Below are 165031 nucleotides of genomic sequence, written 5' to 3'. Positions count from 1 at the left end.
GAGAGCCAAGATGAGTGAATCACGAAGCCGCCACACCGCATAGCCCCAACGATTCCGTCAGAACTGCCGTTGCTCTAAATAGTAGTCTCTCACAAGATCCATGACGGACATCTTGCGGTTATCAATCCACCACTTTGCCGTGCTTTGTTTGAGAACATCCTGATGCAAATCGTTCAGGACCAAGGAAAAGAGTTCATCGTGTTTAGCATTAGCCTTGGCATTCAGGATGCCGCTCAGCACTTCTGCGCGAAGCCGCTGTGCCCAAGCGACCTGCTTTTCAGTGCCGGCTAGTGGCGGGAGTGGCCAACTGAGGTCGCTGCTGATTTGGCTCTGGCGGGCTGTCTGGCATATTGGGCATAGGACGCCTGCTACTAGGCCGCGGATGTCATCTACCCTCGTCTCTGAAAGATTTTCTTCGATTGAATGCCCACAGAGATGCTGGAGGGAATAGTTTGGCATGGTGAGAGCCTGCGGCCTTTCGTTCTGTGCCATTCGCTCTCTTGGCCCTACATGCGGTCGTCATGAAAATCTACTGGATGAAAACCTCTGAAGCCTTCCCGGATGACAGTTGGCTTGAGACGCAGTTCACCTGCTTCGACGAGGACAAGCTGGATCGGACGAGCGATAGTCGGTGGGATACCTACATCGGTAACGTCCACCAGGAATCGCATGGACCACAACAAAGCATGTGGGCTTGGAGCATGACGGCTACTCTGCCGGGACTAGGGCTCCCGTTTCCGAGAAACGGCAGGGAGGCCACACGCAAAGAGGCTAGCCGTCGTGTGGTCGAATGCAATGAGCGGATGCTGAGGTTAGGAGGTGTAGCGTTTCCGCTGCCGCGCTTCCCGATTCGCTTTTTGAAAGCAGACATCAAGACCGCGAAACCGCGCCGCTTGCTTACCTATTGCTTACCCAAGCCTATTGGAGCCGCGCAGCTTTATGAACTAAGTCATTGAAAAGTAATGGCGCACCCGACACGATTCGAACGTGTGACCTTTGCCTTCGGAGGGCAACGCTCTATCCAGCTGAGCTACGGGTGCTTGAGGCCTCTGACTGATCTCTTCCCTACCCGATTAGGGTCTTCAAGACAACCTCTGACAGCAGAGGCGTTGAGTGGTCGCAGCTCAAGCCGTTTTGACGGGCGGCAGGATCAGCGCCAAATCGGCTTCGGTCAGGGGTCTGTACTGGCCGGGCTCCAGATCCTCGGGCAGTGCCAGATTTCCGATCTTGTCACGGTGCAGGGCGGTCACGTGGTTGCCGACGGCCGCGAACATGCGGCGGACCTGGTGATAGCGCCCCTCGGTGATGGTGAGATAGGCGCTTGTGTCCGAGAGCGCCTCCATCTCGGCCGGCAGGAGCGGCCTGTCCTCCCCCTCCAGCATCAGCGTGCCGGCGGCGAAGATCTCCGCCTCGTCACCGCGCAGGGGGCGATCGAGGGTCACATGGTAGCGCTTGGAGATATTGGCGCGGGGCGAGATGATCCGGTGCAGCAGATTGCCGTCATCGGTCATGAGCAGAAGGCCCGAGGTTTCCTTGTCGAGCCGGCCGACGGTGGAGATCGCCGGATCGCGGCGGCGCCAGCGCTCGGGCAGGAGACCATAGACGATGGGCCCCGCCTCCTTGTGCGAACAGGTCACGCCGAGAGGCTTGTGCAGCATCAGCGCGAGGCCGGGCGGCGGATCGAGCGGCTTGCCGCGGATGAGCATACGCTCCGAGAGGTCGCGGGTTACGACGATACGGTCATCCGCATCCTCAAGGGTCTCGCCATCGAGCGTGACGAGACCGGCATAAACGAGCTGCTGCACCTCGCGACGCGAGCCATAGCCCATATTGGCGAGCAGCCGGTCGAGACGAAGCGTGGGAGCCTTGCTCATTTCTGGGCCTCGTAGATCTTGTATCCGGCAGCCTCTATCTTGGGGGTCACACGCCTGAACAGAGGTTTCAGCACGCCCTCATAGGGCAGGTGACGGTTGGCGACGAGCCAGAGCATGCCGCCTGGACGCAAGGCCTCGGCGGCCTTGCGGATGAAGCTCTGACCCAAGCTCTGATCCTCGGCGCCGCCATCGTGGAACGGCGGGTTCATCACCACGAAATCGAGGCCGCTGAGACGCACGCCGCTGCGCACATCCCCCCAGCGGATATCGGCACGGGTGTCGTCGACATTGCGCCTCGCCATCTCGGTGGCGCGGCGGTCGATGTCGAGCATCACCAGATGCTCAACCTTCGGAGAGGCAAGAATCGTGCGGGAGAGAATGCCAATACCGCAGCCGAAATCCGCGCCCCTTCCACTGAGATAAGGCAGGTTCTCCTCAAGAAGAGCGCTGCCGGGATCCAGGCGGTTCCAGCTGAACACGCCGGGCTGCGTCCACAGCTTGAGTGCTTCATCGAAGCGCGGCGCGCCCTCGGCGATGGCCTCCTCGATACCGACGAGCTGGTTGGGCCGCGCGCAGGTGCAGATGCGGTAATGGCGGCGAGAGGTTTCGTTCACAGCACAGCCGAAGCTCCTCAGCTCCTTTGCGAGACGCGATCCGCCCTTGTCCTTGGGTGCGAGGATCGTGAGCACACCGCCAGAGGCCAGCGCCTTCAAGGCCAGAGCGACGGTGTAGCGCCGCTCCACGGTGCCTGGAGGAGCAAGCACCACGATCTCTTTCAGGGAGCCCTCCGCTTGATCCTCCAGCTTTCCGGAGCCCGGGATCAGGGGCGAAAACTGGGTGCTGCCGGCCGGCGCTTCGGCCAGTTCTGCTGGTGGCGTTCCATAAACGCCGGTTGATGTGATGTCTTGCAAAGCTGCTCGGTCCACGCTGAACGAGCCGTGTTCTTATTATGCCGGGGCTTGGAAGGTAAACCTCTACAGCCTCGGACGTGAAAAGTGGATTTGCACTTTTGGGACCGATCCGATGCTCATTCTTGAGAGGAACCATCGTTTATGCGGAAAACCGAGGCCACTTTTCACTGGCGCGGACCTCCGGTCCCGCACGAGGCGCTAAGGAGCCGACAGCTTTCGAGCCCCTGCCTCAATGTGTAGAAAAAGGCGACTGCTCAGCAGAAACAGCCCGAATCTCGGACTCTCCGACGGCACGCTCAGTTCCGTTCGTGGTGTGCCTGATCCTGTAGCCGAACTCGCCGTTGCTGCTCTCCGGCATGAGACGGACGATCTCGTAAACGCCATTCGTCCGATCGGCGAAGCGCGTGCCAGCGGGATGAACCAACTGGCCCAGGGCATATTTGTGGCTCATGAAAGCCTCCCGTGCGATGGTCAATTCAGCGACATCGATCGGGGCACCGTATGGGCCCGGATCGGGAGGGTATGCTCGACCTCCGCGTCGATCTCCTGGTCGATGATCTCGGCCAGCACCATCGTGTCGTCAGCTTCCATGGCGCTGGCCGGATAGATCTGGAACTCGCCGTTGGTTTCGACGACGATGGCGTCGCGGCCGAACCGCAGCACGCAGTTGGTCTGGCGCATGAGCCATTCCGGCACCAAATCGCCTGCCTCGAACGTCCAAGTCTTTTCAGGCATTGTGAACCTTTGTTGGGCTGACATCCTCAGCCAGGGCGCCGCTTAGAGCATCGTGCTTAAAAAGTGGATCCGGTTATTCGCTGGCGCGGCCCTTCGGGTCGCTTTCAACGATGCTCTGCTTGAAAGAGGAAGCATCGGACTCAAAAGTGGACTCCACTTTTGGGATCCATCCGATGCTTTAGCGGCGGCGGAACTGCGGACGGCGTGCACCTGCCGGACGGGGAGCGCCCGAACCGCTGTCCTTGTGACGGAAGATGAGCCGCCCCTTGTCGAGATCGTAGGGCGACATCTCGACAGTCACACGGTCGCCGGCGAGGGTCTTGATGCGGTTCTTCTTCATCTTGCCTGCCGTGTAAGCGACGATCTCGTGACCGCTCTCAAGCTTCACCCGGTAGCGAGCATCCGGCAGGATTTCGATGACTTCGCCTTCGAACGTGATCAGTTCTTCCTTGGCCATTGAGAAACTCCTTTTACAAAAACAAAAAAGCCGCTCCCGAAGGGCGGCTTTGGCAGGTGGCGTGGTCCGCCACGCCGCCTGATGAAGAGACGGAGCTTTACGCCGTCTGGATATTGTTGACGGCGACCTTGCCGGAGCGGCGGTCCTCAGCCGTGTCGAAGGACACCTTCTGGCCTTCGCGAAGGCCGCGGATGCCGGCGCGCTCGAGAGCGGTAGCGTGGACGAACACGTCCTTGTCGCCGTTGTCCGGCTGAATGAAGCCGAAGCCCTTCTGGTCGTTGTAGAATTTTACGGTGCCCGTAATCATGGGAATATCCTTGAGTTTATGCGTCAGTGCACGTGAGCTTGAAGGCGTGCGAGAGCACGACCTCAGTCTCGGGTTCGTCGATGTTTGGGAGAGTGTCTGAACGTGCGCCTGGCATGCCAAGGCGTAACGGCCCGATTGTCCGGCCAAATGTCGATGGAAGATACCTAGTGCCCCAATCAGGCAAATACAAGGCACATAGGAGAAGTAAAATTATTTTATTTTTATTCCTTAATGCCAAAAACTTGGCCCTGCATGGAACAACTTTCCCTGGATTTCGGGAGATCTAATCACATGACAGCCATACCGCCTTACACGGTTCCAGTCGGCAACTAACGACAATCGATGATGGCGTTGGGACAGATGGCCACGTAGGTGGGGGTCGGACAATAGGTCTGCCTGAAGGTTTCGGTAATGGTGCAGGTGACATGCACCCGATAGCCCTGCTGCGGCACGCCGATGGGTTCATGCAGGACCGAGTAGCCGAGGCCCTGGTCCGCCAGGCGGGCAATCGCGCGCTCGGGGACAACGGGCGTCACACGGGTCACGCGGGTGGTTCGGGTCGCGGTCCTGTACGTCATGTCCGCCGCGGAGGCCTCTTGAGCCAGAAGTCCAGCCATGAGTACGACACCCACTACCTGAAGCCTCATCTCCAACTCCCTCATCTGCCCAGCCGCCAACCGCAAAGCCTACGAAAGAATAAATGCCGGGAAGGGGCTTTCGGATCCAGGCCAACCTTGTCCGTCCTATCCACAAGGAGGTTCGCCGCAGCGCAGCTTTAAGCAAGCAGTAGGATGTTGTGGGCCATAACCCGGATGAAACGTTGTGAAGTGAACGGGATCACATGCATCACATCCACCTTGCCGAGGGGTTGCGGCTTCGTTTTCCGGCGCGCAGCGCTGATTTCGACCAGGGCGTCGAGGTCGGCATGCTGGCCGCACTCATGAGCCAGGACGTCTCGGAGTTCAGCCGCCGCATTTCGAAGGCCAATCTCGGACAGGTGCGCGCCGTTGCGGAGCAGTTCAGCTATCGCCTCATCGAGGGCGACATGGTTGAGGATTGTGTCGTGCTCACCTTCTACAGCCGCGCTGCGCGCCCGCGCCTGCGCGTCGTGCACTCGGCGGGAGCCTAAGCTCCCACTCTCCGCTGCAACATGCGCACGCGTTCGCGATAGGCGGTATAGAGGCCACTCGCCGCGATGATGCAGGCGCCCACGATGGTCGAGCCATCCGGCAGCGCGCCGAAGACCAGATAGCCGAGCGCTCCCGCCCAGATCAGCTGCACATAAGAGAAAGGTGCGATCACGGACGCGTTGCCGTGACGATAGGCCAGGACGACGAACCATTGGCCGATGGCGAAAAGCACACCCATCAGAAGAGCAAAGCCCATCTCACTTCCCGAGGGCGTCACCCAATTGAAGGGAAGCGACAGGCTCAAAATCAGGCAGCCGCCGACGGCCGAGTAGGCAAGCGTCGTCAGCGGGTGTTCGCCGCCGCTCATCTTGCGTGTCACCACCGCACCAGCGGCCCAGCTTGCCGCGCCGAGCAGCGGAAAGAGCGCCGCAACCTGAAAGGCATCCGTTCCGGGCCGAATGATGACCAGCACACCCACAAGGCCGACAAGGGCCGCGGTCCAGCGCCGCCAACCTACCGACTCTCTCAGAAAGAGAATCGACAGAGCCATGATGAGGACCGGTGAGATGAAGTGGATCGCGGTTGATTCCGCCACCGGCAGGTAGCGCAGGCCCTGCGTGAAGAGCAAGGTCGAGCCGATCATGCCGAAGCTCCGCAGGATCTGAAGACCCGGACGCTTTGAACGGAACAGCGACTTGCCTCCCGTGAGCAGGATCACGGGAATGACGATGCAGGAGAAGATGGCGTAACGAATCCAGGCGATCTCGGTCGCAGGCAGCGTCGCCGCGAGATGTTTGGTGGCAATGTCACAAACGGAAAAGACGACCGTAGAAGCTACAAGCAACAGAATGCCCCGCACCGGCGATTGAGTCGCCTGCGCGTCAGAGGGCCGTTTGGTGATCGTTGACGGCGCCTCGGTCTCGGCAGCCCGGGAAGCAATGGTCATGAGGGTCTCAAAAAAGAGGCCCGCAGGTGGGCGCTGCGAGCCTGGAGGCAATTGGTTTGTGCCACTAGAAGTTCATTTTGCCGCGATGAGAAGTGCAAACTCGGCACCCGAACCATGCTCTCGATGAATGGATCCTGTGCTTAGGGGCCGGAGCGCCGTCTGTTGAGCTTCAGTTCAACAAGCCTACCCAGGCTAGAATCTACAAACCGTTATACTGCCCAGCGTCTAAGATGAATGCATGTTCAGTAAAGACAATGTTAACTCGATGAGTTCAACAACAATGAAGGTCTTATTGTTGCCTTATTAGCCTCCATTTTGCGCGCCAGTGACAACAACATGGGAATGCATTGTGGATCAACGAAAGGCAACACTTCACGTCGCGACCTTAATTCTCTCGGCTGCAGCTTTCCTCCCTGCCTCGATGGCACAGGCCCAGCCGCAGGAAACCTCCGGAAAAGTCATTCAGAGCGGTCGCGCCTCCTGGTACGGCCCCGGCTTTCACGGACGCCGGACGGCAAGTGGTGAAACCTTCAACACCAATGACCTGACTGCAGCCCACCGCACCCTGCCCTTCGGCACGAAGGTGCGTGTCGTGAACAAGCGCACCGGCAAGTCGGTGGTCGTGCGCATCAACGACCGTGGCCCTTATGCGCATGGCCGCGTGATCGACCTCTCGCGCGCCTCGGCCCAAGCCATCGGCATTTCGGGCGTCGGCGCCGTCACCGTCGCGGAGCTCTGATCGGGACCCTTCCGACAATGTTCCGGATGGAACTCAGAACCCTCCAGCCTGCTTTTCCCCGGTCACCTTTTTCGTTGTGAGAAGGCTGTTCGGAACATCACATGCAGGCTGGTCGGTTGCTGACATCGACATTGTCCATTCTTGCGCTGCTCGGCGCAGGCGGTCCCGTCGTTCTTGCGCAAAACGCGCAACCATGGGTCGACCCACCCGCGGAGAGCGGTGCAATACCGCGACTGCCTGCCGCACCCTCACAGACTCTTAAGCTGCCGCCCATCTCGCCTACACCGGAAGCACAGCAGCCTCTGCAGCCGCCGCAGGCTGCGCCACCCTCCGCACAATCGCCACCCGCCTCGCCACCGCCGCCTGTGCAGCAGTCGCATCCTGAATCACGCACCAAAGCGGCGGAGCCTCAACATCAACCGCAGCCCGAACGACGCACCTCGCGCGCAGATGTGGCGAAGGACTTTGCCATCGATTATCTGGCGTCGTGGTCGGCGCGGAATGACACCGCGCTCGATGCGACAGCCGAGCTTTATGCCCCGCGCGTGCTTTTCCATGGGCGCACGGTCAGCCTGGAGCGATTGTACAGGGAAAAGCAGCGCTTCATTCGCCGCTGGCCAGAGCGTGAGTATCGCCCCCGCCCGGAGGCTATCGGCACCGATTGCAATCCCGCCGGCACGGTCTGCAAGGTGCATGCCGTGTTCGATTACACCGCAATCAATCCAAAGCGTCGCCGCATGTCGCAAGGCTCCGGCGCGCTTCAGCTCATTGTGGAGTTCATCGGCGAGAAACCTGTGATCGTTGCGGAGCACAGCACATTGCTCACGCAGTCGCGTAGGCGCACTCCTGCTTCGGAGAGAATGTCGAATGAGTGATATCACGTCCGTTCGAGATAATTCGCATCATCTCGGCAATACCCCCATCGGTCATGCCGTCCAAATGAGGGAGCGCATGCGTGCGCTCATCCATGCCGAGGTCGACAAGATCAATCCGACCGACGATGCGCGCCGGGCTCTGGAGCTCATCATCGAGTCCTCTCTACGTCCGTCCGAGGTCGATGGCGAGATGAAGCTCGCCGTGATCGACGCAAACGGCCAGCCGCGCATGATCGAGAGGAATGGAGAGACGGTGCCATTCACCTTGCAGGATCTTCTTGCCGAGCTGCGCACCCTCCACCCCGTTCTCTTCAAATCGCCTCCCAAGCCACAGTCGTCCCCAGATGAATTGGCGTCGACCCCGGCACATCACGAGCTTTCGCCGCCGAAACAGGAGTTGAAGCGGGACTGGCTGACCCTCGGCTCGAACGAACCGGCACCGGGGAGCAAGCAGCCCCCCTCTCCCGACACGCACGCGCTGAACCATTGGCGCAAAGGCAAGGCCCGCTTTCACGCCTGGTCCAGGAGGATGTCCGAAAATCTGAAAGCACCGCCTGCCCTCACCAGCAGCGGCAAGATGGCGAATGTTCGAAAGGGATTGGCCAATTCGATTGCCGATTCCAGGGAGCGCGCTGAAGCCTTCTTCGACAAGCTTCAGGAGAAGCCCGTATCCCGCCGCCCCGGCTTCGCCTTGGGCGCTGTGGCGGCCGTTCTGCTGCTTCTGGGCCTCGGCGCGTTCCTTGTCCTTCGTCCCGACGACATCACGCAGGCAAGCACCGATGGTCCATCGGACACAGGCTCCGTGACCGCCAGCCAGGTTGCCAATGCACCGTCTGCTGCGTCGCGTTCGTCGGACGGTCGCACCTTGCGTGGCGTACCGGATGTCATCGACACCGCCACCCTGTCACTGGAAGGCGAAGTGGTTCGCCTCTTCGGCGTGGAATGGGCACCGGGCGCCGGCAAGCCGGAGGATCTGACAGCTTATCTGCAGGGTCGCGAAGTGACGTGCGAACCTGCGGGCGGCAATGATACCTATCGCTGCCGCGTCGGCGGGCAGGATCTGTCGCGGGTTATCCTCTACAATGGCGGCGGACAGCCTACTGCCGAGGCAACGCCGGAGCTGAAGGCTGCCGCGGATAAGGCGCGCGAGGCGAAGCTCGGCGTGTGGAGCAAGCAGCCATAAAGCAAAACGGCCCCTGCATCGCAGAAGCCGCTTCACCATCTTGGAAGACCGTCGGTCAGCGAGCGCCGACCGGGACCGGAGCCGGAATCTCGACCTCGATCTCGAGGGTCGAGATATCCGCATCGCGGTTCATTTTCACCTGAACATTGTCGTGCTCGACCATCACGTGGCGGCGGACGACGGCAAGGATTTCCTCGCGCAGCTTCGCCACCAGATCGGGCTGCCCGCCGACGATGCCGCGCTCATGCGCCAGCAGGATCTGCAGGCGCTCGCGCGCAACAGGCGCCGAGGTGCGGCGGTTGAAGAAACTCATGAGGCTCATGCGGCCCTCCGTCCGAACAGTTTGCCGAACAGACCCTTCTTGTCGCTCGGGATCGTGATCTCGACGGTCTCGCCCTTCAGCCGGCGTGCGGCATCGAAATAGGCGCGGCCCGGTGCGCTCGACGGGTTGTTGAGGGTCACCGGCGAGCCTACGTTGGAGGCGCGCAGGACCTCTTCGCTCTCGGGGATGATGCCGATGAGCGGAATGGAGAGGATTTCCAGCACGTCGTCAACTTTGAGCATCTCGCCACGCTCGGCGCGGGCGGGATCGTAGCGGGTGAGCAGAAGGTGCTTCTCGATGCGGTCGCCCTTCTCCGCCTTCTCGGTCTTGGAATCGAGGAGGCCGATGATGCGATCGGAGTCGCGAACCGACGACACTTCCGGATTGGTGACGACGACGGCCACATCCGCATGGCGCATGGCCATGGTGGCGCCGCGCTCGATGCCGGCCGGGCTGTCGCAGATGATCCAGTCGAACTTCTCGCGCAGCTCGTTGAGCACTTTGGCCACGCCCTCTTCCGTCAGCGCGTCCTTGTCGCGGGTCTGCGAGGCGGGAAGCAGCGAGAGGTTTTCAAGGCGCTTGTCGCGGATGAGAGCCTGAGAGAGCTTGGCATCGCCCTGCACCACGTTGATGAGGTCGAACACCACGCGGCGCTCCGCGCCCATGACGAGATCGAGATTGCGCAGGCCGACGTCAAAGTCGATGACAACGACCTTGTCGCCGCCATGCGCGAGCGCCGCGCCCAGAGCTGCCGAGGACGTGGTCTTGCCAACGCCACCTTTGCCGGATGTTACGACCAAGACTTTGGCCATTGTCGTCTCTCTTTCTCTATCAATCCAGGGTTTGCAGGATGATCGAATCGCCATCCAGGTGAACCTGGATGGGTTGACCGTGGAACTTTGTGCCGAGATCGTCGGCGGTCTTGTAGAGACCGTCGACAGCAATGAGCTCGGCCTCGAACTTTCTGCAGAAGATGCGCGCACGGCCATTGCCCGTGCAGCCGGCAATCGCGCGGCCGCGCAACGCGCCGTAAACATGGATGGAGCCGCCGGCCACGATCTCCGCGCCCGAGGCAACGGAGCCGAGAACCGTGACGTCGCCTTCGGGATGCAGGATCGACTGGCCCGAGCGCACGGAGCCTTCGATCATCAGCGACTTCTCGGCGGAGGGCTGGTGGCTGAATGCGGAGACGGCAGAAACCGCCGTATCGGCGGTGCCAGCGGGATCCGTCACGTCGATCTCGCCCGCAGGCTTGCCGCCGGTGATTTGCGGCGGCATGTCGGGCTCGACATTCTCAGGCGCAGCACCCTCGAGGCCGATGATGCGGATATTGCGCATCCTGAAAGCGGCCAAGAGAAACTTCAGCTCTGATTTGGACGGCTTGAGGTTGGAGACGTCGGCAATGATCGGGCGACCGGAGAAAAATCCGGGCGAACGCTCCGACACGGCGTCGAGATCCTCGAGCCAGTCCCTCAGCGGCACTTCAGGCGCGAGGACCAGGGCCATGAAGGACCTGCCACGGAAGCGAAGAGAGGGGCGGGGGCGAACGGCGATGGTCACGGGAGCTCAAATTCCTTTAATACCCCCTGATTTCGAACGCTTATGGTTAACGGACCGTTAAAAGAGCCGCCTGGTGCTAACAATTTTCTTAACGCCACGGGCCAAAACGGCTTCCTCGCCCGGCAAAGCCTGGCAGTTGGCGGATGAGAAATTGCACTCCCGCAAGGAATATAAAGATAAAACATATCCCTTTGTGAGTAGTCTCTATCACTTCATGCGTAGTATTCAGAGGTCAAAGCTCAATTGACCATGCTCACAAGGGGCATAGGATCGTTCTTCCTTCGTTTTGCTTTTCTGAAATTGGAAATCGATTCCTAAAAAACGAACAGAAACAAAACGATCGACAAGCAGCCGAAAGGCATGTCCAGGGAGGACGAGAATGTCGGATCGAGCTTATGGTTTTCTCTCAGCACGCAGATTTCTGAAACTTCTGTTGCATCAAGCCCCTGTCGCCGCAGCCATACTCATCTCCGGTCTGGCCGGTGCATCGGCCCAGACCGCACCGACATTCAATTCCTCCCGCGCCAATAGCGGTACTGTAGGAGTCATCTCAGGCGGGGCTGACGGCACCTACATCCGTATTGCAGCCGATCTTGCCAATGTCCTCGATGGTGAGGACCTGCGCGTTCTGCCGATGATCGGACGCGGCTCGCTGCAGAACCTTCGGGACATCATGTTCCTGCGCGGCGTCGATATCGGGATCGTGCAGATGGATGCCCGGGAGCAGCTGAAGGCCGAGAACCTTCAGGACAATGCAACTCGGCGCCTGCGTTTCATTACCCGCCTCTACAACGAGGAGGTCCATATCATCGCAAGCCGGGAGATCACGGACATCCGGCAGCTCGACGGCAAGAAGGTCAATATCGACAAGGCCGGCAGCGGAACGAACCTGACCTCGCGTCTCATTTTCGAGAAGCTCGGAATCAAGCCTGACGTCACGACATTCGACCAAGCCTCCTCCTACGCGAAGCTCAAGTCCGGAGAAATCCAGGCCGCCGTCTACGTCGCCGGACGGCCCGTGCGCGCGATTGCGGAATTCCAGACTGACGGACGCTTCCATCTTATCTCTATTCCCTTTGAAGGAGAGATCGCGGAGAGCTACTTCCCAGCCCGCCTCACCAGTGAGGATTACCCGCAGCTCGTGGACAGGAATCAGCCAGCCGAAACCTTGGCTGTCGGCAGCCTGCTTGCCGTATTCAACTGGCCCGAAAACTCCGATCGGTATTCCCGGGTCAACCGTTTCGTGAATGCGTTCTTCTCCCGTTTCGACGAGTTTCTCCAACCGGGCCGGCATCCGAAATGGAAGGAAGTCAATTTGGCTGCGGACGTGCCCGGCTGGGAGCGCGTCAAGCCTGCTCAGGACTGGTTGGACCGCGCTGCGGCAGGCAATCCGTCGGCCGAAGTCCAAAGCTTCGAGAGCTTCATGAACAGCAGAGGGCTCAACGTCACGGCGGAGCAACGCGAAGCTCTCTTCCGAGATTTCCTGGCATGGCAAAACAATCGGCAGAAAGTGACCCGGCGGAGCACCCGGCAAGACTAATCAAGATCCAACTGGACCGAGGCCAAAGGCTGAGCATCAAGCCTTTGGCGATCAGCGAAGGAGGTCCGACATGAATGGACGGGATGTATCGACATCGAAACGTTTAGCGACCGAGTTGCTGGCCGGCGCATTGATCAGCCTTTCGCTTCTCGGCCCTGCATTCGCCCAAAGCCGCACTGCCGAGAGCCTTGGCATGGTGGCAGACACCAACGTCCCTGACCACTTGGGAGCCTCGAGCAACCTTCAGCACCTTCTGCAGGTTCTTTTGACGACCTCGGACAGAATACAATTTGCCGAAAAGCTTGAAGCCTCAGTCCGCGAGGGCGATCTGAGCGGCGCAGAGAACAGCCTCAACGCGGCCATCGAGATCGGCTCTCTCGCCATTCTCCTCAACGAGCACCTGCGTGATCCCAACTTCCTCGCGATCCTTGAGGCCGCCGGTATCAGAGGAGCTTCCGCATCTTCGCCGAATCCGACCGAGGAAACGGCGCTGCCGGCGACCTGCAGCGCACCTGCTACCTCTGCTGGATCGAACGCAGCCGATCTGCAGATGGCACTGGAGCAGGAGCAATCCAACAGCAGCATGATCTCCACGACGCTGAACGATCTCATGCAGGAGAATAATGCCCTGAAGACACGGCTGGAGATGGAAGCGGCCTCCAAGGAAGCGAAGGCATCCGAGATGCAGCAAGCCCTGCGCAAGGAGCAGGAGAGGGTCGAAGCCGTCATGCGTGAGCTCGCGAGCCTTCAGGCTGCGTATCAGACTCTGCAGGAGATGAAAGAGCAGGATAAGCCTGCACCGCCACCGAACACGGTCGAACTGGAGACCCGCCTGCGACAGGAACGGGAGCAAAGAGACAACGCCGTCCACCAGCTTGCCAGCATGGAGCAGGAGCTGCGCGCCTTGCAGCTTTTCAAGAATGAGGCGATTGCGTCCGAATCGGCCCGAGTGACCGAGCTGAGGAATGCACTCGCGCAGGAGCGGATTCGGAGAGACACCCTCACCAAAGAACTCACCCATGTCCTCGAGCAGCTACGCACTCTCCGGGAGCCCTATCAGCCGAGCGCCACGCCTCTGGTGTTCCGGATGGCGGGCAAAGGGATGGATGCCCCGCTGCCCCAGGCCCAGGAGAATATTCAGCCTCAGAAGATCTCGTCTCCGCCTCAGATCGAAGCGGCTCCGCAGGACATCACATCCGCCCTCCCACGAAGGGAGTCTGCACCCGTCGTGGTCGCATCCCTGCCGGACAATAGCCAACCGCTGCCGGTTGCCCCAAAGCCCTTGGACCAGATGAAGGCTTCTCCGCAGGCAGAAATCAAGAATACCCCGGCGGATACCGTTAAGGCAGACGACCGCTTCGTCGCCCGTGCGGAAGAGCTTCTTAGCAAAGGGGATGTGAGCGGAGCTCGCCTTCTCCTCGAGCGGTCACTGGCAAGCGGCAACCCGCGCGCCGCCTTCCTGATGGCCGAGACGTTCGATCCGAATGTGCTCTCAAGGCTGCGGGTCTTAGGCATTCGGGGCGATGTGGCCAAGGCGCAGGAATTCTATGCGCGGGCTCGCGCCCTCGGAATCGCCCAGGCGGGAGAACGGATGGAGGCGCTGAAATAGAGGGTCGGGATTCGGCCGTGAACCGGAGGCTGACGCCTCAGCCCCCACCATCGCAGGGTTTCTAGAACGGCACCCACTCGCCGTTTTCGGTCAGCGACTCGACGGCCCGCTCCAGGGTGGTTCCGGCATCCAGAAGATGCTGGGCCGTCTGCTGGATCTGGAGGGAGGGGCCGGACAGGGCGGCCACATGCTCGGTCATTTCCCTCACCCGCTCGATCAGATCGATCAGATCTGCCGCCAGCGCAGCGCGCTCCTCCGCCTCGGAGGCGGCGGATTTGGCCAGCTTCAGGCGCGGGACGAGAGGGATGACGTTCGACATGTGTTCTAAATTCCGCCTTTGCGGGCTCGAGAGCAATGGACGCTCAAGCTGTGATCCACAGGAAAGCTTAGGATTTTAAGGATCAGGACGCGCTTTTTCGCGCTTTCCGCCGCTCTAGCGCATCGTGCGGAAAAGTGGATCCACTTTTCCGCACGATGCGCTAGACGTTCGCCCAATGGGCTCTAAAAGCCTCAGCGTGCTATTTCCGGCCCTCCCTCCTGGCCTTTTCCCCTCACCAGATTGATCGGATCATGGAACTTACCACTGCAGCTCTTCTTGCGGCTTCGGGTCTTGCGGCAGGTCTCGTCAACGCCATTGCAGGCGGCGGCACCTTCTTCACCTTCTCGGCCCTTGTCGCGGCAGGCCTGCCTCCGGTGGTGGCCAATGCGACCAGCGCGGTCGCGGTGACGCCTGCGAACCTTTCGAGCGCCTGGGCCTACAGACGAGAGCTTGCCGCCAATGTCCGCCGGTTCGCCGCCCTCAGTGTGGTGAGCCTGATCGGCGGCCTGGGCGGAGCTTATATTCTCACGGTCACGAACAATGAGTCCTTCCGCCAGCTCGTGCCGTGGCTTCTGCTGTTCGCGACCCTGCTCTTTGCCGCAAGCCCACGCATCGTGGCGCTCGCCCGCCGCATCGGAAAGAGCGAGGGCAAACACCCCTCGACCCGCGCGTGGGCGGCAGGCCTCGCGTTCCAAACGCTCGTTGCGGTCTATGGCGGTTTCTTCGGCGCAGGCATGGGCATCGTGATGCTCGCTGCCCTCGCCATCACCGAGGGCGATGATTTCCACCTCATCAATTCGGCAAAGCACCTCTGCTCCACGCTCATTCAGCTCGTCGCCGTCGTGTTGTTCATCGCAGCGGGCCTCGTAAGCTGGCCCGAGACGCTCATCGTCGGCGCGGCATCCGTGATCGGCGGCTATCTCGGCGTCGTCTTCGGACGTCGTCTGCCGGCGAGCGTGATCCGCTGGCTGGTGATCGCGGTAGGTGCGGCGCTGACACTGTATTTCTTTATTCGTTGAATCCGTTAACCGCGCGCGATCTTTTCGCGCGCGGCTTTCGCTTTTCTTGAGCCGCCGCCCGATTCACGCCACAACCATCCCCCTTTCTGTCACGGTTCGACTCAGTTTTTCTCGGAAGGATGATCCCGTGGCCGAAAATCAGAAACTCTCAGAACTCAGCGGCATGCAATCCGTGAGCGCTCTCGGCCTGCGCTGGGCAGCCCTGCGCGGCATGCTGAATTCGCCGTTGATCACCGCCGAGGAGCAGCGTGCTCTGCGCGATGAGCTTCTGGTCGAGCTCGCAAGCGTCGAGCAGGATTTCAGCACGCTGCCATCCCGCAACCCGATGGAAATTTCGGCGAAGGTCGACATCGCGAAATCAGCCTTGCGGGACAAGGTCGATACGAGCGAGATGTGGATGATCGATCTTCTCGACAGCATTCAGGCGGATCTTCAGAACGTCATCGCTCCTGGAAGAGCAGCCCAGCCGGGACAGACCGCACGTCCGCCGGTCAATCTCTCGCGCTCGCATCAGTCGCGCCCGGAGGAGAGCGAGACGACGGACACGAGCACGCCGTCCGCTGCTTAACAGACCCATTTTCCAAAATCTGACGCTGCGTCCGACTGCTCAGACGCAGCGTTTGTTTTTCGTGCTCCTACACGAGACCCGGATCGATATTGCTCTCGCGCTCCAGCCACTCAGGCACAGGAAGATTTTTCTCGCGCAGGAAGGCCGGGTTGAAGAGCTTGGATTGATAGCGCGTGCCATAGTCGCACAGCACCGTCACAATCGTATGTCCCGGGCCGAGATGACGGGCGAGGCGGATCGCGCCTGCCACATTGATGCCCGACGATCCGCCCAGGCACAGGCCTTCATGCTCCAACAGATCGAAGATGATCGGAAGCGCCTCTTCGTCGGGAACCTGGAACGCCACATCGATGGGCGCATCTTCCAGATTCTTCGTGATGCGGCCCTGGCCGATGCCTTCCGTAATGGATGAGCCCGTCGCCTTCAGCTCGCCGGTCGTGTAGTAGCTGTAGAGCGCAGCACCCATTGGGTCAGCGAGGCCGATCGTGATCTTGGGATTGCGCGCCTTCAACGCCATGCCGACGCCCGCCAGCGTGCCACCGGTGCCGACGGCGCAGATGAAACCGTCGACCTTGCCTTCCGTCTGGTCCCAAATTTCGGGGCCGGTCGTCTCCACATGCCCCTGCCGGTTAGCGACATTGTCGAACTGGTTGGCCCAGATCGCCCCGTTCGGCTCGGAGGCAGCGAGGCGCTCGGCGAGACGGCCCGAGACCTTCACATAGTTGTTCGGATTGGCATAGGGCACGGCGGGCACTTCGATGAGTTCGGCGCCCGCAAGCCGCAGCATGTCTTTCTTCTCCTGGGTCTGCGTCTCGGGGATCACGATCACCGTGCGATAGCCCAACGCGTTTCCCACGAGCGCAAGACCGATGCCGGTATTGCCGGCGGTCCCCTCGACGATGACGCCACCCGGCCGGAGCGCACCGCGCCTGACCGCATCCTGGACGATGAAGAGCGCGGCCCGGTCCTTGACGGACTGGCCGGGATTCATGAACTCGGCCTTGCCCAGGATCGTGCATCCCGTCAGTTCGGACGCGCGACGGAGCTTGATCAAAGGCGTGTTGCCGATCGCATCCACGATCCCATGATGGATCATCGTATATCTCTCCTACTGCATGGTTGCATGCTCAGCATGGGCCGATGCCGTGCAAAGCGGGGTCTGATCATCGTTGATTACGGAAAACCGGGTCTACTTTTCCGCACGATGCGCTAGTCCCACCGCACTCCTGGGAGAGCGTCAAGTGGGATCTTCAGATAACGCTGGCCATTCCCTTCAGGCTCGGGCAGCCGGCCGGCAGCGATGTTCACCTGAAGCGCGTGAAGGATCAGCTTCGGCATGGGCAGCGTCGCGTCACGCGCCTGGCGGAACTCCACGAAACGCTCCTCGCTTGGTGCCTGCAGGAGGTGAACGTTGCGGGATCGCTGATCGCCGACGGTGCTCTCCCAGGCCGGCGCGCGGCCGCCCGGCATATAATCATGCCCCACGAAGAGGCGGGTATCGTCCGGCAGGGACAGGATGCGTTGGATCGTTCGCCACAATTGTCCCGCGCTGCCGCCGGGAAAGTCGCATCGGGCGGTGCCATAGTCCGGCATCAGCAGGGTGTCATGAACGAAGGCTGCACCGCCGACGACATACGTGATCGACGCAAGCGTGTGCCCCGGAGAGAACAGGACCTCCGCCTCCAATGCGCCGATCCGAAACCGATCTCCATCCGCGAACAGGCGGTCCCATTGCGAGCCATCGGTCGGGAAATGATCCGGCAGATTGTACAGGTCTTTCCAGAGCTTCTGGACATCGACGACCTTCGCTCCGATCCCGGTCCGAGCCCCTGTTTTCCGCTTCAGGTAATCTGCTGCGGACAGATGATCGGCGTGAGGATGCGTGTCCAGAATCCATGTGGGAGTCAGCTTCTGCTCGGAAATGTGCTGGAGAAGCTGGTCCGCCGAATGGGTGGCGATCGATCCGGATTTTTCGTCGTAGTCGAGAACGGGGTCGATGACGGCGCATTCTCCCGTGGCCGTATCGGCGACGATATATTGGATGCTGCAGGTGCGGCGCTCGAAGAACGCCGCAACATGCGGCTCCAATGCCTGCCTCTCGGCAGCAGAATGCGGGGGAGCCTCTATGCTCGTCATTGGCGCTCCTCTGAAAAGGTGTCCAGACGATGACCCGTCCCGGGCTCTCCATCGAGCGCCAGGATTGTCACCCCCGACAATTCACGTCCGGCGGTGAACCGGGCGCTCACCGGGTACCGGGCTGAGGCACGATGCGCATATAGGGCTTCGGAGCCTTCCAACCTTCGGGATAGAGCTTCTTGGCTTCATCATCCGATACAGAACCCGCGATGATGACATCCTCACCCTGCTTCCAGTTCACAGGGGTTGCCACCCTGTGCTTTGCCGTCAGCTGGAGCGAGTCGATGACCCGGAGGACCTCGTCGAAGTTGCGGCCCGTCGTCATGGGGTAAACAAGGATCAGCTTGATCTTTTTGTCGGGACCGATGACGAAGACGTTGCGCACCGTCTGATTGTCGACGGGCGTACGCCCTTCGGATGTACCGCTCGTGCTCGCCGGGAGCATTCCATAGAGCTTGGAGATCCGCAGGTCGGAATCGCCAATCATCGGATAATTGGGGGCATGCCCCTGAGTCTCCTTGATGTCGGACGCCCATCTGGCGTGGTTATCGACGGGATCGACACTCAACCCGATGATCTTGACGTTGCGCTGATCAAACTCTGGCTTGATCCTGGCCATGTAGCCGAGTTCGGTCGTGCAGACAGGTGTAAAATCCTTCGGGTGCGAGAAGAGCACGCACCACGAATCGCCAATCCAGTCATGGAAGCGAATACGCCCTTCCGTAGTGTCGGCTTCGAAGTCCGGTGCTACATCGCCAAGCTGGAGCGCCATGAGAACCTCCCTGGCTGAGCCTGCGCTCGTGAAGAGAATTCGAAATATAGCATAAGCACGGCAGGCTGACAGCCTCGTTCCCGCCCATGCAGAAGGCCTGCATGGTTCGGCAGCTTCTGGCTTCCTGAAGGGATCGAACTAGGTTGCGGGCTTCTTCTCGCCTGTGGCGGAGGCTATGACATCCTTCACCGTCTCATAGGGCTGAGCGCCGGAAACGAGATAGGCCTGATGGCCCGCGCTGATGACAAGGGCAGGAACGCCGGAAATGCCGATCTGGCGTGCCAAGTGCTCATCATCGAGAACTCTCTGAGTATAGCGCCCGCTGACGAGAGCCTCGCGGAGATCCTCTGGATCCAGGCCGACGGACCGGCCGATATCGAGCAGGATTTCGATATCGGCGAGATCGCGCCCCTGCTCGAAGAAAGCCTTGAAAAGAGCTTTGTTCATGGCATCGATCCGGCCTCCATCGCGCGCGAACTCGGCTGCTTCATGAGCCTTGCGGCTGCGCGGCTGAACCGGCGGCAGCTTCAATGTCAGGCCGCGATCCTGAGCCATCGGGTAAACGGACTGGTTCCAGACGCGGTGGAGATATTCCGCATTCGGATCGAGCGTCGGCTCCGGCTCCGGACGAAGCTCGAAGGAGCGCCAATCGATCTGCACATTATCGCCAAGCTCCTTCTGGATGCGCTCGAGAACAGGCCGCTCCAGGTAGCAGAAGGGGCAGACATAGTCGCTCCAGACCACGATCTGAATTGGATTCTCTCTGATCATCTCGGCTCTCCTGATCCAGAGCGGTGAAAAACCATCTCACTGCTCCAACGCGCCAGAGGCTTTCTCCGTGCCTTGGTCGTTCTGTCTGACTGTCTTGATGAGATCGCCGAGTGCGGAAAAATCCTTCTTCCGTCCCGACGTCCGTCGCCAGACGAGGCCCAGCGTGCGGATGGGAGGATTCTCTGGGAACGGGATGAGCGCAACGCGCTTGCGGTCGACCTCCGTCGCAGCACACAGCTCCGGCAGAAGCGTGATGCCATGGCCTGCCGCCACCATCTGCATGATGGTGGTGAGCGAGGCGGCACCGAGGGCTTTGCGCGCCTGCATGTTGGCGATCTGGCAATAGTGAAGCGCCTGATCGCGCAGGCAATGCCCCTCCTCCAGCAGGAGCAGGCGCTCCTGCCCGATCCATTCAAGCACGTCCTTGGACGCCCATTGATCGGCGGCCTGGGCCTGCACGGCGACGAGAAAGCGATCATCGAAGAGCGGCATCGATTCCAGCTGCGCATTCTGCACAGGCAGCGCGATCAGCACGGCATCGAGATCGCCGCGTGAGAGCTCGTCCACCAGCATGTCGGTCTGCGTCTCGCGGATCTGCAAATCGAGTTTCGGATATTGCCTCTCAACCTCTGTGAGGATCGCAGGCAGGAGATAGGGCGCCACGGAGGGAATGATGCCAAGCCGCATGGGGCCGGAGAGCACCCCCTGATGCTGGCACGCAAGCTCCGACAATTCGCGCACCTGACCCAGGATCGCCTCGGCCCGTTCGGCAATCTCCTGTCCTGCCCGCGTCAGAACAACAGAATTGCCGCGCCGCTCGACGAGTTCGAGGCCAAGCTCCCGCTCGAGCTCCTTGATCTGCATGGAGAGCGCAGGCTGCGTCACGGCGCATTGATCGGCGGCCATGCCGAAATGCCGGGTGCGCGCCAACGCGTCGAAATATCGTAACTGCCGCAATGTGACCATAACGCCGATAAGAATATCTGATCACACTTTGTAATCAATATAATTGGACCTTATCAATCGTCATCGGCATCTTACGCCCCACTCAATGGGGACGACCATGACAAAGACAACGACACTGACGACCACGGCCGGTGCGCCGATTGCCGACAACCAGAACAGCCTGTCGGCCGGCGAGCGCGGCCCCTTGCTGCTGCAGGATTACCAGCTGATCGAAAAGCTGGCCCACCAGAACCGCGAGCGCATTCCGGAGCGCGTGGTGCATGCCAAGGGCTCGGCGGCTTACGGCACGCTCACCATCACCAACGACATCACCAAGTATTCCAAGGCGAAGGTGTTCTCCGAAATCGGCAAGGCGACGGAGATCTTCCTGCGCTTCTCCACCGTCGCCGGCGAGCGCGGCGCGGCGGATGCCGAGCGCGACGTGCGTGGCTTTGCCCTGAAGGTCTACACAGAAGAGGGCAACTGGGACATCGTGGGCAACAACACGCCCGTGTTCTTCATCCGCGACCCGCTGAAGTTCCCCGACTTCATCCGCACGCAGAAGCGCCATCCCTCGACCAACCTGCGTTCGCCGAAAGCCATGTGGGATTTCTGGTCGCTCAGCCCCGAGAGCCTGCACCAGGTGACGATCCTGTTCTCGGATCGCGGCCTGCCCCAGGGCTACCGCTTCATGCACGGCTTCGGCTCGCACACCTATTCCTTCATCAACGAGGCGGGTGAGCGCTTCTGGGTGAAGTTCCACTTCAAGTCCATGCAGGGCATCAAGACCTGGACGAACCGCGAGGCCGAGGCCGTGGTCGCCAAGGATCGCGAGAGCGCCCAGCGCGATCTTTATGAGGCCATCGAAGGCGGCGATTTCCCGCGCTGGAAGTTCTGCGTGCAGATCATGCCGGAGACGGATGCGGAGAAGACCTCCTACAATCCGTTCGACGTCACGAAGGTGTGGCCGCATGCGGATTATCCGCTGATCGAGGTCGGCATTCTCGAACTCAACCGCAATGCCCAGCACTACTTCGCTGAGGTGGAACAGTCCTCGTTCTCGCCGTCGAACATCGTGCCGGGCATCGGCTTCTCGCCCGACAAGATGCTGCAGGGCCGGATCTTCGCTTATGCGGATGCGCACCGCTATCGCGTCGGCACCCATTATGAGGCGCTGCCGGTGAACCGTCCGCGCTGCCCGGTCCATCACTATCATGCGGATGGCTCGATGCTCTTCGACATCCCGAACCGGGGCGATGCCTATTACGAGCCGAACTCCTTCAACGGCCCGGTCCAGACCGCTCGCGCCGCCGAGCCGCCGCTCAAGATCTCGGGCAATGCGGATCGTTACGATCACCGCGCCGGCAATGACGACTACACGCAGCCGGGCAATCTCTTCCGCCTCATGACGCCGGAGGAGCAGAACCGGCTCATGGACAACATCGCGGAAGCGATGCAGGGCGTGCCAGAGGAGATCGTGAAGCGCCAGATCGTGCACTTCTATCTCGCCGACAAGGCCTACGGCCTCGGCGTTGCCGACCGCATGGGCCTGAAGGGCGCCGTGCTGATCCAGGCGGCGGAATAAAACAACAAGCCGTAGGGGCAAAACGGAACGGCCCGGGAGCAATCCCGGGCCGGTTTTTTCGATTCTTACATTGTCATTCCGGGGCGGCTCGTAGAGCCGAGCCCGGAACCCATATCCACGACGACACAGAAGAAAGCGGTACGCTCATCGCTTCCTTCTGCGATGTTGACGGTTATGGGTTCCGGGCTCTCGCTTCGCTCGCCCCGGAATGACAAGGGGAAACCTCAAAGAAGCCCCTCACCCTGAAGGAAGGGATTGGTCTGCCGCTCCTGGCCGAGCGTGCTCATGGGGCCGTGGCCGCAGATGAAGGCGATGTCGTCGCCGAGCGGCAGGAGCTTGTCCTTGATCGAGCGGATCAGCGCCTTGCCGTCGCCGCCGGGAAGATCCACGCGGCCGACCGAGCCTTGGAAGATCACATCGCCCACGATGGCAAAGCGCTCCGCTTTCGAAACCAGCACGACGCTGCCCGGCGAATGACCGGGGCAATGGAGGACATCGAGAGTGAGGTCGCCGACCGTCACCGTGTCGCCATCTTTGAGCCAGCGATCCGGCGTGACCGGGCGCGCAGGGATCCCATAAGCCTGCCCCTGCTCGGCCAGTCGCTGAAGCAGGAAGTCATCCGCCTCGTGTGGGCCCTCGATCATGACCCCAAGCGCCTCGCGCAGCTCTGCCGCACCCGCTGCATGATCGATATGGCCATGGGTGAGAATGATTTTCTCCACGCTCACGCCGCTCTGCGCGATGGCATCGCGAATGCGCTCCAGATCGCCGCCGGGATCGATCACCGCCGCCTTCTTGGTCTTCTCGCACCACAATAACGTGCAATTCTGCTGGAACGGGGTGACGGGAATGATGGCGGCGCGAACATTGGGCACGGGCTGATCCTCTCTTTGTCAGAGGAACACATATGATCGGCCGACTTTTCTGGAAAGCCCGGAATATGGAGCAGACTTCGATTGACCTAGCGCGAAGCCCGTTCACATAGTCCGTCATCGAATCGCATTGGGAGAACGAGCATGGAAACCAGGGCCGCCGTCGCATGGGAGGCTGGCAAGCCGCTCACCATCGAGACCATCCGCATCGAGGGCCCCAAGCCGGGCGAGGTTCTGGTGGAAGTGATGGCGACGGGCGTCTGCCACACCGACGCCTATACCCTCTCGGGGCTCGATTCCGAGGGCAAGTTCCCGGCCATTCTCGGCCATGAGGGCGCGGGCATCGTGCGCGAGGTCGGCCCCGGCGTGACGACGCTGAAGCCCGGCGATCATGTGATCCCGCTCTACACGCCCGAATGCCGCAACTGCAAATCCTGCCTGTCGCGCCGCACCAATCTCTGCACCGCCATCCGCTCCACGCAGGGCCAGGGCCTCATGCCGGATGGCACCTCGCGCTTCCGCTGCGATGGCGAAACCGTGTTCCACTACATGGGCTGCTCGACCTTCGCGAATTTCACGGTGCTGCCGGAAATCGCGCTCGCGAAAGTGCGTGAGGACGCGCCCTTCGACAAGATCTGCTACATCGGCTGCGGCGTCACCACCGGCATCGGCGCGGTGATCTACACGGCGAAGGTGTGGCCCGGCGCGAATGTGGTGGTGTTCGGCCTCGGCGGCATCGGCCTCAACGTGATCCAGGGCGCCCGCATGGTGGGCGCGGACAAGATCATCGGCGTCGACATCAATCCGGCCAAGCGCGCCATGGCCGAGAAGTTCGGCATGACCGATTTCATCAATCCGAAGGACATCGGCAACGACAAGGTGGTGCAGGCGATCGTCGATCTCACCGGTGGCGGCGCGGATTTCTCGTTCGATGCCACCGGCAACACGGATGTGATGCGCCAGGCGCTCGAATGCTGTCATCGCGGCTGGGGCGAGAGCATCATCATCGGCGTGGCGGAAGCCGGCAAGGAAATCTCGACGCGTCCATTCCAGCTCGTCACCGGCCGTGTGTGGAAGGGCACGGCCTTCGGTGGCGCGCGCGGACGCACGGATGTGCCGAAGATCGTGGACTGGTACATGGAGGGCAAGATCAATATCGACGATCTGATCACCCACACAATGCCGCTGGATGAGATCAACACCGCTTTCGATCTCATGCATGAAGGCAAGTCGATCCGCTCCGTCATCGTCTACTGATCGGTGACACGCATGAGCTTCGAGATCGTCTCGCAATCGCGCTGCTTTGGCGGCACGCAGTTCGTCTATCGCCACATCTCGGACGAGACGGGCACGCCCATGCGGCTTGCGGCCTACATTCCGCCGCAGGCCGCAAAGGGCAGAGTGCCGGTGGTGTGGTTTCTCTCGGGGCTGACCTGCACGGAAGAGAACTTCACCGTCAAAGCCGGCGCGCAGCGCGTGGCCTCGGAGCTTGGCCTCATCCTCATCGCGCCGGACACGAGCCCGCGCGGCGAGGGCGTGCCGGACGACCCAGGAGGTGCCTACGATTTCGGCCTTGGCGCAGGCTTCTATGTTGACGCCACGCAGGAACCCTGGGCGAAGAACTACCGCATGCGCTCCTATATCGAGCGCGAATTGCCGGCGCTGATCGCCGAGAACCTGCCGGCCGACATGGAGCGGCAGGGCATCACCGGCCATTCCATGGGCGGGCATGGTGCGCTCACGATTGCGCTCCGCAATCCCGGTCGCTTCAAAGCCGTATCAGCCTTCGCGCCCATCGCCTCGCCCATGAACTGCCCCTGGGGCGAAAAAGCGCTGTCGAACTATATCGGCGCCGAACGGTCCGCCTGGCGCGAATACGATGCCTGTGCGCTCATCGAGAGCGGCGCGCGCGTGCCCGATATCCTCGTCGATCAGGGCACCGCCGACAGCTTCCTGGAAAGCCAGCTGAAGCCGCAGTTCCTGGAAGAGGCGTGCGCCGGGGCCGGGCAACCGCTCACCCTGCGCCGCCAGGAAGGCTACGATCACTCCTACTTCTTCATCGCCAGCTTCATCGAGGATCACCTGCGCTGGCACGCCGAGCGCCTCGATTAAACCTCGAAGGCTTGCGGGTGCTTCATCTGAAGCGCCTGCACGAGGATCATGGTCTTCATGTCGGCGATGGTGTTGGAGGCAATGAGGCCAGCCAATTCCTCGAAGCTCACTTCCAGCACCTCGATGTCCTCGTGCTCGTGCGCAAGCCCGCCGCCCTCGCCAACCCGATCAGCCTCGGTGTAGGGCGCGAGGAAGAGGTGCAGCCGCTCCGTGGTGATCCCGGGTGCCGACCAGAAATGGCCCAAATGCTCCAGGCGATCGACCCGGATGCCCGCCTCCTCCATGGTCTCGCGCCGGGCGCAAATGTCAGGCTCGTCCCCGTCGAGCAAGCCCGCCACAGCCTCCAGGAAATCCGGGTGTCCCTCGATATGCATCACAGGCGCGCGGAACTGCCGAATGAGGATCACCTTGCGCCGTTCCAGATCGTAGGGCAGCACGGCGGCGGCATCGCCGCTGTTGAGGACCTCGCGGATCATGGTCCGCCCGTCCGGCATCTGGACGGTCATTTTGAGAATCTTGCGCCACCCCTCATAGACGGTATCGATCTGCTTGATCCGGTAGGCTGTCACGTCCGGTCCTCTCGTGTTTCACGGGCCTCATCCTGCAGACAACACACGAAACGCTTAAACTTATCCATCGCGCCTGATGAGCCCGAGAGGCGATCTGAGGCGTTATCGACAGGAGTTCGTCACGAGGAGCGTTTCACGTGCAGGAAGATCTGGTCAGGGCCATCAGGAAGCGTCAGGCCATTCTCTTTGCCGGGGCAGGCGTATCGATGACCGTGGGGCTGCCCTCCTGGAGCACCCTGATCGAGCATATCGCGGAGGAACTCGACATCGACCTGTCGAGGTTCAATGGAACCGACCTCAACTATCTGACGCTCGCCGAATTCTACCGGATCAGGCAGGGCAGCATCGGGCCCCTTCGCAGCTGGATGGACCGGCACTGGACGCTGCCGGAAGAGAAGCTGAAGAAATCCAAGGTCCACGAGCTCATCTGCAAGCTCGACTTCCCGATCATCTACACGACGAATTTCGACCGGAACCTGGAGACCGCCTTCGACCTCCAGGACAAGGATTACGTGAAGATCGTCAACGCCAAGGACATCGCCCGCATCCGCGAGGGCGTGCCGCAGATCGTGAAGTATCATGGCGATTTCGACGACGATGATTCCATCGTGATCGCCGAAACCGACTATCTCGACCGTCTCTCCTTCGAATCCCCCCTCGACATCAAGTTCCGCTCGGATTCGCTCGGCAAGACCATCCTGTTCATCGGCTACAGCATGACGGATCTCAACATCCGCTTCCTGCTGCACCGGCTCTGGAAGACCTGGGCCGGATCTGGCTACGAGCGCGACCGACCGCAATCCTACGTCTTCATGCTGCGTCCGAATCCGGTGGAGCATGCGGTTCTGGAGCAATGGGGCCTGCGCGTTCTCATGGAAAAGGACTGCCCGCCCGAAGAAGCGCTCGAGACCTTTCTGACCAAGCTTTGCAAGGCGGTCGAGCAGGAAGAGGAAGGCGTCTGATTTTGCATCCCTGGCTCCTTGTGCCAATGTGGCGCCTCTTACGCACACCTGATTTCCAAGCAGCTTCATGGCCACCACGACCAAACGCCGTCTCTCGCTGACCGATCTCCTGACCGACGGGCGCATCGCGCTCATGCTGCCCTTGGGCTTTTCCTCGGGGCTCCCCTTCCTGCTCGTGTTCAGCACGCTCTCCACATGGCTCAGGGAAGCCGGCATCTCGCTCACGATCATCGGCCTCATGAGCTGGGTGGGCCTGGCCTATTCCTTCAAGTTCCTCTGGGCACCTGTCGTCGACCGCTATGACGTCCCGGTTCTGGCGCGCTTGCTGGGCCGCCGCCGCGGCTGGATGGTGCTGGCGCAGCTCGGCGTGATCGCGAGCCTCATCGGCATGGCCGTGACGGGGCCGCAGGTCAGCATGGCGCTGACCGTCCTCTCCGCCGTGATGATCGCCTTCTTCTCGGCCACGCAGGATGTGGTGATCGACGGCTGGCGCATCGATGCCGCTCCCACCGAACGACAGGGCATGATGGCGGCAAGCCTCCAGCTCGGCTATCGTCTGGCCCTTCTCTGCGCCGGCGCGGGCGCGCTCTATATCGCCGAGCTTGTGAACTGGCCTGCTGCCTATCTCTCCATGGCTGCCCTCATGGGCGTCGGCCTTGTCGGCACCTTGCTTGCGCCGCGCATCGATGAAGTGCAGGTCCGCCAGAACATCCCCTTCGCCCAAGCCATCGTCGAACCTCTGGCCGATCTCTTCCAGCGCAAGCGGATGATGCTGATTCCAATCCTGGCGCTGATCGCCTGCTATCGCTTGCCCGATTTCATGGCTGGGATCATGGCAAACCCGCTTTACATCGATCTCGGCTTCTCGAAGGCCGACATCGCCAATATTTCCAAGCTCTATGGCGTGTGGATCGGCATCATCGGCGCCTTCGCCGGCGGTCTCGCGCTCACCCGTCTCGGCCTCTGGTGGAGCCTTTTGATCGGTGCGGCGATTGCGGCCGGATCAAACGTGATGTTCTCCTGGCTCGCGGCCGGCAATGCCACCCTCACGGGACTCACGCTCACCATCAGCATCGACAACTTCGCCCAAGGCTTCGCGGGCGCGGCGCTCGTCGCCTACATGTCGGGCCTCACCTCACCGGGATTTGCAGCCACTCAATATGCGCTTCTGAGCTCACTTTACGCGCTGCCCGGAAAGCTCATCGGCGGCGCCTCCGGCGCCGTGGTGGATTCTTACGGCTATCCGCTTCTGTTCACCGGCACGGCGGCGCTCGGCATCCCGCTCGTGATCCTCTGCCTGATCGTGCGGCGGGATACGATGGAGACGGTGCGGCAGAAGGAAGAAGCGGAAGAAGGGGCTGCCGCTCCCATGGCTGCGGGATCGCGGGCTTGACTCCCTTGTCATCACCGGCCTTGTGCCGGTGATCCCGATGGGTGAAGCGCTGCGCTTTTCTGTGTTGGGATGGCCGGGACAAGCCCGGCCATGACGTGGAGAACGTCCACTACACGATCCCGGGTTCTGCTGCGCAGCCCCGGGACGACTTGAAGGGCTTAGCTCGCGCCCGGCCCCGGCGTTGCGCCAGGCGGGCACTTGCCGAGGATGATCATGCCGAGCACTTCGTCCTGCGTGACGTCCTGCACGTTGGCGGAGCCCACGAGCTTGCCGTTCTTCATCACGCTCACGCGGTCGGCGAGGCCGAACACGTCGTGGATGTCGTGGCTGATGAGGAAGATGCCGATGCCTTCCTTCTTCAGCTGCAGCACGAGATCGGCCACCTGCTGCGTCTCGGCGGGGCCGAGAGCCGCGGTGGGTTCGTCCATGATCAGCACGCGCGCATTGAAGTAGATCGCGCGCGCGATCGCCACCGACTGGCGCTGGCCGCCGGAGAGCGCCTTCACCGGCTCCTTGAAGCGACGAAAATGCGGATTGAGGCGCGCCATCACTTTGCGGGTTTCGGCCTCCATCGTCGCATCGTCGAGAGTGCCGTAAGGCGTGAGCACTTCACGACCGAGGAAGATGTTGCCCGCCGCGTCGATGTTATCGGCGAGCGCCAGCGTCTGGTAGATCGTCTCGATGCCGTAGCGCTTGGCGTCGCGAGGCGTAGAGATGTCTGCTTGCTCGCCGTTCACGTAGATCTCGCCGGCATCCGGCTTGTAGGCGCCGGAGAGAATCTTGATGAGCGTCGACTTGCCTGCGCCATTATGGCCGAGCAGCCCCACGACCTCGCCTGGCCGCAGGTCGATGGACACGTCGTCCACGGCCTTGATGCCGCCGAAGGCGATGGAGATGTTGCGCATTGCGACGAGAGGCGTCGTTCCGTTCTGCTGCATGATACGCTCCCGTCTTACTTGATGCGGCGGCGATAGAGGCCGTCGACCCAGACGGCCAGCACGAGCACCGCGCCGACGACGATGTTCTGCAGGGGCGTATCGACGCCGAGCAGCACCATGCCCGATTGCAGCGACTGCATGACGAGCGCGCCCAGCATCGCTCCTGCGATGGTGCCGATGCCGCCCGCGAGGGACGTGCCGCCGATGACTGCGGAGGCGATCACGTAAAGCTCATCGAGCGTGCCGGCCGCATTGGTGGCCGCATTGAGGCGCGCCGTGGAAATACAGGCCGAGATGCCGCAGAGCAGCCCCATGACGCCGAACACCTTCATCAGCGTCCAGCGCGTGTTGATGCCTGACAATTCCGCCGCTTCCGGGTTGCCGCCGATGGCAAACACATAGCGGCCGAAGCGACGGCGCGTGGCGATGAAGGTCATCACGAGCCCGACCACGACAGCAATCAGCACCGGCAACGCGACGCCGTGCGGAATGAACAATCCGCCTTCAGGCCAAGCGATGCCGTTGGCCTCCGCCCAGCGGCGGGCCGTGCCTGCAGGCAACGGATAGGCATTGGCGATGGCTGCTACCGAGAGCACTGCGCCACAGGTGACGGCGGCAATCACCGCGTCCGCCCAGCCGGGGCGTACCGGGAAACCGAAGCTCAGGCGGCGGCGGCGGGAAAGCCCAAGTCCAATGACGATGAGACCGCAGGCGATGGCCGCGATAACCCAGGTGGTCGTCGCACCAAGCGCACCTTCCACGCCACCGCCGAAGGCCTTGAAGCGGGTATCCATGGGCGCAACGGTCTGTCCCGTCGTGACCCACCAGGCCGCGCCACGCCACACGAGCAACCCGCCGAGTGTCACGATGAAGGAGGGAATGCCGAGATAGGCGATGAGCCAGCCCTGAAAGAGGCCGATCGCTCCGCCGACAAGAAGCGCGAGCAGCACCACGAGGGGGGCGGTGAGCGGATGCTCCAGGCCCAGATAGGCGGGCAACCACTGCACCTGTGCAACGCCGATGATCATGCCGACCACGCCGAGGATTGCGCCGACGGAGAGGTCGATGTTGCGCGTGACGATCACGAGCACCATGCCGGTCGCCATGATGGCGACGGAGGCGGTTTGAACCGACAGGTTCCAGAGATTGCGCGGGGTGAGAAAGACACCGCCCGACAAGAGATCGAAACCGATCCAGATCACGGCAAGCGCTGCGAGCATGCCGAGCATGCGGACATCGATCTCGAGCTTCGACAGAAACGAGCCGGAAGCGGTGCTCGGCGGCGGCGCGGTTGTGGCAACAGGGGCGTTCATGGCGTCACGCAGAAATAAGTTCAATGACAAATACCCTTCCCGGCAGCGCGGCGGCTGCCGGGAAGGTCATTTCAAGACACGGCCAATCTTAGTTGCAGGCCTTCACGGAACCTGCCTTCACGCCCTGGCAGACGACTTCCTTGGAGGCCCAGCCTGCGTCGATGACCACGTTGAGGTTGTCCTTCGTGATCGCGACGGGGGTGAGGAAGAGAGCCGTCATGTTCTGCTTCTTCGGGCCCAGGTTCCAGGACTTCGCACCCTGGATCTCGTTAAGCTTCTTGCCGCCGGCGAGCTGCATCGCGATTTCAGCGGCATTGCGGCCGAGTTCGCGGGCATCCTTGAAGACGGTCACGGTCTGCGTGCCGAGCGCGACGCGGTTGAGGGCCGCCTTGTCGGCATCCTGACCGGACACCGGCACGGAGCCTGCAAGGCCCTGAGCCGCGAGCGCCGCTATGGCGCCGCCGGCGGTGCCGTCATTGGCGGCGACCACCGCATCGACCTTGTTGTTGTTCTTGGTGAGGAACTGCTCCATGTTCCGCTGCGCATTGGCGGGGAGCCAGCCATCCGTGTAGGCCTCGCCCACGTTCTTGATCTTGCCCGCGTCGATAGCAGGTTTGAGCACTTCCATGGCGCCCTGGAACAGGAAGTTGGCGTTCGGATCGGCGCCCGAGCCCTTGATGAACACGTAGTTGCCCTCGGGCTTCACCTTGAACACTTCGCGCGCCTGGAGACGACCCACCTCGACGTTGTCGAAGGTGAGATAGAAGGCCTGCGGGATTTCGATGAGACGGTCATAGCCCACCACCGCGATGCCTTCGGCCACGGCCTTCTCGACCGCCGGCCGGACTGCGTCCGCATCCTGGGCCAGCACGATCAGCGCCTTGGCGCCGCGGGCGATGAGGCTTTCGATATCGGTCAGCTGCTTGGCGGGCGAGGACTGGGCATCCGCCGAGACATAGGTGCCGCCGGCCTTCTCGATGGCGGCCTTGATGGCGGCTTCGTCGGTCTTCCAGCGCTCTTCCTGGAAGTTCGACCAGCTGACGCCGATGACCGGGCCTTTGCCTTGGGCGAAGGCTGCGGTGGCCGACAGGGCCAGAGCGGCAAAGCTGATGAGAGCGTGCTTCTTGAACGACATTGGTTTCCTCCTGGGCCAGGCTTTCCCTCCAAGGCCCTGTGCTCATGGCAGGCTGTCTCTTCCGGCCGGATCGACAGACGTGGCTCACGCTGCCATGCTTTATTTTTCGAGCGGAGAAATAATTATCTCAACCAATCCCACCTTCAAGCGGCAAAGCTCTCAGTATTTGGTCGAATCCCGTTTTATCCGCAGATCATTTATTCGTTATGTGAATTAATAGGTGTCATGACCCTCCTTCCTCTCTCCCCTCGCGAAACAGCCCGGCGGCGCCTTCTCGATGCTTTGCGCCGGGAAGGCCCCATGGCGCGGGTCGAGATCGGCCAGCATCTCGGCATGAGCCCGGCCAGCGTCTCGGAGCTCACCGCAAGCCTGCTGGACGAAGGTATCCTGGTGACGGAAGAAACCGGGGATCAGAGCTCGGGCCTCATCCGGGGCCGTCCCAAGGTGCGCCTGTTCTTCGCCGATTCGTTGGGCTCTGTGATCGGCGTCTGGACCGGTTTCAACCGCATCGAGCTCAGGCTCGTGGACAGCGCCGGCCGCAACCGGGCGAGCCGCCATATCGAGCGGCCCCTGCGGAGCCTTGGAGCCGAAGAGCTGATGGATGTTCTGGCCGAGACCATCACCACCTTCGCCAAGGATACCGGCGCGGCCGATGTAAAGGCCATTGGCCTTGCCTGCCAGGGCTATGTGGACACGCGGGACGGGGTTGTGGCCTGGAGCCCGGTCCTCGGCACCCGCGACCTGCCCCTCGCGGCAGGCCTGAGCGAGCGGCTCGGCAAACCCGTCCTCATCGAGAACGATGCCAGCGCCATGGCCTTCGCCATTGCCCAGCGCAGTCCCGATTTCCGGTCAGGGCGTACAGCCTGCCTGATGGTCGGTGATGGCGTTGGCATGGGCTTTCTCATCCAGGGCGAGCTTTATCGCGGCGCGCGCTTCGGCGGCAGCGAGTTCGGTCATGTGCGGCTTCGCCGGAGCGGGCCGCAATGCCGCTGCGGCGGGCGCGGCTGCATCGAGGCCTATCTGGCCGACTATGCCCTGCACCGGGATGCTCAGCTCATCGCCCACCGGCCCGCCCCGACCCTGCTTCTGCCGGGCGAGGAAGCCATGAGCGGCATCGTGGAGCAGGCCCGTGCGGGCGATCCCGCTCTCCTCAACCTCTTCCGTGAGGCTGGCGAGGTCCTGGGCGATGCCGTGTCCATCCTGATCCAGACGCTGGAGCCCGACCATATCGTGATCTGCGGCCCCGGCACGCGGGCCATGGATCTCCTACGCCCCTCCTTCGAGGCCGCCCTCGAATCGCAGACCATCCCGGAATTGAGAGCCCTTGCGGCCATCCATGTGGTGGAATCCTCCCTCGACCTTCTCACCGAAGGCGTGGTGATGCAGGCCCTGCGGGAGCTCGATCTCGACCTCGCTCGCCTCAAGGCTGCATAAACGGACCGTGGGATAGCCATCGGCCTTCAAAAACACTATCTCTTGCAGGCTGATTTCCTCCACGAACGAGACCCATGGCTTCTTCCCGTCCCGTCCAAGCCGGCGACCACATTTTCCTCGTCGACGGCTCCTCCTTCATCTTCCGGGCCTACTTCCAGTCCATGAACCAGGACCAGAAGTACAATTCCCGCAGCTCGGACGGCATGCCGACGGGGGCCGTGCGCCTGTTCGTGTCCAAGCTCCTGCAGTTCATGCGCGACGGCGCGGCGGGCCTGAAGCCCACGCATCTCGCCATCGTGCTCGACAAGTCCGAAGGCTCGTTCCGCAAGGAACTCTACGAGGATTACAAGGGTCACCGCCCCGATGCGCCGGAGGATCTGAAGGTTCAGATGCCCCTGATGCGCGAAGCGATCCGCGCCTTCGGCCTCGAACCTGTGGAGCTTCAGCGCTACGAGGCGGACGACCTCATCGCCACCTATACGCAGCAGGCCAAGGCGCGCGGCGCGGATGTGCTCATCATCTCCTCCGACAAGGACCTGATGCAGCTCGTCGGTCCCAAGGTGTGCTTCTACGATTTCGAATCCGGCTCCAAGGGCAAGCCTGGCTACCGGCCCGAGCGCAATCTCGACGAAGCCGCCGTGACCGAGAAGTGGGAGGGCATTCCGCCGGAAAAGATCGGCGATGTTCTCGCACTCATGGGTGACACCTCCGACAACGTGCCGGGCGTTCCCGGCATCGGCTTGAAGACGGCGGCACAGCTCATCAAGGAATACGGCGATCTCGAAACGCTGCTGGAGCGCGCGAACGAGATCAAGCAGCCCAAGCGCCGCGAGACGCTGATCGCCAATGCGGAGGCCGCGCGTCTTTCCAAGAAGCTCGTAACGCTCGATTGCGATGCACCGGTGCCTGTGCCACTCGATGATCTGCGTGTGCCGGAACCCGAACCGAAAACGCTCATCGGCTTCTTGAAGGCGATGGAGTTCAACACGATCACGCGCCGCGTGGCGGAACTCTACGATGCCGATCCCGCAGCGATCGATCCGGACCCGCGCCTGATGCCGGGAGGTGAGGCGATCAAGTGGGAGCGCAATGGCGGATTTGAAGGCCTGATGCCTGAGCCTCCGCTCTTCGAGAAGGGCGAAGCGGTCTTGAGCGATGTCGATCCTTTCGCGGGTCTCGACCTGCCGGAGGCGGGCGCAGCGCGTAAGCCCATCGAGGGCATCGGCACGCCTTCGCAACTCGCCGGAAAGCGTGCGACGGAAGCGTCGTCGATTCCGTTTGACGTGTCGTCCTACGAGACCGTCACCAGTCTCGACCGGCTGAAGGAATGGGTCGCCCAGGCGCAGGCCCAGGGCTATGTCGCGGTCGATACGGAGACGAGCGATCTCGATGCTACCCAAGCCGATCTCGTCGGCTTCTCGCTGGCTCTGGAGCCCGGCAAGGCCTGCTATGTGCCGCTTCAGCACCGCGACGAATCCGATCTCTTCGGCGGCGGTCTCGTGAAGGGCCAGATCCCGGTCACCGATGCGCTCGATGCCATCCGGCCGATGCTGGAAGATGCGTCCGTTCTTAAAGTAGGCCAGAACCTCAAGTACGATTGGATCGTGTTCAAGCGCCACAACATCGATGTGCGCCCCATCGACGACACGATGCTGATCTCCTACGTGCTCGATGCCGGAAAAGGCTCGCACGGCATGGACGAATTGTCCCGCCGCCATCTCGGTCATGCGCCGATCAGTTTCTCGGATGTGGCGGGCACGGGCCGGAACAAGGTGACCTTCGACAAGGTCGAGATTTCCAAGGCGACGGCCTATGCCGCCGAGGATGCGGATGTCACGCTGCGTCTCTGGCAGATCCTCAAGCCGCGCCTGATCGCCGAGCATCGCGCCACCGTCTATGAAACGCTGGAGCGTCCGCTCGTCGATGTGATCGCGCGCATGGAGATGCGCGGCATCCTCGTGGACCGGCAGATCCTGAGCCGCCTGTCCGGCGATTTCTCGCAGACGCTCGCGCGCCTCGAAGACGAGATCCACGAGATGGCGGGCGAGAAATTCGCGCTCGGCTCGCCGAAGCAGATCGGCGACATCCTCTTCGGCAAGATGGGTTTGCCCGGCGCGAAGAAGACGCCGTCCGGTCAATGGGCGACGCCTGCGACGCTGCTCGACGAGCTGGCGCAGGCCGGTCACGAGCTGCCCGCGAAAATCCTCGAATGGCGCCAGCTCTCGAAGCTGAAATCCACCTACACGGATACGCTGCAGGAGCACATGCATCCCGAGACGAAGCGGGTGCATACCTCGTTCTCGCTGGCGGCGACCACGACGGGGCGTCTCTCTTCGTCCGATCCGAACCTGCAGAACATTCCGATCCGCACGGAAGCCGGCCGAAAGATCCGCACGGCCTTCATCGCGCCGCCCGGGCACAAGATCATCTCGGCCGACTACAGCCAGATCGAGCTTCGCATCCTCGCGCATATCGCCGACATCCCGCAGCTGCAGGAGGCCTTCGCGAAGGGCGTCGACATTCACGCGGCGACGGCCTCCGCCATGTTCGGCGTGCCGCTCGACCAGATGACGCCGGATCTGCGCCGTCAGGCGAAGACCATCAATTTCGGCATCATCTACGGCATCTCGGCCTTCGGCCTCGCCACGCGACTGGGCATTCCGAACGCGGAAGCCTCGGCCTTCATCAAGCAGTATTTCGAGCGTTTCCCCGGCATCCGCACCTATATCGACGAGACGAAGAAGGCCTGTAAGGACAAGGGTTTCGTGACCACGATCTTCGGCCGCGTGTGCCACTACCCGCAGATCCGTTCGAGCAATCCGTCCGAGCGCGCGGGCGTGGAGCGCCAGGCCATCAACGCGCCGATCCAGGGCAGCGCCGCCGATATCATTCGACGCGCCATGATCCGCATGGAGGATGCGCTGAAAGCCGAACGCCTCTCGGCACGCATGCTGCTGCAGGTGCACGACGAGCTGGTGTTCGAAGCCCCCGACGACGAGGTGGAGGCCACGCTGCCGGTGATCTCACGCGTGATGACGGAAGCCCCCTTCCCGGCAGTATCGCTGAAGGTGCCGCTCGCCGTCGAAGCGCGGGCCGCGCAGAATTGGGACGAGGCGCATTAGGACGAAAGGGGCCTCTGCGCAGAAAGTGCGCTGCAACACCTGTCGCGCGTGATGTCCAGACAGGAAGAAGCGAAGCGGGATTGAAGCTTCGCGGCAGCGGCCTAGTTTTTCAGAAACGTTATATCTTTCTGAATAGAGGTTCCGATGCCTTACCCTGAAACATGGGGCGCCCCGATCTCCGTCAATCCCGTGACGACCTTCGCCGACGGCGATTCGTCGGTCCTTGCCCTCAAGAACGGCCTTTTCCTTGTGATCTGGAAGGATTCCGGGACGGATGGCGGCGACGGCGACGGAAGCGCCCTGCGCGGACAGGTCTTCAACGCCGACGGGAGCGCGCGGGGAAGCGAGTTCCTGATCAACACCACTCCAAACGGGGCGATCGGCTTCTTTGACGCCGCCGTACTGAGCGACGGTCGTGTCATCGTCACCTGGGACGAGGACTGGATGAAGGACGTGCGGGGCCGCGTGCTCGATACTTGGGGACAGCCGAATCCGGAGGTCCCTGATTTCATCCTTTCGGCAGACCCGAGCCGCATCCAGAACAGTGTCAGCGTGACCGCTCTCGCGAACGGCGCCTTCGCCGTCAACTATCGGAATCCGGAGTTTTCTGGTGGGTTCGAAACCACAGTGTTCAGTTCCGACCTGCAAAGGAGCCCGGCTGTCCAAACATACGATACGAACGAATCCTATGGCAACCCATCTCTCGCGACGCTGCATAACGGTAACTTCGTCAATGTCACGGCTAAAAGGGTCGAGAACGCCAACGGAACGGTGGTGCGGTATGACATCGTGACCTTGATCCATGGTCCGGATGGGGCGGTTGTGCAGTCCGAAACAGCCATCGGCAGTACACCACTTCAAAACTCATTAGCGGATCCGAAAGTCGCGACACTCGTCAATGGAAACGCGGTTGTCGTCTGGAGCGATGGGACGAGCGGCAACATGACCCTGAAGGCGCGTTTCATCAACGCGGCGGGCGTTCCGCAGGGGAGCGCAATCATTCTTCATCAGTCTCCGACCGAATGGCTGCAGGACATCGGGGTCATCGCTCTTCCGGGCGGTGGGTTCGCCGTCGTCTCCTCCGACCAGCACGCCAAGTCGGTTAGGGTCGGCATTTATTCGGCCGACGGGAGCAGCACCGCCGATTTTCTCCTCCCGAAGGGCACGGGGGTTTATCAGTTTTACCCATCCATCGAGTTGCTGAACGATGGCCGGTTCGTCGTCAGCTGGCACGAAAGCATTGGGTCAAGCAGCTTTACCGTGAAAGCGCAGATCTTCGATCCGCGGACGAGCGCGAGCCATTGGTCCGGGACGGCGGCCGACGAGCAGTTCGTCGGCACGCGCTTCAACGACCGCCTCGCGGGTGGGGGCGGAAAGGACACGCTCTACGGCGAAGAGGGAAATGATGTTCTGATCGGCGGCTCGCTCGGCGACGCCCTCGACGGCGGCGCAGGCTTAGATACGGTCTCTTATCAATATGCTGCCGTTGGAGTTTCTGTGGATCTCTCCGCACGAGCCGGAACCGTCGGCGAAGCGAACGGCGACATCCTCAGGAGCATCGAAGGGATCATCGGCTCGAACTACGCCGACAATCTCGTCGGCAATTCCGGCGCGAACACACTTCGTGGGGCGGCCGGAAACGATATCCTGAGCGGCGGGGCCGGTGCAGACCGCATGACCGGCGGGGCGGGCAACGACACGCTCCATGGCGGCGCGGGACGCGATATCTTCGTATTCAACACCGCCCTGAGCAGCCGAACCAACAAGGACTCGATCAGGGAGTGGAGCGCGAGGGACGACACGATCTATCTCGAGAACGCCGTCTTCAGGGCGTTGAAGAAGACCGGTACGCTCGGCTCGATCTTCTTCAAGATCGGAGCCAAGGCGCTCGATGCCAACGACTACATCGGCTACAACAAGGCGACCGGGGACCTGTGGTACGATTCCAACGGCAATGCCGCGGGCGGTCAGGTGACCTTCGCCAATATCGGCGCCGGCAAGCCCATCAGCAACGCCGATTTCGTCGTCGTCTGAGCAAGCTGTGTTCGCTCGCGAGATGGAAAGCGCTCCTTTCGGGGCGCTTTTTTCTTGGTGCACGGTCCATGCAGTCTCTCCGCCATGATGCGCCAGGAGGAGCAATTGGCTCCGGCCGTCATTGACGTAGCGGAATGGCAGAGCGCGACAAAGATTGATCTCACCCGAATCGTATCCCCGCGGGCCTGCTCTCTCATGCGGCTTTGATACCTGCCAAAGGCAAGAACCCTCGGCATGTGCCTCAGCGCACAATGAAGCCTGACCATAGCGTTTATAGGCCCCTTGCCATCGGGAGGGCATTCTCACTGCAAGGACAATCACTTACCCCGGATGAGGCTCATCTCGGGAAGGTTAGGAAGCACCTCCCCTTACGTCCGCACCTCTCTAAACGGAGAGTTGTTCGCCCAAGCTCCCGCTCATATAGCCTTGACCCCAAGTTAGTTCGCCAGCTTTGCGACCGCGAATGCTTCGTGTTCCGCAGGCCAGTTCAGTAGAATTCTTAACAACTACATAACGACGGCCTTTGACTTTCTTCAGAAGCGTCATCGGCCTCTCAACCCGCCGATGCTGGTCAAAGGAGAAGACCAGCCTCCTCAACGCAGGCCTTCCCTTACAGGAGAACCGAATATGGCAGTCGTCACGCCCAAGATCTGGAGTTCCATGGACACCGTAGCGCTCGGCAGCAGTGTCGAGCGGGATGCGCTCACCATGCTGCCGAACGGCGGCTATGTGGTGACATGGCGCGAGAACGAGAAGATCGCATTTCAGCGTTATGATGGAAACGGCGCCAAGGTTGGGGCGAAAAGCTTTGTCGATACGCCGATCGGCTCGCAACAATTCTCGGATGTTGTCAGCTATACCGCTGATGGGGGCTTCGTCATCACGTGGACCGAGCCGGCGGAGGTGACCGGGCGCATCCTTCGGATGCAAAAATTCAACGTCGACGGCAGTGCCAATGGCGGCGCGACGACCGTCAACGCCACCACGCGGGTTGACGGCGCTCAGATGGCTGCTGACGGCAGTGGAGGTTGGGCTACGGTTTATATCGAGATTGTCGGCAACACGAGCACGGTCCGCCTCACTCAGTTCGATTCAACGGGTACCGCTTCGACCATCGTTTCTGTTGCGAACACAAACGGTGTCGATCGCCCCGACGTCACTTGGCTCGGGGGAACGATCTACGCCGTCTCCTATCTGACCGAATCGGGCACCTCAGTCAAAATCGTGGATAGCGTTCAGGGCACCGTTGGCGCTCCTGCAGATATCGCCGGAGCAATCGAGGGCAAGGTGGTCGCTCTCAAGGCGGCTAACGGCCAGCCTTCGGGGCAGTTCGTGGTTGTCACCAACGCGGGCCAAGGCGAACCTATTCTGGTGCAGAAATACAGCGCCAACCCCACAACCGGTGAGATCACGGCAGTCGGAACGGTCGTGACGATCTCTCCGGCTCAGGATCCGGCCCTTCCGAGCGCAGGGGACAAGGTGAGCGTGACGGCTCTGCGCGATGGCGGCTATGCGATCGCCTATGTCTCGACCGCGAGCGGCAACGCCAATATCTGGGTCAAGGTGGTCGACGCGGACGGCCAGCAAGGCCCGGCGATCAACGTCAGCGCCGAGGCTGGTCTGCAAACCATGCCGTCGATCTTCGAGATGGCTGACGGCCGCCTGGCCGTTTCATGGCAGAATCAATCCCATCCCACCAACGGAGCGGGTATCGAAACGAAGATCGTGGATGCCCGAGCCACGGCCGTTACCGTTATAGGCACGTCCAAGAACGACATTTACGCTCCCTCGGGCCATGCCGGCGACAACCTCGACGGAGGCGACGGCACCGACACCCTCACCTTCAGGGGCGCGGGCGCTGGCGTCGCTGTGAATCTCGCAAACGAGAACGGCACCGCCGGCGACGCGGCGGGTGACACCTACAGGAACTTTGAGAACATCATCGGCTCCAGGTTCTCTGACACTCTCGTTGGAAATTCCGGCGGGAACATCCTCGATGGTGGGGCCGGCAACGACATCCTGAACGGCGGCGAAGGTGGGGACCGTCTGGTCGGCGGGTCTGGCAATGACACCTACCATGTCGACAGCTCGACTGATATGGTGGTGGAAACCTCGACCGGCGGCACAATGGACATCATCTACACCACCGCCCACTACACCATCGCCAATTACGTGGAACGGCTCTACGCCTCCGGCTCCCTCTCGATCAACCTGGTCGGCAACTCGCTCGCGAACGTGATCAAGGGCAATGCCGGTATCAACAAGATCTATGGCGGAGCGGGCAACGACACGCTCTATGGCGGTTCCGGCAAGGACTACTTCGTGTTCAACACCGCCCTGAGCAGCCGGACCAACAAGGACTCGATCAAGGACTGGAACAAGACCGACGACACGATCTATCTTGAGAACGCCGTCTTCAGGAAGCTGACCAAGACCGGCACGCTCAGCTCGAGCTTCTTCAAGATCAGCAGCAAGGCGCTCGATGCCAACGACTACATCGGCTACAACAAGGCGACCGGCGACCTGTGGTACGATTCCAACGGCAATGCCGCGGGCGGTCAGGTGACCTTCGCCAATATCGGCGCCGGCAAGCCCATCAGCAACGCCGATTTCGTCGTCGTCTGAGCAAGCTGTGTTCACTCGCGAGATGGAAAGCGCTCCTTTCGAGGCGCTTTTTTCTTGATGCGCGGTCCATGCAGTCTCTCCGCCAGGATACGCATGAACGGAGAGGCACTGGAGCGATCGGCCGAAGATCGCCTTTGACATCAGAGATCGGGGCTCCATCCTTCTAGCACTCATTGCTGCGGAGAAGCGGAGCCTTCCATGTCATATGAACTCTACTACTGGCCCTCGATCCAGGGACGCGGCGAGTTCGTCAGGCTGTCCCTGGAGGAGGCAGGAGCCGATTACATCGATGCGGCGCGGGAGTCCGAAGGCGTCGCCGTGATGTTGCGGATGATGGACCACGCCGAGCATCCGCCTTTCGCGCCGCCTTTCCTGAAGGACGGCGACACGATCATCGGCCAGACGGCGGCGATCCTTCTTTACCTTGGCGCGCGGCACGATCTTGCGCCGAAGGACCCGGCAGGCGGGTTATGGACGCATCAGATCCAACTCACCATCGCCGATTTCGTCGCGGAAGCGCACGACACGCATCATCCGGTCGCTGTGAGCCTCTATTATGAGGATCAGAAGGCGGAGGCTCTCAAGCGATCCGCCGAGTTTCGCAAGAACCGGATCCCGGCATTTCTGGACTGGTTCGAGACCATCCTGGCCCGCAATCCTTCGGGCGATGCGCATCTCGTCGGCAACAAGCTCACCTATGTGGACCTTTCCCTGTTCCAGATGATCGAAGGATTGTCCTACGCTTTTCCCAAGGCCATGAAGCGAGTCCTGAAGGACGCGCCGCGCGTCGCGGCCCTGCACAAGGCTGTCGCTCAACGGCCGCGCATGAAGGCTTACCTCGCAAGCCCCCGCCGCATCCCCTTCAACGAGGAGGGGATCTTCCGTCATTATCCGGAACTGGATGATTAATCGCCCCCTGGCAACGATCTGTTAAGATGCCGGCGCGATGTAGAGTCTTATGCAGGCAGGACGGCTGCCGCCGAAACTCAATCCTGATGAACTTCGCGGGCGACTTTTGCCCGTCGTGAGTTGATGCCAGAGTGCAGACACGGATGGGTCGAAGCGAGCCGGACCATGCCCGCGTCTTCGGATCATGCGAGGAGCCGACGATGATTGAGGGAACGGAAACCGTTGCGACCCGCCTCTGGCGCGATCGGGTGCAACTGCGGGAGCAGGAGCGCGACGAGGCCCAGGCCCGTCTGCGGATCGCGGAGGAGAAGGTTTCGATCCTCATGGCCGAGAATGACCGTCTCGCAGCGGAAAATGCCCGCCTGCGCGCCCTTCTCAATCCGGATGCTGACAGCGCTCGGACTCAGGCCGAGACGCAGATGCAGATGAAAGCGTTGAGGGACGCCCTGCTGCCGCTGCTGTCGGGCGGGAGCGGATCCCTGAACTGAAAAAGTCGGGATTCAGGCCGCGAGCTGCGCCATGGCTTCGTTGAGGCAGTGCACGGCCACATTTCCGCCAGCCCGCGCCACGAGGCTGCAGCCTTTCGGCACCTCGCGCCAGCCCTTGGTCTTGTCGTCGATGGGCTCGGAGACCACGAGCAGATTGCCCTTTTCCTCGCGGAAATAGAGCGTCGGCGGCTTGGCGTCGCAGGCCCAGCGATAGGCCCAGAGGTTCTCGCCATCGGTGAAGGCGGCGGTGAAGCGCAGGGCTTCCTCGATACCGGCCTCTTCCATGAGGCCGCGGATCTGCTTGAGGGTGCGGGCCATGGCTTTTACGGGCTCCTCGGCGAGTCCATTCGCCAATGCCACGAGGAAGATCGCCTCCGAATCCGTCGTGCCCTGCCGGCGATCGTAGAGCTCGTCCGGGATCATGGCCTCGATCCTGCGCTTGATGCGTGCATAACCGCCGATCTGACCGTTATGCATGAAGAGATAACGGCCGTGGGCGAAGGGATGGCAGTTCGCCCGGGTGGTGGAAGTGCCGGTGGAGGCGCGCACATGGGCGAAGAAGAGGCCGGAACGGACCTGCTCGCAGAGGCTCCTCAGATTCTCGTCCGACCAGGCGGGGCGCACCTCGCGATAGATGCCGGGCTCCTTGCGCTCCCCGTACCAGCCGATGCCGAACCCGTCGCCGTTCGTTCCCGTCTTGGCCTCGGTCGCGTGAAGCGACTGGTGGACCAGCGAATGAGCCGGAGCACAGACGAGTTCATCGAGGAAGATCGGCTCTCCCCGGTAGGCAAGAAAACGGCACATCGGCTCCACAACCCCAGGCGCGGCAAAGCTTGTGTAATGGTGTTGTAGTCTCTTTTACTGAAGGTGAACAGCCGGTTAACGCTCGCGCCGTTGCGAGGATAGGTCCCTTCCCTTAAACCGTGTCCACAAGATCACAGATTGGCCGGATCACCGGCGAGGGGGACCCACGACCATGCTTCGCAAGATAAGCTCGGCGCTCGCCGCTACCCTGATCGTGCTGCCGCAGGCAGCCTTCGCCGCCGAACTCGATGGCGCGGCCTTAAGCCCCCTCTGGGCCCTGCCCTTTGCCGGCATCCTGCTCTCCATTGCCCTCTTTCCTCTGCTGGCCCCTCATTTCTGGGAGCATCATCAGGGCAAGATCGCGGCTTTCTGGGGATTGCTGGTGCTCTTGCCCATGGCTGCGATCCTGGGTCCCTCGACAGCGCTCCAGGCCCTCGCCCATACGGCCCTTCTCGAATACATCCCTTTCATCCTGCTGCTGCTCGCGCTGTTCACGGTTGCCGGCGGCATCCTGGTGCGCGGCAACCTGCATGGCTCGCCGGGCACGAACACGATGCTGCTTGGTCTGGGCACGGTGCTTGCGAGCTTCATCGGCACCACCGGCGCATCCATGGTGATGATCCGCCCGGTGCTGCGCGCCAACGACGACCGCAGGCACAATGTCCATGTGGTCGTGTTCTTCATCTTCCTGGTGTCGAATATCGGCGGCTCGCTCACGCCGCTCGGCGACCCGCCGCTCTTCCTCGGCTTCCTGCGCGGCGTCGACTTCTTCTGGACCACCACGCATCTCCTTCCTGAGACGCTTTTCATAAGCGGAATCCTGCTCGCGCTCTTCTTCCTTGTGGACACCGTGATCTACAGGAAAGAAGGTCACATCGCTCCTGACCCGACGCCCGACAATCCGGTGCGCGTGACGGGCGGCATCAACTTCCTGCTGATCTTCATCATCATCACGGCAATTCTCATGAGCGCCACCACGGATCTCGGCCGGGTGACGGTGCTGGGCTCGGAGATCGAACTCGCCAACGCCCTGCGCGATGCGATCATGGTCGCGGTGACGATCATCTCGCTGAAGCTCACGCCGAAGGCGAACCGTGCGGAGAACGGCTTCTCCTGGGGGCCGATCCAGGAAGTGGCGAAGCTCTTCGCCGGCATCTTCATCGCCATCATCCCGGTGCTCGCGATGCTCAAGGCAGGCAGCAGCGGTGCGTTCGCGCCTCTCGTGGCCCTGGTGACGAACTCGGACGGCAGCGCCAACAACGCTGCCTATTTCTGGCTCACCGGCGGCCTGTCGTCGTTTCTCGACAATGCGCCGACCTATCTCGTGTTCTTCGAACTCGCCGGCGGCAACCCGCAGGCTCTCATGACCACGGGCGCATTGACGCTCGCCGCCGTCTCGGCAGGCTCCGTGTTCATGGGCGCGAACTCCTATATCGGCAACGCGCCCAACTTCATGGTCTATGCAATTGCCCGCCAGGGCGGCGTGAAGATGCCGAGCTTCTTCGGTTATCTTCTCTGGTCGAGCGGCATCCTCGTGCCGACCTTCCTGCTCGCGACGCTGCTGTTCTTCAGGGATTAGTTCCGACACGTCATCACCGGCCTTGTGCCGGTGATCCCGATCCGAGAGACAAAGCGCTTTTCTGTGTCGGGATGGCCGGGACGAACCCGGCCATGACAAGGGAGAGCTTGCTCACCCGCTGCGCTCGGTCTGGGATGCCACGTCTCTTCAGACGCCCAACCGCTCCGCCACATCCTCGGCAATCGACAGGCACGAGGTGAGCCCCGGGCTTTCGATGCCGAAGAGATGCACGAGACCGGCGAGCCCATGCTCGCCCGGTCCATCGATCATGAAGTCGGCCGCCTTCTCGCCAGGTCCTGTGAGCTTCGGGCGGATGCCTGAATAATCCGGCACGAGCGCACCGTCCGGCAGGCCCGGCCAGTAGCGGCGGATGGAAGCGTAGAAGCTCTCCGCGCGGCTGGGATCGACCTCGTAGACCTCGTGCTCGATCCATTCCACATCGGGCCCGAAGCGCATGCGCCCGGCAAGATCGAGCGTCACATGCGTGCCCAGGCCGCCATCGACGGGCGCGGGATAGATCAGGCGCGAGAAGGCAGGCTTGCCGAGGCAGCCGAAATAATTGCCCTTGGCGAGCACGAGACGAGGCACACGTTCCTGCGCATAGCCATCCGTTGCGCGGGCCAGCGCCTGCGCGCTCAAGCCCGCCGCGTTGATCACCGCATCGACCGTGATTTCAGCCGGCTCCGCGCCGCCCACATGCACGCTCCATCCCGTTCCGTTTTGCACGATCCGCTCGACCAGCGCGTGAAAGGCGATCATGCCGCCTGCGGATTCGAGATCGCCCTGCAACGCCAGCATCAGCGAATGGCTGTCGATGATGCCCGTTTCGCGCGAGAGCACCGCGCCGGTGCAGAAGAGATTCGGCTCGAGCGCTTTAGCCTCTTCGCCCGTGAGGAAGGACAGGCCCTCCACGCCGTTGGCGATGCCCTGCTCGTAGATCCCTTCGATCTTCGCCTGTTCGAGTTCGTTCGTCGCCACGATGAGCTTGCCGCATTTCTTGTGCGGCACACCGTGGCTCTCGCAGAAAGCATAGAGCATGCGACGTCCCTTCACGCAGTGGCGCGCGCGAAGCGAATCCGTCGGATAATACATGCCCGCATGGATCACCTCGCTGTTGCGCGAGGACACGCCGTTGCCGATGCCGCCGGTTTTCTCGGCCACGATGATACTGTGGCCGCGCTGGCTGAGTTCACGCGCGATGGCTAATCCGACAACGCCTGCACCGATGACGAGAATGTCCATGCATATATCTCCAACGCGAAACGGCGGCCTTTAAGCCGCCGTTCCTGTCTTCTCGACGATAGCAGCTTCTAGGCCGCGATCGACATCTGCGGTGCTGCCGAGCGCACGTCGGAATCGACGTGGCCCTCGAAGCGCTTGAAGTTCTCGTTGAACATCGCGATCAGGCGCTTCGCTGTCGCGGCGAACTCCGCCTTATCCTGCCAGGTCTTGACCGGGTACAGGATGTGCGGCTCGACGCCGGGCACCGAGGTCGGCACCGCGAAGCCGAAATACGGATCGCGACGGAAATCGGCGCGGGAGAGCGAGCCGTCGAGGGCAGCCGTCAGCAGGCGGCGCGTGACGCGGATCGGCATGCGACGGCCGACGCCGTACTTGCCGCCGGTCCAGCCCGTGTTGACGAGCCAGCAATCCACATGGTGCTTGGCGATGAGATCGCGCAGCAGGTTGCCGTATTCGGACGGATGGCGCGGCATGAAGGGCGAGCCGAAGCAGGTGGAGAAGGTGGCTTCCGGATCCTTCACGCCCTTTTCCGTGCCCGCCACCTTCGCGGTGTAGCCGGAGAGGAAGTGATACATGGCTTCCGCCGGCGTGAGCTTGGCGATGGGAGGCAGAACGCCGAAGGCATCGCAGGTGAGCATCACGATGTTCTTCGGAATCCCTGCGCGGCCCGTGGCGCTCGCATTCGGGATGAAGTCCAGCGGATAGGCGCAGCGCGTGTTCTCGGTCTTCGATGCATCGTCGAAGTTCGGGACGCGGGTGATGGGGTCGACCACCACGTTCTCCAGAACCGTGCCGAAGCGCTCGGTGGTGGCGAAGATCTCGGGCTCCGCCTCGCGCGAGAGGCGAATGGTCTTAGCGTAGCAGCCGCCCTCGAAATTGAACACGCCGTTCGGGCCCCAGCCGTGCTCGTCGTCGCCGAGCAGGATGCGGTTCGGATCGGCGGACAGCGTGGTCTTGCCGGTGCCGGAGAGGCCGAAGAATACGGCGACATCCCCACCATGACCCACATTGGCGGAGCAATGCATGGGCATGACCTTCTGCGTGGGCAGAACGTAGTTGAGATAGGTGAAGACCGACTTCTTCATCTCGCCGGCATAGGAGGTGCCACCGATCAGCACAATCTTGCGGGTGAAGTCGCAGGCGATCACCGTCTCCGAGCGGCAGCCGTGGCGGGCCGGATCGGCCTTGAAGGACGGAAGATCGATGATCGTGAGGCCGGGCACAAAATCGCGCAGCTCGCCCGCCTCGGGGCGGATCAGCAGGTTGCGGATGAACAGGGAGTGCCAGGCGAATTCCGTGAAGACGCGCGCCTTGATCCGGTAGGCCGGATCTGCGCCGCCATAGAGATCCTGCGCGAACAGCTCCTTGCCCTCGGCATGGGCGATGAAATCCTGCAGCAGAGTGTCGAAATGGCCGGGGGTGATGGAGCCGTTGTTGTCCCACCACACCGTGCTTTCGGTGTTCTCGTCCCGGACAACGAACTTGTCCTTGGGCGAACGGCCGGTATGCACGCCGGTCTCGGCCAGGAGAGCGCCACCCTTCACGAGCTTGGTCTCAGCCCTTGTCAGGGAATGCTCATAGAGTGCGGGGGCTTCGAGGTTCCAGTAGACTTTTTTGAGATTGCGGAAGCCGATGGCCTCCGCGCCTTGAGCGCTGTTGAAGACGCCGATGTTATCCACGGAAGACTTCTCCTGGTCGCCGATCATCGAGCAGCCGGATGTGCCGCCTTTCAGATGGCCGTCACATTGTTGTACTCAAGCGGTGCGGTACATCCCCGCAAACCTGCCTGAACTTAGGATGTTTAGGTCAGCCGGCTAAGCCGTCAACCGAGGGCATTCCATGGCATTCTATTTTTTGCGGCGCTAGACCCATCAAGGGTAGTCCGCCCGGATTTTCAGCATTTGTCGCAGAGTTCTTTGGGAGAATTGACGGGCGAGGCCACCTTCGTGCAATGCTTCGAGGCTCCGGGTGGCCCTTCCCGAGCGGCAGATTGGGCCGAAAATAGCCTTAAGTCATTCATCTCCGGTTGAACCCGCGCTTTCTAAACACCACTATCGCATGGCTTAGCCCTGGCACTTGGGCTGCGGGCAACCATATTTGTGCCATGAGTAAGGCGCAGTTGGGCACACTTTAAGGCCTTCTGCGTTGTCGAACGATACGTCACGCGGCCATCGTCCGTGTAAGATTAGGGAAGAGTTCATGCCCACGATCGCTCTTGTCGATGACGATCGCAACATCCTGACTTCCGTCTCGATCGCTCTTGAGGCGGAGGGATATCGCATCCAGACCTATACCGACGGGGCCTCCGCCCTCGACGGCCTGAAGCATGCGCCGCCGGATCTTGCCATCTTCGACATCAAGATGCCGCGCATGGACGGAATGGAGCTGTTGCGGCGCCTGCGCCAGAAATCGGACCTGCCCGTGATCTTCCTGACCTCCAAGGACGAGGAGATCGACGAGTTGTTCGGCCTGAAAATGGGCGCGGACGACTTCATCCGGAAGCCCTTCTCCCAGCGCCTCCTGGTCGAGCGCGTGAAGGCGGTGCTGCGCCGCTTCGCCCCCAAGGACCAGAGCGCCCCCAAGGAGGCTGACCCGAAGGCCCTGGAGCGTGGCCAGCTGAAGATGGACCCGGAGCGCCACGCCTGCACCTGGAAGGGCGAGCCGGTGACGCTCACCGTGACCGAATTCCTGATCCTGCAGGCGCTCGCCACACGCCCCGGCGTGGTGAAAAGCCGCAATGCCCTGATGGATGCAGCCTATGACGATCAGGTCTATGTGGACGACCGCACCATCGACAGCCACATCAAGCGCCTGCGCAAGAAGTTCAAGGTGGTTGACCCAAGTTTCGAAATGATCGAGACCCTTTACGGCGTCGGCTATCGCTTCAAGGAAGCTTAAAGCCTGAAGACGCTTGCCTTTGACGGCAGAGGACAACCAGGAAAGACGGGCATGGCCGAAAAGGTCTTTCGGGCCGTGGCCGAATGAGTGTATGAAGGCTGATCCCATCCACGCCGAGGCGTCGCCCGACGATCCGCCTGCTCCTCGTGGCATCCTGGCGCGGCTGAAGGATTTCGGCCGCATGCTCTACCAGCGCGCCTCGTCGAGCCTGACGCGCCGCATCGTCGTGCTCAATCTCGCGGGCCTCGTGGCCCTGCTCGTGGGCTTTCTCTACCTCAACCAGTTCCGCGAAGGCCTCATCGAGGCGCGGGTGCAGAGCCTGCTCACCCAAGGCGAGATCATCGCCGGCGCCATCGCGAGTTCCGCGACGGTGGAAACCAACACCATCACCCTCGACCCCGACCAGCTCCTCCAGATGCAGGCGGGCGAGACCGAGCGCCTGACCGACGAGAGCCTCTCCTCGCTCGAATTCTCCATCAATCCGGAGCGCGTCGCCCCCCTGCTGCGGCGCCTCGTGACCCCGACCCAGACCCGCGCCCGCATCTTCGACCGGGACGGCCTGCTCCTGCTCGATTCCCGCAATTTCTATTCCCGCGGCGATATCCTGCGGATGGACCTGCCGCCGGTCGCCAATGTGGAGGATACGGCAAGCTATATCGAGCGCACCTGGAACAGCGTACGCAAGATGTTCCGGCGCACCAAGCGCCCGGTGCAGGAGGAGGCCGGCCCCGTCAACGGCAAGTCGCTCTCGGAAGTCCAGCAGGCCTTCTCCGGCCAGCAATCGAGCGTGGTGCGCGTCAACACACGCGGCGAGACCATCGTCTCCGTCGCGGTGCCGATCCAGCGCTTCCGTACGGTGCAGGGCGTGTTGCTCCTCTCGACGCAGGAAGGCGACATCGACGCCATCATTGCCTCCGAACGCTTCGCGTTGCTCCAGGTCTTCCTCGTGGCGGCGGTGGTGATGATCGTGCTCTCGCTTTTCCTCGCAGGTGCGATCGCGGGCCCCGTGCGCCGCCTGGCGGAAGCCGCCGAGCGCGTACGCTGGGGCACCAAGTCCCGCCAGGAGATTCCGGATTTCACCAATCGCTCCGACGAGATCGGCCATCTCTCCGGCGCGCTGCGCGACATGACGAAGGCGCTCTACAACCGCATCGACGCCATCGAGAGCTTCGCGGCGGACGTGGCCCATGAGCTGAAGAACCCGCTCACGTCGCTCAGGAGCGCCGTGGAGACGTTGCCGCTCGCCCGCAGCGACGACTCCCGCGAGCGCCTCATGTCGATCATCCAGCATGACGTGAAGCGCCTCGACCGTCTCATCAGCGACATCTCCGATGCGTCGCGCCTCGATGCGGAGCTCGCACGCGCCGATGCGGAGCCGGTGGACATGGCCCGCCTGCTCGATGCAGTGGTATCGGTCGCCAATGAGAGGCGGCAGGAGCATGATCCTCTGGTCGAGCTCAGCGTCGAGAACCACCCCCGCGGCCGGGATGCCTTCCTGGTGCTCGGCCATGACAGCCGTCTCGGCCAGGTCTTCAACAACCTCATCGACAACGCCCGCTCCTTCTCACCTCCCGACGCGCCGGTGCGCGTGGCGCTGCGGCGGCGCAAGGCCGAGGTCGAGATCCTGGTGGAGGACAATGGCCCGGGCATCGAGCCCGATGCCCTGGACCGCATCTTCGAGCGCTTTTACACGGACCGGCCCAACCAGGGCTTCGGTCAGAACTCCGGCCTGGGACTGTCGATCTCCCGTCAGATCATCGAGGCTCATCGCGGCAAGATCCGCGCCGAGAACCGGCTCGGCCCACCGGACGAGACCGGCGAGCCGAAGCGGCTTGGCGCCCGCTTCATCATCCGCCTGCCGACGGCCGAGAATCCGAAGGGCAAGAAGGAGCCGGGGAAGAAAGAGACGAGTAAGACGAGCAAGCGGGAGCAGGCTAAAAGGGCTGAAGGAGAGAAGACGCCTTGAGCCAGCCTGAAACCATCCATGCGTCCTGCGTCGTGATCGGCGAAGCCGGCGTTCTGATCCGGGGTCGCTCGGGCTCGGGCAAATCGACTTTGGCGCGAGAGATGGTGCTTCACGCCATCCAGGCGGGCCGGTTCGGCTGCCTTGTCGGTGATGACAGAACCAGCCTCCGCGCCGAGCACGGCCGTCTCCTGGCGAGCCCCGTGGAGCCGCTCGCCGGCCACCTGGAGATCCATGGTCTGGGCATCACCCGACAGCCCTACGAGCCCGCCGCCGTCATCCGCCTCGTCATAGACTTGAGCGAAGACCCGCCGCGCTTTCCGGAGGCCGAGGACAGCAACATTGTTCTGTGCGGCGTCATGATCCCTCGCATCCGCATGCGGGCCGGGGCAAGTTTTGCGAGCATTGCCCTGGGGCGCCTGAGTGGTGTTTGCGACACGGTGTTGACACTGTGATGAACTTTTCCTCTCAATGCTCTTGCGCTTGGCTTCGCGGTGCACAAAATAGCGGCTCCGCTCTCGGAGCGTTTGGACCTGGAACAATATGATTGGAATGGTGCTCGTCACCCACGGGCAGCTCGCGACGGAATTCAAAGCCGCGCTGGAGCATGTCGTGGGCCCTCAAGAGCAGCTTGAGACGATCACGATTGGCCCCGACGATGACATGGAAACACGGCGCAAGGACATCATGGCCGCCGTGTGCCGGGTCAACTCGGGTCAAGGCGTCGTGGTTCTGACCGACATGTTCGGGGGTACGCCCTCGAACCTCGCCCTCTCCTGCATGAACGGCGGCTCCGTCGAGGTGGTCGCCGGCATCAATCTGCCCATGCTCATCAAGCTGGCTTCCGTCCGCGACGAGGAGCCCTTGGACGACGCGGTCTCCCACGCGCAGGAGGCTGGGCGGAAGTACATCAACATCGCCTCGCGCGTTCTGTCGGGAAAATAAGAACCATGGATCAGCCCCTCGACCAGGATTGTCCCCCGTCTCCTGTTCCCGACGGGGCCGAGGTCCGGGAGCTCCCGATCATCAATCGCCGGGGCTTGCACGCCCGGGCATCGGCCAAGTTCGTCCAGACCGTCGAGCGCTTCGACGCTGACGTGACCGTGACCCGCTGCGGCGAGACGGTCGGCGGCCGCTCGATCATGGGTCTCCTGACCCTGGCCGCCGCTCAGGGGACCACGATCACCGTCGCGGCGAAGGGCCAGGACGCGGGGGCCTGCCTCCAGGCCATCGACGACCTTCTCGCCAACAAGTTTGGCGAGGAGGAGTAAGGTTCTGGAGAACCGATTTCCCACGCGTCATCCCCGCGAAGGCGGGGATCCATAACCACTAGCGCCGCGGAATGAAGAAGCAAGGTCACAGCTTCATTCCGGACGTTCGGCGTTTATGGATTCCGGGCTCGCCTGCGGCGCCCCGGAAGGACAGCGAAGGCGCTCTCCGATAACATATAAAGACATCTTTATATCTTGATTGCCTCCTGAACGGGTCTCTGGTAGAGACAGCGCCTATCGAAACCCCACGGGTGCACGGAGGCCATCATGGCTCAGGACTACATCGTTAAAGACATCGGCCTCGCCGATTTCGGCCGCAAGGAAATCTCGATTGCCGAGACCGAGATGCCGGGCCTCATGGCGGTCCGCGAGGAATACGGCCCCAGGAAGCCGCTGAAGGGCGCCCGCATCGCCGGCTCGCTCCACATGACCATCCAGACCGCGGTGCTGATCGAGACCCTTAAGAGCCTCGGTGCCGACATCCGCTGGGTGTCCTGCAACATCTATTCCACCCAGGACCACGCTGCCGCTGCGATCGCCGCCGCCGGCATCCCGGTCTTCGCCTACAAGGGTGAAACCCTGAAGGAGTACTGGGACTTCACCGCCAAGCTCTTCGACTGGCATGACGGCGGCATGCCGAACATGATCCTCGACGACGGCGGCGACGCCACCATGCTGGTCCATATGGGCCTGCGCGCCGAGCAGGGCGACACCGCCTTCCTCGACAAGCCGGGCTCCGAGGAAGAGGAAGTCTTCTTCGCTCTCATCAAGCGCCTGCTCTCGGAGAAGCCGAAGGGCTGGTTCGCCGAGCTCGCAGCCTCGATCAAGGGCGTGTCGGAAGAGACCACCACCGGCGTTCACCGCCTCTACATCATGGAGAAGGAGGGCAAGCTCCTCTTCCCCGCCATCAACGTGAACGACTCGGTCACGAAGTCGAAGTTCGACAACCTCTATGGCTGCCGCGAGTCGCTGGTCGACGGCATCCGTCGCGGCACGGACGTGATGATGGCCGGCAAGGTCGCCATGGTCGCGGGCTTCGGCGACGTGGGCAAGGGCTCGGCCGCCAGCTTGCGCCAGGCCGGCTGCCGCGTGCTGGTGTCGGAGGTCGATCCGATCTGCGCGCTCCAGGCCGCCATGGAAGGCTATGAGGTCACGACGATGGAGGATGCTGCTCCCCGCGCCGACATCTTCGTCACCGCCACCGGCAACAAGGACGTGATCACCATCGACCACATGCGGGCGATGAAGGACCGCGCCATCGTGTGCAACATCGGCCACTTCGACAACGAGATCCAGGTCGCGGCGCTCAAGAACCTGAAGTGGAACAACGTGAAGCCGCAGGTGGACGAGATCGAGTTCCCGGACGGCCACCGCATCATCCTGCTCTCGGAAGGCCGCCTCGTGAACCTCGGCAACGCCATGGGCCACCCGTCCTTCGTGATGTCGGCCTCCTTCACGAACCAGACGCTCGCCCAGATCGAGCTCTTCGCCAACCAGGGCAAGTACGAGCGCAAGGTCTACACCCTGCCCAAGCACCTGGACGAGAAGGTGGCTGCTCTGCACCTCGAGAAGATCGGCGTGAAGCTCACCAAGCTGCGCCCCGACCAGGCGGCCTATATCGGCGTCAAGGAGACCGGCCCGTTCAAGCCGGACCACTACCGCTACTGATCGAGTCTTCCCTTACGGAATCGTTCAAGAAAGCCCGGCTCCATGCCGGGCTTTTTTCTTGGGCCTTGTCGTCGAATCGACAGAGTGCCGCAGCGGCATGCGTGTGTCGCAAATGCAATACGTATCCACCAATTGCACACAGCTTCTCCAAAGGAAGATTAAGTCGACGTTAACCCTCTTCCTGGCGGAGTCGAGGCTAGTCTAGAGTGAACGCGATTCGACCGGCAGTACCGCGGTTTCTTGCAAACCATGCCGGCAGTTCCGTTCATGCGTAGGCGGTATCTCCTCCGGAGCAATCGAAAAAGCTCCAGAGGCGTGAACACACTTGGCCTGTTGAAGGCCGCTTGTATTGGGGAGGACCGCACGGCATGGCCGGGCTAGGAGAGCATAAGAACGGCAGCCGAGGCGAGGCAGGCATCCTCGCAGGCTTCGTCCGCGTGCCCTTGAGCCTGACGCTTCTCTCCGGAACCTCGCAAGCGGCGCTGGCCGCCGACGAGCCCTTTCCGCTGATGGAAAAGGCCTCCGACGTCCTCGATTATCTTTACAGTTTCAATCTGCACAGCGCTGCGGCCTTCGGCCTCTTCATGGGTCTCGTGTCGCTCACCACCATCACCTCCCTGTTGCTGATGCAGGAGCGCCGCCGGTCCGCGCGGGTGGAGCGCGCCTTGCGCAAGGAGCTTGCGGCTTTGCGCGGCTCCGACGATCTCGCAACCCTGCTCATGGGCTCCGAGCGGCAATTGCTCGTGAACTGGCAAGGGCGGGATAGCGAGCCGCGTTTCCAGGGCGATCCCTCCATCATCGGCGAGGGCGCGGCCGCCCAGCGCACGCTTGCCTTCGGCACCTGGATGCAGCCGAGCGACGCGGCCGCCGCAGAAGCATCCCTCGAGCAACTGAAGCAGCGCGGCGAAGCGTTCCGCCAGGTGGCACGCACGTTGTCCAACCGCTTCATCGATGTGGAAGGCCGTACCATCGGCGGCCGCGCGATCCTGCGTCTGCGCGACGTGACCGGCGACCGCGCCGATCTTCTGAAGACACGCGCTGATCTTGCCAATGCACGCAGCGATCTGCGTTCCATGACCATGCTGCTCGACGATGTGGCTTATCCGCTCTGGATCCGCGATACGGACGACAAGCTGCTCTGGGCGAACCAAGCCTACTTACGCGCCGTTGAATCACCGAACCTCGACGATGCGATTGCTCGTTCCCTCGAGCTCTTGAGCGAACGTGCGCGTGACGACGCGCGCCGCCAGCGCAAGAGCGGAGCGACCTATGCAGCGCGCGTTACGGCCGTCGTTGCAGGCCAGCGGGCCGTGCTCGATGTGATCGAGCGCCCCACCGCCGGCGGCAGCGCCGGCATTGCGGTGGACGTGTCGGAATTGGAAGCCGTGCGCACAGATCTGCAGCGGCAGATGGATGCGCATGTGCGCACGCTCGATCAGCTCCCGACGGCGGTCGCGATCTTCGATGGATCGCAAACGCTGATCTTCAGCAACGCCGCTTATCAGCGCCTCTGGGGCTTGGATGCAGCATTCCTCTCCTCGCGTCCTACGGACAGTGAAGTGCTCGACCGTCTGCGCGCCGCGAGGAAGCTGCCGGAGCAAGCGGATTTCCGCGCGTGGAAGGCGGATTTCCTCAACGGCTATCACTCGGTCGAGCAACAGGAGACCTGGTGGCATCTGCCCGACCGCCGCACCTTGCGTGTGGTGATCAATCCCAATCCGCAGGGCGGCGTGACCTATCTGTTCGACGACGTGAGCGAGCGCTTCGAACTCGCGTCGCAGGTGAACTCGCTGACCCAGGTGCAGGGTGAAACGCTCAACACGCTCAAAGAGGGTGTGGCGGTGTTTGGCTCGGACGGACGCCTCAAGCTGCACAACCGTGCCTTCGCGGAAATGTGGAACTTGGCCCCCGAGATGCTGACGCAGAATCCGCATGTCGAAACGATCATCAGGGCTTGCCGCCTGCTGGCGCCGCAAGAGGAGCCGTGGATCGATATTCGCGGCGCAGTGGTTGGCCTCGCCGACATGCGGATGGGCCTCTCCTGCCGCATCGAGCGGCCTGACGGATCGGCGCTCGACTGCACGGCGCAACCTCTGCCCGATGGCGCGACGCTGTTGAGCTTCACCGACGTCACCGCGAGCGTGAACGTGGAACGCGCGCTCACCGAGCGCAACGAAGCGCTGGAGCGTGCCTCGCGCCTGCGCGACGAGTTCGTGCACCACGTGTCGTACGAGCTGCGCTCGCCGCTTACCAACATCATCGGCTTCACACAGTTGCTTGGCGACGAGACCGTGGGCGCGCTCAACCCCCGCCAGCGCGATTATGCGGATCACATCATGCGCTCCTCGGCTGCGCTGCTTGCGATCCTCAACGACATCCTGGATCTCGCCTCCATCGACACAGGCTCGCTGGAGCTCACGCCGGAGATCGTCGATATCCGCTCCACCATCGAGGCGGCGATGCGCGGGCTCGAGGATCGACTCGCGGAATCATCGCTCAATCTCGTCATCGATACGCCGGGTGACATCGGCACCTTCGTGGCGGATGGCAAGCGCGTGCGGCAGATCCTGTTCAATCTGCTATCGAACGCAGTGGGCTTCTCCTCGCCGGGTCAGACCATCACGGTCTCCGCCCGCAAGCGCGGCAGCGAGGTCATCTTCGAGGTGAAGGACCAGGGCCGTGGCATCCCGCCGGAGGTCAAGGCGCGCATCTTCGAGCGGTTCGAGAGCCACACATTGGGCACCCGCCACCGGGGAGTGGGCCTGGGGTTGTCCATCGTCCGCTCCTTCGTGGAGCTCCATGGCGGGCGGATCGATCTCACCTCCACGCCGGGCCAGGGCACCACGGTGACCTGCATCTTCCCCAATGACCGGCAGGAATCTCCTTCCGATGGCCGATCCGGCCCCTCCGCGCTAACTCCTATGGCTGCCGAGTAGGACCCCTGTGATGGTGAATGGATTGGCTCTTATGTCCGAGCAGGATGTCTCCCAAGTCGCATGGATCGTGACGCTTCCCGATCACGAGGCCACGGAGAATTTCGCGCGCAAGCTCGCGGAGGAATTAAAGCCCGGCGATCTCCTGACCCTCTCAGGGGGGCTCGGCGCCGGCAAGACCACCTTCGCCCGCGCGCTCGTGCGAACGCTTGCGAACGACCCGGAGCTCGAAGTCCCGAGCCCCACCTTCACCCTGATGCAGGTTTATGACGGCCCGCTCTGCCCCATCGTGCACGCGGACTTCTACCGCCTCTCCGGCGGCTATGAGCTGGTGGAGCTGGGCTGGGAGGAGCTGACGGAAAACGCCATCGCGCTCGTCGAGTGGCCAGAGCGGGCCGAGGATGCGCTGAATCCCGAGCACCTCGATATCCACCTCGATATCGGGCCCGGAGGCCGGGGCCGCATCGCCATGCTCACTGGCACCGGCGCCTTCGCCTCGCGCCTGCAGCGCATCAAGGCGTTCCGCAATCTGGTGGATCGCTGCGGCTGGTCGGATGCCGCGCGCCTGCCGATGCCGAGCGACGCCTCCGTCATCCGCTCCTACGAGCGGCTGGTGAAGCCGAACGGCGAAACCGCCCTTTTGATGATCTCGCCGCCGCGGCCCGTCGGCCCGCCCGTACGGCGCGGCAAGCCCTACACGACCATCGCAAAACTCGCCGAAACCGTTCACGCGTTTGTGGCCATGGACAAGGGTCTGCGCGCGTTGGGCTTCAGTGCGCCTTACATCTACGGTGAGGATCTCGATGCGGGTCTCCTGCTGATCGAGGATCTTGGCTCCGAACCAGTGGTCGATGAGAACGGCCCGATCCCCGAGCGTTATGCGGAGGCGACGCGCCTTCTCGTGAAGCTGCACAGCACAGAGCTGCCGCAGGTGCTGCCGGTGTCCAACGGCATCGAGCATGAGATCCCGCCCTATGATCTCGAAGCGCTGCTCATCGAGGTGGAGCTTCTTGCCGATTGGTATGTGCCGCACATCATCGGCACGCAGCTCTCCGGCTCCGCGCGCGCGGAATTCGTCAATCTCTGGACGGAAGCCTTGGGTGAAATTCTCGCAGGCCCCGTCACCTGGATCTTGCGCGATTACCACTCGCCCAACCTCATCTGGATGCCCGAGCGCGAGGGACTGCAGCGCGTGGGCCTCATCGACTTCCAGGACGCGGTGCTGGGCTCGCCGGCCTATGATGTCGCCTCTCTCCTGCAGGATGCGCGCATAACCGTGCCGGCGGATCTGGAGCTGAAGCTCATCGGCCTTTATGCCCGCGAGCGCAAAGCGGCCGATCCCGATTTCGACGTCTCGGGCTTTGCCCGCGCCTACGCGATCATGGCGACGCAGCGCGCCACGAAGATCCTCGGCATCTTTGCGCGCCTCGACCGGCGCGACGGCAAGCCGCATTATCTGAAGCATCTGCCGCGGATTGAGGCCTATCTCACCCGCAACCTCGCGCATCCGGCCTTGGGCAGGCTCAAGGTCTGGTATGAGACTTATCTGCCGCGCCTCATTCCGCTCGAGGATGAGACGCCCCCTTCTTGAGCGATTTTCAGTGCACCAGTTTTTCAGAGCACCTTGCGCCATCACCCCGAGCCTCATCCTGAGGAGGATTGCGCCAGCAATCCGTCTCGAAGGACGAGGCGTTTCCAGTACTCTCTGGATCCTCCTTCGAGACGCCGCTTCGCGGCTCCTCAGATGAGGGAGGTGCTGTAATGAGCACTCTTCCAAACAAGCCCCACACCGCCATCGTCCTTGCTGCGGGCCTCGGCAAGCGCATGCTCCCGATCACGGCGACCATGCCCAAGCCCCTCGTGAAGGTGGCGGGGCAAAGCCTGATCGATTTCGCCCTCGACAAGCTGCATGAAGCCGGCATCGGGAAGGTGATCGTGAACGTGCACCACTTCGCAGACATGCTGGAAGGCCATCTGCGCACCCGCACTTTTCCGCAGATCGTGATTTCTGACGAGCGGCCTCAGCTTCTCGAAACCGGCGGCGGCGTGAAGAAGGCGCTGCCGCTGTTGGGAAACGATCCCTTCATCACCTTCAATTCCGATTCCATGTGGATCGAGGGCGAGGAGCCGAATCTGAAGCGCCTCGTGGCGGCCTGGGATGCTGAGCGCATGGACATCCTGATGCTTGTCGCCCCGTTATCCACAAGTGTTGGCTATGAGGGGCGCGGCGACTTTCACTGCGATGCGGATGGCCGCCTGCACCGTCGTGGAGACGACCCCAGTGCGGATTTCGTCTACGCAGGTGTGGCCGTCGTGAAGCCGGAACTGGTTGTCGGAACGCCCGAGGGAGCCTTCTCGGCCAACGCTTTCTACGACCGCGCCATCGCGAAAGGACGCCTCTACGGCTTGCCTCTGACGGGGCAATGGCTGCATGTTGGAGAGCCTCACACGATCGATGAGGCAGAAAAGTGCCTTGCCGCCAGCAAGCGATGAGGTTTTGTCTTGTCGAGCATGATCCGGAAAAGTGGGAACGGGTTTTCCAACAAGATCATGCATGATCTTAAAGATGCGCCGCGCGTCTTTTCGATTCCTCCGGGTTGCGCCTTCCTGCCGACCCTGGTGGACGCGCTGCTCGAAGGCCAGCTCGTCGGCCCGCTCTCCGATGATCCCGCAGCACTCGCCGACGTCACCATCTACGTTCCGACCCGCCGTGCCACCCGCGCGCTGATCGCGCTGCTGGCTGAGCGCGGCGCAGGCCGCGCGCAACTTTTGCCGCGCATCGTGCCCTTGGGCGAAACGGACGAAGCCGAATTCGAGCTGACGGGGCTGGAAGGCACGCCCTTTGCAGAAGCCGCCAGCCTGAAGCCACCCATTCCACCGCTGGAGCGTCGCCTCATTCTCACGCGCCTCGTGCAGCGCTGGTCGGCCGAAGTGGATCGCGCGCTGCTGCAGCTCGGCCCCGAAGTGCCCTTCATGGTGCCTGCTTCGCCTGCCGATGCCGTAAACCTCGCAGGTGATCTCGAAACACTGATGGATGCCTTCACGACGGAGGGCATCGACTGGCATGCCCTCGAACTCGCGGTTGATTCCGACTACTCGAAGTATTTCGAGATTACGCGCCACTTCGTGCAGATCGCGAGCGAGAACTGGCCGAAGATCCTGGCTGAGCGCCAAGCGAGCGACCCGGCTCAAAGACGCACCGCCCTGATCGAGGCGGAAGCGCGCCGCCTCACCCGCGAACGGCCAGAGAACCCCATCATCGTCGCAGGCTCCACCGGCTCCGTGCCTGCGACCGCGCATCTGATGGCGACCATCGCGCGCCTGCCGCGCGGCGCCATCGTGCTGCCTGGCCTCGACACGGATCTCGATGACGAGAGCTGGTCCGCCATCGGCGGCGTTGGCGACGACGAGACCGATCCGGTTCACGGCCACCCGCAGGCTTCGCTCCGCCGCCTGATGGACAGGCACCTGCGCCTCCCGCGCTCCGCCGTCACCATCCTCGGTGAGCTGCCGGACCAGGCGCGTGCGCGCAACCGGCTTCTCTCGGAGACGCTTCGCCCCGCAGACACCACGGATCGCTGGGCGCTCATCACGCCCGACGAGCGTTTGGCGATGAGCCGCACCGGCTGCGAGGGGCTCACCATCATCGAGGCCATGGACGAGCGCGAGGAGGCGTTTGCCATCGCGATCGCCCTGCGCGAAACACTCGTGCATCCCGACAAGACCGCAGCACTCGTCACGCCTGACCGCGCACTGGCCGCACGCGTGACGGCGGAGCTCGCCCGCTGGGGATTGAGCGTGGAGGATTCAGCGGGCATTCCGCTCGCCGATACGCCCGCAGGACGTCTCGCACGCCTGACGGCGGAAGCCGCAGCCGATGATCTGAGCCCCGTGCGAGTGCTCTCGCTGCTCGCGCATCCGCTGGTGCGTCTGGGCTTCCCGCGCGCCATCATCGAACATGCGGCGGGCGTTCTCGAAATCGGCGTGCTGCGCGGCCCCGCGCCCGCACCGGGCATCGAAGGCATGCGCGCAGCCCTCGCAACGCGTCGCACGGAAAAGGACCGTCGCACGCCGCGTCCCCGCGCGCGCCTGACCGGTGCGGATTGGGACCTTGCCGACACGCTGCTGCAGCGTTTGGGTCTTGCCTTCCAGACCTTCACGCCTGCCGTCTATGGCGAGGAGCGCATCGACCTCATGGCCCTGGTGGAACACCACCGGCGCGCTTTCGAGCTGCTCTGCGCGGGGCCTGAGGATGAGGTGGGAGCGGGCGAACCTTCGCTCGAACCGCTTGCCGCCCTCTTCGACGATCTCGAGAACTCGGACATTCGCGAAGAGGAAGGCCATCCGCTCGAGGGTCGCTTCGTCGATTACCCCTCCTTCTTCGCCGCGCTCGCCAAGCAGCGCTCTTTGAGCCCCTCGCCGCGCTCCACGCATCGCCGTATGAAAATCCTTGGCCTCCTCGAAGCACGCCTTCTCTCGGTCGACCGGGTCGTGCTCGGCGGGCTGGATGAAGGCACGTGGCCGCCGCGCACGGTCACGGATGCGTTCCTCAACCGGCCGATGCGTGCCCGCGTCGGCCTGATGCCGCCGGAGCGGCGCATCGGCCAGACGGCGCATGACTTCGTGCAGGCGCTCGGCACCCATGACGTGGTGATCACGCGCGCGCAGAAACGCGACGGCTCGCCCATGGTGCCCTCGCGCTTCCTGCAGCGTCTCAAGGCTTTTACCGGCAAGGAGGTGTGGGAGCGCATGGTGAAGGCGGGCGAGTACTACCGCCGCCTCGCACGCACGCTCGACACGCCGGAACCCGCCCCGCCCTTAGCCCGCCCGCGCCCGAAGCCCGATCCTGCGCTCTTCCCGCGTTCGTTGAGCGTCACGGAAGTCGAGACGCTGGTGCGCGATCCCTATTCCATCTTCGCGCGCCACGTCCTGAAGCTCGATGCGTTGGAAGCGATCGCCATCGCGCCGAGTGCTGCCGATCGCGGCACGATCATTCACGATGTCGTCGGTCAATTCGCCGAGCGGTTCCCGAAGGACCTGCCCGCTCATGCGCAGGAAATTCTGCTGGGCCTCGGCGAGGACGCTTTCACCGAGATCGCGGAGGCCTATCCCGAGCTCTATGCCGAGTGGTGGCCGCGCTTCGAGCGGCTTGCCATCGCGTTCCTGGATTGGGAGCAGCAGCGTCGCCCGGATATTCTGGAAGTTTACGCCGAGCGCTCGGGCCGATTGTCGATTCCGCTCCCTGATGGCTCGATCTTCAATCTTCGCGCCCGCGCGGACCGCATCGAACATCGCCGCGACGGCGGCTTCACCATCATCGATTTCAAGACCGGGCAGCCGCCGGGCGTGCGCGAGGTCTATGCCGGCTTCTCGCCGCAGCTGACGCTCGAAGCCGTGATGCTGATGAAGGGCGCCTTCAAGGGCCTTCCGATGGCAAAGGAAACGCCGGACCTCGTCTACGTTCACACCACCGGCGGGCGCGAGCCGATCAAGCCTCGTCAGATTGAGCCAGGGCGCAACGAGGAGCGCTCCGTTGCCGAGATCGTCGAGGAACATCGCCGCCGCTTCGAGGGCATGATCGCGCGTTTCGTGAAGGGCGAGGCGGCCTATGTCTCGCGGCCCTTCCCGAAATATGCGCGGCGCTTCTCCGAATACGATCATCTGGCGCGCGTGAAGGAATGGTCGCTGGCGAGCGCCGGCGGGGCTGAGGGCGGCGAATGAGCAACGATCTCGTCATTCCCGATTACACCAAGGAAGCGCAGCGCCGCGCGGCGAACCCGCGTGCTTCGGCCTGGGTGTCCGCCAATGCGGGCGCAGGCAAGACGAAGGTGCTCACCGACCGCGTGGTGCGCCTGCTGCTCGCAGGCTCGCTTCCGGGGCGCATCTTATGCCTCACCTTCACCAAGGCCGCCGCTGCCAACATGGCCATCCGCGTGTTCGAGCGGCTGGGACGCTGGGTGACGATGGACGAGGAAAGCCTCGTTGCCGAACTCACGGAACTCGAAGGCCAGAGGCCCACACGCCAACAGGTGAAGCTCGCTCGCACGCTCTTCGCGCGCGCCGTGGAAACGCCGGGTGGCCTGAAGATCGACACGATTCACGCCTTCTGCGAGCGCCTGCTGCATCTCGTGCCCTTCGAGGCCAATGTGCCCGCGCGCTTTGCCGTGCTGGACGAGAGCCAGACCGACGAGATGCTGGCGCAGGCGGTGAAGAACGTGCTGGCGGATGCCTCCAACGGCAATTTCCCTCACCTGAAGGATGCGCTCGACATCATCAGCGTCGATGCGGTGGGCGATGCGCTGACCTCCGCCCTCAACGCGGCGCTCCGCTGCAAGAACTTCCTGCACGATCCCAAAGGCATCGCGCGTCTGCGCCAGGAGCTTGGTCTCAAGCATGATGAGACGCTGATGAGCATCGAGCAGGCGATACTGGAAGGTGGGCTCACGCCGGAAAACTGGCCAGCCATCTCACAGGACCTGATGACGGGTAAAGCCACCGATCAGGAGCGGGCCGAAGCCTTCATCGCTGCCGCCAATGCCGTCGAGCCTGCCGAGAAGCTGAAGCACTACCTCTCGATCTTCCTCAAGGAATCTGACGGCCTGCCGCGCGCGGAATCGCGCCTCGTCACCAAGTCTGTCGATCCCGTCCTGAAGGAGCGGTTGCTCGACGAGCAAAGCCGCATCTGGAATCTCATGGACAAGCGCAAGGCCGCGCGCGCCGTGGAACGCACGCAGGCGCTGTTCCTGCTCGCCGCCGAAATCCATGACCGCGTCGAGCAGACGAAGATGCGGCTCGGCGCGCTCGATTTCCAGGACCTCATCGACAGGACGCTGGCGCTGCTCTCGCGCGGCGACACGGCCTGGGTGCTCTACAAGCTCGATCGCGGCATCGACCATGTGCTGGTCGACGAGGCGCAGGACACGAACCCGGAGCAATGGGAGATCCTGCGTAAGATCACGGAGGATTTCACCGCAGGCCAAGGCGCCGCCGGCATGCGCATCCGCACGCTTTTCGCGGTCGGCGATCCCAAGCAGTCGATCTACGGCTTCCAGGGCGCCGCTCCGCAGGAATTCGAATCCACCCGCCGCGACTGGTCGAAGAAGGTGCGCGAAGCGGATCTCCTGTTCGAGGACGTGTCGCTCACCATGTCCTTCCGCTCAGCGAAAGCCGTGCTGTCGGCGGTCGACGCCACCTTTGCAGTGGAGAAGAACTTCAAGGGCCTCTCCTTCGAGGACAAGGCGGTGGGCACCGTGCACGAAAGCGCCCGTCCGCATGCGCCGGGCCTTGTGGAATTGTGGCCCACCGAAACGCCCGCCGATGAGGAAGAGCCGGAAGCCTGGGTGCTTCCCGTCGACGAGCCCGAGCAGCAATCGCCCCCCGTTGTCCTCGCTCGGCGCGTCGCGCAGGCCGTGAAGTGCTGGACCACCAAGGGCGATGAGAACGGCCGCGTGTGGACGGCGGGCGACGTGCTGGTGCTCGTGCGCAAGCGTGGTGTCGCTTTCGAGGCGGTGATCCGCGCGTTGAAGGAAGCGGGCGTGCCGGTGGCGGGCGCGGACCGGCTCAATATCGGCGAGCACATCGCCGTGCTCGATCTCGTGGCGGCTGGCCGCGCGGCGCTGCTGCCGGATGACGACCTGACGCTCGCCACCGCGTTGAAATCACCGCTCGTCGGCCTCACCGATGACGATCTCATCCGCATCGCCGCCGACCGCGCGGACGACGAGTCGTTGCATGCGGCGTTGCAGCGTCATGCCGAGACAGGTGATGCGAAAGCGAAGCGTGGTTGCGAGGCGCTGCAGGCGTGGCGCGAACTCGCCGCACAGCACGGCCCCTTCGGCTTCTTCGCCACATTGCTCGGACCTCGTGGTGGACGCTCGCAGCTTGTCGCTCGTCTCGGCAGTGAGGCGGGTGACGCCATCGACGCTTTCCTCTGCTTCGCGCATCAATCGGAAATGACGGAGACGCCTTCGCTCACCGTCTTCCTCAACCGCTTCGAATCCGCCTCGCACTCCATCAAGCGCGATCTCGACTCGGTGAACAACGAAGTGCGCGTGATGACGGTGCACGGAGCGAAAGGCTTGGAGGCATCCGTCGTCATTCTCATCGACGGCTGCGAGGTGCTGGGCCGCGATCCGCCGCTGCTGCAACTGCAGACCAGGACGGGTGAGACGATTCCAGTCTGGGCGCCGGGCAAGAGCGGCGATTGCAGCGTGATGGAAGAGGCTCGCGGTCTTCTGCATGCGAAAGGCTACGAGGAGCACAACCGTCTGCTCTACGTCGCGATGACGCGCGCGAAGGACCGGCTGGTGATCGCGCCCTATCTCACAGGCCGCAAGGACTCGCCGCAGGAAGCCTGGTGCGAGATGATCCGTCATGGGCTCGTCGAAAAGGCAGGCGGCCTGGAGCGCAGCGAAGCGCCTTACGGACCCATCGACCTCTGGCGCGAAGGTTCGCCGCTCGCGCGCACGCTCGCCGCCGAATCGGACATCGCGCCGCTCGAACCCTTCGAGGTGCCGGATTGGCTCACCCTTCCCGCAAAGCCAGAGCCTGAGCCCCTGCCCCCGATCCGTCCGTCGAGCGCGCTGGGAGCCGCCGAGCGCATGACGCGGCCGGGCGATGGCCCCTATGCCCCCGAGGCCCGGCTTCGCGGGACCCTGGTCCATGCCTTGCTGGAACGCCTGCCGGCACTCGGCGCCGAGCATCGGGAAACCATGGCGCGCGCCTATGTGCGGGCCCGAGCGCCGCGTCTTCCCGCGGAGGTCCGCGAATCGGTCATCGCCAATGCGCTCGACGTTCTGGAGCATGAGGGTCTGCAGGCCCTGTTCGGGCCGGGCTCCCGGGCCGAGGCTCCGATTGCCGGCAAGGTGCTGACTGTTCGAGGAGAGCTCATGGTCTCCGGTCAGATCGACCGCCTGGCCGTGCTGGAGAACGAGGTCCTGGTGGCGGATTTCAAGACGACCGCACGGGCGCTTAAAGCCGGTCAGCCGCCGCCTCAATCCTACGTGGCCCAGCTTGCCCTTTACCGAACACTTCTCTCCGAGATCTATCCGGACAAGCGTATTCGCACCTTCCTGGTCTGGACCGCGGGGCCGGTCATCCATGAGCTGATGGAACCGGACCTGGAATCGGCTCTTACCCTCATCAAAGCGGCGTGAGGGAAATAGCCCTTGCTTGATTCCCGAAACCGCCGTTCTTACCTTAGCGCATCGTGCGGAAAAGTGGTCCCGGTTTTCCGCCCCGGACGATGCGCTCTGTTCAGGAGAGAGCATCGGATGGGCCCCCAAAAGTGGTTTCCACTTTTGGGTCCGATGCTCTAGCCCTATCGTCGAGCGGCTCGGGTTGAGTCGCTGTATCAAAATTCAAAGGTGATGTGATGGCGACCTTCAAGGTGACCGACGCAAGCTTCGCGCAGGACGTCCTGCAATCCTCCGAGCCCGTCGTGGTCGATTTCTGGGCCGAATGGTGCGGCCCCTGCCGCATGATCGGCCCGGCTTTGGAAGAGATTTCCAACGAGATGGCCGGCAAGGTGAAGATCGCGAAGGTGAATGTGGACGAGAACCCGCAGATCGCGTCGCAGCTCGGCATCCGCTCGATCCCGGCGCTCATGATGTTCAAGGGCGGTCAGGTGGTGGCCCAGAAGATCGGCGCTGCCCCCAAGGGCGACCTCACCAAGTGGATCCAGGCTTCGGCCTGATCGGTCGAAGAGTTCGAGAGACACGGAAGGGGCCTCACGGCCCCTTTTTGCTGTCTCGCTTGATGGATCCTACTCCGCCGTCGTGGGATCGATCACAGTGCGGACCCGCGAGATGCGATCTGCCGGGAAGCCGCCGCGTTTTGCATGCTCGCGAATCATGTCCTCATTCGGCGCGCGGTAGATGCAGTAGATCTTGTCGTCCGTGACGTAGCTGTGGACCCATTGGATCTCGGGCCCGAGATCACGCAGAACCCCGCACGAGGTCTGAGACGCTCCTTTCAGATCTTCAGCGGATGCGTTGCCCACGCCGGGCATGTCTCGTTCGATAACGAACTGCGGCATGATCGTCTCGCCGGGCATGCCGGCGCCTCCCTGATCAGTCCGGATCGTCTCCGGACGCGAAGGAGGTTCTGCCTCAAGGCTCGGATTGGCAAATGCGCAAAGGGACTATCCGGGCTGCAGCGCGTACGAAGATCCGGCCTAGCGCATCGTGCGGAAAACCGGGTCCGCTTTTTAAGCACGATGCGCCGTTTAAAAAGGGAGCATCGAATGATGCCCAAAAGTGGATCCCACTTTTGGGGTTCGATGCTCTAGGCGAGTGCGTCTGGGGCCATGTAGATGATTTCCCAGATGTGCCCGTCGAGGTCACTGAAGCTGCGCCCGAACATGAAGCCGTGATCTTCCGGCTCGCGCACTTCCCTGCCGCCCTGCGCCAAGGCCCTGTCCACGAGCTGATTGACCCGCGCCCTGCTCTCCACGGAAAGAGAAGTGAGCATCTCGGCCATCCTGGAGGCATCGGCAACAGGCTTTCGGGCGAATTCCCGGAACTTCGCCTCGGTCAGCAGCATGGCGAAGATATTGTCCGCGATCACGATGCAGGCGGCGCTCTCATCAGAGAATTCGGGATTGAGGCCAAAGCCCATGGCTTTGAAAAAGCGCACCGACCGCTGAAGATCCTTCACCGGCAGGTTGACGTAGATTTTGGTGGCCATGGCCGCTTTCCTATTCAGGCAGCGTTCCATTGGCTGCCAGCACCTCTCCTGCCAGATAGAGCGAGCCGCAGATCAGGACACGGGGCGGACGATCCCAAACGTAGTTGTGGAGCGAGGCGAGCGCGGATTCGACGCTCGGCGCGACGGAGGTGGTCAGCCCCACGCTTCCCGCAATCGCCGCCACCTCCTCCGCCGGGCGCGCCGCGATCTGGCCCGAGATCGGCACCGCGATCACCTCGCGCGCAAGGCCCGAAAAGTTCTTGAAGAAGGCTCGGGCGTCCTTGGTGCCGAGCATGCCGGTGATCAGCACGAGCGGCGCATCGGAGCGCTCGCTCTGATCGGCCATGGCGGCTGCGAGCACACGGCCACCATCGGGATTGTGCCCGCCATCGAGCCACAACTCGCAGCCTTCGGGCGCGACCTCCGGCAGGCGGCCTTTCGAGAGACGCTGCAAACGTCCGGGCCATTCGGCGCGGGTGAGGCCTGCCTCGAAGGCCGAAGTCTCGAATTTCTCGAACCCTGCTGCACGCAAAGCCGCGATAGCCGTGCCGGCATTCGTGAACTGATGCCGCCCGACGAGCTTGGGGCGCGGCAGATCGAGCAGACCCTTCTCGTCCTGATAGACGAGGCGGCCGCCCTCCTCATGAACGGAGAAATCCTGCTGGCCGACGAGCACAGGCGACGCGCCGATGCGCTCCGCCTCGCTGACAAGGGTCTGATCGGCTTCCACGTAATCCTGCGGCGCGATGATCGCCGGACAGCCGCGCTTGAAGATGCCCGCCTTTTCCCTGGCAATCGCCTGCAAGGTCGTACCGAGATATTCCGCGTGATCGTGACCGATGGGCGTGACGACGGCAGCCGCGGGCTTGTCGATGACATTCGTCGCGTCGAAGCGTCCGCCCAATCCCACTTCGAGCAGCAGAACGTCGGCAGGCTCTTCCGCGAAGATGAGGAGCGCCGCAGCGGTGGTGATCTCGAACACCGTGATCGGTTCGCCCGCATTCACCGCCTCACAGCGGCGGAAGGCCTCGACGAGGCGATCCTCGCTCACATATTGTCCGCCACCACTGAGCCGCCCGAGGCGAATACGCTCATGAAAGCGCACGAGATGGGGCGAGGTATAGACGTGAACGGCAAGGCCCGCGCTTTCCAGGATCGCCCGCATGAAGGCGATGGTGGAGCCCTTGCCGTTGGTGCCCGCCACGTGGATCACAGGCGGCAGACGGCGCTCAGGGTTTCCGAGCTGCTTCAAGAGCCGCTGAATGCGCCCGAGCGACAGATCGATGGTCTTCGGGTGCAGGGCGAGAAAGCGCGCGATCAGCGCATCGGAGGAGTCCAACGCCCTGTCCTCGCTTACTCGGCCGCAGCCGCAACATCGGTCGTGGTCGTGCTTGCCGTCGGAGCAGCCGACGGAGCCTTCATGAACAGACGCGAGAGACGGGCAATCGTCGACTTCAGGTCATGGCGGTGCACCACCATGTCCACCATGCCGTGCTCCTTCAGGTACTCGGAGCGCTGGAAGCCGTCGGGCAGCTTCTCGCGGATGGTCTGCTCGATCACGCGCGGCCCGGCAAAGCCGATCAGCGCGCCGGGCTCGGCGAGATGCACATCGCCCAGCATCGCGTAGGACGCGGTGACGCCGCCGGTGGTCGGGTTCGTCAACACGACGATGTAGGGCAGGCGCGCATCGCGCAGGCGGCGGATCGCCACCGTGGTGCGCGGCATCTGCATGAGGGAGAGAATGCCCTCCTGCATGCGCGCGCCGCCGGAACCGGCGAAGAGCACGTAAGGCGTCTTCTTGTCGAGCGCGGTTTCAGCACCCTTGATGAAGGCCTCGCCCGCCGCCATGCCGAGCGAGCCGCCCATGAAGCCGAAATCCTGCACGGCGATGGTCATCGGCAGCTCCTCGACGCGGCCGAAGCCGACCTTGAAGGCATCCTGCTGGCCGGTCTTGGCGCGGGCATCCTTCAGGCGGTCGATATACTTCTTCTCGTCGCGGAACTTCAGCGGATCGACGGCCACCTCGGGCAGCGCCACATCGAGCCAGGTGCCGCCGTCGAACATGAGGGCTAAGCGCTGCGCGGCGGAAATCCGCATGTGATGGTTGGAGCCGGGGATCACCCACTGGTTCGCCTCCACGTCCTTGTGGAACACGACCTGTCCCGTATCCGGGCACTTGATCCAGAGATTGTCCGGCGTCTCGCGCTTGAAGAGCGTCTTGATCTTCGGACGGACGACTTCGGAAATCCAGTTCATCGTTTACTTCCTTTCAGAGGCGCTTCTCGAGCCCTCATCCTGAGGAGGACCGGCAGGTCCGTCTCGAAGGACGAGGGCGTCTCCAGCGCCCACTGGATCATCCTTCGAGACGCAGACTTCGTCTGCTCCTCAGGATGAGGTCCTTTGCTATTCCTTACGCGGCTGCGCGCTTCGACACCGAACGCACGCCCTCGCTCAATTCCTTCACCAGGGCGGTGACGGCTTCGACCGTGCGCGAGGTGGCACGGTCCTCGGCGTCAAGCGTTCCCCTCAGTACGTCGATGAGGGCCGAGCCCACCACCACGCCGTCGGCGCCCCTGGCCACCGCCGCCGCATGCGCACCACTCTTCACGCCGAAGCCCACCACGACCGGGAGAGGCGTGTGATGCTTGATGCGCTCCACCGCCGAGGCGACCTTGCCGAAATCCGGGGTCGCGGCGCCGGTGATGCCGGTAATGGAAACGTAATAAACGAACCCAGCCGTGTTGGCGAGCACCACCGGAAGGCGCTTGTCGTCCGTGGTCGGAGTCGCAAGGCGAATGAAGGCAAGGCCCGCCTTGAGGGCCGGGAGGCACAGCTCGTCATCCTCCTCCGGCGGAAGATCCACCACGATCAGGCCGTCGACGCCGGCGTCCTTGGCATCGGCGAGGAAGCGGTCCACGCCGTAGACGAAGATCGGGTTGAAATAGCCCATGAGGATCACGGGCGTGTCCTGGTCCTCGGCCCGGAAGCGGCGGATGAGGTCGAGGGTCTTCACCGTGTCCTGACCGACCTTCAGGGCCCTCAGGCCCGCCGCCTGGATCGCCGGGCCGTCGGCCATGGGATCGGTGAAGGGCAGGCCGAACTCCACGATATCCGCGCCGGCCTTCGGCAGGCTCTTGAGGATGGCCAGCGAGGTCTCCGGATCCGGGTCGCCCGCCATCACATAGGTGACGAGAGCGGCGCGGCCTTCCGCACGGCATTGTTCAAAACGGGCTTCGATGCGCTTGGTCATGGGCGGGGTGTTTAGCACGGGAATAAGGGGTGTGGACAGAGATGTTGGAGCCGCCTTGGACGAAAGCGGCTTCGGCAAAGCTCATGCTTTCCTGTCGAACGAAAATGGATCGCGCTTGGCCTGATCCACAGCATCGAGGAAGTCCTGCCACATTGCAGGATCTGACGAAACGGCATCACCCGCCTGGGTGCGGCCAAGCGTTGTCGCGACGTAGAGCCAAAGCGCGTCGTCGGATGTTTTCCCGCCTCGAATCCACCAGGCCTCGATGAACTTATGTAAGGCCTGAAAAGCCTCTCCAACGGTCAGCTGCTCATCGTGACGAGGTGTGAGCATCAAAGCTTGTTGCCCAGATGCTCGGCGATCTGGAACAGGTCCTTGTCGCCGCGGCCGCTGATATTGACCACCATCAGGTGATCCTTCGGCTTCTGCGGCGCCAGCTCCATCACCTTGGCGAGGGCGTGGCTCGGCTCCAGGGCGGGCAGGATGCCTTCGAGACGCGAGCAGAGCTGGAAGGCTTCCAGCGCCTCCTCGTCGGTGGCGGAGATGTATTTCACGCGGCCCATCTCATGGAGCCACGCGTGCTCCGGGCCGATGCCGGGATAGTCGAGACCGGCCGAGATGGAATGGGCATCGCTGATCTGCCCGTCCTGGTTCATGAGCAGATAGGTCCGGTTGCCGTGGAGCACCCCGGGACGGCCGCCCGTGAGCGAAGCCGCGTGCAGCTTGTCGAGGCCGTGGCCTGCCGCCTCGACGCCGTAGATTTCCACGGTCTTGTCGTCGAGGAAGGGGTGGAACAGGCCGATCGCATTCGAGCCGCCGCCGATGCAGGCGACGAGCGAATCCGGCAGGCGGCCCTCCATCTCCATCATCTGCCTGCGGGTCTCTTCGCCGATCACGCACTGGAAGTCGCGCACCATCGCCGGATAGGGATGCGGCCCCGCCACCGTGCCGATGCAGTAGAAGGTGTCGGCGACATTGGTGACCCAGTCGCGCAGGGCCTCGTTCATGGCGTCCTTCAGCGTCTTCGTGCCGGACTGCACGGGCACGACCTTCGCGCCCAGCATGTTCATGCGGAACACGTTCGGCTTCTGCCGCTCCACGTCGACAGCGCCCATGTAGACGATGCATTCGAGGCCGAAGCGCGCGCAGAGGGTCGCGGTCGCCACACCATGCTGGCCGGCGCCGGTTTCGGCGATGATGCGCTTCTTGCCCATGCGGCGGGCGAGAAGGATCTGGCCCAGCACGTTGTTCACCTTGTGCGCGCCGGTGTGGTTCAGCTCTTCGCGCTTGAAGTAGATTTTTGCCCCGCCGAGATGCTCGGTCATGCGCTCCGCGAAATAGAGCGGGCTCGGGCGGCCGATATAGTGCTTCGAGAAATACTCCATGTCGACATGGAACGCCGGGTCGGCCTTGGCCTCGTTATAGGCCTTCTCCAGCTCCAGGATGTTCGGCATCAGGGTTTCGGCGACGAAGCGCCCGCCGAACTGGCCGAAATGCCCGCGCTCGTCGGGACCGGTGCGGAAGGAGTTGGGTTGAGCTTGAGCTGACACGGGCCTGTCCTGCCTTAACGGTTGAGCATTTCCCGGAACAATGGATGCCGGTTTCCTGACAAGGAAATGCGTTCTTCCTCTAGAGCATCGGACCCAAAAGTGGAATGCACTTTCGGGATCCAATCCGATGCTCTCTTTTTTAGGCGGCGCATCGTTGGGTGCGGAACCGGAGGTCCGCACGAGGCGCTAGTGCTGGGCAGCGAATGCTGTCCGGGCTGCTTTGATGAAGGCTTCGATCCTGGCCGGGTCCTTCAGGCCCGGTCCGCTTTCCACCCCCGACGAGACATCGACGGCTTTCGGCTTCGTCAGCCTGATGGCCTCCGCCACGTTGTCGGGGGTGAGACCTCCTGACAACATGATGGGAAGAGCCGGGTCAAGCCCGTTCAAAAGCCTCCAGTCGAAGGAAACGCCGTTGCCGCCGGGCAGGGCTTTCGCCGTCCGGGGCGGCTTGGCATCGAGCAGGATGTGCTCGGCTTGCTTGGCATAGGGGGCAAGCGCCTTCAGATCACTCTTTCTCGCGATGCCGAGGGCCTTCATGACTGGGCGGCGGATCATGGAACGGATCTCGGCGACGCGTTCCGGGCTCTCGTGTCCATGCAACTGGATCAGGTCAGGGTTGATGGCCTCGACGGCCTGCGCGATGTCCTCGTCGCCGGGATCGACCAGCAGCACGACCCGCATGGCGCGGCCCTTCGCCTGCAGCGAGAGGCGATGGCCGAGATCGAGGGTGACATGGCGCGGGCTCTTCGGAAAGCGCACGAATCCCACCATGTCCGCGCCGGCATCCAGCGCAGCAGCCAGGGTTTCGGGGGTCGAGAGCCCGCAGATCTTGATCAGGTTATTCATTGTTTCATTTTACGACGGTTTGGATGCTGAGCGCCACACCAGCATTGCCGCAGCCAGATCCTCCAGTGCCGTGCCCACCGATTTGAAGACGGTGATCGCCCTGTCGCTCCGCTGCGGCGGGTTGCGGCAGAGGTCGAACAGCGTGCCACGCACATGGCGTTCCGAGATAGCGCCCTTCTGGATGGAGACGGCCACGTCCCCGCCCTCGGTCTTGGCGGCATCGGTATCGACGTAAACCTGGCCTCGACGAAGCGCCTCGTCATCCGCCTCGCGCATCTTCAGATTGAAGGCGCCCACGAGATCGAGATGCGCACCCTCCCTGAGCCACGCGCCCTTCACGATGGGTGCGGTGGAAAGCGTGGCGCAGGAGACGAGATCAGCCTCGCGCAAAGCCGCTTCGAGGTCGGTTACGGCCGTAACGGGGAGCCCCTCGGTGCGAAGCTCGGCCGCCATGCTTTCGGCCCTCCCGGGCCGGTGGTTCCATAAGCGAACCTCCCGGATGGGCCTCTGGCTCATATGGGCCCGGATGATGAAGGGTGCAAGCGCACCCGCACCCACCATCACCATGCGGCTCGCGTCAGGACGCGCGAGATGCCGCGCGGCCAGCGCCGAGGCCGCCGCCGTGCGCCAGACGGTCAGCCGGGTTCCGTCGAGCACCGCCACGGGCTGGCCCGTCTCGCCGTCCATGAGCAGATAGGAGCCCATGACGCTTGGCAGGTTCTTCTTGCCGTTCTCCGGGAACACGGAGACCACCTTCACGCCGACGAAGCCGTCTTGCGTGGCGGGGCCGGTCCAAGCCGGCATCAGCAGCAGCGTGCCATGCGCGCCCTTGCGCTCGATCTCATGGTGATGCCGGGCCGGCGTGACCATGTCGCCCCGAAAGGCATCGCTCAGAGCATCGACCAGAGCAGGAAAGGTCAAAACCCGATCGATCTCGGCGGAGGAAATGATGCGCATGGGGAAGGGGGGCGCTTAAAAAGAACCTAGAAGCTCGATGGTCGCGGGGACGGCAGCGTTGCGGGCAAGCCCGCCGCCGCATTCTGGCTGCGCAGGCGCTCGGTCTCGTGGCGCAGCTGGTCCGCCTCGCGGCGATAGCGGCGGCGGGCCTTGCGGTTTCTGCCCTGAGCGAGCCAGCTCGCCGCGCCGCCGATCACGACGCCTACCATGACGGCGGCGAAGATCACGGCGAAGAGCGGAAGCTGCGTGGAGAATTCAGGTGCTTCTTTCGAGAACGGATCCAGCGACAGGGTCACCGGAGCGCGGTTTGCGACCGCCAGCAAAATCACCAGGATCGCGATCGGCAGGAGAATCAGCGCCTTCAGGAAGCGAATCACGAGCACCTCTTCAATCGTTATTGAGCAGCCGCCGCCTTCATCACCTTGGATGCCGGAGCATTGAGCCGCTGACGCATTTCCTTGCCTGTCTTGAAGACAGGAACGACCTTTTCGGAAATCGAAACGGATTCCCCCGTGCGCGGGTTGCGGCCCGTCCGGGCATCGCGCCTCTTCACGGAGAACGCGCCGAAACCGCGCAGCTCCACCCGGTCACCCCGGGCCAGCGCATCGGCAATGGTGTCGAGGATCGCATTCACGATCTTCTCCACGTCGCGCTGATACAAATGCGGGTTCTGCTCAGCGATTTTGAGCACGAGTTCTGACTTGATCATAGAAAGGCTATATCTTTGATGGTGCTTTATTTTTCGGAAGGTTGCCAGACGACCAGCAGACCGTCAAGCTGGGCCATCCCGGCGTGAACCTCGGTCCGACGCAGGACTTCCGCCACTCTCTCGAATCCTAAGAGGTCGACAGCCGTGGCCGCCATGGCAAAGAGGGAGATATCCCGGTCCGAACGCGGCTTCCAATCCCGAACCGGCAGGTCCTTCGGGATTTTTCTTTCCTGCTCGAGCCAGGCAACGGCATCACGCTCGCCGCCGACCTTGTCCACGAGCTTCATGGGCAGGCCCTGACGGCCGTTGAACACTTGGCCGGTGGAGGCCGCGGCAAGCTCGCTCTCGTTCAGGCGGCGACGCTCGCGAACGAGATTCCTGAACCAGTCATAGGTATCGCCCACCACCTGCTGGAGGGCCGCTCGGGCTTCGGGGCTCGTGGGCTTGAAGGGGCTGGGCTCCGCCTTGAGCGGCGAGGACTTCACCTCCTCCACCTTCACGCCGACCGTCTGCATCAGCCCTGAGAGATCGGGATACTGGAACAGCACGCCGATGGAGCCGACGAGCGAGGTTTCGCGGGCGACGATGTAGTCGGAGGCCATGGCCGTGATGTAGCCGCCGGAGGCCGCCGTGCCATCGACGAAGGTCACGACCGGCTTCTTCTCGGAGAGGCGGCGGATATTCCTGTAGAGCTCCTCGGAGCCGGTCGTCGTACCGCCGGGGCTGTTGACGGAGATCACGACGCCGGAGACGAGATGGGAATCCCCGACCCGCTGCATGAGGTCCGCCATGCGCTGCTGATTGCCGGTGATCAGGCCGTCAACGGAGATGCGGGCGATCTGCTGCTGCACGCCGCCATAGCCCATGCGGTCCGCGGCGGCATAGCCGATGGCGGCGACGGCGGCGATCAGCCCGGAGAACCCCGCGATGCGCCAGAAGGACAGCTTGCGGCGCAGACGGCGGCGGTCGGCAATGGCTTCGGCATCGATGGACATCGGTTCGTCTCTAACCCGGTTCACTGATCTAGTGGAGGCAGCACCCTAGTGTGGTTTGCCCTTCCAGGGAATTGCAAACCGCCCTTTTTCTTGCAACCGCATCTTCTGGCGGCGAACCGGGATCCACTTCGCCGGAAAATGCTTGGCTGCGAAGGCAGATAGGGCCGCAAGGGATACGTCCAATAAAAGCCCCTGCCCAAATCATTTGTCCATCTGCCTCTGCTGCTCACCCCCATAAGGTATGTTTTTAGAAGACTATGGCATGAGCGCTTTTGTTGAGAGCATCTCATAAAAGTTAGGAAAGACGTTTTCTTGTATGCTTCCCGTTTCATGATCCCAGAATGCTACGGAGCGGTCGCACTCTCCGCCTCTGACCACAAATCCATAGTAATCGCCTGAAGCATTATCTGCCGCCGGCAGAAAGTTGGAAGGTAGAAGCGAAGCGTGTCGGATTACGTTCCACTGAGTTTCAGTTTTTACCCCGAGAACAAGCATGAAGGCGAAATAACCAGCTCCATAGGAGAGCAGAAAATCCTTGTATTCGCCTGGGAAGCGGACATTCAGAATTGATTCCACCTCATCGATTTCGCTGATGTCCGCTGGTGGATCTCTCTCAAGCTCAAACCAGATTGGATTTTTCCTCTCAGCTTTCAGCACCATTTCATCGAATTCTTTCTTATTCATCTCTTATTGCTTTGAGAATCTGAGGCGGAGAAACACCACCGGTCATGTCGTTTAGATGTTATAGCATCTTACTACTGGCGCGTCTGCAAAACTCTCGACAACAAAAAACCCGCGCGATCGTTCGCGCGGGTACTGAAACAAAAATCCCCGGGCCGGAGCCCGGGGATCCGATCAGGCTCTGAAAGTCAGAGCGAGATTACTTCTTGCCGGCCTTGTTGAGAGCCGCGCCCAGGATGTCGCCGAGCGACGCACCCGAGTCGGTCGAGCCGTACTGAGCCATGGCCTCCTTCTCCTCAGCGACCTCGAGGGCCTTGATGGAGAGGGTGACGCGGCGAGCCTTGCGGTCGAACTGCGTGACGCGGGCGTCGATCTTCTCACCCGGAGCGAAACGCTCGGGACGCTGATCGGCGCGGTCGCGAGCGAGCTCCGAGCGCTTGATGAAGGTGGTGAGGTCGGTATCGACGATCTTCACCTCCAGGCCGCCGTCCTTCACCTCGAGAACCTCGCAGGTGACGACCTGGTTCTTCTTGAACTCGCCAGCCTCGGCGAAGGGATCGCCGGCCAGCTGCTTGATGCCGAGCGAGATGCGCTCCTTCTCGACATCCACGTCGAGAACCTGAGCGCGAACCATGTCGCCCTTCTTGAACTCGTCGATGACCTGCTCGCCCGGACGGTTCCAGTCGAGGTCCGAGAGGTGGACCATGCCGTCGACGTCGTTCTCGAGACCGATGAAGAGACCGAACTCGGTCTTGTTCTTCACCTCGCCCTCGACGACGGAGCCGACAGGGTGCTTCTCGGCGAAGGCCTCCCACGGGTTCTGCAGCGTCTGCTTCAGACCCAGCGAGATGCGGCGCTTCACCTGGTCGACCTCGAGGATCACGACCTCGACCTCCTGAGAGGTGGAGATGATCTTGCCGGGGTGGACGTTCTTCTTCGTCCAGGACATCTCGGAGACGTGGATCAGGCCTTCGATGCCGGGCTCGAGCTCAACGAACGCACCGTAATCGGTGATGTTCGTGACGCGGCCCTTCAGCTTGGCGCCGACCGGGTAGCGGGCGGCGATGCCTTCCCACGGATCGGCCAGCAGCTGCTTGATGCCGAGCGAGATGCGGTGCGTGTCGTGGTTGATCTTGATGATCTTCACCTTCACCGTCTGGCCGATGGTTACGACCTCGGACGGATGGTTCACGCGGCGCCATGCCATGTCGGTGACGTGCAGGAGGCCGTCGATGCCGCCCAGATCAACGAACGCACCGTACTCGGTGATGTTCTTGACCACGCCGTCGATGACCTGACCCTCTTCGAGGTTGGCCACGAGCTCGGAGCGCTGCTCGGCGCGGCTCTCCTCGAGAACCGTGCGGCGCGACACGACGATGTTGCCACGGCGACGGTCCATCTTGAGGATCTGGAACGGCTGAGCCACGCCCATGAGCGGGGTGACGTCGCGGACCGGGCGGATATCGACCTGCGAGCGGGGCAGGAACGCCACGGCGCCGTCGAGGTCGACCGTGTAGCCGCCCTTCACCTGGTTGAAGATGGTGCCGTTGACGCGCTCGCCGGCCTCGAAGGCCTTCTCGAGCTTCACCCACGATTCTTCGCGGCGGGCCTTGTCACGGGAGATGACGGCCTCGCCCAGCGCATTCTCGATGCGCTCGACATAAACCTCGACCTCATCGCCGACCTTGATCTCACGGTCGCGGTTGGGGCCGGTGAATTCCTTCAGAGCGACGCGACCCTCGGTCTTCGCGCCGATATCGATGACCGCGACATCCTTCTCGATGGCGACCACCTTGCCCTTCACCACCGAGCCTTCGTTGATCTCGGACGTGCGGAAGGATTCTTCGAGCAGAGCGGCGAAATCTTCACGGCTCGGCTGCTGGAAAGCTGCAGACATAGGTTCTCCTGAATGGCCCTCGTTCAAGGGGCAACGCCGGCGGCTCGTGTGAACGGGCCGTCTCCCTCCGCCGCTGCCTGAGGACGCCCCTTTAGGGCCATGTCCGAGGCATGCCGCTGATCAAGCGGGCCGGCGTATCACCGGCGGATGGAAACGCATTTATCGTCAAGACCTTAGCGGAACGCCTCAGGGGCGCGCATGACGCACCCATCGATGGCAGCACACCGTCAATGTCTGTCTGATGGGCGTTCCTTTATCGCAAATGGCCTTGGATCACAAGGCTTTCAAGGATTTCAAGATCGTTGCCGTCATTCCGGGGCCGCGCAGCGGAGCCCGGAATCCATAAACACCAACGGTTCAGATTAAGAGACAGCGGTCTTCCTGCGCTTTAACTGCATCAGGTCGCGGTTATGGATCCCCGCCTTCGCGGGGACGACAGGGGAGCGAACTTTCACCATTGCGCCTAAAGCGGAATCTCCGACCGTCTCGCCTGCGTGACGGCCCAGTCGAGGGCCTGTTCGAGCCTGTCGTTACCCCAGAACATCTCGCCGTCCTCGGCAAAGAAGGTGGGCGCGCCGAAGATGCCGCGGGATCGCGCCTCGTCATTCAGGCGGCGCAGGCGGGTCTTGCTGGTATCCGATTGGGCCTCCGCGATGACCTCCTCCGGTCCGAGGCCAAGGCCTGCCAGGATGCCGGAGAGCACCTCCCTGTCGGAGATGTCCCGCCCCTCCCCGAATTCGGCCGTATAGACGGCCTTGGTGAAGGCCGGCGTCCAGCCCCGGTCGAGGCCGGTGAGGGCGATGCGGGCGGCAAGCAGCCCGTTCTGGGGGAAAGGATTGGGCCTGTAGAAGGGAAGGCCGAAGCGCACGGCCTCCCGCTCCATGTCCCGCCACATGTAGCGTCCCTTGGCCGGATAGAGGTTGAAGGGCGAGGTTTCCCACCCCTGCGCCTTGAAGACGGGGCCTAAGAGAAACGGCCGCCAGACGATCTCGACACCCGCCTCCTGCGCCAGCCGCTCGATGCGCATGGCGGCGAGATAGGAATAGGTGGAGGAGAATTCGTACCAGAACTCGAATTGCGGACGACGGAGCATGGGCACCTCTCCTTCCCTTGAGCAAAGAGGAGCTAAGGCATCTATCGGCTCGTGGACAGCATCCCTTTTGGTAGGCAGGAATGCTCCATAAGCATATCGCGCCTAAGCTTTTGCCGTTGCGCTCAAAAGCCTTCCCGGCTAATTCGCGAGCACCCTTATCACTGGAACATCGACCATGGCTGAGAAGCGCGTGAACAAGGTCGTGCTCGCCTATTCCGGCGGCCTCGACACCTCCATCATCCTCAAGTGGCTGCAGACCACCTATGGCTGCGAGGTGGTGACCTTTACGGCCGATCTCGGCCAGGGCGAGGAGCTGGAGCCGGCCCGCAAGAAGGCGGAACTCCTCGGCATCAAGCCGGAGAACATCTTCATCGAGGACCTGCGCGATGAATTCGTGCGCGACTACGTGTTCCCGATGTTCCGCGCCAATGCGCAGTACGAGGGCCTGTATCTGCTCGGCACCTCCATCGCCCGTCCGCTGATCGCCAAGAAGCAGATCGAGATCGCCGAGAAGGTCGGCGCCGATGCGGTGGCCCACGGCGCGACCGGCAAGGGCAACGACCAGGTGCGCTTCGAGCTCGGCTATTATGCCTTGAAGCCCGACGTGACGGTGATCGCCCCCTGGCGCGAGTGGAGCTTACGCTCCCGCGAGCAGCTCATCGCGTTCGCCGAGGCCCACCAGATCCCGATCGCCAAGGACAAGCGCGGCGAGGCTCCGTTCTCGGTCGACGCGAACCTCCTGCACGCCTCCTCCGAGGGCAAGGTGCTGGAAGACCCGGCCGCCGAAGTGCCGGATTACGTCTATTCGCGCACCAACGATCCAGAGACGGCTCCCGACAAGCCGACGATCATCGCCATCGAGTTCCTTAAAGGCGACCCGGTCGCCATCGACGGCCAGAAGATGGGCCCGGCCGATCTGCTGGCGAAGCTCAACGAGCTGGGGCGCCTCAACGGCATCGGCCGCCTCGACCTCGTCGAGAACCGCTTCGTGGGCATGAAGAGCCGCGGCATGTACGAGACGCCCGGCGGCACCATCCTTCACCTCGCCCATCGCGGCATCGAGTCGATCACGCTCGACCGCGGCGCGGCGCACCTGAAGGACGAGCTGATGCCGAAATATGCCGAGCTCATCTACAACGGCTTCTGGTTCTCGCCGGAGCGCGAGATGCTGCAGGCCATGATCGACCGATCCCAAGAATTCGTCACGGGCGAAGTGAAGCTGAAGCTCTACAAGGGCGGCGTCCACCTCATCGGCCGTCAGAGCCCCTACACGCTCTACGACCAGGACCTCGTGACCTTCGAGGAAGGCGCCGTCGCCTACGACCACCGCGACGCCGCGGGCTTCATCAAGCTCAACGCGCTACGCCTTCGCACGCTCGCCCAGCGCAAGAAGAAGCTGGGGCTGTAAGAGCCAAAACCACGCTGCATCATGGCCGGGCTCGTCCCGGCCATTTTCGTTTTCCGCTGATGCATACCGTTGTCATCCCCGCGCAGGCGGGGATCCAGAACCACGACGTGATGACGAAAGGCACAGCGGCACCCGCTCAATTCATTCTGCACCGCTGGCGGTTATGGATTCCCGCCTGCGCGGGAATGACAGTGTTGGGGTTCCTGCGCCTCACTGGTTGAGCGCTATATACAAATCCTCCCACGCGGGATTCATCTGCTCGATCAGCCGGACCTTCCAATCCCGCCGCCACTTCTTCGGCGCTTTCTCCCGCGCAATGGCCTCATCGATGCGCGCATCGCTTTCATACAGACAAGCCGCGTCACATCGTATTGGGCTGTAAAGCCGGGACTCCTCTCCGTCATGGCCGGGACAAGCCCGGCCATCCCCGCCTTTGGGAACCTCGGTGCGAACAAGACGGGGATCCCCGGCACGAGCCGGGGATGACGCGGAGCTGGATTGAGAATGTTCCTCTTTTGTTCTTGACAATTCTCCTAAGCTGGGCCATATCTCTGCGGGTCCGGTTCTTCCGAGGGACGCGCCCGAGGCGTCGGTCGTGGAGAGGGGATGCGGTTCTGATGCGTCCGGGGAGTCGCACCCCCGGACCTCAGGGTCCCGAGCAGGGAGGAAGAGGCGCTGAGCCTGATCGGGCAGGCTGCGTCAACGCTCCCTCAGCCTCGCCAGTGCTGGAGTCAACTCCAGGGCTGCGCTTGCAACAAGCGCCGTGAAGCGTCTCTGAGGGTTCGTCCCTGATGGCGCCGGAGCGTCGAGGCCGGGATCGAAAAGCCGTGCGCGGGATGCGTTGCGCTTCCCGAGCCCGGGCGGCTCTCCCGCCCCGAACATCTTTCGCGCGCTCCGCCGGAGCCTGCGAAGCCGAACGCGTCCCGCGCTTCCCTCGCCGGATGCTCTCCTTGGAGGCGCTCAAGCTCCGAGGACGATGGCGCTTGCCTCCATGCTCTTTGACAACCAAGCCATGCTGTCGCGACCGCCAACCAATCGCTCTGCAGCGGCAACGTATTTTTCCTGATTACGGAACTCACCCCATCGCCCTACCTTGAGTATGGAAACTCCTGGAGGCCTCCATGCCCTGGTCCATTCCCGTCGCGAACATCGCCGGCACCATGGTGCGCATTCATGTGACCTTCCTGCTGTTCCTGGTCTGGATCGGCGCGGGGCAGTGGCGCGCTGGCGGGCAGAAGGCGGCTGTCGAGGGCGTGCTGTTCATCGTGCTGCTCTTTGCCTGCGTGCTGGCCCATGAGTTCGGACACGTCTTCGCAGCCAAACGCTACGGCATCAACACGCCCGAGGTGACGCTCTGGCCCATCGGCGGCGTGGCGAGCCTTGAGCGCATTCCCGACAATCCCCGCGAGGAGCTGGTGGTCGCGATCGCAGGCCCCCTGGTGAACGTGGTGATCGCGGCCGTGATCATTCTCTTTCTCGGGTTCAGCCTCGACACCGCCGCGATGGCGGAGCTCGACAATCCGCGCATCGGTCTCATGATGCGGCTGGCCGCCGCCAACATCTTTCTCGTGGTGTTCAACATGATCCCTGCCTTTCCGATGGATGGCGGGCGCGTGCTGCGCGCGGCCCTTGCCATGCGCATGAACTATGCGGATGCCACGCGCGTCGCGGCGCGGATCGGCCAGGGCGCGGCCTTCCTGTTCGCGTTCCTCGGGCTGTTCTGGAACCCGATGCTGATCATCATCGCCCTCTTCATCTATCTCGCCGCGTCGGCCGAAGCGCAGGACGTGTCCTTCCGGGGCGCAACCCAGGGGCTGCCCGTGCATGCAGGCATGGTGAGCCCGGTCGAGACGCTCTCCACCTCCTCGACGCTGGACGATGCCGTGGACCTGATGCTGCGCACGTCCCAGAAGGAGTTTCCGGTGGTGGACGGCGCAGGGATGCCGCGCGGTCTCCTCACCCGCGACGGCCTGATCGTGGCGCTGCGGCAGGGCGGGCCCATGACGCCGGTGCTGGACGTGATGACCCAGGACCTGCCGACGATCCTGGATTGGCAGCCTTTCGATGCCGCCGTCGCCCTGCTCAACAGGACCAGGGCCCCTGCCCTTCTGGTGTTGAACCGGGACCAGCGGCTCATCGGGCTTCTCACGCCCGAAAACCTCGGCGAGATGATGATGGTGCGCAGCATCCGCCCGGACTGGCGCTTCCGGAGCCGCCGGCCCTACGTCCAGGGCGGGTTTTAGGGTCTGGGGAGCCGCTGCGGCATCGTTCCGCCGCCGTCCGGAACGGAGTTTCGGCTGCGAAACGATGTAGCAGGGGCTTTTTGGCCACCTGGGGCCATTCTGCCAGGCCGCCCTATTGCCGCCGCAGAGTAATCATTATATTGCAGCGCATCAGATTTTCGCCCGGTTCGAGCCAGGGGCGCGGCAACGCTTGCCGCGAGCCGGGCCGTTTTGTTTTGAAAGACCACCCATGAAGCTGCGCAACATCGCCATTATCGCACACGTCGACCATGGCAAGACCACCCTCGTCGACAAGCTGCTCCAGCAGTCTGGTGCCTTCCGCGAGAACCAGCGCGTGGAAGAGCGCGCGATGGACTCCAACGATCTCGAAAAGGAGCGCGGCATCACCATCCTCGCCAAGGCCACCTCGGTGGTCTGGAAGGACACCCGCATCAACATCGTGGATACCCCCGGCCACGCCGATTTCGGCGGCGAGGTGGAGCGTATCCTGAGCATGGTGGACGGCGCGATCGTTCTCGTGGACGCCGCCGAAGGCCCGATGCCGCAGACCAAGTTCGTGGTGTCGAAAGCCCTCAAGATCGGCCTGCGCCCCATCGTGGCCATCAACAAGATCGACCGCCCCGATGCCCGGCATCAGGAAGTCATCAACGAGGTGTTCGACCTCTTCGCGGCGCTCGATGCCACCGACGAGCAGCTCGACTTCCCGATCCTCTACGGATCCGGCCGCAACGGCTGGATGGCGAAGTCCCCGGAGGGCCCGAGCGATGAAGGCCTCGCGCCGCTCTTCGACCTCGTGCTCGAGCACGTGCCCCCGGCCAAGACCGAGGAGGGTCCGTTCCGCATGCTCGGGACGCTGCTCGAATCCAACCCCTTCCTGGGCCGCATCGTCACGGGCCGCATCGCTTCCGGCACCGTGAAGCCGAACCAGTCGATCAAGGTGATCGACCGCGAGGGCAAGCTGGTCGAGGCCGGCCGCGTATCCAAGATCCTGGCCTTCCGCGGCCTGGAGCGCCAGCCCATCGACATCGGCGAGGCCGGCGACATCGTCTCCATCGCGGGCCTGGAAAAGGGCTCCGTGGCCGACACCTTCTGTGCTCCCGAGAACGACATTCCGATCCAGGCCCAGCCCATCGACCCGCCGACCGTGACCATGTCGTTCATCGTGAACGACTCGCCGCTCGCGGGCACCGAAGGCGACAAGGTGACGAGCCGCATGATCCGCGACCGCCTGTTCAAGGAAGCGGAAGGCAACGTGACCCTCAAGATCGAGGAAGCCGCCGACAAGGACTCGTTCTACGTCTCGGGCCGCGGCGAATTGCAGCTCGCGATCCTCATCGAGACCATGCGCCGCGAAGGCTTCGAGCTCGCCGTGTCGCGTCCCCGCGTGGTGTTCGAGAAGGACCAGGCCACCGGCCAGCTTCTCGAGCCCATCGAGGAAGTGGTGATCGACGTGGACGAGGAGTTCTCCGGCGTCGTGGTGCAGAAGATGTCCGAGCGCCGCGCCGAGATGGTCGAGATGCGTCCCTCCGGCGGCAACCGCCAGCGCCTCGTGTTCTACGCTCCGACCCGCGGCCTCATCGGCTATCAGAGCGAATTGCTGACCGACACGCGCGGCACGGCGATCATGAACCGCCTGTTCCACTCGTACGAGCCCTACAAGGGCGAGATCGCCGGTCGCCGCAACGGCGTGCTGATCTCGAACGATTCAGGGGAAGCCGTGGCCTATGCGCTGTGGAACCTGGAAGATCGCGGCCCGATGATGATCGAGCCCGGCTGGAAGGTCTATCAGGGCATGATCGTCGGCGAGCACAACCGCGAGAACGACCTCGAAGTGAACGTGCTGAAGGGCAAGAAGCTCACCAACATCCGCACGACCTCCAAGGACGAAGCGGTGCGCCTCACGCCCCCGATCCGCATGACCCTCGAGCGTTCGCTCGCCTGGATTCAGGACGACGAACTCGTGGAGGTCACGCCGAAGTCGATCCGCATCCGCAAGGCGATCCTCGACCCGAACGACCGCAAGCGCGCCGAGAAGCAGAAGGAAGCGCTGAGCGCGTAAAGGCAGCGCCTTGAGCAAATGTTGAAAGGCCGCCCATTGGGCGGCCTTCTCGTATCCGTTGCTGTGATCCAGGGGCTAAGCAGAACCCGGGGTCTCAAGAGGAGAGTGGCGCTCGATCCTGAAAGCGATCCCGGATCGGCCAAAGCCGTCCGGGATGGCGCCTGTGTTTAACCCTCAGACTTGTCGCCCTGCCCCTTCTTCGCGCCCTCATCCATCGGGTTGGTTGAATCCTCGCCGGAGGCGTTGGGGTTCTCACGACCCTGCGGGGTCAGGCGCGGAGCGCTGATATCGGCTTCGGTCGCCTGGTTGGATTTCTTGTCGGATTGAGCCATCGTTTTCTACCTTGCTGAATTCAGGCCGGACCATTGGTGCCGTCGGTGACGCCGCCACCGGTATCGGAACCTGCATTGCCTTCATCGCCAAGCGAGTGGGAGCCGCTGGGATCGGTGAGGCCCGTTGCCCGCCCGCCGGCATCGGTGCCGCTCGGCGTGCTGCCCTTCGGGCCACCGGGTACGGTACTGGAGCCGGTGCCGGTCGCGTTGGTTTCATCCACCGAGCCGCCGAGATCGAAGCCGGGGCGATCCTGAGATCCTGGCTTTGGATTGCGGGCCGCATCTTCGGGATCGGGCCGCTCGGTCGGGACACGCGGTCCGGAATTCTGGTTCTGCGCCATGATCGGCTCCTGTTACGAACTCGTGGAATCGATGCCTTCGCTATCGCCCGGCTCGGGCAGCGCGCCCGTGCCAGGGGTCGAGTCCGGGTTCGTCAGCGACGGCTTGTCATGCGGACCTGCCGCGGGAGGAAGATTGCCGGGCTTGTTCTGGGGCGAGCCCACACGACCCGCCTGAGGATCCGGCCGCTCGGAATCAACGTAGTTCTTCGGGTCTTCGGTGTGGTTGCCGTAGCCTGCATTGCCCATGGCACTCTCCTGTCAGCCTTGATCCTTGCCGTTGACGGCCGTCGCGCGATCGATGGCCTCCCGCGTCGCATCCTTGTCGTCCGGCGAGAGGGTCGCATCGCTCAGGCGCTTGGTGGCCTCGGGCGTCTCGGCGGCGGTGAGTTCGTCATGGCCGTCCATGCCGGCCTTGCTGGTCTGACCCGTCTGGCCTTGACGGTAATTATGGGCCTCGCCTCCGGGCTCGCTCCACACACGGCGCAATGTGGCGTTGCCCTCGGGCCCGCCCTCCCGGTTCGGATCGATGGGGCTGTCGATGCCGCCGCGCTGCTCGTTGCGGATCTGGTCCGCATCCTGGTCTTTCAATGAGTGAGGCGCCTTGCGCTCCGCCATGATGGACTCCATCAAATTCACTTGGGAACATCGCTTGAATTCATGTGCCTCAAGAGAACCCGACCGAGTCGGGTAAGTTCTGGCCACGCTTGGCAGGTGCCAACAAAAAGGGCGGCCGTGAGAGCCGCCCCTGCAGGATCGAGATGATGAGATCTCAGAGCCCTTCGAACAGAGCCGTCGAAAGGTAGCGCTCGGCGAAGGACGGCGCGACCGTGACGATGCGCTTGCCCTTGAACTCGGGGCGCGCCGCGAGTTCGAGAGCTGCCGCCACATTGGCGCCAGTGGAGATGCCGCCAGGGATACCTTCGAGACGAGCAATTCTGCGCGCGGTTTCGAAGGCCGTCTGATTGCCGATGGTGATCACACCGTCGAGCAGCGAACGATCGAGCACATCCGGCACGAAGCCTGCGCCGATGCCCTGGATCTTGTGCGGACCGGGCTGGCCGCCGGAGAGCACCGGGGAATCCTCCGGCTCGACGGCGAACACCTTCATATTCGGCAGGCGCGGCTTGATGACCTGGGCAACGCCCGTGATGGTGCCGCCGGTGCCGACGCCCGCCACGAAAGCATCGAACTGGCCGTTGGTGTCGTTCCAGATCTCTTCCGCCGTGGTCTTGCGGTGGATCTCAGGGTTCGCCGGGTTCTTGAACTGCTGCGGAATGACCGAGTCCGGAATCTCGTTGAGCAGCTCCTCGGCCCGGGCCACCGCACCCTTCATGCCCTGCGGGCCGGGAGTGAGCACGAGCTCGGCACCCAAGAAGGCCAGCATCTTGCGGCGCTCGATGGACATGGTCTCGGGCATCACGAGGATCAAGCGATAGCCGCGCGCCGCCGCCACGAAAGCAAGCGCGATGCCGGTATTGCCGGAGGTCGGCTCGATCAGGGTCGTGCCGGGCCTGATCTTTCCAGCCGCCTCCATGGCGTCGATCATGCTGACGCCGATACGATCCTTCACGCTGGAGATCGGGTTGAAGAACTCGAGCTTGAGGAGGATTTCCGCATCGATCCCGAGCTCCTTCGGCAGCCGGTTGAGGCGAACGAGGGGGGTGTTGCCGATGGTTTCCGTGATCGAGCCGTAGATGCGGCCCCTGCCGGGCTTGGTGTCGGCGCCTGCGGCATTGAGGGTGTCAGCCATAAGATCCTCCATGAAGACGGCAGGACCTTAGTCCTTTCCGCACCAAGTGTCGATAATTGCATTAATTCACAAATTTATATCGTGAAATCGACAGGAGTGGTCTGCTCCGCAACGGCCTCGGCCTGAGCGCGGTTGCACAGATCCTCCACCGTCACCTTGTCGAGCTCACTGAGAAAGGCCTCCGTGCCCTTTGCAACGAGAGGCGCCACAACCGCTTCGGCCAAGCGCGATTCCGGCAACGGAGAACTGCCTTCATCCTCCTGCGCTGCCATGGCGATACGCACGATATCGCCCGCCGTGATCCGCCGCCGCTCGCGGGCAAGCTCATAGCCGCCGCGCGGACCGCGCACGCCCTTCAGGATGCCCTGGCGCACGAGCGCCTGCAGCACGGGCTCCAGATAGCGCGGAGGCAGATTGTGACGGGCAGCGAGCGCCTTCGCGGCAACCGGCATGGGACGCGCGTGGAGCGCAATGTCGGTGACGGCCGCGATGGCGAGAAGCGAACGACGAGAGAGAAAGTTCATCGCATGCCTTTCAGTTCAATCCCGTCGATCCGAAGCCGCCGCCGGCACGCGGCGTGTGGTTCACGGCAACAACCTCCACCAGTTCGACTGTGGTCACGGGCGCGACGATCATCTGCGCGATGCGCATGCCGCGCGTGATGGTGAAGGACTCAGTGCTCAAGTTGACGAGCAGCACCTGCACTTCGCCGCGATAATCCGCATCGACGGTGCCGGGCGCGTTGAGGACAGTCACGCCATGCTTGAACGCCAAACCGGAGCGAGGTCGCACCTGCGCTTCGAAGCCCTGCTCCAACTGGATGATGAGGCCCGTGGGCACGAGCTTGCGCTCCATGGGTGCGAGCACCACAGGCGCATCCGCCGGATTGGCCGCGATGAGATCCATCCCTGCAGCCCCCGCCGTTTCATAGCGCGGCAGCGGCAGATCCGCGCCATGGGGAAGGCGCTGGACGCGCAACACATGCGTCATGGTTTTGCGCCTCCGATCACTGCACCCACATGCGCGATCAGCCTCTCGGCCACCTCTGTCTTCGAAAGCGTCGGCCAGGTCTCGATGCCCGATTTCGTGACGAGATGCACCGTGTTGCTCTCACCGCCCATCACGCCGGTGGCAGGCGACACGTCATTGGCGACGATGAGATCGCAACCCTTCTTCGCGAGCTTCTGCTTCGCGTGCTCGATCACGTTCTCCGTCTCGGCGGCAAAGCCCACCATGAGCGTGGGACGGTTCTGTGTCAGACGCGAGATCGTGGCGAGGATGTCGGGGTTTTCGGTGAGAGACAGGTTCGGCAAAGCGCCGTCCTTCTTCTTGATCTTCTGCTCGCCCGCGTTGGCGACGCGCCAATCGGCGACGGCGGCGGCGAAAATGCCGATATCGGCAGGCAGTGCTTTCTCGACTGACGCCAGCATCTCGCGCGCGCTTTCGACATGCACGGTGGTGACGCCTTTCGGATCGGGCAGATCGACGGGGCCGGAAATCAGCGTCACGCGGGCGCCTGCTTCGGCGGCCGCTTTCGCGATCGCGTGGCCCTGCCTGCCGGACGAGCGGTTGGCGATGTAACGCACCGGATCGATAGGCTCATGCGTCGGGCCGGAGGTCACGATCACATGTTTACCGGCCAGCAGACCGGAAGGTGCAAGCAGACGCTCAACGCTTGCTACGATCTCCATCGGCTCGGCCATGCGGCCGGGGCCGAACTCGGCTTCGGCCATCGCGCCTTCATTGGGGCCGACGATGTGAACGCCATCGGTTTGCAGCATCTTCAGATTGCGCTGAGTTGCCGGGTGCAGCCACATGCGCACGTTCATCGCGGGCGCGATGAGAATGGGAAGCGTGGTGGCGAGCAATACGGTGGAAGCGAGATCGTCCGCATGGCCGCCCGCCATTTTCGCCATGAGGTTGGCAGTGGCCGGTGCAACGACCACGAGGTCCGCATCGCGCGCCAGCTTGATGTGACCGATATCGGCTTCGTCCTCGCGGTCGAAGAGATCGGTATGCGTGCGCTGCCCCGTAAGGGCGGACGCCGCGAGCGGCGTGATGAATGCTTGAGCGCCACTGGTGAGAACGCAGCGCACCGAGGCGCCGCGCTCTCGCAGGCGTCGGATCAGGTCGAGGGACTTGTAGGCCGCAATCCCGCCGCCGATGATAAGCAGAATGCGTTTGCCGGAAAGCGCTGTCATGCGAAACCTCTGAACAGCATGATCATCAGCGAGGCGGCGATGATCCACAAGGCCGCCACGCCCCAGCGGTTGCCCCGCGCCTCCGCGCGTCCGATGGCGGCGACGCTCTCCTGGTCGAGTGAGACGCCGCGGGCCGTCACCTCTTCCATCTGGTTGAGAACCCGCTCGGCGCGCAACGCCAGGTCCGGCAGATCGCCGATCACGCCGGCGAGCGTCCACAAGCCGCGCCCCGCCTGCTCAACGCGGCCCAACGGTCCAAGGTTGCGCTCGATCCACTCACGCACCACCGGCTCCGACGTGGTCCACATGTCGAGTTTCGGATCGAGGTTGCGCGCCACGCCCTCCACCACGACCATGGTCTTTTGCAGCATCACGAGTTCCGTGCGCGTCGCCATGTCGAAGAGAGCGGTGATCTCGAAGAGCAGCGTGAGGAGCTTCGCCATCGAGATCTCGTCCGCGCGCCGATCATGGATCGGCTCACCGATGGCGCGGATCGCCTGCGCGAAATCCTCCACCGAATGGTGCGGCGGCACATAGCCCGCTTCGAAATGCACCTGCGCCACGCGCAGGTAGTCGCGGCGGATGAAGCCGAGAAGAATCTCGGCGAGGAAGCGGCGCTCCTTTATGCCAAGTCTACCCATGATGCCGAAATCGACGGCGACGAGGCGGCCTTCCGCATCGACGAACAGATTGCCGGGATGCATGTCGGCATGGAAATAGCCGTCACGGATCGCATGGCGCAGGAAGGACTGGATCACCGTGCTGCCCAGAGCCACACGGTCAAAGCCTGCACGCTCGATCGCCTCCAGATCGTTCAAGCGGATGCCATCGATCCAGGTGGTGGTGAGCACGTCCCGCGCCGTCAAATCCCATTCCGGCTTCGGCACGCGAAAATCGAGATCACCCTTGGTGTTCTCGGCGAGTTCCGAGACGGCCGCTGCTTCCAAACGAAGATCCATCTCGACAGCGACGGAGCGCGCGAGTGTCTCCACCACCTCCATCGGCTTCAGGCGCCGCACGTCGGGCACCATGCGCTCGAAGAGGCGGGCTGCCGCGCGCATCGCCTGAAGATCGCGGGCGAAGCCCTCACGCACGCCAGGGCGCACTACCTTCACCGCGACGGTCTCTTCACCCTCCGGCGTGCGGATGCGCGCCTTGTGGACCTGCGCGATGGAGGCCGCAGCCAACGGCTCGCTGAACTCGAGGAAGATATCGTCGATGGGACGGCCCAGAGCCGCCTCGATGGTCGCGATGGCCTGCGCGCGCGGGAACGGAGTCATCCGGTCCTGCAGGCGTTCGAGATCACGCGCGGCTGCGACGCCCACGATGTCGGGACGCGTGGCGAGGAACTGACCGAACTTCACGTAAGAGGGGCCCAGCCGCGTCAGCGCCTTGGACAGGCGCGCCGCGCCGTCTTCCGGCTGCCGCCGTTCGATGACACGCGCCAGCCTTAAGGCTAGGCGCGCGGAAGGCGGCAGGGCGCTCGGATCGAACAGACCCAGAGCGCCTTCGCGGGCGAGGATGAAGCCGGCGCGCAGGTTTCGTGCGAGATGGACGATGCTGCCGATCACGCTCAGATCTTCCAGCCGGAGTGAATGGCAACCACGCCTGCCGTGAGCTGGCGATAGGTGACGCGCTTGAAGCCGGCTTCCTCGATCATGCGCGCGAAGGCGGCAGGCGGCGGAAACTTACGGATCGATTCCACGAGATACTGATAGGACTCGGCATCCCCCGTCACCATCTGGCCCATGCGCGGAATGACGTTGAAGGAATAGGCGTCGTAGATCTTGTCGATGAGCGGCACGTCCACCTTCGAGAATTCGAGGCAGAGGAAGCGCCCACCGGGCTTCAGAACCCGATGCGCCTCGCGCAGCGCCTTGTCGACACGCGGCACGTTCCGGATGCCGAAGGCGATGGTGTAGGCGTCATAGGTGTTGGACTCGAGCGGCAGCTCTTCCGCATTGGCCTCGACGAAATCGATGCGGCCTTCATAACGGTAGCCGGCACGTTCGGCGCCGACTTTCAGCATCTCGCCATTGATGTCGAGCACGGTCACACGGGTCTGCGGCCCGCCTGCATCGAGAATGCGGAAGGCGATATCCCCCGTGCCGCCGGCGACATCGATATGGCGGAAGGGCCGGTCCTTGGGCGGGCGAAGAGTCGAGATGAGATTGTCCTTCCAGAGCCGGTGGAGGCCTGCGGACATGAGGTCGTTCATGAGGTCGTAGCGGCTCGCCACCGAGCGGAAGACCTCATTCACGCGATCCTGCTTCTCGCCCAGGGGTACGGACTGAAACCCGAAATGGGTGGTCTCGTCGGTCATGCTCTATCACCCTCATGTCGCATCTTAACGGCGATCCATAGCGGAAGCGGGACCCGATGGCTATGTAAGGAGCCTCAAGAACCGAAGAGATGGTTGATGCCCGAACTGCCCGAAGTCGAAACCGTGCGCCGGGGCCTGGAGCCCGCCATGGTGGGAGCCCGCTTCACCAGGGTGGTGCAGCGCCGCCCGGACCTGCGCTTTCCGTTCCCTAAAGCGTTCACGGAGCGCCTGGAAGGACAGGAGGTTAGGGCTTTGGGCCGCCGGGCCAAGTATCTCCTGGCCGATCTCTCCTCCGGCGAGGTTCTGATCATGCATCTCGGCATGTCGGGGCGCTTCCTGGTCACGCAAGGCGGTGCCACCCGGATGCCGGGGGAGTTCCACCACGAGCACGGCGGCCTTGGGGCCCATGATCATGTTGTCTTCCAGCTCTCTAACGGGGCGAGCGTGACCTATAACGACGCCCGCCGCTTCGGCTTCATGGATTTGGTGCCCCGTTCCGAGATCGAAACCTGTAAGCATTTCGCCGAGATGGGCATCGAGCCCTTGGGCAACGAACTCTCGGGCGAGACCATCGCCAATCTTTTTGCCGGCAAGCGCACGCCACTCAAAGCCGCCCTCCTCGACCAGCGCCTGATCGCGGGCCTCGGCAACATCTATGTGTGCGAGGCCCTGTTCCGCACCGGCCTCCACCCGGAGGCTCCGGCAGGGTCGCTCGCCACCAAATCAGGAGAGCCGACGGAAAAGGCGCACCAGCTCGCCGAGGTGATCCGCGATGTGCTCTCGGAGGCGGTGGAGGCGGGCGGCTCGACCTTGCGGGATCACGCGCAGGTCGATGGCTCGCTCGGTTATTTCCAGCATTCCTTCCGCGTCTATGACCGGGAGGGGGAACCCTGCGTCACGCCCGAATGCACAGGCACGGTCGAGCGGCTCGTGCAATCCGGTCGCTCCACCTTCTATTGCCCGGTCTGCCAGAAGCGTTCCCGCACTCGATAATCCGATCGGGCGCGAAACAGGATTCCCTCCCGCAAAAAAGCCTGAAAAGGCGTACACTCTTCCAGCTCTGCAGGTTGCGACCTTACCGTCGGTATCTTCTGCATGACAGGCTCGCGACCGCTTGAACTCGAGGTTCAGGAGGGACCGCCATGGCCAAACTCGATGTCTTCTCCCACGTCCAAAGAGACCCGGTGTCGGAGCACCTCGGCATCCGCCGGATCAACATCCACGACCTCATGGACGCCTTGAGGCAGGGTGCCGCGGATTTCTGGGCCGCTCCGACACATATCTTCTTCATCTGCCTGATGTATCCACTCCTCGGCATCTTCTTCGCGGGCCTTGCCTTCGGCTACAACATGCTGCCGCTCCTCTTCCCCCTCATGTCGGGATTTGCCCTGGTGGGACCGCTCGCTGCCGTGGGCCTTTACGAGATCAGCCGCGAGCGTGAACGCGGACAGGAAGTGTCCGTGAGCAGCGTCTCCAACGTCTTCTACTCGCACTCCATCGGCTCCATCGCGGTGCTCGGCGTCCTGCTGATGGTGATCTTCATCGCCTGGCTCCTGACAGCACAGGCGCTCTATCAATCCCTCTTCGGCTGGCGCGCCCCTGAATCCATCGGCGCTTTCCTCAGCGAGGTGTTCACCACCCAGAGGGGCTGGACCCTCATCGTCGTGGGCAATGCGCTCGGCTTTATTTTCAGCGCCGTTGTGTTCTGCCTGAGCGTGATCTCGTTCCCGCTCCTCGTCGATCGGGACGTGGGCGCGATTCCGGCGATCCTCACCTCGTTCCGGGCGGTCGCCGCCAATCCCGGTCCCATGCTGGTCTGGGCTCTGATCGTCGCCGGGGCACTCGTCGTCGGCTTCATCCCGCTCTTCGTCGGCTTGGCCGTGGTGTTGCCGATCTTAGGTCACGCCACCTGGCACCTTTATCGCAAGGTGGTCGAATAAAGCCTCTTCACGCCGCGCCCTGCCAAAAGGTTCAAGGCGCGGCGGACCAGTTTCCGCTTGCCTGATACCCTTGCCCTCGCCTACCGGTGAATCTCCATCGGGGAGGAGATACCGGCATGGCTTATGAGACGATTCTCGTTGAGACGCGCGGCAAGGTGGGGCTCATCACCCTCAACCGGCCCCAGGCGCTGAATGCTCTCAATTCGCAGCTTCTGAACGAGGTGAACCAAGCCCTCGACGCCTTCGAGTCCGACCCGAAGATCGGCTGCATCGTGGTCACCGGCTCCGAGAAGGCTTTCGCCGCCGGCGCCGACATCAAGGAAATGGCGTCGCTCACCTATCCGCAGATCTATCTCGACAACCTTTTCTCCGGCTGGGAGAAGGTGGCGGGACGGCGCAAGCCGATGATCGCGGCGGTCGCAGGCTTTGCGCTGGGCGGCGGCTGCGAGTTCGCCATGATGTGCGATTTCATCATCGCCGCCGACAACGCCAGGTTCGGCCAGCCCGAGATCAAGCTCGGCGTCATGCCCGGCATGGGCGGCACGCAGCGCCTCACCCGCCTCATCGGCAAGGCCAAGGCCATGGAGATGTGCCTCACCGGCCGCATGATGGGCGCGGAAGAGGCCGAGCGCTCCGGCCTCGCTGCCCGCGTGGTGCCGCTGGCCGATCTCATGACGGAGACCATGAAGACGGCGGAGACCATCGCCTCCATGTCGCTGCCGATTGCCATGATGACGAAGGAAACCATCAACCGCGCCGACGAGCTGACCCTTTCCGAGGGCATCCGCTTCGAGCGGCGTGTGTTCCATGCCATGTTCGCCACCGCCGATCAGAAGGAAGGCATGGCCGCCTTCGTGGAGAAGCGCGCTGCCGAGTTCAAAGACCAGTAATCGTGCCAGACATCGGTTTCGACATGATCGCGGCTTTGGCCGCGATCTCTTTTTTCGCAGGCTTCGTGGATTCCATTGCCGGTGGCGGCGGGCTCCTGACAGTTCCCGCCCTCCTGCTCGCGGGCCTGAGTCCGGCCGGTGCCATTGCCACCAATAAGGTGCAGGGCGCTTTTGCGGCCGCTTCCGCCACCTACACCTTCGGACGCCGGGGGATGATCGAGTGGCGCAAGGCCTGGGCCTTCACCGTGGTGGCCTTCATCAGTGGCGTTGCGGGAGCGCTCTGCGTGCGCTTCCTGCCACGCTCCGTGCTGGAGATGCTGATCCCGGTGCTGTTGATCGCCATCGCCTTCTATTTCGCCCTCTCGCGGAAGGTGAAGGACGAGGATGCCCATGCCCGGATGACCGCCCTCGCTTTCGGCTTCACCGCGCCCGTGGCGGTGGGCTTCTATGACGGCATCTTCGGGCCTGGTGCCGGCTCCTTCTATATGCTCGCCTTCGTGACGCTCCTCGGCTACGGGGTGGTACGGGCCACCGCCCATACCAAGCTCCTGAACCTAGCGAGCAATCTTGGCAGCCTCCTTCTCTATGCTGCGACCGGAGCCGTGGTCTGGCCCTTGGGGCTCGTGATGGCCGCAGCCTCCTTCCTCGGGGCCCAGGTGGGCGCGCGCCTTGCCATGCGGCTGGGGTCGAGGCTCATCCGTCCGCTGCTCGTTTTGGTCTCGGCGGCGATGGCCTTGCGGCTGCTCTTCGACCCCGCCAATCCCTGGCGCCAGATGCTGTCGGAGGAGGCTTCGAGAACCCTCTCGGCGCTTTTTTGACGCGCAAAGGCCCGCAGACATTGACGTTCTGAAGGATCACGTCTATAAGCCGCCCCACACGAGCCCGCGCGTCCCGCGGGCTCTTCGGTTTCCATTCAATCAACCGGTCGCTGACGGGGCTCCAAGCCGGGCTTGTCGCGTCGGGCTTTTAAAGAACGAGGATTGGCCATGGCCAACACCGTGTCCGCCAAGAAGATGACCCGCAAGATTGCGAAGCGCACCGCGATCAATAAGTCGCGCCGCAGCCGCATGCGGACCTTCGTGCGCAAGGTCGAGGAGGCGATCGCCTCCGGCAACCAGACCGAGGCTTTCGCCGCGCTCCGCGCCGCCGAGCCGGAGATGATGCGAGCAGCCCAGAAGGGCATCGTGCACAAGAACAGCGCCTCCCGGAAGGTGTCGCGCCTGACGAGCCGCATCAAGGCTCTGAGCGCTTAATAGCCCACGGGCTAAACGAGATCATCAAACCCGGCCTTGCGGCCGGGTTTTTTGTTGTCTTGAAACAGCCGACCCTCACCTGACGCTTCACTTGGGTTGATCCTCCCCCACGCGAGAGAGGTCAGGCTTACCTTCATTCACACAGCTCTCACGAGCCCTCGCCAACCTCCCGTTCCAGAGCGGGGAAGAGGCACGGCTGCAGCCCTCCAAAGTCCTCCCCAACCCCATCCCTGGCCCCTCCAAGCGGAGAAAATCACACTATTTTGGCGGTATTTTTTTGCCGCCTTTTTATCCACACGCGAGCTTGACTTTATGGTCAAAACGCGGGGTGAAAGGAGACGCAACAGAGATTCAATTTGCACATAAAATGCTAAGTTTGTTCAACAGCTTAGCAGGCAAAGGGTCGCGAAGCATCGGAATCACACCTCGACATGCCCCGAATCGATCTTGAATCAAGGTTTCAGGAAGAAGCTTTTTTTAGGCGGCGAGGCAGGGTGGGATGAGACCGCGAATCGGTTGAAGAGTCAGGGCTTTATCGTCGCACCCCAAAAGCTGTGGACGGGCCTGTGGAGCCGTTTTGGGGATCTCGGCAGGGTGCCTGTTGACTCGATCGTGTTGCGCGCCCTCACCCACCCTGTATATGGTCAACTTACTTCAACGGCTTGCCGTTAAGTCATCCACACAAGTCACAAGCTATAGAACGCAACCACGGGGTCAGGGCTTTGTTTCATTCTAACAAGAAGCAAGCGAAAGAACGTCCCTTACCTAGAGGTAAACTCGATAGAGCTTGAGAAAATGGACAAGAGGTGACGCTTTCAGATCGCCTCGACTTAAAAACGGTTTGATAATCTTCAGTACAATTGGGGGCGCCAGTTTTGAACAACCTGTGAAGCGGGTCCGCTTTTCTTGTTCAAAACAGGTCATGCGTGGGGGTTCTAGCCAAGTTCGGCTGGAACCTCGTGGAGGGAATTTGATGTATCGCAGCGAGGACCACCGAACCTTTGCCGCTGCCAATGAGAGCGGCATGGACTCTTCCGGCGAGCAAACGGCAGCAGATGTCTGGGCGCGGGTGAAGCGCCGCCTGCGCGCCGAACTGGGCGAGGATATCTTTGCCAGCTGGTTCGGCCGGCTGGAGTTGGATTCGGTGGTGGAGGGCTGCGCCTATCTGACGGTGCCCACCCGTTTCCTGAAAAGCTGGATCGAGTCGCACTACGCAGACCGTGTCCTGTCGGTTTATCGCTCCGAGACCAATGACGTGGAGCGTGTGGTGATCGGTGTGCGTAACACCCTTGGTCGCGACGCTGCCCCCCAGCGCCGCCCCAACGAGGCTCCGCGCCCGAGCACGGCCGCTCCCGTGCCAACCGCTGCCCAAACCAGTGAGCCGAAGGCGCCCTCGCTCACGATTCCGCAGGAAGAGCGGGGTGAAAACTCCGATCTCGGCGGTGCGCCGCTCGACCCGCGCCTGACCTTCGAAAGCTTCATCGTTGGCCGCTCCAATGCGCTGGCGCATGCTGCCGCGGACCGTGTGGCTCATGCGCCGAACGGTCAGGTAATCTACAACCCGCTTTATCTGCATGCGGGCGTGGGCCTTGGCAAAACCCATCTGCTTCACGCCATCGGCCATGAGATGCGTGCGCAAGGCCGCCGCGTCATCTATCTCACCGCCGACCGCTTCATGTACGGCTTCGTCGCGTCGCTCAAAGCCCAGACGTCGCTCGCCTTCAAGGAGCGGCTGCGCGGCATCGATCTCCTCATCATTGACGACGTGCAGTTCATCCAGGGTAAGCAGATCCAGCAGGAATTCGGTCATACGCTCAACGCCCTCATCGATGCGGGCCGCCAGATCGTGATCGCTGCCGACCGTCCACCGGCGGATCTCGAAAATCTCGACGAGCGCGTGCGCTCGCGCCTCGCAGGTGGTCTCGTGGTCGAAGTCACGGCGCTCGATGAAGCGCTGCGCACCTCGATCCTGTCCACCCGCATTGAGGCGCTCAAAACCATTCACCCGACCTTCGAGGTCGGCCCCAACGTCATCTCCTATGTCGCTCGCTCCATCACGGCGAACGGCCGCGATCTCGAAGGCGCGGTCAACCGCCTGCTGGCGCACGCCACGCTCACCGGCTCCGCCATCACGCTCGAGACCGCCGAGACCGCGATCCGCGACCTCGTGCGCAACCGCGAGCCCAAGCGCGTGAAGATCGAGGACATCCAGAAGCTGGTGGCCTCGCGCTACAACGTCTCCCGCTCGGATATCCTCTCCGAGCGCCGCACCGCCGCTGTGGTGCGTCCGCGTCAGATCGCCATGTATCTGTCCAAGGTGCTGACGTTGCGCTCCCTGCCGGAGATCGGCCGCCGCTTCGGCGGGCGCGATCACACCACCGTGCTCCATGCGGTGCGCAAGATCGAGAAGGCTCTGGGCGAGGATCACGCGCTTTCCGATGAGGTCGAACTCCTCAAGCGGATGCTGCAGGAATAATCCGTTAGCGAAAACCGCTTGAGGGCGCATTCGAGGCTGCCTGAGGCATGGCTTGCTTTCTCGGGCAACAACAGCCAATCTTGCCGCCTCGCTTGCTGCCTTACGGGCAGGCCAAGAAATTTGCCGACAATAGGTGCCGGTTATGAGAGTTACTGTTGAGCGCGCCGCTCTTCTGAAGGCGTTGGGGCATGTGCATCGCGTCGTCGAGCGCCGCAACACCATTCCGATCCTGTCGAACGTGCTGCTGCGCGCGGAAGACGGAACCCTGCGCCTGCGCGCGACCGACCTCGACATCGAGGTGACGGAGACGATCCCCGCCGACATCACGGAGGCAGGCTCCACCACGGTTCCGGCCTACATGATCTACGACATCGTGCGTAAGCTGCCTGAGGGCGCGCAGGTATCGCTGGAGATGACGGCCGATATGGGCCAGGTGCAGATCCGCTCGGGCCGCTCGCGCTTCATGCTGCAGGCCCTGCCGGAGAGCGACTTCCCGGATCTCGCCGCCGGCGACCTGCCGCACCGCTTCATACTGGCTGCCGCCGATCTCAAGCGCCTGATCGAGAAGACGCAGTTCGCGATCTCGACCGAAGAGACGCGCTACTATCTCAACGGCATCTATCTCCACACGCTTGATGTGGGCGGCTCGCTCATGATGCGTGCGGTTGCGACCGACGGTCACCGCCTCGCCCGCGTGGAGCTTCCCGCTCCCACCGGCTCGGAAGGCATGCCCGGCGTGATCGTTCCGCGTAAAGCGGTGGCCGAGATCGTGAAGCTCGTCGAGGACGGCTCCGAGAACGTCACCATCGAGCTGTCCTCGGCCAAGGTGCGCCTGACGTTCGATGGCGTGGTGCTGACCTCGAAGCTCATCGACGGCACCTTCCCGGATTATCAGCGCGTCATTCCTGCCGGCAACGACAAGATCCTCGTGGTCGAGCGCGGCGATTTCGCCAAGGCCGTGGACCGCGTTTCCACCATCTCCTCCGAGCGTGGCCGCGCGGTGAAGCTTGCGCTTGCCGATGGCCGCCTGACGCTCACCGTCAACAACCCGGATTCGGGCAGCGCGACGGAAGAGATCGAGGTCGATTACGATGCGACTCCGATCGATATCGGCTTCAATGCCCGGTATCTGCTCGACATCACGGCCCAGCTCGACGGCGATACGGCCCTGTTCAAGCTCGCCGATCCCGGCTCGCCCACCGTCATCCAAGACCGCGAAGGCGCAACGGCGCTCTACGTCCTGATGCCGATGCGCGTGTAAGCGCTTCTGGCAAACATCATCCTGGACGGCATCAGCCGTCCGGGATCGTTTCAGGATTAAGCTCCTTGTCATCACCGGTCTCGCGCCGGTGATCGTCGTTTTACCCCCACTCCGCCCTCATCCTGAGGAGCAGCCGTAAGGCTGCGTCTCGAAGGAGCGTCCAATGTTCTCTGGATCCTTCTTCGAGACGGCGCTGCGCGCCTCCTCAGGATGAGGGGAGTGGGTCTGGAAACGGGCGCAAAGCTTGTTCGCGACAATCGAAACCGCGGTTTGGCCGTGCCGACGCTTGATCTTTCGCGCCCGCTCCTGAATGAAGGGAGCGCATGTCCTCCACTCCCGTCCCCGCGTCCCGAATCGTCCGTCTGATCCTCCAGGATTTTCGTACCTATGCGAGCCTGGACCTCTCCGTGTCGCGCCAGCTCGTCGCGCTCGTCGGCGAGAACGGCGCGGGGAAGACCAATGTGCTGGAGGCGATCTCCCTGTTCATGCCGGGACGTGGCTTGCGCCGCGCGGAACTCGGCGACATGGCGCGCCAGGGCGGCCCCGGCTCATTCGCCGTTTCACTCACCCTCGACGCACCCTACGGCGAGCATCGCCTCGGCACCGGGCTTGAACCGCAGGGCGAAAACGGCCGATCCTCGCGCATATGCCGCATCGATGGCACGACCGCATCCTCACCCACGGCTTTCGCGGAATTCCTCCGTGTGGTCTGGCTCACGCCTGATCTCGATGTGCTGTTTCGCGGACCCGCCGGCGACCGCCGCCGTTTTCTCGACCGCCTGGTGCTCGCGGTGGATGCCGAGCATGGTGCGCGGGTGAATGCGCTGGAGCGTGCGTTGCGCTCCCGCAATCGCGTGCTCGAGGAAAATCCCGACGACCGCCTCTGGCTCGATGCGCTGGAGCGCGAGGTGGCGGAGCTTGCCATCGCGGTTGCCGCCGCGCGCCGCGAGACGGTGGAGCGGCTGGCCGCGCTCATTCTCGAAACGCGCGAGGAGGATTCCCCCTTCCCCTTCGCCACGATGGGACTTGAAGGCGAGATCGATACGCTCGTGGCCACGCTTCCCGCCGTCGATGCGGAGGATCGCTACCGCGCCACCTTACGCGACTATCGTGCACGCGACCGCGCGGCCGGGCGCACCCTCGTCGGCCCGCAGGCCTCTGATCTTCTCGTGCGGCACGGACCGAAGGACATTCCCGCCAATACCGCCTCCACCGGCGAGCAGAAGGCGCTGCTTATCGGCCTCGTTCTCGCCCATGCACGGCTTGTTGCCAGCATGAGCGGCATCGCACCCTTCGTGCTGCTCGACGAGGTCGCCGCCCATCTCGACCCCCGCCGCCGCGCGGGTCTTTTTGCGGCACTGGAATCCCTCGGCGGTCAGGTCTGGATGACGGGCGCAGACCCGAGCCTTTTTACAGAGCTGGACGGACGAGCGGATCTGTTGCAAGTTGCGCCAGGCAATATCGTTCCTTTTCAGGATCATCCATGAAGATGTCAGATATCCCCTTCGGCACGACTGATTGGTCGACCATAGAGCCCACCTTTCATCCGGGTGAGGCAGGGCATGCAACGTGGCGTACACGGCAGTTCAACGACATTCGTGTGCGCATGGTGGAATATTCGCCGAATTATCTGGCTGATCACTGGTGCAGCAAGGGTCATATTCTGTTCGTCCTCGAAGGTGAACTTGTGACTGAGCTTGAGGACGGCCGGGTGTTTACACTCACGGCAGGCCAAAGTTATCAGGTCGCCGATCAGGCAGAGCCTCATCGGTCAAAATCACCGAATGGTGCGAAGCTTTTCATCGTCGATTAGACTAATTCAGCGAAAGATTCGGGTGAAAGACCTATGGAACCCGCAGGCCTCATCCTGTTCTCGTCCGCCCTCTTCATCGCCGCCGCCTCTCCGGGGCCGGGGATTGCCGCCATCGTGGCGCGGGTGCTGGGGCGGGGGCCGAAGGGAGCGGTGGCGCTCAGCGCCGGAATCGTTCTGGGCGATCTGGTGTGGCTCACCTTCGCGGTGTTGGGGCTCGCTGCCTTGGCCCAGACCTTCCATGGGGTCTTCCTGGCCGTCAAATACGCGGGCGCGGCCTATCTGCTCTATCTCGCCTACAAGCTCTGGACGGCGCCAGCCACGGCACGGGACGTGATCGCAGAGGGGAAAGCCGAGCGTCCGGCGAAGCTCCTGCTGGGCGGGCTGGCGCTGACGCTGGGCAATCCCAAGGCGATCGTGTTCTACCTCGCGCTCCTGCCCACCTTCCTCGATCTGACGCGGATCACGGTGCTGGGCTACCTGGAGCTGGCTTTGGCAACCATGGCCGTGCTGTCGGTGGTGTTCGGCGGCTATATCGTGCTCGCCGCCCGGGCCCGTCGGCTCTTCACCAAGCCCGGCGCCATCCGCATTCTCAACCGGGTGACGGGCACGGTGATGGCGGGAGCTGCGGCAGCCGTGGCGGCGCGCTGAGGCCTTTTCCGAGCCTGAGGCAAAGAACCGCCCCTGAGAGGCCCTAAAACGGCACTTTTCCGTGGATTTTTCCGCCCCATTCCACGCGCGTACACGCGCGCGGGGGTGAAATTTCAACCAATCGTCACTAAATATCTGATCTGACGAATCAAAACCCTGGCGCGCCCTCATCCTTTCCGCTGCGCCTCGAAGGATCCCAAATGGCCGAACCTGCTATCAACGTGAATGCCGACGCCTATGGCGCGGAATCGATCAAGGTGCTCAAAGGCCTTGATGCGGTGCGCAAGCGGCCGGGCATGTATATCGGCGATACCGATGACGGCTCTGGCCTCCACCACATGGTCTATGAGGTGGTGGACAACGCCATCGACGAGGCGCTGGCCGGTCACGCAACGGAAGTCACGGTCACGCTCAACGCCGATGGCTCGGTGACCGTCACCGACAACGGCCGCGGCATCCCGACCGACATCCACCAGGGCGAAGGCGTCTCGGCGGCCGAGGTCATCATGACCCAGCTGCACGCGGGCGGTAAGTTCGACCAGAACTCCTACAAGGTCTCGGGCGGTCTGCACGGCGTGGGCGTATCCGTGGTGAACGCACTCTCGACTTGGCTGCGCCTCCGCATCTACCGCAACGGCAAGGAACACTTCATGGAGTTCCGCAACGGCGATGCCGTGGCTCCGCTCGCGGTTGTGGGCGACGCGCCGGAAAAGCGCGGCACGGAAGTGACCTTCCTGCCCTCCCCTGAAACCTTCACCATGGTGGAGTTTGATTACAGCACCCTCGAGCATCGCCTGCGCGAGTTGGCGTTCCTGAACTCGGGCGTGCGCATCATCCTCACCGACAAGCGCCATGCTGAGCACAAGCGCGAAGAGCTGATGTACGAGGGCGGCGTGGAAGCCTTCGTGCGCTATCTCGACCGCACCAAGAACGCGCTGATCCAGGCACCCATCGTGATCCGCTCCGAGAAGGACGGCATCGGCGTGGAAGTGGCGCTCTGGTGGAACGACTCGTATCACGAGAACGTGCTCTGCTTCACCAACAACATCCCGCAGCGGGATGGCGGCACGCACCTCGCGGGCTTCCGCGCAGCGCTCACCCGTCAGGTGAACGGCTATGCCGAGTCTTCTGGCATGACGAAGAAGGAAAAGGTTTCCCTCACGGGTGATGATTGCCGCGAGGGCCTGACCGCCATCGTCTCCGTGAAGGTGCCGGATCCGAAGTTCTCCTCGCAGACCAAGGACAAGCTTGTCTCCTCCGAGGTGCGCCCCGTGGTCGAGAACGTAGTCAACGAGTCGCTCAACAACTGGCTCGAAGAGCATCCGGCTGAGGCCAAGACGCTCGTCGGCAAGGTGGTGGAAGCAGCTGCCGCGCGTGAGGCCGCCCGCAAGGCACGCGAGCTCACGCGTCGCAAGGGCGCGCTCGACGTGGCGTCGCTCCCCGGCAAGCTCGCCGACTGTCAGGAGCGCGATCCGTCGAAATGCGAACTCATCCTCGTGGAGGGTGACTCGGCCGGCGGTTCCGCCAAGCAGGGCCGCGACCGCGCCTTCCAGGCAGTGCTGCCGCTGCGCGGCAAGATCCTCAACGTCGAGCGCGCGCGCTTCGACAAGATGCTGTCCAGCCAAGAGATCGGCACGCTGATCACCGCGCTCGGCACGGGCATCGGCCGCGAGGAGTTCAACATTGAGAAGCTGCGTTATCACCGCATCATCATCATGACGGACGCGGACGTGGACGGCTCGCATATTCGCACGCTCCTGCTCACGTTCTTCTTCCGTCAGATGCCGGAGCTGATCGAGCGCGGGCACCTCTACATCGCTCAGCCGCCGCTCTACAAAGCGACCCGCGGCAAGTCTTCGATCTATCTCAAGGACGAGCGTGCGCTGGAAGACTTCCTCATCGATGCGGGCATCGAGGGCGCATCGTTGCGCCTCGAGTCCGACGTTGAGTTCCAGGGCGATCAGCTCAAAGGCCTGATCGACGAGGCCCGTCTCGTGCGCCAGGTGCTGAGCAACCTGCATACGCGCTACAACCGCAAGGCTGTGGAGCAGGCCGCCATTGCTGGCGCGCTGCGCCCCGACGTGGTGGAGGATCCGCAGCGCGGCCCCGCTGCTGCCGCGTACATCGCGCAGCGTCTCGATGCGATTTCGGAAGAGCTCGAGCGCGGCTGGACCGGCGAGGTCAGGGATGGCGGCTATGTCTTCTCGCGCACGGTGCGTGGCGTGACGCAGAGCGCCACCCTCGATCAGGCGCTGATCGCAAGCCAGGAGGCCAAGAAGCTCGATGAGCGCGCCGCTTCCCTGCAGGACGTTTATGCCAAGCCGGCGATGCTCGTGCGCAAGAACGACGAGATGCAGATCGACGGCCCGCTTTCGCTGTTCGACGCCGTGATCGCTTCCGGCCGCAAGGGCCTGCAGCTGCAACGCTACAAAGGCCTTGGCGAAATGACGGCGCAGCAGCTCTGGGAAACCACGCTGGATCGTGAGATCCGCTCGCTCCTGCAGGTGAAGGTGAAGGACACCACCGACGCCGACGATCTGTTCGTGAAGCTCATGGGCGACGTGGTGGAACCCCGCCGCGAGTTCATCCAGGAGAACGCGCTCTCGGTCGCGAACCTCGACGTGTAAGGCTTCAGACGCAGCTTCAAACGACAGAAACCCCGCTCGAAAGAGCGGGGTTTTCATGTCCGGTATCGACTTCAAGCCGCGCGCGGAAGTTCTCTCTGGCTGCGCTCTTGACCCTTTAAGTTGATGATCTCGTTCTGTCGGCGGTCCATGGGGCCGCGACGCAAAGCGACGAGGAACTTGCGTACTTCCTCGGCCAGGTGCTCGCCCTGAACGGCGACCTCTCGCGACGTGTCGAGCACTGAACCTGCCAGATGCTTTGTTTCGGCCGTGTTCTGGCTCACGCTCTGGATGTTGTCCGTCACGCCCTGCGTTCCCACCGAGGTCTGTTCGACGCTGCGCGCGATCTCTGCGGTGGCAGCGGTTTGGCCTGAAATGCTCTGGGCGATACGCGAGGTGGCATGATCGATATCCGTCACGATCGTCGAGATCTCGGCCACCGCGGAAACGGCTGCCGTGGAGGCGGAGCGCAATTCCGAAATCTCGTTGGCGATCTCTTCCGTTGCTTTTGCCGTCTGGGTGGCGAGTGCCTTGACCTCCTGCGCCACCACGGCAAATCCGCGGCCGGCTTCGCCCGCGCGGGCAGCCTCAATCGTGGCATTGAGGGCGAGAAGGTTGGTCTGCTCGGCAATGCTGGTGATCAGGCCCACCACGGTGCTGATCCGCTCGACCGCGTTGTTCAGTCCGTTGACGATAGCACCCGTGGATTGTGCTTCCTGCGCCGCCTGGCGCGCCCGCGTCGCCGAATGATCAGCTTCGGTGCCGATCTCCTGCGCAGAGGCGGCGAGCTGCGTCACGGCAGCAGCAACGGTCTGCACGTTGACGGCCATCTCTGCCGCTGTCGAGGCCACGAGATTCGTGCGGTCGTCGGTGAGAATCGCACCTTCCTGCAGCACTGATGCCATGGTGCTCATGTTCGACGAGGATTCTGAAAGGGCCTTCACGATCGTATTGATCGCCTCCTCGAACTCCGCAGTCGATTCGTTGAAGGCGGCGAGACGTCCCTCGATGACGTGCGAAGCCTCATTGATGATGGACGTGCCGTGGAGCATAGCGCCATGAAGCCCATCCGGCAGGATGCGCCGGAAATACTGATTGTTGCGGACGGCATTCATCGCTGCCGAGGACTCACGGATATAGGCGTCGATCCGGTCGGTGGCATCATTGATCGTGCCATGCAGTTTTCCGAGGGCTCCACCTTCCCGGCTGCCGATGATGCGAGCCTCGAAGTCGCCATGCCCCACCCGATCGAGGATTTCGGTGGCGGTTGCGAGCGCACGGTAAGTGCGCAGCAGCATCACGCCGCCGACGATGAAACCGATATCGGCAACGAGCAGGGCCATCGACGGCAACGAGCCGGTGACGAGGGACGCAATGACCTGCCCCGTGACGGCAAGGGCAGCGACGGCAAACCCGATGCTTGCCTTAGAGAGAGAAGACAAATTCATCATAGCTGGCCTTGCTCGCAGTAACGGTTTTCATGAGGTGCTGATGGGATGCTACGAGACCCTCCTTGGCATTGCGGTAGGAAGTCTCGATCCGGCTGAGTTCGGCGTAGAAAGGCGTGATGATTTTTTCCACCACGTCACGCTTGGGCACGCGGCGGTTGGAGTGGAAACCGCAGACCTTGAGATTGCTGCCATAGGACGGCGTCACATGGGCGAAGACCCAGTAATGATCGCCGCTACGCGCCATGTTCTTCACATAGGCAAAGACCTCACGGCCATCCTGGATCGTGTCCCACAGAAGCTTGAAGACGGCACGTGGCATGTCCGGGTGGCGGATCAGGCTGTGCGGCTGACCAAGCAGCTCCCTCTCCGTGTAGCCCGCCACCTCGCAGAAGACCCTGTTCGCATACGTTATCCGGCCTTTCAGGTCCGTCTTCGAGACAATGAAGGAATCGGGATCGAAGAAGGTCTCACGTTGAGTGGGGGTTATTGCTCTGGTCATCTGGCGGCTTTGAGAAGGGGCGGCAGCTTGGTGTGGGGCCATCAGGTCTGCTTCTCGCAAAGCTTGCTTGCGCGAACCTGATCCCATTAAAGTAATATCGTTCGCAGGAGGGTTGATCTCGCGCGAGGGATGCGCGAAGCAGAGGCTCGCTTGCGCGACTGCTTTCGAAAGCTCCTCCATGTCAGCATCCTCCTCCTGGCGTCACCCTGTTCCACCAATCTCCGATGAGGAAAGACTTCAGCGCCTCATGCGCCTGCGAGAGCGTATGGAGGCCTCCGGGTTTGCCGGGCTCCTTCTGGGCTCGACCGAGAGCCTGCGCTACTTCACGGGTCTGGTTTGGCACGCGAGCGAGCGCCTCTGCGGCGCGCTCGTAACCATGGATCGCCTCATCTATGTCGTGCCGGGCTTCGAGCGCTCCCGGGTGGAGACTCTGCCGCGTCTGGACACCGAGATCGCCACCTGGGAGGAGGACGAGGATCCGACGGCTCTCGTGGCCGACCTTCTGGGCAACAAAGGCACCCTGGCGCTCGACAGCCATTTGCCGCTCTTCCTCTATCACCGGCTCGTCAGATCGCTTGGTGCGGAGCGGCTGGTGGATGGCGGGCCTTTGGTCGCTCACTTACGCATGCGCAAGTCCACCGCCGAGATCGCGCTCATTCAGTACGCCATGAATCTGACGCTCGACGTGCATCGGGTAGCACACACGGCGATGAAACCGGGCGTGCGGGCTTCCGAGATCGTGTCTCTCATCGATGCCGAGCACCGGCGTCGGGGCGCGGACAACGGATCGTCCTTCTGCATCGTTTCCTTCGGTACCACGACCTCCCTGCCCCATGGTGCCGAGGGCGACCAGGTGCTGGCAACGGGTGACCTGATCCTCGTCGATACGGGCTGTCATATCGACGGCTATTGCTCGGATCTGACGCGCACCTACGCGCTGGATGAGCCTTCAGCCGAGATCACGCGCATCTGGAACATCGAGCGCGAGGCGCAACAGGCGGTGTTCGACGCAGCGCACATCGGTGCACCATGCGAGGCGCTCGATGCGGCGGCACGCCGCGTGATCGAGGCGCATGGCCTTGGACCGGGTTACCGTGTTCCCGGCCTGCCGCATCGCGCCGGCCATGGGCTGGGCCTTGCGATTCATGAGGAGCCCTACATCGTGCGCGGCAACCCCACCGCGCTGGAACCCGGCATGTGCTTCTCCGACGAGCCGATGATTCTCGTGCCGGATGCCTTCGGCGTGAGGCTGGAAGACCACATCTTCATGACCGAGAGCGGGCCGCAATGGTTCACGCAGCCCTCGACAGCGCCGACGCAACCCTTCGGTTAGGAACTCAGGCCTCTTTGAAGCCAGAGAGGCAGCTTCCCGCTGACAACGCCCGTGCAGGCTGCATCCACGCAGGCGGAAAGGCTTCCGAAATGGAAGCGCCGTCCTGTGAGGCCAGGGCCGTAATGGGCGTATTTGCCGGAATTCGTCATGATCGTTTCAGCCGTCGGTGGAATGACCGGCTCGATGATCATGCACCAGCAGGTATCCGTGACGAACTGAACGCCGAACCGTTCGAGTTCTGACAGAATGCCGGCCTCGCGTGCCCTGTCGTGTGTGGCGCGTCCGCAGGTCACGACGACCGTCACGTCCTCATGCTTCTTGCGGCCGCGGCAGAGGGCAGCGAGCTTTTCGCATTCACTGAAGGAGAAATGCGGATTGCCGAGCGATACGAGATCGACCGACTGATCCGAGGCGCTGTCGAGTTCGCGCCAGCTCCGGAACAGGTCCTCGATGCGAATGTCGATGGTCGGAATGCTTTCGCCGCCGGTCGCGTCTTCCAGTGTCGCTGCCTCGGGCGTCACGCCGAGAATGTGGAACATGGGCGCGCTTGAGGTGGTCGCAAATGCAGCCCCGAAAGCCTTCAGATCATCCTGTGAGGGTGCAGCTCGTTCCAGCCCGGTGATGACGGGAATCCGGTTCCCGGCCACGAGGCCCAGGTGATAGCCGAGCAGCGGATAGAACGCATCATCGAGATCTTCGAGCTTCGGCAGATTGATCTGCAGAGCCGCCCTCCGGCTACTCCCGATATGACATCCGGCCAGCGGTGCGCGGCCCGTGAGCGCGATGCAGATGTCGAGAAAATCTGGATATTTCATCGTCCGCGCGCCGAGCACGCTGTTGGCATAGACGACGGCGTTGGATTCCGCCCAGACGACCTGCTCACCCTTATTCGGTGCGCTGTCGAGAAGATAAGGCGCGCAGGTGAAGGTGGGTCGCGCGCCCATATCGACATAAGCGTCGCCAAGCTGGCTCGCCGGTTCTCCGAAGGCGGGATCGATGCCTTGCGCGCGCCAGCGGCGGTGATCGACGGAAATCGAATTGAGTGTGGTCGGCACGGCAACCTTCCCGCCCCAATCCCGCAGCTGCTGTGCGAATTTGAGGGAGCCGTGACCGGTATAGACGCAGCCATCGATATGCGCCTGCGTGACGTCGATCAGCTGATTTGCACCTTGCAGCTGAGCCATCCGCAGGATGACCTTCATCGCGATCCGCGCGGCCTTGCCGTGCGCACCGCGCAGATAAGCCTGATCCGCTTCGCTCAGCCTGATAGGGGAGGCGCCGTTCTCCGGTCCTTCCTCGGCAAACTGAAGCTCGCGCAGTGCTTCCGGATGATCGCCGCATACAACGCGATTGCCATCAACCCGCGCATAGCGTGCTGTGGCCACCTGGTGGAAATCCTGAGGGTCCAGCGTGACGACAGGAATGGATTTCCCGAACACTTCCTCCGCGATCACGACGCCAAGAGTGAGGATATCATCCTCACGCTCGACTACCATGGCCGCGGGTCCCTTTCCGGTGAGAAGAAGTTCCAGAATGACCCCGCTGCCCGAGCAGGAGCCGCGCCCACCGGGAATGACAAGAACCTTGCCTGTCAGGATCTGGCCACTCAATGGATGGTGGCGGTCGATGACCTCACCGCTGGAGGGATCGACGCCGCCCCAGAAGCTCAGCTCCACGTTGCTTGCGATGATTTCTCCAAGAGCCTCGCCATGAACGAAGGCGGTGCCGGAAAAGACAGCTTCGCTCATGACGGCTCCTTTCATCAACGCGGCAGGAGAGCCTGCAGGTCGTCGTAGAGTGCCTTGGGGATGCGGACGCCATTCGCCTTGCTGCGCTCACGCGCTTCGTAGCGGCGCTGCGACGGCAGGCGCGCACCCTGGCCCACGATGGCGTCGAACATCTCTTCGGCGCGGGCCACATGCTGCGCCGCATCCGCGCCGAGGAATACCTTGGGATCGAAGGCGAGGATCAGTTCGCCGTGGCACGGCGCGGCACCGACGCCTTCATCGAAGGCCATGGATTCCGCACTCGTCATGTCGCCGATGAGCGGGCCTGCCATCAGCTCGATCATGGCAGATAGGGCAGAGCCCTTGTGGCCGCCGAAGGCGAGCATCGCGCCGGCCAAAGCAGCCGTTGCATCGTTCGTCGGGTTGCCCTCGCTGTCGATAGCCCAGCCGGTGGGGATGGGCTTGCCCGCGCGCCGGTGCAGCTCGATCTCACCCCGTGCGATGGCGCTGGTGGCGAAGTCGAACACAAAGGGAGGGCCGTCAGGGCGCGGCCAGGCGAAAGCGATCGGGTTCGTGCCCAACACGGGCTTCTTGCCGCCCGCCGGCGCGACCCAGCTGTGGCTCGGTGTCATGGCAAGCGCCACCAGCCCATCCGCGCAGATGGCCTCCACTTCGGGCCAGAGTGCAGAGAAGTGATAGCAATTGTTGATCGCCATGGCCGCAAGGCCCATCCTGTGGGCCTTTTCGACAAGCAGCGGTCTGCCGCGCTCGAAGGCCAGCGGCGAGAAGCCGTAATGAGCGTTGACGCGCACGATGGCGGGCGCGTGATCCACCACATCCGGCGCGGCGCCCGGATTGACCTTGCCCTCCTTCACGGAGCGCACGCAGCCAAGCAACCGATACATGCCATGGGAATGGCATTCGTCCCGCTGTCCGGCATAGACCACACCGGCGATGGCTTCAGCATGCTCCTGGGAGAGACCGCCAGCTTTCAGAACATCGATGCTGATGCGCCGGACCTCGTCCAGCGAGAGGGAGACTTCTTCGCTCATGCTTATTCGTTGTCCGTTCGGTTCCGGTTTTGTCGAAAGATGCGTTCTCGTCAGCTTACATCTGCGGCCAGGTATCCGACAGCTGGTAACCATCCGGCCACGGATCGTCGGGATCGAGCATGTGCTGGTGGGTGCCCGTGATCCAGGCCCGTCCCGAGATCGACGGGATGATGCCTCTCTTGCCGCCGACCGTCACCTCGTTCTCGATCCGGCAGATGAACTCGGAATCGATGATCGAGCGGCCGACGAAGCTATCGCCCACCTTCAGGATGCCGCGTGCATGGAGCACGGCCATGCGGGCCGAGCAGCCCGTGCCCGTGGGCGAGCGGTCGATCTTGCCTGGCCGCACCACGACGGCATTGGAGCCATGCGGAACGCCGTCGCGGTCCACGAGAGGTGCCGCGATCTGGCAGAACGAAATGTGATCCCAGCCGGGCAGCTCGGGATGCCTGAAGCCGATCTGCTCATTGGCCGCGCGGGTGATCTTCACGCCGATCTCGGCCAAATCCTTCGCCTCGTCGGGACGGATCGCGAAACCAAGGGCCGGCGCGTCCGCGATCACGAAGCTGTCGCCGCCATAGGCTGTATCGACGGTGAGCGTGCCGACACCTTCGACCTCAAGTTTCACGTCGAGCTTGTCGGCGAAAGAGGGGACGTTGCGAACCCGGATCCGTTCGGCCTTGCCGTTCCTGCATTCCGCCTCCACCTCGATGAGACCGCCGGGGGGCTCGAGGACCATGCGGGTGATCGGCTCCTGCATCGGGATGATGCCCGTATCGAGCAGGACGGTGGACACGCAGATGGAGTTGGAGCCCGACATGGGCGGCGTGTCGGCGGGCTCCATGATGATCCAGCCCATCTGCGCCTTCGGATTCTTCGGCGGCACCAGAAAGTTCACGTGCCGGAAGACGCCGCCGCGCGGCTCGTTCAGCACGAATTTTCGTAAGGTCTCGTCCTTCGCGATGAAGCGCGACTGCTCCCACACGGTGTCACCCGGGGGCGGCGCGACGCCGCCCACGATCACGTCACCGACCTCCCCTTCCGCGTGGCAGCTGACGACATGAACGACTTTCGACGTGCGCATGATGATCTCCGAGGCAGGACGATCTGAGTGTGAAATGTCTGGCTCGGGGATGAAACCCCGCGCCGTCAGAGAACGGACTTGAGGAAGGCGATCGTCTCGGGCTTCTGCGGGTTTCCGATCACCTGTTCGGGTGGGCCGATCTCGTGAATCAGACCCTTGTGGAAGAAAGCCACCCGGTCCGACACATCGCGCGCGAAGCGGATTTCGTGCGTGACGAGGATCATGGTCATGCCCTCTTCCGAGAGCATCTTCAGCGTATCCAGCACCTCGCCGACGAGCTGCGGATCGAGCGCCGACGTCACCTCGTCGAAGAGCATGTAGTCAGGCGACATGGCGAGTGCGCGCGCAATGGCCATGCGCTGCTGCTGGCCGCCGGAGAGCTTGGAGGGGTAGACCTTCAACTTATCGCCCAGACCCACATGGGTGAGCTGCCTGACAGCGATCTCCTCGGCTTCCCTCTTGCTCTTGCCCAGCACCTTGCGCGGCGCGAGCATCACGTTTTCGAGCACGGTGAGATGCGGGAAGGCATTCCACTGCTGGAACACAATGCCGATCTTCTGACGGAGTTTGTTGAGATCCGTGCCGCGGGCATGGACATCGATGCCATCGACGAGGATCTGACCGCCCTGGATCGGCTCGAGACCGTTGATGCACATGAGCATCGTGGACTTGCCCGAGCCCGATCCGCCGATGACGGAGAGCACCTCGCCCTTCTGAACGGTGAGGCTGACGCCCTTCAGCACCTCGAGATTGCCGAAGGATTTACGAACATCTTTCAACTCAATCATTTTCACGCCACCGCTTTTCGAGCCGTGCCCCGAGCCGTGCAATCGGGAAGCTCATGAGGAAGTAGATCAGGCCTGCAATCGAGAGAATGAAGAGCGGCTCCTGGAGGCGGGTCACGATGATCTGCGACGCCCGCAGCAGCTCGACGATGCCGATCCAGAGGACGAGCGCCGTATCTTTCATGACGCCAAGCGTGAGGCCGATCCAGCTCGGAAGCGCAACACGCAGGGCAATCGGGAAGACGATGCTGGTCAGGTCCTGGGTGTAGGTCATGCCGAGCGAGCGGGCCGCGCGGCGCGTCGTGGGCGGAACGGCCAGGATGCCGCCGCGCACGATCTCCGCGCAACAGGCAGCCGTGTAGAGCGCCAGCACCACGCAACCCACCGTGAAGGCCGTCACGTTGAGCTTGAGGATGGACTTGAACGAGTTCGCGAGAACGAACTGGATCAGGAGCGGCACCGAGCGCAGGATATCCAGCACGAAGCCGATGGGCGCGTTGAGCCACCACGGCGCCGTGGCGCGGGCGAGGCCGAAGAGCATCCCTAAGATGGTGCCGCCGAGCACGGCCCAGAAGGTGATGGTCAGCGTCGTTCCTGCGCCTTGCAGAAGGAAGAGAACGTCGTTCCAGGTGAGGCTTGTCTCGAACATCGCCGTCTCCTCAGTACCGGAACAGGCGCCAGGCGAAGAGGCGCGACGAGAGGGTGATGAACTTCGCCAGCAGGTAATAGATGATCGCCGCGATGGCAAAATATTCGAAGGTGCGGAAGGTGCGCACGTTCAGATCCTGCGTGACGCCGGTAAGATCCGTGTTGAGGCCGACCGTGACACCGAGCGACGTCATCAGAAGTGCCCAGACCATCTGATTGGTCATGGGATAGAATACGATCCTGAACATCTGCGGCAGCACGATCAGGCGGAAAGCCTGCGGCGCGCTCATGCCCAGCGAGCGGGCAGCGCGCGTCTGCGTATGCGGAATGGCGCGAAGGCCGCCACGGAACGTCTCGGCGAGATAGCCCGCATTGTTGAAGGCGATGCCTGCGAGCAACGCCACATAGGAGTCGAGCTGGATGCCGAAGGAGCCCAGGCCGAAATACGTCATATAGACCTGGAACAGGGCGGGCGTGTTGCGCGCGAGCTCGACCCAGCCAGTCGAGAACCCATAGAAAAGCTTGTTGTTCGACTGGCGGCCCAGCGCCAGGAACACGGCGATGGCGACGCCGATCACCATCGACAGCACAGCAATCTGGAGAGAAACCAGAGCGCCTCCCAGCATGTCCGGGAGAGCGTTGAGGGCCGGGCGCCAATGAAATGTGTAATTCAGCATGATGGGGGCGTGCCCAATGACATAACAGAACCAGAAGAGACCGAGGGTGATTGGGGCACCCTCGGCCGATGCATGTCGATCAGTAGTAGACGCCCTTCACGGTCAGGTCCGGAGCCTCGCCGCCGACCCACTTCTCGAACAGCTCCTTGTAGCGGCCCGTGCGCACCTGCTGGTTCACGAACAGGTTCAGGTAGTTGATGAGGCCCTGCTCCTGGCGCAGCCCGATGAGCGAGACATAGTCGGTCACGTAAGGAGCGTCGCCCTTCACGGTAAAGCCCTTGTACTTGCCGGACTTCACGACAGCCTGCGCCACGGTGTTCGTTACGACCGTTGCTTCGATCTGGCCCTGGGAGAGCGCAAGGAACACGTCGGCCTGAGTCTGGTAGGGACGGAACGAGCCGCCGCCCCATGCCTTCACGTCCTTCTCGAGCGCGATGGCCTCGTAGGTACCGGAGGTCGAGCCCGTCTTGCGACCTTTGAGGCTCTCATAGGTGTTGATGCCGGTATCTTCCCTCGTGAGGACGACCATCTTGAAGGCGAAGTAGGGAATCGAGAAGCCGACGGTCTTGGCGCGCTCCAGCGTGTCGGAGGTCGAGGCGACGCCCACATCCGCGCGGTCCGAGACGAGCGCCGGGATACGATCCGGGAACGGAGTTTCAACGATCTCAGCCTTCACGCCGAGCGCCTTGGCCAGATCGTTGCAGGTGTCCACGTCGAAGCCGACCGGCTGGTTCTTTTCGTCGCGCGAGCCCATGGGCGGGAAGTCGAGCACCACGGCGCAGCGCAGCACGCCGGAGGCGATGATGTCGTCGAGCTTGTCGGCTTTGGCAGGCATGGCGGCGAGCATGCCCAGAAGAAGTGCGGCCGCTGTGGTCCTCAGTTTCATCGTTTGGTCCCCTGGTTGATTCGTGTCCGAGCCCGGCAGTCCTCGCCCGAGATCAGCGGGCGCAGCATCTGCATATTGGATACAATTTGCAATATGAAATTTGTTTCAATTCGCCTAAGGTCTGAGCGACATTGCGTAGCGGTTGATTAGATGGCTGTCTTTTCAGGCGTTTGAAACGCTAAGTCTTCGTTGCACATTAGAATGCGACGCGCATGAATGCGCAGGATGCGCTGCCTTGAGCGCATCCTCCTACTTCAGCTCAGCTTGTGCGTCACATCAAAAGCTGTGACGCGTCGCATCAAAAACGTTGAGCAGAGAATGGCGTTACATCGAGAGATGTGGGCTTTTCTTCCAGCAGCTCCGTGACGAGACGAGATGTGATAGCAGCTTGTGTGAGGCCATAATGACCATGGCCGAACGCGTAGACGACGCGCTTATCGCGGCTGGCCTGGCCGATGACAGGCAGCGAATCCGGGATCGAGGGGCGAAAACCCATCCAGCGCTTGGCGGGCTGATTTTCATCGAGATGCGGCAGGAAGCGCTTGAGGCGCGTGATCATGGCGGATGTGCGCTCGTGATTGGGCGGAGCCTGCGTACCTGCGAATTCTACGGCACCACCGACGCGGTCACCGGTATCAAGCGTCGAAGCGACGAAACCTTCGCCTTCGAACATCACCGGACGGTTGAGGCCGAACGCGCCCTTTGCATAAGTGGCATTGTATCCACGCTCGGTATCCAGCGGAATGTTGTCGCCCAGCTGCTTGGCCAGCGCGCGCGACCAGACGCCGGAGGAGATCAGAACGCGATCAGCTGTGATATCCTTCACCGCGCCGTCGGTGCGAATGTGAACGGCATCGTTCGCAGGCTCTACGGCGAGAGCCTTTGCAGAGACAAGCACGGCCCCCCGCTCCAATGCGAGCCGCAGCAGATCGGCGGCCAGGAGCGCGGGATCGAACACATGGCAGCCATCCGGATAGAGAACCGCCGCTTCAACGCCGTGCAGCGCCGGCTCGATCTCTTTCAGATCCTGTGGCTTGAGGATTTCCAGCGGAATCCCGAAATTCTTCTGACGAGTGATGATGTCTTCGGCCCGCAGGAAGTGGTTGCGATCTCGCCAGACGGAGAGAATGCCCTTCTCACGAAGGTGACCATCCAAGCTCAGGGAGGAGAGAAGCGCTTTCCACGCGGGCAGAGCCTCCGCATTGATGGCGCGAATGGCGGCGATGCTGGATTTAATGCGCGCTGGAGATGAGGCCAGAACGAATCGCAACAGCCATGGGGTCAGAGCCGGAAGATAGGCTGGCCTGATGGTGAGCGGCCCGAGCGGATCCATCATCCAGCGAGGCAGGTTTCTCCAGGCCTTGGGCGATGCCAGCGGCATCACGTCCATATGGGCGATCCAGCCTGCATTGCCGTCCGTCGGACGCTGCTGATTGTTGCCAGGATCGACAAGAGTGACCTGGTGTCCCTTGTCGAGAAGCGCATGAGTCGCCGCAAGGCCGACGATACCTGCACCAACGATCGCGATCCGCATCATGAAACCTGTTGTGGAAGAGACCTCAAAGACAAGGGCGACTCGGAGGCCGAGTCGCCCACCTATTCATTCGATCTTACGAAGAGCGGGTTTGATCCACGACCTGGAAGCCGTTCGCAAAAGGATCCCGATCGTCGATGAAGATGGTGTTGAAGCCGGTCACTCGTGCCCAGCCTTCGATGGACGGGATGATGGCATCGCGGTCACCCACCTTCGCGCGGCCTTCGATGCGGCCCGTAAAGGTTGAGCCAATGATGCTCTCATGCACGAAGGCATCGCCTTCCTTCAGAGCACCGCGCGCGGCGAGATGCGCCATGCGAGCCGACGTTCCCGTGCCGCAGGGCGAACGGTCGATGGCCTTGTCGCCATAGAACACCGCATTGCGCGCCGTGCCGCCCGGCGTCTGCGCCTTGCCGGTCCACAGAACGTGCGTCAGGCGATTGATGCTCGGGTTCTCAGGATGCGCGATCGGGTAGCGCGCATTGAACGCCTCGCGCAGCTTCGGGCTCCAGCGCAGGATGTCGGACGGATCGACGTCCGCAAGATCGGAATAGAGCTTCTGCGGCTCGACGATGGCATAGAAGTTGCCGCCATAGGCCACGTCGACGGTGAGGTGCCCGAGGCCCTCGACCTCAACCTCATAGCCCGTGCCATAGAGGAACGAGGGAATGTTGGTGATGCGCACGCGCTCGATGAACGGGCCGTTCTGCTCGTAGCGCGCTTCGACGACGCCGGCCGGCGTGTCGAGCCGGAGAAGACCGGGTGTCTTCGGATGGATGAGGCCGTTCTCCAGCGCGATCGTCACCGTACCGATGGTGCCGTGGCCGCACATGGGCAGGCAGCCGGAGGTTTCGATGAAGAGAATGCCCACATCGCAATCAGGGCGTGTCGGCGGATAGAGGATCGAGCCCGACATCATGTCGTGCCCGCGCGGCTCGAACATGAGGCCCGTGCGAATCCAGTCGTATTCCGCCAGGAAGTGCTGGCGCCGTTCGAACATCGTCTCCCCTTTGAGCTGGGGAATGCTGCCGCCACCCACCACGCGGACGGGATTGCCGCAGGTGTGACCGTCGATGCAGAAAAAGGTGTGACGCGCCATGGCTTCGCTCGCAGATCGAATTTCTCTCGTGAATGGAAAGTAAAGAGGCGGAGGAGACTTTGCTCCCCCGCCGTCACCTTATCAGGCTGCCGTCTTCAATCCCACATCGGGGAGCTTCGGCCGGTTTTTCAGCGCCTGGGCCATGATCTCCTCGACGTAAGCGCGGTCCTTGCCTTCGAGGGCTAAACGCGGCGGACGGGTGAGCGCGGAGCCGCGGCCCATGATCTCCTCGCAGAGCTTGATGCACTGGACGAGGTCGGGACGGGCATCGAGGTGGAGCAGCGGCATGAACCAGTCGTAGAGAGCGCGCGCCTCTTCATAGCGGCCGGCCTTCGCGAGACGGAACAGGGTCTCGCCCTCCTGTGGGAAGGCATTCGACATGCCGGAGATCCAGCCGACGGCACCGAGCATCACGCTCTCGACCACCACATCGTCGAGGCCTGCGAACAGCACGAAGCGGTCGCCGACCATGTTGCGCGTGTCGGTGAAGCGACGCGTATCACCGGACGAATCCTTGAAGCAGACGATGGTTTCGCAATCGGCGAGCGAGGCGAGAATGTCGGGCGTCACGTCGTTCTTGTAGATCGGCGGGTTGTTGTAGACCATCACCGGCAGGTCGGTCGCCTTGGCGACGCCGCGGAAGTGAGCGGCCGTCTCATGGGGCTTCGAGGAATAGACGAGCGCCGGCATCACCATGATGCCGTCGAGGCCCACGCGCGCGGCCTCCTTCGCGACTTCCGAGGCGAACTGGGTGGTGAATTCGGCAATGCCTGCGATGACGGGCACGCAGCCGGCGGAGACAGCCTTCGCGGTTTCCATGACGGCGACCTTCTCGGACCGGCTGAGCGAGGTGTTCTCGCCGACGGTGCCGCAGACGATGAGGCCGGACACGCCGTCACGGATCAGGCCGTCCATCACCTTGGCGGTAGCCTCGAGATCCAGCTCGTAGTTCGGCTTGAACTGGGTGGTCACTGCGGGAAAGACGCCTTCCCAGCCGATTTTCTTCGCCATTGTGCTCTTAGCTCCTGCGATGAGGCGTTGAATCCTGTTAATGTAGATTGTATAAAATCGCCGATGTCAAGCCAATCTCTAGACCATCTGCTATAGAGTAATAAGATCCGTTCTCCCGCCCCTCCGTAAGTGAGATCCGAGCGCCCATGCCGTCTACAAGACCTGCCCAGAAGTCATTGCAGCACAGGACCATCTCCTCTGCCGTTGCGGAGGAGTTGCGGCGGCGGATCGTGGACGGGGAGTTCAAATCGGGCTTCCAGCTGCGGCAAGATGCGCTCGCCGCCGAATTCGGCGTCAGCCGCATTCCGGTTCGCGAAGCCCTGATGCAGCTGGAGGCGGAAGGCCTCGTCAAAATCCATCCTCACCGGGGCGCGATCGTCTCCGAGCTTTCGACGGAAGAGATCGACGAACTCTTCGAGCTGAGAGCCTGGCTCGAACCGCGCCTGCTCAAAGCTTCGGCCCCACGCCTGACGGAAGCCGACTACAAGCGGCTGAACGAGATTCTGCAGGAATACAGCTCCGAGCTGCGGGCCATGCACATCAGCCGCTGGGGCGAGCTGAACACCGAGTTCCACATGGTGCTCTATCAGCACGCCAAGCAGCCGCGCTCGCTCGCCATCGTCGCGAACCTCCTGCAGGAGAGCGACCGGCACACGCGCCTCCAGCTCTCATTGACGCAAGGCATGGAGCGCGCTGCCAGCGAGCACGCCGAACTTCTGAAACTCTGCACGGAAGGCAAGATCAGCGCCGCCTGCTCGCTTCTGAAAAAGCATATCGAGGGCGCGGGAAAGTCGCTGCGCAGCTACTTGGAAGAGCATCAGAAGGCGAGCGCGCAGAATTAACGAGGCGGTTTTGTACCGCCTCACCACATTTGTGCACGTGAGTTCAGCGCAGAGAATGCAGGATGCTCAATCGGCTCACGCCGCCGATTGTCCGCGATAGGTCTTCTCGAGTGTCTCAATGTCGAGCTTGATCATCGCCATCATCGCTTCGGTGACCCGACTGACTTTCGCGGGGTCCTTGTCCTTCATCATGCGGCCCAGCGCTTCGGGCACGATCTGCCACGAGACCCCATAGCGATCCGTGATCCAGCCGCATCGCTGCGGTGTGCCGCCATCCGACAAGGCGTCCCACAATCGGTCGACTTCCGATTGGTCGGCGCAACTCACGAAGAGCGAGATCGCCGGCGTAAACTGGAAATACGGCCCACCATTCAGCGCCATGTAGCGCATGCCTGCAAGTGTGAACTCGACCGACATGACGTCACCCGACTTTCCGCCGGGTGTTTCGACCGTGTAGGGCAGAATGGCGTCGATGTGTGAACCGGGCAACAACGACACATAGAACTTCGCAGCCTCTTCGGCCTTTCCGTCGAACCATAGGCAAGGGGTGATTTTGGACATCACTCCTCCTCCGAATCGAGAAGAATCTGGAAACCGCCCCAGAACATGCGCTTGCCATCGAACGGCATCTCGGCTCCGGCCAGTCGTGGGTCTGCCATGACCTTCTTGTTGCCTGCATCACGCGCCTCCTTCGAGGGCCAGACGATCCAGGAGAAGACGACGTTCTCAGTTCCCTCTGCCTTCACGGCTTTCTTGAAATCGGTAACCTCTCCATCCGGGAGGTCGTCGCCCCAGCATTCGACGACGCGAAGTGCTCCGTGTTCCTTGAAGATCGGTGCGGCCTGCGCAGCGACCTTGCGGTAGGCCTCGCGATTGCCAGCGGGAACGGGAATAATGAATCCATCAACATAGCTCATAACGTTCTCCCTCAGTTCAAGCTGCATCCGGAATGGAACGGCCCTCCGCGAGTGCAGCAAGCTGGCTTGCGACGATGCCCCAGCCTTCATGGAATCCCATGGCCTCATGCTGCTTCAGCGTCTCCTCGTTCCAGTGCCGCACACGCGCCGTGTAGCGGGTGCCGGCTCCTTCAGGCTCGAAGGTGACGATCACCACCATGAAGGGATCCTGCGGAATCCATCCCGTCCTGAAGGCATTGGTGAACACGATCTTGCGGTTCGGCTCGACCTCGAGAAACACGCCCTCCTCCCGCGACAGGTCGGTTCCGTCGGGGGCCCGCATCGCCATCAACGCGCGCCCGCCGGGCCGGAGATCCATATCGACCTCCGGCGTGGTGTAGGGGCGCGGCGCCCACCATTCGCCGGTTCGCTCGGTCCAGACACGATAGACCGTCTCAGGCGAGGCGTTGATCGACCGCGTGATCGACAATTCATGGGCGGCGCTCTGGTCCGTCATGGCTTTGTCCTTTCGTTGTTGATGCGGCTTTATGCGCTTGCCGTCTCGGCCATGGCGGTCTTCGCCGCCTCCATATCCATCCACATCACTTCCCAGATATGGCCGTCCGGATCCTCGAAGCTGCGGCCATACATGAAGCCATGGTCCAGATTCAGGCCGGGATCGGCGCGCCCGCCTGCAGCGCTTGCCTTCACAACGATGTCGTCGACCTCATTCCGACTGTCGGCCGAGAGGCAGATCAGCACCTCGGATGTCTCCTGCGCATCGGCGATCCTTTTCGGCGTGAACTGGCGGAACTTGTCGTGGGTCAGCAGCATCGCATGGATGGTCTCGGAGAAGACCATGCAGGAGGCGGTGTGATCGCTGAACTGCTCGTTCTTGACGGCTCCGATGGCCCGGTAGAACGCGGTGGCGCGATCAAGATCCGTGACGGGCAGATTGACGAAAATGAGCTTGGACATGGCTTTCTCCCCTTCTGGTTTTGACAAGGATTCCAGAGAAAGTTATAAATAGCAACTATGAAGTTAGAAAAAGTAACTAAAAAATCAGGAACCCAGTCTCGCCGCCAGTATGAAGATGCCTGCGCGGCCGCCCATGCGCTCGACCTGGTCGGGGAGCGTTGGGCGCTTCTCGTCATGCGCGAGCTCATGATGGGGCCGAAGCGCTTCAGCGACCTGCGCGAGGGCCTGCCGGGCATCAGCGCGAACGTTCTCACCCAGCGGCTTGAGGGGCTCGAGACTGTCGGCGTGCTCATCCGCCGCAAACTGCCCCCGCCCGCCTCTGCTCAGGTCTATGAGCTGACGGAGTGGGGCTATGAGAGCGAGCCCATCTTCCAGGCTCTCGGCCGCTGGGCCGCGCGCTCGCCCCTGCACGATCCCACCCTTCCCTTCAGCGCCGCATCCTTCCTTCTGTCGCTGCGCACGATGCTGGATGCCGAGCGTGCCAAAGGCCTCGATGCGCAGATCGGTTTTCGCCTGAATGATGAAACCTTCCTCGCTCACCTCGCCGATGGCCGGATCGAGATTGCGCGCGGGCCTGTCGAGGGTGCCGATCTGATCTTCACCGGCACGCCGCCGATGCTGGCGGGCGCCATCTATGGCGGCCAGCCCCTGAATGCTCTGGAGAGCGCAGGCGTCGTGAAGGTCGAAGGCGACAGGACGCTGGCGGAACGCTTCGTGGGATTGTTCCCGCTGCCGCCGAAGGTATCGCGCCCGGCTTAAGGCTTTGCCGGAACTATGCCGAGAAGGCACGCGTTCCCCGCCATCTCCCTTCAGGCGGTGACGATGTCTCTCTCGTCCATTCCGGATCGCAACCAGCCTGTCGTGCTGGTTCTCGGCGGCGGTAACGCGCTCGGCTCTTACCTCGCCGGCACGTATGAGCATCTGCAGCAGCAGGGCATCGAACCCCGCTGGATCGTCGGCGCGTCCATCGGCGCGATCACCGGCGCGATCATCGCCGGCAATGCGCCGGAGCATCGCGTACCGCGGCTTAGAGAATTCTGGGAGCAGGCGAAGATCCACTCGGGCTTCGCGCTCCATCGCGGGTCGTCGCTCCGGCATGCCTATAATGAGGCACATACGGCACTCGCCTTCCTGATCGGTCGCCCGGGCCTTTTCGGGCACCGCTTCCCGGGCCTGCTCTCGATGCTGCCCTGGATGCCGAGCGACATCTCTCTCTACGATCACAAGCCCCTTCGACAGACCCTGGAGCGCCTGATCGACTTCCAGAGATTAAACCGTGGCGACATCCGCTTCACAGCCGGATGCGTCGACCTCGAATCCGGGGAAGAGGTTTTCTTCGACACGACCAACGGAGAGATCACCCCCGATCATCTTCTGGCCACCTCCGCCATCACGCCGGTCTTTCCGCCCGTGGAGATCGACGGGCGTCTTCTGAGCGATCCGGGCTTCACCAACAATGTGCCGATCGATGTCGCACTTGCCACGCCGCCTCGGGAAGACACGCTCTGCATCGCCGTCGAGCTTTTCAGTCTCAGAGCCTCGCGCCCGGCATCGCTCGATGCCAGTGCAGAGAGAGCGAACGATCTGATTCTGGCGAGTTCTACACGGCGCACCGTCGAATCGTTGAAGCGGGAATATACGTTGCACGAGCGGATCGAGCCCGATGGCTCCTCCGTCACTCTGCTGCATATCGCCTATCAATCGGGCAGGGACGAGCGCGCAGGAAAAAGTTTCGACTACTCGCCGGCCTCGCTCCAGGATCGCTGGGCGGCGGGCCTGCAGGACATGCAGCATGCGTTGGCACAGCTCAAGAGCGCGACGTTCGAGAAAAAGCGGCTCAATGTGATCAGGCTTGATCCGAATTACGCCACCGCATCCGCCGAGATTGGCGCTCGCGCGCGAGCTTAAGGTCCGCCAGCCAGCGAGCCCACGATGGCCATCGCCAGTTCATCGAGGTTCACACGCCCCTCGATCGTCATCATCTCAGCCTCCTTGGCATCGACCCGCAGGCCTTGACTTCCTGCTTCCGCCTGACGGCGAAGCTCGGCGATAATGGCCTCGCGCACCTTGTCTTCGAGGTTCATGGTTCACTCCTTCACCAGGACATTTCACTGCCTGCCGAACGTCCGGCCAAGAGCGGGCGTTCCACGATCAGGGAAAAGGCGTGCGCTGTTTGAGGGCGCGGAACTCTTCCGCATCCATGACGCCGCGCTGGTTATTGCAAGCCTGGCAGGCCAGCACGAGATTGGCGGGGTTGAGCGGGCCACCTTGTGAGCGCGGCACCACATGATCGAGAGTGGCAAGAGCAGGGGAGCGGCTAAGACCCTTGCGCAAGCGGTGTGTTTCCACTCCGCAATAGACGCAGCGCCCGCCGTCGCGCACGAAAATCGTCTCGAACAGCTTGATACGTTGCGCTGCTTTCATGGCATGGGAACCACAGGAACATCGGGTTGTTGCTCTTGGCACAGGACAGGAGCTGAAGCCATGGTAGACACCCGCCGCAGGAATCGAAACCCTTACAATGACGACAACGGCTATGGTGACGTACCGAAGGGTGCTGTCGGCTTTCGTGGCGAAGGCCGGGAATATCCGGGCGGTTACGGCAGCGACGCCAGCGAGTTCTACGGCGGCGTGATCGAGGACGGTCGAGGCGGCCCTCCCGACGATGAGGGCTTCGCGCCGGCTTATGCCCGCTACCGTTCAGGCCTCGGGGCGCTGGGCGACCGTGACCCGAACGATCCGGAACTGCGCGCGGACCGCGACGTCGGGCGTGATATCTCAGGTCCTCACCGTGGTCGGGGCCCAAAAGGCTACAAGCGTTCAGACGAGCGCATCCATGAAGACGTGTGCGAACGCCTGACGGAGGACCGCTTCATCGATGCTTCGAATGTCGAGGTGACGGTGAAGGACGGCGAGGTAACGCTCTCCGGCACGGTGGCAAGCCGTGGCCTCAAGTACCGCGCCGAGGATTTGGCCGAACTCGCCTCGGGCGTGCGGCACGTGCAGAACAATCTCCGGGTCGAGAGCAGCGTCTGAGCGTTTTGATCGTACTCTATCCTCATCCTGAGGAGCCGCTGCAAGCGGCGTCTCGAAGGATGATCCAGAGGGCGCTGGGGCCTCCTCCGAGACGGACCTGATGGTCCTCCTCAGGATGAGATTTCACGTACTTCTCAAGGTGCGGGCGGAGAGCTGTCGTAGTTCTTCAAGAGATCCTCGGGATCGCGATAGATCGCGATACAGCCTGCTTCGCGCAGCTCGACCGTATCGACGAGGGTTCCATCCACGTCGAAGATCACGGCTTTCACCATGCCTCACCCGTGCTTGAGCTTGAAGTAAAGGATCGTGCTCGCGAGCGCGAGAGTGACTGAATTCGCGGCAATGAGTGGGATCTCTCCCTTCCAGATGCCATAGGTCAGCCACAGGGATAGACCGGTGACGAGCACCAGAAACATCTTGAGCGAAATGTCCTTGGTCGAGCGCGTGCGCCAGACCCTGATGACCTGAGGCACATAGGCCGACGTCGTGCAGATCGCGGCGGCATAGCCGGTATAATCCATGAGAGACATCGAGCGGGCATCCCTTGGGCGAGAGGCCCTGAACGCTTGAGGCATGGCGATGTTCCGCCCCGAGAGCTGCGGGAACATCCCGTCCGGCCCAGCGTTGGCGCGCACTCCAAAAGGATCTTGAGCATGGCGAGCATGTCCTCAGCCCACGCATCCGGCCGCCTCAGCGCGCGACCTGAGAGGGTTGCAGCACCGTCTCGCGCGGCACCGGGTCGTCATGCGCTGGAGCTTGGCAGGAAGCGCGACGGGATGGTGTTCATTCCCGCAAGGCTCGACCCGGCCCAACCTGCTCCCCTGATCGTCGGCTTGCACGGAGCAGGCGGAATTGCCTCGCAGATGCTGGACCTGCTCGTCCGCTCCGCGGAAGCACAGGGCATGATCCTTCTCGTGCCGGAATCACGCGGTCGCACCTGGGATGTGATCAGGGGTGGCTATGGGCCGGATGTGGCCTTCATTGATGAAGCGCTGAAGAAGGTCTTCCAGATGTACCCGGTCGATTCCACACGGATCGCCATCTCGGGCTTTTCGGACGGCGCCTCTTACGCACTCTCCGTTGGCGTCATCAATGGCGAGCTTTTCGACCACATCCTCGCCTTCTCGCCTGGCTTCATGGCCCCCACGCAGATGGAAGATGCGCCGAAGATCTTCATCTCCCACGGTGTGCATGACGAGGTCCTGCCCATCGGCCCTTGCAGTCGGCGCATCGTGCCAGCGCTTGAGAAAGCAGGCTACGACGTGGAATACCGGGAGTTCGATGGCGGCCATGTGGTCCCAGCCGACATGGTGGACCTCGCCGTCACCCGTTTTCTCGGTTAGCACCGCCCCATGGAACCGCTCTCAGATCTGCATGTCCCGCGCGAATGGCATGAGGCTGCGCAGCGGCTTGAGAGTGACGACGTCCGAACCGTAGGAGTGATCGGTCCGACCGACAGCGGCAAGAGTACGCTCGCCCGATTCCTCTTCGAATCAGCCCTACAGGCCGGGAAAACCACCGCTCTCATCGACACCGATCTCGGCCAGAAGATGATCGGCCCTCCCGCCTGCGTCACCTTGAGCGATGCGCATGGTGTGGCGCTCGCTTTCGTCGGATCAACAGATCCCGTTCTTGGCTGGAAACTGCTTCTCGAAGGAACGCATCGGCTTGCCGCGCGAACGGACGCGACGATCAAAGTCGTCAACACCAGTGGACTCCTGTCGGGTCCTGGACGAAGGCTGAAGGCGGCAAAGCTGCAGGTCATCCGGCCCGATCTGCTGATCGTTCTTGGAGATGCGCCGGAGCTCGAACCCATCATTGGCGAACACCCTGACATCCCTGTCCTTCATCTTCCCTCGTCCCCTCACGCCAGGCGCAAGACCGATGGGGAGCGGCGGGCTGGCCGAAGGCAGGCCTTCCATCGATACTTCGAGGATGCTGCCGCGCTGTCCCTCGATCCCGCTCTGCTCCTCGAGACACCACCTGCCCCTCCCCCGGACCGGCGGCTGCTCGTGGGTTTACGAGACGAGCTGGGAAACGATCTCGGCCTGGGGCTCATGAGCGGTGCCCGAGACAATGAGGCCATCGAGATTCTGACGCCTGTCAGGCAGGCGGCAATTCAGTGTATCATGCCAGGCTCGCTTGCCTTGGATGATGCCTATTCAGAAACCCGCCTCAAAACCGAAGGCCAGGGCTGGCCAGGGGCAACATCCTTGCTTTAGCACCTCATGCGGAACCGGAGGTCCGCGCCAGGGGAAAGGGGATCCGGTTTTCCGCATCCGACGACGCGCTGCTCCAGAGAATGAGCATCGGATCGATCCCAAAAGGGCAAGTCCACTTTTCAGGTCCGATGCTAAGGCACCTCGGGCTGCGGGGTCGGGTGGATGACCGGCTTGTCCGGCTCGGGCGGCTGCTCGGGCAGGGAGGATGGGGCGCTCGGAGGAACAGGGGGTACGGGCGTCTCGGGCGGGGTCGGCATGCCGGGCACCGGCTCCGTGGGAGGCGGCTTGGGATAGAATTCGTCGGGCTGCGGGCGGCTGCTGGCGATCAGGGTCAAGGAAGCCTTCTCCACATCGTTTCACCCATCAACCGCCCGAACCGACAAAAGGTTCTGCACGGGGCTGTTGCAGGCGCTAGAGCATCGTGCGGAAAAGCGGCCCCGGTTATTGGCTGGCGCGGCCCTTCGGGTCGCTTTCAACGATGCTCTGCTCTATGGAGGAAGCATCGTGCGGAACCGGAACGATGCGCTCCTCGAGAGAATGAGCATCGGATGGGTCCCAACAAGCGCATTCCACCTTTGGATCCGGCGCTCTAGCCCCGGCAAGGCGGATCAGGCGCGCCCCGTCAGATGCTGCTCGATCTCGAAGACTGGGTGCTTCGTCAGGTCTTTGTTAACCTCGGCGAGAATTTTCTGCTTCACCGCATCCGAGAAATGGGTCCGCAGCTGCGCCAAGGTGCGCGGCGGTGCTGCCACGACGATGGCTTTCACGGCTGCGGCAGCGCCAACGACGTTGATCGCATCCGCGACCTCGTTGGCGAATTTTCGCTCAGCCTGATCGTGCCAGTCGGTCTGCGCGATGGTATGGCGCTCGCCACGGGTACCCGGTTTGTCGGCTCCCTGCTCGCGCGTCTGCGGATTGTTCTCGGCCTGAAGCACGCGATCGACCTGATAATTCGGGAAAACATCGTCTCCTCGGTTCTTCAGGAACAGCGCCTTGCGCCCATCGCTGACGAGAACCATACCGTCATGGGGAAGCTTGAGATCTTTGTTCACGGGCATACTCCTTGTGACAGTGATGATTCTTGCACCGCAAGCGTTCACCTCGCCTTGACCTAAATCATAGCAGTGGCTTGACCTCTCCAGCGTTTACCGTCAGGACGGATGCCCGATCACGCTCACGAGGTGACGAACCATGCGCTTCCCGAAATCTCTCGCCATCGCCACATTGTTTCTTGCAGGCTCGGCGTCGGTCTCGGTGCAGGCGGCGGAGCCAACATTCACCTTGCTGCCGGCCAGTCCCTCAGGCTGGATCGTGACGCTCAGGGCAAACCTGCGGGTGCAGCCCAGCTATCCGGGCGCAGACGATTTGAGTTTCATCGGCTATCCGTCCTTCAGCCTGCGCCGCGCGGGAACGGTCGAGCGCTTCAGCGCTCCCGACGATGGGTTGAGTTTCTCGTTTCTCGATGATTCCGCCCTGCGCTTCGGCGTGGTTGGCCGTTTCCAGGGCGGGCGCTACCTGGAGGACGACCGGCGGCTGGTCGGCCTGAACAAGATCGATTGGGCGGTGGAGCCTGGCCTCTTCGTGGAATACTGGCCCGTGGAGTTCCTGCGCGCCCGCGCCGAGGTCCGACACGGGATCAACGGGCATGACGGCTTCGTGGCCGATCTCGGCCTCGACCTCGTTCAGACCTTCGGCGCATTCACCGTATCCGCAGGTCCGCGTCTGTCGCTCGGCGACGATGAATTCACCCGCACTTATTTCGGTGTCACGCCCGTCGAAGCGGCGCTCAACGGACGGGTCGAGGCCTATCGCCCATCCGGCGGCATCACCTCGGTAGGCGCCATCGCCGGCGCGTCCTACAATTGGTCGGAGCAATGGTCGACGACGGCGTTCGTCTCCTACAAGCGCCTCGTGGGCGATGCAGCCGACAGCCCAATCGTTCAAGAATTCGGATCAGAGAACCAGGTCGGCCTTGGCCTGACCGTCTCCTATTCCTTCGGCGTGGGTCGATAAAACTCTCCCACTGAAATCAATGAGCGCCTGGAGATATCGGTTCTCCAGGCGCTTTTGTTGTCAGGCCGCGATATTGGCGGTCTGCAGCGTCTCACCGCGATAGATGCAGCCTTCCGACGAGCCCGCCAGACCGCGCTTGAGCTCGACCTCCTCGAGATTCGGGAAACGCTCCTTCACCTTGCGCCAGATGTAGATCGTGATGTTCTCCAGCGAGGCGAGGCCGATCTCGTTCTGCTTGAGATCGAGATTGGTGTGGTCGAGACCCGTACCGTGGTCGCCCTTCAATTCCTTGATGTAGTTCTCGACATCATAGAGATTCACCGGCCAGTTATAGACCTCGTCCACCGGGCCGCCGAACGTGAGCTTCGCGATGAAGGTGTGGCCATGCAGCCCCGAATAGGGATGCACGGAATGGGCCGCTTCGAACGTGAACTCGCAATAGGTCTTCATCTCTCCTGCTCCTGTGTGTTGAAACGGTTGCTCGGGTTCAGGCCACTTCCGCCTTGCGCTTCGTGGCCGCGAGCGTGTGGGTGAGCTCAGAGGCAGGTTTGGGCTGCCCGAAATAGAAGCCCTGCACCTCGGTGCATCCGGCTGCGGTGATCTGGAGGAACTGATCCTCCGTCTCGACGCCCTCAGCCACGGTGGACATGCCGAGGCTCGCGCCGAGCCCCGCGATGGATCGCACGATCGCCAGACAATCCGCGCGAGAGGACAGCTCGCGTACGAAGGTCTGGTCAATCTTGATCTTGTCGAAGGGGAAGCTGCGTAGATAGCTGAGAGAGGAATAGCCGGTGCCGAAATCGTCCATGGCGATGCGCACACCCATGCGGCGCAGCTGGTGCAATGTCGCAACCGTCAACTCGTTGTCCTGCAGCAGGACGGATTCGGTGACTTCCAGCTCCAGGCGATCGGGCGCCAAGCCGGAACGCGCCAGTGCCCGGCTCACGCTCTGCACGAGGGTCTTGTTGCGGAACTGCACGGGCGAGAGATTGACCGCGACCTTGATGCCCTTGGGCCAGGCAGTCGCCGTCATGCAGGCCTGCTCCAGCACCCAGTCGCCCAGGGACGAGATCAGGCCGATATCCTCGGCAATCGGGATGAAATCGGCAGGCGAGACCATACCGCGCTCGGGATGCCTCCAACGCAGCAATGCCTCGTAGCCGCCGATCTCATTGGCACGCACATTGACCTGCGGCTGGAAGAAGAGCTCGAACTCGCGATTGCCGAGCGCCTTGCGCAGATCGATCTCGAGAGAGCGGCGGACCTGCAGCTCCGCATCCATCTCCGGCTCGAAGAAGCGGAAAGTCGCGCGTCCGTCCGCCTTGGCGCGGTAGAGCGCCAGGTCAGCCTGTTTGAGCAGCTGATCAGGGGACAGATTACCCTCGGACGCGATGGTGATGCCGATGCTGGTGCCGATGACGATTTCCTGACCGTCGAGATCGTAGGGCATGCTGATGGCGTCGACGATGCGTAGGGCGAGCGCTGCGCAATCCTGCTGATCGTCGATAGCAAGTTGCAAGATGGCAAACTCGTCACCGCCGAGACGGGCGACCACATCCTGCTGCCGGATGCAGCTGCGTAGCCGCTCGGCCACGAGCTTGAGAAGGGAATCGCCGGTTTCGTGGCCGAGCGAGTCGTTAACGTCCTTGAAGCGGTCGAGGTCGAGGCAAAGCACGGCCATCTTCAGCCGTTGGCGTTCCGTCTCCTCGAGCGCGTGCTCCATCTGCTGACGGAAGAGCACACGGTTGGCGAGATCAGTGAGCGCATCGTGGTGGGCCATATAGGCGATCTGCGACTCGGCCTGCCTGCGCTCCGTGATGTCGTCGTAAGTCGCCACCCAGCCGCCATCCGACATGGGCTGGTGGGAGATGGCAAAGGTTTGGCCATCGGGCTGCTCGTGGATGAAGGCGAATTGCTGCCTTTTGCGCATGAGCTCCTGCTGCTCGGCCAGGATTTCTCGCAGGGGCTCGGCTCCCTTGCAGAGTTGCGCCTCTGCCTGCGCGACCAGGCAGCTCAGCGTCACGCCGGACTGAACCGTCGTGTCGATGCCGAAAAGCTCTGCGAAACGGGCGTTGAAGACGATGACGCGCTCCGCCCCGTCCACCATGCACAGGCCATGGGACATGTTGTTGAGCGCCGCATCGAAACGCTCGTTCTGCGTCCTGAGTTCATGCTCTTGTGTCTGCAGCGCTTCGTTACGGAGCTGAAGCTCCTCGTAGGCGCTGCTCAGAGCCTTGTTGGTCTTCTCCAATTTTGCCGAAATGTTCTCGAAATTGTCGGCATAGAGCCTGAGCTCGGTATGCGCCTTTTCCAAAAGCCGGTTGTGCCACCCGAGCAGCGCCAGCAGGAACATTCCGAATACGATCAGGCCGGCAGCCAGGCTCGAGAACAACCAGTGCAGGCGAAGAAGTTCACTCTGGTCCTGCTCGGCTCTTTGTCCGCCATAATGGTTGGCGGCGGCGGCAAGCCCGGCGAGCTTGCTTCCCATCGGCTCGAGTTTCTTGAGCGCCGCCAGGGCCGCGCCAGGTTCATCCAGATCCTCGATATGGGGCTGGATATCGTTGACGATCTTCTGGAAGTCCATGACGACATCGTGCCATTCCGGTGCCCATTGAAGGAACTCTCGGAATTCGCCCATGGAGAGAAGATTGCTGCGGCTCACGACAATGTCGTAGCGAAGGATGACTTCATCCTTGGTCACTTCGGTGCCGGGAGCCGCATAAGCGCTGAGGCGCTGCTCCAGGCGTGTGAACTCGTGCACAGCCTGGGCAGCATGCCATGGCGTGTTGTAACGCGCGACGTGCTTGAGAACGTCCTGCCGCTCAACGATCAAAACCGCAATATATGCGGCTGACACGATAAAGCCGACGATAACGGCGGCGAGCACCATTTTGAGCGTGCGCAGCGACAAACGACTTTCTCCGAAACGGGATACCCGCTTACTTCACGATGATCTTGGAAACCTGCCAGACCGCACGGCCGTAATAAGTCTGGTGCTTCAGGACAGGATCGCTGTCGAAGGGGTACATGACGAAGATCGGTCCCTTGTCGCGCACGGACATGTATTCACCGTTCTGCTTCAGGGCGAGGATGACGTTGAACTTCTGGATATCTTCGAACGGGATATCGCTGCTGTAATCGTTGAGGGCGACCACGCTCAGCGTCTGTCCCTTCGCGCCGACCTGCTGCATGAGCTTGGCGAGGGAAACGCCTTCGAACTTCACGGGGCCGGGATACCACGGTGTTTCCGTCGTAAAGGATTGCATGCCGATCGCTTCGAGCATATCGCGATCGAATTCGGCCGTATCGCCCTTGTTCGTGGCGGAGATTTTTCCTGAAACCGTCAGGATCGGCTTCCCCTTTGGTGCTGGAAGCGGTGCGGCTTCCGCAACTGTCGCTCCAGTCCAAGCCACCAGCGCGAGGAGCGCTCCTAATAACAGTTTTTTCACGTGCAAATGAAACATTGCTTGCCCCGCTTTAACAATCAATAGTTATACGTTTAAGTGAGCAAGGGTAAAACTCTATTTAAGCAAAAACTGCAACAGATCTGCTTGCGCAATTTTATTACGTTTAAAGGAATTGCGCGAATGCCTGGATCACAGACAATCCAGGCAATTTAAACTTGATTCTGGTTTCCTCTACATTCGTGATTCTCGCTATCCGCTGCGGGTCGGAGCCTAGAGCCTTCTTCGGTGAAGTGGCTCCGGTTCACCGTCAAAAAACGCGGCCCGGCAAACAAGAGAGCTGATTCCACGCCAATGGAATAGCTCTAAGCCACGCTTTATAGCGGTGCCTCTGCTTGAAACACGCCAGCCGCAACATCGAGCCCTCACCGCCGGATGCAGGGCGAATCGCAGAGATCCCAAAGCTGTTCGCCGGACAGAAAAGCCGCCTCGCCACGTTTGGCGAGGCGGCTCAGGTGGTGGAGCTGATCGAAGCAATCCTGAGGCTCTAAGCCTTCAGCGGCTTCAAACCTGCTTCAATCTCGGCACGGCGCGGCTCCAGGAAGGGCGGCAACGCAAGGCGCTCACCGAGTTTCTCCATCGGCTCGTCGGTGGCAAAGCCGGGACCGTCGGTCGCGATCTCGAACAGGATGCCGTTGGGCTCGCGAAAATAGAGGCTGCGAAAATAGTAGCGATCCACCGGGCCGCTGGACGGCGCACGCAAGCTCTGCAGCCGCTCCCAGCATTCCTGATAGGTCTGCTCGTTCGGCGTGCGGAAGGCCACGTGATGCACGCCGCCGGCACCCGGCTGCGCCATCGGCAGGTTCGGTTCCACGGCCACATGCAACTCCGCCGCAGGTCCGCCCTCGCCCATCTCGAACACATGCACGGATGCGTCGCCGATGCGGTATTCGCGGGCAGCCCGCATATCCATCGCTTCCGTCAGCACGCGAGCGGTGCGCTCGAGCTTCGGCACGCTGATGGTGATGGGGCCAAGACCCCGGATCTGGTACTCCGCCGGCACGGGGCTGCGCTCCCACGGATGCGCCTCGCCCTTCCCGCTATCATCGACGAGGCTCAGGCGCTGGCCTTCGAAATCCTCGAAATCGAGCACGAGCCGCCCATCGCGCTCGGTGATCGCCTGATGCGCGACGTTGAGGGAGGCGAAGCGGTCCTTCCACCATTGCAACGCCTTTTCGCCGTTCACGCGCAGGCCCGTCTGCGAGATGCTGTGCGTGCCGCGACGCTCGCGCGCCACGGGCCAGTCGAAGAAGGTGATGTCGGTCCCGGGCGTGGCCTGCCCGTCCGCGTAGAACAGGTGATAGGCGCTCACGTCGTCCTGATTCACGGTCTTCTTCACAAGCCGCATGCCGAGCGCCTGCGTGTAGAAGGCGTGATTGCCGGACGCGTCGGCGGTCACGGCGGTGAGATGATGGATTCCGGTCAGTTTCATGGGGTGTCTCCATGGATGTTGACCGGAAGATAGGCCCGTGACGGCGGAAGGACGACCCGGCGGCACGCCAAGAAGACCTTGCCAAAATGCAAGGCCCATGCCGTTTTGAGGCAGGGTCCTTGCATCATCGAAAAGTCGAAGGGGTCAGGCGGCCTTTGCGCGCAGGTCGTCGGGCGTGACCTCGGGCGGGATGGGGCAGACATACGCCCGCCCGCCGGTGCGCTCCTTCAGCTCCGCCTTGGCGCGCGCAATGAGATCCGGGTTGCGCAGGCAATCGGCGGCCGTCGACGCCATGGCCTTGGCCGCCAGCACCATGCCCTTGTGAGCCGCGGGCAGATTTCCCTGCGTGACGAGCTGCCAGGTGTGGAACGGCGTGCCGATGGCAAAGCAGGCCGCGTGGCATTGCACCGTCGGCACGATCCAGCTCACATCGCCCACATCGGTCGAGCCCATCATCACCTCTTCACGCGTGGGCAGGGAGAGCACGCCGTCGTGCAGCACCTTGGCCTTGAGCGAAAGGTCATACGGCTTGACGCTCGCCACGATGTCCTCCGGCGTGATCGCGGCCTTCTGCAGTTGTTCCGCGAAAGCATAATCCTTGGCGTCGAAGCCGGGGCCGCCGAGGCGCTTCATGTTCTCGACCATGGCATCCTGCAGCGCCCTGTTGAGAAGAACGTTCGAGGTCGCGTCCGTGATCTGCACGGAGACGGTGGTTTCCGTCATCAGCGCCGCGCCTTCGGCGATCTTCTTCACGCGGTCGAAGAGACGCTCCGCATCGGGGAGAAAGGGCGAGCGCACGAGATAGAGCGATTCCGCATAACCCTGCACCACGTTCGGCGCATCGCCACCGGAATTGGTGATGGCGTAATGCACGCGCGCGTCCGAGGGCATGTGCTCTCGCATGTAGTTCACGCCCACATTCATCAGCTCCACCGCATCGAGCGCGCTGCGCCCGAGCTCCGGTGTCGCGGCGGCGTGCGACGGACGGCCCGTGAAGCGGAAGAAGGCCTGAATGCAGGCAAGCGACGACATGCTCTGCACTTCGTTGACCACGGCCGGGTGCCAGCAGAAGGCGGCATCGAGATCGTCGAACAGGCCTGCGCGCGCCATGAATGTCTTGCCCGAGCCGCTCTCTTCCGCAGGGCAGCCGTAATAGCGCACGGTGCCCGCAATGCCCTCAGATTCCAGCGCATCCTTCAGCGCCACGGCCGCAAGCGCAGAGCCGGAACCGAGCAGGTTGTGCCCGCAGCCATGCCCCGGCGTGCCTTTCGCCGTGGGCTTGTGCTCGGTCACGCCCGATACTTGCGCGAGATCGGGCAGCGCATCGAACTCGCCCAAGATTCCGACGATGGGCCCGCCGCTGCCGTATTCCGCGACGAAGGCGGTCGCCATGCCGCCCGCATTCTTCGTGATGCGAAAGCCCTCGCGCTCCAGCATGGCGATCTGCTCGGCGACCGAGCGATGCTCCTCGAAGGCGAGCTCCGGCATCGCCCAGATCCGGTCGCTCAAGGCGCAGTAATCGGCGGCTTTCGCGTCCACGCGACGCGCGATTTCATCAAGACTCAGGCGGTCGTTTTGCATGGGGTGCTCTCTATTGTCGGTTTGCGGTCTTTTAGACTTGAGATCGCCAACACGAAGGTATGATGTGATCTCGCTTTCTGCGCGAGAGTGGGACGCGCTACCCCGCCGCAAACAAATCCCGAGTGTCCGACGTAGCCTGCGGCTCCTCGAACGCATTCGGATCGCCCGGCCCCGTCTCCCAGCCCAAGTCAGGCAGCGCGATGATGCGAAGCCCGCGCGGGTCGTTGCGGGTCACGACGATGTTGCGGGTTTCCATATAGGCGATGAGGCGGCGCGCGCGGCCGGGGGAGCGGCTGCCGCAGGCGCGGGCGATCTCGCCGTCGGGCGGGCAGGGCGAGCCTTCCATCGCCGCGCGGGCGAGAAGCAGATAGACGCCCTGGATGTCCTCCTCGAGATCCCCCGCGAAGGCGACCGCGCGATCCCATTCGGTGCCCTCAGCCGTCGCGGTATCGACGCCGGCGCGCGCCACCGCGAGACGGCGGCGGAAGGCGTTGAGATTAGGCGGTTCCCCGGTCACGCGGCGGATGCGGCAACGCACGAGAAAATCCTGATAGAGCACGGCGACCGAGCGGAAGGCGGCTTCGGGATCGTCCATGATTTCGCGTAAGATTCCATCGAGCGCGGCCTCGCGCTCGGCCTTCGATTCCTCCGTCACCTCGACGGGTTGCGGCTCCGGTGTTGCGGCCGCGCGGGTACGGGCGAGCTGGGCCAGAAGATCGTTGGTCGAGGGCGCGGGCGGCGGAGGCGGCGCGCGCCGCGGCATGACCGGGCGGGCCACCACCTCGTCCTCGCCGGCCTTGAAGATGAGATCGCGCGCATCCTCCTTCGGCTGCTCGGGCAGCGGCATGAGCTTGAAGGTGCCGGAACGGGTGGAGGTTTCCACCTCACCGATCCGGATCGGCAGCGGGCGGCGCGAGAGGGCGGGGCCAAGGGCCACGAAGTGACCGCGCTCGAGATCGCGGAACATCTCGGCCTGGCGGCGCTCCATGCCCAGAAGGTCGGCGGCGCGGGCCATATCGATGTCGAGGAAGGTGCGGCCCATGAGGAAGTTGGAGGCTTCCGCCGCCACGTTCTTGGCAAGCTTCGCAAGGCGCTGCGTCGCGATGATGCCCGCAAGTCCGCGCTTACGGCCACGGCACATGAGGTTCGTCATCGCGCCGAGCGAGACCTTTCGGGCTTCGTCCGAGACCTCGCCGGCTGCGGCGGGCGCGAAGAGCTGCGCCTCGTCCACCACCACGAGCATGGGATACCAGAAATCGCGATCCGCATCGAAGAGGCCGCCGAGGAAGGCTGCGGCACAGCGCATCTGCGCCTCGGCGTCGAGGCCCTCCAGGCTCAACACCACGGAGACCCGGTGCTGGCGCACGCGGGCGGCGATGCGCTGGATGTCGCCCTCGGACCGGGAGGCATCCACCACCACATGGCCGAACTTGTCGGCCAGCGTGACGAAATCGCCCTCGGGGTCGATCACGGCCTGCTGGACCAGGGAGGCGCTCTGCTCGAGAAGGCGGCGCAGGAGATGCGACTTGCCGGAGCCGGAATTGCCCTGGACGAGCAGACGCGTCGCCAGAAGCTCTTCCAGATCGAGCTGAGCCTTCTGTCCTGCGGGGGTGGAGGAAACCACTCCCATGTCGATGCCGACCTTCATCAGCCTCCCTCGTCAATCTCCAGTTCCGGCTTGGTCCTAACACGGTAAAGCCCGGGTCAGTGCCCGGGTTTACGGCCTCCTCCACAGGCTTGCAATGCTATCCCCAGGCATGACGCCGCAGGTTTGACGGAAACAGGCCACGTTTCCGGCCATGATCAAGACCACGCTGGTCTCTTCCTCGGAAGCTCTTCGGAGGAACCATGCCGTCGAAGCCTTCTGCTCCAGCCTTTCCGAAAGGGGATTCGAACCTGCGGGTCATAAAGGTGCTCGGCCAGCGCCCGGCTCTGGCTGAAGGAACGGAGATAGGCCCTCCTCCGGCCGCCACGGAACGCGCCGAGATGGTCTTCGAGACGATGGGTCTCGTTCTGGTGCTTCTGATCGTCCTCGCCGCCGTCTGGATTCTGATCCGAAAGCGGCTTTGACGCTAGCGCATCGTGCTTAAAAAGTGGCCCCGGTTTTCGCTGACGCGGACCTCCGGTTCCGCGCGAACGATGCGCCCCTCTCAAGAATGAGCATCGGACCCAAAAGTGCACCCCACTTTTGGGTCCGATGCTCCTCAGTCAGCAATCGCCGCTTCAGCCGCCTTCACGGCGCTGCCGCGCAGGGGCCGCTCCTCCATAGCGGCGAGGAAGGCGAGCGCCAGGCCGAAACCGACGATGGCGGCGATGAACACGTAAGAAAAGACATCAGCGAGATCGACGCCGCTCTGCGCCGCCGCGTGGGCCAGAGTCTCGAAGCTTGCGACTTCTGAAAGGCCTGAGCCGCTGAGCACGATGGCACCGAAGACGGCGACGATGAGAGCGCCGCCGAGCGAGCGGAAGAAATTGGCCGTTCCTGTTGCGGTGCCGAGCTGGTGCGGCGCAACCGCATTCTGGATCGCCACCGTCGAGACCGGCAGCAGCGTGCCGAGCCCGATGCTGATGATGGCGAGCAGCACCTCGACCAGCGTGATGGACAGATTGCGCGCGAAGGCTGCCAGAACGCCCGTCGCCACCATCGCAACGAGAAGGCCCGCCAGCGGCAGGCGCTTGTAGTGCCTCACCTTGGCCATGCTGCGCCCGGAGAGCGTCGCTCCGCAGACGGTGCCGGCCATGAGCGGAATGAGCGCAAGCCCCGACACGGAGGCCGAGAGTCCGCGCACGGACTCGAAATAGACCGGCAGGTAAATGGTCAGGCCAATGTAGGTGCCCATGCCGAAACAGGCGGAGAGCACGCCCATGCGCACGACCGGATTATGCAGCACGCCCGGCGGGATCAGCGGCTCGGGTGCTATCCGCATGCGCATGGCGAACAAGACCCACAGAACCAGCGAAGCGGCAACGAGACCAATGATCTGCGGCGAAATCCAAGGATAACGCAGGCCGCCCCAGCTCAGGGCCAGCAGCAGCGACACCGTCGCGGCGACCATCAGCAATGCGCCAAGCAGGTCGAGTTTGTGCGGCCTGTGATGGCGCGGCAGTTTCTTGAGCGTGTGGAAGGTGATGAACAGGGCGATGAGGCCGAGCGGCAGGTTGATCCAGAAAATCACGGACCAATGCAAATGCTCCGCGAAGAAGCCGCCGAGCACTGGGCCGAGGAGGCTCGATGCCATGAAGACACTGGCGAAATAGACCTGGTACTTCCCGCGCTCCTTCGGCGGCACGAGATCCGCCACGATGGTTTGCGCCAGCGCGATCAATCCGCCGCCGCCGAGACCCTGCAGGCCGCGTGCGAGAACGAGCACGAGCATCGTGGGCGCAACGGCGCAGGCGATGGAGCCGATGATGAAGATCACGATGCCGATGAGCATGGTGATGCGACGGCCATGGCTGTCGCTGAATTTTCCGTAGAGCGGCGTCACGGCTGTCGAGGTCAGAAGATAGACCGTCACCACCCAGGGCAGATGCTCCAGATCGCCGAGTTCCCGCCCGATGGTGGGAAGCGCGGTCGCGATGATGGTCTGGTCGAGCGCCGCCAGGAGCATGGCCAGCATGATGCCGATGATGATCGTGCGGATTTCGGCATGGCTGAGTGCAGGATGCGCATGGCCTCTCGCGGCATGGTGTGCTGGCTGGTCCATCGTCGTCTTTCGCATTTCGGGAGGTCGCATCTAGAGGACCCGGACCCGCTTTGCCTTATTCATAGGCGCAGAGCAGATATGCATTTGGTTGACGTCGCAACGAATCGGCCTCTCGGCAGGAGGATAGCGGCCGCCGGAGAGAACGGTTCGCGCGACCGAGTGTTTCCCACGGGATTTCGTAAAAGGATCGGCACGATGCTTCGGATCTGGAGCTTTGTGACCCTCACCCTGGCGGCTCTGAGCCTCGCCCCCTCCTTCGCCCGTGTGCTGGAGGCTCCGCCCCGACTGATGGTCTGGCCGCCGGAGCTGTGGCGCGAGGCAACGGTCTTCAACGGTCAGTTCGAACTCTTCGCCCTGATCGGCGGCCCTCTCGATCTCGCGGCCATCCTCACCACAGCCGTTCTGGCTCTTCTGTTGCGAGGCCATAAAAGCCGGTTTTGGTTTGCCCTGGCGGGGGCTCTCCTCTTCGCGCTGAGTCTTGCCGTGTGGTTCAGATGGGTTTGGCCAGCCAACAGCGTGCTCGCCACCTGGCAGCCCGGTCCTGTCCCCGAAAACTTCGTCGCCATCCGCAATCGATGGGAAACGGGCCATATGGCGGTCGCAGCCCTCAAGCTCCTAGGCTTCATGGCGACGGCGCTGGCCGTCACGCTCCCTGCAAGGCCCTTGCCGGAAGCGTCACGGTCGCGCTAGCTGGAGATCCTGTTCCGTTCTTGAACCCATGACCGCTCGCACCAAACTCTCCCTCGCCCAGGCCCGCCGCATAGCCCTCGCCGCCCAAGGCTTTCACGAGACGCGGCCGGACGGCGCGCACCTTCGCCATGTGAAGCGCCTGCTGCAGCGCTCCCACCTGCTCCAGATCGATTCAGTGAACGTGCTGGTGCGGGCCCATTACATGCCACTCTTCTCGCGGCTCGGCGCTTACGACCGGGATCTGCTCGAAAAGGTAGCCTACCACCCCAAGAGGCGCGAGACCTTCGAATATTGGGGCCACGAGGCCTCGCTGATCTCCCTCGACCTCCATCCCCTGTTCCGCTGGCGCATGGCGCGGGCGGCAAAGGGCGAGGGCATCTACGGAGGGCTGGCCCGTTTCGGACGAGAAAAGCGCGCCTTCATCGAAGAGGTGCGGCGCGAGATTGCAACGCATGGCCCCATGGGCGCGGGGGAACTCTCCATCGGCGGCAAGGGGCGGGGTGCCTGGTGGGGCTGGAGCGACGGCAAGCGGGCGCTCGAATGGCTGTTCTGGGCCGGCGAGGTCACCACCGCCACGCGGCGCGGCTTCGAGCGCATTTACGATCTGCCGGAGCGGGTGCTGCCGTCGGAGGTGCTCAACGCACGGACGCCTGCCGAGGACGAGGCGCAACGCGAGTTGCTGAGACGCTCCATCCGCGCGCTTGGCATCGCCTCAGAGCGCTGCCTGCGGGATTATTTCCGCCTGGAGACGCAGGACGCCAGGCTACGCCTCCCGGAACTCGTGGAATCGGGCGATCTCATCCCCGTCGCAGTCGACGGCTGGAACGGCCCCGTCTATCTCGACCCGCGGGCCAAGGTTCCGCGCCGCGTCGAGGCACGGGCCCTCGTGTCTCCGTTCGACCCTATCGTCTGGGAGCGCACGCGCACGGAGCGCCTGTTCGATTTCCGCTATCGCATCGAGATCTACACGCCCGCCGAAAAGCGCGAATTCGGTTATTACTGCCTGCCGTTCCTGTTGGGTGAAAAGATCGTCGCTCGCGTGGATTTGAAGGCGGATCGCGCCAAGGGCCACCTCATCGTCCATTCCATCCATCCGGAAGGGTCGGTATCTCCCGAGGAAATCGCGTCTTCACTCGGCGAAGAACTTCGCCTGATGGCCGATTGGCTTGGCCTTGATGACATCAAAGCGCCGAAGGACTGGCACAGGCACTTAGGAGTCTGAGACGACACATGCCCTCGCCGGATCGCCCCCTGCTCCTATCTCCTGCGCTCATGAAAAGCTTTCTATCTCCCGTCACCGGCTTGTGGTTTCGCCTGCGGCTGAACGAAGTCGGACCACTTCTCTCCCTGGCCGCCTGCGGTCTCTTTGCCTGGGCCTTCATCGAACTCGCCGATGAGGTCTTCGAGGGCGAAACGCATGCTCTCGATAGCGAGATCCTGATGGCCCTGCGCAATCCTCAGGATACCGCCAATCCCTTGGGGCCCAGCTGGCTGGAGGAGGCCGCGCGAGATTTCACGGGCCTTGGCGGCTACGCGATCCTCACGCTTCTGACCACGGCGGCCATCATCTATCTGCTGATGGCTGGAAAGCGGGCTGCGGCCCTTCTCGTGCTGATCTCCGTCGTCGGAGGAGCGCTTCTCTCGACGGGTCTCAAGATCGGCTTCGAGCGGCCCCGGCCCGATCTCGTGCCCCATGCCACGCGCGTCTATACGGCGAGCTTTCCGAGCGGTCATGCCATGCTGTCCGCCATCACCTACCTGACGCTCGGCGCACTTCTTGCCCGCGTCGAGAAAAGCCGGCGCATCAGTACCTTCATCATGGGACTTGCCATCATCATGACCCTGCTTGTGGGGGCAAGCCGCGTGTATCTGGGCGTTCACTGGCCAAGTGATGTCCTCGCCGGCTGGTCCGTCGGCGCGGCCTGGGCTTCGCTGTGCTGGTTTATCGCCCTGCAATTGCAGCGCGGTGGTCAGGTGGAAAAGCCGGGCGAGACCACTGCTCCGCCGGATACGAAAGAGGCATGACCGACACCCCCGAGACCCCGGCCAAAAAACCTCCGCGGAAGGTCACGCCCGCTTATCTGCAGCGGGCGGCGCTCGCCTATCTCGAACGTTATGCCTCCTCCGCCGAGAACCTGCGGCGCGTCCTGAAACGCAAGGTGGACAAGCGCTGCCGCCTGCGCGGCGAGGATCCGGCGGAATTTCAGGAGATGATCGACGAAGCTGTGGCCAAAAGCCTGCGCACCGGCCTCATCGACGACACGCGTTATGCGGAAGCCCGCGTCGCTACCCTGCGCCGCCGAGGCGGATCGGCGCGGGCGATCCAGGCCAAACTCTCGGCAAAAGGTGTCGACCGCACGACGATCGCGGCGGCACTCGAAGGCGGCGAAGAGGACGACGAGGAGAAGGCGGCCCATGCGCTCGCCCGCCGTCGCAAGCTTGGGCCGTACCGTCCGGGCGAGCGGGCACCCTACCGCGACAAGGATCTTGCGGCACTCGCCCGCGCAGGCTTCCGCTTCGACGTGGCGCGTCAGGTCATCGATGGAGAGGAGGAAGACAGCGGGCTCTAAGCCGTTGCTCGACCCCGCATGAACATGATCGTCGGATTGTCCTTGTAGGTCGTGTGCAGGAACTCCCGGTATCCGCATTTCTCCGCCACGCGGATCGACGGCTGGTTTTCGGGCGCGATGATGCAGACCGTGCCTGCCGCCTCAAAGTGATCGTCACCCCAGGCAATCGCTGCACGCACCGCTTCCGTCGCATAGCCCTTGCCATGAGCATGAGGTGCCAGCACCCAGCCGATCTCCGGCATGCCCTCGAAGGAGGGTTCGATGTCACGCTTGAAATCGGCAAAGCCCACCTCGCCGATAAAGCGGCCTGTCGCTTTGTCCGTGACGGCCCAATAGCCGTAGCCCAGCAGCACCCAATGTCCGACATAGCGGACGAGCCGCGCCCAAATCTCTTCTTGCGTGTAGGGCCTTCCACCGATGAAGCGCGTCACCTCCGGATTGCGCCAGAGGTCGAGACTATCGGCGAAATCGGAAACGCGATGGGCCCGGAGAACGAGGCGTTCCGTTTCGAGCATTGGAGCGGCGGCGACGGAATGAGACGACGTTTGCATCGGAGGAACTTGCGACGATCTCAGACCCCGTGCAATGGGCAGGCCTCTCCGTCGCCACATATTCCGCCCTACAGGACAGGAAGTGGACGCTTCGGCTCACGACATCGTTGGACTTCTCTGATCGGGATCAAACCTCAAAGTTTGTTTGCGGAACTCAGAGCCTTTTTCGGTGAAGTGGTTCCGGTTCACCGTCAAGAAATGCGGCCCAGCCAAGAAGAGAGCTGATTCCAGGCTAATGGAATCAGCTCTAGAGCAGCCCCGCTCCCACATTCACGGCGAGAGCCAGGATGGTGGTGTTGAAGAGGAAGGCGAGGATCGTATGGGCCAACGCGAGGCGCCGCATGCGTTTGGAGACGATCACCACGTCGGAGGTTTGCGCTGCCGCTCCGAGATTGAACGAGAAGTAGAGGAAATCCCAGTAATCGGGTTGGTCCTTGTGCGGGAAGGCAAGGCCCTGCCGCTCACCCCGGTCGCCGTAATATTCATGCGCGTAATGGATGGCGTGGATGGTGTGCACGAAGAACCACGAGCACAGGATGGTGACGCCCGCGACGGCGAGCCGGAAGACCCGCTCGTCGTCCGCATCATGAATGCCGTAGAGCCCGACGGCGATGGCGGCGAGGCTCGCCACGGCGGTGGCCAGGGTCAGGATCAGAAAGACCACGGCCGTTTCATCCTCTTCCGCCGCCCGCTGCTGCATCTTCGGTGGAGGAGCGCGCCGCCATGATCCCGGCCAGCGCCAGATAGCAGACGACCTCGATATCGCAGGCCGTCAGAAGCCGCGAGTTTGCAGCCCAAGCCTCGGGCAAGGCGACATAAACGAGGATCGCCAGAAGGGTCGAGCCGAGAGCCGGGGGCGCAAGCGGGACTAAAGATGGATCATCGACATGTCTCGTTGGGCCGGGCTCAAGACCCGCGCCGCAGCAAAGGATGTTTGCGCCGCCCAAGCACTGGAGCCCGGTTCGCCCTGTCCTACATCACCCAAGCTGACCTTCAAAGGAGATCACGATGAACCGCAAGGCAAGAGCCGTCTGGCAGGGCACGGGCAAGGATGGCACCGGCCACCTGACATCCGATTCCGGGGTGCTGTCGTCCACGCCCTATTCCTTCAAGACCCGTTTCGAGAACGAGAAGGGCACGAACCCGGAGGAGCTGATTGCCGCAGCGCATGCGGGCTGCTTCACCATGGCCCTTGCCTTCCAGCTTCAGAATGCCGGCTTCACGCCGACGGAGCTGGCGACCGAAGCGGTGGTTTCCATCGAGCAGCAGGGCGGCGGCTTCACGATCACGAAGTCGGCTCTCACCCTCAACGCCAATGTGCCGGGCATCGACCGCGCCAAGTTCGAGGAGCTTGCCCGCGCGGCCGAGAAGAACTGCCCTGTCTCGAAGGTGCTCAACGCTGAAATCACTATGGATTTTACGCTGGCCTGAGATCGACTGGCTGGGCTCGATTGATGTTCCTGTCGCGATGGCCGGGCTCGTTCCGGCCATCTGCTTTTTGGAGGTTCCTGAGCACCTTCAAGCCGCCCTCGCTCATGTGAAGCCTGAAGATAGAACCAATTCCCAGCTGGCCCGTTGAGAAGGCAAGCGGTGCTTCGCGCCGCATTCGACCTCAGGAGGAACACATGGTTGCGAAACATCTTGCAATGGCTCTTCTCGGTTCGGCTCTGATCGGCGCACCGGCACTGGCGCAGAACCAGCCGGCCGGCTCCGGGACGACCGGCGCTCCGGCCGCCGGAGGCGCCGGCTCCATGACCCAGATGCAGCCCGGCCAATGGCGTGCCTCGCGGCTCGAAGGCCTGGACGTCTACAACCAGAACAACGAGAAGATCGGCGATATCAGCGAAATGCTGGTTGACCAGAGCGGCAAGATCCAGGCCGTCGTGATCGGCGTCGGCGGCTTCCTCGGCATCGGCGAACGCGATGTGGCCATCCCCTTCGAACAGGTCAAGCTCGTGAACGAGCCGCGTGCCACCGCTGCGGCCACCACCGGAACCACGGCTCCCGGCACCACGGCCCCGCCGACCACCACGACGGCACCGGGCACCACCGGCTCCGTGGCGACGCCCCCTGCCGCCACCGCCGATCGTGCGATGCCCGATCACGCTATGGTCAACATGACCAAGGATCAGCTTCGGGCGATGCCGGAGTTCAGGTACAACCGCTAAGTTCGCCGGCGGATGAAGCGAGAAAGGGGCCCAAAGGCCCCTTTCCTTTTTCTACGCCAATTTCTACGCCACGTTTCGCGAGAGCGTCACATCACTGCTTTCTTGTAGCTGTCGATGATGGCTTGGCCGTCAGAACCTGCTTTCTTCAGCCAATCCTGGGTCGGCTGCTCGCCGATCTTCAGGAGGCCTGCCTTGAGGTCCGGGCCCGGCGGCTGAACCTTCATGCCTTTCGAGGCCATCTGCTCCGTGTACCACTTGGTCTTTTCCTGAGCCGTCTTCCAGCCGCGCTCCTCGGCTGTCCAGACCGCCTTCGGAACGGCCTCCTGCGTCGGCTTCTCGTAACACGGCTCGCCGCCGCGCAGCACATGGATGAACTCATCGGCAAAGGCGACGAGAATGACGAGGCCTGTCGCGTAGCCGATCTGCGGAATCCAGAGCGGGATCGCCGGCACACGCTGAACCATGTCGTTGAAGCGGTAGCTGTCATAGGTGAGCTGCACCGCATGCCGGCAAGGATCTTTCCCGCTTGAGCTTTGGGCAACTGCCTTCGGCATGCGACCTCCCGCCCCTGTCGCCACCCTCGCCTGACCAGCCTTTCCGTGCTAGAACAAAACACGAACAATCCAGCGGAAGGCCTTTGATTCCATGGACGAGAAGCTCAGCCGAAAGCTGCGCATCCTGGCGGATGCGGCGAAATACGACGCTTCCTGCTCCTCCTCCGGCGCACCCGGACGCAAGGCCGATATCGACGGCCTGGGCTCCACCACGGGCGCCGGCATCTGCCACGCCTATACGCCTGACGGGCGCTGCGTTTCGCTACTGAAAATCCTGCTGACGAATTACTGCCTGTTCGACTGCGCCTATTGCGTGAACCGGCGCTCGTCCAACGTGAAGCGCGCAAGGTTTTCCGTCGACGAGGTGGTGACGCTCACGGTCGAGTTCTACAAGCGCAACTATATCGAGGGCCTGTTCCTCTCGTCGGGAATCATCCGCTCGCCCGACTACACGATGGAGCAGATGCTTCTGGTGGCGAAGAAGCTGCGCCGCAATCACGGGTTTCGCGGCTATATCCATCTGAAGACGATTCCTGAGGCGAGCCCCTGGCTCATCGAGGAGGCGGGCCTCTGGGCGGATCGCCTTTCCATCAATCTCGAATTGCCGACAGAACAAAGCCTGGAGCGTCTCGCGCCGGAGAAGGATGGCGCGTCCATCGAGGGTGCCATGGCGCAAATGTTCGAGCGCATTGAGGAAGCGCGCGAGGAGCGCCGCCATTTTTCGCCGGCAGGTCAGACGACACAGATGATCGTCGGCGCGGACGAGACGACCGACATGGACGTGCTGCGCACATCGGCCAAGCTCTACGGGCATTACGACATGAAGCGTGTATACTACTCCGCCTTCAGTCCCATTCCCGATGCAAGCGCGATCTTGCCGCTGAAGCCGCCGCCGCTCCTGCGGGAAAGCAGGCTTTATCAGGCCGATTGGCTGCTGCGGTATTACGGCTTCAAAGTCGAGGAGATCGCAGCGGGCAGCGAAAAAGGCATGCTCGATCTCGAGGTCGATCCGAAGCTCGCATGGGCGCTCAAGAATCGTCACCTCTTCCCCGTGGATGTGAACCGCGCCGAACGTGAGATGCTGCTGCGCGTGCCGGGCCTCGGTGCGCGCGCCGTGGATAGGATCGTGGTGGCGCGCAAGCACACGACGTTGCGGCTGGACGATGTGGCCCGCCTCACCTCGGGCCTCAAGCGCGCCAAGCCGTTCCTGATCGCTGCCGATTATCATCCGCATGGCAAGCTCGATCGGCAGAATCTGCGTCAGCGTCTGATCGAGAAACCCCAGCAGCTGAGCTTGTTCGCATGAGCCCGTCCGAGACCCGTCATCCCAGGGCTGCGCAGCAGAACCCGGGATCGCACGACGAGATGGCACTCTATCCGGCGCACGATCCCGGATCTTCGCGGCGTGTCATCCGGGATGACGAGAGGGGGTCTGCATGAGCCTGCACTGCATCACCCTGAAAGACGGCGCGGATCTCGACGGCTTCCGCCGGGCCGTGCGCTGGCTGATCGCCGAGGAGCTCGCACCGCAGCACATCGTCTGGTCGCTCGATGAGACACCGAGCCTTTTCGGGGACGATGACATGAGCAGCGCACCGCCCATTTCGCTGCCGAGAAGCGTGGCGCGGCTGATCGAACTCGGCGTGTGCCACAGGGACCCCGAGCGCTATGCCCTTCTCTATCAGCTCGTCTGGCGCGTCCTGAACGGCGAGCGCGACCTTCTGGAGATCGCGAGCGATCCGCTCGTGCACCGCATCGACACGATGGCGCGCGCGGTCAGGCGCGATCTTCACAAGATGTATGCCTTCGTGCGCTTCCGGCGCATGAAGGGTGAGGATCTGGAGCGCTTTGCCGCCTGGTACGAGCCTGAGCATTTTGTCTTGGAGGCCTCGGCCCCGTTCTTCATCGACCGCTTCCGCTCTCTCGACTGGACGATCCTGACCCCCATCGGTTCCATGCGCTGGGACCGGCATGAACTGACCTTCGGCCCGCCTGCGCGGCGTGGGGATACGCCCTCGGAGGACAGCTTCGAGGAGGGCTGGCGCGGCTATTATGAGAGCGTGTTCAACCCCGCACGGGTGAACCCCACCGCCATGCGCGCGGAGATGCCGAAGAAATACTGGCGCAACCTGCCGGAAACCGCTGCCATTCCAGGCCTGATCCAAACCGCCTCCCAACGCGTTGAAGCCATGATCGAACAGGAGGCAACCATGCCCGCGAAACGCATGCCGGAACGGGCCATCGAGGCCATGTGGGATCAGGAGCCCAAGACGCTCGAAGAACTCAACGCCATTATTGCCAAGGCAGGGCCGCTAGTGCCCGGCGCCACGCAGGCCGTGTTCGGCGAAGGACCGAAGCGCGCGGATATCGTCTTCGTCGGTGAGCAGCCCGGCGATCAGGAGGATCTGCAGGGCCGACCCTTCGTGGGGCCGGCAGGCAAGCTCTTCGACAAGGCCATGAAAGAAGCCGGCATCGACCGCTCCAAGGCCTATCTCACTAATGCGGTGAAGCATTTCAAATTCGAGCAGCGCGGCCATCGCCGCATTCACTCGAAGCCCACCGCAGGCGAGGTGAAGCATTACCGCCCCTGGCTGATGAAGGAGCTGGAGCTGGTGCGGCCGAAGCTCGTAGTGGCGCTCGGCGGAACCGCCCTTCTTGCGCTCACCGGCAAGTCGACGCCGATCTCCCGCTCGCGCGGGCGCGCGCAGTTCGGGCCTTATCGCGGCTACATCACCGTGCATCCGAGCTATCTGCTGCGCCTGCCTGATGAAGTCACGAAGCGCGAAGCCTATGAGGCCTTCCTCAACGACCTGCGCCACATCCATGATCTCGCCGAGGCCGATCCGGATACGGGCGAATTGCGGCTCGCAGCAGAGTAGGTCTTACGCTTCTGCCGCGAGCTTTCGCTGGTGATCGAGGCGGCGCATCACGGGCGTCACCGTGATTCCATGAAGCACGATGGAGACGAGGATGATGAATCCCGCCGTGCTCCAGAGGACGTCCGCATTGTCGAATTCTTCGTGGTTCAGGGCATAGGCGAGATAGTAGATCGAGCCTATGCCGCGAATACCGAAGAAGCTGATCGCCAGTTTCTCACCCGGAGGAGGATCGGTTCCAATCAATCCGATCCATCCGGCGAGCGGGCGGATGACGAACAGCGCCAACAGGCCGAAGGCTGCTGCCTCCCAGCTCAGCGCGCGAAACAGCTGCCCGCCTGTCATGGTACCGCCCAGCAGCACGAGCAGCACCATCATGAGAAGGCGCTCCAACTCCTCGGCGAAATCGTGGAGCTTCTCGTGATAGGCATCCTCGCGCTTGGTCGCGCGCAACGCCAAGGCCGCGACGAAGACGGCGAGAAAGCCATAGCCCTTCACCATCTCGGTCATGCCATAGGCAAGGCACGTGATGCCGAGCGCCACGAAGCCCGAGCCGGTGCGCGAGAGCTTGGCCCGGTTCGGCAGGTGGAAGGTGAGCCAACCGAGAACCCGCCCAACCATGAAGCCCATGGCGGCCCCAGCCCCGATTTTCCAGATCACCGCATAGACGAACCATTCCGCCGCGCTCGTCGTGCTGACCTCATGGGCAAAGCTGATGGCGAGCAGGATGAAGGGAAAGGCGAGGCCATCGTTGAGCCCCGCTTCCGAGGTAAGCGTGAAACGCACCTCGTCCTCTTGCCCTCCGCCCGGGGGACCTACCTGCACGTCGCTCGCGAGCACAGGATCCGTAGGCGCAAGCGCCCCCGCCAGCAAGATCGCGGCTGCCAGGCTCAGGCCCAGAAGGCTTTGCCCGAGCCAGGCGAGGCCGAGGATGGTCAGAGGCATGGAGATGCCGAGCAAACGCCAGGTGAGCCTCCATCGCTTCCAGCCGAAGGGCCTGTCGATCTTCAAGCCTGCGCCCATGAGCGAGATGATCACCACCAACTCGCTCAACCGCTCGACAAGGCTAAGTTCCTCACTGGGGTGTGGGATGACGCCGGGAACGTCGGGAATGGCGAAGATGAGCGCACCCAGGCCCACGCAGAAGATCGGCAGGGACAGGGGCAGTTCCTTCAGGACCATGGGAAGCCAGGCGGTCAGCAGGACGACGACCCCGAAACCGGCCAGCACGACGATGTAAGCGCTCATAAGGCAGCGAACGCCGTGCAGACTCGGCAGTTCCCGTGCCTCAAGAGCATCGGACGTCAAAAGTGAATTCCACTTTTGGATCAATGCGATGCTCTCTTTTTAAGGAGCGCATCGTCGGGAGCGGAAACCCGGATCCGCCTTCCCGCACGATGCGCCAGAGGTTAACCGCCCCTTAAACCGCCACAATTAGAGTGCTCCAGAGCGTAAAAGGCCGGAACCGACCGGTTCCAGGAATGCGGGGTTTTTACAGACGTGGCGAACGGACGTGGCCGGCGGGAGCCGGTTTTCGATGCGCCCGCTACGGAGGCGGGGGAGCTGGATTTCTACCTCTCGCCCGAAGACCGGGCGGGGGGATCCATGGCAAGACGGCGTGCTTCCAGGCAGAATGACGAGGACAGGCCGCCCCGCCGCTCGCGCTCAAGGAAGTCCAAGCGCAAGGGCCGCTCGTTCCTCGGCAAGCTGATCTATGCCGGTGTCGTGCTGGGCCTCTGGGGCATCATCGCTGTCGGCGGCGTGGTCGCCTATTATGCCTCGCAGCTGCCGCCCATCGACCAGCTCACCGTTCCAAAGCGTCCACCGAATATCGCCATCATGGCCAATGACGGCTCGCTGATCACCAATCGCGGCGAGACGGGCGGTCGCACCGTCACTCTGAAAGAGCTGCCGCCCTATCTGCCGAAGGCGTTCGTCGCCATCGAGGACCGGCGCTTCTACGATCATCTCGGCATCGACCCGATGGGCATCGCCCGTGCGGCCTATCGCAATCTCACCCGTTCCGGCGGCCTGCAGGGCGGCTCGACACTGACGCAGCAGCTGGCGAAGAACCTCTTTCTCACGCAGGAACGCACCGCCTCCCGCAAGATCCAGGAGGCGATCCTCGCGCTCTGGCTGGAGCGCAACTACTCGAAGGACCAGATCCTCGAGCTTTATCTCAATCGCGTTTATTTCGGCGCGGGCGCCTACGGCGTCGAGGCCGCCGCCCAGCGCTATTACGGCAAGTCCGCGCGTCACGTGTCGCTCTCGGAAGCAGCCGTGCTCGCGGGTCTCGTGCAATCGCCGTCGCGCCTGGCGCCCAACCGGAACCCGAAAGCCGCGCAGGCGCGTGCGGAGCTCGTGATCGCGGCCATGAACGAGCTCGGCTTCATCACGCCGGACATGAGGAAGACTGCGCTGGGGCAGCCCGCCGAACCCGCGCGTCCGAACGGCGCGGGCTCCGCCAATTACGCAGCCGATTACGTGATGGATGTGCTCGACGATTTCGTCGGCACCATCGACACGGACATCGCGGTCTTCACCACCATCGACCCCATGATGCAGTCTGCCGCGGAGCGGGTGCTCGTGGAGGAACTCAACGCCAAAGGGCAGAAGTTCAATGTCAGCCAGGGCGCCTTCGTGGCCCTGCAGCCGGATGGTGCCGTACGGGCTCTGGTGGGCGGCAGGAACTACGAAACGAGCCAGTTCAACCGGGCCACTTCAGCCCGCCGTCAGCCGGGCTCGTCCTTCAAGCCCTTCGTGTATCTCACGGCTGTCGAGCGGGGCTATACGCCCGATACGGTTCTCGATGACTCACCCGTAAACTACAAGGGTTGGGCTCCCCAGAACTATGACCGCAAATATCGCGGGCCGATCGCCCTGCGCGATGCCCTGGCGCTCTCGCTCAACACTATTGCCATCAAGCTGAACATGGAGGTTGGGCCGAAGGCCGTGGTGCAGACGGCGCAGCGGCTCGGCATCACCTCCCCGCTTCAGGCCAACGGCTCGCTCGCGCTGGGCACTTCGGAAGTGACGCCGCTCGAACTGGTCAGCGCCTATGCGGCTTTCGCCAATGGCGGCATTGGCGTGACGCCTTACGTGATCACCGAGGTGAAGACCCTCGACGGCAAGATCGTCTACAAGCGTCCGGCCTCCGCCGGCGGCCTCGGCCGCGTCATCGACCCTGCAGCCGTTGCGATGATGAACGAGATGATGCACAACACCTTCGTCATTGGCACCGCGCAGAAGGCGCAGGTTCCAGGCTGGCCCATGGCCGGCAAGACCGGCACGACGGACGATTACAAGGATGCGTGGTTCGTCGGCTTTACCGGCAATCTCGTGGCCGGCGTCTGGCTCGGCAACGATGACGGCGAACTGACCAAGCGCGTGACCGGCGGCAACCTGCCGACGGAGGTCTGGCACAACTTCATGAAGATTGCGCTGAAGGACAAGCAGCCCGTGGCTCTGCCGGGCGGCGAGCGCTTCCGGAACGGCGTGCCCGTGGCCGATGCCGGCGGCGATCCCCGCTATGCCGCTGTGGGCAATGGCGGCGACGCCTGGGCTCAGCCGCAGCCTCAGCCCCAGCGTCGGACCCGCCCGCGCGAGAAGAACTTCTTCGAGAAGCTGTTCGGACTTTAGGAAGAGCAGCTTCGTCTAAACTGGATGGATGAGTTCCAAAGTTTGACAATCAAGGGCTGTCAGATCGAGCGCCCTGCATAATTCTTGAACATCAGGACGCTCGATGTAAGCCAGATGGAATGTCAGATTGTCATCTGGCGAAAACTGTAACTCGCCCATCAACGCTATAGGCTCGAGATAGCCGAAGCCTTCCTTATCAAGGCTTGTGTTAGGATAGATCCGTCGCAGGAGAATGAGGGTCTCCTCATGCGAGGTGAAAGGCACGAGAGTACTTTCATCGATATCTTGATGAGATGCGAGGCGATGAGCTGGTCGGAAGACGATATAATCGTAACTCATACTCACACCTACTGCACGTGACGATCTAACATCGACATAGCAGATCCGGGATTAGCCTCCAATATCGGCTTAAGCGTTTTAAAGTCTAGGCCTGTCCAGCTAACTCCGCCGCGCTCTTCCTGTCGTGGCGTATACCAGAAGCGCCAGCACGCCCGTGCTCGCGATGGTGACCGGCAACGGCAGCGCGGAGGCGCCGAGGTTCTGCCCCAGTACGATGCCGAGGATGGCGGCAAAACTCATCTGGCAGATGCCAAGCAACGACGAGGCCGCGCCCGCGCGCTCCGGAAACGGCATGAGAGCCGAGGCCATGGCCTGCGGCATGGTGAGGCCCACGCCAAATGCGTAGATCGCCATCGGTCCTGTGATCGCGAAGGATGACGGGACACTGGAGACGACGAGCGCAACCATCAGCACGCCGCCTGTCGCAAGGCTCGTCACGCCGAAACGGATCGTGCCGTCCAGGCCGTATCTGCCGACAAGATGCTGCGCGGACAACGTACCGCCGATGTAGCCTACGACCATGAAGGCGAAGGAAAAGGCGTAAGACAATTCATCCAGACGATAGACGCCCTGCAGCACGAAGGACGAGCCGGAGATGAAGGCGAAGAGACCGCCATAGGCGAGCATCGAAAAGCTCACATAGGTGCGATAGCCCGGATGTTGCAGCAGCGTCCCGAAGCCTTTCAGAATCGAGCCGAAGGAGATCGGCGCATCGGATTTCCTGCGGATGCTCTCGGGCAGGCGCAACAGAACGGTTGCGGCCAGCGCAATTCCGCAGACGAGCATCACGCCGAAAGTGACCCGCCACTCGTAGAACTGCGCGATCAGCCCACCGAGAACGGGCGCAAGCGCCGGCACCACCCCCATGATCGTGCCCATGCGCGACAATTCCCGGCCGGCACGCGGCCCCTCATAGAAGTCGCGCACGATGGCGCGACCCAGCACGATGGGACCTGAAGCGCCGAGCGCCTGAACAAAGCGTGCCGCGATCAGAACCTCGATATTCGGCGCCAGCGCGCAGATCAGGCTGGCCAACGCAAAGAGGCCGAGCCCGAAGAGCAGCACGGGCTTGCGCCCGACCCGGTCGGAAATCGGCCCATAGAAGAACTGCCCTGCCGCGAAGCCGAAGAGAAAGGCCGACAGCGTGAGCTGCGTCTGCCCCGTGCTCGCCTGAAGGCCTGCCGCAATCGCCGGCAGCGAGGGCAGGTACATGTCCGTTGAGAGGGGACCGAGCGCGGTGAGCAGCGCCAGGACGACGGTGAGGGCGAGGGTATCGGGCTTGAGCATGAAATTATCGTAGCAGAGACAGGACAGGGCTCGGACTAAGCCGAAAAGCGCCACCTGTCACGGGTTTAACCCTTTGTGAATCCGTCCTACGAAAGCTCAGCGTCTCTTTCCTGTGTGACTTCGGCAACTAAGCGAACGACGGATAGGCACGCTCGACATCGATTGATGGATCCGATGCATGGCGTTGCCGATTTCCCGATCCAAGTCTCAGCTCCTGCAGGAGGATTGGGCAACATCTGCAAGTAGCAAGGCCGGACGAGACAGCTTTTTCACGAAGCTCCTGCCTTCGGCTAATTCACTGATGTTTCCTGCTTTTTCGTATTTTGCCCTTTCGCAAAACATCTTTGCGATATCCGCTGCAGGAGATAAGCAACTGATTCTTAAAGCAATTTAACGAATGCAATTTTAAATTGCATTCTTTTGCAAGAACACCCGTTCGTTCAGATGGCATATACGTTATAACAATCATCGTATGCTCCATCGTGGTGTGTTGGCTTCAAGAAGCCTATGGATACGGTGTTTCCGATGGATAAATCTGCCCTTGATCTTATCGTCATTCGGTCAGGAGATGTCTTGTCCGATACCGCTCAGCCAATTGAGGCTGACAAAGAGGCATCGACGCAAGACACCACGACTTTCGGGGTCGCCAGCGTTGGAACTCAAGCCGTGATCACCGGCGATGCCGGCGACAACGACCTCGGCAGCCACAGCACCACCACCTCGAATACGATCTATGCAGGTCTTGGATTTGACACGTTGCGGGGCGGCACCGGCAATGACAAGCTTTATGGCGAGGAAGACAACGATCTCCTGATCGGCTGGCAGGGCAGCGACACGCTCGATGGCGGCGACGGTTACGATACCGCATCCTACGAGACCGAAACGGGCGGCGCGGGCATCGTGGTCAATCTGACGGCCTCGTCCTGGACCTACGGGGGCCGGACCTATGCGTCCATGACGGGAAAGGATACCTGGGGCTCTATCGACAGCTATGCCCAAATCGAGGCGGTGGTCGGATCCCGAGGAAACGACATCGTCAATGCGAGCGATACGCCGGACCAGTTCGTTCTTTACGGTGGGGCCGGGAACGATACGCTTATGGGCGGCGGTAGCGACCCGTGGGGACTCGATCTTCTCGCCGGCGGGGCTGGTGACGACGTCCTGATCGGCGGCATCGCGTATTTCGAGGGGTCGGCCGCCGTCACGGTGGATCTGCGGACAGGAATCGCCACGGGGCAGGGCACGGATACTCTGCAATCGATTTCTTATGTGATCGGCGGCGACGGCAACGACCTGATCAGGGCCGCCGACGTATCTGCGACGCTGGACGGCGGCGCAGGAGATGACACCCTGCATGGCGGAGCCGGCGACGACGTTCTCTATACGGGATCCGGAACCAATGTGGTCTGCGGGTCGGCGGGGGACGATGGCATCAATGTCGACGGTGTGACGACCCTGCGCTACGACCAATATGTATGGCTCGACGCCTCGGGGAATAACCTCGCCGGTTTCATCTCGGCAGATTTAGAGATGGGGCATGTCCGCAAGTACAAGAACAACCCGAGCGGTACGATTACAAATCTCGACAGGCTTGGCGAGGATTATATCACCCCGGGGGTCGTCTACGATTTCGTCGCCACCGGAGGCAACGACTTCGTTACCGGCAATAGCTTGGACAACCGCCTGACCGGTCTTGCAGGCAATGACAGCATCGCCGGAGCCGACGGCAACGACGTGCTCGACGGCGGAGACGGCAACGACACGCTGGACGGCGGCATCGGCAACGACACGCTGGAGGGCGGCGCCAACAACGATTTCCTCAAGGGCGGAGACGGTCACGACTCCCTTGTGGCGGGCAGCGGCCGGGATACACTGGATGGTGGGATCGGCAACGACACGCTGGATGGCGGCGCCGGTGCCGATAGCATGGCCGGCGGCCTCGGCGATGACGTCTATTATGTGGACCATCTCAACGACTCCGTCACGGAGCTGGCCGGCGGCGGAACGGATACCGTCTACGTCTCGGTTCAAGGCTTCGATCACCTCAAGCTGGCCAATATCGAGAACGTGGTCCTCGTGGGCGAGGGCAGCATCGACTACAGCAACCGCGCGCCGGAGATCCTCGGCGCGTCGAGCCCGACCAGGGTGACGGTCGCGGATACAGGCATCGTCAACCCCTTTGCGAACCTCGCGATCGACGACAACGGTTCCTGGGTGACGGTCACGGTGAAGATGAATCAGCTTCCCGGATTCACCATCGGCTCCTTCACCAATCTGGGCCCCGGCGTCTATGATCGGTTTTCCGGCACCTACACGGTGAGCGGCGACATCGCAGCCGTGCAGGCGGCGTTGCAGGCGCTGCAATTCGATCCGGTCGATACCCCCAGCTTCGCGGTGGGGAATGTCAGGACCGATTCCTTTACGATCACTGTCGTGGACGACCACGGCATCGCCTCGGTGCCGAACAGCAACATCTCGGTCGACGTGGTGACGCAGAACCGCGCCCCGACTCTTGTTGCCCCTGCTGCGGCCTATACGGTGTCGGACACCGACAACGTGAACCTGGCGACGCCGTTCGCCAATGTGGCGATTACCGAGACGAACCTCAACGACATGGTCACGGTGACGATCGCGCTGGATTCGCCGGGCAAAGGCGCTCTTGTTTCCACGAAGGGGACCTACGATGCGGCGGCCGGCGTCTACACGGTCACTGCGGCATACTGGGAAATCCAGTCGATCGTGCGGGCGGTGAAGTACAATGCAACGGATCGCGTTGGTGCGGAGCCCGGCAGCATCGAGACCGCAACCTTCACAATCAATGTGGTCGACGCCGGCGGGCTCTCGAGCGGCCCGGTCAGCACCATCCAGGTGAACTCGGTCCACGGGACGGCTCCCACCAACACGGCGCCGATCCTCTCCGGCTCTGATACGATCACTTACACAGCTACCGCCCCGATCAATCCGTTCACCAAGCTTACGGTTACGGACGATAGCCCGAATGTCACCGCGACGGTGGCCATGGATATGCCTTCCCGCGGTACGCTCGTGAATCTTGGCGGCGGCGTCTACGATGCCGCGGCGGGGACCTATACGGTCACCGGTACGGCGGCCGAGGTCCAGGCGGCGATCCGGGCCTTGCAATTCAATGCTCTACAGAGTGCCCCGGTGAAGTTCACCGTCACCGTGACGGACGGCAGCCTCACCTCGACGAACACGGGCTTCACGCTGAATCCGACATTGCCGAACCGGGCTCCGACCATTCAGGCGCAGCCTCTGACGGTGAGGGTCGCGGATGATGATGAGGACGATCTCGCGACTCCATTCTCCGGCGTGGTGATCGACGATCCGGATACGACCTCCTCCAGTTCCTACATCGAGCTCCGGGTCTACCTCGACGATCCGTCCAAGGGCGTCCTGGTGCCCGGCAAGGGCGGGAGCATCATATCCAGTTCCGATCCTGCGAACGGCTATCATTATTATACGATCTCAGGGAAGGTGCAGGATGTCCAAGCGGCGCTGAGGGCCCTTGAGTACAATCCGCGGGTGCAGCGGGGTGCTGAGTCCGGCAGCATCGAGACTAGCACCTTCACCATCAAGGTATACGATGGATATGGTCTCTCGGCTACGAACACCAGCATCAGGGTGGAATCGATTCATGGAACGCTTCCGCAGACGGGACCTCTGATCGGTGGGGTCGACGCTCCCGTGACGGTGACAGTTGTCGATACGGACGTGGCGTCGCCCTTCATCAATGTGACGATCACGGACGACAGCCCGACGATCACAGTGACCGTTGCGATGGATACCGCGTCGGAGGGCGAGTTCACGAATCTGGGTATCGGCACCTACAACAGGACAACCGGCATCTACACGGTGACCGGAACGGCGACTGAGGTTCAGGCGGCGATCCGGGCCCTGCAGTTCGATCCGGCGGATCGTAATGCGGAGGTCGGCTCCATCCAGACCACGGCGTTCACGATCACGGCTTCGGACGGTAGCCAGTCGACGACGAATACGAACGTTTCCGTGAACGCAACGACGACGAATCGGGCTCCCACCCTCGATGCGCCGGTTCGCACCGTGACGATCGCCGATGACGAGGACACCGATCTCGTCACGCCGTTCTCGGCCGTGACGCTCGGGGATGCGAACGCCAACGACACAGTCACCGTGACGATCATGCTCGATGCAGCCGGCAAGGGCGTTCTGGTGCCGGTGAATGGCGGCATCTACGATGCGCAGACGGGTGTCTTCACCTTCACCGGTTCGGCGGCCGCAGCGCAGGCGGCGGTGCGGGCCCTGCAGTACAATCCGGCCAATCGTCCCGATGCAGAAAGCGGCATCGAGACCTCTCACTTCACGATCGTGGTCACGGATGCGGGCGGCCTGTCGACCGCACCGAACACCAATATCAGCGTGGATTCGGTTCACACGGCGAACCAAACGCCTGTGATCGGCGGGGCTGATGCGCCCGTGACGGTGACGATTGCCGATACGGAGATGGCCTCGCCGTTCGCAGATGTGACGATTACGGACGATAGCCCGACGGTGACGGTGACTATCGCCATGGACACCGCCTCGGAAGGCGAGTTCTCGAACCTGGGCATCGGCACCTACAACAGGACCACCGGCGTCTACACAGTGACCGGAACGGCGGCTGAGGTTCAGGCGGCGATCCGGGCCCTGCAGTTCAGTCCTGAGGATCGGACCGCGCCGGCCGGCTCCGTGCAGACGACGAACTTCGCGATCTCTATTGTCGACAGCAAAGGAGTCGAGGGTCAGCCGAACAGCAACATCTCGGTCGCATCCGTGGCGTCGAACATTGCGCCGACCGCGCCCCAGCTGACGGGCGGCTCGATCAGCGACATGGCCGGTGCCGGAAGCCAAGTCGGCGCTCTTTCGGCCAGCGATCAAAACGGTGATGCTCTCTCCTATACCTTCAGTGAGGCTCTGGCAGGTTCCAACGGTCTGGTCAGCGCGGATGGGCGTTTCGAAATCGTCGACAACGTGGTCGTCGTTCGCGATCCGACGCTCATTCAGGTCTCGCAGGACTCCACCTTCACGTACGGCGTGATCGCATCGGACGGGCATGGCGGCGATACCTCCGGCAGCATTTCCATCGTGGTCGCCGATATCAACAAGGCTCCAACGAACCTTCAGCTCTCCAATTCTCTTGTTCAGGAGAACATTGCCGAAGGACAGGTCATCGGGCTGGTCTCGGCCGGCGATCCGAATGGAACGGCCCTGTCCTACACCCTTCTCGATGATGCCGGCGGCAGTGTCGAACTCGTGGGCGATCAGCTACGCGTCAAGGACCCGACGAGGTTCGATTATGAGCAGGGCCAATTGACGATCACTGTCGCCGTGAGCGACGGATCCGAGACCGTGAACAGGACCTTCACGATCAGCCTCGAGGATCAGCGCCGCGAGAACGTGGTTGGCAACGCTGGGGACAACGTGATCCGCGGCGGCGTTGGAAGCGACACTCTCAATGGTGCGGCCGGAAACGACACGCTGCACGGCGGTGAAGGACGCGATACACTGATCGGTGGTTCGGGGGCGGACGCCTTCGTTTTCGACACGGCCGTGATGAAGACAGCCGCCGACTCGATCCTGGATTTCAGCGTCGCCGAGGGAGATCGGATCTATCTGTCGCATAAGATCTTCAGCGGGCTTGGACTTGGCCAGTTGGATGCCAGCGCCTTCGTGCTCGGCACCAAGGCACAGGATCAGGGCGATCGGATCATCTACGACCAGGCGACGGGGCAGCTCTTCTATGACCTCGACGGCACCGGCGGTGAAACGAGAGACATCAAGCCAGTCCTGTTCGCCACGCTTAACCCGGATGGTGTGAAGCCGGCTTTGACACATGCCAGCTTCTACGTGATCTGACCCGATCTCGATCTGCATGAAGGCGGCTCTTCGCTGGAGAGCCGCCTTCGGCGTTTCAGAGCCTTCTCCGACCCGCAGCCTTCATGGGGACCCGCTCGGTTTTTGGCTGAGCGGGATTGAGTCTTAGCGCCTCGTGCGGATCCGAAGGTCCGCGTCAGCGACCCAACGATGCGCTTCTCTCAAGATTGAGCATCGGATTGATCCCAAAAGTGCAAATCCACTTTTGGATCCAAGGCTCTAGCCGATACGGTGGAGGGCGCTGCCGTAAGTCTTCAGCCAAGCTTCCGCCTCGTCGGTGCGCGGGCAGAGCTGGTAGGTGATCTTCCAGAAGCGCTGGGAGTGGTTGAGCTCGCGCAGGTGAGCCACCTCGTGGGCGGCGAGGTAATCCAGCACGAAGGGCGGGGCCATGATGAGGCGCCAGGAGAAATTGAGCGCGCCGTTGGCCGAGCAGGAGCCCCAGCGGCTCTTGGTGTCGCGCACGGTGATGCGCTTGGCAGGGATCCCAAGCTGAGCCGTATGCTTCTTCACGGCCACCGCGAAATCGCGTCTGGCCTCGGCCTCGAGGAAATCACGCACGCGGCGCGCCACATGGGCGTCTTCGCCCGCCACCGCGATAATCGGCTCGCCCGCGCTGTCGCGGGTCGCCTGGGTGACACCCCGAATTGATGACCAGTGGACGATGCGGTGCGGCACGCCACGCAAGGGCACGAGCGCGCCCGGCTCGAAGAGCACCCGGTCGGGCACCTTGGCGAGGCGGCTTGCGATCCACTCGCTATGACTGTCGGCAAATTTCTGGGCCAGCCCCACATCGGTGCGTTCGGGGATGGTGAGCACGACCTCGCCCGTCGCGTGGGAGACGCGGAGCGTGATTCGTTTGGCGGTCGGACGCCGTTTGAGGGCCACTTTAAATGACTGGCCCTCATGGGAAACTTTCAAATGTGGTGGGTCCGCAGGAACGCGGCGGAACAGAGCGGATTTCATGTCCGCAATCTGCCCGCTCACGTCGATTCTGTCAGCGCAGCCGTTTGCCGCTCCCAAGAACGTATGGAGAACGGAATCCGACTCTTGACGTGGTCCTTCAGGCTGATTCTTGGTCGTGATTCTCAATGAATTCAACGATTCGAGGAGCAATTTGAGCCCTGAAACGAGAACCGTTGAAGACGCCATAGTGACCGACCCCGGCCTGCAGATGATAGAGTTTCTTGTCGGAGGGGAGATTCGGGGTCAAATCCAGGGTCGCCAGGGTCTGGCCGACGCCCGAAATGTCGTCCTTCTCGCCTTCGATGGCCATGATGGCGCAGCGGCGGACGGCCATGAGGTCCACCGGCTCGCCCCGGTGCATCATCTCACCCTTCGGCAGGGCATGGTCCACGAACACCGTCTCCACCGTCTGGAGGTAGAACTCGGCGGTCAGATCCATGACGGCGAGGTACTCATCGTAGAAGTCGCGATGCTTCTCGGCCGAATCGCCGTCGCCTTCCACGAGGTGATTGAACATCTCCCAATGGGCCGTCAGATGCCGGTCCATATTCATGGCCATGAAGCCGGAAAGCTGCAGGAAGCCCGGATAGACATCGCGCCAGAAGCCGGGATGGCTCGGCGGCACCTTCACGATGCAATGCTGCTTGAACCACTCGATGCCGCGCTCCTCCGCTAGCCGGTTCACGGCAGTGGGCGAGCGGCGGGTGTCGATGGGCCCGCCCATGAGAATCATGGAGCGCGGAATGGAGGGATCGTTCTCGGCCTCGAGACGTGCCACGGCGGCCACCACTGGCACGGCCGGCTGGCACACGGCCATCACGTGCAGGTCCGGGCCGAACTCCCGGAACATGGCCTTGAGGTAGTCGATGTAATCGTCGAGGTCGAAGCGCCCTTCCGAGAGGGGCACCATGCTGGCATCGGCCCAGTCGGTGATCATCACCTGATGGGTGGGCAGGAAGGCCTCCACCGTGCCGCGCAGGAGCGTGGCGTAGTGGCCGGACATGGGAGCGACGATGAGAAGCTTCGGCTGATTCGCGGCGAGCGCATGGTCACGCTTGAAGGAGATCACACGACAGAAGGGACGCTCCCATACGATCTCCTCGGTAACGGCGACCTCCTGGTTGCCGAGGGTGGTGGTCGCAAGGCCGAACTCGGGCTTCGTATAGCGGCGGGTGGTGCGCTCGAAAAGCTCGCAGGCAGCGGAAACGGTGCGGCCGTAGGGCGTGTTGGTGAGCGGATTGACGGGATTGTCGAAGAAGAGCTTTGTAATATCGGACGCTGCGCGGGCGGGGCTTAGGAGCCAATGCGCCGTATCGTACCAGTAATAAGAAAAATTCATCACATGTCCCCAAAGGCCGGGTGCCTGATTTTTCCCGCTCTGCCGGGTAGGCTTTATCCTCAACCGTAATTTTCAGATTAAAGTTCCTTCCGCTTATTGCAACATCATTATCTTCTTAGCCCAAATTCCCAGCATTCTACCCCTTTTGAAGCATTTGGCCGATGAGGATTTAGGATTTTCTGCCTTCATGCTGTTGCTTGGCGAACGGTTTTAAAACCCTATTCTGTTCGTTCATGGTCGCCATCCCAGCCAATAGTCTTAAACCGTCTCCCCGTCAGTTGCGCCTCGACACCCTGGTCAGGCTCCGCTGGCTGGCGATTGTGGGGCAGACGGCAGCTGTCACGGGCGTTCGCTTCGGTCTTGGCTTTCCGCTGCCTTTCGAACTGTGCTTCCTCGTCATCGCTGCCTCGGTCTGGACCAACCTGCTGCTACGCATTCAGTATCCGGCAAGTCACCGGCTCGGCGACAATGCCGCCACGGCCCTGCTCGGCTTCGACATCCTGCAACTGGCAGCGTTGCTGTATCTCACGGGCGGATTGGAAAATCCCTTCGCCATGCTCTTCCTCGCGCCTGTACTGATTTCGGCAACGGCGCTGACGCCGGAACGAACCCTCGCCCTTGGCCTTCTCGCCGTGGGCTCCGCGACTTTCCTGGTGCTCGCACACAGGCCCTTGCCGTGGTTTCCGGGGCAAACCCTGAGCCTGCCTTTCCTCTACGTGTCCGGAATCTGGACGGCGATCCTTCTCGGAACGGCGTTTACCGGCATCTATGCCTGGCGCGTCGCGGAGGAGGCGCGCCAGCTCGCGCAGGCGCTGGCCGCCACCGAGCTGGTCCTCGCCCGCGAACAGCATCTCTCGCAGCTCGACGGTCTTGCCGCAGCGGCAGCCCACGAGCTGGGGACGCCACTTGCCACCATCGCGCTCGTCTCCAAGGAGCTTGGTCATGCCCTGCCGAAGGGCGGCCCGGTGGCGGACGACTTGAAACTTCTTCAGGAGCAGGTGGATCGCTGCCGTTCGATCCTCACCAAACTCACCTCCATGGGAGAGGAAGAAGAAGGCTTCCTGGAAACAATCGCCTTGAGCCATCTGGTGGAAGAGATCGTCGAGCCGCAGCGGGCGGTCGGATTCGATGTACGGGTCCTGGCCCATGGCGAAGGGCCCGAGCCCGTGGGCCGCCGCAATCCCGGCGTCGTGTATGGTCTTTCCAACATTCTCGACAACGCCACCGACTTTGCCGCGAGTCAGGTCACCATCGAGGCCTCGTGGACCCCTCACGAGGTTTTCATCGAGATCCGCGACGACGGGCCGGGCTACGCGCCCGATATCCTGCTGCGGGTGGGAGAACCCTATGTGACGACCCGCAGCGCGGCGGAGCGCACGGAAGCCGACAACGACGAGGGCGGAGGACTGGGCTTAGGGCTCTTCATCGCCAAAACGCTGATCGAACGCTCCGGCGCCGAATTGACTCTGACCAATGCCGCGCCACCTGCCACAGGAGCGGTCGCACGGATCGTTTGGCCGCGTCACGCGTTTGAAAAGGGTGCGGCAATTTCGCCGCAGGGAGAATCTAAGGGGTCTCTCAAATAACAGGGGAAGAATTCCCATATCGAGGATGGGCCGGATCGGCCTGTTTCAGGAAGGAATTGTTCCGTTATGCAAGGAGAAGTTCTGATGGCCGACGCGCCTGTTGCGTTCGAGGATCGTGCCGATAAGAGCCTCTTGATCGTGGATGACGACCGGCCCTTCTCGACCCGTCTCGCCCGCGCCATGGAAGGCCGCGGCTATCAGGTGCGCGTTGCCGAGAGCGTGGCCGACGGCATCGCCGAGATCGAAACCAACCCTCCGGCCTTTGCCGTGATCGACATGCGGCTTGGCGACGGCAACGGTCTCGATGTCATTGAGCGGCTGAAAAACCGCCGCCCCGATGCGCGCGGCGTCATCCTCACCGGATACGGCAACATCGCGACCGCCGTGACGGCGGTGAAGATGGGGGCCTTCGACTATCTCGCCAAACCCGCCGATGCGGACGAGATTCACGCAGCCCTCATGGCCCAGCCGGGTGAACGTGCCCTTCCGCCGGAGAACCCCATGTCCGCCGACCGGGTGCGCTGGGAGCACATTCAGCGGGTTTATGAATTGTGCGGCCGCAACGTCTCGGAAACCGCGCGCCGACTCAATATGCACCGACGCACGTTGCAGCGCATTCTCGCCAAGCGCGCTCCGCGCTAATCCTTACAGACGACCGTCCGCAATCCTGTCAGGATCGGCCAAAGCATGCAGAGCGGATGCTGCCGCATGCGCAAAGCGTAGCGTCACCGCCTTGCGGCGCGCACCGGCAAGCGGATGATGCGCGGACTCGCGCATCACCGCCGCGCCGAAACTGTCTGCGATGATGAGCCCGCGATCCTCCGGCAGAATATCGAAGGGCACCGTTTCCGGCACGGCGAAATAAAACCGGTCGCAGAAATCCTCATAATCCGGCCATTTCCGGTCGGCTCGGTAATCCGCGACGCTCGACTTGATCTCGATGATGGTGAGCATGCCGTCTGGCGCCAGCGCGATGAGATCGGCGCGCCTGCCATTGGCGAGCGTGAATTCCGGCAGCGTCACATGACCGAGCTCGGCAAACAGCCGGCGCACGCCGCGTCGGATACCGGCGGCCACGGGCGATTGCCGCCCGTCGAGGGAATGGATGATGCTGGAGGAGCGAACGGCGGATGAATCGGACATCAGGGTAGAGTAGCTTTTCCACTCGTGCCTGCAACGGCAGGGATGTCGCGCGTCCTTCAGCACGAGGGTGGCGTTTCCCGAGAGCTTCTCAAGCTGCGGCCATCGCGAGTGTCCTTCCCGGCCGGGGATGGCGCAGCCATCGGACGGAAAGGGAAACCAGCGCGCAGCGCGTGAGGGTGGATCCCGTTCCCGGTCCCGGCGGACCGCCGGGGATGACGCGGAGGATCTACGGGCGGGCGATGGCGGAGGGCGATATCAAAGAGCCGAGCGGAAGCATCCTCGGGGCTGGCGAGCCGTCCGAGGGTGAGGGTCGAGGGGGGCGCGAGGAGCGGTCCGGCTCGATGTCTGATGATGATGCTTGGAACCCGACGGCTCCTCGCGCACGGCTTCTTTAGGCGGACACCGCAGCGGTCGCTCGGGACCTGCGGGCGGCCTCCTGTCGGCGGGGCTGGCGTGAGCCCGCCGCCACAGGACCGTGCCCCGGCTCCACAGTCACGACGCCTCGCGAGCGCGCCCCTCGGTGAGCCGGGACAAGACACGATATAGCCGACGTTAGGACAAAAGTCAAGAACGAAGAAAGAACATTCTCCGGCTGTCCAATCCAGTTCTCCGTCATCCCCGGGCTTGTGCCGGGGATCCCGCTTCGGTGAGGCGCGGCGTTCCTCC

Annotated in this window: 160 protein-coding genes and 1 tRNA gene; 70 read left to right on the top strand and 91 right to left on the bottom strand. The window is 62.7% G+C overall.

Annotation, left to right across the window (positions count from 1 at the left end; genetic code table 11):
- Nucleotides 1–57: 57 nt before the first annotated feature.
- Complete coding sequence (locus tag DC522_RS07855; protein ID WP_116528140.1) at nt 58–492, bottom strand: hypothetical protein; 435 nt, start codon at nt 490–492, stop codon at nt 58–60.
- A 29-nt stretch (nt 493–521) separates the two neighbouring features.
- Between DC522_RS07855 and DC522_RS07850 the strand changes: the two genes are divergently transcribed.
- Nucleotides 522–956 carry a hypothetical protein gene (locus DC522_RS07850; protein WP_133239252.1) on the top strand — a complete coding sequence of 145 codons (435 nt, stop codon included), beginning with the start codon at nt 522–524 and terminating at the stop codon, nt 954–956.
- Nucleotides 957–963: 7 nt separating this feature from the next.
- Here DC522_RS07850 and DC522_RS07845 read toward each other — a convergent pair.
- The 8 genes from DC522_RS07845 to DC522_RS07810 all read right to left on the bottom strand — a co-directional run bounded on the left by DC522_RS07845 (nt 964) and on the right by DC522_RS07810 (nt 4931).
- Nucleotides 964–1040, bottom strand: a tRNA-Arg gene (locus DC522_RS07845).
- Nucleotides 1041–1124: 84 nt separating this feature from the next.
- Complete coding sequence (locus DC522_RS07840; protein ID WP_116528138.1) at nt 1125–1874, bottom strand: pseudouridine synthase; 750 nt, start codon at nt 1872–1874, stop codon at nt 1125–1127.
- Nucleotides 1871–2785: a class I SAM-dependent methyltransferase gene (locus DC522_RS07835; RefSeq protein WP_116528137.1), complete on the bottom strand. Its 915-nt coding sequence runs from the start codon at nt 2783–2785 to the stop codon at nt 1871–1873. The genes DC522_RS07840 and DC522_RS07835 overlap by 4 nt, the downstream gene beginning before the upstream one ends.
- Before the next feature lie 229 nt (nt 2786–3014).
- Nucleotides 3015–3236, bottom strand: a complete 222-nt coding sequence (locus DC522_RS07830; RefSeq protein ID WP_116528136.1) for a hypothetical protein — start codon at nt 3234–3236, stop codon at nt 3015–3017.
- 20 nt (nt 3237–3256) lie between these two features.
- Complete coding sequence (locus DC522_RS07825) at nt 3257–3520, bottom strand: hypothetical protein (protein WP_116528135.1); 264 nt, start codon at nt 3518–3520, stop codon at nt 3257–3259.
- A gap of 178 nt (nt 3521–3698) precedes the next feature.
- A complete protein-coding gene (gene infA / locus DC522_RS07820) occupies nt 3699–3977 on the bottom strand; it encodes a translation initiation factor IF-1 (protein ID WP_047187074.1) in 279 nt (92 codons plus the stop codon).
- 97 nt (nt 3978–4074) lie between these two features.
- Entirely contained in the window at nt 4075–4284 is a 210-nt protein-coding gene (locus DC522_RS07815; protein WP_116528134.1) for a cold-shock protein, read from the bottom strand.
- Nucleotides 4285–4613: 329 nt separating this feature from the next.
- Nucleotides 4614–4931, bottom strand: coding sequence for a hypothetical protein (locus DC522_RS07810; RefSeq protein ID WP_133239251.1), 318 nt, complete (start codon nt 4929–4931; stop codon nt 4614–4616).
- A gap of 194 nt (nt 4932–5125) precedes the next feature.
- On the opposite strand from DC522_RS07810, the gene DC522_RS07805 reads away from it, so the two are divergent.
- Complete coding sequence (locus DC522_RS07805) at nt 5126–5413, top strand: hypothetical protein (RefSeq protein WP_116528132.1); 288 nt, start codon at nt 5126–5128, stop codon at nt 5411–5413.
- Here DC522_RS07805 and DC522_RS07800 read toward each other — a convergent pair.
- Nucleotides 5410–6360 (bottom strand): DMT family transporter, encoded by a 951-nt coding sequence (locus DC522_RS07800; protein ID WP_116528131.1) that lies wholly within the window; start codon nt 6358–6360, stop codon nt 5410–5412. The genes DC522_RS07805 and DC522_RS07800 overlap by 4 nt on opposite strands.
- A gap of 421 nt (nt 6361–6781) precedes the next feature.
- On the opposite strand from DC522_RS07800, the gene DC522_RS07795 reads away from it, so the two are divergent.
- The 3 genes from DC522_RS07795 (at nt 6782) to DC522_RS07785 (ending at nt 9157) form a co-directional block, all read left to right on the top strand.
- The gene (locus tag DC522_RS07795) at nt 6782–7099 is read left to right on the top strand and encodes a septal ring lytic transglycosylase RlpA family protein (protein WP_116528130.1); all 318 of its coding nucleotides are present in this window, start codon (nt 6782–6784) and stop codon (nt 7097–7099) included.
- Nucleotides 7100–7200: 101 nt separating this feature from the next.
- Nucleotides 7201–7974, top strand: coding sequence for a hypothetical protein (locus DC522_RS07790; RefSeq protein WP_116528129.1), 774 nt, complete (start codon nt 7201–7203; stop codon nt 7972–7974).
- Nucleotides 7967–9157, top strand: coding sequence for a thermonuclease family protein (locus tag DC522_RS07785; protein ID WP_116528128.1), 1191 nt, complete (start codon nt 7967–7969; stop codon nt 9155–9157). Before DC522_RS07790 ends, DC522_RS07785 begins: the two co-directional genes overlap by 8 nt.
- A 55-nt stretch (nt 9158–9212) precedes the next feature.
- Here DC522_RS07785 and minE read toward each other — a convergent pair whose 3' ends face one another.
- From minE to minC, 3 genes are read right to left on the bottom strand one after another with little or no spacing between them, the layout of a single operon-like run.
- On the bottom strand, nt 9213–9479 hold the full coding sequence (gene minE, locus DC522_RS07780; RefSeq protein ID WP_047188165.1) for a cell division topological specificity factor MinE: 267 nt from the start codon (nt 9477–9479) through the stop codon (nt 9213–9215).
- Nucleotides 9476–10291, bottom strand: coding sequence for a septum site-determining protein MinD (minD, locus tag DC522_RS07775; protein ID WP_116528127.1), 816 nt, complete (start codon nt 10289–10291; stop codon nt 9476–9478). Before minD ends, minE begins: the two co-directional genes overlap by 4 nt.
- Before the next feature lie 19 nt (nt 10292–10310).
- The gene (gene minC / locus DC522_RS07770) at nt 10311–11039 is read right to left on the bottom strand and encodes a septum site-determining protein MinC (RefSeq protein ID WP_371679091.1); all 729 of its coding nucleotides are present in this window, start codon (nt 11037–11039) and stop codon (nt 10311–10313) included.
- A gap of 379 nt (nt 11040–11418) precedes the next feature.
- Between minC and DC522_RS07765 the strand changes: the two genes are divergently transcribed.
- Nucleotides 11419–12579: a TAXI family TRAP transporter solute-binding subunit gene (locus DC522_RS07765; protein ID WP_116528125.1), complete on the top strand. Its 1161-nt coding sequence runs from the start codon at nt 11419–11421 to the stop codon at nt 12577–12579.
- 70 nt (nt 12580–12649) lie between these two features.
- Nucleotides 12650–14188: a hypothetical protein gene (locus DC522_RS07760; RefSeq protein ID WP_116528124.1), complete on the top strand. Its 1539-nt coding sequence runs from the start codon at nt 12650–12652 to the stop codon at nt 14186–14188.
- Nucleotides 14189–14249: 61 nt separating this feature from the next.
- Here the strand turns inward: DC522_RS07760 and DC522_RS07755 are convergent, their stop codons facing one another.
- Nucleotides 14250–14507, bottom strand: a complete 258-nt coding sequence (locus DC522_RS07755) for a hypothetical protein (RefSeq protein WP_116528123.1) — start codon at nt 14505–14507, stop codon at nt 14250–14252.
- Nucleotides 14508–14758: 251 nt separating this feature from the next.
- On the opposite strand from DC522_RS07755, the gene DC522_RS07750 reads away from it, so the two are divergent.
- Both DC522_RS07750 and DC522_RS07745 read left to right on the top strand, forming a co-directional pair.
- Nucleotides 14759–15526 (top strand): sulfite exporter TauE/SafE family protein, encoded by a 768-nt coding sequence (locus tag DC522_RS07750; protein ID WP_116528122.1) that lies wholly within the window; start codon nt 14759–14761, stop codon nt 15524–15526.
- A gap of 127 nt (nt 15527–15653) precedes the next feature.
- On the top strand, nt 15654–16094 hold the full coding sequence (locus DC522_RS07745; RefSeq protein ID WP_116528121.1) for a hypothetical protein: 441 nt from the start codon (nt 15654–15656) through the stop codon (nt 16092–16094).
- A 67-nt stretch (nt 16095–16161) separates the two neighbouring features.
- On the opposite strand, the gene DC522_RS07740 is transcribed toward DC522_RS07745, so the two are convergent.
- The 5 genes from DC522_RS07740 to DC522_RS07720 form a co-directional block, all read right to left on the bottom strand.
- Nucleotides 16162–17190 carry a cysteine synthase A gene (locus tag DC522_RS07740; RefSeq protein ID WP_116528120.1) on the bottom strand — a complete coding sequence of 343 codons (1029 nt, stop codon included), beginning with the start codon at nt 17188–17190 and terminating at the stop codon, nt 16162–16164.
- 113 nt (nt 17191–17303) lie between these two features.
- On the bottom strand, nt 17304–18230 hold the full coding sequence (locus DC522_RS07735; protein ID WP_116528119.1) for an MBL fold metallo-hydrolase: 927 nt from the start codon (nt 18228–18230) through the stop codon (nt 17304–17306).
- Nucleotides 18231–18336: 106 nt separating this feature from the next.
- Nucleotides 18337–19002 (bottom strand): peroxiredoxin, encoded by a 666-nt coding sequence (locus DC522_RS07730; protein ID WP_116528118.1) that lies wholly within the window; start codon nt 19000–19002, stop codon nt 18337–18339.
- Nucleotides 19003–19140: 138 nt separating this feature from the next.
- Nucleotides 19141–19773: a DsbA family protein gene (locus DC522_RS07725; RefSeq protein WP_116528117.1), complete on the bottom strand. Its 633-nt coding sequence runs from the start codon at nt 19771–19773 to the stop codon at nt 19141–19143.
- Between the two features lie 36 nt (nt 19774–19809).
- Nucleotides 19810–20739 carry a hydrogen peroxide-inducible genes activator gene (locus DC522_RS07720; protein ID WP_116528116.1) on the bottom strand — a complete coding sequence of 310 codons (930 nt, stop codon included), beginning with the start codon at nt 20737–20739 and terminating at the stop codon, nt 19810–19812.
- Nucleotides 20740–20836: 97 nt separating this feature from the next.
- Between DC522_RS07720 and DC522_RS07715 the strand changes: the two genes are divergently transcribed.
- Nucleotides 20837–22303 (top strand): catalase, encoded by a 1467-nt coding sequence (locus DC522_RS07715; protein WP_116528154.1) that lies wholly within the window; start codon nt 20837–20839, stop codon nt 22301–22303.
- A gap of 224 nt (nt 22304–22527) precedes the next feature.
- Here the strand turns inward: DC522_RS07715 and DC522_RS07710 are convergent, their stop codons facing one another.
- A complete protein-coding gene (locus tag DC522_RS07710) occupies nt 22528–23178 on the bottom strand; it encodes an MBL fold metallo-hydrolase (protein ID WP_116528115.1) in 651 nt (216 codons plus the stop codon).
- 141 nt (nt 23179–23319) lie between these two features.
- On the opposite strand from DC522_RS07710, the gene DC522_RS07705 reads away from it, so the two are divergent.
- Both DC522_RS07705 and fghA read left to right on the top strand, forming a co-directional pair.
- Complete coding sequence (locus tag DC522_RS07705) at nt 23320–24432, top strand: S-(hydroxymethyl)glutathione dehydrogenase/class III alcohol dehydrogenase (protein ID WP_116528114.1); 1113 nt, start codon at nt 23320–23322, stop codon at nt 24430–24432.
- Nucleotides 24433–24444: 12 nt separating this feature from the next.
- Nucleotides 24445–25287, top strand: a complete 843-nt coding sequence (fghA, locus tag DC522_RS07700; RefSeq protein WP_116528113.1) for an S-formylglutathione hydrolase — start codon at nt 24445–24447, stop codon at nt 25285–25287.
- Here fghA and DC522_RS07695 read toward each other — a convergent pair.
- Nucleotides 25284–25856: an NUDIX hydrolase gene (locus DC522_RS07695; RefSeq protein ID WP_205769538.1), complete on the bottom strand. Its 573-nt coding sequence runs from the start codon at nt 25854–25856 to the stop codon at nt 25284–25286. The genes fghA and DC522_RS07695 overlap by 4 nt on opposite strands.
- A 137-nt stretch (nt 25857–25993) precedes the next feature.
- Between DC522_RS07695 and DC522_RS07690 the strand changes: the two genes are divergently transcribed.
- On the top strand, nt 25994–26818 hold the full coding sequence (locus DC522_RS07690) for an SIR2 family protein (protein ID WP_116528112.1): 825 nt from the start codon (nt 25994–25996) through the stop codon (nt 26816–26818).
- Between the two features lie 67 nt (nt 26819–26885).
- Entirely contained in the window at nt 26886–28211 is a 1326-nt protein-coding gene (locus DC522_RS07685) for an MFS transporter (RefSeq protein WP_245444036.1), read from the top strand.
- A gap of 158 nt (nt 28212–28369) precedes the next feature.
- On the opposite strand, the gene DC522_RS07680 is transcribed toward DC522_RS07685, so the two are convergent.
- The 3 genes from DC522_RS07680 to xylF all read right to left on the bottom strand — a co-directional run bounded on the left by DC522_RS07680 (nt 28370) and on the right by xylF (nt 31597).
- Entirely contained in the window at nt 28370–29149 is a 780-nt protein-coding gene (locus DC522_RS07680) for an ATP-binding cassette domain-containing protein (RefSeq protein ID WP_116528111.1), read from the bottom strand.
- A 14-nt stretch (nt 29150–29163) separates the two neighbouring features.
- Nucleotides 29164–30462 carry a sugar ABC transporter permease gene (locus DC522_RS07675; protein WP_116528110.1) on the bottom strand — a complete coding sequence of 433 codons (1299 nt, stop codon included), beginning with the start codon at nt 30460–30462 and terminating at the stop codon, nt 29164–29166.
- 88 nt (nt 30463–30550) lie between these two features.
- The gene (gene xylF / locus DC522_RS07670; protein ID WP_116528109.1) at nt 30551–31597 is read right to left on the bottom strand and encodes a D-xylose ABC transporter substrate-binding protein; all 1047 of its coding nucleotides are present in this window, start codon (nt 31595–31597) and stop codon (nt 30551–30553) included.
- Between the two features lie 225 nt (nt 31598–31822).
- Here xylF and DC522_RS07665 point away from each other — a divergent pair, with 225 nt between their 5' ends.
- The 6 genes from DC522_RS07665 to DC522_RS07640 all read left to right on the top strand — a co-directional run bounded on the left by DC522_RS07665 (nt 31823) and on the right by DC522_RS07640 (nt 42209).
- Nucleotides 31823–33031: an ROK family transcriptional regulator gene (locus DC522_RS07665; protein ID WP_116528108.1), complete on the top strand. Its 1209-nt coding sequence runs from the start codon at nt 31823–31825 to the stop codon at nt 33029–33031.
- A gap of 74 nt (nt 33032–33105) precedes the next feature.
- Nucleotides 33106–36153 carry a DNA polymerase I gene (gene polA, locus DC522_RS07660; RefSeq protein WP_116528107.1) on the top strand — a complete coding sequence of 1016 codons (3048 nt, stop codon included), beginning with the start codon at nt 33106–33108 and terminating at the stop codon, nt 36151–36153.
- A gap of 144 nt (nt 36154–36297) precedes the next feature.
- Nucleotides 36298–38187, top strand: coding sequence for a calcium-binding protein (locus DC522_RS07655; protein ID WP_116528106.1), 1890 nt, complete (start codon nt 36298–36300; stop codon nt 38185–38187).
- A 627-nt stretch (nt 38188–38814) separates the two neighbouring features.
- Complete coding sequence (locus DC522_RS37080) at nt 38815–40812, top strand: calcium-binding protein (protein WP_165820090.1); 1998 nt, start codon at nt 38815–38817, stop codon at nt 40810–40812.
- Between the two features lie 198 nt (nt 40813–41010).
- Nucleotides 41011–41721 (top strand): glutathione S-transferase, encoded by a 711-nt coding sequence (locus DC522_RS07645; RefSeq protein WP_116528104.1) that lies wholly within the window; start codon nt 41011–41013, stop codon nt 41719–41721.
- A gap of 200 nt (nt 41722–41921) precedes the next feature.
- Entirely contained in the window at nt 41922–42209 is a 288-nt protein-coding gene (locus tag DC522_RS07640; protein ID WP_116528151.1) for a hypothetical protein, read from the top strand.
- Nucleotides 42210–42221: 12 nt separating this feature from the next.
- On the opposite strand, the gene DC522_RS07635 is transcribed toward DC522_RS07640, so the two are convergent.
- Nucleotides 42222–43013 (bottom strand): class II glutamine amidotransferase, encoded by a 792-nt coding sequence (locus DC522_RS07635; protein ID WP_116528103.1) that lies wholly within the window; start codon nt 43011–43013, stop codon nt 42222–42224.
- Nucleotides 43014–43185: 172 nt separating this feature from the next.
- Between DC522_RS07635 and DC522_RS07630 the strand changes: the two genes are divergently transcribed.
- Entirely contained in the window at nt 43186–44592 is a 1407-nt protein-coding gene (locus DC522_RS07630) for a sodium:proton antiporter (protein ID WP_116528102.1), read from the top strand.
- 147 nt (nt 44593–44739) lie between these two features.
- Here DC522_RS07630 and DC522_RS07625 read toward each other — a convergent pair whose 3' ends face one another.
- Both DC522_RS07625 and DC522_RS07620 read right to left on the bottom strand, forming a co-directional pair.
- Nucleotides 44740–45834, bottom strand: coding sequence for an NAD(P)/FAD-dependent oxidoreductase (locus tag DC522_RS07625; protein ID WP_116528101.1), 1095 nt, complete (start codon nt 45832–45834; stop codon nt 44740–44742).
- A gap of 68 nt (nt 45835–45902) precedes the next feature.
- Complete coding sequence (locus tag DC522_RS07620; protein ID WP_116528150.1) at nt 45903–47513, bottom strand: phosphoenolpyruvate carboxykinase; 1611 nt, start codon at nt 47511–47513, stop codon at nt 45903–45905.
- A gap of 520 nt (nt 47514–48033) precedes the next feature.
- Between DC522_RS07620 and DC522_RS07615 the strand changes: the two genes are divergently transcribed.
- The 12 genes from DC522_RS07615 (at nt 48034) to trxA (ending at nt 66261) form a co-directional block, all read left to right on the top strand.
- Complete coding sequence (locus DC522_RS07615; RefSeq protein WP_047188140.1) at nt 48034–48732, top strand: response regulator transcription factor; 699 nt, start codon at nt 48034–48036, stop codon at nt 48730–48732.
- Between the two features lie 91 nt (nt 48733–48823).
- A complete protein-coding gene (locus DC522_RS07610) occupies nt 48824–50698 on the top strand; it encodes a sensor histidine kinase (RefSeq protein ID WP_116528100.1) in 1875 nt (624 codons plus the stop codon).
- On the top strand, nt 50695–51150 hold the full coding sequence (locus tag DC522_RS07605; RefSeq protein WP_116528099.1) for an HPr kinase/phosphorylase: 456 nt from the start codon (nt 50695–50697) through the stop codon (nt 51148–51150). The genes DC522_RS07610 and DC522_RS07605 overlap by 4 nt, the downstream gene beginning before the upstream one ends.
- Nucleotides 51151–51238: 88 nt before the next feature.
- Entirely contained in the window at nt 51239–51640 is a 402-nt protein-coding gene (locus DC522_RS07600; protein ID WP_116528098.1) for a PTS sugar transporter subunit IIA, read from the top strand.
- A gap of 5 nt (nt 51641–51645) precedes the next feature.
- Nucleotides 51646–51966, top strand: a complete 321-nt coding sequence (locus DC522_RS07595) for an HPr family phosphocarrier protein (RefSeq protein WP_116528097.1) — start codon at nt 51646–51648, stop codon at nt 51964–51966.
- Nucleotides 51967–52233: 267 nt separating this feature from the next.
- Nucleotides 52234–53634 (top strand): adenosylhomocysteinase, encoded by a 1401-nt coding sequence (gene ahcY, locus DC522_RS07590; RefSeq protein ID WP_116528096.1) that lies wholly within the window; start codon nt 52234–52236, stop codon nt 53632–53634.
- A gap of 368 nt (nt 53635–54002) precedes the next feature.
- Nucleotides 54003–56570: a PAS domain-containing sensor histidine kinase gene (locus DC522_RS07585; RefSeq protein WP_245444035.1), complete on the top strand. Its 2568-nt coding sequence runs from the start codon at nt 54003–54005 to the stop codon at nt 56568–56570.
- Nucleotides 56571–56601: 31 nt separating this feature from the next.
- Nucleotides 56602–58158: a tRNA (adenosine(37)-N6)-threonylcarbamoyltransferase complex ATPase subunit type 1 TsaE gene (gene tsaE / locus DC522_RS07580; protein WP_245444034.1), complete on the top strand. Its 1557-nt coding sequence runs from the start codon at nt 56602–56604 to the stop codon at nt 58156–58158.
- A 170-nt stretch (nt 58159–58328) separates the two neighbouring features.
- The gene (locus tag DC522_RS07575) at nt 58329–59060 is read left to right on the top strand and encodes a nucleotidyltransferase family protein (RefSeq protein ID WP_116528094.1); all 732 of its coding nucleotides are present in this window, start codon (nt 58329–58331) and stop codon (nt 59058–59060) included.
- A 57-nt stretch (nt 59061–59117) separates the two neighbouring features.
- Nucleotides 59118–62288, top strand: coding sequence for a double-strand break repair protein AddB (gene addB, locus DC522_RS07570; protein ID WP_165820089.1), 3171 nt, complete (start codon nt 59118–59120; stop codon nt 62286–62288).
- The gene (gene addA, locus DC522_RS07565) at nt 62285–65722 is read left to right on the top strand and encodes a double-strand break repair helicase AddA (RefSeq protein ID WP_116528092.1); all 3438 of its coding nucleotides are present in this window, start codon (nt 62285–62287) and stop codon (nt 65720–65722) included. Before addB ends, addA begins: the two co-directional genes overlap by 4 nt.
- A gap of 218 nt (nt 65723–65940) precedes the next feature.
- Nucleotides 65941–66261, top strand: coding sequence for a thioredoxin (trxA, locus tag DC522_RS07560; RefSeq protein WP_047188131.1), 321 nt, complete (start codon nt 65941–65943; stop codon nt 66259–66261).
- Nucleotides 66262–66330: 69 nt separating this feature from the next.
- Here the strand turns inward: trxA and DC522_RS07555 are convergent, their stop codons facing one another.
- From DC522_RS07555 to DC522_RS07485, 15 genes are all read right to left on the bottom strand, one after another.
- Nucleotides 66331–66621 (bottom strand): DUF4242 domain-containing protein, encoded by a 291-nt coding sequence (locus DC522_RS07555; protein WP_245444033.1) that lies wholly within the window; start codon nt 66619–66621, stop codon nt 66331–66333.
- Between the two features lie 230 nt (nt 66622–66851).
- Nucleotides 66852–67253 carry a VOC family protein gene (locus DC522_RS07550; RefSeq protein ID WP_116528091.1) on the bottom strand — a complete coding sequence of 134 codons (402 nt, stop codon included), beginning with the start codon at nt 67251–67253 and terminating at the stop codon, nt 66852–66854.
- 10 nt (nt 67254–67263) lie between these two features.
- Entirely contained in the window at nt 67264–68592 is a 1329-nt protein-coding gene (locus DC522_RS07545) for a folylpolyglutamate synthase/dihydrofolate synthase family protein (RefSeq protein ID WP_116528090.1), read from the bottom strand.
- A gap of 14 nt (nt 68593–68606) precedes the next feature.
- Entirely contained in the window at nt 68607–69509 is a 903-nt protein-coding gene (gene accD / locus DC522_RS07540) for an acetyl-CoA carboxylase, carboxyltransferase subunit beta (RefSeq protein ID WP_116528089.1), read from the bottom strand.
- A gap of 154 nt (nt 69510–69663) precedes the next feature.
- Nucleotides 69664–70503: a tryptophan synthase subunit alpha gene (gene trpA, locus DC522_RS07535; RefSeq protein WP_116528147.1), complete on the bottom strand. Its 840-nt coding sequence runs from the start codon at nt 70501–70503 to the stop codon at nt 69664–69666.
- Nucleotides 70504–70584: 81 nt separating this feature from the next.
- On the bottom strand, nt 70585–70836 hold the full coding sequence (locus DC522_RS07530) for a hypothetical protein (RefSeq protein WP_116528088.1): 252 nt from the start codon (nt 70834–70836) through the stop codon (nt 70585–70587).
- Nucleotides 70836–72053 carry a tryptophan synthase subunit beta gene (gene trpB / locus DC522_RS07525; RefSeq protein ID WP_116528087.1) on the bottom strand — a complete coding sequence of 406 codons (1218 nt, stop codon included), beginning with the start codon at nt 72051–72053 and terminating at the stop codon, nt 70836–70838. Before trpB ends, DC522_RS07530 begins: the two co-directional genes overlap by 1 nt.
- A 186-nt stretch (nt 72054–72239) precedes the next feature.
- Nucleotides 72240–72899, bottom strand: coding sequence for a phosphoribosylanthranilate isomerase (locus DC522_RS07520; protein ID WP_116528086.1), 660 nt, complete (start codon nt 72897–72899; stop codon nt 72240–72242).
- A gap of 9 nt (nt 72900–72908) precedes the next feature.
- Nucleotides 72909–73856, bottom strand: coding sequence for an ornithine cyclodeaminase family protein (locus DC522_RS07515; RefSeq protein WP_116528085.1), 948 nt, complete (start codon nt 73854–73856; stop codon nt 72909–72911).
- Nucleotides 73857–73882: 26 nt separating this feature from the next.
- On the bottom strand, nt 73883–74233 hold the full coding sequence (locus tag DC522_RS07510; RefSeq protein WP_116528146.1) for a lipopolysaccharide assembly protein LapA domain-containing protein: 351 nt from the start codon (nt 74231–74233) through the stop codon (nt 73883–73885).
- 17 nt (nt 74234–74250) lie between these two features.
- On the bottom strand, nt 74251–74565 hold the full coding sequence (gene ihfB, locus DC522_RS07505) for an integration host factor subunit beta (RefSeq protein WP_116528084.1): 315 nt from the start codon (nt 74563–74565) through the stop codon (nt 74251–74253).
- 26 nt (nt 74566–74591) lie between these two features.
- On the bottom strand, nt 74592–75560 hold the full coding sequence (gene sppA, locus DC522_RS07500; RefSeq protein ID WP_116528083.1) for a signal peptide peptidase SppA: 969 nt from the start codon (nt 75558–75560) through the stop codon (nt 74592–74594).
- A gap of 255 nt (nt 75561–75815) precedes the next feature.
- On the bottom strand, nt 75816–76244 hold the full coding sequence (locus DC522_RS07495) for an SMI1/KNR4 family protein (RefSeq protein WP_116528082.1): 429 nt from the start codon (nt 76242–76244) through the stop codon (nt 75816–75818).
- 196 nt (nt 76245–76440) lie between these two features.
- Entirely contained in the window at nt 76441–78138 is a 1698-nt protein-coding gene (gene rpsA, locus DC522_RS07490) for a 30S ribosomal protein S1 (protein ID WP_047188123.1), read from the bottom strand.
- Nucleotides 78139–78601: 463 nt separating this feature from the next.
- The gene (locus tag DC522_RS07485; RefSeq protein ID WP_116528081.1) at nt 78602–79231 is read right to left on the bottom strand and encodes a 2-hydroxychromene-2-carboxylate isomerase; all 630 of its coding nucleotides are present in this window, start codon (nt 79229–79231) and stop codon (nt 78602–78604) included.
- 175 nt (nt 79232–79406) lie between these two features.
- Between DC522_RS07485 and DC522_RS07480 the strand changes: the two genes are divergently transcribed.
- From DC522_RS07480 to typA, 3 genes are all read left to right on the top strand, one after another.
- The gene (locus DC522_RS07480; protein WP_116528080.1) at nt 79407–80639 is read left to right on the top strand and encodes an argininosuccinate synthase; all 1233 of its coding nucleotides are present in this window, start codon (nt 79407–79409) and stop codon (nt 80637–80639) included.
- A 1121-nt stretch (nt 80640–81760) separates the two neighbouring features.
- Nucleotides 81761–82882: a site-2 protease family protein gene (locus DC522_RS07470; protein ID WP_116528079.1), complete on the top strand. Its 1122-nt coding sequence runs from the start codon at nt 81761–81763 to the stop codon at nt 82880–82882.
- A 229-nt stretch (nt 82883–83111) separates the two neighbouring features.
- Entirely contained in the window at nt 83112–84941 is a 1830-nt protein-coding gene (gene typA / locus DC522_RS07465; RefSeq protein ID WP_116528078.1) for a translational GTPase TypA, read from the top strand.
- 167 nt (nt 84942–85108) lie between these two features.
- On the opposite strand, the gene DC522_RS34710 is transcribed toward typA, so the two are convergent.
- The 10 genes from DC522_RS34710 to ubiE form a co-directional block, all read right to left on the bottom strand.
- Entirely contained in the window at nt 85109–85273 is a 165-nt protein-coding gene (locus DC522_RS34710; protein ID WP_165820088.1) for a hypothetical protein, read from the bottom strand.
- A 20-nt stretch (nt 85274–85293) separates the two neighbouring features.
- Complete coding sequence (locus DC522_RS07460) at nt 85294–85614, bottom strand: hypothetical protein (protein ID WP_116528077.1); 321 nt, start codon at nt 85612–85614, stop codon at nt 85294–85296.
- Nucleotides 85615–85626: 12 nt separating this feature from the next.
- Nucleotides 85627–85860, bottom strand: coding sequence for a hypothetical protein (locus DC522_RS07455; RefSeq protein ID WP_116528076.1), 234 nt, complete (start codon nt 85858–85860; stop codon nt 85627–85629).
- 12 nt (nt 85861–85872) lie between these two features.
- Nucleotides 85873–86229: a hypothetical protein gene (locus DC522_RS07450; RefSeq protein WP_133239250.1), complete on the bottom strand. Its 357-nt coding sequence runs from the start codon at nt 86227–86229 to the stop codon at nt 85873–85875.
- A 154-nt stretch (nt 86230–86383) separates the two neighbouring features.
- On the bottom strand, nt 86384–87364 hold the full coding sequence (cysK, locus tag DC522_RS07445) for a cysteine synthase A (protein ID WP_116528074.1): 981 nt from the start codon (nt 87362–87364) through the stop codon (nt 86384–86386).
- Between the two features lie 74 nt (nt 87365–87438).
- Entirely contained in the window at nt 87439–87888 is a 450-nt protein-coding gene (locus DC522_RS07440) for an Rrf2 family transcriptional regulator (RefSeq protein WP_116528073.1), read from the bottom strand.
- Nucleotides 87889–87898: 10 nt separating this feature from the next.
- Entirely contained in the window at nt 87899–88354 is a 456-nt protein-coding gene (dut, locus tag DC522_RS07435; protein WP_116528072.1) for a dUTP diphosphatase, read from the bottom strand.
- The gene (coaBC, locus tag DC522_RS07430; protein ID WP_116528071.1) at nt 88351–89565 is read right to left on the bottom strand and encodes a bifunctional phosphopantothenoylcysteine decarboxylase/phosphopantothenate--cysteine ligase CoaBC; all 1215 of its coding nucleotides are present in this window, start codon (nt 89563–89565) and stop codon (nt 88351–88353) included. The genes dut and coaBC overlap by 4 nt, the downstream gene beginning before the upstream one ends.
- Nucleotides 89562–91136: a 2-polyprenylphenol 6-hydroxylase gene (ubiB, locus tag DC522_RS07425; protein ID WP_116528070.1), complete on the bottom strand. Its 1575-nt coding sequence runs from the start codon at nt 91134–91136 to the stop codon at nt 89562–89564. The genes coaBC and ubiB overlap by 4 nt, the downstream gene beginning before the upstream one ends.
- 2 nt (nt 91137–91138) lie before the next feature.
- A complete protein-coding gene (gene ubiE / locus DC522_RS07420) occupies nt 91139–91888 on the bottom strand; it encodes a bifunctional demethylmenaquinone methyltransferase/2-methoxy-6-polyprenyl-1,4-benzoquinol methylase UbiE (protein WP_116528069.1) in 750 nt (249 codons plus the stop codon).
- Nucleotides 91889–91984: 96 nt separating this feature from the next.
- On the opposite strand from ubiE, the gene mutM reads away from it, so the two are divergent.
- The 11 genes from mutM (at nt 91985) to gyrB (ending at nt 104796) form a co-directional block, all read left to right on the top strand.
- A complete protein-coding gene (gene mutM / locus DC522_RS07415; RefSeq protein WP_116528068.1) occupies nt 91985–92881 on the top strand; it encodes a bifunctional DNA-formamidopyrimidine glycosylase/DNA-(apurinic or apyrimidinic site) lyase in 897 nt (298 codons plus the stop codon).
- A gap of 149 nt (nt 92882–93030) precedes the next feature.
- On the top strand, nt 93031–93828 hold the full coding sequence (locus DC522_RS07410; protein WP_116528067.1) for a DUF2189 domain-containing protein: 798 nt from the start codon (nt 93031–93033) through the stop codon (nt 93826–93828).
- 116 nt (nt 93829–93944) lie between these two features.
- The gene (locus DC522_RS07405; RefSeq protein WP_116528066.1) at nt 93945–94718 is read left to right on the top strand and encodes an enoyl-CoA hydratase; all 774 of its coding nucleotides are present in this window, start codon (nt 93945–93947) and stop codon (nt 94716–94718) included.
- Between the two features lie 2 nt (nt 94719–94720).
- A complete protein-coding gene (locus tag DC522_RS07400) occupies nt 94721–95536 on the top strand; it encodes a TSUP family transporter (protein ID WP_116528065.1) in 816 nt (271 codons plus the stop codon).
- A 168-nt stretch (nt 95537–95704) separates the two neighbouring features.
- The gene (rpsT, locus tag DC522_RS07395; RefSeq protein WP_116528064.1) at nt 95705–95971 is read left to right on the top strand and encodes a 30S ribosomal protein S20; all 267 of its coding nucleotides are present in this window, start codon (nt 95705–95707) and stop codon (nt 95969–95971) included.
- A 1024-nt stretch (nt 95972–96995) separates the two neighbouring features.
- On the top strand, nt 96996–98447 hold the full coding sequence (gene dnaA, locus DC522_RS07390; RefSeq protein ID WP_245444040.1) for a chromosomal replication initiator protein DnaA: 1452 nt from the start codon (nt 96996–96998) through the stop codon (nt 98445–98447).
- A gap of 142 nt (nt 98448–98589) precedes the next feature.
- Nucleotides 98590–99708 (top strand): DNA polymerase III subunit beta, encoded by a 1119-nt coding sequence (dnaN, locus tag DC522_RS07385; protein ID WP_116528062.1) that lies wholly within the window; start codon nt 98590–98592, stop codon nt 99706–99708.
- Between the two features lie 323 nt (nt 99709–100031).
- Nucleotides 100032–101195 (top strand): DNA replication/repair protein RecF, encoded by a 1164-nt coding sequence (recF, locus tag DC522_RS07380; protein WP_116528061.1) that lies wholly within the window; start codon nt 100032–100034, stop codon nt 101193–101195.
- The gene (locus DC522_RS07375) at nt 101192–101521 is read left to right on the top strand and encodes a DHCW motif cupin fold protein (RefSeq protein ID WP_116528060.1); all 330 of its coding nucleotides are present in this window, start codon (nt 101192–101194) and stop codon (nt 101519–101521) included. The genes recF and DC522_RS07375 overlap by 4 nt, the downstream gene beginning before the upstream one ends.
- Before the next feature lie 33 nt (nt 101522–101554).
- Nucleotides 101555–102169: a LysE family translocator gene (locus tag DC522_RS07370; protein ID WP_116528059.1), complete on the top strand. Its 615-nt coding sequence runs from the start codon at nt 101555–101557 to the stop codon at nt 102167–102169.
- 200 nt (nt 102170–102369) lie between these two features.
- Nucleotides 102370–104796, top strand: a complete 2427-nt coding sequence (gyrB, locus tag DC522_RS07365; RefSeq protein WP_116528058.1) for a DNA topoisomerase (ATP-hydrolyzing) subunit B — start codon at nt 102370–102372, stop codon at nt 104794–104796.
- Between the two features lie 71 nt (nt 104797–104867).
- Here the strand turns inward: gyrB and DC522_RS07360 are convergent, their stop codons facing one another.
- Both DC522_RS07360 and DC522_RS07355 read right to left on the bottom strand, forming a co-directional pair.
- On the bottom strand, nt 104868–106235 hold the full coding sequence (locus DC522_RS07360) for a methyl-accepting chemotaxis protein (protein WP_165820087.1): 1368 nt from the start codon (nt 106233–106235) through the stop codon (nt 104868–104870).
- Nucleotides 106219–106743 carry a PAS domain-containing protein gene (locus DC522_RS07355; protein WP_116528145.1) on the bottom strand — a complete coding sequence of 175 codons (525 nt, stop codon included), beginning with the start codon at nt 106741–106743 and terminating at the stop codon, nt 106219–106221. Before DC522_RS07355 ends, DC522_RS07360 begins: the two co-directional genes overlap by 17 nt.
- A 178-nt stretch (nt 106744–106921) precedes the next feature.
- Here DC522_RS07355 and DC522_RS07350 point away from each other — a divergent pair, with 178 nt between their 5' ends.
- On the top strand, nt 106922–108076 hold the full coding sequence (locus tag DC522_RS07350; RefSeq protein WP_116528056.1) for a Xaa-Pro peptidase family protein: 1155 nt from the start codon (nt 106922–106924) through the stop codon (nt 108074–108076).
- Here the strand turns inward: DC522_RS07350 and DC522_RS07345 are convergent.
- From DC522_RS07345 to DC522_RS07300, 10 genes are all read right to left on the bottom strand, one after another.
- Nucleotides 108073–109824, bottom strand: a complete 1752-nt coding sequence (locus DC522_RS07345) for an aconitase X (protein ID WP_116528055.1) — start codon at nt 109822–109824, stop codon at nt 108073–108075. The genes DC522_RS07350 and DC522_RS07345 overlap by 4 nt on opposite strands.
- A 14-nt stretch (nt 109825–109838) precedes the next feature.
- Complete coding sequence (locus tag DC522_RS07340; protein WP_116528054.1) at nt 109839–110855, bottom strand: Ldh family oxidoreductase; 1017 nt, start codon at nt 110853–110855, stop codon at nt 109839–109841.
- A 55-nt stretch (nt 110856–110910) separates the two neighbouring features.
- A complete protein-coding gene (locus DC522_RS07335; protein ID WP_116528053.1) occupies nt 110911–111939 on the bottom strand; it encodes a proline racemase family protein in 1029 nt (342 codons plus the stop codon).
- 65 nt (nt 111940–112004) lie between these two features.
- Nucleotides 112005–112727, bottom strand: coding sequence for an amino acid ABC transporter ATP-binding protein (locus tag DC522_RS07330; RefSeq protein ID WP_116528052.1), 723 nt, complete (start codon nt 112725–112727; stop codon nt 112005–112007).
- A complete protein-coding gene (locus tag DC522_RS07325; protein ID WP_116528051.1) occupies nt 112720–113373 on the bottom strand; it encodes an amino acid ABC transporter permease in 654 nt (217 codons plus the stop codon). The genes DC522_RS07330 and DC522_RS07325 overlap by 8 nt, the downstream gene beginning before the upstream one ends.
- Before the next feature lie 10 nt (nt 113374–113383).
- Nucleotides 113384–114049, bottom strand: a complete 666-nt coding sequence (locus DC522_RS07320) for an amino acid ABC transporter permease (RefSeq protein ID WP_116528050.1) — start codon at nt 114047–114049, stop codon at nt 113384–113386.
- Nucleotides 114050–114128: 79 nt separating this feature from the next.
- The gene (locus DC522_RS07315) at nt 114129–114935 is read right to left on the bottom strand and encodes a transporter substrate-binding domain-containing protein (RefSeq protein ID WP_116528049.1); all 807 of its coding nucleotides are present in this window, start codon (nt 114933–114935) and stop codon (nt 114129–114131) included.
- Between the two features lie 298 nt (nt 114936–115233).
- Nucleotides 115234–116472: an FAD-binding oxidoreductase gene (locus DC522_RS07310; RefSeq protein WP_245444032.1), complete on the bottom strand. Its 1239-nt coding sequence runs from the start codon at nt 116470–116472 to the stop codon at nt 115234–115236.
- A 73-nt stretch (nt 116473–116545) separates the two neighbouring features.
- Nucleotides 116546–117568: a 4-hydroxyproline epimerase gene (locus DC522_RS07305; protein WP_116528048.1), complete on the bottom strand. Its 1023-nt coding sequence runs from the start codon at nt 117566–117568 to the stop codon at nt 116546–116548.
- Between the two features lie 81 nt (nt 117569–117649).
- Entirely contained in the window at nt 117650–118579 is a 930-nt protein-coding gene (locus DC522_RS07300; protein ID WP_116528047.1) for a dihydrodipicolinate synthase family protein, read from the bottom strand.
- 146 nt (nt 118580–118725) lie between these two features.
- Between DC522_RS07300 and DC522_RS07295 the strand changes: the two genes are divergently transcribed.
- Entirely contained in the window at nt 118726–119421 is a 696-nt protein-coding gene (locus tag DC522_RS07295) for a GntR family transcriptional regulator (protein ID WP_116528046.1), read from the top strand.
- Nucleotides 119422–119496: 75 nt separating this feature from the next.
- On the opposite strand, the gene DC522_RS07290 is transcribed toward DC522_RS07295, so the two are convergent.
- The 4 genes from DC522_RS07290 to DC522_RS07275 are packed head-to-tail and all read right to left on the bottom strand — an operon-like array spanning nt 119497 to nt 121295.
- Nucleotides 119497–119982: a VOC family protein gene (locus DC522_RS07290; RefSeq protein ID WP_116528045.1), complete on the bottom strand. Its 486-nt coding sequence runs from the start codon at nt 119980–119982 to the stop codon at nt 119497–119499.
- Nucleotides 119982–120338 (bottom strand): DUF1428 domain-containing protein, encoded by a 357-nt coding sequence (locus DC522_RS07285; protein WP_116528044.1) that lies wholly within the window; start codon nt 120336–120338, stop codon nt 119982–119984. The genes DC522_RS07290 and DC522_RS07285 overlap by 1 nt, the downstream gene beginning before the upstream one ends.
- Before the next feature lie 16 nt (nt 120339–120354).
- Nucleotides 120355–120834, bottom strand: coding sequence for an SRPBCC family protein (locus DC522_RS07280; protein WP_116528043.1), 480 nt, complete (start codon nt 120832–120834; stop codon nt 120355–120357).
- A 29-nt stretch (nt 120835–120863) separates the two neighbouring features.
- On the bottom strand, nt 120864–121295 hold the full coding sequence (locus DC522_RS07275; protein ID WP_116528042.1) for a VOC family protein: 432 nt from the start codon (nt 121293–121295) through the stop codon (nt 120864–120866).
- 57 nt (nt 121296–121352) lie between these two features.
- Here DC522_RS07275 and DC522_RS07270 point away from each other — a divergent pair, with 57 nt between their 5' ends.
- Both DC522_RS07270 and DC522_RS07265 read left to right on the top strand, forming a co-directional pair.
- Complete coding sequence (locus tag DC522_RS07270) at nt 121353–122054, top strand: helix-turn-helix domain-containing protein (protein ID WP_116528041.1); 702 nt, start codon at nt 121353–121355, stop codon at nt 122052–122054.
- A 63-nt stretch (nt 122055–122117) separates the two neighbouring features.
- Nucleotides 122118–123203 carry a patatin-like phospholipase family protein gene (locus tag DC522_RS07265; protein ID WP_116528040.1) on the top strand — a complete coding sequence of 362 codons (1086 nt, stop codon included), beginning with the start codon at nt 122118–122120 and terminating at the stop codon, nt 123201–123203.
- Here DC522_RS07265 and DC522_RS07260 read toward each other — a convergent pair.
- On the bottom strand, nt 123200–123379 hold the full coding sequence (locus DC522_RS07260; protein WP_116528039.1) for a hypothetical protein: 180 nt from the start codon (nt 123377–123379) through the stop codon (nt 123200–123202). The genes DC522_RS07265 and DC522_RS07260 overlap by 4 nt on opposite strands.
- Before the next feature lie 67 nt (nt 123380–123446).
- Nucleotides 123447–123719, bottom strand: coding sequence for an HNH endonuclease (locus tag DC522_RS07255; protein ID WP_116528038.1), 273 nt, complete (start codon nt 123717–123719; stop codon nt 123447–123449).
- A 60-nt stretch (nt 123720–123779) separates the two neighbouring features.
- Between DC522_RS07255 and DC522_RS07250 the strand changes: the two genes are divergently transcribed.
- Nucleotides 123780–124331, top strand: a complete 552-nt coding sequence (locus DC522_RS07250) for a BON domain-containing protein (RefSeq protein WP_245444031.1) — start codon at nt 123780–123782, stop codon at nt 124329–124331.
- A gap of 134 nt (nt 124332–124465) precedes the next feature.
- On the opposite strand, the gene DC522_RS07245 is transcribed toward DC522_RS07250, so the two are convergent.
- The gene (locus tag DC522_RS07245) at nt 124466–124603 is read right to left on the bottom strand and encodes a hypothetical protein (RefSeq protein WP_205769536.1); all 138 of its coding nucleotides are present in this window, start codon (nt 124601–124603) and stop codon (nt 124466–124468) included.
- 3 nt (nt 124604–124606) lie between these two features.
- Entirely contained in the window at nt 124607–124861 is a 255-nt protein-coding gene (locus tag DC522_RS07240; protein WP_116528143.1) for a SemiSWEET transporter, read from the bottom strand.
- 123 nt (nt 124862–124984) lie between these two features.
- Between DC522_RS07240 and DC522_RS07235 the strand changes: the two genes are divergently transcribed.
- Together DC522_RS07235 and DC522_RS07230 are read left to right on the top strand one after the other, a co-directional pair.
- Nucleotides 124985–125674 carry an alpha/beta hydrolase gene (locus DC522_RS07235; protein WP_205769535.1) on the top strand — a complete coding sequence of 230 codons (690 nt, stop codon included), beginning with the start codon at nt 124985–124987 and terminating at the stop codon, nt 125672–125674.
- A gap of 9 nt (nt 125675–125683) precedes the next feature.
- On the top strand, nt 125684–126553 hold the full coding sequence (locus tag DC522_RS07230; protein ID WP_116528036.1) for a Clp1/GlmU family protein: 870 nt from the start codon (nt 125684–125686) through the stop codon (nt 126551–126553).
- 131 nt (nt 126554–126684) lie between these two features.
- Here the strand turns inward: DC522_RS07230 and DC522_RS07225 are convergent, their stop codons facing one another.
- Together DC522_RS07225 and DC522_RS07220 are read right to left on the bottom strand one after the other, a co-directional pair.
- Nucleotides 126685–126903 carry a hypothetical protein gene (locus DC522_RS07225; protein WP_116528035.1) on the bottom strand — a complete coding sequence of 73 codons (219 nt, stop codon included), beginning with the start codon at nt 126901–126903 and terminating at the stop codon, nt 126685–126687.
- Between the two features lie 258 nt (nt 126904–127161).
- On the bottom strand, nt 127162–127605 hold the full coding sequence (locus tag DC522_RS07220) for a host attachment protein (RefSeq protein WP_245444030.1): 444 nt from the start codon (nt 127603–127605) through the stop codon (nt 127162–127164).
- Between the two features lie 139 nt (nt 127606–127744).
- On the opposite strand from DC522_RS07220, the gene DC522_RS07215 reads away from it, so the two are divergent.
- The gene (locus tag DC522_RS07215; protein ID WP_116528033.1) at nt 127745–128566 is read left to right on the top strand and encodes a MipA/OmpV family protein; all 822 of its coding nucleotides are present in this window, start codon (nt 127745–127747) and stop codon (nt 128564–128566) included.
- A 60-nt stretch (nt 128567–128626) separates the two neighbouring features.
- Here the strand turns inward: DC522_RS07215 and DC522_RS07210 are convergent, their stop codons facing one another.
- The 3 genes from DC522_RS07210 to DC522_RS07200 are packed head-to-tail and all read right to left on the bottom strand — an operon-like array spanning nt 128627 to nt 132030.
- Nucleotides 128627–129016 carry a 6-carboxytetrahydropterin synthase gene (locus tag DC522_RS07210; RefSeq protein WP_116528032.1) on the bottom strand — a complete coding sequence of 130 codons (390 nt, stop codon included), beginning with the start codon at nt 129014–129016 and terminating at the stop codon, nt 128627–128629.
- A gap of 37 nt (nt 129017–129053) precedes the next feature.
- Entirely contained in the window at nt 129054–131477 is a 2424-nt protein-coding gene (locus tag DC522_RS07205) for a bifunctional diguanylate cyclase/phosphodiesterase (RefSeq protein WP_116528031.1), read from the bottom strand.
- A gap of 28 nt (nt 131478–131505) precedes the next feature.
- Complete coding sequence (locus tag DC522_RS07200; protein ID WP_116528030.1) at nt 131506–132030, bottom strand: molybdopterin-dependent oxidoreductase; 525 nt, start codon at nt 132028–132030, stop codon at nt 131506–131508.
- A 335-nt stretch (nt 132031–132365) separates the two neighbouring features.
- On the opposite strand from DC522_RS07200, the gene DC522_RS34705 reads away from it, so the two are divergent.
- Nucleotides 132366–132521 carry a hypothetical protein gene (locus DC522_RS34705; RefSeq protein WP_165820084.1) on the top strand — a complete coding sequence of 52 codons (156 nt, stop codon included), beginning with the start codon at nt 132366–132368 and terminating at the stop codon, nt 132519–132521.
- Here DC522_RS34705 and DC522_RS07195 read toward each other — a convergent pair.
- The 3 genes from DC522_RS07195 to DC522_RS07185 all read right to left on the bottom strand — a co-directional run bounded on the left by DC522_RS07195 (nt 132518) and on the right by DC522_RS07185 (nt 136691).
- The gene (locus tag DC522_RS07195; protein ID WP_116528029.1) at nt 132518–133462 is read right to left on the bottom strand and encodes a ring-cleaving dioxygenase; all 945 of its coding nucleotides are present in this window, start codon (nt 133460–133462) and stop codon (nt 132518–132520) included. The two genes, DC522_RS34705 and DC522_RS07195, sit on opposite strands and share 4 nt — an antisense overlap.
- A gap of 144 nt (nt 133463–133606) precedes the next feature.
- Nucleotides 133607–135043: a M20 family metallopeptidase gene (locus DC522_RS07190; RefSeq protein WP_116528028.1), complete on the bottom strand. Its 1437-nt coding sequence runs from the start codon at nt 135041–135043 to the stop codon at nt 133607–133609.
- A gap of 97 nt (nt 135044–135140) precedes the next feature.
- Complete coding sequence (locus tag DC522_RS07185; protein ID WP_116528027.1) at nt 135141–136691, bottom strand: ATP-binding protein; 1551 nt, start codon at nt 136689–136691, stop codon at nt 135141–135143.
- 200 nt (nt 136692–136891) lie between these two features.
- Here DC522_RS07185 and DC522_RS07180 point away from each other — a divergent pair, with 200 nt between their 5' ends.
- Nucleotides 136892–137113, top strand: coding sequence for a hypothetical protein (locus DC522_RS07180; protein WP_116528026.1), 222 nt, complete (start codon nt 136892–136894; stop codon nt 137111–137113).
- A 134-nt stretch (nt 137114–137247) separates the two neighbouring features.
- Here the strand turns inward: DC522_RS07180 and DC522_RS07175 are convergent, their stop codons facing one another.
- Nucleotides 137248–138750: an MDR family MFS transporter gene (locus DC522_RS07175; protein WP_116528025.1), complete on the bottom strand. Its 1503-nt coding sequence runs from the start codon at nt 138748–138750 to the stop codon at nt 137248–137250.
- A gap of 195 nt (nt 138751–138945) precedes the next feature.
- On the opposite strand from DC522_RS07175, the gene DC522_RS07170 reads away from it, so the two are divergent.
- From DC522_RS07170 to DC522_RS07155, 4 genes are read left to right on the top strand one after another with little or no spacing between them, the layout of a single operon-like run.
- Nucleotides 138946–139440 carry a DUF1772 domain-containing protein gene (locus DC522_RS07170; RefSeq protein ID WP_116528024.1) on the top strand — a complete coding sequence of 165 codons (495 nt, stop codon included), beginning with the start codon at nt 138946–138948 and terminating at the stop codon, nt 139438–139440.
- Nucleotides 139441–139468: 28 nt separating this feature from the next.
- Nucleotides 139469–140662, top strand: coding sequence for a winged helix-turn-helix domain-containing protein (locus DC522_RS07165; protein WP_116528023.1), 1194 nt, complete (start codon nt 139469–139471; stop codon nt 140660–140662).
- Nucleotides 140663–140712: 50 nt separating this feature from the next.
- Nucleotides 140713–141465 (top strand): phosphatase PAP2 family protein, encoded by a 753-nt coding sequence (locus DC522_RS07160; RefSeq protein WP_116528141.1) that lies wholly within the window; start codon nt 140713–140715, stop codon nt 141463–141465.
- Complete coding sequence (locus DC522_RS07155) at nt 141462–142010, top strand: regulatory protein RecX (RefSeq protein WP_116528022.1); 549 nt, start codon at nt 141462–141464, stop codon at nt 142008–142010. The genes DC522_RS07160 and DC522_RS07155 overlap by 4 nt, the downstream gene beginning before the upstream one ends.
- Here DC522_RS07155 and DC522_RS07150 read toward each other — a convergent pair.
- From DC522_RS07150 to DC522_RS35400, 3 genes are all read right to left on the bottom strand, one after another.
- Complete coding sequence (locus DC522_RS07150; protein ID WP_205769534.1) at nt 142007–142561, bottom strand: GNAT family N-acetyltransferase; 555 nt, start codon at nt 142559–142561, stop codon at nt 142007–142009. The genes DC522_RS07155 and DC522_RS07150 overlap by 4 nt on opposite strands.
- Before the next feature lie 247 nt (nt 142562–142808).
- The gene (locus tag DC522_RS07145; RefSeq protein ID WP_205769533.1) at nt 142809–143261 is read right to left on the bottom strand and encodes a DUF1345 domain-containing protein; all 453 of its coding nucleotides are present in this window, start codon (nt 143259–143261) and stop codon (nt 142809–142811) included.
- Nucleotides 143233–143508: a hypothetical protein gene (locus DC522_RS35400; protein ID WP_205769532.1), complete on the bottom strand. Its 276-nt coding sequence runs from the start codon at nt 143506–143508 to the stop codon at nt 143233–143235. The genes DC522_RS07145 and DC522_RS35400 overlap by 29 nt, the downstream gene beginning before the upstream one ends.
- 61 nt (nt 143509–143569) lie before the next feature.
- On the opposite strand from DC522_RS35400, the gene DC522_RS07140 reads away from it, so the two are divergent.
- Together DC522_RS07140 and DC522_RS07130 are read left to right on the top strand one after the other, a co-directional pair.
- Complete coding sequence (locus tag DC522_RS07140; RefSeq protein WP_116528020.1) at nt 143570–143992, top strand: OsmC family protein; 423 nt, start codon at nt 143570–143572, stop codon at nt 143990–143992.
- 194 nt (nt 143993–144186) lie between these two features.
- Entirely contained in the window at nt 144187–144729 is a 543-nt protein-coding gene (locus tag DC522_RS07130; RefSeq protein WP_116528018.1) for a PRC-barrel domain-containing protein, read from the top strand.
- Nucleotides 144730–144815: 86 nt separating this feature from the next.
- Here the strand turns inward: DC522_RS07130 and DC522_RS35395 are convergent, their stop codons facing one another.
- Complete coding sequence (locus DC522_RS35395) at nt 144816–145283, bottom strand: hypothetical protein (RefSeq protein ID WP_205769530.1); 468 nt, start codon at nt 145281–145283, stop codon at nt 144816–144818.
- Nucleotides 145284–145374: 91 nt separating this feature from the next.
- Between DC522_RS35395 and DC522_RS07120 the strand changes: the two genes are divergently transcribed.
- Together DC522_RS07120 and DC522_RS07115 are read left to right on the top strand one after the other, a co-directional pair.
- Complete coding sequence (locus DC522_RS07120; RefSeq protein ID WP_116528017.1) at nt 145375–146589, top strand: putative DNA modification/repair radical SAM protein; 1215 nt, start codon at nt 145375–145377, stop codon at nt 146587–146589.
- Nucleotides 146590–146719: 130 nt separating this feature from the next.
- Nucleotides 146720–148162, top strand: a complete 1443-nt coding sequence (locus DC522_RS07115; RefSeq protein WP_116528016.1) for a UdgX family uracil-DNA binding protein — start codon at nt 146720–146722, stop codon at nt 148160–148162.
- 3 nt (nt 148163–148165) lie between these two features.
- Here the strand turns inward: DC522_RS07115 and DC522_RS07110 are convergent, their stop codons facing one another.
- Entirely contained in the window at nt 148166–149467 is a 1302-nt protein-coding gene (locus DC522_RS07110) for a cation:proton antiporter (protein WP_371679048.1), read from the bottom strand.
- A 192-nt stretch (nt 149468–149659) separates the two neighbouring features.
- Between DC522_RS07110 and DC522_RS07105 the strand changes: the two genes are divergently transcribed.
- Nucleotides 149660–151798 (top strand): transglycosylase domain-containing protein, encoded by a 2139-nt coding sequence (locus DC522_RS07105; protein WP_116528014.1) that lies wholly within the window; start codon nt 149660–149662, stop codon nt 151796–151798.
- A gap of 15 nt (nt 151799–151813) precedes the next feature.
- Here the strand turns inward: DC522_RS07105 and DC522_RS07100 are convergent, their stop codons facing one another.
- Together DC522_RS07100 and DC522_RS07095 are read right to left on the bottom strand one after the other, a co-directional pair.
- The gene (locus tag DC522_RS07100) at nt 151814–152137 is read right to left on the bottom strand and encodes a hypothetical protein (RefSeq protein ID WP_133239249.1); all 324 of its coding nucleotides are present in this window, start codon (nt 152135–152137) and stop codon (nt 151814–151816) included.
- Nucleotides 152138–152236: 99 nt separating this feature from the next.
- Entirely contained in the window at nt 152237–153424 is a 1188-nt protein-coding gene (locus DC522_RS07095; protein ID WP_116528012.1) for a multidrug effflux MFS transporter, read from the bottom strand.
- Between the two features lie 178 nt (nt 153425–153602).
- Here DC522_RS07095 and DC522_RS34255 point away from each other — a divergent pair, with 178 nt between their 5' ends.
- Together DC522_RS34255 and DC522_RS35795 are read left to right on the top strand one after the other, a co-directional pair.
- A complete protein-coding gene (locus tag DC522_RS34255) occupies nt 153603–153818 on the top strand; it encodes a hypothetical protein (protein WP_133239248.1) in 216 nt (71 codons plus the stop codon).
- 179 nt (nt 153819–153997) lie between these two features.
- Nucleotides 153998–159316, top strand: a complete 5319-nt coding sequence (locus DC522_RS35795) for a hypothetical protein (RefSeq protein WP_165820083.1) — start codon at nt 153998–154000, stop codon at nt 159314–159316.
- A 237-nt stretch (nt 159317–159553) separates the two neighbouring features.
- On the opposite strand, the gene DC522_RS07085 is transcribed toward DC522_RS35795, so the two are convergent.
- Both DC522_RS07085 and DC522_RS07080 read right to left on the bottom strand, forming a co-directional pair.
- On the bottom strand, nt 159554–160297 hold the full coding sequence (locus tag DC522_RS07085; RefSeq protein WP_116528010.1) for a M48 family metallopeptidase: 744 nt from the start codon (nt 160295–160297) through the stop codon (nt 159554–159556).
- 97 nt (nt 160298–160394) lie between these two features.
- Complete coding sequence (locus DC522_RS07080) at nt 160395–161636, bottom strand: polyhydroxyalkanoate depolymerase (protein ID WP_116528009.1); 1242 nt, start codon at nt 161634–161636, stop codon at nt 160395–160397.
- Between the two features lie 233 nt (nt 161637–161869).
- Here DC522_RS07080 and DC522_RS07075 point away from each other — a divergent pair, with 233 nt between their 5' ends.
- Together DC522_RS07075 and DC522_RS07070 are read left to right on the top strand one after the other, a co-directional pair.
- Nucleotides 161870–163222 carry an ActS/PrrB/RegB family redox-sensitive histidine kinase gene (locus DC522_RS07075; protein ID WP_116528008.1) on the top strand — a complete coding sequence of 451 codons (1353 nt, stop codon included), beginning with the start codon at nt 161870–161872 and terminating at the stop codon, nt 163220–163222.
- Nucleotides 163223–163306: 84 nt separating this feature from the next.
- Nucleotides 163307–163864: an ActR/PrrA/RegA family redox response regulator transcription factor gene (locus DC522_RS07070; protein WP_133239247.1), complete on the top strand. Its 558-nt coding sequence runs from the start codon at nt 163307–163309 to the stop codon at nt 163862–163864.
- Between the two features lie 3 nt (nt 163865–163867).
- On the opposite strand, the gene DC522_RS07065 is transcribed toward DC522_RS07070, so the two are convergent.
- On the bottom strand, nt 163868–164365 hold the full coding sequence (locus tag DC522_RS07065; protein WP_116528006.1) for an MmcB family DNA repair protein: 498 nt from the start codon (nt 164363–164365) through the stop codon (nt 163868–163870).
- Nucleotides 164366–165031: the final 666 nt, after the last annotated feature.

Source organism: Microvirga sp. KLBC 81 (assembly GCF_003075415.1).
Classification (GTDB): Bacteria; Pseudomonadota; Alphaproteobacteria; order Rhizobiales; family Beijerinckiaceae; genus Microvirga.
Note: the sequence above shows the minus strand (reverse complement) of the source record. Positions and strands in the feature narration are given on the sequence as shown.

Coding starts and splice junctions, on each gene's coding strand:
- DC522_RS07855 (WP_116528140.1), bottom strand. CDS start 492: ATGGCACAGAACGAAAGGCCGCAGGCTCTCACCATGCCAAACTATTCC.
- DC522_RS07850 (WP_133239252.1), top strand. CDS start 522: ATGAAAATCTACTGGATGAAAACCTCTGAAGCCTTCCCGGATGACAGT.
- DC522_RS07840 (WP_116528138.1), bottom strand. CDS start 1,874: ATGAGCAAGGCTCCCACGCTTCGTCTCGACCGGCTGCTCGCCAATATG.
- DC522_RS07830 (WP_116528136.1), bottom strand. CDS start 3,236: ATGAGCCACAAATATGCCCTGGGCCAGTTGGTTCATCCCGCTGGCACG.
- DC522_RS07825 (WP_116528135.1), bottom strand. CDS start 3,520: ATGCCTGAAAAGACTTGGACGTTCGAGGCAGGCGATTTGGTGCCGGAA.
- infA (WP_047187074.1), bottom strand. CDS start 3,977: ATGGCCAAGGAAGAACTGATCACGTTCGAAGGCGAAGTCATCGAAATC.
- DC522_RS07815 (WP_116528134.1), bottom strand. CDS start 4,284: ATGATTACGGGCACCGTAAAATTCTACAACGACCAGAAGGGCTTCGGC.
- DC522_RS07810 (WP_133239251.1), bottom strand. CDS start 4,931: ATGAGGCTTCAGGTAGTGGGTGTCGTACTCATGGCTGGACTTCTGGCT.
- DC522_RS07805 (WP_116528132.1), top strand. CDS start 5,126: ATGCATCACATCCACCTTGCCGAGGGGTTGCGGCTTCGTTTTCCGGCG.
- DC522_RS07800 (WP_116528131.1), bottom strand. CDS start 6,360: ATGACCATTGCTTCCCGGGCTGCCGAGACCGAGGCGCCGTCAACGATC.
- DC522_RS07795 (WP_116528130.1), top strand. CDS start 6,782: ATGGCACAGGCCCAGCCGCAGGAAACCTCCGGAAAAGTCATTCAGAGC.
- DC522_RS07790 (WP_116528129.1), top strand. CDS start 7,201: ATGCAGGCTGGTCGGTTGCTGACATCGACATTGTCCATTCTTGCGCTG.
- DC522_RS07785 (WP_116528128.1), top strand. CDS start 7,967: ATGAGTGATATCACGTCCGTTCGAGATAATTCGCATCATCTCGGCAAT.
- minE (WP_047188165.1), bottom strand. CDS start 9,479: ATGAGCCTCATGAGTTTCTTCAACCGCCGCACCTCGGCGCCTGTTGCG.
- minD (WP_116528127.1), bottom strand. CDS start 10,291: ATGGCCAAAGTCTTGGTCGTAACATCCGGCAAAGGTGGCGTTGGCAAG.
- DC522_RS07765 (WP_116528125.1), top strand. CDS start 11,419: ATGTCGGATCGAGCTTATGGTTTTCTCTCAGCACGCAGATTTCTGAAA.
- DC522_RS07760 (WP_116528124.1), top strand. CDS start 12,650: ATGAATGGACGGGATGTATCGACATCGAAACGTTTAGCGACCGAGTTG.
- DC522_RS07755 (WP_116528123.1), bottom strand. CDS start 14,507: ATGTCGAACGTCATCCCTCTCGTCCCGCGCCTGAAGCTGGCCAAATCC.
- DC522_RS07750 (WP_116528122.1), top strand. CDS start 14,759: ATGGAACTTACCACTGCAGCTCTTCTTGCGGCTTCGGGTCTTGCGGCA.
- DC522_RS07740 (WP_116528120.1), bottom strand. CDS start 17,190: ATGATCCATCATGGGATCGTGGATGCGATCGGCAACACGCCTTTGATC.
- DC522_RS07735 (WP_116528119.1), bottom strand. CDS start 18,230: ATGACGAGCATAGAGGCTCCCCCGCATTCTGCTGCCGAGAGGCAGGCA.
- DC522_RS07730 (WP_116528118.1), bottom strand. CDS start 19,002: ATGGCGCTCCAGCTTGGCGATGTAGCACCGGACTTCGAAGCCGACACT.
- DC522_RS07725 (WP_116528117.1), bottom strand. CDS start 19,773: ATGATCAGAGAGAATCCAATTCAGATCGTGGTCTGGAGCGACTATGTC.
- DC522_RS07720 (WP_116528116.1), bottom strand. CDS start 20,739: ATGGTCACATTGCGGCAGTTACGATATTTCGACGCGTTGGCGCGCACC.
- DC522_RS07715 (WP_116528154.1), top strand. CDS start 20,837: ATGACAAAGACAACGACACTGACGACCACGGCCGGTGCGCCGATTGCC.
- DC522_RS07705 (WP_116528114.1), top strand. CDS start 23,320: ATGGAAACCAGGGCCGCCGTCGCATGGGAGGCTGGCAAGCCGCTCACC.
- fghA (WP_116528113.1), top strand. CDS start 24,445: ATGAGCTTCGAGATCGTCTCGCAATCGCGCTGCTTTGGCGGCACGCAG.
- DC522_RS07685 (WP_245444036.1), top strand. CDS start 26,886: ATGGCCACCACGACCAAACGCCGTCTCTCGCTGACCGATCTCCTGACC.
- DC522_RS07680 (WP_116528111.1), bottom strand. CDS start 29,149: ATGCAGCAGAACGGAACGACGCCTCTCGTCGCAATGCGCAACATCTCC.
- DC522_RS07675 (WP_116528110.1), bottom strand. CDS start 30,462: ATGAACGCCCCTGTTGCCACAACCGCGCCGCCGCCGAGCACCGCTTCC.
- xylF (WP_116528109.1), bottom strand. CDS start 31,597: ATGTCGTTCAAGAAGCACGCTCTCATCAGCTTTGCCGCTCTGGCCCTG.
- DC522_RS07665 (WP_116528108.1), top strand. CDS start 31,823: ATGACCCTCCTTCCTCTCTCCCCTCGCGAAACAGCCCGGCGGCGCCTT.
- polA (WP_116528107.1), top strand. CDS start 33,106: ATGGCTTCTTCCCGTCCCGTCCAAGCCGGCGACCACATTTTCCTCGTC.
- DC522_RS07655 (WP_116528106.1), top strand. CDS start 36,298: ATGCCTTACCCTGAAACATGGGGCGCCCCGATCTCCGTCAATCCCGTG.
- DC522_RS37080 (WP_165820090.1), top strand. CDS start 38,815: ATGGCAGTCGTCACGCCCAAGATCTGGAGTTCCATGGACACCGTAGCG.
- DC522_RS07645 (WP_116528104.1), top strand. CDS start 41,011: ATGTCATATGAACTCTACTACTGGCCCTCGATCCAGGGACGCGGCGAG.
- DC522_RS07640 (WP_116528151.1), top strand. CDS start 41,922: ATGATTGAGGGAACGGAAACCGTTGCGACCCGCCTCTGGCGCGATCGG.
- DC522_RS07635 (WP_116528103.1), bottom strand. CDS start 43,013: ATGTGCCGTTTTCTTGCCTACCGGGGAGAGCCGATCTTCCTCGATGAA.
- DC522_RS07630 (WP_116528102.1), top strand. CDS start 43,186: ATGCTTCGCAAGATAAGCTCGGCGCTCGCCGCTACCCTGATCGTGCTG.
- DC522_RS07625 (WP_116528101.1), bottom strand. CDS start 45,834: ATGGACATTCTCGTCATCGGTGCAGGCGTTGTCGGATTAGCCATCGCG.
- DC522_RS07615 (WP_047188140.1), top strand. CDS start 48,034: ATGCCCACGATCGCTCTTGTCGATGACGATCGCAACATCCTGACTTCC.
- DC522_RS07610 (WP_116528100.1), top strand. CDS start 48,824: ATGAAGGCTGATCCCATCCACGCCGAGGCGTCGCCCGACGATCCGCCT.
- DC522_RS07600 (WP_116528098.1), top strand. CDS start 51,239: ATGATTGGAATGGTGCTCGTCACCCACGGGCAGCTCGCGACGGAATTC.
- DC522_RS07595 (WP_116528097.1), top strand. CDS start 51,646: ATGGATCAGCCCCTCGACCAGGATTGTCCCCCGTCTCCTGTTCCCGAC.
- ahcY (WP_116528096.1), top strand. CDS start 52,234: ATGGCTCAGGACTACATCGTTAAAGACATCGGCCTCGCCGATTTCGGC.
- DC522_RS07585 (WP_245444035.1), top strand. CDS start 54,003: ATGGCCGGGCTAGGAGAGCATAAGAACGGCAGCCGAGGCGAGGCAGGC.
- tsaE (WP_245444034.1), top strand. CDS start 56,602: ATGTCCGAGCAGGATGTCTCCCAAGTCGCATGGATCGTGACGCTTCCC.
- DC522_RS07575 (WP_116528094.1), top strand. CDS start 58,329: ATGAGCACTCTTCCAAACAAGCCCCACACCGCCATCGTCCTTGCTGCG.
- addB (WP_165820089.1), top strand. CDS start 59,118: ATGCATGATCTTAAAGATGCGCCGCGCGTCTTTTCGATTCCTCCGGGT.
- addA (WP_116528092.1), top strand. CDS start 62,285: ATGAGCAACGATCTCGTCATTCCCGATTACACCAAGGAAGCGCAGCGC.
- trxA (WP_047188131.1), top strand. CDS start 65,941: ATGGCGACCTTCAAGGTGACCGACGCAAGCTTCGCGCAGGACGTCCTG.
- DC522_RS07555 (WP_245444033.1), bottom strand. CDS start 66,621: ATGCCCGGCGAGACGATCATGCCGCAGTTCGTTATCGAACGAGACATG.
- DC522_RS07550 (WP_116528091.1), bottom strand. CDS start 67,253: ATGGCCACCAAAATCTACGTCAACCTGCCGGTGAAGGATCTTCAGCGG.
- accD (WP_116528089.1), bottom strand. CDS start 69,509: ATGAACTGGATTTCCGAAGTCGTCCGTCCGAAGATCAAGACGCTCTTC.
- trpA (WP_116528147.1), bottom strand. CDS start 70,503: ATGACCAAGCGCATCGAAGCCCGTTTTGAACAATGCCGTGCGGAAGGC.
- DC522_RS07530 (WP_116528088.1), bottom strand. CDS start 70,836: ATGCTCACACCTCGTCACGATGAGCAGCTGACCGTTGGAGAGGCTTTT.
- DC522_RS07520 (WP_116528086.1), bottom strand. CDS start 72,899: ATGAATAACCTGATCAAGATCTGCGGGCTCTCGACCCCCGAAACCCTG.
- DC522_RS07515 (WP_116528085.1), bottom strand. CDS start 73,856: ATGCGCATCATTTCCTCCGCCGAGATCGATCGGGTTTTGACCTTTCCT.
- ihfB (WP_116528084.1), bottom strand. CDS start 74,565: ATGATCAAGTCAGAACTCGTGCTCAAAATCGCTGAGCAGAACCCGCAT.
- sppA (WP_116528083.1), bottom strand. CDS start 75,560: ATGTCCATCGATGCCGAAGCCATTGCCGACCGCCGCCGTCTGCGCCGC.
- DC522_RS07495 (WP_116528082.1), bottom strand. CDS start 76,244: ATGAATAAGAAAGAATTCGATGAAATGGTGCTGAAAGCTGAGAGGAAA.
- rpsA (WP_047188123.1), bottom strand. CDS start 78,138: ATGTCTGCAGCTTTCCAGCAGCCGAGCCGTGAAGATTTCGCCGCTCTG.
- DC522_RS07485 (WP_116528081.1), bottom strand. CDS start 79,231: ATGCTCCGTCGTCCGCAATTCGAGTTCTGGTACGAATTCTCCTCCACC.
- DC522_RS07480 (WP_116528080.1), top strand. CDS start 79,407: ATGGCTGAGAAGCGCGTGAACAAGGTCGTGCTCGCCTATTCCGGCGGC.
- DC522_RS07470 (WP_116528079.1), top strand. CDS start 81,761: ATGCCCTGGTCCATTCCCGTCGCGAACATCGCCGGCACCATGGTGCGC.
- typA (WP_116528078.1), top strand. CDS start 83,112: ATGAAGCTGCGCAACATCGCCATTATCGCACACGTCGACCATGGCAAG.
- DC522_RS34710 (WP_165820088.1), bottom strand. CDS start 85,273: ATGGCTCAATCCGACAAGAAATCCAACCAGGCGACCGAAGCCGATATC.
- DC522_RS07460 (WP_116528077.1), bottom strand. CDS start 85,614: ATGGCGCAGAACCAGAATTCCGGACCGCGTGTCCCGACCGAGCGGCCC.
- DC522_RS07455 (WP_116528076.1), bottom strand. CDS start 85,860: ATGGGCAATGCAGGCTACGGCAACCACACCGAAGACCCGAAGAACTAC.
- DC522_RS07450 (WP_133239250.1), bottom strand. CDS start 86,229: ATGGCGGAGCGCAAGGCGCCTCACTCATTGAAAGACCAGGATGCGGAC.
- cysK (WP_116528074.1), bottom strand. CDS start 87,364: ATGGCTGACACCCTCAATGCCGCAGGCGCCGACACCAAGCCCGGCAGG.
- DC522_RS07440 (WP_116528073.1), bottom strand. CDS start 87,888: ATGAACTTTCTCTCTCGTCGTTCGCTTCTCGCCATCGCGGCCGTCACC.
- dut (WP_116528072.1), bottom strand. CDS start 88,354: ATGACGCATGTGTTGCGCGTCCAGCGCCTTCCCCATGGCGCGGATCTG.
- coaBC (WP_116528071.1), bottom strand. CDS start 89,565: ATGACAGCGCTTTCCGGCAAACGCATTCTGCTTATCATCGGCGGCGGG.
- ubiE (WP_116528069.1), bottom strand. CDS start 91,888: ATGACCGACGAGACCACCCATTTCGGGTTTCAGTCCGTACCCCTGGGC.
- mutM (WP_116528068.1), top strand. CDS start 91,985: ATGCCCGAACTGCCCGAAGTCGAAACCGTGCGCCGGGGCCTGGAGCCC.
- DC522_RS07410 (WP_116528067.1), top strand. CDS start 93,031: ATGGCCAAACTCGATGTCTTCTCCCACGTCCAAAGAGACCCGGTGTCG.
- DC522_RS07405 (WP_116528066.1), top strand. CDS start 93,945: ATGGCTTATGAGACGATTCTCGTTGAGACGCGCGGCAAGGTGGGGCTC.
- rpsT (WP_116528064.1), top strand. CDS start 95,705: ATGGCCAACACCGTGTCCGCCAAGAAGATGACCCGCAAGATTGCGAAG.
- dnaA (WP_245444040.1), top strand. CDS start 96,996: ATGGACTCTTCCGGCGAGCAAACGGCAGCAGATGTCTGGGCGCGGGTG.
- dnaN (WP_116528062.1), top strand. CDS start 98,590: ATGAGAGTTACTGTTGAGCGCGCCGCTCTTCTGAAGGCGTTGGGGCAT.
- recF (WP_116528061.1), top strand. CDS start 100,032: ATGTCCTCCACTCCCGTCCCCGCGTCCCGAATCGTCCGTCTGATCCTC.
- DC522_RS07375 (WP_116528060.1), top strand. CDS start 101,192: ATGAAGATGTCAGATATCCCCTTCGGCACGACTGATTGGTCGACCATA.
- DC522_RS07370 (WP_116528059.1), top strand. CDS start 101,555: ATGGAACCCGCAGGCCTCATCCTGTTCTCGTCCGCCCTCTTCATCGCC.
- gyrB (WP_116528058.1), top strand. CDS start 102,370: ATGGCCGAACCTGCTATCAACGTGAATGCCGACGCCTATGGCGCGGAA.
- DC522_RS07355 (WP_116528145.1), bottom strand. CDS start 106,743: ATGACCAGAGCAATAACCCCCACTCAACGTGAGACCTTCTTCGATCCC.
- DC522_RS07350 (WP_116528056.1), top strand. CDS start 106,922: ATGTCAGCATCCTCCTCCTGGCGTCACCCTGTTCCACCAATCTCCGAT.
- DC522_RS07345 (WP_116528055.1), bottom strand. CDS start 109,824: ATGAGCGAAGCTGTCTTTTCCGGCACCGCCTTCGTTCATGGCGAGGCT.
- DC522_RS07340 (WP_116528054.1), bottom strand. CDS start 110,855: ATGAGCGAAGAAGTCTCCCTCTCGCTGGACGAGGTCCGGCGCATCAGC.
- DC522_RS07335 (WP_116528053.1), bottom strand. CDS start 111,939: ATGCGCACGTCGAAAGTCGTTCATGTCGTCAGCTGCCACGCGGAAGGG.
- DC522_RS07330 (WP_116528052.1), bottom strand. CDS start 112,727: ATGATTGAGTTGAAAGATGTTCGTAAATCCTTCGGCAATCTCGAGGTG.
- DC522_RS07325 (WP_116528051.1), bottom strand. CDS start 113,373: ATGTTCGAGACAAGCCTCACCTGGAACGACGTTCTCTTCCTTCTGCAA.
- DC522_RS07320 (WP_116528050.1), bottom strand. CDS start 114,049: ATGCTGAATTACACATTTCATTGGCGCCCGGCCCTCAACGCTCTCCCG.
- DC522_RS07315 (WP_116528049.1), bottom strand. CDS start 114,935: ATGAAACTGAGGACCACAGCGGCCGCACTTCTTCTGGGCATGCTCGCC.
- DC522_RS07310 (WP_245444032.1), bottom strand. CDS start 116,472: ATGATGCGGATCGCGATCGTTGGTGCAGGTATCGTCGGCCTTGCGGCG.
- DC522_RS07305 (WP_116528048.1), bottom strand. CDS start 117,568: ATGGCGCGTCACACCTTTTTCTGCATCGACGGTCACACCTGCGGCAAT.
- DC522_RS07300 (WP_116528047.1), bottom strand. CDS start 118,579: ATGGCGAAGAAAATCGGCTGGGAAGGCGTCTTTCCCGCAGTGACCACC.
- DC522_RS07295 (WP_116528046.1), top strand. CDS start 118,726: ATGCCGTCTACAAGACCTGCCCAGAAGTCATTGCAGCACAGGACCATC.
- DC522_RS07290 (WP_116528045.1), bottom strand. CDS start 119,982: ATGTCCAAAATCACCCCTTGCCTATGGTTCGACGGAAAGGCCGAAGAG.
- DC522_RS07285 (WP_116528044.1), bottom strand. CDS start 120,338: ATGAGCTATGTTGATGGATTCATTATTCCCGTTCCCGCTGGCAATCGC.
- DC522_RS07280 (WP_116528043.1), bottom strand. CDS start 120,834: ATGACGGACCAGAGCGCCGCCCATGAATTGTCGATCACGCGGTCGATC.
- DC522_RS07275 (WP_116528042.1), bottom strand. CDS start 121,295: ATGTCCAAGCTCATTTTCGTCAATCTGCCCGTCACGGATCTTGATCGC.
- DC522_RS07270 (WP_116528041.1), top strand. CDS start 121,353: ATGAAGTTAGAAAAAGTAACTAAAAAATCAGGAACCCAGTCTCGCCGC.
- DC522_RS07265 (WP_116528040.1), top strand. CDS start 122,118: ATGTCTCTCTCGTCCATTCCGGATCGCAACCAGCCTGTCGTGCTGGTT.
- DC522_RS07260 (WP_116528039.1), bottom strand. CDS start 123,379: ATGAACCTCGAAGACAAGGTGCGCGAGGCCATTATCGCCGAGCTTCGC.
- DC522_RS07255 (WP_116528038.1), bottom strand. CDS start 123,719: ATGAAAGCAGCGCAACGTATCAAGCTGTTCGAGACGATTTTCGTGCGC.
- DC522_RS07250 (WP_245444031.1), top strand. CDS start 123,780: ATGGTAGACACCCGCCGCAGGAATCGAAACCCTTACAATGACGACAAC.
- DC522_RS07245 (WP_205769536.1), bottom strand. CDS start 124,603: ATGGTGAAAGCCGTGATCTTCGACGTGGATGGAACCCTCGTCGATACG.
- DC522_RS07240 (WP_116528143.1), bottom strand. CDS start 124,861: ATGTCTCTCATGGATTATACCGGCTATGCCGCCGCGATCTGCACGACG.
- DC522_RS07235 (WP_205769535.1), top strand. CDS start 124,985: ATGGCGAGCATGTCCTCAGCCCACGCATCCGGCCGCCTCAGCGCGCGA.
- DC522_RS07230 (WP_116528036.1), top strand. CDS start 125,684: ATGGAACCGCTCTCAGATCTGCATGTCCCGCGCGAATGGCATGAGGCT.
- DC522_RS07215 (WP_116528033.1), top strand. CDS start 127,745: ATGCGCTTCCCGAAATCTCTCGCCATCGCCACATTGTTTCTTGCAGGC.
- DC522_RS07210 (WP_116528032.1), bottom strand. CDS start 129,016: ATGAAGACCTATTGCGAGTTCACGTTCGAAGCGGCCCATTCCGTGCAT.
- DC522_RS07200 (WP_116528030.1), bottom strand. CDS start 132,030: ATGTTTCATTTGCACGTGAAAAAACTGTTATTAGGAGCGCTCCTCGCG.
- DC522_RS07195 (WP_116528029.1), bottom strand. CDS start 133,462: ATGAAACTGACCGGAATCCATCATCTCACCGCCGTGACCGCCGACGCG.
- DC522_RS07190 (WP_116528028.1), bottom strand. CDS start 135,043: ATGCAAAACGACCGCCTGAGTCTTGATGAAATCGCGCGTCGCGTGGAC.
- DC522_RS07185 (WP_116528027.1), bottom strand. CDS start 136,691: ATGAAGGTCGGCATCGACATGGGAGTGGTTTCCTCCACCCCCGCAGGA.
- DC522_RS07180 (WP_116528026.1), top strand. CDS start 136,892: ATGCCGTCGAAGCCTTCTGCTCCAGCCTTTCCGAAAGGGGATTCGAAC.
- DC522_RS07175 (WP_116528025.1), bottom strand. CDS start 138,750: ATGGACCAGCCAGCACACCATGCCGCGAGAGGCCATGCGCATCCTGCA.
- DC522_RS07170 (WP_116528024.1), top strand. CDS start 138,946: ATGCTTCGGATCTGGAGCTTTGTGACCCTCACCCTGGCGGCTCTGAGC.
- DC522_RS07165 (WP_116528023.1), top strand. CDS start 139,469: ATGACCGCTCGCACCAAACTCTCCCTCGCCCAGGCCCGCCGCATAGCC.
- DC522_RS07160 (WP_116528141.1), top strand. CDS start 140,713: ATGAAAAGCTTTCTATCTCCCGTCACCGGCTTGTGGTTTCGCCTGCGG.
- DC522_RS07155 (WP_116528022.1), top strand. CDS start 141,462: ATGACCGACACCCCCGAGACCCCGGCCAAAAAACCTCCGCGGAAGGTC.
- DC522_RS07150 (WP_205769534.1), bottom strand. CDS start 142,561: ATGCAAACGTCGTCTCATTCCGTCGCCGCCGCTCCAATGCTCGAAACG.
- DC522_RS07145 (WP_205769533.1), bottom strand. CDS start 143,261: ATGCAGCAGCGGGCGGCGGAAGAGGATGAAACGGCCGTGGTCTTTCTG.
- DC522_RS07140 (WP_116528020.1), top strand. CDS start 143,570: ATGAACCGCAAGGCAAGAGCCGTCTGGCAGGGCACGGGCAAGGATGGC.
- DC522_RS07130 (WP_116528018.1), top strand. CDS start 144,187: ATGGTTGCGAAACATCTTGCAATGGCTCTTCTCGGTTCGGCTCTGATC.
- DC522_RS35395 (WP_205769530.1), bottom strand. CDS start 145,283: ATGCCGAAGGCAGTTGCCCAAAGCTCAAGCGGGAAAGATCCTTGCCGG.
- DC522_RS07120 (WP_116528017.1), top strand. CDS start 145,375: ATGGACGAGAAGCTCAGCCGAAAGCTGCGCATCCTGGCGGATGCGGCG.
- DC522_RS07115 (WP_116528016.1), top strand. CDS start 146,720: ATGAGCCTGCACTGCATCACCCTGAAAGACGGCGCGGATCTCGACGGC.
- DC522_RS07100 (WP_133239249.1), bottom strand. CDS start 152,137: ATGAGTTACGATTATATCGTCTTCCGACCAGCTCATCGCCTCGCATCT.
- DC522_RS07095 (WP_116528012.1), bottom strand. CDS start 153,424: ATGCTCAAGCCCGATACCCTCGCCCTCACCGTCGTCCTGGCGCTGCTC.
- DC522_RS34255 (WP_133239248.1), top strand. CDS start 153,603: ATGGCGTTGCCGATTTCCCGATCCAAGTCTCAGCTCCTGCAGGAGGAT.
- DC522_RS07085 (WP_116528010.1), bottom strand. CDS start 160,297: ATGAAATCCGCTCTGTTCCGCCGCGTTCCTGCGGACCCACCACATTTG.
- DC522_RS07080 (WP_116528009.1), bottom strand. CDS start 161,636: ATGAATTTTTCTTATTACTGGTACGATACGGCGCATTGGCTCCTAAGC.
- DC522_RS07075 (WP_116528008.1), top strand. CDS start 161,870: ATGGTCGCCATCCCAGCCAATAGTCTTAAACCGTCTCCCCGTCAGTTG.
- DC522_RS07070 (WP_133239247.1), top strand. CDS start 163,307: ATGGCCGACGCGCCTGTTGCGTTCGAGGATCGTGCCGATAAGAGCCTC.
- DC522_RS07065 (WP_116528006.1), bottom strand. CDS start 164,365: ATGTCCGATTCATCCGCCGTTCGCTCCTCCAGCATCATCCATTCCCTC.